Annotated in this window: 215 protein-coding genes, 1 tRNA gene and 4 pseudogenes (2 of these 220 only partly in view); 129 read left to right on the forward strand and 91 right to left on the reverse strand. The window is 70.4% G+C overall.

The window, feature by feature from the left end:
* Positions 1–273, reverse strand: the beginning of a protein-coding gene (locus HUG12_RS05630) for a PhoX family protein (protein WP_179267825.1). Its footprint begins 1,542 nt before the window's first position; only the first 273 of its 1,815 coding nucleotides appear in the window; its start codon is at positions 271–273; its stop codon lies beyond the left edge, outside the window.
* A gap of 508 nt (positions 274–781) precedes the next feature.
* Here HUG12_RS05630 and HUG12_RS05635 point away from each other — a divergent pair.
* Both HUG12_RS05635 and HUG12_RS05640 read left to right on the forward strand, forming a co-directional pair.
* Positions 782–1,498 carry a hypothetical protein gene (locus tag HUG12_RS05635; RefSeq protein ID WP_179267826.1) on the forward strand — a complete coding sequence of 239 codons (717 nt, stop codon included), beginning with the start codon at positions 782–784 and terminating at the stop codon, positions 1,496–1,498.
* Positions 1,499–1,595: 97 nt separating this feature from the next.
* The gene (locus HUG12_RS05640) at positions 1,596–2,165 is read left to right on the forward strand and encodes a type 1 glutamine amidotransferase domain-containing protein (protein WP_179267827.1); all 570 of its coding nucleotides are present in this window, start codon (positions 1,596–1,598) and stop codon (positions 2,163–2,165) included.
* A gap of 425 nt (positions 2,166–2,590) precedes the next feature.
* Here HUG12_RS05640 and HUG12_RS05645 read toward each other — a convergent pair whose 3' ends face one another.
* From HUG12_RS05645 to HUG12_RS05655, 3 genes are all read right to left on the reverse strand, one after another.
* Entirely contained in the window at positions 2,591–3,451 is an 861-nt protein-coding gene (locus HUG12_RS05645) for an NmrA/HSCARG family protein (RefSeq protein WP_179267828.1), read from the reverse strand.
* A gap of 68 nt (positions 3,452–3,519) precedes the next feature.
* Complete coding sequence (locus HUG12_RS05650; RefSeq protein ID WP_179267829.1) at positions 3,520–4,578, reverse strand: DUF892 family protein; 1,059 nt, start codon at positions 4,576–4,578, stop codon at positions 3,520–3,522.
* A 5-nt stretch (positions 4,579–4,583) separates the two neighbouring features.
* A complete protein-coding gene (locus HUG12_RS05655; RefSeq protein WP_179267830.1) occupies positions 4,584–5,069 on the reverse strand; it encodes a response regulator in 486 nt (161 codons plus the stop codon).
* Positions 5,070–5,272: 203 nt separating this feature from the next.
* On the opposite strand from HUG12_RS05655, the gene HUG12_RS05660 reads away from it, so the two are divergent.
* Positions 5,273–6,685 (forward strand): arylsulfotransferase family protein, encoded by a 1,413-nt coding sequence (locus HUG12_RS05660; RefSeq protein WP_179267831.1) that lies wholly within the window; start codon positions 5,273–5,275, stop codon positions 6,683–6,685.
* 46 nt (positions 6,686–6,731) lie between these two features.
* Here the strand turns inward: HUG12_RS05660 and HUG12_RS05665 are convergent.
* Positions 6,732–6,981 (reverse strand): annotated as a pseudogene (locus tag HUG12_RS05665) (IS200/IS605 family transposon protein TnpB); the annotation flags it as partial.
* A 194-nt stretch (positions 6,982–7,175) separates the two neighbouring features.
* Here HUG12_RS05665 and HUG12_RS05670 point away from each other — a divergent pair.
* A pseudogene (locus HUG12_RS05670) lies at positions 7,176–7,586 on the forward strand (chromate transporter); the annotation flags it as partial.
* 198 nt (positions 7,587–7,784) lie between these two features.
* Complete coding sequence (locus HUG12_RS05675; RefSeq protein ID WP_179267832.1) at positions 7,785–8,216, forward strand: arsenate-mycothiol transferase ArsC; 432 nt, start codon at positions 7,785–7,787, stop codon at positions 8,214–8,216.
* Positions 8,217–8,284: 68 nt separating this feature from the next.
* Here HUG12_RS05675 and HUG12_RS05680 read toward each other — a convergent pair whose 3' ends face one another.
* Entirely contained in the window at positions 8,285–9,250 is a 966-nt protein-coding gene (locus HUG12_RS05680) for a sodium:calcium antiporter (protein ID WP_179267833.1), read from the reverse strand.
* Positions 9,251–9,448: 198 nt separating this feature from the next.
* Here HUG12_RS05680 and HUG12_RS05685 point away from each other — a divergent pair, with 198 nt between their 5' ends.
* The 4 genes and pseudogenes from HUG12_RS05685 (at position 9,449) to HUG12_RS05700 (ending at position 11,921) form a co-directional block, all read left to right on the forward strand.
* Positions 9,449–10,798, forward strand: a complete 1,350-nt coding sequence (locus HUG12_RS05685; protein ID WP_179267834.1) for an MFS transporter — start codon at positions 9,449–9,451, stop codon at positions 10,796–10,798.
* A 259-nt stretch (positions 10,799–11,057) separates the two neighbouring features.
* A pseudogene (locus HUG12_RS22115) lies at positions 11,058–11,132 on the forward strand (hypothetical protein); the annotation flags it as partial.
* Positions 11,133–11,230: 98 nt separating this feature from the next.
* Positions 11,231–11,509, forward strand: a complete 279-nt coding sequence (locus HUG12_RS21640; RefSeq protein ID WP_246308145.1) for a hypothetical protein — start codon at positions 11,231–11,233, stop codon at positions 11,507–11,509.
* A gap of 124 nt (positions 11,510–11,633) precedes the next feature.
* Entirely contained in the window at positions 11,634–11,921 is a 288-nt protein-coding gene (locus tag HUG12_RS05700) for a HalOD1 output domain-containing protein (RefSeq protein ID WP_179267837.1), read from the forward strand.
* Between the two features lie 272 nt (positions 11,922–12,193).
* Here the strand turns inward: HUG12_RS05700 and HUG12_RS05705 are convergent, their stop codons facing one another.
* Positions 12,194–12,808: a hypothetical protein gene (locus tag HUG12_RS05705; protein ID WP_179267838.1), complete on the reverse strand. Its 615-nt coding sequence runs from the start codon at positions 12,806–12,808 to the stop codon at positions 12,194–12,196.
* A gap of 128 nt (positions 12,809–12,936) precedes the next feature.
* Between HUG12_RS05705 and HUG12_RS05710 the strand changes: the two genes are divergently transcribed.
* Complete coding sequence (locus tag HUG12_RS05710; RefSeq protein ID WP_179267839.1) at positions 12,937–13,389, forward strand: ArsR family transcriptional regulator; 453 nt, start codon at positions 12,937–12,939, stop codon at positions 13,387–13,389.
* A gap of 48 nt (positions 13,390–13,437) precedes the next feature.
* Here HUG12_RS05710 and HUG12_RS05715 read toward each other — a convergent pair whose 3' ends face one another.
* Positions 13,438–14,646 (reverse strand): threonine synthase, encoded by a 1,209-nt coding sequence (locus tag HUG12_RS05715; RefSeq protein ID WP_179267840.1) that lies wholly within the window; start codon positions 14,644–14,646, stop codon positions 13,438–13,440.
* 137 nt (positions 14,647–14,783) lie between these two features.
* On the opposite strand from HUG12_RS05715, the gene HUG12_RS05720 reads away from it, so the two are divergent.
* Complete coding sequence (locus tag HUG12_RS05720; RefSeq protein WP_179267841.1) at positions 14,784–16,151, forward strand: PQQ-dependent sugar dehydrogenase; 1,368 nt, start codon at positions 14,784–14,786, stop codon at positions 16,149–16,151.
* Positions 16,148–17,617: an aryl-sulfate sulfotransferase gene (locus HUG12_RS05725; protein ID WP_179267842.1), complete on the forward strand. Its 1,470-nt coding sequence runs from the start codon at positions 16,148–16,150 to the stop codon at positions 17,615–17,617. Before HUG12_RS05720 ends, HUG12_RS05725 begins: the two co-directional genes overlap by 4 nt.
* Positions 17,618–17,665: 48 nt before the next feature.
* Here the strand turns inward: HUG12_RS05725 and HUG12_RS05730 are convergent, their stop codons facing one another.
* From HUG12_RS05730 to HUG12_RS05740, 3 genes are all read right to left on the reverse strand, one after another.
* Entirely contained in the window at positions 17,666–18,670 is a 1,005-nt protein-coding gene (locus HUG12_RS05730) for a DUF5787 family protein (RefSeq protein ID WP_179267843.1), read from the reverse strand.
* Positions 18,671–18,889: 219 nt separating this feature from the next.
* Positions 18,890–19,714, reverse strand: a complete 825-nt coding sequence (locus HUG12_RS05735) for an MBL fold metallo-hydrolase (protein WP_179267844.1) — start codon at positions 19,712–19,714, stop codon at positions 18,890–18,892.
* A gap of 909 nt (positions 19,715–20,623) precedes the next feature.
* On the reverse strand, positions 20,624–21,391 hold the full coding sequence (locus HUG12_RS05740; protein WP_179267845.1) for an IclR family transcriptional regulator: 768 nt from the start codon (positions 21,389–21,391) through the stop codon (positions 20,624–20,626).
* Positions 21,392–21,856: 465 nt separating this feature from the next.
* Between HUG12_RS05740 and HUG12_RS05745 the strand changes: the two genes are divergently transcribed.
* Positions 21,857–23,542, forward strand: a complete 1,686-nt coding sequence (locus tag HUG12_RS05745) for a (2,3-dihydroxybenzoyl)adenylate synthase (RefSeq protein WP_179267846.1) — start codon at positions 21,857–21,859, stop codon at positions 23,540–23,542.
* 108 nt (positions 23,543–23,650) lie between these two features.
* On the opposite strand, the gene HUG12_RS05750 is transcribed toward HUG12_RS05745, so the two are convergent.
* Positions 23,651–25,798, reverse strand: coding sequence for an oxidoreductase (locus HUG12_RS05750; protein WP_179267847.1), 2,148 nt, complete (start codon positions 25,796–25,798; stop codon positions 23,651–23,653).
* Positions 25,799–26,075: 277 nt separating this feature from the next.
* On the opposite strand from HUG12_RS05750, the gene HUG12_RS05755 reads away from it, so the two are divergent.
* From HUG12_RS05755 to HUG12_RS05765, 3 genes are all read left to right on the forward strand, one after another.
* Positions 26,076–26,333: a hypothetical protein gene (locus HUG12_RS05755; protein WP_179267848.1), complete on the forward strand. Its 258-nt coding sequence runs from the start codon at positions 26,076–26,078 to the stop codon at positions 26,331–26,333.
* Positions 26,333–27,814 (forward strand): sodium:solute symporter family protein, encoded by a 1,482-nt coding sequence (locus tag HUG12_RS05760; protein ID WP_179267849.1) that lies wholly within the window; start codon positions 26,333–26,335, stop codon positions 27,812–27,814. Before HUG12_RS05755 ends, HUG12_RS05760 begins: the two co-directional genes overlap by 1 nt.
* Before the next feature lie 150 nt (positions 27,815–27,964).
* Entirely contained in the window at positions 27,965–29,335 is a 1,371-nt protein-coding gene (locus HUG12_RS05765; RefSeq protein WP_179267850.1) for a methyl-accepting chemotaxis protein, read from the forward strand.
* Between the two features lie 1,352 nt (positions 29,336–30,687).
* Here the strand turns inward: HUG12_RS05765 and HUG12_RS05770 are convergent.
* The 3 genes from HUG12_RS05770 to HUG12_RS05780 form a co-directional block, all read right to left on the reverse strand.
* Positions 30,688–32,091: an ATP-binding protein gene (locus HUG12_RS05770; RefSeq protein ID WP_179267851.1), complete on the reverse strand. Its 1,404-nt coding sequence runs from the start codon at positions 32,089–32,091 to the stop codon at positions 30,688–30,690.
* A gap of 91 nt (positions 32,092–32,182) precedes the next feature.
* On the reverse strand, positions 32,183–34,012 hold the full coding sequence (locus HUG12_RS05775; protein ID WP_179267852.1) for a flippase activity-associated protein Agl23: 1,830 nt from the start codon (positions 34,010–34,012) through the stop codon (positions 32,183–32,185).
* 204 nt (positions 34,013–34,216) lie between these two features.
* On the reverse strand, positions 34,217–35,230 hold the full coding sequence (locus tag HUG12_RS05780) for a lipid II:glycine glycyltransferase FemX (RefSeq protein ID WP_179267853.1): 1,014 nt from the start codon (positions 35,228–35,230) through the stop codon (positions 34,217–34,219).
* A 302-nt stretch (positions 35,231–35,532) separates the two neighbouring features.
* On the opposite strand from HUG12_RS05780, the gene HUG12_RS05785 reads away from it, so the two are divergent.
* From HUG12_RS05785 to HUG12_RS05795, 3 genes are all read left to right on the forward strand, one after another.
* A complete protein-coding gene (locus HUG12_RS05785; protein WP_179267854.1) occupies positions 35,533–36,666 on the forward strand; it encodes a thiolase family protein in 1,134 nt (377 codons plus the stop codon).
* 775 nt (positions 36,667–37,441) lie between these two features.
* Positions 37,442–38,824 carry a serine--tRNA ligase gene (gene serS, locus HUG12_RS05790; RefSeq protein WP_179267855.1) on the forward strand — a complete coding sequence of 461 codons (1,383 nt, stop codon included), beginning with the start codon at positions 37,442–37,444 and terminating at the stop codon, positions 38,822–38,824.
* Between the two features lie 164 nt (positions 38,825–38,988).
* Entirely contained in the window at positions 38,989–39,942 is a 954-nt protein-coding gene (locus HUG12_RS05795; RefSeq protein ID WP_179267856.1) for a TIGR03557 family F420-dependent LLM class oxidoreductase, read from the forward strand.
* Positions 39,943–39,952: 10 nt separating this feature from the next.
* Here HUG12_RS05795 and HUG12_RS05800 read toward each other — a convergent pair whose 3' ends face one another.
* Positions 39,953–40,402 (reverse strand): nuclear transport factor 2 family protein, encoded by a 450-nt coding sequence (locus tag HUG12_RS05800; protein ID WP_179267857.1) that lies wholly within the window; start codon positions 40,400–40,402, stop codon positions 39,953–39,955.
* Between the two features lie 251 nt (positions 40,403–40,653).
* On the opposite strand from HUG12_RS05800, the gene HUG12_RS05805 reads away from it, so the two are divergent.
* From HUG12_RS05805 to HUG12_RS05815, 3 genes are all read left to right on the forward strand, one after another.
* A complete protein-coding gene (locus HUG12_RS05805) occupies positions 40,654–40,869 on the forward strand; it encodes a hypothetical protein (RefSeq protein WP_179267858.1) in 216 nt (71 codons plus the stop codon).
* A gap of 171 nt (positions 40,870–41,040) precedes the next feature.
* Positions 41,041–41,406, forward strand: coding sequence for a DUF7344 domain-containing protein (locus HUG12_RS05810; RefSeq protein WP_179267859.1), 366 nt, complete (start codon positions 41,041–41,043; stop codon positions 41,404–41,406).
* 68 nt (positions 41,407–41,474) lie between these two features.
* Entirely contained in the window at positions 41,475–41,987 is a 513-nt protein-coding gene (locus HUG12_RS05815) for a DUF367 family protein (protein WP_179267860.1), read from the forward strand.
* Positions 41,988–42,014: 27 nt separating this feature from the next.
* On the opposite strand, the gene HUG12_RS05820 is transcribed toward HUG12_RS05815, so the two are convergent.
* The 5 genes from HUG12_RS05820 to HUG12_RS05840 form a co-directional block, all read right to left on the reverse strand.
* Positions 42,015–42,380 (reverse strand): DUF5518 domain-containing protein, encoded by a 366-nt coding sequence (locus HUG12_RS05820; RefSeq protein WP_179267861.1) that lies wholly within the window; start codon positions 42,378–42,380, stop codon positions 42,015–42,017.
* A gap of 27 nt (positions 42,381–42,407) precedes the next feature.
* Entirely contained in the window at positions 42,408–43,175 is a 768-nt protein-coding gene (locus tag HUG12_RS05825) for a hypothetical protein (protein ID WP_179267862.1), read from the reverse strand.
* A gap of 383 nt (positions 43,176–43,558) precedes the next feature.
* A complete protein-coding gene (gene engB / locus HUG12_RS05830; RefSeq protein WP_179267863.1) occupies positions 43,559–44,182 on the reverse strand; it encodes a GTP-binding protein EngB in 624 nt (207 codons plus the stop codon).
* A gap of 96 nt (positions 44,183–44,278) precedes the next feature.
* The gene (locus HUG12_RS05835) at positions 44,279–44,569 is read right to left on the reverse strand and encodes a HalOD1 output domain-containing protein (RefSeq protein WP_179267864.1); all 291 of its coding nucleotides are present in this window, start codon (positions 44,567–44,569) and stop codon (positions 44,279–44,281) included.
* A 125-nt stretch (positions 44,570–44,694) separates the two neighbouring features.
* Positions 44,695–46,080, reverse strand: coding sequence for a winged helix-turn-helix transcriptional regulator (locus HUG12_RS05840; protein WP_179267865.1), 1,386 nt, complete (start codon positions 46,078–46,080; stop codon positions 44,695–44,697).
* A gap of 281 nt (positions 46,081–46,361) precedes the next feature.
* On the opposite strand from HUG12_RS05840, the gene HUG12_RS05845 reads away from it, so the two are divergent.
* From HUG12_RS05845 to HUG12_RS05855, 3 genes are all read left to right on the forward strand, one after another.
* Complete coding sequence (locus HUG12_RS05845; RefSeq protein ID WP_179267866.1) at positions 46,362–47,066, forward strand: 5-formyltetrahydrofolate cyclo-ligase; 705 nt, start codon at positions 46,362–46,364, stop codon at positions 47,064–47,066.
* A gap of 79 nt (positions 47,067–47,145) precedes the next feature.
* Positions 47,146–48,486, forward strand: coding sequence for a TIGR00341 family protein (locus tag HUG12_RS05850; protein ID WP_179267867.1), 1,341 nt, complete (start codon positions 47,146–47,148; stop codon positions 48,484–48,486).
* 59 nt (positions 48,487–48,545) lie between these two features.
* The gene (locus HUG12_RS05855) at positions 48,546–49,259 is read left to right on the forward strand and encodes an SIMPL domain-containing protein (RefSeq protein WP_179267868.1); all 714 of its coding nucleotides are present in this window, start codon (positions 48,546–48,548) and stop codon (positions 49,257–49,259) included.
* Between the two features lie 67 nt (positions 49,260–49,326).
* On the opposite strand, the gene HUG12_RS05860 is transcribed toward HUG12_RS05855, so the two are convergent.
* Positions 49,327–50,289, reverse strand: coding sequence for an NOG1 family protein (locus tag HUG12_RS05860; protein ID WP_179267869.1), 963 nt, complete (start codon positions 50,287–50,289; stop codon positions 49,327–49,329).
* 230 nt (positions 50,290–50,519) lie between these two features.
* Between HUG12_RS05860 and HUG12_RS05865 the strand changes: the two genes are divergently transcribed.
* From HUG12_RS05865 to truA, 8 genes are all read left to right on the forward strand, one after another.
* Positions 50,520–50,870 carry a DNA-binding protein gene (locus HUG12_RS05865; protein WP_179267870.1) on the forward strand — a complete coding sequence of 117 codons (351 nt, stop codon included), beginning with the start codon at positions 50,520–50,522 and terminating at the stop codon, positions 50,868–50,870.
* The gene (locus HUG12_RS05870; protein WP_179267871.1) at positions 50,871–51,464 is read left to right on the forward strand and encodes a DUF7411 family protein; all 594 of its coding nucleotides are present in this window, start codon (positions 50,871–50,873) and stop codon (positions 51,462–51,464) included.
* Positions 51,465–51,953: 489 nt separating this feature from the next.
* Positions 51,954–53,036, forward strand: a complete 1,083-nt coding sequence (locus tag HUG12_RS05875; protein WP_179267872.1) for a hypothetical protein — start codon at positions 51,954–51,956, stop codon at positions 53,034–53,036.
* Between the two features lie 174 nt (positions 53,037–53,210).
* Entirely contained in the window at positions 53,211–53,576 is a 366-nt protein-coding gene (locus tag HUG12_RS21440) for a hypothetical protein (protein WP_218836407.1), read from the forward strand.
* Between the two features lie 323 nt (positions 53,577–53,899).
* On the forward strand, positions 53,900–55,216 hold the full coding sequence (hisS, locus tag HUG12_RS05880; protein ID WP_179267873.1) for a histidine--tRNA ligase: 1,317 nt from the start codon (positions 53,900–53,902) through the stop codon (positions 55,214–55,216).
* 78 nt (positions 55,217–55,294) lie between these two features.
* Positions 55,295–55,831: a metallophosphoesterase family protein gene (locus tag HUG12_RS05885; protein ID WP_179267874.1), complete on the forward strand. Its 537-nt coding sequence runs from the start codon at positions 55,295–55,297 to the stop codon at positions 55,829–55,831.
* Between the two features lie 87 nt (positions 55,832–55,918).
* Entirely contained in the window at positions 55,919–57,292 is a 1,374-nt protein-coding gene (locus HUG12_RS05890; protein WP_179267875.1) for an outer membrane protein assembly factor BamB family protein, read from the forward strand.
* A gap of 25 nt (positions 57,293–57,317) precedes the next feature.
* Complete coding sequence (truA, locus tag HUG12_RS05895; protein ID WP_179267876.1) at positions 57,318–58,160, forward strand: tRNA pseudouridine(38-40) synthase TruA; 843 nt, start codon at positions 57,318–57,320, stop codon at positions 58,158–58,160.
* A 42-nt stretch (positions 58,161–58,202) separates the two neighbouring features.
* Here truA and HUG12_RS05900 read toward each other — a convergent pair whose 3' ends face one another.
* Entirely contained in the window at positions 58,203–59,543 is a 1,341-nt protein-coding gene (locus HUG12_RS05900; RefSeq protein ID WP_179267877.1) for a M28 family peptidase, read from the reverse strand.
* 567 nt (positions 59,544–60,110) lie between these two features.
* Between HUG12_RS05900 and HUG12_RS05905 the strand changes: the two genes are divergently transcribed.
* The 7 genes from HUG12_RS05905 to HUG12_RS05935 all read left to right on the forward strand — a co-directional run bounded on the left by HUG12_RS05905 (position 60,111) and on the right by HUG12_RS05935 (position 68,334).
* Positions 60,111–61,181: a metal ABC transporter substrate-binding protein gene (locus tag HUG12_RS05905; protein ID WP_179267878.1), complete on the forward strand. Its 1,071-nt coding sequence runs from the start codon at positions 60,111–60,113 to the stop codon at positions 61,179–61,181.
* 5 nt (positions 61,182–61,186) lie between these two features.
* Positions 61,187–62,035 (forward strand): metal ABC transporter ATP-binding protein, encoded by an 849-nt coding sequence (locus HUG12_RS05910; protein WP_179267879.1) that lies wholly within the window; start codon positions 61,187–61,189, stop codon positions 62,033–62,035.
* A complete protein-coding gene (locus HUG12_RS05915; protein ID WP_179267880.1) occupies positions 62,032–63,045 on the forward strand; it encodes a metal ABC transporter permease in 1,014 nt (337 codons plus the stop codon). The genes HUG12_RS05910 and HUG12_RS05915 overlap by 4 nt, the downstream gene beginning before the upstream one ends.
* A 350-nt stretch (positions 63,046–63,395) precedes the next feature.
* Entirely contained in the window at positions 63,396–65,192 is a 1,797-nt protein-coding gene (gene pepF, locus HUG12_RS05920; RefSeq protein WP_179267881.1) for an oligoendopeptidase F, read from the forward strand.
* Between the two features lie 215 nt (positions 65,193–65,407).
* Positions 65,408–66,640: a proteasome-activating nucleotidase Pan2 gene (gene pan2 / locus HUG12_RS05925; protein WP_179267882.1), complete on the forward strand. Its 1,233-nt coding sequence runs from the start codon at positions 65,408–65,410 to the stop codon at positions 66,638–66,640.
* A 280-nt stretch (positions 66,641–66,920) separates the two neighbouring features.
* Positions 66,921–67,403 (forward strand): pyruvoyl-dependent arginine decarboxylase, encoded by a 483-nt coding sequence (locus HUG12_RS05930; protein WP_179267883.1) that lies wholly within the window; start codon positions 66,921–66,923, stop codon positions 67,401–67,403.
* Between the two features lie 550 nt (positions 67,404–67,953).
* Positions 67,954–68,334 carry a DUF5811 family protein gene (locus tag HUG12_RS05935; RefSeq protein WP_179267884.1) on the forward strand — a complete coding sequence of 127 codons (381 nt, stop codon included), beginning with the start codon at positions 67,954–67,956 and terminating at the stop codon, positions 68,332–68,334.
* 7 nt (positions 68,335–68,341) lie between these two features.
* On the opposite strand, the gene HUG12_RS05940 is transcribed toward HUG12_RS05935, so the two are convergent.
* Positions 68,342–68,581, reverse strand: a complete 240-nt coding sequence (locus tag HUG12_RS05940) for a hypothetical protein (protein WP_179267885.1) — start codon at positions 68,579–68,581, stop codon at positions 68,342–68,344.
* 82 nt (positions 68,582–68,663) lie between these two features.
* Positions 68,664–70,472: a translation initiation factor IF-2 gene (infB, locus tag HUG12_RS05945; RefSeq protein ID WP_179267886.1), complete on the reverse strand. Its 1,809-nt coding sequence runs from the start codon at positions 70,470–70,472 to the stop codon at positions 68,664–68,666.
* 302 nt (positions 70,473–70,774) lie between these two features.
* On the opposite strand from infB, the gene HUG12_RS05950 reads away from it, so the two are divergent.
* Both HUG12_RS05950 and HUG12_RS05955 read left to right on the forward strand, forming a co-directional pair.
* A complete protein-coding gene (locus tag HUG12_RS05950) occupies positions 70,775–71,023 on the forward strand; it encodes a PRC-barrel domain-containing protein (protein ID WP_179267887.1) in 249 nt (82 codons plus the stop codon).
* A gap of 1 nt (position 71,024) precedes the next feature.
* Positions 71,025–71,483, forward strand: a complete 459-nt coding sequence (locus tag HUG12_RS05955; protein ID WP_179267888.1) for an NOB1 family endonuclease — start codon at positions 71,025–71,027, stop codon at positions 71,481–71,483.
* 78 nt (positions 71,484–71,561) lie between these two features.
* Here HUG12_RS05955 and HUG12_RS05960 read toward each other — a convergent pair whose 3' ends face one another.
* Positions 71,562–72,449 (reverse strand): CPBP family intramembrane glutamic endopeptidase, encoded by an 888-nt coding sequence (locus tag HUG12_RS05960; RefSeq protein ID WP_179267889.1) that lies wholly within the window; start codon positions 72,447–72,449, stop codon positions 71,562–71,564.
* Positions 72,449–73,732 carry a glucose-6-phosphate isomerase gene (locus tag HUG12_RS05965; protein ID WP_179267890.1) on the reverse strand — a complete coding sequence of 428 codons (1,284 nt, stop codon included), beginning with the start codon at positions 73,730–73,732 and terminating at the stop codon, positions 72,449–72,451. Before HUG12_RS05965 ends, HUG12_RS05960 begins: the two co-directional genes overlap by 1 nt.
* Positions 73,733–74,384: 652 nt before the next feature.
* Between HUG12_RS05965 and HUG12_RS05970 the strand changes: the two genes are divergently transcribed.
* Positions 74,385–74,951: a hypothetical protein gene (locus HUG12_RS05970; RefSeq protein ID WP_179267891.1), complete on the forward strand. Its 567-nt coding sequence runs from the start codon at positions 74,385–74,387 to the stop codon at positions 74,949–74,951.
* Positions 74,952–75,078: 127 nt separating this feature from the next.
* On the forward strand, positions 75,079–75,627 hold the full coding sequence (locus HUG12_RS05975; RefSeq protein WP_246308146.1) for a DUF5812 family protein: 549 nt from the start codon (positions 75,079–75,081) through the stop codon (positions 75,625–75,627).
* A gap of 452 nt (positions 75,628–76,079) precedes the next feature.
* Here the strand turns inward: HUG12_RS05975 and HUG12_RS05980 are convergent, their stop codons facing one another.
* Positions 76,080–76,391, reverse strand: a complete 312-nt coding sequence (locus HUG12_RS05980) for a hypothetical protein (RefSeq protein ID WP_179267892.1) — start codon at positions 76,389–76,391, stop codon at positions 76,080–76,082.
* Positions 76,392–76,919: 528 nt separating this feature from the next.
* Here HUG12_RS05980 and secF point away from each other — a divergent pair.
* Positions 76,920–77,789, forward strand: a complete 870-nt coding sequence (secF, locus tag HUG12_RS05985) for a protein translocase subunit SecF (protein ID WP_179267893.1) — start codon at positions 76,920–76,922, stop codon at positions 77,787–77,789.
* Positions 77,786–79,342, forward strand: coding sequence for a preprotein translocase subunit SecD (locus tag HUG12_RS05990; RefSeq protein ID WP_179267894.1), 1,557 nt, complete (start codon positions 77,786–77,788; stop codon positions 79,340–79,342). The genes secF and HUG12_RS05990 overlap by 4 nt, the downstream gene beginning before the upstream one ends.
* A gap of 226 nt (positions 79,343–79,568) precedes the next feature.
* On the opposite strand, the gene rnhB is transcribed toward HUG12_RS05990, so the two are convergent.
* From rnhB to HUG12_RS06010, 4 genes are all read right to left on the reverse strand, one after another.
* Positions 79,569–80,228, reverse strand: coding sequence for a ribonuclease HII (rnhB, locus tag HUG12_RS05995; protein ID WP_179267895.1), 660 nt, complete (start codon positions 80,226–80,228; stop codon positions 79,569–79,571).
* 95 nt (positions 80,229–80,323) lie between these two features.
* Positions 80,324–80,485 (reverse strand): hypothetical protein, encoded by a 162-nt coding sequence (locus HUG12_RS06000; protein ID WP_179267896.1) that lies wholly within the window; start codon positions 80,483–80,485, stop codon positions 80,324–80,326.
* A 795-nt stretch (positions 80,486–81,280) separates the two neighbouring features.
* Positions 81,281–82,564, reverse strand: coding sequence for a tRNA pseudouridine(54/55) synthase Pus10 (locus HUG12_RS06005; RefSeq protein WP_179267897.1), 1,284 nt, complete (start codon positions 82,562–82,564; stop codon positions 81,281–81,283).
* Between the two features lie 126 nt (positions 82,565–82,690).
* Positions 82,691–83,029, reverse strand: coding sequence for a hypothetical protein (locus HUG12_RS06010; protein WP_218836408.1), 339 nt, complete (start codon positions 83,027–83,029; stop codon positions 82,691–82,693).
* 902 nt (positions 83,030–83,931) lie between these two features.
* Here HUG12_RS06010 and HUG12_RS06015 point away from each other — a divergent pair.
* The 3 genes from HUG12_RS06015 (at position 83,932) to HUG12_RS06025 (ending at position 86,771) form a co-directional block, all read left to right on the forward strand.
* On the forward strand, positions 83,932–84,138 hold the full coding sequence (locus HUG12_RS06015) for a hypothetical protein (protein WP_179267899.1): 207 nt from the start codon (positions 83,932–83,934) through the stop codon (positions 84,136–84,138).
* An 89-nt stretch (positions 84,139–84,227) separates the two neighbouring features.
* On the forward strand, positions 84,228–85,427 hold the full coding sequence (locus HUG12_RS06020; protein ID WP_179267900.1) for an amidohydrolase family protein: 1,200 nt from the start codon (positions 84,228–84,230) through the stop codon (positions 85,425–85,427).
* Positions 85,428–85,601: 174 nt separating this feature from the next.
* A complete protein-coding gene (locus HUG12_RS06025) occupies positions 85,602–86,771 on the forward strand; it encodes a PAS domain-containing response regulator (protein WP_179267901.1) in 1,170 nt (389 codons plus the stop codon).
* A gap of 245 nt (positions 86,772–87,016) precedes the next feature.
* Here the strand turns inward: HUG12_RS06025 and HUG12_RS06030 are convergent, their stop codons facing one another.
* Together HUG12_RS06030 and HUG12_RS06035 are read right to left on the reverse strand one after the other, a co-directional pair.
* Complete coding sequence (locus tag HUG12_RS06030) at positions 87,017–87,286, reverse strand: DUF2250 domain-containing protein (RefSeq protein WP_179267902.1); 270 nt, start codon at positions 87,284–87,286, stop codon at positions 87,017–87,019.
* Between the two features lie 175 nt (positions 87,287–87,461).
* Positions 87,462–88,385 carry a DUF7344 domain-containing protein gene (locus tag HUG12_RS06035; protein ID WP_179267903.1) on the reverse strand — a complete coding sequence of 308 codons (924 nt, stop codon included), beginning with the start codon at positions 88,383–88,385 and terminating at the stop codon, positions 87,462–87,464.
* Positions 88,386–88,526: 141 nt separating this feature from the next.
* Between HUG12_RS06035 and HUG12_RS06040 the strand changes: the two genes are divergently transcribed.
* A complete protein-coding gene (locus HUG12_RS06040; protein ID WP_179270580.1) occupies positions 88,527–89,909 on the forward strand; it encodes a M28 family peptidase in 1,383 nt (460 codons plus the stop codon).
* Between the two features lie 301 nt (positions 89,910–90,210).
* Here HUG12_RS06040 and HUG12_RS06045 read toward each other — a convergent pair whose 3' ends face one another.
* Positions 90,211–92,559 carry a methyl-accepting chemotaxis protein gene (locus tag HUG12_RS06045; RefSeq protein ID WP_179267904.1) on the reverse strand — a complete coding sequence of 783 codons (2,349 nt, stop codon included), beginning with the start codon at positions 92,557–92,559 and terminating at the stop codon, positions 90,211–90,213.
* Positions 92,560–93,090: 531 nt separating this feature from the next.
* On the opposite strand from HUG12_RS06045, the gene HUG12_RS06050 reads away from it, so the two are divergent.
* The 4 genes from HUG12_RS06050 (at position 93,091) to HUG12_RS06065 (ending at position 96,366) form a co-directional block, all read left to right on the forward strand.
* Positions 93,091–93,840 carry a potassium channel family protein gene (locus HUG12_RS06050; RefSeq protein WP_394354283.1) on the forward strand — a complete coding sequence of 250 codons (750 nt, stop codon included), beginning with the start codon at positions 93,091–93,093 and terminating at the stop codon, positions 93,838–93,840.
* Between the two features lie 45 nt (positions 93,841–93,885).
* Positions 93,886–95,508 carry a gamma-glutamyltransferase gene (ggt, locus tag HUG12_RS06055; protein ID WP_179267906.1) on the forward strand — a complete coding sequence of 541 codons (1,623 nt, stop codon included), beginning with the start codon at positions 93,886–93,888 and terminating at the stop codon, positions 95,506–95,508.
* Between the two features lie 117 nt (positions 95,509–95,625).
* Positions 95,626–96,216 (forward strand): tRNA (pseudouridine(54)-N(1))-methyltransferase TrmY, encoded by a 591-nt coding sequence (trmY, locus tag HUG12_RS06060; protein WP_179267907.1) that lies wholly within the window; start codon positions 95,626–95,628, stop codon positions 96,214–96,216.
* Between the two features lie 77 nt (positions 96,217–96,293).
* Positions 96,294–96,366, forward strand: a tRNA-Pro gene (locus tag HUG12_RS06065).
* Positions 96,367–96,560: 194 nt separating this feature from the next.
* On the opposite strand, the gene HUG12_RS06070 is transcribed toward HUG12_RS06065, so the two are convergent.
* Both HUG12_RS06070 and HUG12_RS06075 read right to left on the reverse strand, forming a co-directional pair.
* The gene (locus tag HUG12_RS06070; RefSeq protein ID WP_179267908.1) at positions 96,561–97,055 is read right to left on the reverse strand and encodes an MOSC domain-containing protein; all 495 of its coding nucleotides are present in this window, start codon (positions 97,053–97,055) and stop codon (positions 96,561–96,563) included.
* A 941-nt stretch (positions 97,056–97,996) separates the two neighbouring features.
* Positions 97,997–98,371, reverse strand: coding sequence for a hypothetical protein (locus HUG12_RS06075; protein WP_179267909.1), 375 nt, complete (start codon positions 98,369–98,371; stop codon positions 97,997–97,999).
* Positions 98,372–98,633: 262 nt separating this feature from the next.
* On the opposite strand from HUG12_RS06075, the gene HUG12_RS06080 reads away from it, so the two are divergent.
* The gene (locus HUG12_RS06080) at positions 98,634–99,086 is read left to right on the forward strand and encodes a hypothetical protein (RefSeq protein ID WP_179267910.1); all 453 of its coding nucleotides are present in this window, start codon (positions 98,634–98,636) and stop codon (positions 99,084–99,086) included.
* 262 nt (positions 99,087–99,348) lie between these two features.
* Here the strand turns inward: HUG12_RS06080 and HUG12_RS06085 are convergent, their stop codons facing one another.
* Both HUG12_RS06085 and HUG12_RS06090 read right to left on the reverse strand, forming a co-directional pair.
* The gene (locus HUG12_RS06085; RefSeq protein ID WP_179267911.1) at positions 99,349–100,518 is read right to left on the reverse strand and encodes a sensor histidine kinase; all 1,170 of its coding nucleotides are present in this window, start codon (positions 100,516–100,518) and stop codon (positions 99,349–99,351) included.
* Between the two features lie 165 nt (positions 100,519–100,683).
* Complete coding sequence (locus HUG12_RS06090) at positions 100,684–101,196, reverse strand: hypothetical protein (protein ID WP_179267912.1); 513 nt, start codon at positions 101,194–101,196, stop codon at positions 100,684–100,686.
* Here HUG12_RS06090 and HUG12_RS06095 point away from each other — a divergent pair.
* Positions 101,170–101,550 (forward strand): hypothetical protein, encoded by a 381-nt coding sequence (locus HUG12_RS06095; RefSeq protein WP_179267913.1) that lies wholly within the window; start codon positions 101,170–101,172, stop codon positions 101,548–101,550. The two genes, HUG12_RS06090 and HUG12_RS06095, sit on opposite strands and share 27 nt — an antisense overlap.
* Positions 101,551–101,594: 44 nt before the next feature.
* Positions 101,595–101,765 (forward strand): hypothetical protein, encoded by a 171-nt coding sequence (locus tag HUG12_RS06100; protein ID WP_179267914.1) that lies wholly within the window; start codon positions 101,595–101,597, stop codon positions 101,763–101,765.
* Between the two features lie 52 nt (positions 101,766–101,817).
* Here HUG12_RS06100 and HUG12_RS06105 read toward each other — a convergent pair whose 3' ends face one another.
* Positions 101,818–102,738: a hypothetical protein gene (locus tag HUG12_RS06105; RefSeq protein ID WP_179267915.1), complete on the reverse strand. Its 921-nt coding sequence runs from the start codon at positions 102,736–102,738 to the stop codon at positions 101,818–101,820.
* A gap of 289 nt (positions 102,739–103,027) precedes the next feature.
* On the opposite strand from HUG12_RS06105, the gene HUG12_RS06110 reads away from it, so the two are divergent.
* The 5 genes from HUG12_RS06110 to HUG12_RS06130 all read left to right on the forward strand — a co-directional run bounded on the left by HUG12_RS06110 (position 103,028) and on the right by HUG12_RS06130 (position 107,456).
* Complete coding sequence (locus HUG12_RS06110; RefSeq protein WP_218836409.1) at positions 103,028–104,230, forward strand: carboxylate--amine ligase; 1,203 nt, start codon at positions 103,028–103,030, stop codon at positions 104,228–104,230.
* Between the two features lie 202 nt (positions 104,231–104,432).
* Positions 104,433–104,798, forward strand: a complete 366-nt coding sequence (locus HUG12_RS06115; protein WP_179267916.1) for a hypothetical protein — start codon at positions 104,433–104,435, stop codon at positions 104,796–104,798.
* A gap of 114 nt (positions 104,799–104,912) precedes the next feature.
* On the forward strand, positions 104,913–105,413 hold the full coding sequence (locus tag HUG12_RS06120; protein WP_179267917.1) for an AAA family ATPase: 501 nt from the start codon (positions 104,913–104,915) through the stop codon (positions 105,411–105,413).
* A 319-nt stretch (positions 105,414–105,732) separates the two neighbouring features.
* Positions 105,733–106,749: an SDR family oxidoreductase gene (locus tag HUG12_RS06125; protein WP_179267918.1), complete on the forward strand. Its 1,017-nt coding sequence runs from the start codon at positions 105,733–105,735 to the stop codon at positions 106,747–106,749.
* A gap of 104 nt (positions 106,750–106,853) precedes the next feature.
* Positions 106,854–107,456, forward strand: coding sequence for a GNAT family N-acetyltransferase (locus HUG12_RS06130; RefSeq protein ID WP_179267919.1), 603 nt, complete (start codon positions 106,854–106,856; stop codon positions 107,454–107,456).
* A gap of 55 nt (positions 107,457–107,511) precedes the next feature.
* Here HUG12_RS06130 and HUG12_RS06135 read toward each other — a convergent pair whose 3' ends face one another.
* The gene (locus HUG12_RS06135) at positions 107,512–109,197 is read right to left on the reverse strand and encodes a thiamine pyrophosphate-requiring protein (protein ID WP_179267920.1); all 1,686 of its coding nucleotides are present in this window, start codon (positions 109,195–109,197) and stop codon (positions 107,512–107,514) included.
* A gap of 169 nt (positions 109,198–109,366) precedes the next feature.
* Between HUG12_RS06135 and HUG12_RS06140 the strand changes: the two genes are divergently transcribed.
* The 5 genes from HUG12_RS06140 (at position 109,367) to arcS (ending at position 115,887) form a co-directional block, all read left to right on the forward strand.
* Positions 109,367–110,695: an arylsulfotransferase family protein gene (locus tag HUG12_RS06140; RefSeq protein WP_345777001.1), complete on the forward strand. Its 1,329-nt coding sequence runs from the start codon at positions 109,367–109,369 to the stop codon at positions 110,693–110,695.
* A 103-nt stretch (positions 110,696–110,798) separates the two neighbouring features.
* Positions 110,799–111,389 (forward strand): NUDIX hydrolase, encoded by a 591-nt coding sequence (locus HUG12_RS06145; protein WP_179267922.1) that lies wholly within the window; start codon positions 110,799–110,801, stop codon positions 111,387–111,389.
* Positions 111,390–111,431: 42 nt separating this feature from the next.
* Entirely contained in the window at positions 111,432–112,214 is a 783-nt protein-coding gene (locus tag HUG12_RS06150) for a type II CAAX endopeptidase family protein (protein ID WP_179267923.1), read from the forward strand.
* A gap of 343 nt (positions 112,215–112,557) precedes the next feature.
* Positions 112,558–114,054: a tRNA guanosine(15) transglycosylase TgtA gene (gene tgtA, locus HUG12_RS06155; RefSeq protein WP_179267924.1), complete on the forward strand. Its 1,497-nt coding sequence runs from the start codon at positions 112,558–112,560 to the stop codon at positions 114,052–114,054.
* 24 nt (positions 114,055–114,078) lie between these two features.
* Positions 114,079–115,887, forward strand: coding sequence for an archaeosine synthase subunit alpha (gene arcS / locus HUG12_RS06160; RefSeq protein WP_179267925.1), 1,809 nt, complete (start codon positions 114,079–114,081; stop codon positions 115,885–115,887).
* A gap of 115 nt (positions 115,888–116,002) precedes the next feature.
* Here arcS and HUG12_RS06165 read toward each other — a convergent pair whose 3' ends face one another.
* Together HUG12_RS06165 and HUG12_RS06170 are read right to left on the reverse strand one after the other, a co-directional pair.
* A complete protein-coding gene (locus HUG12_RS06165) occupies positions 116,003–116,368 on the reverse strand; it encodes a hypothetical protein (RefSeq protein ID WP_179267926.1) in 366 nt (121 codons plus the stop codon).
* Positions 116,369–116,372: 4 nt separating this feature from the next.
* On the reverse strand, positions 116,373–117,548 hold the full coding sequence (locus HUG12_RS06170) for a hypothetical protein (RefSeq protein WP_218836410.1): 1,176 nt from the start codon (positions 117,546–117,548) through the stop codon (positions 116,373–116,375).
* Between the two features lie 623 nt (positions 117,549–118,171).
* Between HUG12_RS06170 and HUG12_RS06175 the strand changes: the two genes are divergently transcribed.
* The 6 genes from HUG12_RS06175 to HUG12_RS06200 all read left to right on the forward strand — a co-directional run bounded on the left by HUG12_RS06175 (position 118,172) and on the right by HUG12_RS06200 (position 126,011).
* Positions 118,172–118,444 carry a hypothetical protein gene (locus HUG12_RS06175; RefSeq protein WP_179267927.1) on the forward strand — a complete coding sequence of 91 codons (273 nt, stop codon included), beginning with the start codon at positions 118,172–118,174 and terminating at the stop codon, positions 118,442–118,444.
* A 150-nt stretch (positions 118,445–118,594) separates the two neighbouring features.
* Positions 118,595–118,876 (forward strand): helix-turn-helix domain-containing protein, encoded by a 282-nt coding sequence (locus HUG12_RS06180; protein WP_179267928.1) that lies wholly within the window; start codon positions 118,595–118,597, stop codon positions 118,874–118,876.
* Positions 118,877–119,192: 316 nt separating this feature from the next.
* Positions 119,193–119,483: a winged helix-turn-helix transcriptional regulator gene (locus HUG12_RS06185; RefSeq protein ID WP_179267929.1), complete on the forward strand. Its 291-nt coding sequence runs from the start codon at positions 119,193–119,195 to the stop codon at positions 119,481–119,483.
* Positions 119,484–119,690: 207 nt separating this feature from the next.
* Positions 119,691–124,427 (forward strand): beta strand repeat-containing protein, encoded by a 4,737-nt coding sequence (locus HUG12_RS06190; protein WP_179267930.1) that lies wholly within the window; start codon positions 119,691–119,693, stop codon positions 124,425–124,427.
* A gap of 63 nt (positions 124,428–124,490) precedes the next feature.
* Positions 124,491–125,597 (forward strand): carboxypeptidase-like regulatory domain-containing protein, encoded by a 1,107-nt coding sequence (locus HUG12_RS06195; protein WP_179267931.1) that lies wholly within the window; start codon positions 124,491–124,493, stop codon positions 125,595–125,597.
* Between the two features lie 153 nt (positions 125,598–125,750).
* The gene (locus tag HUG12_RS06200) at positions 125,751–126,011 is read left to right on the forward strand and encodes a hypothetical protein (protein ID WP_179267932.1); all 261 of its coding nucleotides are present in this window, start codon (positions 125,751–125,753) and stop codon (positions 126,009–126,011) included.
* A gap of 115 nt (positions 126,012–126,126) precedes the next feature.
* On the opposite strand, the gene HUG12_RS06205 is transcribed toward HUG12_RS06200, so the two are convergent.
* Positions 126,127–126,396 carry a hypothetical protein gene (locus HUG12_RS06205; RefSeq protein WP_179267933.1) on the reverse strand — a complete coding sequence of 90 codons (270 nt, stop codon included), beginning with the start codon at positions 126,394–126,396 and terminating at the stop codon, positions 126,127–126,129.
* Between the two features lie 371 nt (positions 126,397–126,767).
* On the opposite strand from HUG12_RS06205, the gene HUG12_RS22025 reads away from it, so the two are divergent.
* The 6 genes from HUG12_RS22025 to HUG12_RS06235 all read left to right on the forward strand — a co-directional run bounded on the left by HUG12_RS22025 (position 126,768) and on the right by HUG12_RS06235 (position 133,388).
* Positions 126,768–126,950, forward strand: a complete 183-nt coding sequence (locus HUG12_RS22025) for an SHOCT domain-containing protein (RefSeq protein ID WP_345777006.1) — start codon at positions 126,768–126,770, stop codon at positions 126,948–126,950.
* A gap of 1,321 nt (positions 126,951–128,271) precedes the next feature.
* Positions 128,272–128,508, forward strand: coding sequence for an antitoxin VapB family protein (locus HUG12_RS06215; RefSeq protein ID WP_179267934.1), 237 nt, complete (start codon positions 128,272–128,274; stop codon positions 128,506–128,508).
* Between the two features lie 2 nt (positions 128,509–128,510).
* Positions 128,511–128,903, forward strand: a complete 393-nt coding sequence (locus HUG12_RS06220; RefSeq protein WP_179267935.1) for a type II toxin-antitoxin system VapC family toxin — start codon at positions 128,511–128,513, stop codon at positions 128,901–128,903.
* Positions 128,904–128,990: 87 nt separating this feature from the next.
* Positions 128,991–129,431 carry a hypothetical protein gene (locus HUG12_RS06225; RefSeq protein ID WP_179267936.1) on the forward strand — a complete coding sequence of 147 codons (441 nt, stop codon included), beginning with the start codon at positions 128,991–128,993 and terminating at the stop codon, positions 129,429–129,431.
* Positions 129,432–129,474: 43 nt separating this feature from the next.
* Positions 129,475–131,514 (forward strand): hydantoinase/oxoprolinase family protein, encoded by a 2,040-nt coding sequence (locus HUG12_RS06230; protein ID WP_179267937.1) that lies wholly within the window; start codon positions 129,475–129,477, stop codon positions 131,512–131,514.
* Between the two features lie 179 nt (positions 131,515–131,693).
* Positions 131,694–133,388, forward strand: coding sequence for a hydantoinase B/oxoprolinase family protein (locus tag HUG12_RS06235; RefSeq protein WP_246308187.1), 1,695 nt, complete (start codon positions 131,694–131,696; stop codon positions 133,386–133,388).
* Between the two features lie 45 nt (positions 133,389–133,433).
* Here the strand turns inward: HUG12_RS06235 and HUG12_RS06240 are convergent, their stop codons facing one another.
* The 4 genes from HUG12_RS06240 to HUG12_RS06255 all read right to left on the reverse strand — a co-directional run bounded on the left by HUG12_RS06240 (position 133,434) and on the right by HUG12_RS06255 (position 136,268).
* Positions 133,434–134,288, reverse strand: a complete 855-nt coding sequence (locus HUG12_RS06240; RefSeq protein ID WP_179267939.1) for a hypothetical protein — start codon at positions 134,286–134,288, stop codon at positions 133,434–133,436.
* A 98-nt stretch (positions 134,289–134,386) separates the two neighbouring features.
* On the reverse strand, positions 134,387–135,166 hold the full coding sequence (locus HUG12_RS06245) for an SDR family NAD(P)-dependent oxidoreductase (protein ID WP_179267940.1): 780 nt from the start codon (positions 135,164–135,166) through the stop codon (positions 134,387–134,389).
* A gap of 24 nt (positions 135,167–135,190) precedes the next feature.
* A complete protein-coding gene (locus tag HUG12_RS06250; protein ID WP_179267941.1) occupies positions 135,191–135,691 on the reverse strand; it encodes a desampylase in 501 nt (166 codons plus the stop codon).
* The gene (locus tag HUG12_RS06255) at positions 135,678–136,268 is read right to left on the reverse strand and encodes an NUDIX hydrolase (protein ID WP_179267942.1); all 591 of its coding nucleotides are present in this window, start codon (positions 136,266–136,268) and stop codon (positions 135,678–135,680) included. The genes HUG12_RS06250 and HUG12_RS06255 overlap by 14 nt, the downstream gene beginning before the upstream one ends.
* A 672-nt stretch (positions 136,269–136,940) precedes the next feature.
* Between HUG12_RS06255 and HUG12_RS06260 the strand changes: the two genes are divergently transcribed.
* The 8 genes from HUG12_RS06260 to HUG12_RS06295 all read left to right on the forward strand — a co-directional run bounded on the left by HUG12_RS06260 (position 136,941) and on the right by HUG12_RS06295 (position 143,556).
* Positions 136,941–137,333, forward strand: coding sequence for a DUF5778 family protein (locus HUG12_RS06260; protein ID WP_179267943.1), 393 nt, complete (start codon positions 136,941–136,943; stop codon positions 137,331–137,333).
* Between the two features lie 113 nt (positions 137,334–137,446).
* A complete protein-coding gene (gene ahbB / locus HUG12_RS06265) occupies positions 137,447–138,517 on the forward strand; it encodes a siroheme decarboxylase subunit beta (RefSeq protein WP_179267944.1) in 1,071 nt (356 codons plus the stop codon).
* A gap of 328 nt (positions 138,518–138,845) precedes the next feature.
* On the forward strand, positions 138,846–139,499 hold the full coding sequence (locus HUG12_RS06270) for a precorrin-2 dehydrogenase/sirohydrochlorin ferrochelatase family protein (protein ID WP_179267945.1): 654 nt from the start codon (positions 138,846–138,848) through the stop codon (positions 139,497–139,499).
* The gene (hemA, locus tag HUG12_RS06275) at positions 139,492–140,805 is read left to right on the forward strand and encodes a glutamyl-tRNA reductase (RefSeq protein ID WP_179267946.1); all 1,314 of its coding nucleotides are present in this window, start codon (positions 139,492–139,494) and stop codon (positions 140,803–140,805) included. Before HUG12_RS06270 ends, hemA begins: the two co-directional genes overlap by 8 nt.
* A 138-nt stretch (positions 140,806–140,943) precedes the next feature.
* Entirely contained in the window at positions 140,944–141,858 is a 915-nt protein-coding gene (locus HUG12_RS06280; protein ID WP_179267947.1) for a DUF7260 family protein, read from the forward strand.
* A 145-nt stretch (positions 141,859–142,003) separates the two neighbouring features.
* Positions 142,004–142,282: a 4a-hydroxytetrahydrobiopterin dehydratase gene (locus tag HUG12_RS06285; protein WP_179267948.1), complete on the forward strand. Its 279-nt coding sequence runs from the start codon at positions 142,004–142,006 to the stop codon at positions 142,280–142,282.
* Between the two features lie 13 nt (positions 142,283–142,295).
* On the forward strand, positions 142,296–142,664 hold the full coding sequence (gene lwrS / locus HUG12_RS06290) for an LWR-salt protein (protein ID WP_179267949.1): 369 nt from the start codon (positions 142,296–142,298) through the stop codon (positions 142,662–142,664).
* 157 nt (positions 142,665–142,821) lie between these two features.
* The gene (locus tag HUG12_RS06295) at positions 142,822–143,556 is read left to right on the forward strand and encodes an HAD family hydrolase (RefSeq protein WP_179267950.1); all 735 of its coding nucleotides are present in this window, start codon (positions 142,822–142,824) and stop codon (positions 143,554–143,556) included.
* Positions 143,557–143,596: 40 nt separating this feature from the next.
* Here HUG12_RS06295 and HUG12_RS06300 read toward each other — a convergent pair whose 3' ends face one another.
* Positions 143,597–144,595, reverse strand: a complete 999-nt coding sequence (locus HUG12_RS06300; RefSeq protein ID WP_179267951.1) for a diacylglycerol/lipid kinase family protein — start codon at positions 144,593–144,595, stop codon at positions 143,597–143,599.
* Positions 144,596–144,647: 52 nt separating this feature from the next.
* Between HUG12_RS06300 and HUG12_RS06305 the strand changes: the two genes are divergently transcribed.
* A complete protein-coding gene (locus tag HUG12_RS06305) occupies positions 144,648–145,433 on the forward strand; it encodes a PHP-associated domain-containing protein (protein ID WP_246308147.1) in 786 nt (261 codons plus the stop codon).
* A gap of 36 nt (positions 145,434–145,469) precedes the next feature.
* Here the strand turns inward: HUG12_RS06305 and HUG12_RS06310 are convergent, their stop codons facing one another.
* Positions 145,470–145,883, reverse strand: coding sequence for an Lrp/AsnC family transcriptional regulator (locus HUG12_RS06310; RefSeq protein WP_179267953.1), 414 nt, complete (start codon positions 145,881–145,883; stop codon positions 145,470–145,472).
* 97 nt (positions 145,884–145,980) lie between these two features.
* Between HUG12_RS06310 and carA the strand changes: the two genes are divergently transcribed.
* The 6 genes and pseudogenes from carA (at position 145,981) to HUG12_RS06340 (ending at position 151,457) form a co-directional block, all read left to right on the forward strand.
* Complete coding sequence (gene carA / locus HUG12_RS06315; protein ID WP_179267954.1) at positions 145,981–147,045, forward strand: glutamine-hydrolyzing carbamoyl-phosphate synthase small subunit; 1,065 nt, start codon at positions 145,981–145,983, stop codon at positions 147,043–147,045.
* A gap of 234 nt (positions 147,046–147,279) precedes the next feature.
* Positions 147,280–149,073: a Rieske (2Fe-2S) protein gene (locus HUG12_RS06320; RefSeq protein ID WP_179267955.1), complete on the forward strand. Its 1,794-nt coding sequence runs from the start codon at positions 147,280–147,282 to the stop codon at positions 149,071–149,073.
* Between the two features lie 147 nt (positions 149,074–149,220).
* Positions 149,221–149,496: pseudogene (locus HUG12_RS21650) on the forward strand (ubiquitin-like small modifier protein 1); the annotation flags it as partial.
* 382 nt (positions 149,497–149,878) lie between these two features.
* Entirely contained in the window at positions 149,879–150,340 is a 462-nt protein-coding gene (locus tag HUG12_RS06330; RefSeq protein WP_246308148.1) for a hypothetical protein, read from the forward strand.
* An 80-nt stretch (positions 150,341–150,420) separates the two neighbouring features.
* A complete protein-coding gene (locus HUG12_RS06335) occupies positions 150,421–151,125 on the forward strand; it encodes an AzlC family ABC transporter permease (protein ID WP_179267957.1) in 705 nt (234 codons plus the stop codon).
* On the forward strand, positions 151,122–151,457 hold the full coding sequence (locus HUG12_RS06340) for an AzlD domain-containing protein (RefSeq protein ID WP_179267958.1): 336 nt from the start codon (positions 151,122–151,124) through the stop codon (positions 151,455–151,457). Before HUG12_RS06335 ends, HUG12_RS06340 begins: the two co-directional genes overlap by 4 nt.
* Here the strand turns inward: HUG12_RS06340 and HUG12_RS06345 are convergent.
* Entirely contained in the window at positions 151,454–151,792 is a 339-nt protein-coding gene (locus HUG12_RS06345; RefSeq protein ID WP_179267959.1) for a hypothetical protein, read from the reverse strand. The genes HUG12_RS06340 and HUG12_RS06345 overlap by 4 nt on opposite strands.
* Before the next feature lie 262 nt (positions 151,793–152,054).
* The gene (locus HUG12_RS06350) at positions 152,055–153,983 is read right to left on the reverse strand and encodes an aldehyde ferredoxin oxidoreductase family protein (protein WP_179267960.1); all 1,929 of its coding nucleotides are present in this window, start codon (positions 153,981–153,983) and stop codon (positions 152,055–152,057) included.
* A 140-nt stretch (positions 153,984–154,123) separates the two neighbouring features.
* On the opposite strand from HUG12_RS06350, the gene HUG12_RS06355 reads away from it, so the two are divergent.
* The gene (locus HUG12_RS06355; protein ID WP_179267961.1) at positions 154,124–154,510 is read left to right on the forward strand and encodes a VanZ family protein; all 387 of its coding nucleotides are present in this window, start codon (positions 154,124–154,126) and stop codon (positions 154,508–154,510) included.
* A 79-nt stretch (positions 154,511–154,589) separates the two neighbouring features.
* Here HUG12_RS06355 and HUG12_RS06360 read toward each other — a convergent pair whose 3' ends face one another.
* Positions 154,590–156,512: a bifunctional metallophosphatase/5'-nucleotidase gene (locus HUG12_RS06360; RefSeq protein WP_246308149.1), complete on the reverse strand. Its 1,923-nt coding sequence runs from the start codon at positions 156,510–156,512 to the stop codon at positions 154,590–154,592.
* Between the two features lie 338 nt (positions 156,513–156,850).
* Between HUG12_RS06360 and HUG12_RS06365 the strand changes: the two genes are divergently transcribed.
* Entirely contained in the window at positions 156,851–157,951 is a 1,101-nt protein-coding gene (locus HUG12_RS06365) for an archaeosine biosynthesis radical SAM protein RaSEA (RefSeq protein ID WP_179267962.1), read from the forward strand.
* Between the two features lie 217 nt (positions 157,952–158,168).
* On the opposite strand, the gene HUG12_RS06370 is transcribed toward HUG12_RS06365, so the two are convergent.
* The 3 genes from HUG12_RS06370 to purS all read right to left on the reverse strand — a co-directional run bounded on the left by HUG12_RS06370 (position 158,169) and on the right by purS (position 160,016).
* The gene (locus HUG12_RS06370; RefSeq protein WP_179267963.1) at positions 158,169–158,966 is read right to left on the reverse strand and encodes a hypothetical protein; all 798 of its coding nucleotides are present in this window, start codon (positions 158,964–158,966) and stop codon (positions 158,169–158,171) included.
* A gap of 62 nt (positions 158,967–159,028) precedes the next feature.
* Positions 159,029–159,703 carry a phosphoribosylformylglycinamidine synthase I gene (gene purQ, locus HUG12_RS06375; RefSeq protein ID WP_179267964.1) on the reverse strand — a complete coding sequence of 225 codons (675 nt, stop codon included), beginning with the start codon at positions 159,701–159,703 and terminating at the stop codon, positions 159,029–159,031.
* A gap of 61 nt (positions 159,704–159,764) precedes the next feature.
* A complete protein-coding gene (gene purS / locus HUG12_RS06380; RefSeq protein ID WP_179267965.1) occupies positions 159,765–160,016 on the reverse strand; it encodes a phosphoribosylformylglycinamidine synthase subunit PurS in 252 nt (83 codons plus the stop codon).
* Positions 160,017–160,286: 270 nt separating this feature from the next.
* Between purS and HUG12_RS06385 the strand changes: the two genes are divergently transcribed.
* The 3 genes from HUG12_RS06385 (at position 160,287) to HUG12_RS06395 (ending at position 162,518) form a co-directional block, all read left to right on the forward strand.
* Positions 160,287–161,207 carry a 2-dehydropantoate 2-reductase gene (locus tag HUG12_RS06385; RefSeq protein ID WP_179267966.1) on the forward strand — a complete coding sequence of 307 codons (921 nt, stop codon included), beginning with the start codon at positions 160,287–160,289 and terminating at the stop codon, positions 161,205–161,207.
* Between the two features lie 204 nt (positions 161,208–161,411).
* Complete coding sequence (locus HUG12_RS06390; protein WP_179267967.1) at positions 161,412–162,335, forward strand: formyltetrahydrofolate deformylase; 924 nt, start codon at positions 161,412–161,414, stop codon at positions 162,333–162,335.
* Positions 162,336–162,377: 42 nt separating this feature from the next.
* The gene (locus HUG12_RS06395; protein ID WP_179267968.1) at positions 162,378–162,518 is read left to right on the forward strand and encodes a hypothetical protein; all 141 of its coding nucleotides are present in this window, start codon (positions 162,378–162,380) and stop codon (positions 162,516–162,518) included.
* A 42-nt stretch (positions 162,519–162,560) separates the two neighbouring features.
* Here HUG12_RS06395 and HUG12_RS06400 read toward each other — a convergent pair whose 3' ends face one another.
* The gene (locus HUG12_RS06400) at positions 162,561–163,574 is read right to left on the reverse strand and encodes a phosphoribosylaminoimidazolesuccinocarboxamide synthase (RefSeq protein ID WP_179267969.1); all 1,014 of its coding nucleotides are present in this window, start codon (positions 163,572–163,574) and stop codon (positions 162,561–162,563) included.
* Positions 163,575–163,725: 151 nt separating this feature from the next.
* On the opposite strand from HUG12_RS06400, the gene HUG12_RS06405 reads away from it, so the two are divergent.
* Together HUG12_RS06405 and HUG12_RS06410 are read left to right on the forward strand one after the other, a co-directional pair.
* Positions 163,726–164,337, forward strand: a complete 612-nt coding sequence (locus HUG12_RS06405) for a hypothetical protein (RefSeq protein WP_179267970.1) — start codon at positions 163,726–163,728, stop codon at positions 164,335–164,337.
* Positions 164,334–165,671: a hypothetical protein gene (locus tag HUG12_RS06410; RefSeq protein ID WP_179267971.1), complete on the forward strand. Its 1,338-nt coding sequence runs from the start codon at positions 164,334–164,336 to the stop codon at positions 165,669–165,671. Before HUG12_RS06405 ends, HUG12_RS06410 begins: the two co-directional genes overlap by 4 nt.
* Positions 165,672–165,728: 57 nt before the next feature.
* Here HUG12_RS06410 and HUG12_RS06415 read toward each other — a convergent pair whose 3' ends face one another.
* A complete protein-coding gene (locus HUG12_RS06415) occupies positions 165,729–167,120 on the reverse strand; it encodes an FAD-binding oxidoreductase (protein ID WP_179267972.1) in 1,392 nt (463 codons plus the stop codon).
* Between the two features lie 259 nt (positions 167,121–167,379).
* Here HUG12_RS06415 and cofH point away from each other — a divergent pair, with 259 nt between their 5' ends.
* Positions 167,380–168,792, forward strand: a complete 1,413-nt coding sequence (gene cofH / locus HUG12_RS06420; protein WP_179267973.1) for a 7,8-didemethyl-8-hydroxy-5-deazariboflavin synthase subunit CofH — start codon at positions 167,380–167,382, stop codon at positions 168,790–168,792.
* Positions 168,793–169,094: 302 nt separating this feature from the next.
* Here cofH and HUG12_RS06425 read toward each other — a convergent pair whose 3' ends face one another.
* Genes HUG12_RS06425 through HUG12_RS06435 form a run of 3 tightly spaced genes read right to left on the reverse strand, consistent with a single transcriptional unit; the run spans position 169,095 to position 169,860 of the window.
* The gene (locus tag HUG12_RS06425; protein WP_179267974.1) at positions 169,095–169,484 is read right to left on the reverse strand and encodes a hypothetical protein; all 390 of its coding nucleotides are present in this window, start codon (positions 169,482–169,484) and stop codon (positions 169,095–169,097) included.
* Positions 169,485–169,504: 20 nt separating this feature from the next.
* Positions 169,505–169,669 carry a hypothetical protein gene (locus tag HUG12_RS06430; RefSeq protein WP_179267975.1) on the reverse strand — a complete coding sequence of 55 codons (165 nt, stop codon included), beginning with the start codon at positions 169,667–169,669 and terminating at the stop codon, positions 169,505–169,507.
* 2 nt (positions 169,670–169,671) lie between these two features.
* Positions 169,672–169,860, reverse strand: coding sequence for a hypothetical protein (locus tag HUG12_RS06435; protein WP_179267976.1), 189 nt, complete (start codon positions 169,858–169,860; stop codon positions 169,672–169,674).
* A 125-nt stretch (positions 169,861–169,985) separates the two neighbouring features.
* On the opposite strand from HUG12_RS06435, the gene HUG12_RS06440 reads away from it, so the two are divergent.
* A complete protein-coding gene (locus HUG12_RS06440; protein WP_179267977.1) occupies positions 169,986–170,390 on the forward strand; it encodes a hypothetical protein in 405 nt (134 codons plus the stop codon).
* Between the two features lie 66 nt (positions 170,391–170,456).
* Here the strand turns inward: HUG12_RS06440 and HUG12_RS06445 are convergent, their stop codons facing one another.
* The 4 genes from HUG12_RS06445 to HUG12_RS06460 are packed head-to-tail and all read right to left on the reverse strand — an operon-like array spanning position 170,457 to position 175,841.
* Positions 170,457–171,479, reverse strand: coding sequence for a cytochrome b/b6 domain-containing protein (locus HUG12_RS06445; protein WP_179267978.1), 1,023 nt, complete (start codon positions 171,477–171,479; stop codon positions 170,457–170,459).
* Complete coding sequence (locus HUG12_RS06450; RefSeq protein WP_218836411.1) at positions 171,476–171,961, reverse strand: hypothetical protein; 486 nt, start codon at positions 171,959–171,961, stop codon at positions 171,476–171,478. Before HUG12_RS06450 ends, HUG12_RS06445 begins: the two co-directional genes overlap by 4 nt.
* On the reverse strand, positions 171,958–172,602 hold the full coding sequence (locus HUG12_RS06455) for a 4Fe-4S dicluster domain-containing protein (RefSeq protein ID WP_179270586.1): 645 nt from the start codon (positions 172,600–172,602) through the stop codon (positions 171,958–171,960). Before HUG12_RS06455 ends, HUG12_RS06450 begins: the two co-directional genes overlap by 4 nt.
* Before the next feature lie 35 nt (positions 172,603–172,637).
* Positions 172,638–175,841: a formate dehydrogenase subunit alpha gene (locus HUG12_RS06460; protein ID WP_179267979.1), complete on the reverse strand. Its 3,204-nt coding sequence runs from the start codon at positions 175,839–175,841 to the stop codon at positions 172,638–172,640.
* 255 nt (positions 175,842–176,096) lie between these two features.
* On the opposite strand from HUG12_RS06460, the gene HUG12_RS06465 reads away from it, so the two are divergent.
* On the forward strand, positions 176,097–178,262 hold the full coding sequence (locus tag HUG12_RS06465) for a 4Fe-4S dicluster domain-containing protein (protein ID WP_179267980.1): 2,166 nt from the start codon (positions 176,097–176,099) through the stop codon (positions 178,260–178,262).
* Positions 178,259–178,891, forward strand: a complete 633-nt coding sequence (locus HUG12_RS06470) for a TorD/DmsD family molecular chaperone (RefSeq protein ID WP_179267981.1) — start codon at positions 178,259–178,261, stop codon at positions 178,889–178,891. The genes HUG12_RS06465 and HUG12_RS06470 overlap by 4 nt, the downstream gene beginning before the upstream one ends.
* 115 nt (positions 178,892–179,006) lie before the next feature.
* Here the strand turns inward: HUG12_RS06470 and HUG12_RS06475 are convergent, their stop codons facing one another.
* The 5 genes from HUG12_RS06475 to HUG12_RS06495 all read right to left on the reverse strand — a co-directional run bounded on the left by HUG12_RS06475 (position 179,007) and on the right by HUG12_RS06495 (position 180,304).
* Positions 179,007–179,168 carry a hypothetical protein gene (locus HUG12_RS06475; protein ID WP_179267982.1) on the reverse strand — a complete coding sequence of 54 codons (162 nt, stop codon included), beginning with the start codon at positions 179,166–179,168 and terminating at the stop codon, positions 179,007–179,009.
* Positions 179,169–179,287: 119 nt separating this feature from the next.
* On the reverse strand, positions 179,288–179,434 hold the full coding sequence (locus HUG12_RS06480) for a hypothetical protein (RefSeq protein ID WP_179267983.1): 147 nt from the start codon (positions 179,432–179,434) through the stop codon (positions 179,288–179,290).
* Between the two features lie 189 nt (positions 179,435–179,623).
* A complete protein-coding gene (locus tag HUG12_RS06485) occupies positions 179,624–179,869 on the reverse strand; it encodes a hypothetical protein (protein ID WP_179267984.1) in 246 nt (81 codons plus the stop codon).
* Entirely contained in the window at positions 179,862–180,152 is a 291-nt protein-coding gene (locus tag HUG12_RS06490; protein WP_218836413.1) for a hypothetical protein, read from the reverse strand. The genes HUG12_RS06485 and HUG12_RS06490 overlap by 8 nt, the downstream gene beginning before the upstream one ends.
* Positions 180,149–180,304 carry a hypothetical protein gene (locus tag HUG12_RS06495; protein WP_179267985.1) on the reverse strand — a complete coding sequence of 52 codons (156 nt, stop codon included), beginning with the start codon at positions 180,302–180,304 and terminating at the stop codon, positions 180,149–180,151. The genes HUG12_RS06490 and HUG12_RS06495 overlap by 4 nt, the downstream gene beginning before the upstream one ends.
* Positions 180,305–180,435: 131 nt before the next feature.
* On the opposite strand from HUG12_RS06495, the gene HUG12_RS06500 reads away from it, so the two are divergent.
* Positions 180,436–181,647, forward strand: a complete 1,212-nt coding sequence (locus tag HUG12_RS06500; RefSeq protein WP_179267986.1) for a DUF7405 family protein — start codon at positions 180,436–180,438, stop codon at positions 181,645–181,647.
* 95 nt (positions 181,648–181,742) lie between these two features.
* Here HUG12_RS06500 and HUG12_RS06505 read toward each other — a convergent pair whose 3' ends face one another.
* The 5 genes from HUG12_RS06505 to HUG12_RS06525 all read right to left on the reverse strand — a co-directional run bounded on the left by HUG12_RS06505 (position 181,743) and on the right by HUG12_RS06525 (position 185,314).
* Positions 181,743–182,090 carry a hypothetical protein gene (locus tag HUG12_RS06505; RefSeq protein WP_179267987.1) on the reverse strand — a complete coding sequence of 116 codons (348 nt, stop codon included), beginning with the start codon at positions 182,088–182,090 and terminating at the stop codon, positions 181,743–181,745.
* Positions 182,090–182,227: a hypothetical protein gene (locus HUG12_RS06510; protein ID WP_179267988.1), complete on the reverse strand. Its 138-nt coding sequence runs from the start codon at positions 182,225–182,227 to the stop codon at positions 182,090–182,092. Before HUG12_RS06510 ends, HUG12_RS06505 begins: the two co-directional genes overlap by 1 nt.
* A 26-nt stretch (positions 182,228–182,253) precedes the next feature.
* Positions 182,254–182,523 (reverse strand): hypothetical protein, encoded by a 270-nt coding sequence (locus HUG12_RS06515; protein WP_179267989.1) that lies wholly within the window; start codon positions 182,521–182,523, stop codon positions 182,254–182,256.
* Between the two features lie 90 nt (positions 182,524–182,613).
* Complete coding sequence (locus HUG12_RS06520; protein WP_179267990.1) at positions 182,614–183,507, reverse strand: DUF7124 domain-containing protein; 894 nt, start codon at positions 183,505–183,507, stop codon at positions 182,614–182,616.
* Positions 183,500–185,314 (reverse strand): aldehyde ferredoxin oxidoreductase family protein, encoded by a 1,815-nt coding sequence (locus HUG12_RS06525; protein WP_179267991.1) that lies wholly within the window; start codon positions 185,312–185,314, stop codon positions 183,500–183,502. Before HUG12_RS06525 ends, HUG12_RS06520 begins: the two co-directional genes overlap by 8 nt.
* 658 nt (positions 185,315–185,972) lie before the next feature.
* On the opposite strand from HUG12_RS06525, the gene HUG12_RS06530 reads away from it, so the two are divergent.
* Positions 185,973–186,665 carry a molybdenum cofactor guanylyltransferase gene (locus HUG12_RS06530; RefSeq protein ID WP_179267992.1) on the forward strand — a complete coding sequence of 231 codons (693 nt, stop codon included), beginning with the start codon at positions 185,973–185,975 and terminating at the stop codon, positions 186,663–186,665.
* Between the two features lie 67 nt (positions 186,666–186,732).
* Here HUG12_RS06530 and yqeC read toward each other — a convergent pair whose 3' ends face one another.
* The 3 genes from yqeC to HUG12_RS06545 all read right to left on the reverse strand — a co-directional run bounded on the left by yqeC (position 186,733) and on the right by HUG12_RS06545 (position 188,981).
* Positions 186,733–187,467, reverse strand: coding sequence for a selenium cofactor biosynthesis protein YqeC (yqeC, locus tag HUG12_RS06535; RefSeq protein WP_179267993.1), 735 nt, complete (start codon positions 187,465–187,467; stop codon positions 186,733–186,735).
* Positions 187,464–187,976 carry a redoxin domain-containing protein gene (locus HUG12_RS06540; RefSeq protein ID WP_179267994.1) on the reverse strand — a complete coding sequence of 171 codons (513 nt, stop codon included), beginning with the start codon at positions 187,974–187,976 and terminating at the stop codon, positions 187,464–187,466. The genes yqeC and HUG12_RS06540 overlap by 4 nt, the downstream gene beginning before the upstream one ends.
* Before the next feature lie 114 nt (positions 187,977–188,090).
* On the reverse strand, positions 188,091–188,981 hold the full coding sequence (locus HUG12_RS06545) for a cation diffusion facilitator family transporter (protein ID WP_179267995.1): 891 nt from the start codon (positions 188,979–188,981) through the stop codon (positions 188,091–188,093).
* A gap of 108 nt (positions 188,982–189,089) precedes the next feature.
* Between HUG12_RS06545 and HUG12_RS06550 the strand changes: the two genes are divergently transcribed.
* The 7 genes from HUG12_RS06550 to HUG12_RS06580 all read left to right on the forward strand — a co-directional run bounded on the left by HUG12_RS06550 (position 189,090) and on the right by HUG12_RS06580 (position 195,005).
* Entirely contained in the window at positions 189,090–190,160 is a 1,071-nt protein-coding gene (locus HUG12_RS06550; protein ID WP_179267996.1) for an aminotransferase class I/II-fold pyridoxal phosphate-dependent enzyme, read from the forward strand.
* An 80-nt stretch (positions 190,161–190,240) separates the two neighbouring features.
* Positions 190,241–190,618: a translation initiation factor IF-5A gene (locus HUG12_RS06555; RefSeq protein WP_179267997.1), complete on the forward strand. Its 378-nt coding sequence runs from the start codon at positions 190,241–190,243 to the stop codon at positions 190,616–190,618.
* 4 nt (positions 190,619–190,622) lie between these two features.
* Positions 190,623–191,561 carry an agmatinase family protein gene (locus tag HUG12_RS06560; RefSeq protein ID WP_179267998.1) on the forward strand — a complete coding sequence of 313 codons (939 nt, stop codon included), beginning with the start codon at positions 190,623–190,625 and terminating at the stop codon, positions 191,559–191,561.
* 197 nt (positions 191,562–191,758) lie between these two features.
* Positions 191,759–192,526 (forward strand): Nif3-like dinuclear metal center hexameric protein, encoded by a 768-nt coding sequence (locus HUG12_RS06565; protein ID WP_179267999.1) that lies wholly within the window; start codon positions 191,759–191,761, stop codon positions 192,524–192,526.
* Between the two features lie 111 nt (positions 192,527–192,637).
* Positions 192,638–193,690, forward strand: a complete 1,053-nt coding sequence (locus HUG12_RS06570) for a deoxyhypusine synthase (RefSeq protein ID WP_179268000.1) — start codon at positions 192,638–192,640, stop codon at positions 193,688–193,690.
* Positions 193,691–194,295: 605 nt separating this feature from the next.
* A complete protein-coding gene (locus HUG12_RS06575; RefSeq protein WP_179268001.1) occupies positions 194,296–194,631 on the forward strand; it encodes an Hsp20/alpha crystallin family protein in 336 nt (111 codons plus the stop codon).
* Between the two features lie 173 nt (positions 194,632–194,804).
* Positions 194,805–195,005 carry a hypothetical protein gene (locus HUG12_RS06580; RefSeq protein ID WP_179268002.1) on the forward strand — a complete coding sequence of 67 codons (201 nt, stop codon included), beginning with the start codon at positions 194,805–194,807 and terminating at the stop codon, positions 195,003–195,005.
* Positions 195,006–195,080: 75 nt separating this feature from the next.
* Here the strand turns inward: HUG12_RS06580 and HUG12_RS06585 are convergent, their stop codons facing one another.
* Complete coding sequence (locus HUG12_RS06585; protein ID WP_179268003.1) at positions 195,081–195,524, reverse strand: hypothetical protein; 444 nt, start codon at positions 195,522–195,524, stop codon at positions 195,081–195,083.
* 453 nt (positions 195,525–195,977) lie between these two features.
* Positions 195,978–197,039, reverse strand: coding sequence for a saccharopine dehydrogenase family protein (locus HUG12_RS06590; protein WP_179268004.1), 1,062 nt, complete (start codon positions 197,037–197,039; stop codon positions 195,978–195,980).
* A gap of 425 nt (positions 197,040–197,464) precedes the next feature.
* Here HUG12_RS06590 and HUG12_RS06595 point away from each other — a divergent pair, with 425 nt between their 5' ends.
* Genes HUG12_RS06595 through HUG12_RS06615 form a run of 5 tightly spaced genes read left to right on the forward strand, consistent with a single transcriptional unit; the run spans position 197,465 to position 203,778 of the window.
* Positions 197,465–199,270: an ABC transporter substrate-binding protein gene (locus tag HUG12_RS06595; RefSeq protein ID WP_179268005.1), complete on the forward strand. Its 1,806-nt coding sequence runs from the start codon at positions 197,465–197,467 to the stop codon at positions 199,268–199,270.
* Complete coding sequence (locus tag HUG12_RS06600) at positions 199,267–200,244, forward strand: ABC transporter permease (protein ID WP_179268006.1); 978 nt, start codon at positions 199,267–199,269, stop codon at positions 200,242–200,244. The genes HUG12_RS06595 and HUG12_RS06600 overlap by 4 nt, the downstream gene beginning before the upstream one ends.
* Positions 200,241–201,425: an ABC transporter permease gene (locus HUG12_RS06605; protein ID WP_179268007.1), complete on the forward strand. Its 1,185-nt coding sequence runs from the start codon at positions 200,241–200,243 to the stop codon at positions 201,423–201,425. Before HUG12_RS06600 ends, HUG12_RS06605 begins: the two co-directional genes overlap by 4 nt.
* Positions 201,422–202,480: an ABC transporter ATP-binding protein gene (locus tag HUG12_RS06610; RefSeq protein ID WP_179268008.1), complete on the forward strand. Its 1,059-nt coding sequence runs from the start codon at positions 201,422–201,424 to the stop codon at positions 202,478–202,480. The genes HUG12_RS06605 and HUG12_RS06610 overlap by 4 nt, the downstream gene beginning before the upstream one ends.
* On the forward strand, positions 202,477–203,778 hold the full coding sequence (locus tag HUG12_RS06615; RefSeq protein WP_179268009.1) for an ABC transporter ATP-binding protein: 1,302 nt from the start codon (positions 202,477–202,479) through the stop codon (positions 203,776–203,778). The genes HUG12_RS06610 and HUG12_RS06615 overlap by 4 nt, the downstream gene beginning before the upstream one ends.
* A 386-nt stretch (positions 203,779–204,164) precedes the next feature.
* On the opposite strand, the gene HUG12_RS06620 is transcribed toward HUG12_RS06615, so the two are convergent.
* On the reverse strand, positions 204,165–205,250 hold the full coding sequence (locus HUG12_RS06620) for a class I SAM-dependent methyltransferase (RefSeq protein ID WP_179268010.1): 1,086 nt from the start codon (positions 205,248–205,250) through the stop codon (positions 204,165–204,167).
* A 233-nt stretch (positions 205,251–205,483) separates the two neighbouring features.
* On the opposite strand from HUG12_RS06620, the gene HUG12_RS06625 reads away from it, so the two are divergent.
* Complete coding sequence (locus tag HUG12_RS06625) at positions 205,484–206,440, forward strand: winged helix-turn-helix domain-containing protein (RefSeq protein ID WP_179268011.1); 957 nt, start codon at positions 205,484–205,486, stop codon at positions 206,438–206,440.
* Positions 206,441–207,148: 708 nt separating this feature from the next.
* On the opposite strand, the gene HUG12_RS06630 is transcribed toward HUG12_RS06625, so the two are convergent.
* A complete protein-coding gene (locus tag HUG12_RS06630; protein ID WP_179268012.1) occupies positions 207,149–207,832 on the reverse strand; it encodes an RNA ligase partner protein in 684 nt (227 codons plus the stop codon).
* A 122-nt stretch (positions 207,833–207,954) separates the two neighbouring features.
* On the opposite strand from HUG12_RS06630, the gene HUG12_RS06635 reads away from it, so the two are divergent.
* Positions 207,955–209,082 (forward strand): RNA ligase, encoded by a 1,128-nt coding sequence (locus tag HUG12_RS06635; RefSeq protein WP_179268013.1) that lies wholly within the window; start codon positions 207,955–207,957, stop codon positions 209,080–209,082.
* 32 nt (positions 209,083–209,114) lie between these two features.
* On the opposite strand, the gene HUG12_RS21660 is transcribed toward HUG12_RS06635, so the two are convergent.
* Both HUG12_RS21660 and HUG12_RS06645 read right to left on the reverse strand, forming a co-directional pair.
* The gene (locus HUG12_RS21660; protein WP_179268014.1) at positions 209,115–211,076 is read right to left on the reverse strand and encodes a PQQ-dependent sugar dehydrogenase; all 1,962 of its coding nucleotides are present in this window, start codon (positions 211,074–211,076) and stop codon (positions 209,115–209,117) included.
* Between the two features lie 420 nt (positions 211,077–211,496).
* A complete protein-coding gene (locus HUG12_RS06645) occupies positions 211,497–212,312 on the reverse strand; it encodes a polysaccharide deacetylase family protein (protein WP_179268015.1) in 816 nt (271 codons plus the stop codon).
* A gap of 417 nt (positions 212,313–212,729) precedes the next feature.
* Here HUG12_RS06645 and HUG12_RS06650 point away from each other — a divergent pair, with 417 nt between their 5' ends.
* Positions 212,730–212,948, forward strand: a complete 219-nt coding sequence (locus HUG12_RS06650; protein WP_179268016.1) for a hypothetical protein — start codon at positions 212,730–212,732, stop codon at positions 212,946–212,948.
* A 142-nt stretch (positions 212,949–213,090) separates the two neighbouring features.
* Positions 213,091–214,419, forward strand: a complete 1,329-nt coding sequence (locus HUG12_RS06655; RefSeq protein ID WP_179268017.1) for a sodium-dependent transporter — start codon at positions 213,091–213,093, stop codon at positions 214,417–214,419.
* An 83-nt stretch (positions 214,420–214,502) separates the two neighbouring features.
* Here the strand turns inward: HUG12_RS06655 and HUG12_RS06660 are convergent, their stop codons facing one another.
* Complete coding sequence (locus HUG12_RS06660) at positions 214,503–215,129, reverse strand: hypothetical protein (protein ID WP_218836414.1); 627 nt, start codon at positions 215,127–215,129, stop codon at positions 214,503–214,505.
* 104 nt (positions 215,130–215,233) lie between these two features.
* Between HUG12_RS06660 and HUG12_RS06665 the strand changes: the two genes are divergently transcribed.
* Complete coding sequence (locus HUG12_RS06665; RefSeq protein ID WP_179268018.1) at positions 215,234–215,881, forward strand: helix-hairpin-helix domain-containing protein; 648 nt, start codon at positions 215,234–215,236, stop codon at positions 215,879–215,881.
* 52 nt (positions 215,882–215,933) lie between these two features.
* Here HUG12_RS06665 and HUG12_RS06670 read toward each other — a convergent pair whose 3' ends face one another.
* The 4 genes from HUG12_RS06670 to HUG12_RS21665 all read right to left on the reverse strand — a co-directional run bounded on the left by HUG12_RS06670 (position 215,934) and on the right by HUG12_RS21665 (position 219,870).
* Positions 215,934–216,716, reverse strand: coding sequence for a prolipoprotein diacylglyceryl transferase (locus tag HUG12_RS06670; RefSeq protein WP_179268019.1), 783 nt, complete (start codon positions 216,714–216,716; stop codon positions 215,934–215,936).
* Positions 216,717–216,878: 162 nt separating this feature from the next.
* Entirely contained in the window at positions 216,879–217,781 is a 903-nt protein-coding gene (locus tag HUG12_RS06675; RefSeq protein WP_179268020.1) for an SDR family oxidoreductase, read from the reverse strand.
* 204 nt (positions 217,782–217,985) lie between these two features.
* Positions 217,986–219,119 (reverse strand): DUF7282 domain-containing protein, encoded by a 1,134-nt coding sequence (locus tag HUG12_RS06680; protein ID WP_218836415.1) that lies wholly within the window; start codon positions 219,117–219,119, stop codon positions 217,986–217,988.
* Positions 219,120–219,609: 490 nt separating this feature from the next.
* Positions 219,610–219,870, reverse strand: coding sequence for a hypothetical protein (locus HUG12_RS21665; protein WP_246308150.1), 261 nt, complete (start codon positions 219,868–219,870; stop codon positions 219,610–219,612).
* Between the two features lie 273 nt (positions 219,871–220,143).
* Here HUG12_RS21665 and HUG12_RS21845 point away from each other — a divergent pair, with 273 nt between their 5' ends.
* From HUG12_RS21845 to HUG12_RS06695, 3 genes are all read left to right on the forward strand, one after another.
* Entirely contained in the window at positions 220,144–220,275 is a 132-nt protein-coding gene (locus tag HUG12_RS21845; protein WP_281362332.1) for a hypothetical protein, read from the forward strand.
* A gap of 433 nt (positions 220,276–220,708) precedes the next feature.
* Positions 220,709–221,458 (forward strand): DUF2270 domain-containing protein, encoded by a 750-nt coding sequence (locus HUG12_RS06690; RefSeq protein WP_179268023.1) that lies wholly within the window; start codon positions 220,709–220,711, stop codon positions 221,456–221,458.
* 288 nt (positions 221,459–221,746) lie between these two features.
* Entirely contained in the window at positions 221,747–223,117 is a 1,371-nt protein-coding gene (locus HUG12_RS06695; RefSeq protein WP_179268024.1) for a hemolysin family protein, read from the forward strand.
* Between the two features lie 24 nt (positions 223,118–223,141).
* Here HUG12_RS06695 and HUG12_RS06700 read toward each other — a convergent pair whose 3' ends face one another.
* Entirely contained in the window at positions 223,142–224,149 is a 1,008-nt protein-coding gene (locus HUG12_RS06700) for an AI-2E family transporter (protein ID WP_179268025.1), read from the reverse strand.
* A gap of 155 nt (positions 224,150–224,304) precedes the next feature.
* Here HUG12_RS06700 and HUG12_RS06705 point away from each other — a divergent pair, with 155 nt between their 5' ends.
* Together HUG12_RS06705 and HUG12_RS06710 are read left to right on the forward strand one after the other, a co-directional pair.
* Entirely contained in the window at positions 224,305–224,520 is a 216-nt protein-coding gene (locus tag HUG12_RS06705) for a hypothetical protein (RefSeq protein WP_179268026.1), read from the forward strand.
* Positions 224,521–224,628: 108 nt separating this feature from the next.
* The gene (locus HUG12_RS06710; RefSeq protein ID WP_179268027.1) at positions 224,629–224,814 is read left to right on the forward strand and encodes a PhlB family protein; all 186 of its coding nucleotides are present in this window, start codon (positions 224,629–224,631) and stop codon (positions 224,812–224,814) included.
* A 78-nt stretch (positions 224,815–224,892) separates the two neighbouring features.
* Here HUG12_RS06710 and HUG12_RS06715 read toward each other — a convergent pair whose 3' ends face one another.
* A protein-coding gene (locus tag HUG12_RS06715; RefSeq protein WP_179268028.1) for a metallophosphoesterase family protein crosses the window boundary here: on the reverse strand, positions 224,893–224,946 show its 3' end. The gene runs 579 nt beyond the window's last position; 54 of the gene's 633 nt are visible here — the last part of the coding sequence; its start codon lies beyond the right edge, outside the window; the stop codon is at positions 224,893–224,895.

Here is a 224,946-nt window from a genome sequence, read left to right on the forward strand (position 1 = left end):
CCCGACGCCCCCGTGGTCGAACGGCTCCGGGTTGTCGGCCTCCGGGTTCTGGACGTTGAAGAAGAGGTCGCCGGCCGGCGAGACGCACAGGCCGGTTATCTCGGAGCCGGGGACGGTGGTGGCGAGCCGCGTCAGCGTCGGCCCCGCCTCGGCCGTCCCGTCCCCGTCGCTCCCCTCCTCGCCTCCCTCCCGCGTCCCCGACAGCGCGGTCGGGTCGGCGCCCGCCGCGAGCGCGAACAGTTCGAGCGTACCTCGTCTCGTGACGTCGAACATCGTCGGGGCGGTTCGGTAGGGGAATCATAACGGTAGTTACCAGTCGCGGATGCCGGCTCCCAGGTGGTCGGGTGACGGCCCCTACCCGTCGGCGTCCGGGAAGGTCCGGTCATCGACCCGTCACTACCCCGTCGGAATACCCCGGTAAGGGGCGTCGAAGCGTTCCCGGAACCGGCCGTCGATCGGCCCGAACTGGCGGAACGCTCCTCGTGCGCAGCGGGGGAAGTCCGCGCACGAGGGGCCGAAACGCCGCGCCTCGCCCGCGCTCGGCGCGGGACGCCAGCCGCGTAACGTCGTCCTACCGGCGGTCGCGAGGCCCGCTGGGCCCGCCCGGGTTCGTCCGCCGGGTCGACCTCGAACGACGGGCCCGTGGACGCCTCGCCCGTCAGCGCGGCGGACGCCCTCGATTCCCCCGACGCCGACCCCGTCGAGAACCGGGCGGTAACCGGTCACCCCAGGTCGCCAATCCGCCGTCAAGGGTTTCGGACCGAACGACGACGGTTCCCCCATGAACCGACGGCAGTGGCTCTCGAGGGGCGGACTCGTGGTCGCGGGGCTCGTCGGCGCGTCCGGAATCGCGTCGGCGACGACCGACCCGACCGCCAGACCGCCCGCCGAACGGGGCCTCCGCGGGCACGTCACCGGCGGGACGACCGTCCGGTCGGGCGACACCCCGGCGCCGGTCCGGACGACCTACTCCGGGTCGGGGAGCGAGACCGTCGACGGCGTCGAGGTGAACCTCGACGGCCCGACGGCGTTCCTGATCGACGGGGGCGCGGACCTCGATCTCGACGTGTTCGACGCGACGGGCGCCGCCGTCGCCGGGATCGACAACTGGGCGGGCCTGGGGGTGACCGACCTGGATCCGGGAACGTACCGACTCGAGGTCGCCGCCGCGGGCGAGTGGACGATCACCCTGGTCGAGACGCCCGTGTACGAAGCCGACGACGTCGCGACGGCGTTCCCGGTCGGGATCGAGGGGTCGTCCTCGAACGTGTACGGCCCCTTCGACTTCTCGGGGGAGCGGAGCCTCACGTACTCGGCGTCCGGCGGGGAGCGGACGGTGCTCTCCCTGCAGACCGCGTCGGGCGAGACGTTCTTCACGCCCGTCAACGGGCCGGGCCCGGTCGAGACGACGATCGAGTTCGACGTGGCGGAGGAGGTCGTCTGGGTCTCCGTCTTCGTCGTCTCCGGGGAGTACTCGCTTTCCATCGTCGCAGCGTAGGCCCGCAACGCCGTCGTCACCGCCCGAACCGCCCCTCCTTGTACGGTTGCAGGGGCAAGTACAACCCCTACCTCCGTGCCGCCCGTTCGAACCGGCGATGAGCGAGAGCGACGGAGGGGAACTCGACGGGACGACCGTCGGCCTGTTCCTCGCGCCCAGAGGCACCGAGGAGGTGGAGTTCACCGAACCGAAGGAGGCCGTGGAGGAGGCCGGAGCGGACGTCGACGTCCTCGGCTCCGAGACGGGCGAGGTCGAGACCGTCGAGAGCGACCTCGACCCGGCGGGGACCCACGAGGTGGAGCGGGCGTTCTCCGACGTCTCCCCGGACGAGTACGACGCGCTGGTCGTCCCGGGCGGCACCGTCGGCGCCGACGAACTCCGCGTCGACGAGGACGCGGTCGAACTCCTGCGCGAGCACGTGACGGAGGGGAAGCCGCTCGGCGTGATCTGTCACGGCCCGTGGACGCTGGTGGAGGCGGACGCGGCCGAGGGCCGGACGCTGACCTCCTACCCCAGCCTGCAAACCGACGTCCGAAACGCGGGCGGCGAGTGGGTCGACGAGGAGGTCGTGGTCGACGAAAACCTGGTGACGAGTCGGAAGCCGGATGACCTCCCCGCGTTTCGCGAGGCGATCGTCGAGACGTTCGCGGGCGGGACGGGGGAGTGAGGGGTCGGAAACCGACGACCGGTCGCGGGCGACGGGTCGGGTTTCCCCGCCGGTTCGGCCCCCGTCCGATGTGACGAACCGGCTCCGGGGATCGGGGGACGTGGCGGCCTCGGGAGGCTTTTTACGCCTCGGCGCCGTCGGCGTAGACGGTGGCGATGACGAGGGTTACCCCCGCTCAGCCCCTTGTGATGAAGGACTTCGACCGAGCCACCACACCCGATTTCCCGCGAGACACAGCGCCGGGATTCCTCGATTCGGTTGAACCCCCGTTCGTCGAACACGATCCGGTGAAACAGCCGGTCAGAAGGGATCGCGTATCGACCGGGGAGAGTTACGTCAGACACGAACCACGTTCGCCACGTCCTGCTGACCACGCGGGACGTGGCGATCGAGACCGGAGCCGGCCGTCGGAGCGTAGGACCCGGCTATCGGTCCCACCCGGCCCGTTCGAGGTACTCCTCCAGTCGGGAGAACTTGAGCCCGTGTTCGGCCTGAAGTTCGTCGATGGGCGACTCGTAGCCGTGCTCGTTGAACCACTCGAACATCACACGGTACTCCTCGCCGAACTGTTCCATTCCCTCTTCCAACGCGGCAGGCGGGACGTGTTGGGCAGTCACGTCGACCCCGGTCACGTCGGCCATTCGAATGGCCGTCGCAGTGAGTGTGAGTTCGTCGCTCGCCAGCTCGAAGGCCTCGCCGACGTAGCGGTCGGGGTCAGCGAAAACTCGGGCAACGAACGCCCCGAGATCGTCGACGTCGAGCATCTGTAGGGGGACGTGTCGCTCCATGGCCAGCGCAAGCGTCCCTCGCGTGACGTCCTCGCGGTTGCCTTCCAGGTTCTGCATGTAGAACACGGGCCGGACGACCGTCGCGTTCAGATCGGACTCTTCGAGGTGTCGTTCGATCTCCCACTTGGAGTCGAAGTGCGAGATTCCCGTGTCGCGCTCGGCTCCACCGACGGAACTGAACACGAAGTGTTCGACCGCTGATTCGACGGCGGCATCGATGGCGTTCCTTCCGTGTTGGACTTCGGTATCGTACCCGTGCTCCCAGAAGTTCGTGACGCAGAACACTCCGTCGACTGCTTCCATGGCCGTTTCGAGGGCGCCGATTTCGTCGAGACTTCCCTCGACGATCTCTGCCCCGTCGTCTTCGAGGGAGCGGGCCGCGTCGGCATCGGGATCGCGCGTTAGCGCGTGGACCGTGACCCCGTCGTCCATCAGGTGATCGGCGACCGCGCCTCCCTGTGTGCCGGTAGCTCCGATTACGAGAACGGACTCACTCATACGTACGGACACGTGTTCGACGGTCTAAATGCCTATTCTGACAGTACTTGCCGCCTGACGGTACCAAACTACGCCATTGCTATCGTTCGGTTCCCCGATGCGGACTGATTGGCCCGAGGGAATCCGGCCGTCTCCGGGGAGGGTCCCGTGCGGGGCGCGCGTTCTCCGACTCGACCATCTTCGGACGGTGCGGATCCGTTTACCTCGAGTATCGAACGCGACCCCCGTACCGGCCCGCCGTTCGTGAAACCGACAGGGCGGACGGATGGCGGCACCGAAACTGCATCATCTCCACCTGGCAACCGGGACGTGTTCCCGTTACTCGTCGCTGTTTCACCTGGCCGTCTATCAGTAGATGCTGTGCTTTCCCCGCTCGGCACCCTGTGATGAAGGACTTCGACCGAGCCACCGTACTCGATTCCCCGTGGGGCACGAGGTTCGTTCGATCGGCAGACGGTCCGTCCGCCGCTCGGACCTCCGTGACGGGCCAGTTCGTCCGAGCCACCGCCTCGGTTTCGGTGACTCGAAACGAACGTCCCGTGAACGCCGTTCGATCGGCTCCGATGAAACCCCGTTCCCTGGATGCGGGTCGTCCGGAACGCCCGTGAACGGGCCGACGGACGTGCCGATCTGGCGGTAGTTCCTCGCCCGACTCGCCGTTCCTCGAGGAACCGTTCCATTCGCTCGAGCGCTGCCCGCGCTTCCGCACGGTTCCGCTTGAGGGTCGACCGCGTCGGCTCCGGAAGCCCGAGCGCGTCGGCCAACAGAAGCAGCCGATCGAGAAGCGTGATCTCGAACCGTTCGTTGATCATGCCGACGCTGATCGCGTCGAGGTCGCGCAGGTCGTCGTCGTTCACCTCCGCGACGAACTCGTCCTTCTCCGCCAGCAGCCCCTCCACGATCGGGCTGCCGCGCTCGCGCGGTTCCAGGTCGACGACCTCGAACGGCTCCTCGATCCGGTCGATCTGGTCGACCGTGTCGCCCTCGTGACCGCTGAACACGTCGCGGACCTCCTCGCTCGCGGCTGCGGCCGCCAGGTCGGCGTGGAGGTCCAGGATCTCGATCTCGGCGCGGTAGAGCTTCCGCAGCCCCCGCTCGAACGTCTCCTCCTTCGTGTCGATGGTCATGGGTATCACGCACCTCCCGAATCGTCCGCCAGGACGCGCTCGCGGAGGCACTCCTGTACGCCCTCGACGTCGAGCTCGACGTCGTCGACGAGAAAGCCCTCCCGCTGACCGGCCCGAGCCGTCGCCAGCGCCAGGAACTGTTCCGCGACGTGTGGGGACGACTCGTCCGCCGACTCCCGCACGAGCGTCCGTACGCCGATGCCCCTGAGCAGGAACGCGAGGGCGTCGCGGACGCCGTCTCGGAACTCCTCGTCGGCGTCGACCCACTGGCTTCCGTCGTCGGTCACCTCGCCGAAGATCTTCCGCCGTTCGTCCTCCTCGAGGTCCCAAAAGAGGATCGTGAAGTCGAGAACGGAGTCGTACACCCGGTCGCGGACGTCGTTCCGTCGCTGGTACCGTTGCCGTTTGGCGTGTTGACCGTCGTAGGTCTTCTCGCCGGTCAGCCAGCGACGGTCCTCCGTCGTCGGCATCGCGTTCTTGCGACTGACCATGCGCGGGCGAGAACCACACGAACACATAAACGCGGCCCGTCGGAGTATAGACGAGAATGGGAAACGTGTTTACCCCGCGGCCGGAACGCTACGAGGTAGATGGCCACGTTCAGGTTCCTGCCGATCAGGATCGTACCCGTCGATGGCGCCTTCGGTAGGGGTCACCATCAGGTCGGTTCCCCCGCTTCCGTACCCACCCGCTCATGGCTCGAAGGGTAACGTACCGAGCGCTGTTCGCGCTCGTCCTCGTCGGCTGTCTCGCCGTCACCGCGAGCGCGTACGTCGGGAGTTCCGCCGGCGACAGCGGGTTCGAAGGGAAGTCACAGTCCGAAGTGCTGAACGACCGGTCCGAGCAGGTCGTCCCGGAACGGGACGGCGTCACGGTCGCCGGGATGGACTCGAACTCGTGGCGCGGCGACGAGAGCGACGGCCCCAGGGGCCGAGCGGAACTCGTCGCGTACGCCCCGAACGGGAGCGTCCTCTACTACAACGACACGCACACCCGCTACTGGGACGTCGACCCCGTTCCGGGGACCGAAGCAACGGTCGAAGTGGCGTACGCGGACCACGTCGACGGCGCCGACTGTCCGGACGCCGACGAGTGGGACCCCGCCGATCACGGCGTGGACGAGGACACCTGGAACGAGTACTACGACCACCACGGCGGGACGGACGCGTGCACGCGAAACGGCGTCGAGCGCGTGAACCTCTCCACCGGGGAGGTCACGCCGGTCTGGTCGCGGCAGACGCCCGGCAAGGAGGCGACCCGGTACCACGACGTCGACCGGGTGAACGACACCCACCTCCTCGTCGCCGACATCTACCTCGACCGCGTGTTCGTCGTCGACGAGACGAGCGACGAGACGGTCTGGACGTGGAACGCCTCCGACGAGTTCGACCCCGCCGAGACCGGCGGGCCCCATCCCGACGACTGGTCCCACATCAACGACGTCGAACTCGTCGACGACGGTTCGCGCGTCATGGTCAGCGTCCGCAACCACGATCGGGTGGCGTTCGTCGACCGCGAGACCGGCGAACTGGACGAGGACTGGACGCTCGGCGCGGAGGACGACTACGACGTCCTGAACGAACAGCACAATCCCGATTACATCCCCGAGGAGAACGGCGGGCCGGCCGTGCTCGTCGCGGACTCCGAGAACAACCGCGTCGTCGAGTACCAGCGCGAGAACGGCGAGTGGGTGCAGTCCTGGCAGTGGCAGGACGCGCGGGCACAGTGGGTCCGGGACGCCGATAGGCTCCCGAACGGCCACACGCTGATCACCGATTCGAACGGGAACCGCCTGTTGGAGGTCGACACCGAGGGGGAGGTCGTCTGGAGCACCCGCGTGGGGTTCCCGTACGAGGCCGAGCGATTCGACCCCGGCGACGAGAGTTCCGGCGGACCCAGCGCGGAACGCGCCGGGCTCGAGTCCCACACCGGCGGGCCCGTCGATCGGTTCTGGATCGGCGTGAAGGACGTGCTCCCGGGGAAGTACCTGAACGGGCTGATGTACGTCACGCCCGTCTGGCTCGGGGTGGGTCAGCTGTCCGCCCTGCTGGTGGCACTCGTCGCGACGATGGTCTGGGGCGTCCTCGAGTACCGCTGGCGAACTTGACGTCCTCCCCGCCCTGAAGCGCGAGGATTCCCCCGTTGGGGTTCGGCTACCCACCCACGGAGGCAACTTGCGGGTTCGTACGCGGTTCTTCGGGACGTTCGTGAGTGTGGTGTCCCCGACCGGTCGTGGGGGTCCCACTCGAATCGCACGGGCCGTGCCATCGGCCCGACTTCAGCATCGCCGTTCTCTCGAAGGAACGTCCCCGGGGCCGTGAGGTCGGCGTGCTCCTCGAAGCAACACGGGCACGTCAGCGTATCTCCGTGACGAACCGTCGCACTGTGGTCGCCACACTCGGGACCCGATTCGACGTCCGGTCGAACCCGCGTTTTCAGCGCGCCTCGTCGGCGTCGAACGCGGGGTAAATCGAATGGAATGGACGAGTGGAGAAGATTTGTTCACCGATCGGGTGGACCGGAGAGCATGGCTCGCGTCCGAACGGCCCGTCCGAACGGCGACCCGCCGAGGGATCGGCCGGCCAGAGGGGTCATCGATGAGCGAGACGCGGGCGACCGGCGGCGCGGAGGTGTACGGGGGGCAGTCGAGCCCCGCGAAGCTCGTCGAGATCGTCCGTTACTTCCTGTTCATCGGGATCGTCGGGTTCGGCGGCCCGCTCGTCCACGTCGCGATGACGGAGGACGACCTCGCCGGCGAGGACTCACGCGGGTGGGCCGACGAGCCGGTGTTCGTGGAGGGGCTCGCGATCTGCAACGTGCTCCCCGGCCCCGCGTCCACGCAACTCGGCATCTTCATGGGGTGGATCCGCGCGGGGAACCTCGGCGCGATCACCGCGGGGTTCTTCTTCATGCTGCCGACGTTCGTCCTCGTCGCGTTCTTCTCGTGGCTCTACTTCGCCTACCGGACGCTCCCGGCGGTCGTCGTCGCGATCCTCGGTGCGCCGCCACGCTGGCGGCCGAGTCGTTCGCCGACGCCTTCACCGTCGCGCTCGCGGCCGTGACGTTCGGGCTGTTCGTCCGCGGCGTCCACGCCGCCTCCCTCATCGTCGGCGGGGGCGCCGTCGGGATGGCGTGGTTTTTCCTCGTGCCGTGACGCCCCCGGGCCGACCACTGGCTATACCCGGTTCGAGGGTCAGTAGTAGACCATGACACGCGTGGCCTTCGTGTGCGTCGGAAACGCCGGACGGAGCCAGATGGCGACCGCGTTCGCGGAGCGGGAGCGCGACGAGCGCGGCCTCGACGTCGACGTCGTCACCGGCGGGACGGACCCTGCCGAGCGCGTCCACGACTCCGTCGTCGAGGTGATGGGAGAGGAGGGGATCGACGTCAGCGACCGGAAACCCCGGCAGATCACGCCCGAAGACGTCGAGGACGTCGACTACGTCGTGACGATGGGCTGTTCGGTCGACCAGTTCCGGCCCGAGGGCTGGACCGGTGAGAGCGAGCGGTGGGACCTGGAACACCCGGGCGGGGACGGTCTCGACGCGGTTCGCCGACAACGGGACGAAATCGCACGGCGCGTCTCCGACTTCTTCGACGATCTCGAAGCGGACGGAGGGCGTTCCTCCGAGCGATGACCTCGCGCCGCACCGGGTGAATCGACTCTCACGCGCCGACGTGGGCGGGAATCACGGACGCGTACCGACTACCTCGGTACGAACCCGCTCGCGATCGCGTACCCGCCGACGGCGAACACGAGGTAGAGTAGCACCAGGACGCCGCCGGCCCGGCGGCGAACCCGTTTTCGGAGCATGAACCCGGAGACGAGAAGGACGGTGACGATCGCGATCGGCAGGTAGAATCCCAGCACCTGGCTCGGGACCGGAACCGGATCGACCAGGGCGATGACGCCGGCGTTGAACAGGAAGAACGCCATGACCGAACCGACGACGTTCCCGAAGGTAATCTCCGGCCGACCCCGCAGCGCGGCGGGCAGTTCCCGGGCGAGTTCCTCGATGCTGACCAGCGCCGCCAGGACGATGAGTCCGAAGAACGTGTCGGTCACCCCGAGCGTCTCGATGATCGTTTCGGAACTCGCGACCAGGAGCTCGCTGCCCGCGACGATCGCGACCAACGAGACGGCGAACAGGCCGACCGCTTTCCACCGGCGCTGCGGATCGCCGTCCGGTTCGGACTCGGGTTCCTCTCCCGGGAGTACATCGACGCCCCGCTCGCCGAGCCACAGCAGATAGCCGACCGCCACGACGTACCCCAGAAGGAGGACGCCGCCGTCGAGTCGCGACAATCGTCCGTCGAGAGCTACCCCGCCGAACAGTAGGACTGCAAGCACCTGGACGACCAGGATTCGCGTCGGGGCTTCCTCGAACTCCATCGGTGCGAGGAGCGCCGTGATGCCGAACGCGAGCGCGATCGCCACCATGGCTGCACCCACGATCGCACCGAGCGCGATGCCCGCAACGCCCTCGTAGGTTCCGCTCGTCCCGACGAACAGGTTCTCCGGGTCGAAGCCGACGAAGACGACGCTGACGAGAAACGCCGACAGGCCGAACCCCCGCGCGGTGCCGACCGTTCCATCGACCAGCTTTTCCGCGAAGTAGATTACCGCCGCAAGCCCGCCGACGAACTGGATGACGGTGAGAGGGGTGACCATGTCTCCATGGACCGTGCCGACTGTGCCGTGCGCGTTTCCGGACCGCCGATCGAGGTCCTCGTACGGGACGTGCCCGCGAACGGATCCGTCGTCGTGGTTCCCCGTCGGGGTACGGTCCGTACCTGCATAAGTGTTGATGGCGCTCTCGTAACGGTAGGGTAAAAAATATTTACCGGACTCCCCGACTCGGAACGAGAGATGGCGACCGAGGACGAGCCGATCGGCGTGTTCGAACCGTTTCGGCGGTTCGTCTCGCTCGAACGCGACGTGCTGGTCCTCTCGGCGGCCATGTTCGCGTTCAGCCTCGGCTTCCAGATGACGAACCGCTTCCTTCCGGAGTACATGGTGGCCCTGGGTGCGTCGGGCTTCGTCGTGGGGCTGTTCGGCACGTTCGGGAACGTCATCTCAGCCGTCTACCCGTACCCGGGCGGGGCGGTTTCGGACCGCATCGGCTCGCGATACGCGCTGACGCTGTTCGGCCTCCTGTCGACGCTCGGGTTCGGCTTCTGGCTCGTCGCGCCCGGGATCGGCGCGTTCTCGGTCGCCGGCGTCACGATCGAACCCTGGATCTGGATCTTCGTCGGCCTGGTCCTCGCCCAGGCCTGGAAGTCCTTCGGGCTGGGGGCGACCTTCGCGGTCGTCAAACAGGCGACCGACCCGTCACGGCTCGCCGAGGGGTTCGCGAGCACGGAGACGTTCCGCCGGACCGCGTTCCTGATCGGCCCGGTGCTGGCGGCCGTCCTGATCGGGCTCCATCCGCAGTTCACGGTGAGTTTCCAGTACGTGCTCGGGGTCGCGGTCGTCTTCGGCGTCCTCGGGACGGTCGTCCAGCACGTCCTCTACGACGCCGATTCGGACGCGGTCGGCGGTTCGTTCGAGGGGATCGAGCGGATCGTGCGGGACCTTCGGGACATGCCCGAGGAACTGAGACCGCTGCTGATCGGCGACACGCTCGTCCGGTTCGCCAACGGGATGGTCCACGTGTTCTTCGTGCTGGTGGTCACCCAGTTCTTCGAGGTCGGGCTCGAAACCACCGTTTCACTGGGCGGCCTCTCGTACGCGGTTGACCTCCCGCCGGCGGCCTTCTTCGGCTACCTGCTGGGCGTCGAGATGTTCGTCGCGTTGCTCGTGATGGCGCCGGCGGCGAAAGTCGCGGAACGCGTCGGGCTGAAACCGGTCGTCGCGTTCGGGTTCGCGGTCTACGCGGTCTTCCCGCTGGTCCTGATCAACGTCCCGGAACTCGCGTCGCCGTACGTCACCACGACTGCGGCGATGGTTCCGGTGTTCGCGTTCTCCGGGTTGCGGTTCGCGGGCCTGCCCACGCACAAGGCACTGATCGTCGGGCCCGCGGAGCGGGGCGCCGGCGGGCGGGTCACCGGCACGTACTACCTGCTCCGGAACACGGTCGTCATCCCCAGCGCCGCGCTCGGCGGCTACCTCTGGGACTTCGTCAGCCCCGAACTCGCGTTCACCGTGGCGGCCGTCGTCGGACTCGTCGGCACCGGCTACTTCCTCCTGTTCGGCAAGGAGTTCGAGGCCTACAGGTGAACGCCGCGTCGCATCCGTTGCGGGAACGACACGAACACCCACAACGGGTGGGAGCGGGGAGTTCGCGCCACCGGCCGGAACGTAGCGTGGTGAGCCGAGCACGCGATGGCCGTGCGCAGCCGCGGAATCACCCACGTCGTTCCGGTCTCGTCCGGCCGGGCGGGCACGCGGACGCGGTAGTTCTCACGGTGTGCAGGTCGAACTTCCTCGCGTGTTCGCTCGGTGGATCGTCCCCGTGGGCTCCGATTCCCTCGACGACGTGGATCGAGCGACCCTGCACCTGCTACGGGCCGATGCACGGAAGAACGCGAACACGGCGATCGCCGACCGGATGGGCGTGGCCGCCAGCACCGTGAGCACTCGCATCACCAAACTCGAGGAGCAGGGGATCATCGACGGCGATCACCCGAAATCGACCATCGGAACGCCGGGTTGCCGCTCTACACGCTCTTCGCGTGTACCGCCCCCGTCGCCGAGCGTCGGGAACTCGCCGACCGGACGCTCGACCCCCCACGGAGTCGTCGACGTCCGGGAGACGATCGCCGGGAACGGAACGTCCGCGTCGAGACGGTGAGCCGGAGCGTCGCCGAACTGGAGAAGGTGACCCGAGCGCTGGACGAACCCGGTCTCACGATCGACAGTTCTGAGACGCTGAAACGCCACCGGACCCGACCGTTCGACCAGTTCGGGTCGAACCTGATCGACGACTGACGGTCGAGGGTGACGAGCACGCTCGTTCCTTCCGAAACGGAACTCCGGAAACGATGATCGTTGCGGACGGGACTGGTCTAACGCATACGGGACGTTTATCCCCGAGAGAACCCTGAACTACGCTGTGAATCACCCTCCAGCAGCGACCCGGCGGGACACGGAACCTCCGAGCGCGACGGTGATCGAGAACGTGGCGGTCCACAAAGGAACGGATGCACTTCTGCTCGATCCGCCACTGTACGACGTCCTCGACCCGGACGCGCTCGATGCCCTCTTTCGAGACGTGGACGGAGCACGACGAACGGGGGAGGTCTCCTTCGAATACTGCGGCTGTCACGTGACCGTCGGGAGTGACGGTCGCGTCCTCGTCGAAGACGCGGACGACGACGAGCGCGGGTCACCGTCGGAGTGACCTGCACCAGTCGGTAGTTCCTGGCCTCGAAGCAGGCGTACGGCAGGTCCGTTCCGTGAGGGGTGCTCCTTCCGGACCGGGCGACCGTCGCTCGACCTACACCGAGCGATCACGATGGGTCCCGTTACTCGTCGCGGTTTCGTCCGGCCATCCGTCGTAGAACCCGCGTCCACCCCGGTACGGACGACTGGACGGACCGGACCCGGCCGATCCCGAACGGCGACGACCTCGGATCGAGTCGGCCCCGCCCGGACGCAGTCGCGTCGGCCGCGTCAGGGGATCTCGTCCACGGCGTCCCGGAGTTCGTCCGCGTCGACCCACTCGCGGACGCGATCGCCGGTCAGGAGCAGTTCGACGTGCGAGGCCGCCATCCCGTTCTCGAACCGCTCTCGCTCGGTCTCACCGTCCGGGTACCGCCGCTTCAGGACCCACAGTTTCTCGCGGTAGGACGGGGCGAAGAGCAGCCCCAGCTCCCACACGTAGCCGCCGTCGAAGTCCTCGATCACGGCGACGACGTGGGTCGCCCTCCCGCAGAGGACGTCGAACACGCGCGTCCAGAGACGGATCTCCTCGGGCGTCAGCCCGAAGTCCTCCAGCCGCACGGCGACGGCCGGCGGGTCCGTCCGCGCGTCGAGCAGGTCGGCGACGACGTCGCGCCGGGTCCCGGCCCCAGTCTCGCCGCCCGCCCCCACGACCAGGTAGCGCCGCTCGTGCCCCCTGATGCGGTCCATCCGCTCGCCGTTCACCAGGTCCTTGACGCGCTGGTGCTCGCTCGGGGTGAGACGCACCGACTCGATCCGGTCGAGCACCTCCCCCTCGTCGGGCGCCCCGTCGTCATCGCCGGCGGGCCCCCCGGCGCCCCCCTCGTCGAGTCTGCCGTCGCCCATCGTTCACTCCTGCCGCCGGTGAAACAAGTAGGTGGCGGTCCTTTCGGGGAACCTATTGCGGTATCAGTCGCGCGAAGACCCTCGTTCGAGTGAGAGTGTTTATGTCGCTGGCTGCCCAAGTGAGCCACATGAGGCCGACGACGGGCGGGGCCGTCACGGACCAGGGCGCCGGGGCCGGCACCGACGGGACCGGCACGGACGGGGAGTTCGACGCGTGGCGGGCGCTCCAGAAGGCGACCGACGAGAAACGGGCCGGCATCCTGGCGGACGTCGTCGGTCACCCGCACGGGCTTCCCAGCGTCGAGGAACTGGACTACATGAACCCGCCGCTCAGCGACGACGCCGTTCGCAGGCACCTCAAGGCGCTCGAGGAGGTGGGCGTCGTCCGCGAGCGCACGCTCGGGGTCGGCGACCGGCTCCGGAACTACCCGTACAAGTTCTACGAACTCACCGAGGAGGCCCGTGAGCTGTTCGACCGCAACGGGCTGTTCCCGGAGGAGGCGTGGCGGCGCCAGTACCGGTCCGTCGAGAAGACGGCCCGGATTCGGGAGCTCGAGTCGATGCCCCGTCCCTCCGACTGAGACGGTCACGCGGTCGGGGGAGCGACCGGCTGCTCCCCACCGCCGGGGTCACTCCCCGCGCGCCTCGCGCTCGCCGAGGTGCGCCCGCAGGGTGTCCACGTCCTTGTTAGCCGCGCCCGTGCTGAGCAGGACGACCGTGTCGTCCGGGCCGAACTCGCCCCGCTCGGCCAGTTCGAACGCGCCCGAGACCGCGGCCGCGGGGGTGGCGCCGACCTCCAGCCCCTCGGTTCGGGCGACCTCGATCGCTGCGTCGAGGATGGCCCGGTCGCTCGTCGCCACCGCGCCGCCGTCGCTCTCCTCCAGCGCGTCGAGGATCAGCGGCGAGGCGCCCGGGTCCGGGACGGCGATGCCGTTGCAGGCGGTCGTGATCCCGGTCCACGCCTCGTGGACCTCGGCGCCCTCCTCCCACGCGCGGACGACCGGCGCGCAGCCCTCGGCCTGGGCGGCGTACATCCCCGGCAGCCCCTCCGAGAGGCCGAGTTCGTCGAACTCCTTCGCGGCCTTGTGCATGCCGACGAGGCCGACGCCGCCCCCGGTCGGGTAGACGACCGCGTCGGGCGCCTCCCAGTCGAGCTGCTCGATCGTCTCGTGGGCCATCGTCTTCTTCCCGTCGTGGCGGTACGGCGTGACGAACGTCTTCGTGGAGTACCAGCCCTCCACGTCGCCCTCGGCCGTCGCCTCGGCGTACGCGGCGCCCGCGTCGGTGATCTCCCCCTTCGCGACGCGGAGGTCGCCGCCGTGGACCTCGGTCATCGCCTTCTGGGCGAATCCCGCGCGGTCCGGGAGGAACACGTGGGCGTCCATCCCGGCGCGGGCGGCGTAGGCGGCCGCGGACTGGCCGGCGTTGCCCGCGCTGTTGAGCGCCACCTCGTCGGCGCCGTGCTCGCTCGCGGCCGTCATCGCGGCCGTCTGCCCGCGGTCCTTGAACGTGCCCGTCGGGTTCCGGCCCTCGTCCTTGAGGTACACCGCGCCGACGCCCATCCGCTCGGCGAGCGTCGGACACTCGACGAGCGGCGTCGCGCCCTCGCCGAGCGAGACGGCCGCCTCGCGCGGGAACGGCAGCAGTTCCTCGTAGCGCCACATCGAGTCGAAGCGGCGGGAGTCGAGGTCCTCGCGCGTGAGGTCGACCCGGTCGAGGTCGTACTCGGGGTCGAGGATCCCCCCGCAGTCGGGACAGCGGTGGGTCGTCGTCTCGGGGTCGTGGAGCGCGTCGCAGTCGACACAGCGGAGGCCGACGAACGCCTCGGTGGTTCGCATATCGTTGGGGATGGTGGGGCGGGACTAACCGCTTTTGCCTCCGGTGACGCTCGTACCGGGCGGCCGCCGCGCGCCGGCCGACGGCGTCGTCGACGGGACCCGGAAAGCACTTCCCGGCCCCGTCGGTCCGGACACGTATGTCACGACGCTGGTCCCGACGACGAGCCCTCGCGGCCCTGGGGGGAGCCGCCCTCGCCGGCTGTAGCCAGCCGGGAGGCGCTCCGATCGAGGGGTCCCCCGGCAGCTCCTCCCCCGAGTCGCCCGCCGGGGCGACGACGGTCCCCGAACCGGACGTCACCTTCACGCCCGAGGAGGGCTGGGAGGCGCCCGACGACGCCCCGACGGCCGACGTCGAGGCGAACGTGCTGGTCGAGAACCTCGAGATCCCCTGGGACGTCTCGGTCGCGCCGAACGGCGACCTGTTCCTCACCGAGCGCGTCGGACGGGTCACGCGCTTTTCGGCCGGCGACCTCGAGTCCGTGCTCGCGCCGGCGGACGCCATCGACGCGGGCTCGGTGCCGCCGGGCCACGAGGACCGCCCCTGGTGGGTCGACGGCGGCGAGGGCGGCACCCTCGGCGTGGCGGTCCACCCGAACTACCCGGACGCGGAGCTGCTGTTCGTCTACTACACCGCCGACGTCGGCGGCGTGGCGGGCGTCGGCGGCGACGTGCGGAACCGCGTCTCGCGGTTCGACCTGTCGGCCGACGACCCGGGGGCGGCCGAGACGGTCCTGATCGACGAGATCCCCGCCTCGAACATCCACAACGGCGGCCGCCTCACGTTCGGGCCGCGGGGGTTCCTCTGGGTCACCGTCGGCGACGCCGGCGAGGAGTCGCTCGCGGCGGACCCGTCGAGCCTGGCGGGCTCGGTCCTCCGCGTCACCGTCCGGGGCGAACCGGCCCCGGACAACCCCGACGTCGAGGGCGGCGACCCGCGGGTGTTCACCTCCGGCCACCGGAACCCGCAGGGGACCGCCTGGCTCCCGGAGGGGACCCCGATCGCGTCCGAACACGGGCCGTCCGCGAAGGACGAGATAAACCGCCTCGAACCCGGCGCCGACTACGGCTGGCCGGACGTTCGCTCCCGTGAGGAGTACGGGGACGCGTCCGCGGACGTCCACCGGCCGCTCGCGAGCAGCGGCGGGACGACGTGGGCGCCCACCGGCTGCCGGTTCTACACCGGCGACGGGGTTCCGTCCTGGCGGAACCGGCTGCTGGTCGGCGGCCTCAACAGCCAGCAACTGCTCGTCGCGACGCTCACCCCGCCCGACGCGGAGCCGCCGCCGGTCGGGGACGGCCGCCGCTTCGACGCCGACTGGCTCGACGACGCGTACACGGTCACCGCGCACGCGCGACTCGGGGACGAACTCGGCCGGGTTCGTCACGTCGAGCAGGGCCCCGACGGTGCGCTGTACGCCATCACCTCGAACAGGGACGGCCGCGCCCGGGAGCCGTTCCCCCGCGAGCGCGACGACGTGCTCGTCAGGCTGGAGGCGTCCGCATGACGGGACGGTCGGGGCGGTCGAGCCGCGGGCGGGACGTCCTCGCGGTGGCGCTCCTCGTCGGCCTGCTCGCGCTCGCGCCGGCGGTCGGCGCCGTCGGCGCCGTCGGCGCCGGCGCGGCGGGCGGCGGCACGGCCGGCGGAAGCGTGAACGGCGTCGCCGGGTACGGCGCCGCCGGGACGGCGCAGGGTCTCAACCCCTGCGTCGGAACGATCCGCGAGGAGCCGTCGAGCACGACGCTGATCTCCATCCAGGGCGCCCGCGGCGGGGACAAGACGCCCGCGGTCCTGCTCGGCGTCCGTCCGAACGGCTCGGTCGTCGGCGTCCACGACGAGGCCGCGGCCGGTCGGTGGTGGGCCTACGACGTCGACCCGCTGCCGAACGGCGACCTCCTGATGGCGACGACCGAGCCGGGCATCTCGGTCCTCGAACGGGTCGACCCGGCGACCGGCGAGCACGTCGCCGTCGACCGCCTGCGGAACGTCGAGGACGCCCACGACGTCGACTACCTGGGCGACGGCGAGTACGTCACCGTCGACAAGGGCGATGAGCGCAACCGCGTCGTCGTCTACAACCGCACCGAGGGCGAGATCGTCTGGGAGTGGCGGTTCGACGAGCACACGGACCGCTTCCCGCGGGACGGCGGCGGACCCTACGGCGACGACTGGACCCACGTCAACGACGTGGACGAGATCGAGGACGGCGTGTTCATGGTCTCGGTCCGCAACTTCGACCAGACGATCGCCATCGACCGCGAGACGAAGGAGGTCGTCTGGACGCTCGGCGCGGACGACGACTACGAGGTCATGAACGAGCAGCACAACCCCGACTACCTCGAGGGTGAGAACGGCACCGGAACGGTGCTGATCGCCGACAGCCTCAACGACCGGGTCGTCGAGTACGCCCGCGAGGACGGCGGGTGGGAGCGGACGTGGGTGCTCGAGGGCGGCGACCTCGACGAGCCGCGGGACGCCGACCGCCTGCCGAACGGCAACACGCTCGTGACCGACCGCCGGGGCCAGCGCATCCTCGAGGTCACGCCGCGCGGGGAGGTCGTCTGGGAGTTCTACGCGCCGTGGCAGCCGTACGACGCCGAGCGCGTCGGCACCGACCCCGGCTCCGAGGGGCCCACGATGCGCCGGATCGGCGCGGAGGGAACCCATCAGATGCGGGGCAGCGCCGGCTACGACGTCGAGCGCATCGAAGCCTGCTCCGCGTTCATCACCGGCTGGGATGGCGGGAGCCGGCTCGTCCCCGACGACGAACTGTGGGGGAGTGCCGGAGACGGGTCGGGAACTGACGGGCCCGATGGCCCCGGCGGGGACGCCGGAACCGACCGCACGTACACGACCGTCCCGCCGGGCAGCGCCGGCCGGTCGATCGGTCGGATCTCGCCCGCCGTCGGGGCCGTCGTCGGAGTCGCGGTCGTCGCGCTCGTCGGCGGGTTCGTCGTCTGGTGGCGACGCTGAGCCCCGCGTCGCTCGGGCGTCGGTCCGGCTACTCCAACAGGTGAACCGCTACTCCAGAAAGCGACCCAGCCCGCTCTGTCGTCGGGCGGTCCCGGCCGGGTCGCGCTCCCAGGGCGTGTTCGCGTCCCGGAGCGCGTCGGCGTCCACCGACGGCGCGTCGCCGGCCTCGAACCCGGGACAGTCCGACCCGCACGCCACGGCCGGGTCGACGACGCGGTCGAAGTGCCCGCACCCGGGACGGCCGTCCGCCGTCGCCCGACAGCGCGCGCAGTCCGGGAGGTCGTAGGTCCGCCAGCCCTTGCCGTAGGCGCGCTCGGCGACCCGGCGGCGTCCCTTCGCCTTCTCGTCGGGGGGAACGACCGCGACGTCGGTCCGGAGCGGGCGCTCGTCGAGGACCTCGATCCCCGGGGCGTCGGGCCGGAGCGGCGTCGGCTCGCGGAGGACGGTCCGCCCGCCCGGGTCCGCGTCGGAATCGCGGTCGTGTGCCGACGTCGGACCGGAGTCGGGGTCGAACCGCCAGACGCCGACCGCCTCCGGGATCCGGTTCAGGTGGGCGCGGGTGACGTGGCTCGCGGTCGCCAGCACCACCTCGTCGAACAGGCCGAGCGAGACGTCGAACCGGAGCTGGCGTTCGAGTTCGCCCGGGCTCCCGAGGTCGGGTTTGTTCTCGATCCCGACGAGCTTCCCGACCCAGTCGTCCGGGTAGCGGGCCGTCTGCCGGACGTACTCCCGGCCGCCGCGTCGTTCGCGCGCGAGGAAGCCGGACTCGACGGCCGCGTCGACGCGCTCGCGCGCGCGGTCGGGGTGGCCGTCGAAGGCGTCGCGCCAGTAGCGCGCCTCGCCCACGCCGACGTCGGCCTCGACGGCGGCGTTGGGGATGGCCCGGTCGGTGATGCGCGCCCTGTCCGCGAACCCGGGGCCGGGTTCGATCGCGACGACGTCCATCACCCGGGCGCCGGGCGAGACGACGGCGGCCCCGAGCTGGCGGGCGAGCACCCACTCCTCCGCTCGCTCGAGGTGGGCACACAGCGCCAGTTCGAAGCCGAACTCCATGCTCGTGGGTCGTCCGGGGCGGGCGGGGAAAAACGCCTCGTGTACGGCGGAGGTGGGTTCGGCGTCGGCCGTCCGGCGTGGGTTCGGGCGCCGGCAGGACCGCCTCGAAGGCCCCGCGTGCTGCGTTAGGGAGGTTCCGGCGGGATCCGGCCGCTGACGGGTGACCGAGGGGTCCCGTACCGACGGGAAACGACGCGCTCCCGACCCGGCCGCTCCGGACTACAGCTCGTACACCTCGCCGTCCACCGCCAGCGGGTCCTCGAACGCCTCCGCCGGCGGGTAGAAGTGCGCGGCGTGGACGACCCTGACCTCCCCCGCGTCCAGGTCGTCGGCGAGCGCGAGCGCCCCTTCGCGGGTCATGTGCTTGGTGCCGAACGTCCGCGGGACGCCGTCCGGGCCGCGGTCCGTCCCCCCGAGCGGGTGGCGCTCGCAGAGGCTCGCGGGGACGATGCCGTCCGCGAGCAGGAGGTCGGGCTCGGCCAGCGCCTCGCGGGAGGCGGGCGGCACGTCGTAGCTCGTGTCGCCGGAGAGCGAGAGTTTCGCGCCCGTCACGGGGTCCTCGATCGCCAGCCCGTAACAGACGAGCGGCGGGTGGTCGACCGGCACGAGCGTCACGTCCAGCCCGCAGATCCGCGCCGCCCCATGGGGCGTGGCGTCGTGGACGGTCACGCGGTCGAGGTAGTCGTACTTCGAGCGGATCGTGTCCGCGACCGACTCCCCGGTCGCGGGGTCGGTCTCGTCGGCCGCGTGGACGGGTAACTCGTCGAAGACGCGGTAGGCGTTGCCGAGGCCGTCGAGGTGGTCGAAGTGGACGTGGGTGACGACTCCGGCGTCGGGGAGCGGGACGCCCGAGTCGAGGAACTGCCGGCGGAAGTCGGGCGAGAAGTCGACGAGGAGCGACTCGCCGGTCCGCTCGTTCTCGACGTGGACGGAGAAGCGCGAGCGCTCCACGCCGCGCTCGCGGGCCGCCCGGCAGGTGTCGCAGTCGCACCCGACGGTCGGCGTGCCGGTCGTGTCGCCCGTGCCGAGCAGCGTGACGCGCATTCGCTAGGCGGGCGAAGGCGGGCGGGGGAGTAAGGGGTATCGGAGTCGGCGGACCGGGGTCGACGCGCCGGACTGCCCCGGCGGCGGCGCGCGAGCGGAACCGACCGGCCGTTTAACATAATGGAATCAATATGAATGAGAACACATAGTATATCTATCAGAATTACGTTCGAAACGAGGTCGCGTGACCGAGGAGTGACTCCGGTCGAGGTCGCGCCGGGCGTACGCCCGAAAGGGCGAGACCGTCATTGCCGACGTCGAACGGCCGCTCCACCGACGTGCGCACGACCTATCGTCCCGGCAGCCTCGTCGCAGCGCCGCTCGGATCCCATGTCCGACCGGGACGCCCGCCACGATCCGGCGACGGCGACGCGGCCGTCGGACGGTTCCGCGGCGCACGAGGTCGACGCTCGGCCGCGCGTCCCGCCGACGCGAGCGACGGCCGGTTCGAGCGCCGACCGTCCGGTTCCGACGTCGGCCCCTTCCGATCCCCCCGTCCCGCCCGTCACACGGTGGGACATCTCGTTCCTCCAGTTCGACGCGCGTAGCGGCCCTCACGGACGGACCGTTCCCCGGCCGTCCCTCCGCTCGCGGCGGCCGGTCCCCGCACGTACGTCGAAGCCGTACTCCGACAGAACTACTAGATATACATAATGTGTAGAAGTATGGTAAATACGTCGCCATTCGTGCTTGAGTCCCGTCCGAGCCACTCCGTTCCGGTACGCTCGTGACGACTCCCGACCGGAACGCGAGGGGTCGCTCCCGTCCCGCGGCCGGACCGAGCACGTAGCAGGGATTACACACGTACCTTTGTAATCTATCCGTTCGGAGGTCGGGGCTTCGTGCTCGAACCGCGACGGCCCCCGTCGAACGGCGGGACGGGGTCCTCCGGGCGGGCCCCGAACCAGCCTACGAGTAGGACATGTTCAGTTCGAACTCCTTCACGACGCCCTTGAGGTACTCCGGGAGTTCGTCCTCGAACCAGTCGCCCCGCATCCGGTGGGTGGGCCCCGCGACGATCAGGCCGCCGGCGACGTCGCCGTCAGGGTTGTGGACCGGGACGCCGACTCCCCAGAGCCCCTTCGTGTGGTCGCCGCGGGCGTAGGCGTACCCCCTGTCGCGGACCGTCTCCAGTTCCTCGTACAGCTCCGCCTCGTCCGTGACCGTCTCGGGCGTCCGGGGCGGGAGGCCGTGCTCGGCGACGATCCGCGGGACGCGGTCGGGGTCCAGGGACGCGAGGATCGCCTTCCCGGCCGCCGACTGGTGGAGCAGGACGTGCCGGCCGATCCGGACGTCGTTCTGGACGCCCTCGCTGCCCCGCTCGCTGTAGAGGTAGACGCCCCGCCCCTCCTGCTCGACGAGGAACGACACGAACTCGCCGGTCTCCTCGGCGATGGTCCGGACCGTCGGCTTGATCCGCTTGTACAGCGGGTTCTGTTCGCGGACGTAGCCGCCGACGTCGAGGAACTTCAGGCTGAGTTCGTACGTCGACCCGTCCTTGACGACGAACCCGTGCTTCCGGAGCGTCGCGAAGTGGCGGTGGACGGTGCTCTTCGAGACCCCGACCTCCTCGGCGACGGTCGTCACCCGCCCGCCGTCGCGTTCCCGGAGCGCGCCGAGTATCTCGAAGAGCGTCTCGTCCGATTTCACCGTCCCGTCCGTCGGCCTCGCGTTCATACCCGCTCACTCTCCCGGGGCCCCATTATGCGTTGCGTATAGTTACCGACAGGTTCGCGCCGTCATTTGTTCCTCGAGACGGAACCACGGGCGGGATCCGACCGGACACCCGGCGACTCGCGCGATCGGTTCCCCCTCACAGAACGGAACCAGTTGATAGGGGAGTTGAACGGATGGAGGAAGAAATCTTCATACGGTTTCGTTTACGGTGACGATTCGGGATCGAGCCCGCGTTCCTCCCGTTCCAAGCTCGCGAACTCCGTTCGTTTCGTCGTTCGACCGTTCCGCGAACGGTGTCGGGAACCGCGGGGGGCGGTCAGTCACTGACCGCGTGAGTCGCGCGGCCTGCCGGCCCGCTCGCACGGGAACCGCCGGGTTCGCCGGACACCGGGCGGGCGGGACGGCGACGCACCGCGGATACCGATGATTTAAGGTGTGTTTCGGGCTAGAGTGGCACGTTCACACATGGGCGCTAACCGTGACCCCGCCTCCCTCGAGGGATACCGACCGTTCCCGGAGGAACGAACCGCCGCCTACAGAGACGAGGGGTACTGGCGCGACACGACGTTCCACGGCCTCGTCGACGATCGGGCGGCGACCACCCCGGACGCGACGGCGGTCGTGGGCCCCGACCGGGAGCTCACCTACGCCGAACTCGCATCGAACTCGCGGTCGCTCGCCGACGCGCTCCGCGCGCGGGGGGTCGCCCCGAACGAGCGCGTCCTCTTCCAGCTTCCGAACTGCGTCGAGTTCCTCGAGGCGTTCTTCGCGTGCTCCCGTCTCGGCGCCATCCCGGTCATGGCGCTCCCGCGACACCGGGAGGCCGAGGTCCGCCACCTGCTCGATCTCTTCGATGCGACCGCGTACGTCACCGCCGGGGACCGGTACGACATGGGGTTCGACTTCGTGGGGCTGGTCGACGACCTGACCGGGGAGTTCGCCCACCTCGAGACGCACGTCGCCGTGACCGAGTCCGGCGACGGGTTGCCGGACGGCTGGCTCGACTTCGCGACCCTCCGCGAGGAGCCGACCGAGGGCGGCGTCGACGGGGTGGACGTGGCTCCGACCGACCCGGGCGTCATGCTCCTGTCCGGGGGGACGACTGGCATGCCGAAGGGCATCCCTCGGACCCACAACGACTACCTCTTCCAGTGGGAGCACATGGCCGCGGCGGCCGGCGTCGAGGACGACTGGGTCGCGTTCCCCAGCGTCCCCATCGGCCACAACGCGTCGCTGAACTGCATCGTCGGCGCGGCGTTCTGGGCCGGCGCGACGGTCGCGGTCGAACCGGTCCTGAAACCGGGGGCGCTGCTGGAACTGATCGAACGCGTGGGCGGCACGTACTCGCTCCCGATCCCGACCCAGCTCATCGACCTGCTCGAGCACCCGGACGTGGACGAGTACGACCTCTCGAGCCTCGAGGTGCTCGTGAGCGGCGGGCAGAAGGTCCCGCCCCGGGTGGTCAGGGAGTGCGTCGACCGCTGGGACGTCGGCTTCTGCAACATCTTCGGCATGGCCGAGGGGCCGCTCGTCTGCTCGCGCCCGGACGACGACGTGGAGGTCCAGGCGGAGACGGTCGGCCGCCCCATCGCGGACGCCGCCGAGGTGCGGGTCGTCGACATGGACCGGGAGGCCGAGGTTCCCGACGGCACGACAGGCGAACTCTCGGTCAGGGGTCCCGGCTACTTCACGGGGTACTTCCGGAACGAGGAGGAGAACGAGGAGAACTTCGACGACGACGGCTGGTTCTACACGGAGGACGTGCTCGCGCGCCGGGAGGACGGGAACTACCAGGTGTTCGGCCGCATCAAGGACACGATCATCCGCGGCGGGGAGAACATCTACGCCCCCGGCGTCGAGGACGTGGTCGCAGAACACCCGAGCGTCGCGAACGTCGCCGTCGTCGCGATGCCCGACGACCGGCTCGGCGAGCGCCCGTGCGCGTTCGTCGAACTCGCCGAGGGGGTCGAGTCGCTCACGCTCGACGAGCTCACGGAGTTCCTCGCGGAGCGCGGCATGGCCGTGTTCAAACGGCCAGAGCGGCTGGAGGTCAGGTCGCAGCTCCCGCGAACCGGCGTCGGGAAGCTCGACAAGAAGCTGCTCGAGGAACGTATCGCCGAGGAGACCGACGCCGAGTCCGGGCCCGTGTAGGCCGCGCGACCGGGCGGCGTCGACCCGCCGCACCGTCGACTTGGTCCCGCCGCGTCGTCGGCACCAGGCCGCCGCACCGTCGACCGGTCGGCCCGCCCGACCCGTCCGTTACCGGTCGGCTCCGGGTTCGCCGTAGTACGTACAGAGGTCCGCGCGCCCGGTCGCCACGAGCGTGTTCACCTCGTCGGCGGTCGTGGCCCCGACGGTCGCCATCGTCGGGACGTCGAGCTCGTTCCGGAGGTGGTCGCCGTAGTTGGCGAGCCCCTCGACGTCGTCGGGCGACTCGTGGGGGGAGACCCCGCCGGCGACCGGCGCGAGCAGGTCGACCCCCGCGTCGACGAGTGCCCGCCCGACCTCGAAGGACTCCTCGAGCGTGAGGCCGCCGTCGGCCCAGTCGGTGGCCTGCAGCGCGACGCCGAGCGGTTTCGACTCGGGCCAGGCCGCCCGAACCTCGCGCGCTATCTCCAGCGGGAACCGGAGGCGATCGGCGACGGGGCCGCCGTACTCGTCGGCCCTGTCGTTCGTCACCGGGGAGAGGAACGACCCGGGGAGGTAGCCGTTCCCGAACTGGAGCTGGAGGTAGTCGAACCCGGCGTCGTCCGCCCGCTCGGTCGCGTCGACGAACGACCGCTTCACGCGTGCGAGGTCCTCCCGCGTCATCGCTCCCGGCGAGAACGTCCCGGGACGGTTCGGGTACCGGTCGTCGATCCGCGGCGCCCACGACTCGTTCCGCCGGGTCGGCCCCTCGAGCGCGAACGCCCGCGGCTGGACCGCGCCGCGGTCGCCCGCGTGGACGAGCTGGGTTCCGGTCGGCGCCCGCGCCGCGTCCACGGCGTCGCGCCAGGCGTCCGCGTGGGCGTCCTCGTAGAGCCCGGGGCTTCCGGGGGTGATGCGGCCGTCCCGTGACACCGCGAGCGGCTCGGTGATCGCGAGCCCGGCGTCGCTCGCGGCCCGCTCGCCGAACGCGGCCAGCTGGGGATCGGAGGGCGCCCCCTCGACGGACGAGGTCGTGGGCCCGGCGACGCTGACCGTCCGCCGCCGCAGGCGGAGCCCCCGGAGGTCGAGCGGCCGCGTGAGCGGCGGCGACGGCTCCGAAACCGACGCCGGCTCGTCCGGGCCGCCGGGGGTGGCCGCGGCGAACCAGCGGTCGAACTGGTCGACGAGGTCGGGGTCGCGCCGCCGCATGCTGGCGTACGAGATCCGGCCGGTCCGGGTCATGTGGTGGAGCGCGAACTGGACGCCGGGGAGGTCGAAGAACCGACGGATGTGCTCGAAGTGCAACCTGCTCCGCTCGGCCGCCCGCTGGAGCGACCGCGAGGCCGGTCGGCGTTCGGACTCGTACGCGGAGAGCGCCGACTCGACGTCGCCGTCGAACCCGTCGAGGGCGTCCGCGAGGCCGATGGCGTCCTCGAGGGCGATCGTCGTCCCCGAGCCGATGGAGTAGTGTGCCGTGTGGGCGGCGTCGCCGAGCAGGACGACGTTCCCGTGGTGCCAGCGGTCGTTCGTGACCGTGGTGAACGTCCGCCACTTGTCCTGCTGTGAGAGCAGGTCGTGCCCGTCCAGGTGGTCGGCGAAGACGTCCTCGAGGTACGCGAGGTACTCCTCCTCCGGCCGTTCGTCGAGTCGGGCGTTCGTCCAGGTCTCCCGGTCGCAGTCGACGATGAACGTGCTCGTCTCGCCCGGGTACGTGTGGGCACACCAGATCCCGTCGTCGTTCTCGACGAAGATGTGGCTCAGCGCCTCGAAGTCGGCGTCCGTCCCGAACCAGGAGAACCGCGTCTCGCCGTCGATCGTCTCGGCGCCGAACTCGTCGGCGAACGCCTCGCGGGTCCCGCTGTGGATGCCGTCGGCGGCGATCACGAGGTCGGCGTCCGCGGCCAGCGCGTCCGGGTCCTCGACGGCGTGGTCGAAGACGAGTTCGACCCCGACCTCGGCACAGCGCTCCTGCAGGAGCGCCAGCAGGTCGGTCCGCATCATGCTCAGGAACGTGTGCCCGTGGGAGCGGTAGCGTTCGCCGCCGTAGTAGAGGTCGAACGGCTCCCAGCGGGTCGCGGTCCCGTCGATCGCGTCGTGGGAGGGGCCGTCCGCCTCGGCGAGCTTCGAGAGCGTCCGCTTCGGGAGGACGATCCCCCACCCGTAGGTGACGTCCGGCGGGTTCCGCTCGTGGACGGTGACGGTCCAGTCGGGGTGGGTCCGCTTCAGCAGGAGGCTGGCGTAGAGCCCCCCCGGCCCCCCGCCGATCGTGGCTACGTCCATGACGGGCTCGTCGCCCGGCGGAACCGGCGGTTGCTGTACCGTGCTGTCCCCGCGTGCGGCAGGCTCTCGCTCGTCACGCCTCGAACTGGTCGGGACTCCGTATTAATTATTGTCCACGGGTCCGGTCGACACGACCCCCGTTCCCGGCCCGACGCCGTCGTCCGCGCAACCCGCCACGTCTCGGCGGGAACGGCCCTCCGGGCTGCGACGATCGAGGCGCCACCTTCACGATTATACGCAACGTTTTTGTAGTAGACGGGGAATGAGGGCAAGTACCATGCTACGCGACAGTTTCTGGTACCCGAACACGGCCCGTGGATTCGGGCTCCTCGTGGTGGTCGTCGGGATGGTCTTCCTGCACCAGAGCGAGTTCCTCGGACTGATGGACGCTGGGACGCTCGTCTTCGGCTGGCTGCCGATCCAGCTCGCGTTCGACATCGGCTTCAACCTGGTGGGAGTCCTGATCCTCTACGCGATGTACCGCGCCGCGCCGACGCCGCCCGCGGCGTTCGAGCCGACGAGGGAGGAACGCTGATGGTCTCGACCGCGAACCTCGTCATCCTCGGCATCACCGGGACGTACCTCCTGGCCGTCCTCGGCGTCGGACAGTACGCCTCCCGGACGACGACCGCCAGCAGGGAGGACTTCCTGATGGCCGACCGGTCGTTCAACACGGTCGTGCTGCTCGCGGCGCTGTTCGCGACGAACATGACCGCCGTCGTCATGATCGGGGCGCCGGGGCTCGCCTATCGCACGGGAGCGGGCGCGTACGGCTTCTTCGTCTCGCTGTTCGCGTTCCTCTTCCCGGTGTTCGTCATGACGATCGGCTACCGGATCTGGCTGGTCGGGAAGCGGTTCGGCCACATCACGCCCGGACAGATCGTCAACCACCGCTGGAACGCCGACTACCTCGGCCTCCTGCTGATGGTCCTGTTCACGGTCTGGACGGTCCCCTACGTCCTCGTCGGCGTGCAGGGGGCGGGCATCACCCTCGAGGCGATCACCGAGGGGCTCGTCCCGTACTGGCTCGGCGCGCTCGTCACCCTCGCCGTGGTCGGGTTCTACGTCTATCAGGGCGGGATGCGCGGCACCGGGTGGACGAACACGTTCCAGGGCGCGGTGTTCATCGTGTTCCTGCTCGCCGTCTTCCTCTGGGTGCCGCTGGAACTGGGCGGCTTCGACGAGGCGACGGCGGCGGTCGCACAGATCAACGACGGGGTGTTCCTCGACCGCGCGGGCATCCCGCCGTACGCGCCCCGGACGTGGTTCTCCCAGGCGCTCATCGTCGCGTTCGGCGCGTTCGTCTACCCGCACCTGTTCATCCGGTACATGACCGCGAACTCCGTCAAGACGCTGAAGAACACCTCCGTCCTTTACCCGGTCGCGGTCATCCTGACGTGGGTGCCGGCGGTGCTGCTCGGCTTCTGGGGGCTCGCGCAGTTCCCCGACATCGCGAACCCGGACTTCATCCTCCCCACCGTGGTCGCCGAACTGCTCCCGGTCTGGGCGATCGGCTTCGCGCTGGCCGGCATCCTGGCCGCGCTGATGTCGAGCCTCGACGGACAGGTGCTCACGCTCAGCACGATGTTCTCCGAGGACGTCGTCCACGAGTTCTTCGAGGCCGACGAGGCCACCGAGATCTGGTACTCCCGGGTGTTCCTCGTCGCCATCTTCGCGGCCGCCTACGCCGGCGCGCTCCTGACGAAGGACTCCATCGTCGACACGGCGACGTTCGCGTTCTCCGGCTACGCGCTGATGTTCTTCCCCATCGTCGCGGCGTTCTACTGGAAGCGGTCGACCAAGACGACCGCGTACGCGGGCCTCGTCTGGGGGTTCGTACTCATCTGGGCGTTCGACCTCGGCCTGCTCCCGGAGGGGCTGACGTTCGGGTTCCTCCCGTTCGTCCCGATCCTCGTGAGCCAGTTGCTCGTGATGATCGTCGCCACCTACGCGACGTCGGTCCCGGACGAGGCGCCCGTCGAGGAGTACGAGGCGCTCTTCGAGGACGTCTGGTAGCGTCGGCCGTCCCGCGGGCCGGGGGACGGCGGCCGGCCCGACCTCGCGTCGGAGGGGTCGGCGGCCGACCGATTTTATTCCGAGGCCGCCACGCATTCGGAATGTACCCTAACCGTCGATTATAAGGAACCGTCCCGTCTGGTGGGACCAATGAGCGGACACGCGATCGAGGACGGACCCGCCGGGATCGACGACGACTGGTTCTCCGAACCGGAGCGGCTGGTCGACCCGTACGTCGCGGGGAAGGGCGGGGAGTCGCTGGACGAGCGAACGCGGCTCCGCCACGAGCGCGACTTCTGGCGCGGCCTGTTCGACCAGCTCGTCGCGGAACTCCCCGAGGGGGTTCTGATCACGGACCGGGAGGGATCGCTCACGCACTGGAACGACAAGCTGGGGACGGATCTCCGCGTCCCGCGCGAGGAGGCCGTCGGGGAACGGGCCGCCGACGTCATCGATCCCGAGGGGAAGAGCGAACCGCTCTCCGACGAGATCCTCAGGCGGGGCGAACCGGTCGCGGAGGACGACGTCCGGGAGGTGCCGACGACCGACTGCATCTTCCAGGTGTACGGCATCCCGCTTCGCGACCCGGACGGCGACGTGACCGGGGCGTTCGTGGTCGCCCCGGACGTCTCCGAACACGTCGACCGGCAGCGCGAACTCGAGCGCCTCCAGCGGGAGGTCCGCACCGAGGTGAGCGGGCGCGTGGACGACGTCGTGACGACGGTCGACGACGTCGCGTCGTTCGCAGAGGAGACGGAGGCGTTCGCCGGCGAACAGGCCGAGCGGATGCACGAGGTTGCCGAGGAGGTGTCGAACCTGAGCGCGGCGGTCGAGGAGATCGCGGCCAGCGCCGCCCAGGTCGAGACCGCGAGCGAACACGCCGCCGAGCGGGCGGCCGACGGGGAGACCGCGGCGGCGGCCGCGGACGAGGCGATGCGCGACGTCGACGCCGCCGCCGCGGAGGTGACGGGGACCGTCGAGACGCTGCGGGACCAGGCGGAGGCGGTCGACCACATCACGGCCGTCATCAACACGATCGCCGAGCGCACGAACCTGCTGGCGCTCAACGCGAGCATCGAGGCGGCCCGCGCGGGCGAGGCGGGCGAGGGGTTCGCGGTCGTCGCCGACGAGGTGAAGTCGCTCGCCGAGGAGAGCCAGGAGGAGGCCGAGAAGATCAGCGACATCGTCGCGCGCATCCAGGCGCGGAGCGGGGAGACCGCCGACCAACTGGAGGCGATGGCGGACGAGGTCGAACGCGCGCGCGAGCGGGTGGCCCGGGTGACCGGGGCCCTGGAGTCCATCGTCACCGCCGCGGAGGAGACGGTCGACGGGACCGGCGAGATCGCGACGGCGACCGACGAGCAGGCGGCCTCCGCCGAGGAGATCTCGGCGATGATCGGGGAGGCCGTCGAGGAGCTCGAGGCGATGGAGCGCCGCATCGAGGAGGTCGCCGCCACGGCGGACGAGGGCCGGGAGCACGCCCGCGCCGTGGAGGCGGAGGTCTCCTCGCTCACCGAGTAGTCACGGACGTGACGAGGCCCCGTGGCGGGTCGAACCGCGCGGCCCCGCCGCCTCGTGACGTCCGATCGATACAGGGCGTCCGACCCCATCCGTGGACCCATATGGGTCGACGGGAGCCGAACAGTAGAAGAAATTACAAGATTAAAAAATCATACGATTTCATAAACAAAATCGGCGGCAGCGAGACTACACGCGGCCGGTCGAGAGGAGGATGGCGGAACGAAGAAATACGGGGATGGGACTGAACATCGTTCGCTATAACTGGGAAACCCATTCAGATCGGGCGGATGGAAGGCGGATTCACCTTCGACGAACGGAAATCGAGGTCGGACCGCATCGACTGTCGGGGACGACGGCGAAAAACGACCGAGTGGAGCCACGTAGTCGGCCGCCCGGACCGGATGTCGGCACGGCGTCACCCCGCTGTCGCCGGCGCACCGGAGCCTCGGCGCGCCCCCTAAACATAGAATGTAAATAATAGATAGAAAAATTATATCTTCGCGAACGGAAGACGGTCGTGGAACCGCCCGAGGTCGCGTTTCGAACCCCGGGGCCCCGACCGGCACGGCCCAGGCGGTCGCCGAGGAGGGCCCCGGACCGGAACAAGTTCTCTCGTCCAACTCGCCCGACGTGACCGCTCGAGGAACCGGCTCGGAGGGGACGCGGACCCCTTCCGACGCGCGAACGCGGGCTTCCCGCGGACGTGACTGCGTCTCGTCGCCCGAAACTGGGCGACGGTTGTTCCGAGCCCTCGCTCGCACGTGGACGACGCTCGTGCTGGCGACGGCGGTGACGCTGTGGGCCGTCCACCGCGAGTGGCGGACGTGGACGACCGGCGGGTAGCACGAGTGGACGGAGTTCCACTTCTACTGGCCGTGGTACGCGTGGAGTCACACCGATCATATCGTCGGCCCGTCGTCCCCGCTCATGACGCTCGACGTCCTGACCGGAATCGCGCTCTGGTACCTCCCGGCCGCCGCCGTCGTCGCCGGCCTCCGGCGCGGGCACGCGTCCGTCCGTGTCCCCGGACACGGCCGCTTCGCCGAGGTCGCACGGGCCGCGTCGTTTCGTCTCCTCCGGGGGCTCGGCGTCCTGCTGGTCGGCGTCGTCGCGAGCGCGCTCCCGCCGCTGTCCGTCTCGCTTTTCACGCTCCCCGACAGTTCCTCCTCGTCGGCGCTCACGCCTCGTTCGGCAGTGGCTACGTCGAGGAGTCGATGTCCGCCTGGACGGTGCCGCTTGCGTGTCCCGAGTGGTACGGCGTCGTCACTGCGGTCTCGAACCCGTACCGGCACCTCCGGGGATCCGGTGCGGTGACGGGCGGGTGAGGGCGGGAACGGGGCCGGTCCGGACGCTCAGTCGTCGTGCGAGTGGTCGTGACCGTCGTGGTGGTCGTGTGATCCGCCGCCGGACGACTCCCCGCCGTCGCCGGCGACTTCCGGGACCTCGGCGCCCTCCCCCTCGATCATGTCCATGTTCTTGAGGTTGTCGCGCTCCTCGAAGTCCTCGACCGCGTTCATGATGTCCTCCTGGGTGATGGACATGCGCTCGTCGGTCAGGGCCTCGAGCACGGCCTCCCGCAGCACCATCCGGAGGTCCGACCCCGTCAGGCCCTCCGTCCGCTCGGCGGCCTCCTGCGGGTCGAACTCCGCGATCTCCATCCGGCGCGTGATGATCTCGAGGATGTCCGAGCGCATCTGCCGGTCCGGTTTCGGAAAGTTGACGATCTCGTCGAAGCGCCGCCAGGCGGCTGCGTCGAGCTGGTCGGGGTGGTTCGTCGCGGAGATGAGCAGCACCTCGTCGCGGACCAGCGAGATGTCGTCGATCGACTTCAGCAGGGTGTTGACCGCGCGCTTGAGCGCCGCGTGCTCGTCGCTCCGGCGGGTCTTCGCCACCGAGTCGAACTCGTCGATGAAGAGGATACAGGGCGCGAGTCGCTTGGCGACCTCGAACGTCTTCTCGACGTTCTTGGCCGTCTCGCCGAGGTACTGGCTCGTCACCATCGAGAGCTTCACCTCGACGAACGGGAGGCCGAGTTCGTGTGCGAGCGCCCGGGCGGCGGTCGTCTTGCCGGTGCCGGGCGGGCCGACGAACAGGAGCTTGCCGATCTCGCGGAGGCCGATCTGCGCGAGGTACTCGCGGTGCTCGATGGCCTTCATCAGCTTGTGAATCTCGCCCTCCTGGTCCTCGGTGAGCACGAGGTCCTGGAGGGTCATCTCGATCTCCTCGGGCGCCTTCACCGTGACGAGATCGAGCATGTCGTCCCCGTCCTCGTCGTCGTCGTCGCCGAAGTACTCGTCGAGCAGCGCGTCGATCCAGACGCGGTCCGCGCGGATGGGACGGTTCTCGTCGCGCGCCTCCTCGTGGCCGACGCCGAACTCGGCGCCTGACTCCTCGGCGACCTTCGCGAGCACCGGGTTCGCGAGGAGCCGTTCGTCGTCGACGCGGTCGAGCAGCCACTCAGTCGCCATGTCGGGCTGGGTCAGCTCCAGCTCGCCGGAGAAGTCGGTCCGCTGGGTGAACAGGAGGTCCGAGATCGCCTCCCAGGGTCGCTCGACGCCGGTCGCGGTCGTCGCGTTCGGTTCGGTGACGTGGAGCGGTCGCTCGACGCCGCCGGGGCCGCCCTCGTCGTCCGGGGCGTCGCTCCAGAAGACGCGGCGGTATCGCGGCGGGAGGTCGTCCGCGTCGAGCGCGCGGTCGTCGGTGTATCGGCGCGCGGTGACGAGGAGTTCGACCACGTCGACTGCCGGGTCACTCATCCCACTACCCTTCCCGCCCGCCCCGTTTAAGCACGTCGAAGCGGACGAAGGTTCGCCCCGCTTCGGGACGCGATTCGGCCCGCACGGCGGGTCACGCGCCGATCCCGCCGCCCGGCTCTGATCCGTCGTCGAGGGCCGGATCCGTGAAGACGACGACGGTCCCCCCGTACAGCAGGACGTCGTACTCGCGCCGCTCGTACCCGTCGAGCAGCGGCGCGACCTCGGCGGCGTCCCCCGGCGTCGAGACCACGACCGGCGGCGGGTCGTCCGGGACGGCCTCGGGCGAGCGCGCGTGCGAGGCGTCCGCACCGGCGCGCTCGACGTACCAGGGGAGCGGGAGCCGGCGGAGCCAGTAGCCGAGCCAGTCCGGGTCCGTGCGCGGGGGCGCGTCCGCCACGGACTCGTTCGGCAACCGGAAGCGCTCGCCGTAGTAGAGCACCCCACCCTTCCCGGCCGACGCCTCGACGTCGGCCGCCAGCGGCTCGAAGTCGTCGCCCGGCTGTGCGCCCTGAGCGAGGAGGTTCACGCGCGGCGTCGGCTCCGCGTAGGACGTCGTCGCCGCGACGAACCCCGCCTGCGCGCACACGAGCAGGAGCACGCAGGCGAGCGCGCCCGCGGCGAGTCGGTCGCCCCTCGCCCACCAACTGCGGCCCCGCCGGAGGACCGCGACCGCGCCGACTGCCGCCGGCACCGCGAGCGGGACGAGCGCGTGGACCGCGAGCCAGGGCGCCATGATGTCGGCCGCGACGGGGTAGCCCGCGATCGCGGCGAGCCCCCAGGCGGCCGTCGCGACGACGAGTGCCCGAGGGGGCCTGGGGTCCTCCGCCGAGGTGAGCGGGCGCGGCGGTTCCCGGCGGAGTTCCCCGGCGACGCCGAGCAGCGCCGCGCCGTACAGCGCCGCCCCGCCGAGCGCGACGCTGCCGAGCAGGTGCGCGAGGAACGGGAGGTACGGGGTGGCGTGCGTCCCGGTCCAGAGGCTGCCCGCGAACGTCCCCCACGCGCCGACCGTGCCCGCGGCGAGAACCGCGACCGGCCGTGTCGACAGGCCGTCCAGTCCGGGCGGGTACCCCCGGGGAACGTAGAAGAACCAGGCGACGAGGACGGCGAGCAGGAGCGCGGGGACCGCCGGAGCGAGGAGCGGGCGGAGCCGAGCGACCGCGTCGCGGACCCCGTCTCGCCCCTCGAACCGCAGGCGAACGGCGAGTCCGACGCCCCCCGCGCCGGCGACACAGAGCAGGTAGACGAGGACGTTCTCCTTCGCCGTCAGCGCGAGGCCGAGGAGGACGCCGGCCGCGAGGAGGTGGCCGGTCGGCCGCGGGCCGGAGCGGCCGGCCGTCCGGTACGCGCGGTACGACAGCGCGAACGCCCCGAACGCGAAGGCCGCGAGGGGGACGTCCGCGCGGAAGAACCGCGAGAAGTACAGGAGTAGGGGGTTCAGCGCGAGAAAGCCCGCGAGCGCGACCACCTCCGCGTCGTCAAGCGCGTCGCGGAACGCGAGCGCGGCGAGCGGGAGCGCGGCGCCCAGCAGCGCGGGGAGCAGGCGGACGACGAACTCGCTCGGGCCAAACGCGTCGAGGAGGGGCGCCGTCGCGATCTCGAGGAACGGCCCGTGGACGATGGGCCTGTAGGCGAACCGGCCGGTGTCGAGATAGCGGAGCGTCCAGTAGCCGACGCGGGCCTCGTCGAAGTGCATCGCGCGGGCGCCCAGATCCCACAGGCGGAGGACGAGCGCGAGGAGCGCGAGGAGGGGGACCGCGCGCACGGGGTCGCGGAGGGACGCGAGCGGGGTCCGGTCGTCGGCGCGGGAGGTCACGGCCGCGACTCCGACGGCCTGGTGTAAGTGTCTTGCCGAGTCGCGGTCGTCGGCCGCGGCCGACTCGGCCGACGCGGACGCGTCGGCGGCGGTGAACGGTACGAGCATCGAACGGCGACCATCCGGCCGTGTCCTCCCTCCAGTACGGGGCGGTTCCAACGTTCCGCTTCGAGCGGTCCGCGTTCGTCGTGATGCTGGTCCCCGTAAGCGTACGCGCTCCTCGCCTGCTGGCGTACGCGCTGGTTCGTGGTACCCCGGTAGGTTCATCCACCGGCCGGACCGATCGGCGTCGCGTTACCGGCGGGAGCGCGGTCAGACGACGCGAGCGTAGATCTCCTCGGCCACCCTCATGTACGGCGTTCGTCGCCGGACGACGTAGTACGGCACGAGGTCGGGGGCGAACTTCGATTTGTACGACGACATGCGTCGCTTGTTGGCCCCCGCCAGGTCGTAGTACGACTCCCCTCGCTCGATGCCGTCCCTCATCGCCCGCCAGTGAAGCGCGTCGTTGACCCCCACCCGAACGTCCGGCGTCGCAGCGCCGACCCAGGCGTACGCCGAGTCCCCCGAGGCCAGGATGACGTTGCCGCCGACGAACTCGCCGCCCAGCGTGCAGACGTACGGTCGGACGACGCCGGCCGGTAACCGCTCGTACAGCGCCTCGAGGAACGACGAATCGAGGGGGTACGACCGACCCTGTTCCTCGTAGCGTTCACGCACCTGCTCGACGGTTCGTCGAATGCCCTCGACCCCGCCCAGTTCGACGACGCAGCCGGCGTCCTCGCAGTCCCGGACGTTCGAGCGGGCGTCCCCGCTGAACCGGTCGAACAGGCGCTCCCGTCCGGGCGTCAGGTCCACGACGTAGGTGAAACGAGGGCTGAAGTCGAACCCCGCCCAGCCGAAGGGGCGGGGGTCCCGGTAGCCGAACGTCGTCCGGATGTGCACGTACTTCGGGCCGATCGTCGAGCGGACGTGATCGAGACACGACCGAACGAACCGGTTCTGGCGCCGTTCCACGTTCCGCCGTGACAGGTGGTCGTGGTCGACGAGCACCGGTCCGAGGTAGGGCACCTTCAGGTTCGGGGGCGGCGAGAACGCGGTCGAGACGAACGGATAGGAGCGCTCGAAGAGGGGGAACAACCCGACGGCTTCCCGCCCCTTGTAGCCGACGAGCGGGTGCGGACGCATGTCGCTGGAGTCGGCAAACAGTTCCAGGGACTCGTACCGGTGAAACGGCGTCGCCTGCGAGGCCTCCCCGACGAGGCGGTTCCACTCGTCGCTGTCGTCGTCGGCCATCCGGACGACTTCGTACGGCGGTCCCTCCATGACGACAGGTGTGAACCACCGTTCTCTCGCTATTTGTCTTTGTTACCGGTTGGACACGGACGGCACCCAGTTCGGGGGCGTCTGGCTCGAAATACGCGTCGACTATTCACGGGGCGGATTCCGCTAAACGGGGCACGAACCCCGTCCGACGCGGTCGTCGGATACTGCTCGAACCACCGGCGTACTGTAGCGTCCGCTTCGGTCGACGGGAGTCGTCGGTCGAACCCTGTCACGGCTCCAACGCCGGCCAACGGGTGCACGGTTCTCCCGGATTTATTGGCATGGCCTCCGGAGTTCGCCCCATGGCAACGCCCGTCATCGCGGCCGCCCACCGGACCCCGTTCGGCAAGGGCGGCGGCGTCTTCGCCGACACGCGCAGCGAGGACCTCTCGGTCGCGCTCGTCGACCACGTCCTCGAGGAGTACGACCTGGACCCCGACGACGTCGACGACCTCATGTGGGGCGTCGCACAGCAGCGCGGCGAGCAGGACAACAACGTCGCGCGGGTCGTATCGCTCCTCTCGGGGCTCGGCGAGGGGACGCCGGCGACGAGCATCAACCGCTGGTGCGCCTCCTCGATGCAGGCGATCATCTCCGCGTCGGACGCCGTCGCGGCCGGGAACCGCGACTGCATACTCGCCGGCGGCGTCGAGAACATGTCCCGCGTGCCGATGGACGGCGACTCCTACGAGCACCTCCACCCCGAACTCTCGGAGCGGTACAACGTGTTCCAGCTCCAGATGGGGATGACCGCCGAGAAGGTCGCCGAGGAGTACGGCGTCTCCCGGGAGGCCCAGGACGAGTACGCGGCGCGGAGCCACCGCCGCGCCGCGGAGGCGACGGAGTCGGGCCGCTTCGACGACGAGATCGTCCCCATCGAGACGGACGAGGGCGTGGTGACCGAGGACGAGGGCATCCGTCCGGACACGGACGTCGAGACGCTCGCGGGCCTCGCGCCGGCGTTCACCGGCGACGGCACGGTGACGGCCGGGAACTCCTCGCAGATCTCGGACGGCGCGGCGGCGACGCTCGTCTGCTCGCGGGAGTTCGCGGACGAGCGCGGCCTGGAGGTGCTCGCGGAGGTCGGCACGAACGACGTCGCCGGCGTCGACCCGACGGTGATGGGAATCGGCCCGGTCCCGGCCACCCGCGGCCTGCTGGAGCGGAACGGCCGCTCCATCGACGACTACGGCCTCGTGGAACTGAACGAGGCGTTCGCCTCCCAGTGTGAGTACGCGCGTCGCGAGCTGGGTGTGCCGGAGGAACGGTACAACGTCAACGGCGGCGCGATCGCGGTCGGCCACCCGCTGGGCGCCTCGGGTGCTCGGCTGCCGGTGACGCTGATCCACGAGATGAGAAAGCGGGACGTGGACCGGGGGCTCGCGGCGCTGTGTGTCGGGTTCGGGCAGGGCGCGGCGATCGAATTCAGTCGGTAGGGGTTACGGTTTCTTCGCATCCGTCTAGGGAGTCGAGCGTGTGGGGGAATCGGAGTGACTCGAAAGCCCCCGCGGCTCTCGACTCCCGCGGACCGCGCTGCGCTCCTCGTCGCTCGCTTCGCTCGCTCGAACCACGGTGCTTGCGGGTCCGGGGTTCGTCGGGAGCCGCGGCCCCTTTCAGTCCCGCCCGACTGCACCGCAGCCTCCCCAACCGGCGAGGCCCCTCGGAACTCACCCTCGCTTCGCTTGCGTGAGCCTCGCACGAGCGGCCGCGCTTCGCTTGGCCGCCGCGCGCCACGTAGTTCGGTTCAGGACGTGCGGTGGCGCGTGCCGGCGCGGCTCCGTCCGCGCCGGCACGCGCGAGGGACGAGCACCGGAGCGCGAGCGAAGCGAGCGCGAGGAGCGCAATCGGTTGGGGAGGGCGTGGTTGCGGTCTGCGGTGGGTGGGACTGAAAGGGGCCGTGGCCGTCGGCGCAGGCGCGGACCGACAAGCACCGCAAGGAGCGAACGCAGTGAGCGACCGAGGAGCGCAGCGGCCGCACCGAGCCGACTGCCACGGGGGCTCTCGCGGTCTGCCGTTCGATTTCCAGACGTACCGCCCGGACGGGAACGTCGTCCAGCGGCCCGGGGGCTTTCGAGCCAGGCCCTGCCGCGGTGAGGGAGGAAGCGCAGAACCCACCCTTGCGAACCGAACGCCTTCGACCCAAACGATACCATGCTAACCAGTCGAACGGACCCGACACGGTTTTGCGGCACCCACCTGAAGCCACGACAAATGATTTCGCGGCAGCTCCTCCGGGACGAGCCCGACACCGTACGACAGGCCCTCGAGGACAAGGGCGTCGACGACGTGGACCTCGACCGCATCGTCGAGATGGACGACGAGTGGCGCGACCTGAAGGGCCGCGGCGACACCCTGCGCCACGAGCGGAACCAGGTCTCCTCGAGGATCGGCGAACTCAAACAGGAGGGGAGAGAGGAGGAGGCCCAGGAGGCCATCGAGCGGTCGCAGGAGCTCAAGGCCGAACTCGAGGAGATCGAGGAGCGCGCCGAGGAACTCGAGGCCGACCTCCACGAGGCGATGCTGCGAATCCCGCAGATTCCGCAGGACGACGTCCCCGTCGGCGAGGACGAGGACGAGAACGTCGAGCGCCGCCGGGAGGGGTTCGACGACCTGCGCGAGCTGCCCGATGAGGTCGTGCCCCACTACGACCTCGGCGAGGACCTCGACGTCCTCGACTTCGAGCGCGGCGCGAAGGTGTCCGGCGGCGGCTTCTACTTCGCGAAGGGCGAGGGCGCGATGCTCGAACACGCCCTGGTCCAGTTCATGCTCGAACTCCACCGCGAGCAGGGGTACGTCGACGTGTTCCCGCCGCTCCCGGTCAAGTCGCGGTCGATGGAGGGCACCGGCCAGTTCCCGAAGTTCACCGGGGACGCCTACCGGATCGAGGGGCGGAACGACGAGCCGTACGACGAGGACGACCTCTGGCTGCTCCCGACCGCGGAGGTGCCCGTCACGAACATGTACCGCGACGAGATCCTGCTCGACGACGACCTCCCGCTGAAGCACCAGGCGTACTCGCCGAACTTCCGGCAGGAGGCCGGCGAGCACGGCACCGAGACGCGCGGCATCGTCCGCGTCCACCAGTTCAACAAGGTGGAGATGGTGAACTTCGTGCGGCCCGAGGAGAGCGACGAGCGGTTCGACGGCCTCGTGGACGAGGCCGAGGAGGTCCTGCGACGCCTCGACCTCCCGTACCGCATCCTGGAGATGTGCACCGGCGACCTGGGGTTCACGCAGGCGAAGAAGTACGACATCGAGGTGTGGGCGCCCGGCGACGACATGGAGGACGGCCCCGAGGAGGGCGGCCGCTGGCTCGAGGTGTCGTCGGTGTCGAACTTCGAGGACTTCCAGGCCCGGCGCGCCGGCCTGCGCTACCGGCCCGAGCGCCACGAGTCGGCCGAGTACCTCCACACGCTCAACGGCTCGGGGCTCGCGGTCCCGCGCATCGTCGTCGCCGTCATGGAGTACTACCAGAACGACGACGGCACGGTCGAGGTACCCGAGGCGCTCCGCCCGTACATGGGCGGGCGCGAGGTCATCACCGGCGGCGAGAAGGTCGGCGAGTCGGCGATCGGCGCGGGCGAGAAGGAGTAACTGGGCACCACGATTTTGCCGGTCCGTCCCGAAATCGGAACGCCATGTCAGGACCCGGAGGCGCGACCCGCGAGCGACGCACGGAGCCAGCGCGACCGGCGGCCCGGACGCGGCGGCCCGACCGGTCGGAGGGAGTCCGGGGGCGGCGACGGGGGTGTCGCTGAATGGTCGAACTCGGCTACACGCTCTCCAGCGAGGAACATCCGCCGAACGACCTGGTCGAGAACGCGGCGCGCGCCGAGGAGGTAGGGTTCGACTTCCTGTCAATTTCAGACCACTTTCACCCGTGGATCGGCGCGCAGGGCCAGAGCCCGTTCGTCTGGTCGACGCTCGGGGGCGTCGCCCGCGCGACCGAGGAGGTCCCCGTCGGCGTCGGGGTGAACTGCCCCATCATGCGCGTCCACCCGGCCGTCGTCGCGCAGGCTGCCGCGACCGTCGCCGACATGCTCCCCGGACGGTTCGTCCTCGGGGTCGGGACCGGCGAACTCCTGAACGAGCACGTCGTCGGCGAGCACTGGCCCCCGCACGCGAAGCGGCTGGCGATGCTGGAGGAGGCGATCGAGATACTCCGCAGCCTCTGGGAGGGCGGACAGCGGAGCTACGACGGCGAGCACTTCACCGTCGAGAACGCGCGGCTGTTCACCCTGCCCGAGGAGCCCCCGCCGATCGTCGTCTCGGCCTACGGGCCGCGGGCGGCCCGCTCGGCCGCCGAGTACGGGGACGGGCTCTGGACGGTCGGCCCGCAGGACGTCGTCGAGACGTGGGAGGAGGCGGGCGGCGAGGGGCCACGGTACTGCCAGCTCGACGTCTGTTACGCCGAGGACGAGGAGCGAGCGGTGGATACGGCCTACGAGCAGTGGCCCAACACGGCGCTCCCGGGCGAACTCGCGTCACAGCTCCCGACGCCGACCCACTTCGAGCAGGCGTGCCGGATGGTCTCGCGGGAGGACATCGCCGAGTCCAGCGTCGTCACCGACCCCGATCCGGCCGCCCACCTCGAGAGCATCGAGGAGGCCGTCGACGCGGGCTACGACCACGTCTACGTCCACCAGATCGGCCCGGACCAGGAGTCGTTCTTCGAGTTCTACGAGTCGGAGGTGCTGCCGGAGGTGGAGTGACGACCCGGGGTCACCCGTCCGCGAACGAGTCGGTGTAGGTGGTCAACTCGACGACCGCGTCGCCCTCGAACGCGAACACGTCCACGAACCCGAACAGTTCCTCGCCGTCGTCGCGCAGGCGGCCGCGGACGGCCACCTCGTCGACCCGCCGACCCGGTCCCCGGTCGTCGGTTCCACCGGCGCCGGCGGGCGCGTCGTCCCCGTCGCCACGCCGGTGGGCGTCGGCGCCGGCACCCTCGCGTGCGTCGCCGTCGACGGTCCGATACACCGCGTCGACCGCGTGGACGGTGTCGGTCCGAGGTCGCCCCTCGCGCATGAACCGGACGAACTCGTCCCGGCCCGACAGCGTCCGGTCCGGCCGCCGGTGGACGAACTCGGGCCCGAGGAGCGCCGCGAGCGAGTCGTAGTCGGCGTCGTCGATCGCCCGGTAGTATCGCCTGACGGCGTTCTCGCGGTCCATCCGGGCCGGTGTTTCGACGGCGGGTGCTTGAATCGGTCGGCCGTGGCGGGTCCGTTCGCGCCCGTCGGACCCCCCGGCTACCCCGTTCCCCGCAACGCGCCTGCGAGGGTCGTACCTCGAACTCTCAGCTCACCGTACCGGTATCCGCCGACCCGCCGGGAGGACAGCGATAAGCGTATATAGTCATCTTTACCTATCGGCGGGCGAGGCCGCTGAGGTGCGATCGCTCACCCGCCGGCCCCGGAGACATCATGAACGATACCGATCCCTACGAGGAGGAGGCAGCCGTGACCCGCGAGTTCGAACGGGAGCTGGAGTCCCTGCTCGTGAACGCCTTCGCGAGGGGGGCCGTCGTCGAGGGAACGTGGGAGATCAGCGGTTCCGTCGGAGCGGTCCCCGAGTGGACCGTCGAGATCGTCAAGTCGGCCGGGGCGGAGACGGAGTACGACCCGGACCTCATCGAGTAGGTCCGTATCGGGCCACCATCCCGGGCCACGTGGACGGCATAATGTAATATTGTTGTTCGGTACAGAACGTTTATGTGATGGTGGCGTAATGTAGGCCCATGCCCACCGGTCGGACGGCCGCTCGGGTAGCAGGGTGGGTGGCTGGCGCGCCGGTGGCACACAGGAGGCCGCATGAAAACCAAGACGCCTGATGAGGCCGGACCCGGAACCGACGACGCGACGCTGTCCACGACCGACGTTTTCGGCGTGCTCGCGAACGACCGCTGTCGCTATCTCCTGCACTATCTCGACCATCGCGTGGGCGGGGTCTCGCTCGGCGAGCTCGCCGAGCGGGTCGCCGTCCTCGAGGACGATCCGACCTACGACCACTACGAACGGGTCCTCACCGGACTCCACCACGTCCAGTTGCCGAAGCTGACCGAGACGGGGCTCGTCGTCTACGACCGCGAGGCCGAGACGGTGACCGGGACGGGGGCGATCGCCCAGGTGCGCCCGTACCTGGAACTCGCGATGGCGGGGGACATCCGGGAGGCGTAGCTCCCGCGGACGCCGGTTCGTTCCGGCGCCTCCGGGCCGCTTTTGTCGGCCAGGCCCGAAGTCGTGGTGTGGACCTGCACGTCAGGTACGAGGGCGACGACGACCCCGACAAGTGTACGGCGCGAAAGCTCGCGCGCTTCGACCTCGCGGAACTCCACCGGTCGGACCGCGCGACGCCGTACGGGGTCGTGCTCAACCCGCACGCGGAGCGTGCTCTCTCGCCGGCCGACGCCGCCGGGGACGGTGACGGATCGGCTGAAGGACCGCTCGTCGCGCTCGACTGCTCGTGGGAGTCGGCCGGCGAGGCCCGCTTCTCGCTCCCCGGCGAGCACCGCGCGCTCCCGTATCTCGTCGCGGCCAACCCCGTCAACTTCGGCCGGCCGATGCGGCTCACGACCGTCGAGGCGCTCGCGGCCGCGCTGTGCATCTTCGGCGAGGACGACGGCGCCGAGCGGATCCTCTCGAAGTTCACCTGGGGGGAGACGTTCCTCGAACTGAACGAGGAACCGCTCCGGCGGTACGCCGACTGCGCCGACTCCGCCGACGTCGTCGCCGTCCAGGGGGAGTACCTCGACCGCTGAGCCCGCCCTCCCGCCACCGGCCCGTTCTCACTCGGCGACGAAGGCGCCGATGGCGCCCGCGACCGCCGAGTCGAGCGCGAACACGAGCGTCACGAGGAACCCGAGCACCAGCAGCCCCGTCCCCCCGACCACGCCGCCGAACGGACCTCCGCCGGCGAGGCCGAGGAGGCCCCCGAAGAACGCGACGAGGAGGGTGAAGGCGACGCCGGTGAGCGACCCCGCGATGGCGCCGTGGACGGCGCCGTTGAGGACGCCGCCGCCGGCGAGATACCCCGCGACCAGGCCGCCGACGATGCCCGCGCCGAGCTGGCCGACCACCGGGAGCCCGGAGCCGATCACCGCGACCATCAGGAACGTCACGAACCCCCAGCTGACGGCGCGCCAGTCGATCATGGTCGGTCGAAGGAGGCCCGGGCGTATCTACGTTTCTCCGGGGGCGTCGTCCGCGAGCAGGTCGCCCCCACCTCGCGCCGCCCGGCGTTCGTCGGTCGGGACGAACAGGCGGTCCGTCCCCGGGTCGTACACGGACTCGGCGGGCGCCTCGTCCGTCGGAGGCGCGGCCACGTCGTCGGCCGGGTCGACGCGCTTGCCGGGCGTCCCGTGACGCTCGCGGGCCCGTTCCGCCGCCTCGCGGACGCTCGCCGCCGCCACGCCGCGTCGCTCGGCCCACTCCGCCGCCGGGAGCCCCATCGACTCGACCGCCCAGGCGTCGACGGCGGCGTCGGGGGCGAACCCGGCGAGGAGCAGGTCGGCGACCGTCGCGAACGCGTGACGTTCGGCGGCCCGCCACGGCTCGGGCTTGTTCACCCGAACCGGGTAGAGGAACGGCGCCTCGTACGTCCTCGCGAGCGACCGCGAGAACGAGACGGTGCGTCCCTCGGCCTCCTGGAACGCCCGGAGGTTCGTCGCCGCCGCCGCCGCCAGCAGGTCCTCGTCGACCTCGTAGCCGGCGTCCGCGAGCGCCGACTCGAGTTCGCGGAAGCCGAAGGCGAACCACGCCGCGTCCGGCCCCGACAGGAGGAGGTGGTCCGGACCCTCGGGGTCGCGCGCGGCGGCGAACTCCTCGGCGAGTCGGTCGCGGACGGCGTCGTGGAGCGTCCGCAGCCCCACCTTCACGTCGGACGGCTCGAAGTCGGTGTTTGCCGCGACGGCCTCGATGACCGCGTCGTCGATGGCCGGCCTGTGCATACCCGACGGCTCGGGCGCCGCGGGAAGAAGGTTGTCCTCCGGCTATCAGCGACTGAGGACGGGTCGGTGGAATCCAGGGGGGGCGAGCACGGACGACGTGACGGGGTCTGGTTGTCCGGCGCGCGGTGGCCGCCCCTCGTGCGCGGCCGCTCGTGGGAGGGACGAGCACGGCGAGACCGTCGGTCTCGCTAGCCCGCGGGCGACCCGCAAGTCGCCCGCGGACACCGCAGGCGAGCGAACGAAGTGAGCGAATACGAGGAGCCCGGGAGGCTAGGGAGGGCGAGGGGGCTTTCGACACAGCACTGCGGCGACTGCACTGACGGCGGAACGACACCCGTGAAGGCTTTCGAGACGGGCGTTCGCCGCCCAGCAGCCCCCGACGCTCAGGAGACGAACTTCAGCAGGTCGTCGCGCTTCGCCTCGCGGAACCGCTCCCGGAGGATCTCGCGGAGCGGTTCGATGCTCCCGCGCTTGGCGGTCACGGGCGCGACGATGTGGTCCCACTGCTGCCACGGGGGGTAGAGCCCCAGCCGTTCGCACAGTTCGTTCAGGCGCGCGTCGCGGTCCTCGACCTTGTCCATCTTGTTGACCGCGACGACCGGCGGCACGTCCACGTCCTGAAGGAACGAGAACAGTTCGACGTCGTGGGGGATCTCCTCGTCGTTCGTGTGCCGGTCGATGATGTCGACGGCGCTCTTGCCGTCGACGACCAGCACGCCCGCGAGGACGTGCTCGGCGTTCTCCTCCACGTAGCGGACCACGTCGGTCTTGATCGCCTCCCGGCGGTCCTCCTCGACGCCGGACATGAACCCGAAGCCGGGGAGGTCGGTGAACATGAAGCTCTCGGGCGCCCAGTCGTAGTGGTTCGGCTGACGGGTGACGCCGGGCTTCTTTCCGGTCGTGAAGTCGTGGCCCGTGAGCTCGCGCATGAGCGTGGACTTCCCGACGTTCGACCGGCCGACGAGCACCACCTCGGCGTCGCGGTCGGGTCGTCCATCGAAGGTCATACGTCGGGGTTGGGCGAGTAGTCGGATAAGGGTACGGAGCCGTCGAGCGCCCGTCCGCCGATCCGACGTCCCCGGCGTGTGCGTTGGACGGTGGTCCTACTCCTCGGGCCGAACGTACACCCACTCCGGCGTGACGACGACCCTGTGCCCCTCGAACGTGAACGCCAGCCGGTTCGGCGTCCGCCCGCGACGCCGGTCGAAGGCGTCCTCGATGGCGTCCGGGTCGACGGCGTGGGCCAGCGGCTCCATCCCGAGCGGGTCGCTGTCGGCGGCGATCCCGACGCCCCGGACGACCGCTTCCGGGTACGATTCGTACTCGGAGACGGCGTACGCGTGGAACCCGTCGTCACCCGATTCCGGGCAGTCAGGCGGGGGGCCCTCGGTCATGGGTACGCTGGACGGTTCGACGGACGGCTGTTGAACGTAGGGACAAACGCGTCGAACTGTCGTCGCGGGCGCCGTCGTGCGGCGGGGACGGGTGCCATCGCCGACGGGAACCGCAGTCGCGTCGCTCACGACTCGGTCGTCCGATCGCGAGCGGTCGCGGGTTCGCCGCCGTCGGTCGCGGTCCCGCCGAGCGCGTTCATGACGGTCGCGGGGAGTCGGTTCACGGTGGCGCGACCCGCCTGCTCGCGGACGACGAGTCCGTCCTCCTCGAGCGACGTGAGGTGGTGCGAAATCGTGCTGGGACTCCGGTCCAGTTCGTCCGCGAGTCGGTCGTTGCGCGCCTCGCCGAGTGCCGCGAGCGTCTCCAGCAGCCGTCGAACGGCGGCGTCCGAGAGGGCCGCGACGAGGGCCGTGCCGTCCACGTCGATCGGGTAGAACCGGCGCTTGCCCCGGACCTTCTCGGTCCGGATCAGGTTCTCCCGTTCGAGGACGCGGAGGTGGTGCCGGACCGACGAGAGCGAGAGGTCGCTCCGCTCCCCGAGTTCCGAGAGGTAGACGCCCGGTGCGTCCGCGATGGCGTCGTGGATGGCGCGCCGGCGTTCGTGATCGAGGGGGTCGGACCCGTCGTGGCGACTGAACCGGAGGGCGAGGACGTACCGCCAGGGCCGGGTCACGTCCGCAGGGGGGATCCGGAGCGCGATCCGTTCCGCCTGCGGCCATAGCGTCCCGCTCAGCGCCAGCGCGTTCGCGGTTCCCCCCGCCGCGGCCGAGAGGACGACGACCGCGAGGAGGCCGGCGGCCGGGCCGCCGCCGGACCCTGATGCGGGGAACTCACCGCCCGTGTCGGCCCCGGCCGTGTGGCCGTGGTCCGACTCCTCGTCCGGTACTCGTTCGTCCCCCCTCGGTTCGCGGCGCGAGGTCCCGCTTCCGGGGATCCACCCGCTCGACTCGTGTTCGGCAGTCCGCCGCGACTCCGCCCAGTGGACGCCGTCCCCCGCCTCCGCGACGGGCCCGTGGAGCGCGTCCGGGGCCCGGTCGACCGTCCCGAGGAGCGCGTCGGACGCCGCTTCGACCGTCCCGTCGAGTTCGTCGGTCGCCCCGTCGACAGTTTCCTCCGGGCGCTCGCCCGCGTCGTCGATCCCCTCGACGGTGGCGTTCGTCGTCTCCTTGAGCGTCTCGTCCGTCGTCCCGTCGACGGCGTCCTCGACCGTCCCGGTCGTCTCGTCGGACGCTTCGACCGTTTCGTTCGACGGTTCGTCGAGCGTCCCGGTCGTGTCGTTCGCCGCTCCGTCGGACTCCTCGGCGGTTGCGTTCGTCGTCTCGACGGTCTCGTTCGTCGCTCCGTCGACCGTCCCGGCCGTCTCGTCGGACGCTTCGACCGGTTCGTTCGCCGGTTCGTCGACGACGCCGGACGGGTCGCCGGGGGTCGCGTCGGCGACCGCGAGTCCGGTCGATAACAGGAGGAGCGAGAGGGCACACGCCAGTGCGAGGCGGGGCGTCGGCGGGTCCATGGTGCTGACGACCGCGTACGGTGGTTGCCGAGCGACTCTTATTTCCCATCGGTTCGCAACCGTTAATAATCTGTTCCCGGACGCGTACCCGACCCGTGAGCGTTACGGAACGGTTTCGCGGGGAAGCGGTACCCGGACACGTCCGTCCGACCGCGGCGCCACACGGCGGGGAACTGGCATCGTCGGCCGGTCGTCACGTCGCTCCGGCGGTCCCGACGGAACCGGCCGGGACGGCCCATCGGGGTGGAACGTATTAGTGGCGCCCGGACCGGGTTCCAAGCATGGACAAGCAGCCCCTCCGCGAGCGGGTCTGGGACGACCTGGAGGAGTCGGGCGTGGCCCGGTTCCCCTTCCCGCCGCACGGGCGAATCCCGAACTTCGCCGGCGCTGACGAGGCGTGCGACCGCCTCACCGAAACGGACGAGTGGGCCGACGCCGAGGTCCTCAAGTGCAACCCCGACGCGCCCCAGCTTCCGGTCAGGCGGGCCGCGCTCCGCGCCGGCAAGACCGTCTTCGTGGCGGTCCCGCGACTGCGGGAGGAACGCCCGTTCCTGCGGCTCGCCCCCGAGGAGGTGCCCGACGTCGACGCGGCGACCACCGTCTCGGGCGCCTCGGACCACGGCGTCCCGGTCGGTCCCGACGAGGTGCCACACGTCGACCTGATCGTCTCGGGCAGCGTCGCGGTCACCGAGTCCGGCGGCCGCGTCGGCAAGGGCGAGGGGTTCGCCGACGTGGAGTTCGCGGTCCTCTCGGAACTGGGCGCGGCGGACTCGGGGACCACGGTCGCGACGACCGTCCACGAGCGACAGGTCGTCGAGGACGACGTGGACCTCGACGACCACGACGTGCCGCTGGACCTGATCTGTACGCCCGGGCGGACGATCCGTCCGGAACGCGGCCCGCGGCCGCGGGGGATCGACTGGGGGGCGCTCGGCGAGGAAACGCTGGCCGAGATCCCGGTCCTTCGGCGGCTCGACCCGCGGTGAGACGTCGACGGACTCCCACGCGGGCCGCCACCTCCCCCGTATCCCGGGATTATTTGCCTCGCCGACGCGTGGCGTACCTGTGCGACTCGTTCAGGTGATGGTGCCGGCGGGCAAGCGCGAGACCGTCCTCTCGACGCTGGACGAGGAGGGGATCGACTTCGTCCTCTCGGACGAGACGAGCGGACGGCAGTACACCGCGGTCGTCTCGTTCCCGTTGCCGACCGAGGCCGTCGAACCCGTGCTCCAGCGGTTGCGTGAGGTGGGGATCGAACGCGACGCCTACACCGTCGTACTGAACGCCGAAACGGTCGTCTCCGAGCGGTTCGAGCAGCTCGAGGAGCGGTACGCCGACTCCGAGGAGAACGAGGACCGCATCGCCCGCGAGGAGCTGGCCGCCCGCGCCGAGGACATGGCGCCGCGGACCGGCGCCTACGTCACGTTGACCGTCATCAGCGCCGTCGTCGCCACCGCCGGCCTGCTGCTCGACTCGCCCGCGGTCGTCGTCGGCTCGATGGTCATCGCGCCGCTCATCGGGCCGGCGATGGCCACCAGCGTCGGCACGGTCATCGACGACGCGGACATGTTCCGCCGGGGGGTCAGGCTCCAGATGCTCGGCGCCGTGCTCTCGGTCGCGAGCGCGGCGCTGTTCGCCGCGATGGTCCGGTTCGGCAACGTCGTCCCGCCCGGGACCGAGGTGTTCACCATCAACGAGGTTCGCGAACGGCTCGCCCCCGACGTGCTCTCGCTCCCCATCGCGCTCGGCGCCGGCATCGCGGCCGCCCTCTCGATCTCCTCGGGCGTCTCGACGGCGCTGGTCGGCGTCATGATCGCCGCGGCGCTCGTCCCGCCGATCGCCGTCGTCGGCATCGGCATCGCGTGGGGCGCGCCGCTCACCGTGGCCGGCGCCGCCCTGCTCGTCGTCGTGAACTTCCTCTCGATCAACTTCGCCGCGCTCGCGGTGCTCTGGTACAAGGGGTATCGTCCGGAGAGCTTCTTCCACCTCGACCGGGTGCGGTCGGCCACGACGAAACGGATCGTCGTGCTCGGCGTCGCCATCATGCTCACGACGGTCGTGCTCGTCGGGATCACCTACGCCTCCTACCAGAGCGCCACGTTCGAGCAGACCGTCGTCGACGAGACGAGGGCGATCGTCGGCGACGACGGGATCGTCCTCGGGATCGACGTGTCCTACGGCGGGTTCCCGTTCCGACAGCCGACCGCCGTCACCGTGACGGTCGGACACGAGGCGGGAACCGACCCGCCCCCCGTCGCGGAGCCGCTGGCCGAGCAACTCGCGGACGACACCCCGGCACAGTTCCGGATCAACGGGGCCGACGAGATCTCGATCTCGGTCCGGTTCGTCCCGATCGAGGAGGCCACGATCCGGGAGCGCGAGGTCGGCGTCCGTGGGAGCGAATGAGACAAATCGCCGTTTGTGCCTAGAGTACGTTGAAGCCCGGTGGGATCGACGGGTTCGACGTGAAGCGAGTAGCCACCCTCCTCACGGTGCTGGTCGTCCTCCTGGCCGGCTGCGCCGGAGCCGTCACGAACGCCGCGCCGAACGCCGGATCCGGCGATTCGGCCGACACGAACGCCGTCACCGCGACCGGCAGCGCCACCGTCTCTGCCGCGCCGGACGTCGCGACCATCACGGTCGCCGCCGAGTCGACCGCCGACACCGCCGCCGCCGCCCGCACGCAGGTCGCCGAGGACGCCGACGCCCTCCGGACCGCGCTCGCGGACGCGGGCTACGAGGTCGAGACGGTCGACTTCCGGCTCAGGCCCGAGTTCGACCGGGCCGGCGGCGAGCGCGAGCAGGTCGGTTACCGCGCGGTCCACGTCTTCGAGTTCGAGGCGCAACCCGACGCCGCCGGCGAGGCCGTCGACCTCGCGGTCGACAACGGCGCGGCCGCGGTGAACGACGTCCGGTTCGAACTGGACGACGAGCACCGCGCCGAACTCCGACGGGAGGCGCTCGCCGACGCCGTGGGCGACGCCCGCGGCGACGCGGAGGCGGTCGCCGGCGCCGCGGACCGCACGGTCGGCTCCGAGCTCTCGATGCAGGTCGGCTCGCAGGGATACTCCCCCCACGAGGTCCGATACACCGCCGAGGCCGCCGATTCGGCCACCTCGTTCGAGCCCGGTCCCGTGACGGTCTCCGCGTCCGTGACCGTGACCTACGAACTGGAGTAGCGACGGAACCGGGGCTCGGGTTCGCGACGGACCCGAACGGGTGCCCCCGCGACCGACCCTCGCCCGCTCAGTTCCGCGAGGGGAGGTCCGGCTCGTAGCCCACCGCCTCGACCGCGAGGTCGAGCACCCCGTCGACGTTCTCGCCCTCGGTGACGCTCATGTAGGCGTCGGCGTCCACGTCCCGCGAGCGGTCGCTCTTGTTGCAGACGACCAGGACGGGCGAGTCGAAGGTGGATTCCACCTCCTCCAGGAGCGCGAGCTGGTCCGCCAGCGGGTAGCCGCAGTCGGCCGACGCGTCGACGACGAACAGCACCGCGTCAGCGAGGTGGGTGAGCGCGGAGACGGCCTGGCGCTCGATGTCGTTGCGCTCCTCGGCCGGTCGGTCGAGCAGGCCGGGCGTGTCGATGATCTGGTAGCGGATCCGATCGCGCTCGAAGTGGCCGATCTGGACCGCCTTCGTCGTGAACGGGTAGGAGGCGATCTCGTTGCTGGCGCGGGTGACCGCGTTGACGAACGAGGACTTGCCGACGTTCGGGTAGCCGGCGACGACGATGGCCGGCTCGTCCGGGCGGATGTCGGGCAGGGTCTTCAGCGCGTCGCGCGCCTCGCCGACCGTCAGGAGGTCGTCGGCGACCTCGTCGACGACGTCGGCCATCCGGGCGAACGCCTGCTTTCGGTGCTTGCGGGCGGTCTCGACGTTCGAGCTCCGGATCTTGCTGGCGTACTCCGAGCGGAGTTCGGCGATCCGGTTGGAGGCCCAGTTGACCTCCGAGAGCGCCTGCCGGAGCTCGTCGACGTTCACGACGGCGTCGGCCAGTTCGTAGTAGAACGGGTCGACCTCGTACTCGAAGTCGGGCCAGTCGTTCGAGACGTTCTCGAGGTTGTCCGAGAGGATGTTGCCGGCGGTGCGGAGCATCGACTCCTGGGCCTCGATGCCGCCCTTGGCGCGGCCGGCGCGGGCCGCGCGCGAGAAGGCCTTGTCGACCAGTTCCTCGGCGCGGGGCGTGGTGGGGAGGTTTTCGAATATCATGGCGATTCGTGGTTAATTGCGTGTTCGTTGGCCGTGAGGCCGTAAAAGCCCGTCCGTTCGCGCTTTCGGGCCGTTCGGGGCCAAACCCTGGGCGACGCGGTTCGGCGGAGGACGGTGGCGGGGCCGTTCGGTCCGTCCACCGCGGGCGCCTCACGCACCCGCGGGTCGCCCCCTCGAACCTCGTGCTCACCCGCAATCGTTTTGCCCGCGCCACAGTTACACACCCATATATGAGCGAGACACCGGACGACGACCGACTGGAGGAGCTCCGGGAGAAGAAGATGGAGGAGCTACAGGACCGCGCCGGCGGCGAGGCCGACGAGGAGGCCCAGCAGGCCGCCCAGGAACAGGCGGAACGCCAGCAGGACGCCCTCCTGAAACAGTACCTCACCGACGGCGCGCGCCAGCGGCTCAACGCCGTCGAGATGAGCAAGCCGGAGTTCGCACAGCAGGTGAAACAGCAGGTCACCGCGCTGGCGCGGAGCGGTCGCATCCAGGACCGCATCGACGAGGACCAGATGAAGTCGCTGCTCCGGGAGCTCCAGCCCGAGCAGAAGAGCTTCGACATCCGCCGGCGCTGAATGGAGCTCGCGCTGCTGTACAGCGGCGGGAAGGACTCCTCGCTCGCGGCGCTCGTGCTCGACGGCTTCTACGACGTGCGGCTCGTCACGGCCCACTTCGACGTCACCGACGACCACGAGCACGCCCGCCGGGCCGCCGAGGCGCTGGGGCTGCCGTTCGAGACGCACGAACTCGACCCCGAGGTGGCCGCCGAGGCGGTCGAGACGATGCGCGAGGACGGCTACCCCCGAAACGGCATCCAGCGGGTCCACGAGCACGCGCTGGAGGAGGTCGCCGCGCTCGACGTCGACGCCGTGGCGGACGGCACCCGCCGTGACGACCGCGTCCCCTCGGTGTCGCGGGCGTTCGCGCAGTCGCTGGAGGACCGCCACGACGTCGACTACATCGCGCCCCTCTCCGGGTTCGGACGCAACGCGGTCGACCGCCTGGTCGAGGAGACGCTCGACGTGGAGTCCGGACCGAGCGAGGAGATCCCGAAGGCCGACTACGAGGGGGAACTCCGCGAACTCCTCCGCGAAGACGGCGGCGACGACGCCGTCGCCGAGGTGTTCCCCGCACACGAGCAGACGTACGTGCGCGGCACGCTGGACTAGCGTCGGGGACTCCCCGTTCCACCCCCCGGCCCGACCGGAATCGCGCCCCTTTCCCGTCGCCGCCCGACACCCGACAGTGCCCCTCCAGCCGGGAATCGTCGTCGCCGTCCCCTTGCGTTTTCGGCGAGTGTTGAGTGACGAAACTTTATGAGGGCAGAAAGTTCGGCTATATCGGCCAAGGGCCGCCGTGTGGTACCGAGTTCTGATTGAGTAACTCCGAAATTTCAGAGATTCACACCGAACGGCACCTACAAAAGATCCGGTAGGCGACCAGAAGCTCAACGTTCACCTCGCTCCGGAGTGACCTAGGATCGAAGCCGAGAGGAATGAGACATTCACAGAAGTCCCTTAGAAGGACGCTTTGCGCGGAGGTACAAAATTCAGTTAAATAACAATAATATCGACATCCTACCATAATTCGAGCCAGTTATATTCTTATATAGTTATGTAAATAACATTTATTTATTATATACTTATATGGAAGATTGGATGTCCAGAGATCCACAAGTCAGCCGACGTAAGTACGTGAAATCAATGGGCGCAGGGGCCACCGTGTTCGGCCTCGATAGGTTTTCATTCACGCCCAAAATTACAATCCCTCTTCTCAGATCAAAGCAAGGAGTCGTTGAAGAAGAGGAAGTCCCCCGAGCGTGGTGGCAGCATGTTCAAACATCAAAGAGGGTAGTGGAAAAGGTTAGAGAACAATACAGCGGCGTTAAAGGATTCAAAAGCGCCTATCGGACAATTTCGGACGAGCGAATCAAAGGCTACCGAAAGAAGAAAATAGCTATTGAAATTGACACAGAAGAAGCTCCAAATATTCCACTTGGATCCGACACGCCGAACGGTCCATTCCCTGAGGAAGTTAATGGAATTGGAGTTGAAACGAGAGAAAATCTCAATCGTACAGCGTCCGCATGCAAGAACGTAGGACACTTCGACCCAATTCCGGGTGGCACGGGTATATTCAACCAACAAGGGTTGAAGGCAACTGCATGCTGTAAAGTCACGTATAATGGTTCTCCCCGTCTATTAACTGTCTCCCATATGACTCTCTGTAGAAAGGAACCAGTTTACCAAGATAGTGACGAGCAGCGGCAGATAGGGTCAATCGACAACCTATCGGCATCCCAGGATTGGGCAACAATCGACCTAAACTCAGATTACGATCTGGATAATACTATCCGACTCCCGAGTGGCACTGAGTACCCGGTTAACGGGTGGATTACAGAGGGAGGGGTTGAAACGTATGCATCAAATGGGAGAGAATTTCTTAAGGTTGGATCCGAGACCGGAAGAACGAAGAACTCGATCTTGAACCACTATGCTCCCTTTGATGATGATTGCTCAAACTACGAAAAAGGAATCGACATGCGAAACAATGGTGCCAATGGCGATTCAGGCGGGCCTATCTTCCTCCTCACCGACAACAACACCGCGTTCATTCTCGCCATCAACCAATACAATGGCGGTGGTACTGTTGATATCGGTTGTTCTGGGATAGCTGAGAAAAACTACAGTGGTGGAATCGCAGCTTGGTATCTCCAAAATAATACACCAATCAGCTTCTGACTGGGGGTGACCGGCACCCAATCTCTAGAGTCAGTTGGGACTGCATACTTTTGTTCATTCAATTCGTTATTCAGAACAGGTATGCGTATAAAACAGATTCTCCTCGGATGTAATTGGCATCGATCAATATCTTTTCTTCTCTATGCCTTACTCGTTGCAGCCGCTACTCGATTGGTGAGTACCCTATTCAGTGACGAGATTTGGGCTGTATCTCCACTTAATCGACTCGACGTACCCGCTGTTGTGTTTGCATATGACGGTTTTGTTCCGTGGTTTGCGCTGCTCAGTGCAGTCGCACTTGTCGCATACGCAAATGACGGGTGGCTGATTAGCGTTGGTATCGCTGCATGTGGACTCTATGCCGCATCGATCGGTGGTAACTACTTTTTACATCCGCAATCTCAGGCACTAGTGATTCTGGGGGCAGTGATTTTCGTCGTGGATGCCGCCGTCAAGTTCGGCACGATTGGATACCTCTTTGGGAAGACAGCACGGTCTCTCAGAGCAGCGTTCCGTCGTTCGAACCGGGAACTGGCTTGACTGCTCTAGATCTGCCCGCGCGGGGGTAGCGATGGAAGTCCGTCCGCGACGACCGCCCGAACACGCACTGGGCGGGACTGAAAGGGGCCGCGGCTCTCGACGAACCCCGAACCCGTAAGCACCGCAGGCGAGCACAGCGAGCCGAGGAGCGCAGCGTGGTTCGCGGGAGCCGAGAGTCGCGGGGGCTTTCGAGGCAGTCGAAGCAACGATGGAACTGACTTCGGTGCGGGAGGGAGCGGTGGCTTTCGAGAACGTCGTAGTACCCCGAACGAAGAAACCGAAGAACCACGACCTTAAACCACGCCACGCGAATACTTCGACCCATGCCCACGTACGAGCGCCTGAAGGGGTTCCGCGACTTCTACCCCCCCGAGATGGCGGCCCGACGGGAGGTCATCGACGTCGTCGAGGACGCCGCCCGGCGGTATGGCTTCCGGGAGATCGAGACGCCGCGGCTCGAGCGGGCCGAGATGTGGACCGACAAGAGCGGCGACGACATCGTCGACGAGCTGTACGCCTTCGAGGACCACGGCGGCCGGCACGTCACCCTCGCCCCGGAGCTGACTCCCACGGTCGCGCGGATGTACGCCGCGAAGGCCCAGGAGCTCTCGAAACCCGTGAAGTGGGTTTCGACCCGACCGTTCTGGCGCTACGAGCAGGTCCAGCAGGGGCGCTTCAGGGAGTTCTACCAGACGAACGTCGACGTCTTCGGCTCCAGCGAACCCGAGGCCGACGCCGAGGTGCTCGCCGTCGCGGCCGACGCGCTCACCGGCCTGGGGCTCACGGCGGACGACTTCGAGTTCCGCGTCTCCCACCGCGACATCCTCGGGAGCCTCCTCCGCTCGTTCGACGCCGATGTGGACGTGACCGACGCCATCCGCGCGGTCGACAAGTCCGAGAAGGTCGACGAGGACGAGTACCTCGACCTGCTGTACGACGCCGGGCTGGCGTACGACCAGGCCCGCGAGTTCGACGCGCTGCTGGACGTGACCGACCCGGCGAACCTCGACGAACTCACCGACTTCGCGCCCGACGCCGAGGGGCTGGCGGACGCGGTCGAGAACCTGCAGGCGGTGCTCGCGGCGGCCGACGACTTCGGCGCCGGCGAGCACTGCGACCTCTCGCTGCGGACCGCCCGCGGGCTGGACTACTACACCGGCGCCGTCTTCGAGTGCTTCGACTCGACGGGCGAGGTGTCCCGCTCGGTGTTCGGCGGCGGGCGCTACGATGACCTCATCGAGGAGTTCGGCGGCCAGCCCACCCCAGCGGTCGGCGTCGCGCCCGGCTACGCGCCGCTGACGCTCCTGCTCGAACGCGCCGGCGTCATGCCGGACGCGGAGCTGTCGACCGACTACTACGTCCTCCGCGTCGGCGACACCCGGGACGTCGCGGCGCGGGTCGCCCGCGACCTGCGCGCGAAGGGGCACGTCGTGGAGTCGGACCTCGCCGGCCGGAGCTTCGGCGCCCAGATGGGCTACGCCGACTCGGTGAACGCCGAGACGGTCGTCATCGTGGGCGAGCAGGACCTCGCCGACGGGAACGTGACGGTGAAGGACATGCGCTCGGGCGACCAGACGACCGCGCCCGTGGACGAGTTCCCCGGCGAGCGCGACCGGCCGACGTACGACGACTTCGCGTAGTCGAGGCGCCGGTCCGTCGGCCCGGCGGTTCGGGAACTCCTCCGCCAGCTTTTATTCGTCGTCCGACATCCGGGCCGTATGGAGGTCGCAATTCTCTCCGACATGCACGTCCCCGAGCAGGCCCGGGTGCTCCCGGACGCGTTCCGCGAGCGCGTTCGAGGGGCCGACCACGTCGTCCACGCCGGGGACTTCGGCTCGGCCGAGGCGCTCGCCGACGTGCGCGCGCTCAACCCGGATCTGACCGCCGTGTACGGGAACGCCGACCTGCACGACGTCGACCTGCCCGCGGTCGCGTCGGTCGACGCGGGCGGCGTGACGTTCGTCGTCGTCCACGGCATCGTCAACCCCGTCGAGCGGGCGGTGTCCGGATCCGAGGGAGTCGTCATGGGGCGTGACGACTGGCTCGACGCGATCGCCGACACGACTCGGGCGAGAGCGGACGAGCCGCTGGTCGGGGTCGGCGGCCACAGCCACGAGGTCGAGGACGAGGTCCACGACGGCGTTCGGGTGCTGAACCCGGGGTCGGCGACGGGGGTCGGCAGGGCCGACGGCGCCACGATGATGACGGCGGCGGTCGCCGACGGCGACGTCGACGTGACGGTCCACGAGGCCTGAGCGGGACGGACCCGCGCCGTCCCGGCGTCGACTCGCCGGGTCGTGTCACGGTAGAAGGCTTATGCCGGACGCGACACGGCCTCCCCCATGGTCTCCCGCAGGAACGCCCTCGCGCTGGCCGGCGCGGCCCTCCTCCCGGTCGCCGGCTGCACCGACGGAACGGGCGGTAGCGCCACGCCGACCGGATCGCCGAACTCGTCCCCGTCGCCGGAACCGGGTCCGGGCGACCCGCCCGGCGGGTCGTCGACGCCGGCGGACCTCCCCGACTGGGAGTCCGACTGGACGCGCTCGGTCGAGGGGGAACACGTCCTCGGACTCGACGTCCGCGAGGGGACCGTCTACGCCTCGCTCTCCTCGGAGGGCGGCCCGAACGCCGTCGCCGCGCTGGATCCGACCGACGGGACGGAACTGTGGCACACGTCGACGCCGGGCGAACTAGAGGGGCGAACCTACGCGGAGTGGAACGACGGCGACGACCAGTGGGGCGTCACCGTCACCGACGGGCGCGTGTTCGCGGTCACGGGCCACGCCGACCGCTACGAGTGGACCGCCCTCCGCGCGCTCGACCGGACGACCGGGGAGGTGGACTGGAGCCTGCGCCGCGACCGTTCGCTCGCGGTCCGCGGCGTTCACGACGGCGTGGTCTACGTCACGTCCCTGGAGTTCTTCGAGCCCGAACACTCCCACGACACGCCGGAGGCGCCGCTGCCGACCGACCTCCTTGCGGTGGACGCCGCCGACGGGACGGTCCGCTGGTCGCGCCCGTTCGCCGGCGTCGCGGACGTGGCCGTCTCCCCGGCGGGCGTCGTCGTCGCCGCGGGAACCGGGCTGACCTGCCTCGACCACGACGGCACCGGGCGGTTCGACGTCGACACCGGGACGGAGGGGACCGCCGTCGCGGCGACCGATGCCCGGGTGTTCCTCCTCGGTGAGGGCGGTCCGGCGGGCCGTCCCGTACGCGGGTACGCCCTCGACGGGACGCGCGAGTGGGGCGAGCGCCGGCGGGTCCGCGACGCGCTCCTCGACCCGGAGCGTGGACGGCTGTACGCCGGGGGCGACGTCACGCTCGCGCTGGAGGCCGACGGCTCGCTCGCCTGGCGCGCGGACGTCCACGGCGGTCACCCACTCCTCCTCGGCCCCGAGCGGGGGACGCTGTACACCCGCGGCGGCGGGGCGCGAACCGAGGCGTTCGGGCTCCCCGACGGCGCGCACCGCTGGTCGTTCGACCCGCGCGAGCGGTACGCGTGGCCGGTCGCCGCGAGCGCCGACGTCGCCGTCGTCGAGGGGTTCGCCGAGGGGCGGTCGCTGTACGCCGTCGACGCCGCCGCGGGCGAGGCGACCCGCCGTCGGTCGTTCGGCGACCTCGCGACCCTGTTCACGGTCGAGATCGCCGGGGGGTACGCGCTGGTCGGCACCGGCGACGCATCGATCGTCGCGCTCCCGCTCGAACGCGTCGCCTAAGTCGGGCGGGCCCCTCGCGTCGCTCGTGCGCGCCTTCCGCGTCGCCTACGACGGCCGGCCGTTCTACGGCTTCCAGCGCCAGCCGGACGTGCCGACCGTCGAGGGGACGCTGTTCGACGGGCTCCGTGCGCTCGACGTGCTTGGCCCGGATGAACCGAAGCCGCCAGGCTACGCCGCCGCCGGCCGGACCGACGCGGGCGTCTCGGCGGTCGCCCAGACCCTCGCGTTCGACGCCCCCGACTGGCTTGCGCCGCGCGCGTTCAACGCCGAACTCCCGGGGACCGTCCGCGTCCGGGCGAGCGCCGAGGCGCCCGACGGCTTCCACGCCACCCACGACGCCGTCCGGCGGGTCTACCGGTACCACCTCCACGCGCCGGCCTCCGGGACCGACGCGTCCCCCGGAACCGACGCGATGCTCGGCCGCGCGCGGGATGCCGCGGCGAGGCTCTCCGGCGAGCACGACTTCCACAACCTCACGACCGACGACGAGGGGACGGTCCGGGACCTGGAGTGTACGGTCGACCGGGACGGGGAGTTCCTCGTGGTGACCGCGGCGGCGGGCGGGTTCCCGCGGCACTTCGTCCGGAAGCTCGTGGCCGTCATCCACGGCGTGGCGACCGGCGAGGCGACGGGTGCGGACGGGACCGACCGGCTGGACCGGGTGCTGAGCGACGAGTCGCTGGCCGACGAGGCGGGCGTGCCGGCCGCCCCGCCCGAACCCCTCGTCCTCGTCGGCGTGGACTACCCGGGGCTGACGTTCGAACCCGACCCCGTGGCGACGGCGACGCTCCGGGAGGTGTTCGCCGACCGCCGGCGCGACGGCCTCGTCCGGGCACGCGTCGCCGACGAGGTGCTGGACGGCGTCTGACCGGCGGCCGCGGCACGGCGCGGGCGGCCGCCCCCGCCCTCCTCAGTCCCAGCCCTCGGGCCACAGCCCGGCGGCCTTCATCCCGGGTTCGAACTCGGCCTCGCGGAACGCCGCCTCCAGGTCGTACTCGTCGAGCGCGGGCACCTCGACCGACTCCACGGCGAGTTCGCGGACCAGGAGGGCGGCGAGCACGCCGTGTTCCCGCACGTTCCGGTCGTCGACCTTGTCGCGCGTGTCGGCCGCGGTGTGGCCCCACCCCCTGCCCCGCTCGCCGCTGTCGGAGTGCAACTGCAGGGCGGGGACGCCGGCCCGCACGAACGGCCACTGGTCGGAGAACGGGTGCGGCTCCTCGCGGACCTCGATGGGGTGACGCGTCGCCTCGCTCAGCCGACGTGCGACGCCCGCGGTCGCCGCGGAGGCGTGGCTCATCGCGACCAGGTCGCGGAACCGGCCCGCGCCGTCGAGGTTCACCACCGCCTTCACCGAGTCGAAGTCTGTCCCGGCGGCGAGGTGTTCCGACCCCAGCAGGCCCGTCTCCTCGCAGCCGACGGCGGCGAACCGGACGCCGAGGTCGAGGTCCGTCGCGGCGAGGACCCGGGCGGCGACGAGCATCGTCGCGATCCCGCAGCCGTTGTCGAGCGCCCCCTCGGCGACGTCGTGGGCGTCGTAGTGGGCGAGCACGAGCACGGTCTCGTCGGTGTCCGGCCCGACCTGGCCCAGGACGTTGCGGCTTTCGCCGGGGACGGTCTCGGCCACGACGGTCAGTTCCACCTCGCCGTCCGCCTCGGCGTACTCCGAGAGCCACGCGCCGGTCTCCTTGCTCACCCCGACCGCCGGGATGGACGCCTCCTCCCCGAACGTCAGCGACCCCGTCGGCGGGAGCTGGCCGGGGACGTGGTTGACGAAGACGAACCCGACCGCGCCCGCGTCGGCCGCGTAGCCGTACTTCTCCATCCGGTGGACGAACCGGCCGCCGGAGGGGGTCGTCGTGCTCGCGACGGCGACGCGCCCCTCGACGTCGACCTCGTCGATCTCCGCGGGAGTGCCGTAGCCGACGTCGACCAGTTCGCCCCGGACCGCGCCCGCGGGGCAGTACGGCAGCGCGACGGCCTCGAACGTCCGATCGTCGGGGGAGACGAGTTCCAGGTCGGTGTGGCCGCGCCGCCACTCGTTCACCTCGAAGGGCTGCTCGCGGACGCGGCGCAGGCCGGCGTCCCGGAACGCCTCGGCGACGAGTTCGGCCGCGCGGGCCTCCCCCTCGCTCCCGCCCATCCGGTTCCCGATCGCGGTGAGGTCGGTGAGGAACTCCCAGGGCCGGTCGTCGAGCCACGCCCGTCCCACGGCGTCGGCGAGGTCGTCATCGAGCGAGAGCGCGTCGTCCATGGGTGTCGAGTCGCCGAGCGCGGGCAAAAAATCCGGGGGTGACGTCCGTCTCGGCCCGGAGTCGGCGGCCGGTTCCGTCCGGGTCGGCGACCGGTACGATCCGGTTCGGGCTCGGCGCTCGCCCCGGACTCGTCGGTCGGGCCGGTCGCCATCGCCCCCGCCCGTCACGTTCTCGATGCGGTACCCGACGACGAGCGCGCGGTCGAGCGGCGCATCGGCCCCGGCGGCGCAGCCACCTCCGGCCCCCTCCGGCTACGATCGTTCCCCGCCGCCGACCACCTCGTTCGCAGGACCGAATCATATTTAGTCTCGGTGGACGACAGGGAATTAGATGGATCTAATAATTGCATTCGAGGAGGAACGACCCGTCGCTCGGAGACGCTCCGCCCGCCGCACGCGACGGCGATCGGGCCCCCGCGGGCGACGGACGACTTCGCCGTTCCGGCCCGTGACGGCTCCGTCCGGGCCGGCGCGTTCGTCGCGGTCGCGATTCGGCCGTCCAACCGCGCCCAGTACCGGTCCGGCGGTCGCCCCGCCCCGACCCCGGGGAGCCAGCGGGGTAGCGGCGTGAGCGATGACCCACGCGGACGGACGGACCCTCCGTTCTCGCGCCGCCGGGCGCTCGCGGCGGGCGGCAGTCTCGTCGCCGCCGGCGTCGCGGGCTGTCTCGGCGACGGCCGCGTCGGCGGCGCGTCGGGGACGACCGGAGACGACGGGCCCCTCGCGGTGGCCTCGTTCTTCAGCTTCTACGACTTCGCGCGGAGGATCGCCGGCGAGACGCCGCTCCGGGTGAAGAACCTGGTCCCGACCGGCCTCCACGGCCACGGCTGGGAACCGGACGCGAGCGTCACGCGGGAGATCATCGAGGCCGACGCGTTCGTCCACGTCGGCGAGGACTTCCAGCCGTGGGCCGACCGGGCGATCCGGACCCTCGAGGACGACGGCGTCGACACGCACCTGATCAACGTCCGCGAGGGCGTCGAACTCGTGTCGCTCGCGGCGAGCCTGGACCCCGACGAGGAGGGCGTGGGGGAGGGCCGCGGCAAGGACCCACACTTCTGGCTGGATCCCCGCCGCGCGAAGCAGTCCGTCGACAACATCACCGAGGGGTTCGTCGAACTCCTCCCCGAGCACGAGGGGACGTTCCGCGACAACGCCGCGGCGTACAAGACGGACGTGCTCGACCGCATCGACGCGGACTACGAACGGATCTTCGAGGCGGCCGAGCGGGACGTGGTGCAACTGGCCGCGCACAACGCCTTCCAGTACGTCGGCGTCCGCTACGGCGTCCGGATGCGGCCGCTGGTCACCAACCTCGCGGCGAGCGGGGACGTCAAGCCGTCCGACGTCACCGACGCCAAGCGGGTGATCGACGAGAACGACATCGAGTACATCGGCGCGGGGGTGTTCGAGACGCGACGGCCGGCCCGGCAACTGATCGCGGAGACCGCGGTGGAGGCGTACTACCCGGTGACCCCGTACGCGGGCGTTCGCGAGGACTGGGTGGAGAACGACTGGGGGTACGAGGAGATCGCCTACAACGTCAACATGCCGACGTTCGAGGTCGTCCTCGGGAACGCACCCCCCGAGGAGGCCGGCCCGGAGGGCTGGGACGAGCAGTGGCGGAACTTCGAGTGACCGAGATGAACGGAACCACCGACGGGGAGACGGCGGCGACGGAGAGCGGGACCGGGAGGACCGAATCGGCCGGCGACGGCACGACGACCGGATCCGGGACGACCGGACCCGGCGCTCGGGGGCCGGTCATCGAACTGTCCGACGTCGACTTCGGCTACGCCGCGACGCCGGTCGTCGAGGACGTCTCGGTCCGGATCGACGCGGGGGAGTACGCCGCCGTCGTCGGCCCGAACGGGTCGGGGAAGTCGACGCTGATGAAACTGATGCTCGGGCTCCTCCGTCCCGACGAGGGCCAGGCCCGGTTGTTCGGCGAGCCGGCCCACGAGTTCGACGACGGCGCGCGCGTCGGCTACGTCGCCCAGGAGGCGAGCGCCTCGAAGGAGATGCCGATCACGGTCCGCGAGGTCGTGAAGATGGGGCGGTTCCCGCACGTCGGCTTCGGTCGCCTCTCGGAGGGGGACTGGCGGATCGTCGATCGCGCCCTCGACGTGGTCGGGATGGCCGCGTTCGGGGACCGCCGCGTGACGCGGCTCTCGGGCGGCCAGCGGCAGCGGGCGTTCATCGCGCGGGCGCTCGCGAGCGAGGCGGACCTCCTCGTGCTCGACGAGCCGACGGTCGGCGTCGACGTCGAGTCGGTCGACGCGTTCTACGACCTGCTGGACGCGCTCAACGCGGACGGGATCACGGTGCTCCTGATCGAACACGACCTCGGTGCGGTGACGGACCACGCCGACCGCGTCGTCTGTCTCAACCGGGAGGTCTACTTCGACGGCCCCACGGCCGAGTTCGTCGAGAGCGACGCGCTCGGGCGGGCGTTCGGGACTGCCCGGACCGTCACGGGTGGTTCGTCGTGACGGGGATCGCCGGCCGTCCGCTCCAGGCGAGCCCGCTCGACCAGCTTCTGGCGCCGCTGTACTGGGCTCTCTCGCTGTGGTCGGAGCTCATGTTCCGGGTCGCCGCGGTGACGGGCCTCGAACTGCTCCAGTACCCGTTCATGCACCGGGCGGTCCTCGTCGGACTCTGCATCGGGGTGATGGCCCCGCTCATCGGGACGTTCCTGGTCCACAGGCAGCTCGCGCTCATCGGCGACGCGCTCGCACACACCGCGTTCGCGGGGGTCGCGGTCGGCCTGTTCGTCAACGCCGTGCTGAACCTCGACGTCTCGCCGTACCTCTCCGCGGTCGTCGTCGCGGTGATCGCGGCGCTGTTCATCGAACTCATCTCCGAGCACACGGACGCCTACAACGACGTCTCGATGGCGATCGTCCTCTCGACGGGGTTCGCGCTCGGGACCGTCCTGATCAGCATCAACGCGGGCGGGCTCGCGGTCGGCATCAACCAGTACCTGTTCGGAAACCTCGCGACGGTGTCCGCGGAGAACGCCGCCATCCTGCTGGTCCTGTTCGGCGTCATCGTCGCGACGGTCGCGCTCACTCGAAACCAGCTGCTGTACGTCACCTTCGACGAGGTGGCGGCGGAGGTGTCGGGCATCCCGGTCAGCTGGTACAACCGCGTGATGGTGATGCTCACAGCGCTCGTGGTCGTCGGCGCGATGCAGATCATGGGCGTCATCCTCGTCGCCGCGATGCTCGTCGTCCCCGTCGCGGGGGCCTCGCAGGTGTCCCGGAGCTTCTCGGGGTCGCTGCTCACGTCGGTCGTCCTGGCCGAACTGGCGGTGCTCCTCGGCATCGGCGTCTCCTACTACGCCGAGGCGACGGCGGGGGGCGTCATCGTCCTGGTCGCGGTCGCCATCTACGTCGGCTGCGTCGGCCTCGGGAAACTGCGGGCGCGGACCGGGAGCGACGCTCCCGCGCCCGAGATGGGAGCCGTCGACGCCGACCGGTCCGGGGACGCCTCCGACTGACCGTCCGACAGAAACCGGGGCGGGAGAGCGCCGTCGAAATCCGGGGGTGCCATCGTGCCCCCGGCGGCCGCCGGCGATTTCGTATCGCCGCATGCGATTTACCGCCGGCGCTTGTCGTCCCGCGGGTCGTCGGTCCCGCACGAACGAACTCGGGCGAGGGGCCCGCGACGCCGACGCGGTTCGACGGTAGCCCGCCTCGACCGGGCGTCTGATCGCCGCCACGGAGACGTTCCGGCGGGCGCCCGGCGTCCGCCCACTCGTCGCCGGGAACCGGCAGCAGTGGCCGGGGTTCGGAACCCCGTCCGCCACGGTTAGACAAGACTTAGGGGTCGGGACGGGCACGTACGGCCATGAGTTCGGTTCCCGAACGGTCCGACGTCGACGCGGACTACAAGTGGAGCGTCGGGTCCATATACGGCTCCGACGAGGAGTGGGAGGCGGCGTACGAGGCGGCCGAGGCCTCGCTCGAGGACGTCCGCGCCTACGAGGGGCGGACGACCGGGAGCGCGGCGACCCTCCGCGAACTGCTCGAGACGTACGAGGCGGTGATGCGCGAGGTGTCGACGGTCGTCCAGTACGCGAACCTCCGCTCGAACGAGGACACGCGCGACCAGGAGTGCCAGGCGATGGCCGCGAAGGCCGGGTCGCTCTCCTCGGAGGCGTCGAGCGCGGCGAGCTTCATCGAGCCGGAACTGCAGGAACTCGACCGCGACGACGTGGAGGCGCTCGTCGAGGAGGAGCCCGCGCTCGCGGAGTACGAACACTACTTCGACGACGTGCTGCGGATGAAGCCGCACACGCGTTCGGCCGAAGTGGAGGAGCTTCTCGCGGACCTCTCCGAGGTCACTAACGCGCCGAGCGAGACGTACTCGATGCTCTCGGACGCAGACATGACGTTCCCGACCGTGGAGGGGCCCGACGGCGAGGGGGTCGAGATCTCGCAGGGCAACTTCACGACGCTGCTCCAGAAGCCGGACCGCGAGTTCCGCCGGCGGGTCCACGAGGCATTCTACGGGGAGTGGGCCGGCGTGCGGAACGCGGTCGGCACGACGCTCTCGAAGTCGGTGAAGAAGGACGTGAAGATGGCGGAGGCCCGCAACTACGAGACGGCCCGCGAGGCCGCGCTCGACGGCCCGAACGTCCCCGTCGAGGTGTACGACAACCTCGTGAACACGGTGCGGGACAACCTCGACTCCCTCCAGCGGCACGCCGACCTGAAGCGCCGCGCGCTCGACGTGGACGACCTGGAGATGTGGGACCTCTACATGTCGCTGACGGGCGACGAGGGGCCCGAAATCCCCTACGAGCGGGCGAAGGACCTCGTCGTCGAGGCGGTCGAACCCCTCGGCGAACCGTACCGCGAGCGGATGGGCGAAGGGCTGGAGTCGCGCTGGGTCGACGTGTACGAGAACCGCGGCAAGCGCTCGGGTGCGTACTCGGCGGGCACCTACGACACCCAGCCGTTCATCATGATGAACTACCAGGACGACGTCTCCTCGATGTTCACGCTCGCCCACGAACTGGGCCACTCGATGCACTCGGAACTGGCGAAGGACGCCCAGCCGTGGCAGTACGCGAACTACGAGATCTTCGTCGCCGAGGTCGCCTCGACGGTGAACGAGACGCTGCTCACGAACCACCTGCTGGAGAACGCGGAGGACGACGAACTCCGGGTCCACGCGCTCGACCAGTACCTCGAACGCTTCCGCTCGACGCTGTTCCGCCAGACGATGTTCGCCGCGTTCGAACTGGCGATCCACGAGCACGCGGAGGCCGGCGAGCCCCTGACGCCGGACGTCTTCGACCGACTGTACGGCGACCTGAAGGAGGAGTTCTACGCGAACGCGACCGTCGACGACCACGTCCGCCGCGAGTGGATGCGCATCCCGCACTTCTACTACAACTTCTACGTCTACCAGTACTCGACCGGCGTCTCGGCGGCGGCCGCCGTCGTCGAGCGCATCCGCGAGGAGGGCGAGTCCGCGGCCGCCGACTACCGGGCCGCGCTGGAACTCGGCGGCGCCGAGTACCCCATCGACGTGCTCGAGGTCGCCGGCATCGACATGACCTCCCCCGAGCCGATCGAGTCCGCGATCCGCGTGTACGACGAGTACCTCGACCGCGCGGAGGAGCTTCTGGACCTGTAGGCGCCGGGGCGTCGTCAGCCCCCGCGACCGCGATCCCGTACCGCCCCCCGGGTCGAGTGCGGTCCGTCCAGTCCGCCCGCCCGACGGGAACGCGCGGATGGAGCCGCGAGTCGGAGACCGCCTCGACTCCGCCGGGAAGGACCGGCCGACGATCGTCCGAAAAAGCTCCCGAGACCCAAAGCCACATTAACGGCAAGGCCGAAACTCGGGCACGAATGTCTCGGAGTCCGTCCCTCCCAGATCGCCCACGCCTCGACCTCGACCCGGACATGAGCGAGGCGGAGCGGCTGGAGGCACTGCGCCAGCACTTCGAGCGGCTCGTTCAGGTGAACGAGGAACTCGACGATCGGCTCGAGAGCGCCGAATCGCGGGGGGACGACCTCCAGGGCGAGGTCGACGAGCTGAAGCGCCGAAACGAGGCGCTGAAGACCTCCTCGCTGTACGTCGCGACCGTCGAGGAGCTCACCGACGACGGCGCGGTCATCAAACAGCACGGCAACAACCAGGAGGTGCTCACCGAGGTCTCCTCCCGGCTGGAGGACGACCTCGAACCGGGCGATCGGGTCGCGATCAACGACTCGTTCAGCGTCCAGACGGTGCTCGACGACGAGACCGACGCGCGGGCACAGGCGATGGAGGTCGACGGATCGCCCGAGGTGACCTACGACGACATCGGCGGCATCGACGACCAGGTGCGCGAGGTGCGCGAGGCCGTCGAGGCGCCGCTCGTGAACGCGGAACAGTTCGAGACGGTCGGCGTCGAACCGCCGAGCGGGGTGCTGCTGCACGGCCCGCCCGGCACGGGGAAGACGATGCTTGCGAAGGCGGTCGCCAACGAGACGGACGCCACGTTCATCAAGATGGCCGGCTCCGAACTCGTCCGGAAGTTCATCGGCGAGGGCGCGCGACTGGTCCGGGACCTGTTCGAACTCGCCTCCGAGCGGGAACCGGCCGTCATCTTCGTCGACGAGATCGACGCCGTCGCGGCCAAGCGGACGGACTCGAAGACGTCCGGGGACGCCGAGGTCCAGCGGACGATGATGCAGTTGCTCTCGGAGATGGACGGCTTCGACGAGCGCGGCGAGATCCGCATCATCGCCGCCACGAACCGCTTCGACATGCTCGACGAGGCGATCCTCCGGCCGGGCCGGTTCGACCGGCTCATCGAGGTGCCAAAGCCCGAGGCGGAGGGCCGCGAACGCGTCCTCGACATCCACACCGCCGACATGAGCGTCGCCGACGACGTGGACTTCCGCGACCTGGCGGCCGAACTGGACGACTACTCGGGCGCCGACATCGCGGCGCTGTGTACCGAGGCGGGGATGTTCGCCATCCGCGAGGACCGGACGACGGTGACCCGCGAGGACTTCGAGAGCGCCCGCGAGAAGGTCGAGGCGGGCGACGAGGGCACGATCACCCACGACGGCTTCGGCGCGTACCAGTACTGAAGGAGGCTTCTCTCCGAAGCCCGGTTTTTCGGCGTCAGACCCAAACAGCCGCGGTGGCGCGTGCCGACTGGCCTCCGTGCCAGCCGGACGCGCGCGAGGGATGAGCGAACTGGCGCGCCCTCGTGGCGCGCCGGACGAGAGCGAATCGGCTGGGGAGGCGCGTGGCGTATCACGCTCGGCAGTAGTGATCCACCACTCGACCTCCGCGCAGACGATGGCGGCTCGAACACGCAAGCCTCGCTTTCGACACCCCTTTTCGCCCGGCCCGCCGCGTACCGACATGGACATCCACGTCGCCGCCGGGACGGCCCGCGCCCCCACCGCGATGGCGGCCTACGACGCCGCGCTCGCGGACGCGAACCTCCACAACTACAACCTCGTGCCGGTGTCCTCGGTCGTCCCCGCGGACGCCGAGGTGCGCTCGGTCGAGCGCGCCCCCGACCTCGGCCCGGCCGGCAACCGCCTGACGGTCGTGCAGGCGCACGGAACCGCATCGCCCGCCGACGCCCGCGAGACCGAGCGGGTCGTCGCCGGCCTCGGCTGGGCGACCGGGCCGGGTCCGGGGCTGTTCTACGAGGCCGACGGCACGGACGTCGACTCCGTCGAGCGGACGATCGGGGAGGGCCTCGCGACCGGGGCCGACCTCCGCGACTGGACGTTCGACGGGGAGGAGGTCCGCCTCGCGAGCGCCGCGACCAGCGAGGACGCCTACACCGCGGCGGTCGTCGTCGCGGCCTACGGGGAGAGCGAACCGATCGCGTGATCTCTCGGTGATTCCGGGACTTTCGAGCGAGATACGGCGGGGAAACGTGGGATAACGAACTCGAAAGCCCCCGCGGGTGTCGGCTCGCGCGATACGGAAGACGGTCCTGCTCGCTCACTTTGCTCGCTGCGCTCGTCGGCTGCGACTTCCGATGTCGCCCTCACTGCGTTCGCGCGACCCTCGCTGCGCGCTTCGCGCTCCCTTCGGTCGCGCTCCAGTGCTTGCGTCGTCGGGGTTCGCCGAGAGCCACGGCCCCTTTCAGTCCCACACACCGCCGCCTCGCCCTCCCCAGCCTCCCGCGCTCCTCGCGTTCGCTCCCTCCGGTCGCTCACGCTGCGGTGTCCGCGGGCGACCCGCAAGTCGCCCGCGGGCTAGCGAGACCTTCGGTCTCGCCGTGCTCGTCCCTCGCGCGCGTCTACTCGCCCCGCGAGGGGGCTCGCGTCGCGCGCGCCGGCCGGTTGGCCCTCTCGAAGCACGTCCGCCGGAACACCGTCTTCGCCACCGCCGACGCCTTTATCCCGGCCAACCGCCTATCCCGGGCACATCTTCAATGAACGGCAACAACCCGTACGCCGGTGCGCCGGGCGTCGTCGACGCCGGGCGGCCGGCGGAGGTGGACCTCAGCGCCGAGCAGAAGGACGCGCTCCGGCGCGCGGTCGCCGGAATCGTCTCCCGCACAGAGTCGTACCTGCCGGACGGCTACGCGGTCGGCTCCGAACTCTCCTACGGCGCCGAGGGCCCGCAGGCGACCGTCGCCGTGCGCCCGCCCGTCGGCCATCCCGTCAGCGCCGGGTTCACGCCGGATCTCGAGGAGCTGGAGGCGGGACTCGACCAGACGGACCGCGACGAGGTCGCGCGCGGGCTCGCCGCCAGCGCGGCCGCGCAGGTGATGAACGCCGTCGGCGACGACCTCGAACCGACGGCCCGCTGATCTCCGGCTAGTTCTCCGGCCGCGACCGCGGCCCGCCCGGCACTGCGACGAACAGCGCGTAGCCGACCAGCGACGCCGCGAGCGCCGACCCGATCGCCGCGCCGACGGCGAGCGGAACCGCGCCCGTCGTTCCGAGGAGCAGCCCCGACAGCACCAGCAACGGGATCCCGGCCAGCAGGAGGTCGTATCGCGTCGGCGATTCCGGAACGATGCCGATCTCGGCGCTCCCAGGGTCACGTACGCTCATCGTCGCTCACCGTGGTGAACTGACGGCGAGGCACCACAAATATCTTTCCGAAACCCGGGTACGGGAGTCCGAATCGGAGCCGCTACTTCCCCCAGAACGGGTCGGACTTCCGGCGCGTGTTGAGGTAGGCGTTCAGCGTCTCCAGTTCGTCGGCCGGGATGTCCTCGGAGAGCTCGTGTTCGAGGATCTTCGCGTGCTTCTCGGGGAGTTCGATCCACAGCTCGTCGCCCTCCTCGATCTGCCGGCCGACCGTCGGCCCGTCGATGGCGACTGAGACGCGCTCGCCGGCTCGGGCCTCGTCCACGTCGTCGCCCTGGTGCTGGATGCCCGAGAGCTGCCCGACGCGCGTGGGCTCGTTCCCGTCGAACTTCGCGACGTTCCGGTTGTTCTGGAGCGTCCCCGAGACGACCTCGACGCCGACGACGGCGGGGTCGTTCTGCCGGAACGTGTGGTCCTGCAGGATGCGGAACCGCGCCGGGCGGACGATGCGGTCGAGCACCGTCTCCTGCTGGGCCCGCTCCAGTTCCGCGACGTGCTCCTCGTACTCCTCGACGAGCTGATAGATGACGTCGTCCGAGAACAGGCGGACCTCGCTGCTCTCCAGTTCGCGCTCGGCGTTCGAGAGGGTGTCCACGTTGAACCCGAGGATCACCCGGTACTTCTCCTCGTTGGCGGTCTCGGCGACCGCGACGTCCCGGGGCGCGACGTCGCCGACCTCCGCGCGGAGGATCGGGATCTCGGCCTCCGCCAGCGCGTTCGCCATCGCCTCGAGGCTCCCGAGCGTGTCGGCCTTGACGACGACGCCGTCCTCGGCGGTCTCGACCTCGATCTCGGCCAGTTCCTCGCGCACCTCCGCGACGACCTCGTCGACGTCGCGGTCGCGGACGACCCGGACCGGGGCGCCGGCCATCGCCTCGTCGAGGTCCGGCGCGGCGATCTTCACGCCGGCCGCTGCCGCGACCTCCTCGACCGTCTCGAAGCGCTTCTCGGCGCGGATCTCGGCGTTCGGGCGCGGCTGGAGGAGCGCGCGGACCTCCGTGACGATCGGCTCGTTCTGGCCGCCGACGACGATCGTCTCGCCGATCCGGATGACGCCGTCGTACAGCACGACGTCGAGCGTCGCGCCGAAGCCGCGCTCCTCCTTCACCTCGAGGACGGTCCCCTTGCCGGGCCCCGTCGCGTCCACGGCCATCTCCCCTTTCAGGTAGCGCTGTGAGAGGCCCATGAGCACGGTCAGGAGGTCGGGGACGCCCTCGCCGGTCATCGCCGACAGCGGGACGACGCCGACGTTCTTCTGGAAGTCCTGCACCCGCCAGTAGAAGTCCGCGGAGAAGCCCGCGTCCGAGAGGTCGCCGACGAGTTCGTAGAGGTTCTCGTTCAGCCGCGACTCGGCGCGGTCGGACTGGGCCTCGAGCGACTGCTGGATGGGGACGTCCTCCTGGGGGTTCCATCCGGGCGTCGTGTCGATCTTGTTCGCGGCGACGACGAACGGCGTGCCCGTCCGCCGGAGGATGTCGATCGCCTCCTCGGTCTGGGGCTGGAAGCCGTCGTTCACGTCGACGACGAGGACGGCGATGTCGGCGAGCGCGCCGCCCCGCGCGCGAAGCGTCGAGAACGAGTGGTGCCCCGGCGTGTCGATGAACAGCAGGCCGGGGAGGTCGAAGTCCGAGGGGTCGACGAGCGCGCCGGCCATCTCCGAGACGGTCTCCAGCGGCACGGCCGTCGCGCCGATGTGCTGGGTGATGGCGCCCGCCTCCCCCTCCTGGACGGCGGAGCCGCGGATGCGGTCGAGCAGCGTCGTCTTCCCGTGGTCGACGTGGCCCAGCACGGCCACGATGGGCGTGCGGAGTGCGTCTCCGTCCGTGTTCGCGTCGGCGTTGGTGTCTGACATGGCGGAATCCCCGAAGAACGGTCGTTGGTCGAACCTGTCCCGGCGTGGTCGTAAGGGCTTCGAATCGGCGGGACGCGACCGCTCGCCGGCGCGAGCGGCGCTCCCCCGGCGGTGGCTCCCTCAGACCGCCGGTGGGGGCCGGCAGCGTGTTCTCCGATTCGCGCCGCAGTCCGGCGATTTCACCCGCCGTCGGCGGTCGCTTGCGTCGTCGGGTTCCGCCCTCGTCCCCGTCGCCGACCTTCGTCGGTCCCCCGTCAGACGCCGTCGTGGCGTTTATACTGGTTCACCCAGATGGGCGAGGTATGGCAGACATCCTCGCCGAGAACCTCTCGGGCAAGGCCGTCATGGGCTCGGACGGGACCGAATTCGGCATGCTGTACAACATCACGATGGACCTGAAGACGGGGTCGCTCTCGGACCTGCTGGTCACCCCCAACGAGGACCTTCCCCCGGGGCGCATCCCGTTCGACCGGGACGAGGCGGGTCGCATCCACGTCCCCGTCGGGGCGGTCCAGGCGGTGAAAGACTACATCGTCGTGAACACGTCGTAGGATGCGAGTACTGGACTCCTCGGCGTTCATCCACGAGTACCACACCGACGAGCCGACGGCGTCGATCCCGATGGTCCAGGAGGAGCTGGAGGGCGAGCACGCCTTCCGGTTCGACGCGATGGAGGGCGCCGGGATGCACATCCACGTTCCCGACGCCCAGACGGTCGATCAGGTCCGTCGCGCCTCGGGCGAGACGGGCGACGCGGGGGAGCTCTCGGAGACCGACACGCGCCTGCTCGCGGCCGCGTTCGAACTCGACGCGACGCTCGTCACCGACGACTACGCCATGCAGAACGTCGCCGACAAGCTCGGGGTGGACGTCGAGGTCATCGCCCGCGAGGGGATCTCGGAGCGGCGCGACTGGACGTTCCAGTGTGCCGGCTGCGGCCGCGAGTTCGACGAGGACCAGGAGCGGTGCCCGGTGTGCGGGAGCGACCTCTCCCGGAAGAACCCCGCCTGACCCTCCGAATCGAACCGCAGTCGGGCGATCTCGGTCGCCGCCGCGCGTCCGGCCGAAACCTCCGTGCGACCGACCTCATCAGACGAACCCGGTCGCGTCGGCGTACTGCACGAGGTACAGCACCGCGTTGTACAGGCCGTGGGTCACCGCCGGCACCGTCAGGTTCCCCGTGGCCTCGTAGAGGTAGCCGAGCGGGAGCGCGAGCAGCGTGGCGACGAGCACGTAGGCCGTCTGTTCCACGATCGTTCCCGTGCCGGCGACGAAGTGGAGCGACCCGAACAGGAACGCGGCGAGGCCGATGGCCGGCGGCGCCGACAGCGCCTTCCGGAGCTCCCCCTGGACGACGCCGCGGAACACCAGTTCCTCGGCGGGGCCGACGAGGAGGATCGACACGGCGACCATGTAGAGGAAGTAGCGCGGCGCGTCCTGTCCGGGCGTGAGCGCCCGGTTCGTCGCGACCCCGATCCCGACCGCCTGGAGGACGAGCACGAGGGCGAACTGGGCGAGGACCAGTCCGCCTGCGGCCACGGGAACGAGGCCGGCCTCGTGCCGGGTCGGCCGACGGAGGGACACGAGGTCGCGGTCGTTCGCGTAGGCGAGGAAGACGACCATCGCGAGCGCGAAGCCGACGAACTGGCCGGCGCTCCGGACCGCCACGAACTCGGGCGACTCCGGCGCGACGCCGAGCGCCAGCCCCAGGCGCCCGGCCCACGGGGCGAGCGCGGCGCCGGCGACGAGCGCCGCGACCACCGCCAGGAGCGACTGCCCGAGTCGGAGCGCGACGCTGTCGTCGGGTCGGGTCCCGCCCCGGAACCCGTCCTCGACGCCGTCGCCGCGTTCGACGGCGACGGTCCCGCCCTCGCTCCCGCGGTCATCGTCCCCGACGTCGCCGCCATCCCCGACGCCGCCGTCGTCCCTAACGTCGTCACCGTCCCCGACGTCGCCGCCGTCGTCCGCCCCACCCATCACTCGACCTCCAGCCGGCGCTTCCCCCTGACCGCCTCGGCCTCCTCGAACTCGCCGCCCCCGAGCAGCCCTCGGGCGGCCTTCTTCCCCCACTCGACCGCGGGCTGTGTGAACGTCGAGACGTCCGCCAGTTCGCCGTACACCACGCAGGCGGCCTCCATCGCGTACAGCAACTCCCCCAGCCCGCGCTCGTCCACGCGGTCGATCTCCAGGCGGACGTTCTCCCGGCCGGCGGCCGCGAGGCTCGCCTCGGTCGCGCGGAACTCCGCGTCGAGCAGGTCGCCGAGCGTCGAGCCGCCGAGGTACTCGAGCCCGGACAGGTCCGTCTCCGGGATGCCGGTGTCGGGCGATTCCAGCGGTCGGACGAGCGTGACGAGCTTGTCCGCGGGTCCGGCGCGGTAGAGCTGGAGCTGGGAGTGCTGGTCGGTCGCGCCGAGCGCCCGCGCGGGGGTCTGCCCGCGACCGTCCTTCCCGAGCGACTCGGCCCACAGCTGGGCGTACCACTCGGCGAACCGCTCCAGCGACTCGGCGTACGGCATCATCGCGTTCACGGCCGCGCCGCGCTCGCCGAGCGCGTACGAGACCGCGCCGTAGGCGTACCCCGGGGAGTCGTACAGCGACCCGGAGAGCTTCCCTGCCTCGCTCGCGGCACCCGCGAGCAGTTCGTCCAGGTCGTGGCCCGCGACCGCGGCGGCGAACAGCCCGACCGTCGAGAGCGCCGAGAACCGGCCCGGGACCCCGTCCGGCACGTCGAGCGCGGGCAGGTCGTGCGTCTCGGCCATCGAGCGGAGGTTCCCCTCCGGGCCGGTGGTGACGACGGTTCGCTCGGTCCAGTCGACGCCGGCCGACTCCATCGCCTCGCGGACGACGAGGAAGTTCGCCAGCGTCTCGGCGGTCGTGCCCGAGCGGGAGACGACGTTGACGACAGTCTCCGAGAGGTCGAGGTCGGCGACGAGGTCGCGGACCCACGCCGGGTCGACGTTGTCGAGGTAGCGGGCGTCCACCGGGGAGTCGAGCGCGTCGGTGACGGTTGCCGCGCCCAGGGCGCTCCCGCCGATGCCCACGGTGAGCACCGTCTCCGGGTCGAAGCCGGCGGCCGCGCGGCGGATCGGCTCGGGGTCGCACGTCTCGGGCAGGCTCAGCGCGGCGTAGCCGTGCTCCGATTCCCGACGCCCGCCGGCGATCCGCTCGTGGGCGTCGGCGACGCGCTCGTCGAGGTCGTCGAGGGCCGCGCGGTCGAGGCCGAGGGCGCCGTCCAGCGCGTTCCCGATGTCCGCCTTCATGCTCGTGTTGCCGTGCCGGGGGCCGAAAACGGTTACTGCCTGATTCTGGGTGTTCGGCTTCGCGACTAGTGCTGTCCTCGCAGCACAGTTCCCGAAAGCCCCCGCGGCTGTCGGCTCGTCGGTTGGTCCGGTCGTCGCGGCACGGTCCTCGAAAGTCCCCGCGGCCCCTTTCAGTCCCACCCGACCGCACAGCGCCTCACCCTCCCCAGCCTCCTGCGCTCCTCGGTTCACTCGCTCCGCTCGTTCACCTGCGGTGCTCGTCCCTCGCACGAGCGGCCGCGCTCCGCTTGGCCGCCGCGCGCCGCGTGGACCGGTCAGTGCGGTGGCGCGTGCCGGCGGGCCTCCGGTCACGCGAGCGAGCCTGCGAGCGAGGGTGACCTCACGGGACCGCAGGTCCCGGGTAGTGCCCGCCGGACGCGCGCGAGGGATGAGACGCGCAGCGACCGCAGGGAGCGAGCATCGCAATCGGCTGGGGAGGCCGAGAGCCGCGGGGGCTTTCCGGGACTTCTCCACGATTACCGAACCGGCCCCCCGGCCGACGGCTGCGGGGGCTTTCGCGGTCGTCACTGCGGTATGCGCTGCACCAACCGTTCCAAACGACCCGACGACGGATGACGGGGCCCTTAACAGCCGCCGCCCCCAATCCGCGACAATGGCACCGGAGGCGGGTACCGGAGATACCCCGAAAAAACGGGACGAGCACACGTACCGGGGCGTGTTCGGCGCGTTCCCGTACGCCTTCCGCGCGAGCGACTCCTGGCTGTTCCGGAGCTACGTCGTCGTCGGCGGGGTCGCGGCGCTCCTGCTCACGGTCATCTTCGCGCTCGCGCTGGTCCGCCTGTTCGGGGCGACCGCCCGGGCCCGCTTCTCGGTCGTCCGGGCGTTCTTCTTCCTCGTCGGCCTCGCGGCCGTCGCGCCGACCGTCGCGCCGGTGCTGCTCGTCGCCCGGACGCGCCGTCGCGAGGTTCCTCGACGGCCGGGCTACGAGGCGGGACTCGCGCTCGCGGGCTACCTCTTTCTCGCCTCGCTGTACCTCGGGCTGGTCGCGGCGATGCCCGAGACGTTCGTCCTCGACGGCGAGACGGTCATCAGACCCCCGCCCTCCGGCCCCCTCGCGCCGGCGGTGGCGTTCCTCTACGCGCTCCCGCAGGCCGTCGGGGCGTCGATCCCGGCGCTCGGCGCCGCGCTCGTCGCGCTCGCCCACTGGCTCCGTCGGTGAGGGTGGCGCCGCCGACCGAGCGGCCCCCCTCGTCCCCACCTGCCCCCGCAGCACCCCGCGAGGCGGGCCGACCGGCGCGCCCGGACGGGAGCGAAACCCCGAAACCCTCCAGGCGCGTAGCGCGGCCATGACCGACCGCGACCTCGACGTCGACGCGCTCGAACGCGCGCTCGCGGGCCAGGCGACCGACGCCGCGCCGACGGGCGACTCCGACGAGAAGGACGGGACGTTCCTCGTCACCCACGCCGAGGCGGACTCGGCGGTGTTGCGCGACGTCGACTCAGGGCAGGTACACGCGCTCTCCTCGAACCCGGGCCTCGAGGCCGGAGAGGCCGTCGAGGGGACGCTCGCGCCCGACCCGCCGATGAACGTCTCCTGGCAGGTCGTCGAGGTGGGCGAGCGTCACGAACTCTCGCTCTCCGAGAGCGACGAACCGGCGACCGGACACGCCCTCGAGGTCGCCGCCGAGCAGGACGTCGGCGAACTCACGCGCGTCGAACGCGCCGGGACGGGCGAACTCCACGTCGTCTCCGTCCCCGAGGGGGAGACCGAGGACGCCGTCACGGACGTGCTGGAGGACCGGGACGCGACGCTCGCCCGCGCGGCCCGACTCGGCGTCCGCCGCGTCGAGGTCAGATCCGCCCCCGGCGTCGTCGTGGTGCGGTACCTTCCGTAGCGTCGCGACACGAGGAACCGATAGCAGGCGAACGGAATCGGAGCCGTCGACTCGTCCGCCCGAGTGCCGTTACACTCGTCGTCCCGCTCGCCGCTTTTCCCGAATCGTGATCGTCGCTACAGCCCCTGGAGCGGGTTCTTCCGTCGTCCGAGTTCGAAGGTCTTCCGGACCGAGCGTCTCTCTGCCCTCGACGCCCGCCACCCTCGACGCTCTCCACCCGAAGCCGCGCGACGATGCCGCCACAGCGGCCGACGTCGTACTGCAGTTCGACCGCGTCGCCGACCGCGGCCCGCTCGAGTTCCCCGCGGACGAACTCGTGGAACCCTTCGCTCTCGATCCGTCTCGCTCCGGTCGCTCAGACCGGACCGGTAGGGGAGTCGGGCACGTCGTGCCGCGTCGGCCTCCGCGAGGGTCGTCGCCGTCCGGCGTATGGACGTCCGCCGTTCAGTCGCTCATCGCGGTCCCCCCGCGCTCTGGACCCGCCAGCCGCCCTCGACGTCCTCCTCGCGCGTGACCAGTTCGATCTCGGTCCCCTCGTCGACTCGTCCGCCACCCTCCAGGGACTCGACGCGGAAGGTCAGGTCCAGCGAGTTCCCGCAACACCCCACGTCGACGAACTCCTCGCGCTCGTCGCCGACGGCGGGTGCGTCGAACACGCGCCGGAGGTAGCCCCGATACCGGTCGGTCCCGATCTGGTCGCGCCCCCACTCCGAGAGCCCGCTCGGGTACGAGAGCACGAGCCTCGTGGCCGTTCCGTCGGTCATGCTCGACCGTTCGAGCGCGAGCCACATCGACCTGTCGCCGGCGGGCCCGAACGCCGCGGGAACTCCCGGACCGAGACGACGCCCGATCCGCGGATTTCGAGCGTCTCGAACGCGCCCTCGGGTATATAAGGGGACGAATGAGCAATAGTAATGAACCTCATGATGCTATATCGAATCCAGGCGAGGGCGGACGCCGCCGAATTAATCTAGTTATAACATATGAAATAAAGTCTGAGAGAGCATATTAGATGTATAGGGGTTGTTTGAGGCTCTAAAATCCGCGTAATTGGCTCGGCAGCCGTCGATCGTAACGTAACGCTCCTCGGCCGAAACGGAAACCGGAGCGCACCCGGAACGGCGAACGATGGGGGCGGCCGCGACGCGGCCGTCCTGCGAGGTGAGCCGCTCGACTCGACGACGCTCTCACACCGGAACCCGACTGCGGAGCGATCCGGCCTCTCACCGCCCGACGAACCGCCGTCCTCGAACATAAGAAGGCTTATTCGGCGTGCGGGGGGAGACGGCTGCATGGCTCGATTCGAGGTACCGGAGGTCGATTACACCCGGTACACGAACCGACAACTCGCGGCGGTTCCCCTCGCCGTGCTCGTGGCGGCCCTCCTCGTCATCGGCGGGTTCTACGCGGCGACCGGCGCGCCGGTGAACCCGGGGGTGGAGTTCACGGGCGGGACGGAGCTCCGCGTCGCCGTCGACGGGGAGAACCCCGACGCACAGATCCAGTCTGCCTTCTCCGCGGAACCGAACAGCATCCAGCACGTCCAGGGGAGCGACGTGGTCATCGTGACGTTCAAGGAGGCCGACGCCTCCACCGACGAACTCGAGACGCAGGCCGAGCAAGCGGGCTTCGACGTCCGATCCGTGAGCTCCATCTCCCCGAGCTTCGGCGCGGACACCCAGGGGCTCGCGCTCGTCGGCATCGTCGTCGCGTTCGCCGGCATGGCGGCGCTCGTGTTCGCCATGTTCCGGACGTTCGTCCCGAGCATCGCCGTGGTGATCTCGGCGTTCTCGGACATCGTCATCCCGCTCGCGCTGATGAACCTGTTCGGCATCGAACTCACGCTCGGGACGGTCGCGGCGCTCCTGATGCTCATCGGCTACTCCGTCGACTCGGACATCCTGCTGAACGACCACGTCCTGCGCCGCTCGGGCGGCTTCTACGAGTCGACCCACCGGGCGATGCGGACCGGCGTGACGATGACGCTCACCTCGCTGGCCGCGATGGCCGTGATGGCGATCACCGCGACGCTGTTCGGCATCGGCCTGCTCTCGAGCATCGGCACCATCCTCGTGTTCGGGCTGGCCGCCGACCTGATGAACACCTACATGCTGAACCTCAGCCTGCTCCGCTGGTACAAGTACGAGGGGGTGGCGCGATGAGCGTGCTCGACTCCCTGCGGGACAACTGGCGGGTCGCCCTGCTGGTCGTCGTGCTCGTGCTCTCTGCGACGTTCCTCTTCGCGCCCGGCTTCGGCGATCAGGGCCCCGCCGCGGCGGACACGGCGACGAACCTGAAGTACGGCCTCGACCTCTCGGGCGGCACGCGCGTCCGCGCGCCGGTCGACGGCATCACCGCGACGGAGGTGGAGTTCGGCGACGAGAGCCTCTCGAACGTCGAACTCACGGTCGCGCGGAACCTGGATGGCACCGACTCCAGCGACGTGATCGCCCGGCAGACGGGCCCGACGACCGGCACCGTCGAGGTCGTCGACCGGAACGTCACCCGGGAGCAACTGTCGGGGGCGCTCGACGAGGCCGGCTACGCGCACGGCGACGTGAACGACGGCGTCACCGACGCGACGCTGGAGGAGACGGTCCGCGTGCTCGAATCGAAGATCAACGAGGCCGGGCTCTCGGGCGGGAGCGTCACCACGACGACGACCACCACCGGCGAGGACTTCATCCTCGTGCAGGTGCCCAACCAGGACCGCTCGGAGGTGCTCGACCTCGTCACCTCCCGCGGGAGCGTGAGCGTCGTCGCCTACCACCCGACCGAGAACGAGTCGGACGGGTACACGAACACGACGGTCATCCGCCAGGAGGACTTCCAGCGCATCGGCGGCGCTCAGCAGGGTGACCAGGGTCCCGGCCCACACGTCCAGGTGGCCGTAAAGGACAGCGAGGCCAACCGCGTCCAGCAGACGTTCGTGGAGACCGGCGTCGCGGGGGAGGGCGGCACCACCTGCACGTACGAGTCCGACCCGGGGAGCACCCAGCCGTGCATCCTCGTCGTCCGCGACGGGGCCGTCGTCTCCTCGTTCGGGATGGACGGGGACCTCGCGGGGTCGATGCGGAGCGGCGAGTGGGCCGAGAACCCGACGTTCATCCTCGTGACGGGGAACTTCTCGGACGCCCAGCAGGTCGCGGTCGACCTCCGCGCGGGGGCGCTCCCGGCGCCGCTCGCGGTGGACCAGGGGACGACCACCTCCATCACCGCCGCGCAGGGTGAGACGTTCCGGACCGACTCGCTCATCATCGGCGTCATCGCCGTTCTCACCGTGAGCGTGGTCGTGTTCTTCCGGTACGGCGACCCGCAGGTCGCCGCGCCGATGGTCGTCACCGCGCTCTCGGAGGTCGTCGCGCTGCTCGGGTTCGCGGCGCTCATCCAGTACCCGCTGGATCTCGCGGTCATCGCGGGCTTCATCGCGGTCATCGGGACCGGGGTCGACGACCTCGTCATCATCGCCGACGAGGTGATGAGCGAGGGCGACGTGAACTCCCGGCGGGTGTTCCAGTCGCGCTTCCGCAAGGCGTTCTGGGTCATCGGCGCGGCCGCCGCGACGACCATCGTCGCGATGTCGCCGCTCGCGGTGCTCTCGCTCGGGGACCTCCAGGGCTTCGCCATCTTCACCATCCTCGGCGTGCTCGTCGGCGTGCTCATCACCCGCCCGGCCTACGGCGACATCCTCCGGGCGCTGATGACGGACCGCTGACCGGGAACGGTGTCCCTCTCCCGGCCTTCCCGTCGAGGGTTTTTCTCGACGTAATCGCCGGACTGGAGCCGGAATCGGAGCTTCGAAGCTCGCGGCCCCGTGTGAGCGTTCCCGGTCGAAACGGACGGCTGCTTCTTCCCCCGCGCCGTGCGAGATCGGAATACGCTAAGAACCGGGACGACGTGGATTCGAAACGTCACGCCTGCGTTCTACCTGCCCGTTCGGGTCAGAACTCCCCCAGCGCGGACTGCTCGGCGGCCGCCAGCACGTCGGCGCACGTCGCCCACGAGCGGCGGGCACAGTCCGGCAGGTCGCCCTCCTCGCGCACGTACTTCCGGAGGAACTCCCGCGTCGTCGGGTCCGAGGGGTAGCCGCTGCCGACCTCGCCGTACGCGGCGTACTCCTCGGCGATGCCGGCCACCAGCCGGTCGCGCTCCACCTTCGCGAGGACGCTGGCGGCCGCGACGATCGGGTACGACTCGTCGGCGCCGTGTTCCGCGGCGACGGCGAGGTCGACGCCTGGCTCCGTCCCGGCGACGCCCTCACCGACGCGACGGGCGAAGCGCGCCTCGCTCACGTCGCCGGCGTCGACGATCGCCTCGTCCCCCTCGGCCGCGACCGCCGCGAGCGCCTCGGCCTGCCCGGCCACCGTGAGCGAGTTCATGTCGGTCCCGGGGTCGTCGATGCGGGAGGTCGTCACCACCGCGAGGCCGACGTCGACGTCGGGGTGCCCGCGGAGGCGGGCGTCGAGTTCCTCCCGGCGCGCGGGCGCGAGTCGCTTCGAGTCGTCGACGCCGTCGGGAATGGCCGCCTCGGGCGCGCGGACCGCGGCCGCGACCATCGGGCCGAGCACGGGCCCCTTGCCTGCCTCGTCGGCGCCGAGCATGGAGGGTGGGTGGGGCAGCGACGACTAAGCAGTTGTCATGCGGTCGCGGCGGTCGTTGGGGAAAAAGGGTCGGGTCTGGCGGGGTGACGGTCCGGTCAGTCGTCCGCCGGCGGCGTCGGGACGTCCGGCCGGTCGCGCTCCTCGTCGGTTTCGCCGATTTCCTCCTCGAGTTCCGCCGGTTCCTCGGTCGGTTCCTCCGCCTCGTCGAGCCGTTCACGGATCTCCTCCCACTCCGCGAGTTCCCTGTGGTGGCACATGGTATCGCCCCACGCAGTGTTGGCGCGTGAGAGTGAAAAACCGTCGGTCACCTCTAGGCTCGATTGCCAGTTTCGGCGACGTCCGTGGGGGGTGACCGACGGGATGGCTACGGAAACCTCCGTGCTCCTCGGTTCCGAGTCAGTCGATTCGTCTCCGAACAGTTCCCGAAAGCCCCCGCAGGTGTCGACTCCCGCGACCCACGCTGCGCTCCTCGCGCTCCCTCCGGTCGCGCTTGCGGTGCTTGCTACGGGAGACGGTCCTGCTCGCTACGCTGTGCGGGCTGCGACTCCCGAGGTTCGCCTCGCGGTTCGAGGGAGCGAAGCTCCCTCGTCATCACGAAAATCGAGATTTTCGAACGACTCCGCTCGCCTCACCGGGGTCGGGGTTCGTCGCCACCCGCGGTCCCTTTCAGTCCCACCCACCGCACCTCGTCCTCCCGTACCTCGGAGCGCGCTCCGCGGAACCGCACGAAACTCTCCGATCTTCGGCAGCGGGCGAGAGCTTCGCTCTCGTGGCCTCAGCGAATCTCCGATTCGCGGAGTGACGAGACGGCGGTGCCGTCTCGAACCATCACCCTCGCTCGCAGGCTCGCTCGCGTGACCAGCCTCCTGCGATGCTCGCGTCCGTTCCCTCCGGTCACTCCCGCTGTGCTTCTCGTCCCTCGCGCGCGCGTCGACTCAGCCCCACCAGGGGGCTCGCGTCGCGCGTCGGCGCCGGTTGGACGGTCTCGCCTCTCCAGCGGTCGGGAACACCGGCGTGAAAACGGTCGCGCCGGTCGTCCGAGCCGACCCTGCTCAGTCCAGGAAGAACGCCTCGTCCTCGAACGGCTCGTCCTCGCCCTCGACGGCCAGCACGTCCAGCGCCGTCACCGTCGCCGAGACGCCGAGCAGGCCCGCGAGGCTCGGCTCCGTCCGCCCCTCGTCGCCCGAGATCAGCTCCTTGATGTAGAGCCCGCCCTCGCCGTGGACCTCGACGGCGGCGTGCCGGGGGTCGGCCAGTTCGCCCTCGACGTCGTGGACGGTCCGGGTGCGCGTCTTGGCGGCCCGGCGGTGGTCCACCCGGTTCGGGGTGTACTGTTCGACGGTCGTGCCCTCCAGCGCCCCGACGGCTTCGGTCAGGTCGGCGGCGGTCACGTCCCCGCCGAACTCCACCTCGGCCCGGTAGCGCTTGCTCGCGTCGAGTCGCTTCACGCGCTCGACCATCCCGTGAGTGCAGAGCCTGAGCCCCTCGACCTCGACCTTCCCGTCGGCGAAGGCGTTGATGTCGGCCTCCAGCCGTTCGACGTCGACGTCGCGGCGCCGGGGCTCCTCCACCTCGATCACGAACGGGCGGCCGGTGCCGAGCATCAGCGCGTCCACGTCCTCGCGGCCGGCGCCGTGGAAGACCGAGTCCACGCCGTCCATGACGTCCTCCACGACCGGCGCGGTGAGTTGCTGGACGCTCTCGGGGTAGAGGTAGCCCGTCCCGTCGCACGTGGGGCACGGGTCCGCGCCGTCGCGACCCGATCCCCGGCAGTCCGAGCAGGGCCACTCGGTCTGGGGGATGTCCCGCTCCAGCTTCCGGTAGCGACCGTAGACGAACGCCGAGTTGACCGTCGCCTCGACGCGGTTCTCGTCGAGGTCGAGCAGGAACTGCACGTCCGGGCGGCCGAACTCCACCTCCGCGCCGGTCAGTCGCCCGAACCGCTTGCCGACCTCGCGGTTGTACTCCTTGCGCAGCGGCTCGCCCGCGTCCGGTTCGAGTCCGGCGTCCTCCCGGAGCAGGACCTCGTTCTCCTCGACGAGCGGCGGCACGCGCGTGCCGACCTGGTAGGTGTCGAACTCGACCCCCTCGACGGCCTCGACGGCGCGCTCGGCCCACTCGTCGAACCGGGCGGTCGCGCCCTCGCACACCCAGCAGTCGTGGGGGTCGCCGGGGTCGAAGTCCTCGTCGTCCGCCAGCGCGGCCGCGACCCGGAGCCCGCGGCCCCGCTCGCCGTTGCCGAGGCCGAACGAACGGTCGGCGAAGGGGCGCCCGAGGCAGTTGTCACAGAGCGGCCCGGTCGCGAGCAGGGCGCGGGCCGACGGGAGAACGTCCATGCTCCTCCCTGCTCGCGGCGGCCACTAGCGTCTTTCGTTTGGAGGGCCGGGAGGGCGGTTCGGGGGCGATGGAGGGGGTTGGAGGGCCGGTCAGCCGGTCGACCCGCGTCAGCGGGGGACCGCGGCTCAGACGGCGTCGGCGGCGGCGCCGTCGCCGGGATCGGGGGGCACGCCGCGCGTCGCCTCGACGGTCACCGCCGAGACGCCGAAGGCGTCCTCGAAGCCGGCGGCGAGCGCCGACGGCTCGTCGGGGAGGTCGGCGTCCAGCGCGAGCGTGACCTCCACCTCGACGGTGAGGTCGTTCAGCCCGGGCTGGAGGCCGCGGAGCTCCATGGACTCGACGGCGCGGACGCCGTCGAGGCGGCGGAGCTTCGTCTCGACGCCCGCGGCGAGGTCGCCGGGGGCGGCACGGGACACCGCGACTGTCATGCTGGCATCGGCCAGTCGGGCCAGTTGGACCGACATAGGCTCCCTGCGCGGGTCGAACGCGCGCTCGGCCACTCCGCGACGCGGTACACGGGGTGCACCACGGGCGGTTCCGTGGGAGTGGCCGCGGGAACGTCGGCGTCGCCGGACGGGAACCCGAACGGTAGGAAGGACAGGAGAGTCCGCCTCCGTTCGGGCGAGCGCCCGAAGCGTCGTCGCGTTCACGCGGCGATGGAGGCGGACCGTACGTCGAACCGGAGTCCGGACGCGTTCCCCTTCGGATTCGCCATCGGGGATGCGGACCGCCACCCACCATAGCCGGCACTGGTCGCGTGAGCGAGCGTGCCGGTGGTGGTAGTGGCGATCATCGGAGTCCGGCCGACTTGCGTCGGTACCTGCTTCGTTCGTGTGTGCTCACTTAACGGTTCTCCCGCCATGTGGTGGTGTGGCATGGGATGGTCGGCGTCTCAGGAGAGTTGGTCAATGCTGGGTCCACCAGGGGCCGGAATGTGGGGATACGATCGCTTCGAAGGCCTCCGCGGCTGTCAACTCGGTGGTTGATTCAGTCGCTGCGGAACAGATGTCGAAAGCCCCCGCGGTGCTGGACTCGGGCGGCCGGCTGCGCTCCTCGGCTCGCTCCCGTCGGTCGCTCGCCTGCGGTGCTTGACCGCCCGGCCGTCGTCCAGCACCACGGCCCCTTTCAGTCCCATCCACGCCTCACCCTCCCCAACCGGCGAGGCCCCTCCCTTCGGTCGGGACCTCGCCTCACCTCGGAGCGAGCCCCTCGGAACTCACCCTCGCTGCGCTCGCGTGAGCCTCGCACGAGCGGCCGCGCTCCGCTTGGCCGCCGCGCGCCACGGGGATTCGTCGCACGTCGACCGAAGCAGCCCCCGAACCGCCGAGGAGAACGACTTTGTGTCCGCTCCCTGTCCCGGTTCCGTATGGGCGAGTCCGCCCTCCAGGACCGCCTCGCCCGCATCGAGCGACGACAGCGCATCCTCCTCGTCCTGCTCGTCGTCCCGTACTTCGTCGGCCTCGGGGAGGTGCTCGACTACTGGGTCGCCGGCGTCCTCGGGGCCGCGTGCGCCCTCGTCGTGCTCGTCGTGGGCGTCCGCCGCCGCAGACGGACCCCGGCGGCGGGGCGGTAATCGGAACTCGGCTCCCGCACGACCCGGAGCGGACGGCCCACCCTGTTTCGAACCGAAAGGGTTTGGGAACCTCCTGCGAACCCACGCCCATGAGTGACGCGCTCGTGGTGCGGGGCGGCACCGTCCACACGCAGACCGAACGGGGGACGATCGAGGGGGACGTGCTCGTCGAGGACGGCGTGATCGCCGCCGTCGGCGACGTCGAGGCGCCCGACGGCACAGAGGTGATCGACGCCGAGGGGATGGAGGTCACGCCGGGGCTCGTCGACGCCCACAGCCACGCCGGGATGGCCGAGTGGGGCGAACCCGAGGACGGCGACTTCAACGAGGGGACCAGCGCGACGACGCCCCACGTGAACGCGCTCGACGGGTTCCACCCGCGCGACGAGGAACTGAAGCACGCGTTCCGGAACGGCGTGACGACCGTCTCCTCGCGGATGGGCTCCGGCAACGTCATCGGGGGAATCATCTGCTCGATGAAGACGTACGGGCGCACCGCCGACGGGATGCTCGTCCGCGAGGACGGCATGAAGGCCGCGATGGGCGAGAACCCCAAGCGCTTCCACGGCGAGCGGGAGGGGCGCCAGCCCTCGACCCGTCCCGGCGTCGCCGCCACCCTCCGCGAGTCGCTCATGGAGGCGGAGGACTACCTCGCCCGGAGGGAGCACGCCGAGGCCGAGGGCGAACCGTTCGAGCGCGACCTCGGGATGGAGAACCTCTCGCGCGTGCTCACGGGCGACCTGCCCCTGCGCGTGCACGCCCACCGCGCGGACGACATCGTGACGGTGTTCCGCATCGCCGACGAGTTCGGCGTCGAGGAGCTCTCCATCGAGCACGCGACCGAGGGCCACGCCGTCGCCGACGAGTTCGTCGAGCGCGACGTCCCGGCGATCGTCGGCCCGTCGCTCTCGTCGGCCTCGAAGTACGAACTCCGGAACATCACCTTCGAGACGCCCGCCATCCTCCACGAGGAGGGCGTGACCGTCGCCATCCAGACCGACGCGCCCGTTCTCCCGCAAAAGCACCTCGACGTCTGCGTCGGCCTCGCGGTCCGGGCGGGGCTCCCCGAGGAGGTCGCGCTGGACGTGGTGACGACGAACCCCGCCGAGATCCTCGGCATCGAGGACCGCGTCGGCTCGCTCGCGGAGGACACCGACGCCGACCTGGTCGTCTGGGACGGCCCGTTCCACCGCTTCGAGACGCGGAGCCGGCACGTCGTCGTCGAGGGCCGGCACGTGTTCGACCGGGAGGCCGACAGCGTCGACCCGCGCGAGGCGTACGAGTGGTAGAACCGCTCCGGCCCGGTCGGTCGAAACGGGCGGCATCGCGGCCACCCGTCCGTTCCGCGGAGCGGCCGGCCTCGCTCCCTCGATCCGGCGCCGGCTTGGTTTAACGACGGGTCGCGCGTACGCAGTGGCTTTTTGGTGGTGTGTGAACATCTCGCACCAGGCGGTTCCCCAACCATGAGTTCCCAAACGCCGATCCGGGTCCTGCACGTCGACGACGACCCCGCGTTCGCCGACCTCGTCGCCATCTCCCTCGAACGGGCGGACGACCGAATCGAGGTCGTGACGGCCCACGACGCGGCCGAGGGCCTGGAACGGCTCGCCGCCGCCGACGTCGAGTGCGTCGTCAGCGACTTCGACATGCCCGGAACGGACGGCCTGGCGTTCCTCGACTCGGTCCGCGAGGAGCATCCCTCGCTCCCGTTCATCCTCTTCACGGGCAAGGGGAGCGAGGAGATCGCGAGCAGGGCCGTCTCGGCCGGCGTCACCGACTACCTCCAGAAGCGCGGCGGATCCGAGCAGTACGCCGTGCTCGCGAACCGCGTCCGGAACGCCGTCGCCCGCCACCGCGCCGAACGGCAGGCCGACCGGGGGTTCCGGGCGCTCGAGACGGCCCGCGAGGGGATCGGCATCCTCGACGATGACGGCCACTTCACGTACGTGAACGAGGCGTACGCGAACGTCGTGGGCTACGAGCGCGAGGAACTCGTGGGCGAACACTTGGAGCTGCTGTACCCCCCGGACGGGGCCGAGGTCGTGTACGAGGAGATCCTGCCGACCGTCCCCACGACCGGCAGGTGGACGGGCGAGACCGAGTACGTGTGCGAGGACGGCGAGCGGGTGCTCGTGGACCACGCGCTCTCGATCTGTGAGGACGGCAGCATCATCTGTCTCGTCGAGGGTCTCGCGGAACCGGACGAACGCCACGGGCGGATCGTCCGGGACGACCACCTCTTCGACCGGATCGTCGACGCGTTCGAGGACGCGGTGTTCGTGCTCGACGAGGGCGGCGACGTCCACCGGACGAACGAGGCGGCCGCGACGGTGTCCGGGTACGACCGCGCCGAACTGGAGGCGACGCGGATCTACCAGCTCGTGCACGAGGCGGACTGGGGGCCCCTCGAACGGGCCGTCGAGACGGCGTTCGGGACGGGGGAGGCGACGCTCGACGTCGATCTCGTCACGAACGACGGTGTGACCGTCCCCCACGAGTTCCGCCTGCGGCGACTGGACGGGGAGGCGAACGGCGAAGCGGGCGTGGTCGTGGTCGGCCGCGACGTGGGCAGGTCGCGGTGCCGGGTCGCACGCGCCGAGGGGGCGACGGACACCCCGAACCGCGGCGGGTGACCGGAGGTCCCCTCCCCCGCGCCGACCGTCGACGGCGGGGGGTTCCCTGCCCGCCGGTGCGTCGCCTCGTCCGACCCCGTCTTCGGCCTCGCGAACGCTTCCCGGCGGGGAAGCGCGGTCGAACGGGAACCCGCGAGCGGGACGGGATTCGGCGTCGGGACTCGGAAGCCGGATCAGCGTCGGGACTCGGAAGCCGGATCGGCGTCGGAACTCGGGAACCGGAACCGGGTTCGCCGACCCCCTCGTCACTCCAGTCCAAGCGTCGAGCGCCCCGCCTGCGGGTCGGATTCGGGACAGTCGATGGCCGCCTCGCCGGCCGCTGTGATCCGGTAGACGGTCTCGCCCGAGACGGCCTCCACCAGCCCCCGGTCGACCAGCACCGAGATGCGCCGCTCGACGAGCGGGATGTGGGCGCCGGTATTGCCCGCGACGAGCGCGGGGTAGTCGGCGCCGGACTCCCGCAGGTAGCCGAGGACGCGTCTGTCCGTGTCGGTCAGCGTACCGGGCTCCGGCATCTATTGCGTCATTCGATAGCATACCACATGAAAGTAGCGGCCCCACGTGACGCCGTGACATGGGTCCGGCCGGTCGCGGGAACGCCCCGCCCGGCGGGTCCTGACGGGACGGCTGCCGACCGTTCGGTGCCGTCTGGTCGAGGCGTCGCCGCGGAGCCGGGCGGTCCGGAGGGGGTTACGACCGGCCCCGGAGTTCGTCCCGGAACCCCTCGCTCTGGTGGTCGAGGTGGTCGAGCCGCGGTCCCAGCAGTTCGCGGGCGAACGTGACGAGCGGGTTCGACTCGCCGCGACCGACCATCGCCGTCTCCGTCCGTTCGCCGTCGGTCCCGGCCGTCGGCCCGTCGTCGGAGGCCGTCGCGGTCTCCCCGACCGGGGCCGCCGCGGGTTCGCCGTCGGCGTCCGCCCCATCCAGGAGTCCGAGGACGATGGCCTCCCGGTCCGCGAAGACGAGCCGGTCGACCCGCGGGTACGCCGAGGGGTCGTTCGCCCAGTCGAGTTGCGGCTCCCAGACGGTCGCCCCGGGGAGGTTCGCACGGAAGAACTCGCGGACGGCCGGGTCGCCGGAGCCGACGCAGAACCGAACCCCTCGCTCGATGGCGTTTCTCGCCTGCGGGAGACAGCCCTGGTCGAGCAGGTCGTCGGAGGCGTAGATGAGGAACAGTTCCTCCTCGGCCTCGTCGGCGAGCCGTCGGGCGTACCGATACACGTCCTCCCTCCCCTCGAGGACTCCGACCCCCTCCTCGTCGGATCGACGGCCGGGCCGGAACCGGGCCAGCGCCTCGTCCACCATCCCGCAGTCGAACCACTCGGCCTCGACGTCCGGGTAGCCGCACACGTCGACGGTCCGCTCGTCGCGGTCGTACTCCACCAGGCCGGCGTCCGCGAGCTTCGGCAGGCGATGGTGGTGCAGCGAGACGAGCGTGCGTTCGGTCTCCCGTTCGTACTCGGACGCGTCGAGCAGTGGGGCCTCGCCCGTCACGAGCCGGTCCGCCAGTTCGGTCGCGTGGAGCGGTCCCTCCGCCTCCCACAGGACCGTCAGGATCGCCCGGTACCCCGCGTCGGCGAGGAGCCCCAGAACTTCGTCCCCGTGCGATACCATGACATAAGTTAACATCTACCGGATGAAAAGTGTGCCCCGATAGTTTCTACCGATCCTCGCCCGAAACGGCCGATGCGGTCGAGTCGGTCCGTGGACCACCGCGACCCGGAGGCTATTGTCCGTGCGAGCGAACCCATGGACATGCACCTGCCCGACGCCGTCGTCGGCGACGCACAGACCAGCGCGTTCGCGTGGGACACGCTCACCGACCTCGTCGACGTCGGCAACCGCATGGCCGGTCAGGAGGGCGAGCGGCGCGGCGCCGAGGTCGTCCGCGAGGCGTTCGCCGAGGCGGGTCTGCGCGACCCGCACCTCGAGGAGTTCGAGATCCCCGGCTGGTGGCGGGGCAGTTCGTCCCTCGAGATCCACGAACCGCACGAGCGGGTCCACGACGGCCAGCAGGACGTGCTCGCGCTGCCGGGCAGCCCCTCGGGCGGGGCGACCGGCCGCGTGGTGGACGTCGGCGACGGCACCTACGAGGAGTTCGAGGCGAACGCGGACGAGCTGGAGGGTGCGGTCGCGCTCGCCTCCTCGAACACCCCCGAGGACGCCGACCGCTGGATCCACCGGATGGAGAAGTACGTCAACGCCGCCGACCGCGGCGCCGTCGCGTTCCTGTTCCGCAACCACGTCGAGGGGTCGGTGCCCCCGACCGGCGAGGTGGGCTACCACGAGCGCCCCGGGCCGATCCCGGCGCTGGGCGTCTCCCGCGAGGCGGGCGCCCGCCTCGCCCGCTACGCGGAGGAGGGCTGCGAGGTGACCGTCTCGGTGGACTGCCGGAACGAGCCGACCACCTCGCGGAACGTCGTCGCGGACGTGGACCCGCGCGGTCCGGAGGGCCGCGGCGGAGCCGACGAGACCGTCGAAGCCGAGGAGATGGTCCTGCTCACAGCCCACGTCGACGCTCACGACGTGAGCGACGGCGCGAACGACAACGGCGCCGGCTCGGCCCTGGTCGCGGAGGTCGGGCGGCTGCTGACGGACGTACACCTGGACACGCGCGTGCGATGCATCACGTTCGGCTCCGAGGAGATCGGCCTCTGGGGCGCCTACCACGCCGCCGAGACGCTGGACCTCGACTCGGTGAAGTGCGTCGTGAACCTCGACGGCGCCTGCTCCAGCCGGTCGCTCCGGGTCGGCTCGAACGGCTTCGAGTCGGTGGAGGCCGTGTTCGAGGAGGTCACCGACGACATGGACGCCCCGCTCGCGACCGACGACACGATCTCCCCGCACGGCGACCAGTGGGCGTTCGTCCAGGAGGGCGTCCCGGCGGTGATGACCTCGACGGTCTCGGAGTCGTCGGGTCGCGGCTGGGGGCACACCCACGCCGACACGCTCGACAAACTCGACTCGCGGGACCTCCGCGACGTCGCCGTCCTCGTCGCGGAGGCCGTCGCCAGGCTCGCGAGCGACGACGTGGAGACGCCACGCCGGAGCCGCGCGTCGATGGCCGAGTCCATCGACGACGGGTACGTCCAGGAGCTGAAGATGGGCGGGCGCTGGCCGTACGACGATCCGGAGTAGGCCACTCGTTTGGCCGTGCTCCGGTCGTCGGGACGGCGTGACTCGGATCCGAAACCGTGACCTCGAAAGCCCCCGCGGCTCCGCGGGAAGCACGGCGAAGCAAGCACCGCAGGCGAGCGAACGGAGTGAGCGAGCCGAGGAGCACAGCGAGACGCGCGACCGCGGAGCCGCGGCCCCTTTCAGTCCCGCCCGTGACGGTTCCGGGCGAGCCGCCGCCGGCTGTGTCGCCGGTCGCCGTCGGCCGCGGATGCGGCCGTTCACGCGGACATCCGGCCGGTCGTCGCCGATCGGTGGCGGGGAGTCACTCGCTCCCGCCGTCGGTGGCTGCCGCGTCGCCCGACCCGGATCCGCCCGCCACGTCGCCGCCCACCCACTCCATCTCGCCGTCGTCGAGGTCCCCGTCGACGGCTCCGTCCCCCGTCGCCCCGGCGCCCTCGTCCACGTCCGTCTCGAACTGCGCGAGCGCGCCGTCCAGCTCCATCGCCTGCTCCGCGAGGTCGTCGGCGACGCCGACGACCTCCCCCAGCGAGGCGGTCTGCCGTTCGGCGGCCGCGGCGACGCCGTCGGCCTCCCTGGCGGTCTCCCCTGCGGCCGACCGGACGTCGTCCATCATCGCGGCGACCTCCTCGGCGCTCTCGGCCTGGTCGTCGGTCGCGCCGTCGATGTCCTGCATCCCGGCGTTCGCCTCCTCCACGAGATCGGCGACCGAGCGGAGCGCGTCCGCGGCCGTCTCGACGGTCTCGGCGCCCTCGCCGAGCCGCTCCCGGGCGCCCCGCATGTCGTCGGCGGTCGTCTCGGTCTGGGTCCGGATGCTGGCGAGCTGGGTCTCGATCTCCTCGGCCCGGTCCTGGGCCTCGGTCGCGAGCGACTTCACCTCCTCCGCGACGACCGCGAACCCCTCGCTCCCCTCGCCCGCGCGGGCCGCCTCGATGTTGGCGTTGAGCGCGAGCAGGTTCGTCCGGTCCGCGATCTGCGAGACCGCCTCCGTGACCTCGCCGACCGCCTCCATCCGCTCGACGAGCGTCTCCACCTCCGCGACCGCGTCCTCGGCGCGCGTCTCGACGTCCTCGACGACCTCGACGGCGTCCTCGGCGGCCCGGCGGCCCTCGCGGGCCTCGGCGGCGGTCTCCTCGGCGGTCGCGGCGACGCCGCCGGCGGTGGAGGCGACCTCCTCCACGGTCGCGGAGACGGTGTTCATCTCGTCGGCCGCCTCGCCCAGCCGTTCCCGCTGGTCGGCGGTGTCGGAGCTCACCTCGGTCATCGACTCGGCGACCTCGCTGCTCACCTGCCCGACCTCGGTCGCGCTCCGCGCGAGGTCGTCGCTGGCGCCCCGCACCGAGTCCGCGAACGCCTGCACCTCGGCGAGGGTGTCCTCGAGCTCCGCGAGCACTTCGTTCAGCTCGGTCCCGAGCCGTCGGATCGCCTCGGCGTCGCTCCCGGGGTCGACGCGGGCCGTGAGGTCGCCGTCCGCGACGCGGCCGATGACCGCGCCGTAGTGGGCGGTCTTCTCCTCCAGGTGCGAGGAGAGGTGTTCGGCCTCCCGCTTCGCGGCCAGCGCGTCCTCCTCGGCGCGCTCGGCGGCCTCGATCCGTTCCCGGAGCCCGACCCGCATCGCGTCGAACCCCCGGTAGAGGTCGCCAAGTTCGTCCCGCCGGTCGCTGTCGATCTCGCGGTCGAGTTCGCCCGCCTCCAGGTCGCTGGCCGTCGCCGTCAGGTCACGGAGCGCGAGCACGGTCGGCCGCTCGACGACGAGCGCGAACCCGACCAGCAGGACGCCGACTGCCGCGAGCAGTCCGAGCACGCGGAGCCCGACCGCGTCCGCGAGGCCGAACAGGGTCGACGGCGGCGCCGACGAGACCATCGCCCAGTTCGCCCCGTCGACGCCGCGGTGGGCGACGACCGCGCGCCCGTCGCTCCCGGACCGGCCCGCCTCGAGGGTCGCCGCCCCGGCGGTCCCGTTCAGACCGGCGACGACGGCGGGCGAGTCGACGCCCGCGCCCTCGACGTGCTGGGTGCCGACCGCCTCGGGCGACTCGGTGTCGAGCACCACGACGCCGTTCGCGTCGACGACGCGCGTCCGCGACCCGGGCACCATCGTCTCCAGTTCCGCCGCGATGGCGGTGGCGTTGAGTTCGGTGACGAGCGTGCCGCCGGTGTTCGTCCGGGTGAACAGCACCCAGGACCGGTGTCCGTCGCGTTCGACGTACTGGATCCCCGCGTTCGCGTCCTCGGGCGGTTCGAGGCCGACGTCGGCGAGTTTCTTCCCGGTCAGTCCGTCGCCGGAGGTGGCGGATATCTCGCCGCCGTACCGGGCGTAGTGGACCGCCCTGACGCGGTCGCTGCCGAGGGCCCGGCTGGTGAGCACCGACTGCATGCGCCACTGCCGCTCCTCGCCGTCGGTCGTCGACGTCGAGACGCGGGAGAGTTCGCTCGCGGTCGTGTCGGCCGAGCGATCGACGTCGGCGAGGACGGTCTCCAGCACGCTCGCCTGCATGTTCGCCTGGCCCGCGAGGCCGTCCCGCTGTTCGCTGCGGACCTGGTCGGTGACGTCGGCGTAGACGGCCGCCCCCACGATCCCGCCGACCAGCAGGACGGCGGCGACCCCGAGGACCACCTTGGCGGTGTAGCTCCGACGCGGGTCGACGTTCATCCGTGAACCCCGCGGCGCGCGTTCGGCCGGGGGACGTCCGGCGCTCGTCGTTCCCGCCCGCGTCGTTCCCGTCGTGCTCGTCGTGTCTGGCTCATCTGTGGTTCCGCGCTGCCCGCCGAGTACGGGGACGACCGGCGGGTCGGCGACTACCTGATGGAGGTCCGGTCCGACGTTTTACGTTACCGGACAAATTATCAGATCCGATGACTCGCCGGCCGCGCGACGGCGGACCCCCGGCCGACGTCCCCCGGCGCTCGACGGCCGCCGGCGACGTGACGGAGCCAGCCGGCGTCGCGTCGACGCCGATCCGAGCGCCGCTCGATAACGATTTATGGTAACGTAGGAATCTATTTCTAAGGGTGGGATAATTTTCTACTGGGTCCGAACAGTGGTCGAAGAACGAACGAAAACCGAGAAAAGGAACTCGAACGTCCAATTACGTGGGTTCGCGGACGTCCGGTACCGACCCCGCACGGCGTCCCGGCCGGTCGGGAACCGGCCGGCCGCCACCGGCGGGGAGCGGGCGTGAGCGTGCCGAGCCGCCTCGTCGAGGCGGTCGTCCGGCGGACGCTGCTCCGTCGGCTGTTGCGGCCGCTGGTCGCGTTCGTGGCCGTCGTCGCCGCGGGCGTCGCGGGGTTCGGCGCGCTCGCGAGCGTCGGCGCCGTGGACGCGCTGTTCTGGCTGCTCGACCCGACGAGCATCGAACTCCACTTTCGCGAGCACGAGGGGCCGGAGACGCTCGTGAAGGCGTACGCGCTGATCGTGCTCAGCGGGCTCGTCGTGGCCGGGCTGTGGACGGGCGAGACGGTGTTCTCGGCGGCGTTCGGCGGGCGGATACGGGAGGAACTCGAACACATGCGAACGGAACAGCGGATCGAGGAGCTGGACCGGCACGTGATCGTCTGCGGCTACGGCACCTTCGGCGGGACCGTCGCCTCGCGGCTCAGCGAGAACGGCCGCGAGGTCGTCGTCGTGGAGCGCCGGACCGAGGGGTTCGAGCGGGCGCTCGCGGACGGGCTGCTCGCCGTCGAGGGGGACGCCAGGCGTGGGGAGGTGCTCGCCGACGCCGGCGTCGAACGGGCGACCACGGTCGTCGCCGCCATCGACGACACGAGCGCGAACGTCCAGATCGCGGTCGCGTCGAGCAACCTCGTGCCGACGGTGAGGCTCGTCGTCCGCGCGGGCGACGAGATGGACGAGGCGCTCGCCCGGCGGGTCGGCGCCGACGAGGTGGTCGTTCCCGAGGTCGTGAGCGCCGAGCACGTGTCCGCGGACATCTAGCCGCGTTCGGTGGTGACTTTTACGCGGCGGCTCCCACGGCCACGTATGCGCGAACCAGACCTCGACCGCTTCGCCTCCCGCCGCTCGACCGTGTACGGCCAGCGGGGCGTCGTCGCCACCAGCCAGCCGCTCGCCTCGCAGGCGGGCATCTCGGTGCTCGAGGACGGCGGCAACGCCTTCGACGCCGCGGTGGCCACGGCGGCCGCGCTGAACGTCGTCGAGCCCACCTCGACGGGGCTCGGCGGCGACGTGTTCGCGCTGTACCGCACGGCCGACGGCGAGGTGGGGGCGATGCGCTCCTGTGGCCCGGCACCTGCGGGCGCGACGATCGGGAACGTGCGCGAGGCCGTGGCCGAGGAGGAGGGCGTCGACCCGGCCGATGCGGAGATGCCCGAAACCGGCGCACACGCCGTGACCGTCCCGGGAACCGCCCGCGGCTGGGAGCTCACCGCGGAGACGTTCGGGGAGAAGTCGCTCGGCGAGTTGCTCCGGCCGGCCGTCCGCTACGCGACCGAGGGCTACCCCGTCTCGGAGGTCGTCGCGGCCCAGTGGCAGCACGGGGAGGAGCTGTTCGAGTCCGACCACGCCCGGGAGGCGTTCCTCTTCGACGGCGAGGCGCCGTCGACGGGCCGGACCGTCACGCTCCCGAAGCTCGGCGCGACGATGGAGCGCATCGCCGAGGAGGGCGCCGACGTGGTGTACGAGGGCGAGATCGGCGAGGCGATCGCGGCGGAGGTCCGGCGGGCCGGCGGCTTCATGACGACCGACGACCTGGCCGGCTTCGAGCCCGAGTTCCTGGACCCCGTCTCCACGACGTACGACGGCGTCGAGGTGTTCGAACTCCCGCCGAACAACCAGGGGCTCGTCGCGCTGGAGGCGCTGAACGTCGCGGAGGAGCTGGGCGCCGGCGAGCACGACCTCGACTCGCCCGAACGGGTCCACTACTTCTCGGAGGCGCTGAAGCTCGCGTTCCACGACGGCCACCGCTACATCACCGACCCCGAGTTCGAGGACCACCCGCCGCTCGCCTCGAAGGGGTGGGCCCGGAAGCGCGCGGCGGCGGTCGGCGAGACGGCCAACCACGACGTCACCTTCGGCGTCCCCGGCGCGAACGCGGAGGACGCGGACACGGTCCTGCTCTGCGTCGCCGACGACGAGGGGAACGTCGTCTCCTACATCAACTCCCGGTTCGCCGGCTTCGGCTCCGGGCTGGTCGCGGGCGACACCGGCATCGCGCTCCAGAACCGCGGCTCGTCGTTCTCGCTCGACCCGGAGCACCCGAACAGCCTCGAACCGGGCAAGCGCCCGTTCCACACGCTCATCCCCGCGCTGGCGAGGTTCGACGAGGACGACTGGGCGGCCTTCGGCGTGATGGGCGGCTACATGCAGCCGCAGGGCCACCTCCAGGTGATCTCGAACGTCGTCGACTACGACCTCCCGCTGCAGGCGGCGCTCGACCGGCCGCGGTGGCGCTACCGCGAGGACGGCAGCCTCGCGCTGGAGCCCCACTTCGACTCGAACGTCGCGGCGAAGCTCGCCCGGAAGGGCCACGACGTGCGGACGCTCCCCTCGGGGCAGTTCGGCGGCGCACAGATCGTCCGGAACGAGAAGGGGACGCTCTCGGCGGCGACCGAGCCCCGGAAGGACGGCAACGCGCAGGGCTACTGAGCCGGCGTCGACCGGGGGCCGACGGTCGACGTTCCTCACGGGTGCGGCGCTCGCCTCCGCTCCCCGCGCCCGGCGGCGGGTCGGCGGGCATAAGGCGCCGCGGCACCCCGTGGCGGTATGCGACAGTTCGTCGTCTGCGGCCACGAGGCCCCAACGACCCCCGACTTCCCGCTCGAGGACCTGCCGGGCGCGGCGGGGAGGCTCGACCTCCTCGCGCGGTGCGTGAACGCCGGGCTGTTCCTCTCGCACGGCATCCGCGAGGACAGCCGGGTCCACCTCGTCCTGCGGGACGAGTACGTCGTCAGGTTCGACGGCGCGACCGCGCGCGGGCTGCACCCGGACGAGCGGAGCACGGCCGCGCGGGTCCGCCAGGCGCTCGAAGTCCGGGAGGAAGCCATCGGTCACATGCCCGCGGAGGTCGCCCCCGGGGTGGAGCTGTACCGGATGGGCCTCGCGGAGACGCTCGACGCGCTCGCCGGCACGCTCGTCCAGCTCCACGAGGACGGGGAACCGGCCGCCGAGCACGACCCGCCGGCGGACCCGATCTTCGTGCTCTCGGACCACTCGGACTTCACCGACGCCGAAGCGGAGTCGCTGGCCGACCGCGTGGACGCCAGGCTCCGGGTCGGCCCGGAGGCGATCCACGCGGACCACGCCATCGCGGTGACGCACAACTACCTCGACACCGACGGCTACACGTCGTACTGAGGCGTCGCGATGGCGTGAGCGCCTGAGGGCGGCCCTTTCGGAAGCGTTAAAGGAGCGCGCGGCCACCCTCGAAACGCGGGCCGGTGGGGTAGCTTGGTATCCTTCGGCCTTCGGGTGGCCGTAACCTCAGTTCGAATCTGAGCCGGCCCATTTTCACCCCACTTCGCAACGACGAGCGACGGCGAGTCGTCCGCGTGAGTGCCGACCGCGACCTCGAACGCGCGCTAACCGTTCGACGGTCTCGTCGATGGACCATTTGATTTCACTCGACTGTGCACGTGATAGCCGCTAAGAAGAACCTGCGAGTGTATGAATCGACTCTTTCCGCGTCGACTCCGTGACGGCTACTTCTCGAGCGGTTCGATTTCGTCACCGGGACGAATCGTCCCACTTTCGATGACGTCCGCCCGAAGCCCACCCCGATGGGCCAGGGCGTCCAGGACGTCCTTCCCGGTGATGTCCTGAAGATACCCACAGGGTTCACAGAGCCGATCACCCCGACAGACGGCTTCACCGACACGGAATCGCTTGCCGACGAGATGGTTGAGGGCGGTATCCCGGGTGACGATGTTTCGCCTATGTTCGCCGGGAGCGAGTTCGATGTCTGCCTCGCGGTCGATTGCGTCGATGGCTTCTCGCTCGATAAGCGTCAGATCGTAGCCATCGTGGCGCTCCTCGTTCGGCCCCCACGTGACGAAGGTCCCGGTTTCGATTTCGCGAAAGTATCTGTCGCCCCGAAGGCCGCTTCCAGCGACGGCCTCGACTTCACTGCGTTCGTTCATTTCGACCTCGGCTTCGGGAGCAGTGAAGATGCGTTCGGCGATTCCGACTCCAGTCATACTCACAGAGAGTTAGTGCAAAAGCAAATGTCTTTGGTGTACTATGTTCCCAATGGGGCGATTATGATGGACCATATCCGAATAATAGTGGAAAAGTTGGATGAAATCCAAGTTGAGAAGGGATATATTCGCGCCTCAGCCGGACGTCTCGTGGGCAATATTTGAACCGTACTTAGCGATCGTGTCTCACGTGAATGTGGACCGTCGGATGTCCGACAAGGAGTGAATCCCGGACAATATGGTCCCAGCCGGCAGGAGGGACTGGTGTTATCACTCTGAAATTCATCTCCGGTCAAAAGTGAGCGCTACAGCCGCTAATTGGGTCTGCGCACCCAGCGATTTGGCATCTACTGCGTTTCGGCCTGCGTTCTGCTCTGGAATCGGCTCCCAGCGAAATACAGACTCATGAGTACGACTCCGATTACGAGCCCGATCGTGAGACTAACCGAAAGCCACTCACGGGGGGAAACTGCGATTGGCCGGGGTTTCAGCGCCCGGAAGTACAAGTACTGCAGTTCCTGCGAGAACACGTGGGGGACGAGGAAACTACCGAAACTGCCCCCACCACAGGCGAGTGCCCGTCCGAGGCGACTGGGTACTGGCATTCCTCGCCGCGCACAGTCCAGATACACGAGACCCGCTACACCTCCCCCGGCAACGAGTCCAGTTCCGAGCAGGATTTCGAGGAGGCTCATACTGTCGGCGTCTGCTCGCAGACTGTCTCCGTGCGCATATGAATGCACTCCATTCGAATGGTTCGTGGTTCATCTGTACGTAGCGATCCCCTCCCGCCGAACTGTGGACCGTCGGGCGTCCGAGAAGGAGTGCAATCCCGGACGATATGGTCCCAACCGAGTTCGATTCTGATCGAGAGCGCTCGCAACAGCGGCGATGTGAGCCTGCGAGCTTCTCGTTGAACCACTAAAACTCACGTGTCACGGTTACCGGACGACCTCCGTGAATTCGATGGCGTCCCCCGAGATACGGACCGAGAGTCCGACTGCATCAGAATCAGAAGGAGTCCACTCGTACGTCTCTTCCGGTCCGTTCTCTACGGAGACGCGAATCAAGAACGGTTCCTCCCGCTTAATCGGGTTTCCGTAACTAACTGAGTCGTCCGTGGGAATCGTTTTCGTATCAGACAACACCGTCTCTCCGGTAGTAACTCGCGTGACGGTAGTCGTCACGACGATGTCTCGCCCCATCCGGTTAGAGTACGCCAGGTCCGAGAGACCACCCCAGAGACTCCCTGAGACGGAGACGAGAGTCGGCCCGGAAAGCTGGAGGACCGTACGACGGGATGGAGGGCTGAACATACTCCACGGATGACAGTCTATCGATAAATGCTTCCCCTGTACTTGCCGATCCCCTCACCTGACCGTGACCGCTGAACGTCCGGGAACCGGTAGAGTCCGGACGAAACAGGTCCCAGCAACGAGAGGGACTACTGTTGTCCTCACGAAGCTTCGTTTCTGGCCGAGAAGGTGCGCGACAGTTCCTCCGTAGATCAGCAAATCAGCAAGGTAAACAGAAGTTGTATCACGAAAGGACTTTGCGATTCGCCTGCTCCTGCGGAGCATGAAGCGGCGAGGGATCGTCAGTGCACTCCCCGTCGGGATCCTCGGGTCGAGCGCCGGGCGTCTTTCGCGAGCGAGAGAAGCAACCGCGTGTGCCCCGCCGTCACGGTTCGGCGTCCTCATCGAGAACCACAGAGGGGGCCCGCAATCCGTGTCGGTGGAGATCGAGACCGGGTTGCTTGGGCGGAACGTGTTCTCCAAAACGTTCGAAGTTCCTGCAGCGACGGATGCTCAGGGACACACCTATCATCCGGAAGTCGCCCACGTAGCAAACGTCCTCACTGATCTCCGTTCACACGTCGTATCCGTACTCCACGGCGGTGAGACGGCCACGCATTCGTGGCGGGTAACCTGCAACCACCTCTATATTCGCATCGACGAGGAAGGACACGCATCCCCGGCCTATAGCACGCTGTCCCCTGATCGGTGGGAGCGTATCACCAGCGAGCGTTGATCATACAACGGCGTACCTCCATCAGGAAACTTCGACGGTCCCTATCCTCTGCATTTAGCAATCACATCTCACCTGACTGTGGACCGCATGGAAGGGGACAAGTTCCGCGGCGAGCACGAACCGCTCGGCCCGACCGCGGACTGGGAGCGGGCGATCCTCCGGGACCACATGCTCCGGGGCGTCAGGACCGCGCGGTTCGACGTCCGCGGGATCGATGAGCCGGACGAGGTCGACACGGACGGCCCTCGACGATGGGGGACCATCACGAACTCGAACCCGCGTCCGCGTCGACCGGCCCGTTCCCGCACGCCGGGACGGTGAACGAGAAGGTCGAACCGTCGCCGGGGGTGGACTCGACCCGAATGCGCCCGCCGTGGCGCTCGACGATCCGCTGACAGAGCGCCAGCCCGATCCCCGAACCCGAGTACTCGTCGACCGCGTGGAGCCGGCGGAAGATCTCGAAGATCCGCGTCTGATCGGCCGGGTCGATGCCGATCCCCTCGTCCCGAACCGAGATCTCCCACTCCGACCCCTGCCGCTCGGCGGAAACGTCGACGCGGGGCCGCTCGTCGGAGTACTCGATCGCGTTGCTCAACAGGTTCTGGAGGAGCTGCCGGAGCTGGGTCGCGTCGCCGCGGACGCGGGGGAGTGGCCCGGCCGTGATCTCGGCGTCGCGCTCCTCGATCATCACCTGGAGGTCCGCGAGTGCGTCCTCGAGGACCGCCTCGAGGTCGACTGGCTCGAACGGGTTGCCCTTCGTCTCGACGCGCGAGTACGCGAGCAGGCCGTCGATCATGTTCCGCATGCGGTCGGCGCCGTCGACGGCGAACCCGACGAACTCCCGGCCGTCCTCGTCGAGCTCGTCCCCGTACCGGCCCTCGATCAACTGGAGGTAGCTCGACACCATCCGCAGGGGCTCCCGCAGGTCGTGGGAGGCGGCGTACGCGAACTGTTCGAGCCGCTCGTTGGACGCCTCCACCTGTTGGATCGCTCGCTCGAGTTCCGTTCGCGTCGCCGTCAGCTCCTCGTTCCGCCTCGTCACTTCCCGCTCGCGGGTCGCGGCCCGGGCGTCGTGAACGCCGATGCCGAGGCCCGCGATCGACCCGAGCGCCAGCGCGATCGCCCGAAGCCAGTAGGTGAAGGGGTTGGAAACCCCCGGGTGAACGCTGCGCAGGACGAGGAAGACGAACAGCACCCCCACCCCGCCGAGACACCAGAACACGATCCGCGGGTAGAACTCGGGATCGATCTCGCTGTGCGACAGCCACCTCCCGACCGACAGGACCAGCACGCCGGAGAAGCCGATCAGGGCGAACTCGACGAACGGCTCCACCATCGCTCCCTCCCTGACTATCCTCTCGATCGTGTGTCCGGCCGCGACTGCCACGATCAGGAGGCCCAGCCACGACAGGCGACGGGACCAGCGGGGCATTGTCGTGGCTCGTGCCGCGACCGTAATTAGCCGAGCGGATGCGTTCACCGACGTAGCTGTCTGGTGTATCGACCGTCCGCGTCGAAACTCCCGGGCGCCGACGCGACGGAGCCACGAAGGGCGTGTCGTCTCCGGCGGAGCGTCGGCCCGCCCGGCGCCCGACGCTCACGTGATCGCGCCGTGCAGCCAGGCTTTCCAGAACCAGTCGGCCGGCATCGGCCAGCCGAAGGCGTGTTCTATCGCGTCGTCGAGCGCGAGGAGCACGCCGACGATGGCAACGCCGCGCCAGCCGAACAGCGGGTAGTCGCGCCAGAACGGCCCGAACAGGGGAACCGACAGCGCGACGACGAGCAGCGTCAGCGTGAGCACCGCGCCCGCCGCTGCGTAGTGTTGCCAGACGAGCGCGAACGCGAACGTCGCGCCGAACAACGCCGCCAGCAGCAGCCAGGACTCCGAGCGTCGAGCGTCGTCCCACAGGACGAGCAGCGCGACCAGCGTCACCAGCACGCCGATGTAGACGTGGTGTGGCGCCCAGGTCGTCCCGTCCGGGATCGCGTGATGGGGGAACTGCATGTCGTGTTCGTGGTTCGGTGGCCCGGCGGGTTCCGTCTGACAGTCGCTCGCACGGGCGTCCCCCACGTCGATCCCTGCGTGGTCACTGGCGTCGATCGACGTCACCACGTCGTCGACGACCTCGAACCGGTCGCGGTCGAGTTCCAGTTCATACGTATGGGGCCCGAGTTAATGGCTTTATTCGTCGGTCCGGTCGCGGGACCCGGGTCGCGTGGGGACCACGTCGGGCCGGATCAGTCCGGTCGGATCGGAACGATCGAGTCGAACCCGCTCGGGAGGTCCGGAGTCGCGACGGACGGCTCGACGGGAGGTTGCGGAGGCGACGAGCGGGCCACCGAGGACGGCGAGCCGCACGCCGAAGGCGACGAACGGACCGCCGAGGGCGACGACGGTCGGCACGCCACATCCGGTGTCGGTCGGAACGAACCTGCTACCGGCCGGTCAAGACGCAACGTTTGACCACGTCTATCCGTTCATGTACGACGACCGCGCACCCGATGGCGATGGGGGGTGACCCGAACTCTGGCGGCGACCCCGACGACCTCGCGCGGTGCACTGACTGCGGCCACGTGTACCCCGTACAGCGACTGGACGACGGAACGTTGCGCCCCATCGGCATCGAGGGAGTCTGCCGGTGCGGGAACGACGAGTTCCGACGGCTGCGCCGGGAGTGAGTGCCGGCCGTCGTCGGAGAAGGGAAGTCGACCCGGGAACGCGGCGTTCGGGTCAGTCGACCTCGACGTCGGAGACGTCCCGGGACCCGTTGCTGTTCTCGGCACGCACCACGGTGGGGCACTCCTCGACGTTCGCCCGGAGCCTGAACTCGCCCGTGCTGCCGTCGCCCTGCTCTATCGCCGTCGTCCCGAGCAGTTCGTCCGTGTTGTGGTCGTAGACGCTGATCGACCCGTCCGGCGTGCTGGACTCGCCGCGGACCTCCAGTTCGCCGTCGTCGTCGTCACACTCGGCCCGCGTGATGCTCGTCGACGGCTGTCCGTCGGTCTCGCCCTCCTCGACGACGAGGGTGTGGGCGTAGAGGACGCCGTCGTCGCCGTAGTAGCCCTCGACCTCCGCGAGGCTCCCCTCGGGGACGGTGCTGACGTCGACGGTGAACCCCGCCTCGACGACCGCGCTGAACGGCAACCGGGGGTCCTGCGCGGTGCGGATCACGGTGTCCTGGACCGCGAACGTCCCCTCGTTGATGGCGTCCTCGTTGGATCCGTTCGTCTCGGTGGTGTTCTCGGTCACCGCGCCCACGATCACGTTCTCGGCCGGTTCGACGAACAGGGTGTCGGCGGTCACGACCCCGCCCGTGTCCATCGTCGTCCCGACGGGGGCGGCGGTCCCGCCGAGGAACCCCGGCGTCGACCCCCGGCCGGGGAACGGGTCGCCCGCGAGGTCACCGATCATCAGGTCGGCCGTGGGCGAACTCATCGAGGCGTCGGAGACGTCGACGGCGATCCCCATGACGTCGATCGTGCCGGCCGCCTCGTCGACGCCCTCGAGCGGCCCCTCGAGCTCGGCGTCGATGGCCTCCTGGGCGCTGACGGTTCCGGTCCCGACGGCGCCCACGGCGGCGCTCCCGCCGAGCAGCTTGAGGAACGTTCGTTTGTCGGCTTCCGGCACCTGAAATTCATCTGTTACCTTCATCGCGATCACACGTCCGGAACGTACCTGGTTAGTAATTGGTCAGTTAACTTCCGGACGGCCCTCGACGGACCGGTCCCGCCGCCCCGGCGGTCGGGTTCGCCGGCGTCGAAACCGGAGAAGCAGCGCCGTGCTCCGCGCGCGCGGACAGCTGCCGACCAGTTACGTACGGGAAAGCCACACGTAGCCGTCGTCCTGACCCGTCGACGACCGAAACGGTGGCGATAGGCGATTGATAAACGTCGTAACACGGTGCAGGATTGATGCCGGACGGCGTCCAACGCTTCCTCCCGTGAGCGAGGACCGCGAGACGGGGAGAGTCCTGCTGCCGGCACCGCTCAGTCCCATGAGCAGCTACCCCTGCCTGCGCTCGCTCGCCACCCGCGGTATCGACACGTTGCTCGCCTCCGAGCACGAGCACCCGCCGGTGTACGCCTCCCGGTTCCGCGACGAGACGGCCCGCCTCCCACGCCCTCGCGAGGACCTCGTCGCCTACAAGGACGCGCTCGTCGGCCTCGCGGCCCGGCCCGACGTGTGTACCGTCGTCCCGATGCGCGAGGAGGACGCGTACGTCCTCTCCCGGTACGCCGACGAGTTCGAGCGGTACGTCGACCTCGTCGTCCCCCCGATGGGGACGCTCAGGGCCGTCCACGACCGGATGCTGCTGGCCGAGGCCGCGGAACGCGCCGGCGTGCCGATCCCGGAGACGCGCCCGCTCGACGAGGCGGACGACTGGGACGGCCGGTACGTCGTCAAGTCGCGGTACAACCTCCTCACCGACGAGTACGTGGAGTCGTTCCCGTCCGGGCGGGCCGACACCGCGAAGGACGTCACGCACGTCCGACCCGGCGAGACGCCGGGCGTCGAGGCGCTCGTCGAGGGGATGTACCACGTTCCGATCGTCCAGGAGTTCGTGCCGACGGACGGCGAGTACATGTTCGCGGGGCTGTACGACCACGGCGAGCCGCTGGCGACGTTCCAGCACCGCCAGATCAGGGGCGACTCCTACGTCGGCGGGGGCGGGGTGTACCGCAAGTCGGTGTACGTCCGGGAGCTGGAGGAGGCCGCCCGGGCGCTGCTCTCGGAACTGGACTGGCACGGGCTCGCCTGCATCGAGTACATGCGCCACGCCGAGACGGGCGAGTTCGTGCTCACGGAGGTCAACCCGCGGATGTGGCAGTCGCTCCCCTCGACGGTCCACGCCGGCGCCGACTTCCCGTACTACTACTGGCAACGGGCGACCGGTCGGGCCGACGAGATCGACCCGAGCTACGAGCTCGGGCGGGGGACCCACTCGCCGAACGGGGAGGTCAGCTACCTCGTGAGCGTCCTCCGGGACGACTCCCCCCACGTCGAGCGGCCGGGGCTCCTCGGGACGCTCCGGGAGCAGTTCCGGTCGATGTACCGACAGCCCTACTTCGATTACACCCACCCTGACGACCTCGGGGTGTTCGTCCGCGGCTTCCAGCAGCTGGTCTCCAACCGACTGAAGTAGCCGGCGGGTCGGTCGTCGGTTCAGCCGCCGTCGATGCGCCGGTCGTCGATTCGGCCGCTATCGATTCGGCCCTCTCGGTTCGAGGCATCCTCGATTCGGTCGCCGGCCGTCGGGCACCGGTTACCGGGTGGCGTCCACTTTCAGTTCCACCGTCCGCCTCCGGCTCACCCCTTTCCCCTCCTCGCCCGACGGTGGGAACACCATGCCGGAAACGACCGATCACGGCACGTTCACGCACCTCGAGGGCGAACTCGCGTGGACCATCGCGGAGCACAGATCGCCGACCGACGCCGTCGCCATGACGGAACGGCTCCTCGACCGGGACGATGGTCCCTTCGAGTTGCTCGGCCTCGTCGACGGCTGCGAGCGCGCGGTGTACTGGGCGCACCTGACCCGGACCGCCGTCCGGGCCGCCTTCGACGCCGACGGCGTCGACCGGTTCGAGGAACCCGGCGACTCCGACGGGCCGCGCCGCAAGGGCGAGTACCTCCAGCGGGAGGCGGTGACCGGCTGGGACTGGGTCCACCCGCGGCACCGGTGGTGTACCGCCGAGGGGCGCCGACGCTGACCGGCCCCGCTCGGCCCTCCGGCGTCCGCCCTCGTGTACTCGTCCCGAACCGACCGGACGCGAAAACGCAACCACCATTACCCCACCCGAACAGCATCCATCCGAACCTGACCGATGTCCCGAAGGGAACGGCTCGTGGTGGTGTGTGGGTTGCCGGGCGCGGGGAAGACGACGGTCGCCGAGGAGATCGCCGACCGGACCGACGGGGAACTGCTCCGGACCGACGTGGTCCGCAAGGACGTCGTCCCGGACCCCGACTACACCGAGGCGGAGACCCGCCGGGTGTACGGGGAACTGTTCGACCGGGCCGCCCGGGCCGTGACCGCGCGCGGGGCGGCCGTGCTCGACGGGACCTTCCGCGAGGAACGCTACCGGCGGAAGGCCCGCGAGACGGCAGCCGACCTCGGCGCGACGTTCGACCTCGTCAAGGTCGAGTGCAGCGAGGAGGTCGTCCGCGAGCGCATCGCCGCCCGCGAGGACGACGCGAGCGACGCGGACTTCGCGGTCCACGAACTGCTCCGCGAGGAGTTCGAGGCGGTCGAGGCCGCCGACCTCACGGTGGACAACTCCGGGGCCCTGCCCGAGACCCGCCAGCAGGTGGACGCCCGGTACTGACGCCGCGGATCGACGACGGACGTCCCCGATTCCCTCGCGATTTCTCCCCCTGACGCCGGCACGAGCGTTCAGCGACTGCCTTCCACGACGTCCGTCGAGGAACCTTCGCCGAGGACCGTCGAGGAACCTCCGGCGACGGTTCCACCATGAGAATACAGGGGCCGGCGGCAAGCGCGTCCGGCCCGTGGTGTCACCCCGCTCGTGAGGGACCGACGATGATCCGGAGACAGACGCTCGGCGCCGTCGACGGCGGAGCACAGCGACGCCCGGGACGAACGCAAGCCGGCGGGTCCGGTCCGGGAACCGGGGGCGCGCATCCGTGACCGTCGAGCTAAAACCGCTCGAGGAGCAGGTGGTCGTGATCACCGGCGCGTCGTCCGGCATCGGCCTGGCGACCGCGCGGATGGCCGCCGAGCGCGGCGCGCGCGTGGTGCTCGTCGCGCGCAGCGAGGGCGCGCTGGCGGAACTGGCCGACGAGATCGCGGCGAACGGCGGCGACGCGACGTACGTCGTCGCCGACGTGAGCGACCGGGACGACGTCCGCGAGGTCGCGCGGGTGGCCCGGGAGACGTACGGCGGGTTCGACACCTGGGTCAACGTCGCGGGCGTCTTCCTCTACGGCACCCTCGAGGAGACCCCCGTCGAGGACATGCGCGAGCAGTTCGACACCAACGTCTGGGGGCTCCTGTACGGCTCACTCGAGGCGGCCGACCACCTGCGGGAGCGGGGCGGCGCGATACTCAACGTCGGCAGCGTCGCGTCCGACCGCGCCTTGCCCCTGCAAGGCAGCTACTCGGCCTCCAAGCACGCCGTCAAGGCGTTCACCGACGCCCTGCGCATGGAACTGGAGGAGGAGGGTGCGCCCGTCTCGGTCACGCTCGTCAAGCCGAGCGCGATCGACACCCCGTATCCGGCGCACGCGAAGAACTACATGGACCGGGAGGCGCGCCTCCCGCCGCCGCTCTACGCCCCCGAGACGGTGGCGCGCGCCGTCCTCCACGCCGCGGAACGTCCCGAGCGGGACGTGTTCGTCGGGGCGGGCGGCGCGGGCCTGTCGGTGTTCGGCCGCGTCGCGTCGGGGGTGATGGACACGGTCATGGAGCGGCTGTTCTTCGGCCTCCAGCGGACGGACCGCGAGGCCGGCCCGCTGGAGCGGAACGGCCTCGACGACCCCGCGGGCGACCTCGAGGAGCGGGGCGACTACGACGGGCCGGTCGCCGGAACGAGCCTCTACACGAGGCTCGTCCAGCGTCGGCCGTCGGCCGGGGTCGCCGCGGCCGCGCTCGGCGCCGCCGCGGCCGCCCTGTACGCCTGGCGGCGGGCGACGCGCCGCTGAGCGTGCCGACGGACGCAACCGAGCACGGCGTGCGGTGGGGCGGAGACGGGGACGGCCGCCGGCGAGACACAAAGCGTATCGTCCGTGGCCGTCACGCCGTCCGCATGCCAGGCGCACGCGTCGCGAGCGGCGAGCGGATCACGCTCCGGACGGTCGAGAGCGAGGACGTCCCGTTCCTCCAGCGGGCCTTCGCCAACCCCGGGATCCGGTACCCGATCGGCAACCCCGTCAGGAACCGGGAGGGGATCGACGTGGCGGACGACGACGCGGGGAGCGACGACTTCCTCGTCTGCCTCGACGGCGTCGACGCGGGACCGGGTCGTCCCGACGAGGACGACGTGCGGCGCCTCGGCGCGGTCCACGTCGCGGACGCCGACTGGCGGCGCCCGGATCTGGGCTACTGGCTCGTCCCGGAGGTCCACGGCGAGGGCCACGGGTCGGAGGCCGTCTCGCTCCTCGTCGACCACGTCTTCCGGACGTACGACCACCCCGCCGTCGGCGCGGTGGCCTACGACCACCCCGCCGTCGGCGCGGTGGCCTACGACTTCAACGATGCCTCCCGCGGCCTGCTGGAGTCGCTCGGGTTCGCGGAGGAGGGGCGGATCCGCAAGGACCGGTTCGTCGACGGCGAGTACGTCGACACGGTGCAGTACGGGCTCCTCCGCCGGGAGTGGCGCGAACGGGAGGACTCGGTCACGTCCCGCTGATCCCCCGACGGCCGCCCGCCGCCGGGCGTCCGAGACGGGCGCTCCGGCTATTTCATCAGCGCACCGCCACGTCGAGGATCGCGTGCGTGCCGTCCTCGACGGCGCCGAGAGCGCGTTCGACGGCGGCCTCGAGTTCCGCGGGCTCGGACACCCGCTCGCCGTGACAGCCCCACCCCTCGGCGAGCGCGGCGTAGTCGGTGCCGGGGTCGAAGCGCGTGAACTCGGACGGATCGAACCCGACCTCGTCGTACTGGTCGGCGATCGCGTCCGAGACGGCGGCCCACCCCTCGTTGTTGTAGACGACGGTGAGGTGCGGCAGGTCGTACGCCTCGGTCATCTGGACGGCGGCGAGCGGGTTCCCGAGGACGAAGGAGCCGTCGCCGACCACACCGACCACCGTCGCGTCCGGGCGCGCGAGCGCGACTCCCGCCGCGGCCCCGAGGCCCCAGCCCAGTCCGCTCGAACAGTACGAGTAGTAGGTACCCGGCTTCGTGCGGGTGCAGTGGCGCAGCACCGAGGGCGTGTTCGTCACGGTCTCGTCGACGACGATCGCGTCGTCGTCGAGCGCCTCCCCGAGCGCGTGCGAGAGGAGGTCGGGCGTGATCCGGTCGGCGTCCGCGGCGTCGGGGACGGCGTCGCGCCGTCGCTCGTGGCGGGCGAGGCCGCGCTCGCCGAACCGGTCCGCCCGGTCGGCGCCGTCCGCGGGGTCGAACGCCTCCGTCAGGTCCGCGAGCGCGGATTGCGCGTCCGCGCGCACCCGGAGGTCCGCGTGGAAGTCCCACATCGGGTACATCGGCTTCTCCGGGTCCGCGTCGACGTGGACGACGGTCGCGTCCGCCCGCGGGCTGGCGCGTTTGGGGACCCACGGGACGTCACAGTCCACGACCAGGAGCAGGTCGGCCTCGTCGAGGTGGGGTTCGGCGCCGAACCCGAAGTGGAGGGGGTGGTCGCGGGGGAAGTTCAGGTCGAACGCGGGCGCGGTCTCGACGACGGGAACGCCGACGGTCTCGGCGAACGACTCCAGCACCGGCACGGCGGCCTCCTCGCGACCGAGGTAGCTCGTGACGACGAGCGGGTGCTCGGCCTCCGCGAGCAGATCCGCGAGTCTCCGGCGCGTCCCGGCGTCGAGCGTGGCCGGCTCGGTCGCCGTGGTCCGGTTCGGTGTCGGCGCCGGCGCCTCCCGCCGGAGCACCTCCCGGGGGAGCGTCAGGTAGGTCGGGCCGGCCGGGTCCGCCGTGGCGACGTCGAGGCCGCGGTCGACGACGCCGTCGACGTTCTCCGCCGCCTCGAGTTCGTACTCCCACTTGGTGTACTCGCGGACGATCCCGTGCTGGTCGGCGACGTCCTGGTACCAGTGGACGAAGATGCTGCGCGACCCCGGCGTCTCGCCGTCGGTGGTCAGCGGCGTCCGCCCCGCCACGACCAGCAGCGGGACCCGCGAGCGGGCGGCGTTGTGCAGGCTCGCCCCGAGGTTCGCCGTGCCGACGTCGACGTGGACGAGGACGACGCCCGGGTCCCCGGTCGCCTGTGCGTACCCGTGTGCGGCGCTGGCCGCGACCATCTCGTGGGGCGCGAGGATCGGGGTCGGCGCGCCGTCCTCGGCGAACCCCCTGATCAGCGTCGGGTGGTCGGTGCCGAAGGTCGCGAAGACGTACTCGACGCCCCGCTCCCCGAGCCGCTCGACGAGGCGTTCGCCGACCTCCCGGCCGCCCTCGTCGCTCGGGTCGCCCCCCTCGCTCATGTCGCCACCCCGTCCGTGTCGGCCGAACTCGCCGTCATGGGCCGAACGAGGGGGCGAGCGGATTTATATCTGGCCGGGGTCGCGCCGACCACCGGGGCCGCGCCGGCGCCGACGTCCGGGGCCGCCCCGATGCCGAAAGCTTTTGCCGAAACCGCCGTTCCTCACGATGATGACCGGAGACCGCGGGTCGCACCTGGTCCTCGCCGGCGTCCTGCTGTTCGTGCTCACCGTGGGGGTGAGCGGCGCGCTCGCGCCCGACCGGGCCGGGACGACCGCCGCGCCCGACGGCGAGACGCGCGCGACGCTCGTCGGCTCACAGGGGGGCGGACCCGGCTGGCACGAACACGGGAGCATCTACCTGCTGAACGGGAGCGACGTGGAGTGGCGCGAGGACAGCGCGGACAGCTACTTCGACGTCCAGCGGCTCGAGGACGGCACCGTTCTCGCGGGGTTCATGCACTCCGGCTACGAGGAGTGCGGCGAGTACGAGTCGCCGTGCACGCGGACGGGAATCCGCATCGTCGACCCCGACGCGGAGGGCGGGCCCGAGGTGGTCGAGGAGTACAGCTTCCCCGTCCGGTCCCAGTCGAACAGCGAGATCCACGACGCCGAGCCGCTCCCCGACGGCGGCTACGCCATGACCGACATGGACCGCGAGCGGATCCTGATCGTCGAGGACGACGAGGTGGTCTGGCAGTGGAACGCCTCGGAGCTGTACGACGAACCCGACGACCCCACCCGGACCGACTGGCTCCACATCAACGACGTCGACCGGATCGGCGAGGACCGCTTCCTCGTCTCGGTCCGGAACGCCAACCAGCTCGTGATCGTCGAGCGGACCGACGACGGCGGGAGCGAGGTCGTCGAGATCGTCAACGAGGACACGGGCGGGAGCGACGCCTCCTGTACCAAGAACGGTCAGCTCCGCGACGCCGACGGCGACGGCGACGTGCGCTGTGGCGACCCGTCGGTCCTGAACCACCAGCACAACCCGCAGTGGCTGGGCGACGGCGCCGTCCTGGTCGCGGACTCGGACAACGACCGCGTGGTCGAACTCCACCGGAACGCGGAGGGCGACTGGGAGCCCGTCTGGGTGCTCGAGAGCGCCGAGGGAATGGACCTCCGCTGGCCCCGTGACGCCGACCGCCTGCCCAACGGGAACACGGTCGTCACGGACACGCTCAACAAGCGCGTCTTCGAGGTCGACGAGAACGGTACCGTGGTCTGGAGCGTCGAGACCGAGCGCATCCCGTACGAGGCCGACCGCGAACCCCGCGAGCTGACCGGCGGCGTGACCGCCGACCTGCCCCGGTATGACGGCGACGGGACGCACGTCGCGGGCTCCGGGAGCGTCCCCGTCCTCTCGACGCTCGTCGTCGGCCTGCGGGCGGTCGCGCCCTGGGCGCCCGTCTGGTTCGCCGAGACGCAGATCGGGCTCACGCTCGTCTCGCTCGCGCTCGCGCTCGGCGGCGGGGTCGTCCACGTTCGGTCGGATTGACCCCGGCGTCCGGGTGAGTTGACCGCGACGGCCGGTCGGACCGACGGACGCGGGGTGCGGGCCGAAGGGGTCGATTTTTCCCGCCCGCCGCCAACCGCCGGACATGAACGCGGACGACCTCGCCTGGGAGACGGTCGACTCCGGCGTGGACTACACCTGTCCGGGGTTCGACGTCCGCCGTGACGACGTGCGGCTCCCGGACGGCACCGAGACCGACTTCCACTACGTCGACGAACCGCCCGCGGTCGTCGTGCTCCCGTTCACCCCCGACGGCGACGTGGTGCTGGTCGAGGAGTGGCGCCAGGCGGTCGGCCGGGTGAACCGCGGGCTCCCCGCGGGGACCGTCGAGGACGGCGACGACGCGGACCTGGAGGCCGCCGCCCGGCGGGAGCTCCGCGAGGAGACCGGACACGAGGCCGACTCGCTCTCCCACCTCGTCACGGTCGAACCGGAGAACGGAATCGCCAACTCGGTCCACCACCACTTCCTCGCCCGCGGCTGCCGCCCGACGGCCGAGCAGGACCTCGACTTCAACGAGAGCATCCGCCCGGTCGTCGCCGACTACGACGAGTTCAGGGCGGCCGTCTTCGGCGGCGAGGTACGCGACGGGCGGGCCGTCCTCGCGGTCTCGCGGTACGAGGCCGAACACGGGTCCGGCGTGACCGGCGCGGATGGCCTCGCTGGCGACGAGTAATCGAGTGACAAGCGTCTTGGTCCGCCCGTTCGATGCCCCCGTATGGTCACGCTCTCCCCCCGCTCCCGGGCGTTCGCCGTCGGATACGGGCTCGGGATAACCGGCGTCGTCCTCGCGCTCCTGTTGACGCTCCCGGCCGTGCTCATGCTCTCGCTCGCGGGCACCGCGTCGACGGTCGCCCTCCTCCTCGTCAGCTTCGTCTTCGGACAGTACCTCCCGTTCATGGGCTTCCCGCTCCTGTATCTCCGGCGCTGGCGGGGGATGGGCTGGGCCGACGTCCGGGAGTACCTCGGCGTCCGCGTCCCGACGATCCGGGAACTCGGCGTCGTCGTCGCGGGCTTCTTCGCGGTGCTGGGGCTGGCGTTCGGCACCATCCTCTTGGTCACGCAGGTGTTCGAGCTCACGCCCGCGCAGAACTCCACGGCCGAACTCGCGATGGACGCCCCCCGGGTCATCCCGCTGCTTATCGCCGCCTCCCTCCTCGTCATCGGGCCGTGCGAGGAGACGCTGTTCCGTGGCGGGGTCCAGAACCGGCTTCGCGAGTCGTTCTCCGCGCCCGTCGCCATCACCCTGGCGGCGGTGCTGTTCGCCGCGATCCACGTCACCGCGCTCACCGGCGGGCTCGAGGCCCGCGCGGTCACCATCGGCATCCTGCTCGTCCCCAGCTTCGTCTTCGGCGCCGCCTACGAGTACACCGGCAACCTCGTCGTCCCGGCGCTCATCCACGGGATCTGGAACGCGTTCCTCTTCACCAGCCTGTACGTCTCGCTGAGGTTCGGGCCCGAGGGCGGCGCCGGGGCCGTGCTGCTCCCGCTGTTCGGCTGATCCGGTCCGGTTCCGTCGGGGACGTTCGGAGTAGCATGGATTGGTGAGTAACGCCAGGCGGACGCCTTCGAAAGCCCCCGCGGGTGTCGACTCTCGCGCCACGTGGTCGTCCCGGTGCGACGTCGAACGCCGTCGACACCTCCCGAGGGTTCAAGTACCGGAACGGAACCAGACCGTCGCGTGACGTGACCGTCGTCGCGCGGCGTCTCGCGGTTGTGCGACACGGCGCCGCGCGCTCGGCGTCGACCGCCGCCGTCGACGCACCCCGTGTCGCCTGTCAGCCCGAACGGCGCGGACGCCGCCGAACGCAACCCTTACCGACGGGCCGGCGGAACTCCCGGCCATGCGCGACAACTTCGAGGTCCGCGACCAGGACGCCGCGGGCCGACTCGGGGAGCTGACCGTCCCCCGGGCGGGGGTCACCGTCGAGACGCCCGCGCTCCTCCCGGTCGTCAACCCGAACCTCCTCACCGTCGAACCCGCGCGCCTGGAGTCGGAGTTCGGCGCGGAGATCCTCATCACCAACTCCTACATCGTCCGCAACGACGACGACCTCCGCGAACGGGCCGAGCGCGAGGGGCTCCACGAGATGCTCGGCTTCGAGGGCGCCATCATGACCGACTCGGGGAGCTTCCAGCTCGCCGAGTACGGCGAGATCGACACGACGACCCGCGAGATACTCGCATTCCAGCGCGAGATCGGGAGCGACGTCGGCACGCCCGTCGACGTCCCGACGCCGCCGGACGCCTCCCGCGAGCGGGCCGAGGCCGACCTGGAGACGACGGCCGAGGCGCTCGCCGACGCAGCGACCGTCGACGTCGGCGACATGCTGGTGAACGCCCCGGTCCAGGGCGCCACCTACCCCGACCTCCGCGAGCGCGCCGGCCGCGAGGCCGCCGCGACCGACTTCGACGTGTTCCCGGTCGGCGCGGTGGTGCCGATGCTGAACGCCTACCGCTACGACGACATGGTGGACGCCGTCGCCGCGGCCAAGCGCGGTCTCGACGCGGACTGCCCGGTCCACCTGTTCGGCGCCGGCCACCCGATGATGTTCGCGCTGGCGGTCGCGCTCGGCTGCGACCTCTTCGACTCGGCGGCGTACGCCCTCTACGCCCGCGACGGCCGCTACCTCACGGTGTCCGGAACCGAACACCTGGACGACCTCGAGTACCTCCCGTGTTCGTGCCCCATCTGCCACGAGTACGACCCCGCCGGGCTGCGTGCGGCGGACGGCGACGAGCGGGAGCGCCTGCTCGCGGAACACAACCTCCACGTCACGTTCGAGGAGATGCGCCGCGTGAAGGGGGCGATCCGCGACGGCGACCTGCTCGAACTCGTCGAGCAGCGCGCCCGGTCACACCCGGCGATGCTCGACGGCTACCGCGCGCTGCTGGACCACGCCCCCCAACTGGAGCGCGAGGACCACGCGAGCAAGGGGACGTTCTTCGCCGTCTCCCACGAGTCGGCGCGGCGACCCGAGGTGCGCCGCCACCAGGACCGGCTGGACAGGCTGGCCGTCCCCGACCGCCTGCTCCTCTCGGAGTACGGCGCGCCCTCGGGCCACGGGTACGACGAGGTGTGGCGGGTCGTCCCGCCGTTCGGCCCGTTCCCCCGCGCGCTCTCGGAGACGTACCCGCTCACCGCGGAGACGCCCGACCGGACCGACGCGGCAGCCGAGCGGGCCGCCGCGGAGGGGGTGGCCGCGCTGGTCGCCGCGAACCCGGACGCCGACGTCACACTGGCGCACGACGGCTGGCACGGCGACGCGCTCGCGCTCGTTCCGACGTCCGTGACGCTGGAGGACCTCTCCGCGCTGGGCGAGCGTAACGAAAGCCCCTAACCCGTCCATCGCGCACGGCCGGGCATGACCGACTACTTCGAGATCCACGAGCGGGACGGCGCCGCCCGACTCGGGGAGCTCCGGCTCTCCTCGCCGGTGACCACTCCGGCCCTGGTGGACGGGGAGGCGGAGCGCGCCGCCGGGGACGGGACGGGGACGCGCGTCCCGCTCCGCGACGCGGGCTCGCTCTGGGGCGCCGACCGCGAGGTGCCCGAGGGGGACTCCGACGCCCTGACGGTGCTTCCCCACCGGGCGTTCCCCGCGGGCACGCGCGACCCGGTCGTGGAGTCGTTCGCCGTCGAGTACCCCGACGTCGACGCGCCGACCGCGGCCGTCGTCAAGAGCGACGCGGCGGGGGCGGCCGGCGCCGCCGGGGCGCCGGTGGACGCATACGTCCTCGCGGACGCGCAGGGGTTCGTCGGCCACGCCTCGGCGTTCGTCGACGCCGTGATCGCCGTGCGCGAGGCCGTTCCTGCTGACACCGCGCTGTATCTCTCGGGAGTGGCGACGCCGGCCAACGCCGCGACGCTGGCGTACGCGGGCGTCGACCTGCTCGACGCGAAGCGGGCGCGGATCAAGGGGTCACAGGGGAAGTATCTCGCGACCGACGACGAACGCTTCCTCGAGGACCTCGAGGAGCTACCGTGCTCGTGTCCGGCGTGCCAGGTGCCGCGCGAGGAGTTCGACCGGCTCGACTGCGAGGAGCACAACGTGAACGTGCTTGCAGGCGAACTCCGCCGGGTCCGCCAGCGGATCCAGGAGGGCCGCCTGCGCGACTACGTCGAGGGGCAGGCGCGCCACGAGCAGTGGCTCACCGCGACGTTCCGCGAACTGGACGGGCAGTACGGCTACCTGGAGGAGCGGACGCCGCTCGTCCGGGATTCCGAGCTGACGGCGGCGACGGAGGACACCCTCCGGCGGGTGGAGATCCAGCGGTTCGCCGAGCGCGTCACCGGGCGGTACGTGAACCGCTTCCGGAACCCGCTGGTGCTGGTGCCGTGCTCGGCGACGAAGCCGTACTCCGAGAGCCAGAGCCACGCGCAGTTCCACGACGCCGTCCAGTACCGGGCGCACCTCGCGTCGATGACCTCGCCCATCGGGGTCGTGCCGCAGGAACTCGAACTCACCTACCCCGCACAGCACTACGACACCGTGGTGACCGGGCGGTGGAGCGAGGACGAGAAGGAGTTCGTGGCCGCGGTGCTCGGCCGGTACCTCGAGCGGAACGAGTACCCGCGCGTGATCGCGCACGTCCCCGACGAGGGCTACCGCGACATCTGCGAGCGCGTCGAGGCCGACGTCGACGTCCCGTTCGAGTACACCGTCGAGGAGCACCCGACGACGACCGACTCGATCTCGAACCTGATGTCGACGCTCGAGGGCGAGTTGAAGTACGGCAAGCGCGAGCGCCAGCACAACACGGTCCGCGCGCTGGCCGACTACATGCTCGGCGACGGGGCCGGCGACGACCTGTTCGACGAGCTGAACACGACCAGCCGCTACCCCAAGCTCCAGGTCCGCGACGACGCCGGCGAGCAGCTGGCGACGATGGTGCCCAACTACGGCGTGCTCGCGTTCACGCTCGCGGGCGCCCGGCGGTGGGTCGAGAGCGACGCGCCGACGAAGCGGGTGGAGATCGACGACTTCGTCCCGCGCGGGAGCGTGCTCGCGCCGGGCGTCGTCGACGCCGACGGGGGGATCCGCGTCGGCGACGAGGTCGTCGTCGAGGGGCCGTCGGCGTTCGCGGTCGGACGGGCGCGGATGTCCGGCCCGGGGATGCGCTCGTCGACGCGCGGGGAGGCCGTGCAGGTGCGCCACGCCGAGGAGCGCTGACCGTAGTCGTCGTCGCTTTTTTCTGGCACCGGACGGAATGACGGCCGGCGCTGGACGATATCACTACATCCGACGAGTACGGGTCAATGCGGGCGGAGACTACCGCATTGGTCCGTTACGTTCCGATCTCTCCACCGGCTTCGCCGGAGACGGTTACGGTTCCATCCGATGGAGGCGGGGAGGACGTACCGTCGTCATCGTCATCATCGCCTCTACTCCCACCGCCGCCTCCGCCATCGGAGTTGTCGTCATCGTCGTCGTCGGAAGTCTCCGTCGGCGTGCCCGAATCGGGGGGGTCGGTCGGTGTGTTGTCATCGGGGGTCTCTCTTGGCGTGTCGTCGTCAGGGGTGCTCGTCTGAGGCGCCGGCGATTCGGTCCCTGGTTCGTCGATTGGCGCCTCCTCGCCAAGACGCGGGACTGCGTCTCCACAGCCGGCGAGCGGGACGGCGGCCAGCACGGCCAGGACGCTACGGCGCTTCATCGGCTCAGGCGCTCACGTCGACGGTGATGAAGTACTCGCTGGACCGGAAGTCGTCTTCCGGCGACCACGACTTGGTTGGGTCGGACGAGACGTTCGCGTGGGTCGCGCCACCGTACGAGGCGTTCGCCACGAACTCGAACGTATCGCCATCGAACTCGTCTTCGTCGATACGGAAGACGAGCTTCTCGCCGTCTTTCTCGCCCGTGAAGTCCGGAGACGTGCTGTAGTCGTCACGGTTGTCGTTCTCGGTGAAGATCCCGTCCGCAGACGACCAGTTCACCTGGAAGTCCCACCGACCACTCTGGTCGACGTCGAACCCGAGGCCGACGTTCGCATGAGGCTCATCCCCGTCCGACCAAGGTTCGTCGAGAAGCACGGTGAACACGCGCTCGTCACCGTCATGGTGGCCGTAGACCGAGAGGACGCCCTCGGTTTCCACGTCCGCTTCCGCGTTCTCGGGCGAGATACCGATGAGTTCCGCACTCACGATCTGCCCGCCGGCGTCACCCTCGGGCTCGGCGTCTTCGGGGATGTTCTGCATCGCCACCGACAGGTCCGTCTTGACGTCGCCCGTAACGCCGTAGTTGTCCTTCGTTTCGATCGTGACCTTCAGGCGAAGGGATACATCGTCGACGACGTTCTTCTCACCGTCTTCGGTCTCCTCGAACAGGCTGGCATCGAGCCCGTCGTGTGAGAGCAGGTCGGCCTCGAGGCGGCCCACCTTGAGACCGCTCTGACTCTGCCCGCCGATGGTTTCATCGGAGAAGGTTGCGTCGTCGCCGCCCAGCGTCTGCCAATCGTATCCCGACGCCTGGACGTCGCCGTCGGGTTCGTACTTCGCCTGAAGTTCGACCGTCGACTTCGTAGCTGGCGATTCGAGGCCCCGGTACCCGTACTGGACGTCCTTGGCCCAGACGTCGATCCGCTCGAGCGTCCCGTCGTCGCTTTTGCCGGTGATGTCGGTCGCCGAAACCGTGTAGTCCTCGATCTCGGCGGCAGCCCCGCCGCTGAAGAGGGCCACACCGCCGAGTCCTGCCGCAACAATACCTCCACTAACTTTCAGTAAGCGCCTTCGTTCCATGGTTGTCTGACTCAATCGAACCCCACTACAGGAGCCGCACGCTCGAGTCGGGGCGTGCGAATGCCCGGTCGTCGTCGCGAACGACGTGCGAGCAGGCACGGTGCCACTCGAACCGGGTGACGCTGGACGCTACGCTCGCGCGTTCGTTTCTCGGAGCAAATCACGCCGGCTGGTGTCCGCCGCCGGTTATCCACCTCCTGCTGGATTCGCCGTCGACGTGACTCGCTGCGTTTGCCGCACCCTGAACCTGCCAGGATCCGTTGTGACGGGCGCGTCGGCTCCGATCTGGTATACAACCGATTGGCAAATGAACTCATATCTTATTGGTTTCTACATCAACCAGTAGCTATCTGGACAGTATTGTTACAGGCCGCCTATACCGCCGACGGCGTGTTCAGGCCGGCCAGATCCGGAGCCATATTTGACTCCTGTGTCCGAAAGAGCAGTTTTCTCGAGTGGCTGGCTCCCGAGCACCCGTGCATGAAGAAGCCTCGAAAATCGGCCCGGAGGTCGCGTCGGGACAACTGCCCGGGGCCGTCCTCCGTGACGTCATCGACGCGCTGGCAACTCCCTCGCCACGATTTCCAAACCTCAGCGCGCCCGTACGGGTGCGCCACGCCGAGGAGCGCTGACCGTAACGCCGTCCCTGGATTTCCTTTCACGCTGCGGCGGTGTTGACAGATGGCTAAGGATTAAGGTCCAACGACATGTAATTCAGATTGATGGTAGATTCTACAGGAACCACCGGGGCCTTGCAGGGGAGCGAGGGGGACGACGACCTGGACTGGGCGGTCGTCAACTCGCTGATCCAGGCACAGGACTTCACGTCCCGGGCCCTCCAGTCGTACCTCCTACGGACCCGGTATCGGGAGGACGCGTCGCCGGAGAGCGCGACCCGACACATCGAGGAGGCGATCGACCGGCACCGTCGGATCATCGAGGACCTGACGCTCGCCCGCGAGAGCATCGAGACGCTGACCGAAGAGGCGGACTGATCGAGGGGACGCCGACGGGGGGACGCGGTCGGTTTCCGTCCCGCCGGAACCCCCAACCGAGCGTGACCGGATTGCAATATTTGTTTCATCGTATCAACGTTGATTTCGCAAACGGGAGTATTTTAGTCGGGACGCCTCCTTGGCCCGGTAATGAGGCTCACGTCCCCGACGGATTTCGAGATCCTGGAGGCGCTCTCCGACGGGAAGCGCAACAATGCGGCGAACCTCTCGTACGTGCTCGACAAGAACCGGTCGTACATCAACACGCGGCTGCCGGTGCTGGCGGACTACGGCCTCGTCGAGCGCGTCGGTCCGGCGCCCAACAGCGGGCTCTACGAGATCACCGAGCGCGGGCTGGCGGCACACGAACTGCGGGACCGATACGGCGAGGATAACTTCGAGGACCTGCTGGCCGAGCAGGTCGCCGACTGAGCCGTCGGTCGACCGCTCCGCGCCGCGTTCGCCGCCGGCGCGTGCCCTCCCACCCGCCACCCGGCCGGCCGCCCGATCTCCTCCGCAGGCGTCCGATCTTCTCCGCCGGCGTCCGATCTCCTCCGTGGGCGTCTGATTTCCTCTGTGGGCGTCCGTCGCCCTCCATCCTCGTCTCCCCCGGGTTTCGCCCGCGAGGCGCACCTCCCGTCCACCGGTCGGGCCGGGACGAACGTTTTTCATACTATCGGTATATACCATCAGGTATGCAGACGTTCAGTGGGAGCGGAGCCGGGCCCGATCGTCCGGGAGGGGACCGATGCGGCTGGTAGAGCCGACGGACTTCGAGGTGCTCGCGTTCCTCGAGTCGCACGGCCGGAACAACGCCATCAACATCTCGACGGGGCTGGACCGCGACCGGTCGTACGTGAACACGCGCCTGCGGGCCCTGGAGGACCTGGGCCTGGTCGAGCGCGTCGGCCCGGCGACGAACTCGGGGTTGTACGAATTGAGCGCCCGCGGGCGCGCGGCGCTGTCGGTCCGGGACCGCTACCGCGAGGCGGGCACCGACTTCGAGGCGCTCGTCGAGGCGACGCTGGCCGACGAGTAGCCCGTCGAACCGTGGGCCTCGCGGGTCGGGCGGGTGGATATTTTCAGCCGAAATCGACCGACAGAAGGGCGTTATTAGGGGAATACCCCGATGGACAAACTGGTAGGATTCCCATAATGTTAAGTGAGCCCCTTCGGATACCGTTGGTATGTGCGAATGGGATATACACGTGGTCATGAAGCTCCCATTCGGACATGACAAGCAAATATGACCAAGAAAACATCGCAACGCGAAAAGGCGCGCGCGGTCATCCTCGCGGCGCTCATGGTCCTCTCCGTGATGGTGGGGACGGTGGCGCTATCCGGGGGGGCTGCGGCGGCTGCAAACAGCCTGACGGCTACTTCGTCAGGACCGTATCAATCGGGGAACTCGGTCAGCTTCGAGTTCACTCCTGATGATAGTGATACAGATGTACAGGTCTGGATTGACGCCGACGGTAGTGGCGATTATCAGACTAGTGAGACAACAAAAACGATCTCCAGTGACCAGCTAACAGCGACTGAGACGTACGCTGGTAGCATCCAGCTCGCTACTGACGCTGCTGAAGGAACGGGCTACCAGATAGCTGTCGTTCAGCAAGGTAGTGCTCTCAGTGGTGGAGAAACTCCTGACAGTACGAGCGGTACGTTTGAGGTTGATAACACCGCGCCGACCATCTCGGATTACTCCGTGACGAACCCGAGTGGACAGGATGTCACGGTCTCGGTCACGGCTGACGAGCAGCTCTCGGCCGTGAGTGCGACTGTCTCCGGTGCGGAGGATGGCAGTCTCTCCGGCATCGGTGAGAACTTCGACGAAACCGACAACACTGACGGTACTTACACCTACGAGGCTACCTACACGGGTAGCAGCGATGGTGACTACACCGTCACGCTCAATACGGCAGCCGACGCCGCGGGCAACGACGGTTCGAGCTCAGAGTCCGGAACTGTATCCGTTGACACCACCGGACCTTCGGTGACGTACAACTCGCCGACGGATCTCACGAACGAAAATCAGCCGACGATTACGGTTGACGTGACCGACGACGGCAGCGGGGTAGACGCGAACTCCATCACGGTGACCGTCGATGACCAGGCTGATGACAACGTCGAAATCGACGCCGCTGGGACAGGGACGACCGGCGTGTCTTACAACTCTGGAACACTGACCGTCGATGTCTCGGAGGGAGGCGTCACGCTTGACGACGGCGATGTCGACGTGTCGGTGAGCGCCGACGACAACTATGGAAATTCGAATTCCATCTCGAACACGGGCGCGTTCACGGTCGACACGACTGGTCCGACCATTCAGGACGCAGTTACGCATGACCTGGACAATAACGGTGAGGTCGACCAGATCTCGCTTACGCTCTTGGACGACACCAATGAATCGACCATCGACGCCGGCGACTTCGAAGTCGCCGGTGCATCGGTGGACGGTGTCGAAGTTGGTGACTCGGTCAACCTGTCCGTCTCCGGCCTCGGCGTCGACACGGCCGTCACGCCGCAGGTTAATCTGACCGCTAACTCGATCGAAGACGGAGTCGGAAACTCCATTGAGTCCAAGCAGGAGTACACGGAAACGTCGGATGGTGCCGCGCCGGCTCCGGTCGACATGACCGGTCCCGAGTTCGGCACCTACGGGTCGGGTGAGTCGCTCGACTTCGAGGTCGAATACTCCGAGAGTGTGAGCCTCACGAACGACGTGAACCTCAACCTCTCCATCCCCGGCGTTCCGCAGTCTGATGCGCTTCTGATTGCGGGCACCGGCGACTCGAACTCGAACCTGACCTTCACCTACACTCTCGAAGATGACGACGGTGTGGGTTCGGTCGACTACAACAGCACTTCGTTCGAACTTGGTAGCGAAGGCGCCCTCGAAGATATGAGTGGCAATTCGAACGACGCTGTCCTCGATTTCTCTGGTGTTGAAGCGGACCTCTCCGAAGTCGCGATCGACACGGACAAGGCGAACCCCGTCTCCGTCGACCAGCCGAACTCGGAGACTAACAAGACGACCGATGGCACGCTGGACGTCACGTACCGGTACGCGGACGATAACCCGTCCGACGTTCAGATCGTCCTGAACGACACAGCTGACGAGACCGATAACTTCGTCTACGATGTAGACGACTCGAAGTACAGCAACGAGAACAACGCGAAGACAGTCACGCTCGACCTTGACGAGATCTCGGAGAGTTCGGCCTCCGACGTGAGCAACCTGGAAGGGTCTTACGCAGTGAAGGTCGTCGTGACCGACACGCTCGGTAACACGAACTCCACGCAGACTGGTTCGGACGTCGTCATCATCGACGACGAAGCGCCGGACCTCAGTGGAGGACTCTCGGACATCGACAACACCGACCCGGCGACGAGCTTCAACGTCTCTGTCGCTAGACAGGGATCCGTTGATGTCGACCCGAGTACCATCGAGGTCAACGTCACGGAGTCCGATGGGACCGAACACGTCCTGACGACGGCCGAGAGCGGTGTCACCTACGATGCGGACGCCGACAAGGTCGAAGTCAGCGGTCTCACCTACGCTGACGGCGTTACCCAAGTCAACGTCTCGGCGGAGGACTACGTCGGCAACGGTGCCGAGAGAAACGGCGAACTGACTTTCGAGATCAACGACGAAGTCCCGTCTATCACTTCGGTGGAAGCCGAAGCGGGATCCGATGAGGTCACGGTGTCCTTCTCGGAACCTGTCCACGCGGACGATGATGGACTCAGTGCTGACGACTTCGCGTACGAAGACGTCAACAGTGGTAGTGCGACGCAGATCGGTTCCGTCTCTGACGTGACGGAGCCGACGAGCACCGTCACGATCACGCTCGACGCCGCGGTCGATGCGAACGACCTCGGCAACGACACCATCTCCGCCCGCGAGGGCGCGATCAACGACTCTGCTGACACGCAGGTCGACACGACGACGGTCGCGCTTGACGACACCACGCCCCCGGCCGAACCAGACATCACGGCCGGGTCCGTGACGGCGCAGAACGAGGGCGAGTACACTGTGACGGTCACCGCCGACGGTGACACGGTCGACACGGTTAACGTCGCAGTCAAGAACTCGTCCGGCGATGTCTACGCCGAGAACAACTCCGTCGACATCTCTTCGGACTCCGCGGACGTCCAGTTCGACCTCACGGGTCTCGAAGAGGGTGACGTCACCATCGTGGCCGAGGTCACCGACCGCGGTGTCGATGAGACGAACGACGCCTCCGTGAGCACGGTCAAGGACAACACATCCGCGACCATCACGGAGGTACAGGCTGACGCTGGTGACGAGTTCCTCTACGTCACGTTCAGTGAGGAGGTCACTGGCGCTACCAGTACGGGCGCGTACAGCTTCGAGAACCTGTCGGTGATCGATGTTTCGGAGTTCACCCCCGAGCAGAACACCTACAGCGTCATGCTCGACGATTCGGTCGAGCCCGGTGACTTCAACAACGAGAACGTCACGGTCGCCGCTACGTCGGGAATCACCGATGTTAACGGCACCGAGGCTGACACGTCCGAAGTTCAGCTAACGGACGATGAAGAGCCGTTCATGATCTCGGCCACGACCGAGAACGGTTCTGACACGGTCGAACTGACCTTCTTCGAGAGGGTCTACAACGGCTCCAACGGTGCTCTCTCCGCTGAGAACTTCACGTACGTGAACAAAAGCGGCGAGAACTACGAGATCGAATCCGTCGATCACTCCGCGGGTGCTATATCCGCGACGGTCACTCTCAACAGTTCACTCACCGCCAACGACATCGGCAGTGACGTGATCCTTGGGACCTATGACGACTCGCAGGATAACCGGGCGGACGGGGTCGGCCAAGTCATCACTGATGATGTGGATATCACCGATGTCGAACTGAGCAACCTCTCTGACGGCACAGTGCAGGTTCAGTTCAACTCCTCCGAGGAGCTGGCAGACTTCACTGCAACGCTTGAGAGCGAACACACGATGCTCGAGCAGGAGAACGTCGACGAGACTTTCGACATCGAGGATGCGTCCGTCGAGCAGAACGGTGACAAGTACACCTACACGGTGAACTACACCGTTCCGCGCGACGGTAGCTACGAACTCAATCTCGAGAGCATCGAGTCGGTTAGCGGAACCGAAGCCAGCGACGACTCGGTAGACGACCATGTTGTCGTTGACTACGAGGACCCGCATCCTGTTGATGCGGAAATCGTTGAAGCTGACGGCGAGACAACCACTATCGCTGTTCAGTTCAATGAACCTGTCAATCTGAATGACAGGGAGAAATTCCTGTCCCTCGAACAGGTTGGTTGGGGTTCCTACGAGATCACCTTGGCAGGCACTCTCCCCACTGGTGACGAACAGGTCACCCAGTTCGATCCCGATGATGGTTTCGAACTGACTGGTGACTACTCCGAACTCTCGGACGAGCAGGTCGTCATCAACACGATCGAACTCGACTTCACGGAAGGCGTGAACTTCGTCTCCGTGCCGGCCGAGTTCGGCTCGCTCGACATCGAGAACTCCGAGTTCCCGAACAGCGAGGTCACCAGCATCATGACCTACGACGATGGTGAGTGGCACTCCTTCAACCCCGAGAAGCCCAGCGACGAGCAGGACTTCACGGAACTCGAAGGTGGCCAGGGGTACATCATTAACGTTGCCTCGGACGACACGGTCGACGTGACCGTCCGCAACGAGAACCCCGGCACCACCGCCGAGGATGCCACACCCGGTGACCAGCAGCTCGAGGAAGGCTGGAACCTGGTCGGTCACTGGCAGGAGGGCTCCCAGTCGACGGACGTCGCACTCGGTACCATCTCCGAGAGCAGTTCGACGAACGTCTGGGGTCAGAACTCCGCCGGTAAATTCAGCTACGAATCCGTGAGCACCTTCGAACCCGGCGAGGCCTACTGGGTCTTCGTCGAGGACGACGAGGTCTACACGGCAGCTGAATACGAGATCGAGAAGGCCAGCTAATCGCGAAGCGCAATCTGACTTCCAAATTTATTTGGGGGTAATCAATAACAGATGACACAACAAATGATACGGAAGACATCCGCGCTTCGTGTACTCGCAGCCGTCACCATCGCGTTGATGGTCGCGACAGCCGGCGCCGGGTCCGTCGCCGCAGTTCCGGATCCTCCCCACGAGGTGTTCGGGACCGTCACGGACCAGAAGGGTAACGCTGTCTCCGGTGTGTCGGTGACGGTCTCCGACACGGATGGCGACTCGATCACCGCGACGACCAACTCGGACGGGTACTACGAGATCAAGTTCCCGGCTGAGGACGCCGATGATGGCGAGACTCTCACGGTGAAGGTGGAAGGGGCAGAGGAGACGACTGCCTTCTCCTCTGGCACTTCCGAGAGGATCGACTTCGACGGCGTTGAGGAGCCACCGACCGACAATCCGGTCGACGATGGTGACTCCGACGTCGAGAACGGTGGCGCGACCGTCGACCTCAGTGACGGTGACGGCAGCACCGGCAGCGTGACCGTCTCCGGCCTCCCAGCCGGGGCGAGCACGGTGACGGTGTACGAGGCGAACGCCCCGACCGGGGGCGCGCCCGCGCCGAGCAACAACGTCGCGGTCTACCTCGACATCGCCGCCGACGTGGACGTCTCGAACGACGTTACCGTCTCGGTGACCGTCGACGCGAGCGCGCTCGAGGACGCCGGTATCGCCACCGACGACGCGGTGCTGCTCCACTACACCGACGGCTCGTGGTCCGAACTCGGCACCGACGTGACGACCGACGGCGAGGACGTCACGCTCGACGCCACTGCGAGCGGCCTCTCGCCGTTTGCCGTCGCGCAGGCCGACGACGACGATGACTCCACCGGCGGCGGCAACACCGGCGGCGGTCAGACCGGCGGCGACGACGGTGACACCGACGACACGCCGACCGCAACGCCGGACGACGGCACCCCTGACGACGGCAGCACGCCGGACGATGGGACACCGGACGACGGCACCCCTGACGACGGGGCGCCCGTGGACGGCACGCCGGACGACGGCACGACCGACGTGACCTCGCCCGAACCCGACGACGACGGACCCGGCCCGCTGCTGATCGGCGGTCTGGTGATCGTGGTACTGGCCATCGCCGGCGCTGCGTACGTCGTCTACGGCCGCGAACAGGCATAGCCACCCGAACGACCAATTTTTCGGCGCCAACGACCCGCTACTGGCGAGTGGGGGTACGGGAACTCGTCCCTGCCCTACCCGCGAGATACCCTGCTGAGCGCTCGCACGACGGACACGTCAAAATTTAATATCTATCGGAATACTCGTCCCGCCATGCCGGCCGACGAGGCTGAACTCCCGGACCTGCGGTTGAAGTTTCCGGCGGGGCGATTCGAACAGCCCGTACTCAGGCTGATTGTCGCCGCGCAACTGTCCGTGGGGATAACGTCCCTCCTCGTGCTCCTCTACTGGTTCCACATCCTCGCGGGCGAACTGCGAGCCTCCGTGAGTACCTTCGACCAGTCCATCGAGATATTCGGGCTCGCGGTCATGATGGTGACGTTCGTGTTATTCCTCCACCAACTGTACGAGTAGGTGTTCACCGGCGTCTCCATCGCTCGTCTCGCTCGATTCGGTCCGGGCATTAGGTTTCTCGAGGCTACCCGTAATGGGATGTCCTCCACGGGACCGACCGCTCCCGGACGGACCGTCACTCCCCCCGTGCGTCGTCCCGGAGGTAGCTGTCGATGACGTAGAGGCCGAACGGCACCGTCCCGCAGACGACGGCGAACGCCGCCACCTCGACGCCGGCCTCTCCGAACCGGTCGATGTACAGCTGGACGCTCCCCCCGAAGACGTACGCGATGAGCACGAGCATTCCCAGCAGCAGGATCGCGAACCCGCCGAGGATGGCCGTGTACCACGCGATGAACAGCCGGAATCGATCGTGTGCCGTCCGCTTGGCGTCGGGAGTGGACATTATGAGGACGCTTCGGCTACCAGTTCGTGACCCGTCCGCATTGTTAGCCGGGGCGATTCGGCGACGTGGCCCCGATTAACCCGGCGGCCCCCCCGTCAGTGTACAGTAACTACTTTGACACGGGGCGTCCGACCTGCCGGCGTGACACCGACCCTCCGCCGCCTCCTCGCGGCCGCCCCCGGCGTCTTCGCCGTGGTCACCCTCCCTGCGGCGGCGCTCGCCGGACTGCTCGTCGGCCCCGACGCGGCCGCCGCCCTCGTCATCCTCGGCTGGTTACTCCTCACGCCGCTGTCGGCGATCCTCGTCGACGAGGTGTTCGGACTCGACGACGGCGACGAGGACCTCGAGCGCGTCGTCGACGCGTGGACCGAGTGGCGGGGCGAGGACGCGGACGACGCGGGGACGCCCGACCCCTCTCCCGCCTCCGGGAGCGGTACGCCGCGGGCGAGATCGACGAGGCCGAGTTCGAGCACCGCCTCGACCTCCTGCTCGAGACCGAGGACGCCGACGCGGCGACGGCCCGCGAGCGCCTCCGCGAGTGGGAGGGCTGGTGAACACGTCCGGCCCGGAGGTGTGCACCTCAAGGCGCGGTGAGACCATACAGGTGTCTCACGCTAGGCTAGAGAGTGCTGACCGCGGTTGCGTCCCTCTTCGCTCCGATCTGCGCCGGTACTGGTTAGCTTGCGAGCGGGACGAATGCTGACACACGGGAGCAGCGTTCTGGATGGGGCGGCAGTCCTCGCTCGCGCCCACCGCCATCGTCGAGTCTGCCGGTATTCGTATTTCCCCTGGTCGCCACGAGTGGAGGGCTTGGCCGTCTCCAAACTCCGTGTTACAGATCGAGCGACGTGGATAGCGGTGCTCGTGGGTAGAAACGGGCGGACATCGACACCAGACTCGGTCACAGCGCCGCAAGAACCACTCCATCTGTCTGTGGGTTACAGCTAGGGACATGATGGTGACGACGATATCCAGATCGGACCCCATCAAAACCGTGAGCAGAGACTGCCATTCGGCGATCCAGTGCTGCCAGACCGTTTCGTCACCCCATCATCGACCGCCGATCGGACTTCCAAACACGGCTACCTGCATGCGATTCCCGCCTACAGGATGGTGGGGGTTGCTCCGCGAGTACGAGGCGTACCCCGAGAGACTTGACCGGGACCGATTCTGCAGTCTCTCATTCGAGTACGGAATTCAGGCCAGGATCTCCTAGCTCCGATCCACAGAGGGAACTCGTGACGCTTGCGGAGGAACGCCTCCGTTTTGGATAAGACCTGACTCTACAGGCAACCTCGATGGACGCTCTCGACGCTATACATCACGTGAAACTGGGTCTGGCTTCGGCCCGAGATTCCTGACTTCCTCCGTGCCACGGTCGACGTCTCTGGTCGATAGGTTGTGGATGATCGCTGAGACGGAGACACAGTGTCCTCTAGGTGGTGAAGGCCGACTCGTCGGTGCGTGGTTGTGGCCGACTGGTACGATACGACAGGGGTGGGCACATGGTCACGGGGGTCGACCTCGATTCGAGGAGGCCGTGCCATACGCGCCAGTTTGCATCAGGAACTACTGTACAAATCTCGCCGATCACTTCATACAGCAAGCGGCGTTCGAACCACCCTCGACTTCCTACTCGAACCCGTGGATACCAGTGTCGAGACAGTCCACGTACTCCTCCGGGGACGAGAGAGCCCGCAAATCCCGAAACGGCCCGGTCGAAGCGGGTGACGGAATCACCGCTTCGACCGGACGATTACCGGCCGGAACGGCCCGGACTGATTGGGTGCACCGATGCTCGTCGACTGGGGCGTCCCGCCGTAGTGTCTCCACCGCAAACACTGATAGGTATAGACTGCATACGACCGTATGCACATGTCCAAGAGCATCCGGCTGTCGGAGGAGGCCTACGATCGCCTCGCCGCCCGCAAGCGGGAGGACGAGACGTTCTCCGAGGTCGTGCTCCGGATCGCCGGCGAACGATCCCTACTCGAACTCGCAGGGATTCTCGACGACGAGGAGGCCGACGCGCTGGCGGACGCGATCGACGAACGACGCGCTCGTCGCCGCAACGAGCTCGAGGGGATCGCCGAACGGCTACGTGAGGCGTAGCCGTGCTGCTCGACACGACGTTCCTCATCGACCTACTGCGGGGTGACGACGACGCGGTCGAGAAGGCTGTGGAACTGGAGGAGGATCTCGTCCAGCAGCGCCTCTCGGCGATGACGCTGTTCGAACTCTACCACGGCGTCGCTCGCTCGGACCAGTCCGAGGAGGAGCGAGCGACCGTCGAGGACGTCCTCGCCTCGAAGCCGATCCACCCCGCAGACGCCGCTGTCATGCGGAAAGGGGGACGTCTCTCGGGCGAACTCGCGAACGATGGGACGCCAATCGGCGACGGTGACGTCATCATCGGTGCGACCGCCGACATCGTCGAGGAGCCAGTACTGACGCGGAACGTCAAAGACTTCGAGCGGCTCGACGGCATCGAGATAGAGACGTACTGACGCCGGGACGGCTTGCGATCAGGCGGACGGCGCGTCGCCGACCGCCTGGGTCGAAACGACTAACGGGCGCTGTGTCAGTGACCCGATATGGTCTCCACGAGATACCCCGCCCTCGCCGGCCTGCTCGCCGGCGTCGCGACGCTCCGCGACCGACTCGTCCCGTTCGTCTACGCGTGGACCGACGCGGACGCGACGACGCTCGCCGCGTACTACTCGGTGACCACGTGGCTCGCGTTCTTGCTGGTGCCCGTCGCCGCCGTGACCGTCGGTTACGCCGGCGGACGAACCGCGGCCGACGCGGACCTCGACCTCGGTCGGGTCGGCCTCGTCTGTCTCGCGGCCGGCCTCGCTGCGTCGGTCGTCGCCATCGCCGTGAGCGTCCTCCTTCGACCCGACTCCGTCATGGCCACCACCGGCTTGCCTCTCCGGGCGGTGGGCTACGCGCACGCCGTCGTTCGGGCGCCCGCCATCGCCGCCGTCGCGACGGTGGCCGGGGTGGCGCTCGCGGCCGACCGGGCCGCCGCCTGACCGCGAAGCGAACGCATACAACCCTCCCGGCGCACCCTCGGGTATGGACGACGCAGGGACGCGCGTCGGCGTCGACGTGGGCGGCACGTTCACGGACCTCGTGACCGTCCGGGACGGCCGCGTCGACGTCGACAAGACGCCCTCGACCCCGGCGGCGCCCGAGGAGGGCGTGCTGACGGGGCTCCGAGACCTCGAGGCCCCGCTCGCCGAGGTCGGCTTCCTCGGTCACGGGACGACCGTCGCGACGAACGCCGTGCTCGAGGGCGAGTGGGCCGACACCGCCCTGGTCACGACCGCGGGCTTTTGCGACGCGCTGGAGATCGGTAGACAGGATCGCCCCGACATCTACGACTTCGCCGCCGAGAAGCCGACGCCGGTGGTCGAGCGCGACCGTCGGTACGGGGTGCCCGAACGGGTCGACGAGCGCGGCGAGGTGCTCACCCCCCTCGACGAGGACGCCGTCCGCGAGGTCGCCGCCGACCTCCGGGACGCGGGCGTCGACAGCGTCGCCGTCTCGCTGCTGTTCTCCTTCGAGTCCCCCGACCACGAGCGACGGGTCCGGGAACTCCTCCGCGAGGAGGGGGTCGACGCCTCGGTCTCGCTCTCCGCGGAGGTGCTCCCCGAGATCCGCGAGTACGAGCGCAGCCTCGCAACCTGCCTGAACGCCGCGCTGAAGCCGGTGATGGACGACTACCTCGGCGCGCTCTCGGCGGGCGCGGCCGGACTGGGCCTCGATGCACCCCTGCGCGTGATGGGGTCGAACGGCGGGCTGATGGCCGCCCCCGCCGCGCGCGAGCGCCCGGTGAACACCCTGCTCTCGGGCCCCGCGGCGGGCGTCCGCGGTGCGACCCACGTCGCCGGCCGGCGCGGCGTCTCGGACCTCATCACGATGGACATGGGCGGCACCTCCTGTGACGTCTCGCTCGTGAGGGACGGCGACCCGCTCGTGACGACCGACACGGAGGTCGGCGATTACCCCGTCTCGGTCCCCACGGTCGACGTCCACACCGTCGGCGCGGGCGGCGGGTCGATCGCCGCGGTCGACGCCGGCGGCGCGCTCCGCGTCGGCCCCCGCTCGGCGGGCGCGGACCCCGGCCCGATCTGCTATGGCCGCGGCGGCACCGCGCCGACCGTCACCGACGCGCACCTCCTGCTCGGTCGGATCGACCCGACCGGCTTCCTCCCGGACGCGCTCTCCCGCGACGCGGCGGCGGTCCGCGAGGCGTTCGAGCCCCTGGCGGACGCCGTCGGCGGGAGCATCGAGGACGCCGCGGCGGGCGTCCTCGAGGTCGCCGACGCGAACATGGAGCGGGCGCTCCGGGTCGTCTCCGTCGAGCGCGGCTACGACCCCCGGGAGTTCGCGCTCGTCGCCTTCGGCGGCGCGGGGCCGCTCCACGCGACCGCGCTCGCGGACGCGCTGGACGTGCCGGAAGTGGTGATCCCCCGCGCCGCGGGCGTGCTCTCCGCGCTGGGGCTGCTCATCAGCGACGTCACCTACGACTACTCCACCTCGATGGTCCGCCGGTGGGGCGAGGTGTCGCCCGAGACCCTCGAGTCGACGTTCGCGGGGTTCGAGGTGGAGGGCCGCGAGGAACTCGCGGCGGCGGGCCACGACGAGGCCGACCGACGGTTCGAGCGCACGGTCGACCTCCGGTACGCCGGGCAGTCGTTCGACCTGGGCGTGCCCGTCGAGGGACCGGTCGACGCCGCCGAGCTCGACGCCGTCGTCGAGCGCTTCCACGAGGCCCACGAGCGCCGGTACGGCCACGCCTACCGCGACGAGCCGGTGGAACTCGTGACGGTCCGCCTGCGCGCCCGCGGCGTCGTCGACCCGCCCGACCTGGCAGTCGAGGACCGCGCGGGCGACCCCGACGACGCGGTCGACGACACCCGCGAGGTGCTGTTCGACGGCGACGCCTACGACGTGCCGGTGTACGACCGCGAGCGCCTGCCGACCGACGCGGCCTTCGACGGCCCGGCAGTCGTCGAGGGCGCCGAGAGCACCGTCGTCGTCCACCCCGACCAGACGGCCACCGTCGACGGCGACGCGAACCTCGTCGTCCGACCCGGGGGTGGCCGATGAGCGACGGACGCGACGCGGACGACGTGAACGGTGGGGACGACGCGAATGACGTGGGCGACGGACCTGGCGGGCACGACGCGAGCGACGGGAGCGTCGAGCACGACGCCACGACCGACCGCGCGGTCGACTCGGTGACCCTGGAGGTCGTCCGGAACGCCTGCGAGGCGGTCGCCGAGGAGATGAACGCGAACCTCGTCCGGACGGGCTACTCGCCGAACATCAAGGAGCGGCGGGACTGCTCGACCGCGCTGTTCGACGCCGACGGCGAGATGATCGCGCAGGCCGAGACGATGCCCGTCCACCTCGGCGCGATGCCGTTCTCCGTCGCCGCGGCGGTCGAGGCGTTCCCGCCGGAGACGCTCTCGCCCGGCGACTCGGTACTGCTGAACGACCCGTTCCGGGGCGGCGCGCACCTCCCGGACCTGACGCTCGTGACGCCGGTGTTCGACGAGTCGGGCGAGGACCTGCTCGCGTTCGCCGCGAACCGCGCACACCACGCCGACGTCGGCGGTTCCACCGCGGGCAGCGTCGCCGCCGACTCCACCGAGATCTACCAGGAGGGGCTGCGGATCCCCCCCGTCAAGTTCGAAGCCGGTGCCCGAGGCGGCACCGAGGACGCCGCCGAGGTGGGCGGTGAGGTCCGCGAGGACGTCCTCTCGATGATCCTCGCGAACGTCCGCACGCCCGAGGAGCGCCGCGGCGACCTCCGCGCACAGACCGCGGCGAACGCCACCGGTCGGCGCCGATTCCGGGAGATCGCGGCCGAGTACGGCGAGGACCTCGCGCCGGCGCTCGAGGAGATCAAGGACTACTCCGAGCGCCGGATGCGCGCGGAGATCGCCGAACTGCCGGACGGAACCTACGAGTTCTCGGACGTGCTCGACGACGACGGCCGGGGCAACGAGGACCTCCCGGTCGAGGTGGCCGTCGAGGTCGACGGCGACTCGGTCGTGGTCGACTTCGACGGGACCGCCGAGCAGACCGAGGGGCCCGTGAACGCCGTCTTCGCGGTCACCGCGTCGGCGACCTACTACGCGGTCCGGTGCGTGACGGACCCCGAGATCCCGCCGAACCACGGCTGTTACCGGCCGATCGAGATACACGCGCCCGAGGGGACCATCGTCAACCCCGACCCGCCGGCCGCGGTCGTCGGCGGGAACCTCGAGACATCCCAGCGCGTCACCGACGCCGTGCTCGGCGCGCTCGCGGGCGCCGACCCCGAGGCGGTCGTCGCGGCCTGCCAGGGGACGATGAACAACGTCACCTTCGGCGGGACGGACCCCCGGACGGGCGACCCCTACGCCTTCTACGAGACGCAGGGCGGCGGGTTCGGCGGCCGGGCGACCGGCGACGGGATGGACGGCGTCCACGTCCACATGAGCAACACGATGAACACGCCAGCCGAGGTGCTCGAGACCGCCTACCCGCTCCGCGTCGAGCGGTACGGCCTCCGGCCCGACTCGGGCGGTGCGGGCGAGTTCCGGGGCGGCCTCGGCCTGCGGCGCGACATCCGCGTCCGCGACCACGAGGCGCGGTTCAGCCTGCTCGCCGAGCGCCACGAGTCGCGGCCATACGGGCTCGCGGGCGGCGAACCGGGCGAAAACGGCGCGGCGTACCTGGTCGAGGACGACGGCGATGACCTCGAGAAGCTCGCGGCCAAACACACCCGCGACCTGCCGGCGGGCGCGGTCGTCAGCGTCCGGACGCCCGGCGGCGGCGGGTACGGCGACCCCGCGGACCGGGATCCCGACGCGGTCGCACGGGACCTGCGACTCGGGAAGCTCACGCCCGAGGCGGCCCGCGAGGCGTACGGCGACGCCGCAGCGGACCTCGTCGACGACTCCCGAGCGACGGGGGCCGCCCGCGACCGGTGACGAACGGCACGGACCGCCCGGGGCCCGTCGGCGGCGGCCGGCCGCTCAGACCCGCTCGAGCGTGAGGTCGTACGGCCCGCTGGCGTCGCCCTCGTAGGTCCCGGCCCAGATTGTGTAGGTTCCGGACGCCGGGAGCGTGGTCTCCATCCGGCTGTCGTCCTCCGCCGCCCCGTCGTCGTTCTCGGCGACGACGTCGCCGGATGGGGCCTCGAGGACCAGGTACGCGTCCATCGCGTCCGAGACCATCGTGATGGCGACCCGATCGCCCTCCTCGCCGTCGAACTCGACGGGTTCGGCCACGTCGTCGTACGACGGGTCGCGTCCGTCCTCGCCGTCGACGTACCCCCGCTTCGTCTCGCCGTACGAGATCGAGCGGAGGTCGGGCTCGTCCCCGTCCCCGGCCGTCCCGTCCTCGCCCGTTCTCGGATCGTCGGTCTCCTCCACAGTCAGCGTGTACGCGCCGGTGGCGTCGCCCTCGTAGGATCCCGCCCAGACGGTGTAGGTGCCGGCGGTGACGGGGAACACGATCCGGCTGTCGTAGCCCGACGCCCCGTCGTCGTCCTCCGCGACGACCCTGCCGCTCGGGGCCTCCAGCACGAGGTAGGCGTCCATCGCGTCCGACTCCATCGTGATGGAGACTGCCGCCGCCCGGTCCATCTCGAACTCGACGGGTTCGGCCACGTCGTCGTACTCGGGGTCGGTCCCGTCGCTCCCGTCCACGTGTCCCTCCTTCGTCTCGCCGACCGAGATCGAACGCAGGTCGACGCCCGAGTCGCCGCCGTTCGACCGTCCCAACTGACCGGTGCCGAGGCTCGTACACCCCGCGGTTCCCAGAGCCAGCGCCGTCGCGGCGCCGGTTCGGAGGGCCCTCCGCCTATCAATACTGATTCCTTCGTCCATTGCACGGTGTGCAGTCACGGACCCCATTTAGTGGTACCGGGTTCGGTGACAGGTCCGGTCGTCGACATGGGCCGGCTTCTCCCGGGCTCCCCTGGGCGCTACCAGTCGATGACCGCCCTGTCCCGCCAGAACAGCCCGCTCGGCCCGGATCTGAACCGTGCCAGCCACGTCGGCGTCTCCGCGCCCTCCTCGGGGCTCCTGGGCGCCTCCTCGCCGCCCATCTCGGTGTGCACCCAGCCCGGACAGACCGAGTTGGCGAGCAGCCCATCGTCGGCGTACTCGCCGTGGAGGTACCGCGTCAGGCCGTTCAGCCCGGTCTTGCTGATCCGGTAGGCGGGCGACCCGCCGGACTGCTCCTCGCCGAGCGCGCCCATCCCGGAGGAGAGGTTGACGATGCGGGGCGACTCCGTTCGGAGGAGCGGCGGGAGTGCGTACTTGCAGAGCAACGTGGGTCCGCGGAGGTTCACCGACAGGGTGTGGTTCAGGTGGGCGGTGCGCTCCTCGTGGAGCGGTCCGCCCCCGTGGGAGACGGCGGCGTTGTTGACGAGGACGTCGAGGCGTCCGGCCTCCTCGCCGATCCGGTTCAGCGCCGCCTGGACGTCCCCCTCCTGGGTCACGTCCAGGGTGACCCGGTTCAGCCCCTCCGGGAGGTCGTAGGTGACGCTCCGGACGCCGGCGAAGACGGTCGCGCCCAGGTCGTCGAGGTTCGTGGCGATCTCCCGGCCGATGCCGCGGTTCGCGCCCGTCACGAGCGCGACCTGTCCGGAGAGGTCGTCGTACAGCTCCGGCTCCGCTTCCTCGGCCGTCCGCTGGCCCCCCTCGCGTCCCCTGCCGGCATCGCCGCCCGGGTCCCCCGCCTCGCCCGCGTCGTCGTTCATGTCCCCCGCTCGGTGCCGGGGGAACTACGGCGTTTCGACCCGGAGCCGCCGGAACGCGTCGCCGGTCCAGCGGTACGCCGCGAGGTCGTCCGGCGAGACGATGCAGTGGACGTGGCCCGTCCACGTCGCGCGCTCGCGGTCGGTCGCCGAGGGCTCGACCGGGCCGTGCGGGTGGCTGTGGTAGAAGCCGACGACGTCCCCGCCGTCGGCCTCGGCCCCCTCGACGGCCCGGAGCGTCGCGGCCGGGTCGAGTTCGTACCGCGTCTCGGGTGCGTCGGCGACGTTGGGGACCGGAACCGCCTCGCGGACGCGGTCCGGGTCGTCGGAGTCGCCGTCGGTCCGCCGACCGATCAGTACGCCACACACCTCCTCGGGCAAGCCGGACGCCGCGCGATCGTGGAGCGTCTCGCGGACGGACGCGGGGAGAACGAGCGCGTCGGCGTCGGGGTCCCGGTCGTCCGTGGCGGGACCGTCGTCGCCGTTCGGATCGCGGCCGTCGTCGTTCGGGTCGCTACTCGAAGTCACGGCGCATCGCGATCTCGAACCACGGGCAGAGCCGTAGCTGGCGGTACCACTCGGGGTGCTCGTGGAGGTGTTCGTAGTCGGCCCACAGCAGGCCGGCGATCTCGTCCTCGTCGGGGTCGATCGCGTCGTCCTCCAGGGTCACCTTCAGCACGGAGCAGACCTCCCACTCGAGGCCGGCGTTCTCGAAGTAGCGCTTGTACTCGAACCGGTCGGTCACGCGGAGGTCGTCGTACTGGTCGGGGGTGATGCCGAGTTCCTCGTCGAGTCGCTCGCGGGTGGCCGCCTCCTGCGACTGGCCCTCGACGGGGTGGGAGGCGACGGTGCCGTCCCAGTAGGTGCCCCAGAGGCGCTTGCCGGGCGCGCGCTGGCCCAGCAGAATGCGGCCGTCGGCGTCGAAGACGAGGCAGGTGAACGCCCGGTGGCGGACGCCGTGGCCCGTGTGGGCCTCGAGTCGGTTCACCACGCCCTCGGGCTCGTCGTCGGCGTCGACCGCGACGACGTCCTGGAGCGCGTTCTCGTGGTCCGGCTCCGCGCCGCTCGCGACGTCCGCTCGGGGGCCCGCGTCGTCCGTGCTCATGGTCGTGGGTGTTCGAGTGGGACCAAGACAACTTCGGTCCATCCGTGCTTGCGTCGGGGTTCGTCCGCCTCTACTTCGCCGTCGAGGTTCGGAACGTCTCCGAACCGCCCGCCTGCGGCGAAGTCCCTGGATCGGTCGCTGGTGCCGTCGGGAACGTCCCGGAAGCCCCCGCGGCTCTCGGCTCGGTGCGGCCGACTGCGCTCCTGCGGTGCTTGGCGGTCCGCGCCTACGGAAGTCTCGCTCCGCTCCTCTTCTGAGTCTCGTACGCTGCGCTCACGAGAACAGCGCCGAGACCCGCGGCCCCTTCCAGTCCCGCCCTGCCGGCTTCCCGACCGAGCGCGGCAGGCCCGACTACCGACCGTCCCACGGGTGGGACTGAACGGGGCCGGCCTCCTGCGCGAACCCCGGATCCGCAAGCACCGCAGGGCGAGGGAGCGAAGCGCGGTCCGCGGGAGTCCCGCGAGCGAAGCGAGGGTGACAACGGAAGTCGCAGCCCGGACCGCCCGAGCGGAGCGAGGCCGCACGCCCGGACCGTCTTCCGGTAGCGCAGGAGGCAAGGGGCTTTCGAGACGGTGGTGACCCCACCGTACGTACTCGACGAATCGGAGCGAACGAGGAATCGGGGCGAGCGAACCGCCAGCCGTAAATCCTCGACGCCCGGAACCAACCGTAATGACCGACGCGCTCGACAGGGACCTCTACGAGCGGACGAAGGCGCTGCTCGAACCCGGCGACATCGAACTCGAGGGCGTCATCGTCCACACCGACCTCGGGAGCGAGGACGACCTCGAGATGCACGAACTCACCGTCGACCTCAACGAGGTCATCGCCGAGCACGCGGGGAAGGGCGAGACGTACATCTACGCCGGCAACGACGACACCGACTTCGCCTCGAACCAGTTCCAGGGGCTCACCCTGGAGGACGAGGAGTTCGTCTGGGAGTGCCAGCAGCTGCTCCGCGAGGGCACCTTCGACATCGTGTTCTACTTCGAGGCCACCGCCGACGCCGAGGCCATCGCCGCCGGCGTCGAGGATCTCGGCCACGGCGCGACGGTCGTCCCCTGATCGGGGGTCCGTCCGACCCCCGGCCGACCCGGCCCGCCCGCCCGATCTCCGAGCTTCCCGCCGGAAAGTCCGGGAGCGCGACGCTTATCCCCCGCCCGTCCCGAACCGTGGACATGAACCGGGTCGAGTCCGACGCCGACCTCTCGACGCTCGACCGCGCCGTCGTCAACGCCTTCCAGGGCGGCTTCCCCGTGGTCGAACGGCCGTGGGAGCCGGCCGCCGCGGCGCTCCGCGAGCGCGGCGTGGACGCCACCGGCCCCGACGTGCTCGCGGCCGTCCGCGACCTCGACGAACGGGGCGTCCTCTCGCGGTTCGGCGCGCTCGTGAACGCCGAGGAGATCGGCGGCACCGCGACGCTCGTCGCGATGCACGCGCCCCCCGAGCGGTTCGAGGAGGTCGTCGAGACCGTGAACGGCTACCGCGAGGTCGCGCACAACTACGAGCGCGAGCACCCCCACCTCAACGTGTGGTTCGTGCTCAGCGTCGCGGAGGAGTCGAGGGTCGAGGGGGTGCTGGCCGACATAGAGGCCGACACGGGGCAGGAGACGTACAACCTCCCCAAACGGCGGGAATTCCACGTCGGCGCGAAGTTCCTGCTCGACGGACCCGTGTCGGACGGCGACCTCGACCTCTCGGACCTGGGGCCGGACGTGACGCCGACCGACGACCGGAGCATCACGCCCGAGGAGCGCGACCTGGTGGTGGAGATCCAGGGCGGGTTGCCGATCACCGGGACCCCGTACGCCGACGTCGCGGCCGAACTCGGGCAGCCGACCGAGTGGGTCGTGGAGACGATCAAGCGGTTCGACCGGGAGGGGAAGGTGCGACGCGTCGGCGTCATCCCGAACCACTACGCGCTCGGCTACACGGAGAACGGGATGACCGTCTGGGACGTGCCCGACGGGGTTCTGGAGGAGGTCGGCGGGGCGGTCGCCTCGCTCGGCTTCGTCACCCACTGCTACCACCGGCCGCGCCACGAGGGCGTCTGGCCGTATAACTTCTTCGCGATGACCCACGGCCGCGACGAGGCCGAGAGCGAGCGCCGGGTCGAACAGGTGCGCGAGACGATGACGGAGTTCTGGGACGTCGGGGAGGACGACTGGGACACGCTGTTCTCGACGCGCATCCTGAAGAAGACGGGGATCAGGCTGGACGAGCGCGCCGACGTGAAGACCGTGGAGTGATCGTTCGGATGAGCTCGATCGCTCGAACGGGTCGGCCGTCGCTTCACTGGGAACGTCCCGAACGCCCCCGCGGCGCTCGGCTCGGTGCGACTGCTGCGCCCCTCGCCTCGCTCCCTGCGGTCGCTCGCCTGCGGTGCTCGTCCCTCGCGCGCGTGTGCTCGCTTCGCGGGACTCGCTGCGCTCGACCCGCGTACTCTCGTTCGCTTCGCTCACGAGAACCCCACGAGGGGGCTCGCGTCGCGCGCGCCGTGGCGGCTGGTTCTGTGGGAGTCCCGCCGGCCGGCCGGGAATCGAACCCGCCGACCGCCCCGACCCCGAGGTGGCGCAGATGATCCCCCTCTTCCACGACTTCACGGACGAGACCGTGCTCGTCCTCGGCGGCGGCACGGTCGGCGCGCGGAAGGCCCGCCGGTTCGCGCGCGAGGCGCGGACGGTCGTCGTCAGCCCCGCGTTCGCGGACGCGGACTTCGGCGACGCGGAACTGGTCCGGACCGAACCCACGCCGGCCGACGTGGGCGAGTTCGTCGCCGACCTCGCCCCGGCGCTCGTCGTCGCCGCCACCGACGACGGGGCGGTCAACGCGGCGGCCGAGTCGGCCGCGCGGGAGGCCGGGGCGCTGGTGAACCGGGCGGACCGGGCCGGCGAGCGCGACGCGGGGAGCGTCGTCGTCCCCGCGACCGTCGAGGACGACCCGGTGACCGTGGCGGTCGCGACCGGCGGCACCGCACCGGCGCTCTCCCGGCACCTCCGCGAGCGGATCGAGGCGGAGTTCCCGGACGTCGGCGCGATGGCCGAACTCGCCGGGGAGATCCGGTCGGAACTCGCGGCCGCCGAGGTCCCGGCGACCGCCCGCCACGAGGCGGTTCGGGCGGTGGTCGAGTCGTCGGACGTTTGGAAGGCTTTACAAGACGGCGTCGCAAACGGTCGACAAGAGGCGAATCGGGTAATGCAGGAGGAGACGCGGGAGGTGCTCGATGACTGAGGCGGGGATCATCTGCGGCGTCAGCGTCAGCCACGCACACGCCGACCTGGACGAGATCGAGGCCGCCGGCGGGGGGAGCGCCCGCGCGGTCGTCTCGCGGCTGCTCGCACGCGATGGCGTCACCGAGGCGTTCGCGGTGCGGACGTGCAACCGGGCGGAGGCGTACGTCGTCGCCGACGAGGCGGCCGACGGCGCCCGCGCGCTCGCGGACTTCGCGCCCGAGGTCAGGGACGGCGCGGTCGTCCACCTCGACCACGAGGGGTCGCTCCGCCACCTGATGCGCGTCGCCGCGGGCCTCGAGTCGCTCGTCCTCGGCGAGGACCAGATCGTCGGCCAGCTGAAACGCGCGATCGAGGAGTCACGCGCGGCGGGCGGCATCGGAGAGACGCTTGAGGACGCGCTCACGAAGGCGGTCCACGTCGGCGAGCGCGCCCGCACCGAGACGGCCATCAACGAGGGCGTCGTCTCGCTCGGCTCCGCGGCCGTCGACCTCGCGGCCCGGGAGACCGAGCTGACGGGCGCGACCGCGCTCGTGCTCGGCGCCGGCGAGATGGGCACGCTCACGGCACGCGCGCTGGCGGAGGCGGACGTCGACCGGATCGTCGTCGCGAACCGGACGGTCCCCCACGCCGAGCACGTCGCGTGCGAACTCGACGTGGCCGCCGAGGCGGTGGGGATCGAGGAGGCCCCCGCGGTCGCCGGCGAGGCGGACGTGCTCGTCGCGGCCACCGGTGCGGACGGCCCCGTCCTCGGCCCCGAGGACCTGGCGGACGCCGGCGAGACCGTGTGCATCGACCTCGCCCAGCCGCGGGACGTCGACCCCGCGGCGGCGGGCGGGGGCGTCGCCGTCTACGACCTCGACGCGCTGGAGGCGGTCACGGCCGAGACGCGGGAGAGCCGCCGCGCGGAGGCCGAACGGGTTGAGGCGATGGTCGACGCCGAACTCGACCGCCTGCTCGCGTCGTTCAAGCGCAGGCGCGCCGACGAGGCCATCTCGGCCATGTACGAGGGCGCCGAGGTGACGAAGGCGCGCGAGCTCGACCGTGCACTCACGAAACTCGAGGCCCAGGGCGAGTTGACCGACGAGCAGCGCGAGACCGTCGAGTCGCTCGCGGACGCGCTCGTCGGCCAGTTGCTCGCCGCGCCGACCAAGAGCCTCCGCGAGGCCGCCCTCGAGGACGACTGGACCACCATCCACACGGCCATCCGCCTGTTCGACCCCGAGTTCGACGTGCCGGTCGCGTCCGACGACGGCGCGGGGATGACCCCCCGGGAGGGCGTCGCCGACCGTCTCTCGGACGACTGACTTCCGGACGACTGCGCCCTGCAGGATCCGACCGGCTCGCGTTCGGCCGTCGTCTCGGGGCGTCGATCCTCTCGGAAGAGCGGACCTGTCTCTCCACCCGGGGAAAGGGTGATGTGTGATGCCGTTGCACGTGTTCCCATGAGTGATCCGACCGGCGGCGTCGGACGCCTCCCCGCATCCTCGGTCGAGGAGAGCGTCGAGTCCGCCTGTTACGTGGCCGGCTGTGCGCATCCGGACCTCGTCGCGGCCGGGGCGGTGCTCGCGGTCACCGCCCTCTTCCTCCTCCTCTCCGGACTCGTTCTCACCAGGCTGTCGGACGCGCGCGACGCCCTCGGGACCGAGCGGACGCGGACCCGCGCCGAGCGGGACGCGTTCCGGCAGTTCCGCCAGCGGGTCGCCGGGCTCGACCCCTCGGACCCGCAGCCACCCGACCCGACGCCGGGCGGAGGAGGGGTGATGGCCGTCGCCGGCGGCGGGGTCGCGAACGACGCCTCGCTGGCCGACGCGCGGCGCGCCTACCGCGAGACCGTCATGGCGACCTCGCACTACGAGGAGGAGTACGACGAGTCGCTCGCGGAGAACGTCGGCGCGGAGTTCTCCGAGACGGTCGCGAGCGCCCTGACCGACGGCGGGACGCTCACCCCCCAGCTCCACGCCGCGCTCGCCACCGGGGCCGAGCGGGCCCGGCGCGACCGCGACGAACTGCTCGCGGCGCTCGACCGCGAGGAAGCGACGATCGAGGCCGCCGAGGACGCGCTCGCGCCCGCCGTCGCCGCGGCCGACGAGATCGACGAACGCGACCTCCGGCGGTCGAGCTACCGCGACTTCGTCGCCGACCTCGAACGCCTGGAGTACCACGAGCGGGAGGTGGAGTCGCTGCTCGCGGACCGGCAGTCGACCGTCCACGAGCGGGAGTCCGAGCGCCCGTTCTGGTACGACTACCTCTACGGGAGCCTCCCGTCGCCGTACCCCGTGCTCGCGGCCGGGACGCGGACGCTCTCGGCGCTCGCGGACGCGAAGGACGAACTCGCGAGCGCGGCGAGCGACCGCTGACCGTCGGGCCCCGACGTCGGAACCGAACGCCCGGTCGTGGTTCGAGCACCGGCCCCGTCCCGGGACCGGGTCGGCCGACGATCCGGACCGGGTCGGTCGACGATCCGGGAAGCGCTTTTCCCCCTCGCCCGCGACACACTCCCACATGGCAGACCTACTCTCGGACGAGGAGGTATCGGAGCGGCTACCCGCCGACTGGGAGCGCGAGGGCGACGAGATCGTCCGGACGTACGAGTTCGACTCCTACCTCGAGGGGGTCGGCTTCGCGGCCGGGGCCGGCGGGCTGGCCGAGGAGGCGTTCCATCACCCCGAACTCACCATCGGCTGGCGCGAGGTGGAGGCCCGGTTGACGACCCACGACGCCGGCGGCATCACCGACAGCGACATCGACCTCGCCGAGCGCTTCGACGAGCTCGCGGACTGATGGCGGGGGCGTGATGGAGGCGGCCTACGTCTTCCGGGTCCGGTTCACCCTCTCGCCGCGCGGGGTGCGGCTCGACCCGGAGGAGTTCGAGACGACCGCGCGGGTGCCGGCGGCGACGCCCGGCGAGGAGGGGTGGCTGCTGTTCCGCGACGCGCTCTGGCGCGGGGAGGAGAACGACTCGACGTACGCCCGTGAACTGGTCGCCGAGCGGCTCCCGGAGGGTGTGGAGGTGCTGTCGGCGACGTTCAGCGAGTTCGAGACCGATGAGGCGTACCTGGACGCGCTGGAGGACGAGATCGGTCGGGACCTGGCGGCGTTCCGGGCGGACTCGGTCACGGAGGTGAAACACAAGTACTTCGGCTCCTCGATCCACGTTCGGTGAGTCGGTTCGATTCGTAGAGCTATGCATGGGTCGTGGAGCGGATCGAAATTCCCAGCGACGACCGGCCCGACCGAAGGACCGAACACGCCCACGGTGAGCACCCGTCGAGAACCACGGCAAGACACTTAACGGAGAACGCCCTATTGGTCCCTCCCGAATGGTCCCCGACGCCTACGACTTCTGGCTGTTCGACCTCGACGGCACCGTGGTCGACGCCGACTGGACCTACACCCGCGAGGTGTTCGACCGGGTCGGCGGCCGCCTCGGTCGCGAGTTCACCGACCGCCAGGCCGAGGTGCTCTGGCACGGCCTCGAGGGCTCGCGCGACCCGATACTCCGCGAGTGGGGCATCGACCCCGCGGAGTTCTGGCCCGCGTTCCACGCCGTCGAGGACCCCATGACCCGCGCCGAGGCGACCTACCTGCACGAGGACGCCGCGCGCTTGCTCACGGCGCTCCACGAGCGGGAGGTCCCAGTCGGCGTCGTCACCCACTGCGCCGAGTTCCTCGCCGACCCCGTCGTCGAGCACCTCGATCTCACCGACTGGTTCGACGTCGTCCTCTCCTGCTCGGAGGAGACCGGCTGGAAGCCCGACCCGGAACCCGTGAACGCGGCGATGAGCGCGCTCGGCGTCGAGGCGGCGACCCAGCAGGGCGTCCTGCTGGGCGACGGCGCGAGCGACGTCGGCGCGGCCTGGAACGCCGGCCTCGACGCGGTCCACGTCGAGCGCCACGGCTACGACGAGCGCGGCCGCTGCGTCCGCGCCGACCACCGCGTCGCGAGCTTCGACGAACTCCCGCGCGGCGAGGCCGACCGCGACGCCCCGACCGGCGCGACCCTCGCCGACCCCGCCGGCTCCTCGGGCGTGGAGGTCGGCGACCGGGGTCCCTGACGGTCCGATCGGCCCGCTCGGCCCGGATGGCTCGGCCGGTTTACTCGCCGTCCGCCCGGTCGTCGACGGGGTTCGGATCGTAGCCCTCCCCGACGGCGAACTCCATCACCCGCTCGCGCGTGGTGATCTCGAGCCGTTCGCGCTCGACCATCTCGCCGTCGAGCGAGAACTGCCGCGGCTCGCCCGCGTCGACGACGAGCGAGGGGACCCGGAGCCGGGTGAGATGCGAGACCTCCCCCTGGAAGAGTCGCTCGACCGCGCCGCGCGCGAGGTAGTCGATGGTCGGTGCGTCCTCGATGACCACCACGTCCAGTTTCCCGTCCTCGACGTTCGCCTGCCGGTTGGGGAACCGCCGGGCGTTCCCGACCAGAAGCAGGGCCGCCTCGCCCGACCACACCGGGTCGCTCTCGGACCCGGCGCGGATGTCGAGTTCGAGCCCCTCGAAGTCGCCCGTGTGCTGGAGCGTCGTGAACACGTACGCGAGGACGCCGAGCCGCTGTTTCAGCGCCGGCTCCGTGCGCGCGCTCGCCTCCGCCGTCAGCCCGCAGATACAGGAGTTCAGGAACGGCCGGGCGGTCTCGTCGGCGTCGCCGCCCGCCAGCCCCGCGTCTCCCGCTCCCGACGATCCGGCGTCGCTCCCGTCGCCGCGGCCCGACTCGCCCGACCAGTCGGCCATCCCGACGTCGAGGCGGCGCGTCCGCCCGGCCTCGACGCTCTCGAACGCCTCGGTCACCCCGTCGATGCCGACGTTGCCGGCGAAGCCGTTCCCGGTGCCGGCCGGAACCACGCCGAGCGTGACCTCCTCGAGCCGTCCCGCCCGGTCGACCCCCCGGGCCACGCCGTTGAGGGTGCCGTCGCCGCCGCAGGCGACCACCACGTCCGCGCCGCCGGCGGCCGCCTCCCGGGCGAGGTCGACCTCCTCGCCCTCCTCGGAGGTGTTCAACACCTCGTACCCGCGCTCCTCGGCCTCCTGTGCCGCCTGGACGCTCCGTCGCTGGTCGCCGCTCTCCGGGTTCCGGACGAGGACGCGACTTCCCATGGGGCCACGTCCGCCCACAACTGCAAAGCCGTGTCGGCCCCTACCGCCCCCAGTGCCAGAGTTCGCGGTCGACCTCCACAACCACAGTCGGTTCTTCCACGGATTCGTCGGCCGGTCGACGCCGTACGACCCCGTCGGGCTCCGCCTGCACGGCCTCGTCGCCCGCCTCAGGGGGCTCGACGCGCTTGCGGTCACCAACCACGACTACGCCTACGTCGGGGACGCCGGCCTCCCGGTCGTGCCCGGGGTCGAGGTGTCCACCACGATGGGCCACGTCGTCGTGGTCGGCCCCGACCCGCCGCGACGGACGACCCCCGGGGAGTATACGCCGGGCGAACTCGTCGACCGCGCTCACGACCGCGGCTGTGCGGCCGTCCTCGCGCACCCGTTCCGGAACAGCTCCGCCCGGGAGTCGAAGGCCGACTTCGACGCCGTGGAGCTGAACGGGAAGAACCCGGAGCACGACGCCCGGACGCTGCAACTCGCCGACCGTCGCGACCTCCCGGTCGTCGGCGGGAGCGACGCGCACTACCCGATCGAGGTCGGGCGGGCGTACACGGTCCTCGAGGCGGACACCTCCGACCCGGCCGACGTGGCCGACGCGATCCGCGCGGGCCGCGTCTCGCCGGTCTCGAACCTCGGCCACGCCCACCGGCTCATCGACCGGGGGTACACCGCCGTACACAGGGGGCGCCGGTGGCTCAGGGCCAGGGAGGGCGAGGCGTCGGCGAGGGGGACCGCCGGCGGGACGCGCGACGGAGAGAGCAGCGCGGGCGGGAACGGTGCGGGCGAGAGCAGCACGGGCGGGAGCGGCACGCGCGAGAGCGGCGACGAATAGCGAAGCGTCGGGTCGGAGCCCGGGTACCGCCGGCGACTACCCAAGCCGTTCGTCGAGGATGAGTCGGGTCTTCGTCCCCTCGACCTCCGCCAGTTCGCGAGCGCGGGTGATGAGTTCGTTCACCGCGCGCGTGTCCACGCAGTCGACGATGAGGACGATGTCCTCCTCGCCGGACACCTGCCAGACGAAGTCGACCTCCTCCCACTCGGCGAGCGTCGAGGACACCTCGCTCGTGTTGACGTTCATGTCGACGCTGATCTCGACCATCGCCTTCACGTTCCCCGTCCGCGTGGTGACGGTGAAGCGCTCGATGACCCCCTCCTCGGTCATCCGGTCGACCCGGTTGCGAACGGTGCCCTCGCTGGTGCCGACGCGCTCGGCGATCTCGGTGTAGGGCGTCCGCGCGTCCCGCCTGAGGACGTTCAGGATGCGCCGATCGAGGTCGTCCATACACGGCCGTGTCGCCCGGGGGCCTTACCGATTACGAATTTCGTAACCATGCTTCGAACGACGCACTTATTGTGCCGGCGTCCGTGCGTATCTCGTAATGGCGGACGCCTACGTCGCGCTGGAGGACGGCCGCGTGTTCGAAGCACGGAGCCGTTCGCCCGGCCGCACACGTGGTGAACTGGTGTTCACGACCGCGTACACGGGGTACGAGGAGTCGCTGACGGACCCCTCCTACGAGGAGCAGGTCCTCACGTTCTCCTACCCCCTCATCGGCAACTACGGCGTCCGAGACGAGCGGTTCGAGTCGGACCGCGTCCACCCGCGCGCCGCCGTCGCGCGCGAGTTCACGGACGACGTGGCCGAGTGGCTCGCCGGGGAGGACGTGCCCGCGGTGGACCACCTCGACACGCGCGAACTCGTCACCTCCGTCCGCGAGGAGGGGGCGATGAAGTGCGGCATCGCCGCGGGCCAGGACGCGACCCCCGAGGCCGCCCGCGAGGAACTGGCCGAGTGCAAGGGGATGAGCGAGCACACGGATATCGGCGCGCAGGTGTCGACGCCCGAACCCTACACGGTCACGGGCGGGGGGGAGTACGACGTCGCGCTGGTGGACTGTGGCGCGAAGGGCTCGATCGCCTCCTCGCTCGCGGAGCGCGGCGCCGACGTCCACGTCCTGCCGTACGACGCGGACCCGGCGACCGTGGCCGACCTCGACCCTGACGTGCTGTTCGTCTCGAACGGGCCGGGCGACCCGGCGAACTTCGGCGAGACGCAGTCGCTCGTCGAGGAGTTCGTTGGCGAACTCCCGCTGGCGGGCATCTGTCTCGGCCAGCAAATCGTCGCCCGCGCGTTCGGCGGCGAGACGGAGAAGATGGCGTTCGGCCACCGCGGCGTGAACCAGCCGGTTCGCGACCTGGAGTCCGGAACGGTCGTGATGACGACCCAGAACCACGGCTACTCGGTCGCCGACCCCGGCAGGCTCGACGTGACCCAGGTGAACGTGAACGACGACACCGCCGAGGGGCTCGCGAGCGAGGAGTACGACGTCGTGACGCGGCAGTACCACCCCGAGGCGAACCCCGGCCCGCACGACTCGCTCGGCTTCTTCGACGAGGTGCTCGACCTCACGGGGCGATCGCGCACGCCCGTCGCCGCGGATTAACGAACCTCTTTTACGGGGGTCCTCCTCGTTCGCGCGCCTTCGGCGCGCTCGCTCGTCGAACCCCCGCAAAACCCGTTCATGCCAAAAAGGCCGCTCGCTCGGTCGGCGCGGCTTCGCCGCGCCTCCCTCCCTCGCAGTACTGCTGCTGGTACGACCGCACCGTGGATGTGATGTTGAAATTACAAAAACGCCCTTCCGGGAACGTTCATGGGTGGTGGTAGCGTATCTCGCTCCATGGCAGACGCCTTCCACGAAGCGGTCCCGCTGGCGAAACTGGAGGAGGAGGGTCGAGCGCTGATGCAGGCCGACGGCACGCCCATCGCGCTGTTCCACCACGAGGGCGAGGTCCGCGCGGTGAACAACCGGTGTCCCCACATGGGCTTCCCGCTCACCGAGGGGAGCGTCGACGAGGGGGTGCTGACGTGCCACTGGCACCACGCGCGCTTCGAACTCTCCTGCGGGGACACGTTCGACCCGTGGGCCGACGACGTGGACACGTACACGACCGAGATCCGGGACGGCGTGGTGTACGTCGATCCGCAGCCGAAGCGGTCGGAGCCGCCGGGGGTCCACTGGCGCGGCCGCCTGGAGGACGGACTGGAGCAGAACCTGAGCCTCGTGCTCGCGAAGTCGGCCGTCGCGCTGCAGGACGCCGGCGTCGACGCGGCCGAGACCGTCGAGACGGGCGTGCTGTTCGGGACGCGCTACCGCGAGGGCGGATGGTCCTCGGGGCTCACCATCCTCGTCGCGCTCGCGAACCGGCTGCCGGACCTCGAGGAGGAGGACCGCAAGCGCGCGCTGTTCCAGGGGCTCACGGAGGTGGCGAGCGACTGCGCGGACCAGCCGCCGAAGTTCGACCAGGAGGAGTTCGAGGCGCGCGAGGTCCCCTTCTCGCGGCTGAAGTCCTGGTTCCGCGAGAACGTCGAGGTGCGGGACGCCGACGGCGCCGAGCGCGTCCTCCGCACGGCGGTCGCGGAGGGGTGTGACGAGGCGGAGCTCACCGAACTGCTCGTCTCGGCCGCGACGGACCACCGCTACCTCGACACGGGCCACGCGTTCGACTTCGTGAACAAGGCCACGGAGGCGCTCGACCTGATCGGCTGGGACCACGAGCACGCCGACGACGTGCTCGCCTCGCTGGTCCGGGGGCTCGCGACCGCCGACCGCGCCGAGGAGCGCTCCTCGTGGCGACAGCCGGTCGACCTCGCGGCGATGTGCGAGGACTCGTTCGACCGCCTCGACGACCTCGTCGCCGCGGGAGAGGGGGAGACGTGGGAGCGACCCGACGACTTCACCGACCGCCTCCACTCGGCGGACCCGGAGGTCGCCTTCGACGCGCTGGAGTCGGCCATCCGGGGGGGCGCCACCGTCGAGGAACTCGCGGCCGCCGTGACCCACGCCGCGGGCAAGCGCGTCGCGCTGTTCTCGACGGGCAACGAGTTCTCGGACTGGAACACGGTCCACCACACGTTCACCTACGCGAACGCGGTCCACCGCGCCGCGGAGCGAACCGACGCGACCGAACTGTACCGCGGGGTGTTCGACGCCGCGGTGAACGTCTACCTCGACCGGTTCCTCAACACGCCGCCCGCGCCGGAGCCGTCGGTCGAGCCCGACGCCGACCCGGCGGAGGCGCTCGAACAGCTCCTCCTCCGCTTCGAGCAGCAGGGCGAGGTGAACGCCGCGGCCGCCCACGCGGCCCACTTCCTCGACGGCGGCGGCGACCCGGCCGAACTGAAGGCCGAACTCGGCCACGCGCTCCTCCGCGAGGACGCGGGGTTCCACACGTTCCAGGCGTACGAGGCGGCGTGCCGGCAGTTCGACCGCCGGTACGACGGGAGCGGGGAGATCCCGCCCGAGGCGCGGGACATGCTCGTCGCCGCGGCCCGGTACATGGCCGCCCACTTCCCGACGCGGCGCGAGCGCGAGCAGACGTTCAGCATCGCCGCCCGCCTGCTGCGGGGCGAGAAGCTGCACGGCGAGGAGTCGGAGGCGGACCCGGACGTGGAGGCGACCGCGGACGATTAGTGCGGGTACGGCCAGGGAGCTCCGTTGCAGGTTCCGGTTCGGGCTCGCAGCCGGGGAACACGACCTCGAACGCCCCGGCAGCGAGTTCACGAACGACCCACGATCGCGGTACACCTTTTTGGCCACCCGCGCCCACCCCCCACGTAGATGCAACTCACGCTGAAGTTCTTCGCCACCTTCCGGGAGGCGGTCGGCTCGAAGCTGACCGAGCGGGAGGTGCCCGAGGGGGCCACGGTGGGCGACGTGCTGGCCGACCTGGAGGCCGAGTACGAGGGGCTCGAGGGCCAGCTCCTCGAGGACGGCGAGCTCCGCCCACAGATCAACGTCCTGCTCGACGGGCGCGAGGTGCTCCACATGGAGGGGCCGGACACGGAGCTCTCCGAGGGCGACACGCTCGCCGTGTTCCCGCCGGTCGCGGGCGGCGCGGCCGACGCCGCCGGTCCGGGGGACGAGGAGGGAACCGGAGGGGACGCGGACGCCGCCGACGGGGGGACCGCGACCGGCGAGGGCGTTCCCGCCGGAGGGGAGTCCGGGGACGCGGAATGGGTCGAGGCCTACCGGGGCATCTCCCGCCGGCTCGCCGTCCGTTACCTGCGGAACCTCGGCGGCGAGACCGACCGCCCCGACGAGGAGGCGACCGAGGTCGTCGGCGACGGCTGGCGGGCGACCCTCGAGACGGAGACGGTGAGCCCGGCCGGGAGCATCACGCTCACCGAGGTGACCGTCCGGTTCACGGGCGAGTCCGCGACGCTCGAGGAACTGGTCCCCGCCTTCGGCCGGAAGGCGATGCGCGCCGGGGGGTGAGATGACCGACCCCGATCCGGACTCGGACGCGGACCCGGATTCGCACGCGGGCGCCGACTCGGACGCCGGTCCCACGGAGCAGCCGGGCGACCCACGGGAGGCCGACCATCCCATCGACGGCAACGCGCTGCTGCTCGCGACCGCCAAGGCGAGCGTGGGGCCCGAGCGGCTCCCGGCGCTCCTGGGGACGGCAGCCGCCGAACTCGCGGCGCGACGCGACGACTACGAGCGGCGGTTCGAGGCCGTCCACGAGCGCGACGGGACGCTGGTGGTGCTCGTCCCCGAGGGCCACTGGGCCGACCTGGGCGGGGACCTCGGGCTGGGCGAGCGGGAGGCCGACGCGCTCAGGCGGGCCCACGAGGAGCACCTGCGCCGGCTCGGCTCCCAGCTCGACCGGCGCGAGGAGTTCGAGCACGCGCTCGAGCTTCGCGAGGCGGTCGTCGTCGGCCCGTCCCCGGCGTAGCCCGACTCCCCTCACGCCGGACGCCCGGACTCCTCTACCGGAACCGACGGCGGTTTCACCCGCCGGCACCGCCCGCAGGTATGGACACGCGACTCGCCGAGCTCCGCGCGGGCGTCCGTGACACCCTCCCGCTGCTGCTCGGCATCGTCCCCTTCGCGCTCGTCGCCGGGGTCGCCGGCGTCGAGGCCGGCCTCACGCCGCTCCAGACGGTCGGCATGTCGATGGTCGTCTTCGCCGGCGCCTCCCAGCTCGCGGCCATCGACCTGCTCGGCCGGGACGCCGCGCTCGGCGTGGTGGTGCTCACGGCGGTCGTCATCAACCTCCGGATGATGATGTACTCGGCCTCCATCGCGCCCCACTTCCGCGCGCTCTCGGCACGGGTCCGGGCGGGCTGTGCGTACCTGCTCACCGACCAGGCGTACGCGCTGGCGGTCGCGCGCTACACCCGGGAGGACGAGGTGACGCGCCCGCCGTACTACTACCTCGGCGTGGGGGCGACGCTCTGGCTCGTGTGGCAGGCGGGCACCGTCGTCGGCGTCGCCTTCGGCGCCGGCGTCCCCGACGCCTGGCGGCTGGACTTCGCCGTCCCGCTCGTGTTCCTCGCGCTGCTGGTGCCGGTCCTCTCGGACCGGCCGAGCGTCGCGGCGGGGCTCGTCGCGGCCGCCGTCGCGGTGGTCGCCGTCGGCCTGCCGTTCAACGCCGGGCTGATCGCGGGCGCGCTGGCGGGCGTCGCGTCGGGCATCGCGGCCGAACGGCTCGGGCTCGCGTCCGGGGGGTCGGCGTGACGACGACCTACGGCCCGGCGGCGATCTGGGGCGCGATCCTCGCCGCTGGGCTGGCGACGTACGCCATCCGGCTCTCCTTCATCCACCTGTTCGGCCGCGTCGAGGGCGTGCCGCCCGCGCTCGAGCGCCTGCTCGCGTACGTGCCGCCCGCGGTGCTCGCGGCGCTCGTCGCGCCCGACTTCGTGCCCGCGTCGGCGACGGTCGCCGCGCTCGCGGACCCGACGCTCGTCGGCGGCGCGGCCGCGGTCGCGGCGGCGTGGTACACCGAGGACGTGCTGTGGACGGTCGGCGCGGGGATGGCGGGCCTGCACCTCGCGCGGTTCCTGCTCTAGGCGCCGCCCGGGTCTGGGTCCGGGTCGTCGTCCCCGAACTCGTCCAGGTGTGCGTTCCCCGTCGATCCGGTGCCGGGGGCCGCGACGCGGTCGTCTCGTTCGGCGGCACGCGCGCGACGCTCCTGCGCGTCGGCGATGCGCTCGTGTGCCAGCACGAACCGGTGGAGGAGGTACAGGACGAACGCGGTGACGGCGACGGAGACGAGGGACCACACGCCCGCCAGTAGCCCGCCGAACCCGGTGAGGCCGACCAGGACGACGATCAGTATCAGGACCACGAGCGCGACGAGGGCGGAGTTCGTCGTGAGGGCGTCGGGGAGCGGGGAGTCGCTCATGGGACACGCAGCGAAGCGGAGCGTGATAAGGGTGGGTGAATCACGTCTCGGTCTCGCGGGCGAGTCCACGACAGGCGAACCAACCGCTAGTCACCAGCAGCAGTACCGCGAGGGAGGGAGGCGGGGCGAAGCCCCGCCGACCGAGCGAGCGGCCCTTTTGGCATGAACGGGTTTTGCGGGGGGTCTGGCCGCAGCGCGTCGGCTTCGCCGACGCGCGAGGACAGACCCCCCGCAAAAGAGGTTCGTGGGAAGAGGTTCGTGCTTAGTCGTCCGCGGGGGCGGTGCCGCTCCCGCCCGAACTCACGCCCGTGCCGGGGCCGATGTCGATGCCGAGGTCGTCCAGCTTCTCGTCGGGGACGACGCCGTCGACCCAGCCGCGGTGGTCGTAGTACTCCCGCTTCATCTCGGGCAGTTCGCAGTACTCGCCCTCGCTTGCGCCCTGGCCGCGGATGCCGTCCTCGAGGAACCGGTCGGGGAGCGTGTCGTCCGCGCCGTCGAAGCCGGCGAGGTTGTTGTAGTAGCGCTCCAGGTTGTAGATGCGCTCCCCGGCCTCGAACAGCTCGTCCTCGGTCAGGTCGAGCCCCGTCATGCCGTTGTACTGGAGCACGTACTCCTCGATGCCCTCCGCGAACGCGTTGAACTTGCAGATGTCGAAGCTGTCCGACACCGCGTGGAGGTCCTGGAACGTCGCCGTCAGCTCGCCCTTCCCCTCCCACTCGTAGGGGTCGACCTTCTGCGGGATGCCGAGGATCTCGGCGGCCGGGGTGTACGCCCGCAGGTGGCAGGCGCCCCGGTTGGAGGTGGCGTACGCGATGCCCATTCCCTTCATGCAGCGCGGGTCGTACGCCGGGATGGACTGGCCCTTCACCGCCAGCGAGTTGTCGGCGGCGCCGAACCCGTCGATGAGGCCGTTGGCGCCCTCTGCGAGCGCGTCCGCGAGGTCGCCCTCGCGGTTCGCGACGTCCTCGAGGAGGTCGATCATCGTCTCGGAGTCGCCCCACTCGAGCCCGTCGCCGAGGCCGTCGAACTTGCCCTCCTCGGTCATCTCCATCGCCATCGCCATCATGTTGCCCGCCTCGATGGTGTCGAGGCCCATGTCGTTACAGCGGTCGATCATGACGCCGATCTCGTCGCGGTCCGTGTGGCCCGAGTTCGGGCCGAGCGCGTAGGCGGACTCGTACTCGTAGGACTCCATCCGGACGTTCATGTCCTCGCCCTTGTGGGTCACGTCCACCTCGACCTCCTTCTTGCAGGCGACCGGGCAGGAGTGACAGGTCGGCTCGTCGACGAGGATGTTCTCGCGGACGTTCTCGCCGGAGACCTCCTCGGCGTCGATGGTCGACCCCTCCGCGTCGTTCATCGACGCGGTCGAGGTGTACTTCCCGTTCTTCGTCGGGAGCCCGTCCATCTCCTCGGTGATGTTCATCAGGACGTTCGTCCCGTACAGCGAGAGGCCGCCCTCGTTGGGGGCGGTGACGTCGGACTCGCGGATGACCTCCATCGCCTGCTGGTACCCCTCCTGGAACGTCTCGGGGTCCGCGGGTTTGGGCATCTTCGTGCCCGACTTCACGACGACCGCCTTCAGGTTCTTGTTGCCCATCACGCAGCCGGTGCCGCCCCGGCCCGAGGCGCGGTCGTCCTCGTTCACGATGCAGGCGTACTTCACCTCGTTCTCCCCGCCGGGCCCGATGGCCATCACGGAGAGGTTCTTGCCGACCGAGCCGTCCACTTCCTCGCCGAGGGCCTCGATGGCGTCGTGGACGCCCGAGCCCCAGAGGTGGGAGGCGTCACGGAGTTCGAGTTCGCCGTCCTCGACGACGGCGTACACCGGGTCCTCGCTTTGCCCCTCGAACACGAGGCCGTCGAAGCCCGCCCACTTCAGGCGCGCGCCGGACCAGCCGCCGTGGTGGCTGTCGGTGACGGTGTTCGTGAGCGGGGACTTCGTCGTCACCGCGATGCGGCCGCTCATCACGGTCTGGGTGCCCGTGAGCGGCCCGTTCATGAAGCACAGCCGGTTCTCGGGTCCGAGCGGGTCGACGTCCGGCCCCGCCTCGAACACGTACTTCACCCCGAGGCCGCGCGCGCCGATGTACTTGCGCGCGTCCTCGTCGTCGATGCCACGGTAGGTCACGTCGCCGGAGGAGAGGTCGACGTGGCCCACGTTGTCCCTGAAGCCGCCGAGGTCGGTCATGGTAACGTACAGTGATTATAAGGGGCTCCATCGTGTTAGACGTTGGCAACGTACTGTAACTGATATTCGTTACGTACCCGGACCGGCAGGAACCGCAAGGGAGCGTCGCCTTTAGGCCCGACGGCGACGGGGATACGGGCGTGAACGGGTCGAACCAGCGGTGGGCAACGTTCGCCGCCGTCGTAACCGGAGTCGCCCTCGCGTCGCTGGTCCCGGTCCCGGGGGACGGCCGGGAACGGCTCCTCGTCGGGGTCGGCCTCGACAAGTGGGCCCACGCGGTCGGCTACGCCGCCGTCTCGCTGACGTTCGCGCGGGCCCGTGGCGCCGGGGTGGCCCGGCGCGAGGCGGGAGCGGGGACGGCCGGGCGGATCGTCCTCGCCGCGATCGTCGTCGGGTTCGCCATCGGCGCCGGCGTCGAACTCCTCCAGGCGCCGCTGGCGACGCGGACGGCGTCGATCGCGGACGTCGCCGCGAACGCGGTCGGCGCGGCGGCCGGGAGCCTCCTCTGGCGACTGCGGAACCGCTGAGACGACTGCACGGAGAAGGAACGTCCCCGGCCGGTCGTCGGCCGTCTCCGACGGCCTACTCGGAGCATGCTTCCCGGGCTCAGAGCGCGCTTCCGGCCTCGACCCGTCCGCGGCGTCCGTCCTCACGGACCGTCGCCTCGACGTCCGCGTTCAGCCGGGAGTGCTCGAAGTAGACGCGGTCGTACTCGGCCGACTCGTAGCCGACGTAGAGGTCGAGGGGAGCCGTCTCGCCGTCCTCGGCCCCCTCGACGAGGTCGGAGAGTTCGCCGTCGTCGACGCGGACGACGAGCGTCCCGTCGGACTCGTCGAAGACCGCCCCATCGGCCTCGACGCGCCCGGTCCCCTTCGTCCAGACCGTCGTCGCGTCCCCGGCGACCGACTCGACGTCGGCGGGGGCGTCGAACCGGCAGACGACCTTCCCGTTGCCGTCGGTCGTCACCTCGGCGTCCGCGAGGTCGCGGTCGACGCGCTGCATCCGCCCCTCGCCGCCGACGGGCGGCGCGACCGTCCCCTCGGCGTCGAGGTACTCGACGACGGTCGTGGCGAGCAGTTCGTCGGTCTCCTCCAGCGCTGGCTCGTCGGCGAGGGGGTAGCCGCTGCCGCCGTCGGCGATGAAGCTGTTGACCGCGACCGCGTACGTCGCCTCGGGGTCGAGCGGCTCCCCGCCGACGTACACGTCGCGGATCCGCTCCTCGACGTCCTCGTGGGGGACCCACTCGAAGCGGACGCCGCTCACCTGCTGGGAGATCTCGGCGCCGAAGTTCTGGCCCGTGTCGCTCTCCATCGTGACGACCTGGCTCGCGAGCGCCTCGACCAGTTCGGCGCCGGTGAGTTCGACGGTGACGAGCGTGTTGGCGAACGGGAGCGTGTTGAACACGTCGCCGCCGGTGATCTCGCCCGGCCCGTACACCCCGTCGGAGCGGATGCCGCCGGCGTTCGTGATGGCGACGTCCGCCCCGGTCCGCTCGCGCATCGCGTCGGTCACGAGGTTCCCGTAGTTGCTCTCGCGGTGGTAGTTCGTCGAGAACCGGGCGTCGAGCGGGGTTTCGGTCGTGGCGACGACGGTGTCGAGTTTCGCCTCGTCCCGGTAGGAGGCGACGATCTCGGAGGCGGTCGGGTCCTTCGGCACGTCGTCGGTGACCCCGATCAGCCGGCCGTCCCAGTCGACCACCTCGCCGTCCTCGACGGTCAACTCGAGCTCGCCGAGGTACCGGGCCCGCGCGACGCCCTCGGTGACGACCGTCCCGCTCGTCTCCGCGGGCGGGTAGCGGATCTCGTCGTCGCCGGCGACGACGACGTCGATGTGGTCGTCCGCGTCGGCCTCCGCGAGCGCCTCCGCGTCCGGAACGCCGGTGTGGGCGAGCGCGACGACCGCGTCGACGCCCTCCTCCTCCTTCAGCGTCCGCGCGGTCTCGGGGCCGACCTCGGTGTAGTCGGCCACGGTGACGCCTTCCGCCTCGAAGTCGATGTTCGTCTTCCCGTAGGTCGCGCCCTCGTCGACGAGGCCGATCAGGCCGACGCGGACGCCGCCCCGTTCGACGATCTCGTGGGACTCGGTGCCGTCGAACGACTCGCCCGACTCGTCGACCACGTTCGTCGCGAGCCACGGGAACTCGGAGGCCTCGGTGAACGCCGACACCTCGTCGAAGCCGTAGTCGAACTCGTGGTTCCCGATGACGTCCGCGTCCGGCTCGACGTGGTTCAGCACGTCCACCGGCGCGCGCCACTGGGAGACCGGGCCGAGCGCGTGTGGGCCGACCTGGTCGCCGCCCCCGACGACGACCACCGGGCCGTCGGCGGCCGCCCGGCGCTCCTCTATGAGCGTCACCAGCCGCGGGAAGTCCCCGTCCTCCGCCGCGGCCGTCTGGACGTCGTTGTACGAGAGCACCGTGAGCGTCGTCGGCTCGTCCGCGCTCGCGACGCCCGAGAGCGCCCCGCTCCCGAGTGCGACGCCACCGGCGCGAAGCACGTCCCGCCTGCCGAAACCGCGTTCGTGGGGCATCGTCACGTGGTACCGGTTGTGGTAACTAAAAAGTATCTAAAAATAAGCTATATAGTTGTGAGTATATCAGGGTTCGGCCACCGGAAGTACGGTTCTCGAACCTCCTTCCCCGGTGAAGTGGACACGCATGGGGCGCCCGACGCCTCCGAACGTCCGCCGGTCCGGTTCCCGCGTTCGCCGGTCCCGTTCCCGCGCTCGCCCGTTCTGCTCCCGAACGTCCGTCGCGCTGGCCCCCGAGCGCTCGCCAGTCCATCCGTCGAACGCTCGCCCCACCTGCCCTCGAACCGCGCGGGGCGGCGAGCGAAGCCGTTTTCCCCGGGAGGCACCCAGTCCCGCCAATGAGCACGCCGAGCCCCGAACCGTCCGAGCGGGGACGCGGGATGGACGCGCACAACGAGGTGATGCGCGACATCCGGTCCGAGAAGGACGCCACCTACGACCCCCACGAGCCGACGCGGGTGTGGCTCGACGAGGACAACACCCCCGACGGCGTCAAGCGGTCGCTGACGATCATCCTCAACACCGGCGGCTGTCGGTGGGCCCGCGCCGGCGGCTGTACGATGTGCGGCTACGTCGCCGAGTCCGTCGAGGGCGGCAGCGTCGCCCACGAGGCGCTGCTGGACCAGATCGACGTCTGTCTCGACCACGAGGCGGAGCACTCGGGGGACGACGATGGGCCCGCGCCGCTCGTGAAGATCTACACCTCCGGCTCGTTCCTCGACGAGCGCGAGGTGCCGGCCGAGACGCGCGCGGCCATCGCGGAGACGTTCGCGGACCGCGAGCGGATCGTCGTCGAGTCGCTCCCCGACTTCGTCTCGGCGGGGAAGCTCCGGGACTTCACCGAGCGGGGCCTCGACACCGACGTCGCCGTCGGCCTGGAGACGGCCACGGACCGCGTGCGCCACGACTGCGTGAACAAGTACTTCGACTTCGCGGACTTCGAGGACGCGTGTGCGGAGGCGAGCGAGGCGGACGGGGACGCGGCGAGCGCGGGCGTGAAGGCGTACCTCCTGATGAAGCCCCCGTTCCTCTCGGAGTCGGAGGCGCTGGAGGACATGGTCTCCTCGGTCGAGCGCTGTGCGGCCGTCGAGGGCTGTCACACCGTCTCGATGAACCCCTGCAACGTCCAGCGGTACACGATGGTCGACGAACTCCACTTCCGCGGCGGCTACCGCCCGCCGTGGCTCTGGTCGGTCGCCGAGGTCCTCCGGCGCACGGCCGACGTCGACGCGATCGTGGTCTCGGACCCGGTCGGCCACGGCTCCGACCGCGGCCCCCACAACTGCGGGGACTGCGACGACCGCGTCCAGACCGCCATCAAGGACTTCGACCTCCGGCAGGACCCCTCGGTGTTCGACCAGGTGTCCTGCGAGTGCGAGCGGACCTGGGAGCTCGTGCTGGAGGAGGGGGCGAGCTTCGCGGGACCGCTCACCCGCTGAGCCGCCGCGGAACCGCCGCTAGAAGGTGGCTAACCAAGCGGTCGCCCCCCGTCGACCCGACCGAACACTCATGGAATCAGTCGAGTGCGTGGTCTGTCGATCGGGGTGGATCGAACTGCGGGACCGGGCGCGTCCGGGCCAGTGGATGGCGACCGACTCGCCGGTCGAGTGTCGGGAGTGAGACGCCGGTGAGCGGCGGTCGACCGGCGCCGTCCGATCACCGGGCGACGGTGTCGGCCTCGTCCGTCTCGTTCGCCCCGCCGTCCGTGCCGTCCACGTCCGCGTTTCGGGCGAACGGGACGCGCCGGCGCGCGCCCACGGCCCGGATCTTCCACAGCGCGTAGGCCCACAGCGCGGCCACGCCGAGGAACGTCGTCACCGCGAGGCGGACGAAGTCCGCGGAACCGACGGAGGCGTCGTTCTGGAGGAGGCCCGCGGCGACGCCGACGCCGAACGCCAGGACGACCGACGCGGACAGCTGCGCGAACCCCCACCAGTCGTGCATGTGCCTGTCGAGCGCGTCGACCAGTTCGTCCCCGTCGAGCGCGTCGATCTCGTGGGGAATCAACGGGCGGGCGTACGTCCCGAACACGAGCAGCAGGAGCGTCGCCTGGACGACCACTGCCGTCGTCGTATCGCCCCAGAGCGTCCACGTCACCGTCCCGTAGATCACGCCGAAGATCACCGGCGGGAGGCCGATCAGGGCGTACGCCCAGTTCGTTACGTCCTTTCCGTCGTTCCCGTCCGAGCGCTCGTCCTCGGACGCGTCCGACCGTTCCTCCCCGGAGACGGTGAGGGCGGCGAACGCCACCGCGACCGCCCCGACGGCCACCCCGACCAGGACCGACCAGCCGACGTGGGGCGGCGCATCGGTCGCCGCGATCACGGCGGCCCAGAACATGATTCCGGCGTACACGGCCGTGAGAGCCACGAACGCCCAGGAGGCCGCCGGGGGCTCCCCCGAGGAGGCCGGCCGGAGCGGGACGGCTTCGAGCGCCTGTCGAACGGAACGCATGACGCGTGGACGTCAGGGAGCCGACTTAACGGTGTCCCGTCCGCTCGGTTCGGGAAGGAACCTCACGAGAACGCCCGAAGCACGCCCCGCCCGTCGGTCCCGCCGACGTCCGGGAGCGTCGCGCGCTCGGGGTGGGGCATCATCACCGCGACCGTCTCGCGCTCGCCGAGCACGCCCGCGACGTTTTCCGTCGAGCCGTTCGGGTTCGCCTCGTCGGTGACGTTCCCGTCGGCGTCGCAGTAGCGGAACAGCACCCCGTTCTCCCCGTTCAGCCGCGCCAGCCGCTCGTCCGATATCTCGAAGCGCCCCTCGCCGTGCGCGATGGGGACCTCGAGGACCTCGCCCTCGTCGTACGCCCGGGTCCACGGCGTGTCCGCGCGCTCGACGCGGAGGTGGACGTGCTCGCACTGGAAGCGCGCCGAGCGGTTCGTCGTGAACGCGCCCTCAGTGAGGCCGGCTTCACAGCCGATCTGTGCGCCGTTGCAGACGCCGAGCACGGGGACGCCCTCCTCGGCCAGCGACCGCACCTCGTCCATGACCGGGGTCCGGGCGGCCATCGCGCCGGCGCGGAGGTAGTCGCCGTAGGAGAACCCCCCGGGGACGACGACGCCGTCCGTGTCCGCCGGGAGGCCGTCCTCGTGCCAGACGCGCTCGGCGTCGACGTCGAGATGGGAGAGCGCGCGGACGGCGTCGCGGTCGCAGTTCGACCCGCCGAACTGCACGACCGAGACGGTCACTCCGACGCACCCCCGCGTGCGTCGGTCATGGGCGTCGCTGTCGCGGTGACGACCGAGGCGGTCATCGCTCCGTCACGCCCACGTCGTAGTCGTGGATGGTCGGGTTCGCGAGCAGCCGTTCCGCCATCTCGTCGGCCCGGTCGCGCGCCGCGTCGGCGTCCGCGGCCTCGAGGTCCACCTCGAACCGGTCGGCCGCGCGGAGCGCCTCGAGCTCGAACCCGAGGCGTTCGAGCGCCCCCTTCGTCGTCTCCGCCTCCGGGTCGAGCACCCCGCGCTTGAGCCGCACGGTCACCGTGGCAGTGTAGGCGGTCATCGTCCGTACTGCGCGGTCGTGCCTAAAGTCGGTTACCATTTCGCCCAGTAATCAGCACGATCGTGTATCGGCGTCCGGCGAGGTGGCCGCGTGACCGCCGCCGCCCCGGAGTTCGCCGGCCGTTCCTGTCGTTCCATCGTCGACGTCGAACCCGCCGCGGTCGGCCGCTGGCCGACGGCACACGGGACGGATCGACGGCCCCCTCAGAACGGGAGGACGCGTCGCGACGGACGAGCCAACCCTTTTCATCGGGCGTCCCGCACTCGTCGTATGAAATTCGCCGTCTTCGGCGCCGGGGGAATCGGCGCCTACCTCGGCGCCAGACTCGCCGACGCGGGACACGAGGTCCATCTCATCGCACGGGGGTCCCACCTCGCCGCCCTTCGAGACGAGGGACTGCACGTCGAGAGCGTCGCCGGGGATACGACGGTCGATCTCCCGGCGACCGACGACCCGGCCGACGTCGGTCCGTGCGACCACGTGCTGTTCTGCGTGAAGGCGTACGACACCCGGGCCGCCGCGACGGACCTCTCCCCGCTTCTCGGGGAGGACACCGCCGTCGTCTCGTTCCAGAACGGCGTCGACAACGAGCGATGGATCGCCGAAACGATCGGCGAGGACCACGTGGTCGGCGGCGTCGCGTACGTCTTTTCGACCATCAAGGAGCCGGGCGTCGTGGAACACACCGGCGGCCCCGCGAGGTTCGTCTTCGGCGAACTCGACGGGCGAAGGACCGACCGGATCGCGGCGCTCGACGACGCGCTCTCCGGGTGCGACGGGATCGACGCGGTGCTCGCGGACGACGTCTCCGTCGAACTCTGGCGGAAGTTCGCCCTCATCTGCGCGCAGGCGGGGATGACGGCCGCGACCCGGCTTCCGCTGGGCGAGATCCGCGAGACCGACGCCGCCTGGGAGATGTACGGCCGCATCATGGAGGAGGTGTCCGCGGTCGCGCGGGCGGAGGGCGTCGACCTCCCCGACGGGACCGTCGCCGAGTGGCTCGAGTTCGCGAGCGGGCTCGAACCGGACACGTACTCCTCCCTCCACTACGACCTGACCCACGACAAGCGGATGGAGCTCGACGCCCTCCACGGCTCCGTGGTTCGACACGCGAGCGGCGTCGGCGTCGACGCGCCGATGAACGAGGCCGTTCACGCGATCCTGCGCCCGTGGGCGGATCGAAACGCGTGACTGACCCGCGGGCCGGACGAATCCGGCCGGTCGCGGCACCCGCCGTTCCGCTCGCAGTCCGTCGTCCGTGGAGGCCGGCGTTCGGTCGGGCGCCCCGCCGGCGGACGGGCGGGCGGCCAGCCTCGCTCGAAGCGACAGAGGCATCACCCCGAAGCCGGAACACGTCTCCATGTCCCGTTCGGACGCGTCGGAGGTGAGCGGCCGATGAGCGAGCTGACCGAGATCGTGGTGGTGGGAGACGACGACACCGGACTGGTCGCCCGCGTCACCTCGCTGCTGTTCGAGCGGGGGTGCAACATCGAGGACCTCGACCAGGCGGTCCGGGACGGCGTGTTCCGGATGCGCCTGCACGCCGACGCCGCCGGGATGGTCTGCAAGCCGGACACGCTCCGGGAGGACCTGGCGGCGCTCGGCGAGGATCTCGGCGTCGACGTGCGCGTCCGGTTCCCCGACGAGCGCGACGCACGACGGATCGGCCTGCTCGTCACGAAGGAGGAGCACGCCCCGCGGGCGGTGCTTTCGGCCTGCGAGGACGGCACGCTCGACGCCGACGTGGCGGTGATGGCCGGCAATCGGGACGCACTGGAGCCGCTGGCCGCGGAGTTCGAGGTCCCCTTCTTCGACGTCGGCGACGAGAACGGCTCCCACGACGAGGCCGAACTGCTCGACCTGCTGGCGGACCACGACGTGGACTGCATCGCGCTGGCCCGCTTCATGCGCATCCTCTCGCCGGAGGTCGTGTTCCGGTACGAGGGCCGCATCATCAACGTCCACCCGTCGCTGCTTCCGGCGTTCCCCGGCGCCGAGGCGTACCGACAGGCCGTCGAGGGCGGCGCCCGCGTCGCCGGCGTCACGGCCCACTACGTCACGACCGACCTCGACCAGGGGCCGGTCGTCGCCCAGCGCGGCTTCGCGGTGCCGCCGCGTGCGGACCCGGACGACCTGAAGGAGCGCGGCCAGCCGCTGGAGTCGGAGGCGCTCGTCGAGGCGCTCCGCGCGCACCTCGACGACGCGCTGGTGATCCGACGCGGGCGGACCCACGTCCGGGAGGACGTGGACGCGGCCGAGTACGACCTCGGGGGGATCGCCTCCCCCGAGGCGTCCGTCCCGACGCCGCAGGCCGAGTAGCGCGGACGGGACTGTTTTCCCGACCCGGGACCACGACCGCTCATGGAGCGGCGCGAGGAGGGCGTCCCCGACGACGTGTGGATCGTCGCCGGATTGCTGGCGACGGTACTGGCGGCGATCACGCTGCTGGTCTGGTACGTAACGGGGCTTCTCGCCCGGCTTCCGAACCCGGTTCCGGCGTGAGGACGCCGGAACGAACCCCGGACGGCGCGGAAAACCGGCCGGCTAGAGGCGCCGAACCCGCTCGACCGCCGTCCCGACGTCGGGCGCGTCGAACCACGCCTCGCCGGTGTAGGCGTTCGCGCCGGCGGCGTACACGTCGGCGGCCGCCTCGATCACGTCGTCGGGGAGCGCGGGCGGTTCGACCCCGCACAGGGGCCGCCAGTCCGCGACGTCCTCGCGGTCCGCGCGGGCCTTCGCCTCCCCGACTGCCTCGACCCACTCGGGGTGCTCGCGCTTGTAGTACTGCCTGACGACCTCCTTGGACACCTCCTGTCCGTCGTAGGCGAAGCGGTTCTCGTCGAACGTGCCGACCACGTCGGCGACGCGGACCTCGCCGTCGGCGGACAGGCACTCGATCTTCCCGTCCTCGTGGACGAAGCCGGCCTCGGCGGCCCGGTCGGTGAGCAGGTCGTTCACCGTACGTGCGACCGATTCCAGCTCCCCCACGTCGGCGTCGCCGGCGATCTCGTCGGCCTCCCAGCGGTCGAGGTAGCGGTCCTGCTCCTCGAACTTCGTGGAGAACTCGACGACCGGGTCCGGGAGCGACACCGCCTCGTCGGGCCACTCGCCGCGGTCGAGCCCCAGGTCGCGCGGGGCCGCACGCGACCGGAGGCTGGAGCCGACGGGGACGGCGTTGCGGAAGACGATCTCCAGCGGGACGACGTAGTTCGACCCGGCCGCCGCGTGGAAGGCGTCGTAGTCGTACTCGCCGTCCGCGTGGGGGAGATCCGGGACGTTCACGAGGTCGATGGCGAGTTCGCGCGGCGGGTCCCCGGCGTCGGCCAGGGGCGTCGCGTCGGCGCCGACCCCGCGGTAGTGGGTCGGGACGCCGACCCGCTCGAGCAGTTCGAAGTTGAACGCGCCCATCGTACAGAGCGAGGCGCCCTTCCCGGGGATCCCGTCGGGCATCTTCCCCCAGTCGAAGACGGAGTAGTCGTCGGTGAAGACGAAGCTTCCCGCCCCGGGGGCCGCGTCGGTCGGCGCGCGCTCGACGCGGAACTCCTTGACGCTCGTCATGGCTGTGTGGGCGGGCGCGGGGCGTATGAATCTTTCAATCCCGTGCGTACCTCGTTCCTCGCTCGCGTCGGGATATGCACGTTCGTGGCGTGTGGGCCGGAGCGGGGACGTACCCAAAAGGCCTTATCCGGTCCTGACCCACGCCACGCGCATGTCCCCGACGCGGCGAACGCTCCTCCGTGCGGCCCTCCCCCTGGCGGCCGGCCTCGCCGGCTGCTCGGGGGCCGGGTCGCCCGACGGCCCGACGACCGCCCGACCCTCCGGAACCGAGCGCGACCCCGAGGTCAGCAAGCCCCGGAACCTCGACGGCGAGTCCGTGATCGAGTCGATGGGGGAGGACGACGGACCCGCGGGGAATCGGGAGCTGATCACCGACGCGGACTCGGCCGACTCGATCGAGTTCGCGCCGGGCGTCCCCGACGAGCAGGTCGAGTCGACGCGGGCGTTCCTCGCGGCGACCGACTTCTCGGCGGAGACGGTCTACCATGCCCGGGCGACGATCGAGTCGTGCTACCGGTTCCGGATCCGCTCGGTCACGTGGGAGCCGGGGCGGGTCGAGTACGAGTACTGCCGCGAGCTGCGCCCGGCCACGGTCCGCTGCGAGAGCGGGACCCGCGAGGCGGTCGGACTGTTCCTCCGGATCCCCGCCGTCCTCGAGGCCGAGATCAGGAGCGCGGGCGCGGGCGGTCGGTCGCCGTGCCGGGACTCGGCGGTCGACTGGGGGACGATAGACGCGACCGCGACGGAGGCGCCGGACCGATGAGCCGGCGGTACACCCGCCGGACGGCGCTGGCGCTGCTCGGGGGCGTGACCCTCGCCGGCTGTTCGGGGGGCGGGCGGGACCGGTACTGGGCCGACCCGCCGGCGTTCGACCGGTCGGGGCTGGGCGCCGTGACCGACGACCCGGTCCCGGACCGGCCGGAACCGCTTCCGGTGTCGGTTCCGGACGAGCGACTCGCCGGGTTCACCGAACGCGTGGACGAGTTACTCGCGCCGATCCCCCGGCCGCTCACCGCGGACGCGCTCCCGAACGGGGAGATGCGCGAGGCGATCCGGAGCGAGCGCCGGGACGCCCGGACGGCGCTCGATCGGATGGACGCCGCCGCGGGCACGCTCCCGACGGTCGCCGCGGGGGCCGACGCGTGCGAGCGCGCCGCGACGGCGGCGGGCGTGTGGGCGGCGATCAGCACGACGCGCGAACTGGAGAACGTGACGGAGTCGACGGCGCGGGTTCTGAACCGGGTCGACGACCTCGAAACCGACCTCCCGGACGCGGCCGCTGGACCAGCCGAGGCCGCGGTCGTCTACGGCGAACCCGAGGAGTGGCTCGCGGTCGCCCGCCGCGACACCCTCGTCGGGAGGCCGGCGGCCGCCGAGCGGGCGAACCCGCTGCGGATGGGCCGCGTGACCGGCCAGGTCGAGCGGATCCGGGTCGAACTCGAGACGGCCGTGCTCCTCCGGGACCGGTACGTCGAGGGGCTCGATCAGCCGCGTTCGGTCGAGGAGGCGCTGACGGAGGCCGTCGCGGCGCTCGGCCCGGAGACGGAGCGCCGCCTCCGGCGACTCCACGGCGAGGACGCGGGGCGTCTCCACGTCGCACCAGGATCCGACGACCTCCTCGAGCGCGACGCGCCCCGGGACGCGCCCGGCGTCCGCCTCCTCTCCGAGAAGGTGTACGACGCATTCGACGAGATCCGGTTCGGGCCGATCGCGTGGCCCGACGCGGACGCGACCCATCCGGCGCTCACGGTTCGAAAGACCCACTGGACGTTCGCGACGCTCGACGCGGTCGAGTCGGTCCGCGACCGCGTCGACGACGGCGAGGACCTGTTTCCCCCGGACGCGGCCGCGATCGAGGAAACCCGGGCCGCGGCGATCGACGCCGTCGCCGACCTCGTCGCCTCGGGGTCCCCGCTGGAGCGGTGGACGGCCTGGCGGCTCGTGCCGGCGTTCGAGGGGCCGGACGGGGTGCTCGGTTCCGGGTCCGAGCCCGACCGGCGGGAGATCGCCGGCGCGTACGGCGAGTACGTCTGGATCGAGGCGGTCACGCGGGCGACCCCGGACGCGACGCGGGTCGTCGACGACGCGCTGGCGTGACGGTCGGCGGGTCGCGGTCGTCCGACGGTCGGCAGGCCGGTCGTCAGAAGCGGGGGACTACTCGTCGGGGAACACCTTCCCCGGGTTCAGGGTGCCGTTCGGGTCGAGCGCGTCCTTGATCGCTCGCATCGCGTCCACCGCGTCGCCGTGCTCCCGGCGGAGGTACGCGCGCTTGCCGCGGCCGATGCCGTGCTCGCCCGTGACGGTGCCGTCGAGTTCGAGCGCGCGCTCCACGAGGTCGTCGTAGACGCGCTCGGCGCGGGCGGACTCGTCGGGGTCGTCGTGGTCGTAGACGGCGAAGTAGTGGAGGTTGCCGTCGCCCGCGTGGCCGAACGCCGGGACGAACAGGTCGTGATCGGCGGCGGCCTCCTTCACGGCGCGGATCATCTCCGGGTAGTTCCCGATGGGAACCGTCACGTCGCCCGGGTGGCCCATCGAGGCGCCCTCCCGCCACTCGTCGGCGGCGTACGTGATGTCGCGCCTGGCGGTCCAGAGGTCGGCCATCCCGTCGCCGTCGTCCACCTCGAACGACTCGACGTCGTGGGCCGAGAACACCGCCTCGCAGAACGCCACCTCCTCGTCGACCCCGTGGTCGGCGTGGAACTCGACGAACGCCATCGGGCGCTCGGGCATGTCGGTGCCCGAGTAGTCGTTGGCGAGCGCCGCCGCGTCCGAGTCCATCAGTTCGATCTTCGCCACGTCGACGCCGGAGGTGACGGCGTCCCGGACCGCCGCGGTCGCGTCCGCGAGCGTCGGGAAGACGGCCCGCCCGCCGCGGATCTGCTCGGGGATGCCCGCGAGTCCGAGCGTCGCCCGGGTGACGACGCCGAGGGTGCCCTCGGAGCCGACGAGCAGGTCGGTGAGGTTGTAGCCGCTGGAGCTCTTGGCGGCCCCGGTCCCCGTCCCGATCACCGTCCCGTCCGCGAGGACGACCTCCAGCGCGCGGACCCAGTCGCCCACCTCGCCGTACTTCACCGTCCCCATTCCCGAGGCGTCGGTGGCGATCATGCCGCCGACCGTAGAGATGGCGCCCGAGGAGGGGAGCGGCGGGAAGGTGAGGCCGTGGCGGGCGACCCGTTCGTTCAGGTCGCCGCCGATCACGCCCGGTTCGACGTCGACCGTGAGGTCGTCGGGTCGGACCTCCAGCACGCGGTCCATCCGCGTCAGGTCGAGGCTGACGCCGCCCTCGACGGGCGTCGCGTGTGATTCGAGGCTCGTTCCGGCCGCGTACGGGGTGACGGGGACGCCGCGCTCGTCGGCCGCCGCGAGCACCGCCGACACGTCCGCGGTCGACCCCGCGAAGACGACCGCGTCCGGGTGCACCTCGTCGGCGGGCGCGGTGTCGTAACTGCCGGCGTGCGTGCCGCGGTCCGAGGGCCCCCGCGAGACCTCCCCGTCGAGCGCGAGGTCGTCGAGGAACCGGAGTTCCCGGTCGAATCCCTGGCTCATGTGGTCAGGGGGCACGCGGACGGACAAGAGGGCTCCGGTCGGTCGGATCGGCGGACGTGTCGAACGTCGTCTGAGACGCCGGGCCCGCACCCGGGGTCCGCCGGGTCAGCCAGGGACGACGGGTCCGCCGGGGACGACGGGTCCGCCGGGGACGACGGGTCCGCCGGGGACGACGGGTCCGCCGGGGACGACGGGGGCCGGGGGTTCCGGGGGTCCGGTACCGTCCCGCTTTTACTCCGGGCCGGCGATGGTCCAGGGGATGACGCGCCCGTCGGCCGCCGACCTCGACCCCGACGACCTCGGGTTCGACCACGTCCCCGAGACCGACCAGTCGTTCGAGAACGCGCTGGCGAAGGCGCGCGACGGCGTACGCCTGACGGTCGACGACGCCGTGGAACTGCTGACGACGGGCACCGACGCCGACGGGATCGGCCGGGAGCGAAAGGAACTGGTGCTGGAGGCGGCCGACCGCCGGCGCGCCGAGACGGTCGGCGACGGGGTGACGTTCGTCGCGAACCTGAACAACAACGTCACCACCGCGTGCAACACCGGCTGTCTGTTCTGCAACTTCAAGGACACCGCCCACCAGTTCGAGGCCAGGCACGAGGGCGAGCACGGCGGGTTCACCAAGACGCCCGCGGAATCGAGGGAGGCCGTCGAGGCGGGCCTCGACCGCGGCATCTACGAGGTCACCTCCGTCTCGGGGCTCCACCCCGCGTTCGCGCTGGACGACGAGCACCACGAGATGCTCGCCGGGTTCGACGAACCCGCACGCGAGGTGAACTACAAGCCGCCCGAGCGGTACGTCGTCGACCCCGGCACCTACGTCGAGCAGATGGAGGCCATGTCGGTCGGGGGCGTCCATCTCCACTCGATGACCCCCGAGGAGGCGTACCACGCCCGGCGGGGGACCGACTGGAGCTACGAGGAGGTGTACGCCGAACTCCGGGAGGCGGGCCTCGACTCGGCGCCCGGCACCGCCGCGGAGATCCTCGTCGACGAGGTCCGGGACGTCATCTGTCCCGGGAAGATCGACACGGCGGGCTGGCTGGAGGCGATGGAGGGCGCCGTCGACGCCGGCCTCGACGTGACCTCGACGATGATGTACGGCCACGTCGAGAACGAGATGCACCGCGCGATCCACCTCGAACGGCTCCGGGACCTCCAGGACCGGACCGGCGGCATCACCGAGTTCGTCCCGCTGTCGTTCGTCCACGAGCGCACCCCGCTGTTCGAGCACGGCGTCGTCTCGGGCGGCGCGAGCGACGACGAGGACGAACTGCTCATCGCGGTCGCGCGCCTGTTCCTCGACAACGTCGAGAACGTCCAGACGTCGTGGGTGAAGTACGGCGACGGGAAGGCGCTGAAGACGCTCTCGTGTGGCGCGAACGACTTCATGGGCACCATCCTCTCGGAGGAGATCACCAAGCGCGCCGGCGGGCAGTTCGGCGAATTCCGGAGCTTCGACGACTACGTGGAGATGGTGACCTCGATCGGCCGGACCCCCGTCGAGCGCTCGACCGACTACCGGACGACCCGCGAGATAGACCCGGACGAGGGCGGCCCCTTCGGCCCGACGCTCGGCCCACGGGCCGACGGGACGCCGCTTCTCACCCCGGAGGAGCGCGAGGAGCGGGCCGCGGGCGACTCCAGCGCGGTCGCCGACGACTGAACCGCGACGATTCCGACTCTCCGACGGCGACGATTCGGACGGACCGCCAGGGACGACCGGCCGACTGGCAGCCGCGGTATCAGTGTCAGTCGGGTGGCGACGCTTGACCCGACCGTCCACGGGGTGGGACTGAACGGGCCGGCTTCTGCGCTCGCGCGCCTCGCTGTGCTCCTCGTTCCGTTCGCTCCGCTCACTCCACTGCGGTGCTTGCTTCGTCGTGCTTCACGCAGAAGCCGGGGGCTTTCGAGCCTCTCTATCGGTCAGTCCGAAAACCGTACCGCCAAGGACACCGGCGACCGAGACTACCGCTTCCCGAACCGGATGCCGTCCTCGACCATCCGGAAGTTCCGCTCCCGGTCGATGCGCTCGGCCAGCCAGTCCACCTCGTACACCTGCGCCGAGAGCTCCGCACAGAGGTTCCGCCAGGCGATCGCGTAGATGGGCGACTGGCCCCACGCACGTAGCTCCGGGACGAACTCGTCGTACGTCTCCATCCGCTCCTCCAGGTGTTCGAGCAGGTCGACGGCCGCCTCGGCGGCCTCCCCCTCGTCGTCGGCCGCCTCGATGGCGGCCTCGAGCGCGGCCCGGTAGCCGGCGACGGCCCTCCGCATGTCCTCCGCGGCGGCGTCGTCCTCCTCCGGGAGCGATTCGAGCACGCCGCGGGGTACGCCGAGGTCGATGGACGCGTCCATACCTCCCGGTTCGGCCCCGGTCACAAAAGTTCGCCGTCGAGGAACGCCCGGAGGTCGCCGGCGCAGGGGGCACACAGCAGCACCCGGAGGTCGCCGTCGGGATCGATGGCGTCGACCGCGCCGTACTCCTCGCCCGGATCGATGGTCCGCCCGCAGCGGTCGCAGTCGTGCGGGCGTCGGAGCACGCCTACGCTCCGAGTTGAAGCATCGTGACGACGAGCGCGACCACGAACAGCAGGACGCCCGCGCCGGCGAGCCCGATCCGCGTGAGGTCGGCCTCGCCCGTCTCCCTGGTCGCGTACACGACCCCGGCGACGCCCACGACGGCGGCCAGCAGGACGGCGATGCTGTACACGGCGGTGAGTGCGTCGGCCATAAGTGGAGTTACACGTCCGTCGGTGTTAAAACTCGGTGTCGGAACCGCACGATCGCGGCAGTTCCGCCGCGTGACGGGTCCGAACCGACGGAACGTATTTCCGCCGGCGTCACGGACTCGCGGCCATGCGGATGGAACTGCGGGTCTGCAAGCACTGCCACGAGGGCGAGCACGGCAACCCCGACAAGACGGCGGTCACGCGGGACATGGTGACCTGCGCGGAGACGGTCCGGGAGTACAAGGACCTCATCGGCATCGACGCCATCTACATCACGAAGGTCGCCGAGGGCGACGCCGGCGGCGCGGAGGCGCTCCCGGTCGTGGTCGCCTCCATCGCGGGCGACGAGATACAGCTCTCGGACACCCAGCTCGTGATGGAGGACGACGACGGCAACATGCTGGTGTACCCCGAGCCGGCCGACGTCCTCGAGGTGCTCACGCGGAACGTCCAGCAGGCGAACACCCACACGAACAACGACGTGAGCGTCGAACTCAGCGAGGAGAGCCTGTCGCTGGGCGTCGGGACGTAGCCGACCCGGAACCGGAGCGTCGTCGCGTCGAAGGACGGTGGCGGGTCGGCGTGGGGCGTCGCCCGCTCACTCCCGCAGTTCGCCCCCGTCGGTCGCCGCCGGGGGACGCTCCTCCGACTCAAGCTGGCGCTCCCAGCGCACGCGGAGCAGGTTCCCGTACATCTGCAGGATCAGCCCGAGGAACAGCACGAAGATGCCCGCGTTGATGCCGACCGTGAGCAGCAGGTTCGTCGGGCCGCCGCCGATCACGATCTCGCGCGGCACCGGGTAGCCCTCGTCGAAGACGCTCCCCAGCAACACGGAGACGATGCCGATGACGGTGAGCGCCCCGACGATCGTCGAGGCCGCGTTCCACGACGGGGAGAGTTCGAGCCGCTCGATGCCGGTGCGGGCCTCCTCCGCTCGCTCGCCCTCCTCACCCCCGTCGGCGTGGTACTCGGGGATCATCGAGCGCGGGATGAACGCCTTCACCTCGACGGGGTAGAACGCGGGGTGGAAGCCGTGCTCGAAGATGTGGAACATCACGCCCATCAGCATGATGACCCCGAGCAGGCCGTGGAACGTGACGAACGCCATCGCCGCCGTCCGGGTCGCCATCAGCTCGATGATCCCGGACTTGCTCCAGATGAGCACCCCCGAGATCGACAGCAGCGCCAGTTCGATCGCGAAGATGAACACGACGCCCTTCCCGATGTAGGTGAGAAGCGGGATGTCGTCGGCGGTGCCGCCGGCGAACTGGCGGGCGTTCGGATGGCGCTCCTCGGCGCGCCCGAGCAGGAACTTCACGTCCTGGACCATCGCGTCGACGTCGGCCCTGCCCGGGAGGATCTCCCGGAAGTTCCCCCGGCCCGTGTCGGTCGTCACCATCATGAGCATCCAGAAGAGGACGAGCACGAGCAGCCCCGCCCCGGCGACGCGGTGGACCGCGACCACGCCGGTCGCCCCGCCCATCAGCCCGACGAGCCACCACAGCTCGTCGTTGAACATCATGCTGTAGCCGGAGAAGAACAGGACGAAGACGTCCAGCGCCAGCAGCGTGTGGAACGTCGTCGTCATGCGGGTGAATTTCCCGTGGTCGAGCTGCGTCACGGCCCGTCACCCCCGTCGCTCCGGGCCGCATCGTCCGCGGCTTCGCCGGTCGCGTCGTCAGCGGCGCCGTCCGTCTGACCGCCGGCCGCGTCGGCGGCCCGGCCGCCGTCGGCCGCGACCGTCTCGTCGGTCTCCGGGGACTCCCCCGGAGCGCGCATCCGCGCGGCGAGCCGCCGGAACGCGCCCCAGTGGAGGAACACCATGAACAGGATGAACACGCCCATGATGACGTCGGCCGCGTGGGTGATCGCGATGGCGAAGTCGAGCCAGACGATCTGGTTGCCCTCCGCCCAGTCGGCGCCGACGCCCGCGTTCGCGCCCGTGAACGTTGGATCGATGCGGAACAGTTCCTCGTAGAACGGGCCGAAGCCGCTGGCCCACCAGAGGATCGCGAGCGTCGCCACGACCGCGATCAGCGCGTTCACGGCGATTGCGGTGCCGCCGTACCCCCGCGTCTCCGGGAGGTGCTCCCGGTAGCTCACGACTCGAACACCTCGGCGTCCTCGCCGAAGATGATCTCCATCGCCCCGTCGTTGAAGAAGGTGCCGCTGCCGCGCCTGTCGAGCTCGGTGGCGATGTCGTCGGGGGTCCCGACGAGGATGGCGTCGGTCGCGCACTCCTCGGCGCAGGCGGGTCCCTTGCCGACCTCCTGGCGCTCCTCGCACATCGTGCATTTGTCCATGACGCCGCCGGCGCCGACCAGCGACGCCGCGCCCTCGTCCTCGGCGGGGAACTGCGGCGCGCCGAACGGACAGGCCGACAGGCAGTACTGGCAGCCGACACAGAGGTCGTCGCGGACCTCGACGAAGCCGTCCTCCTTCTTCACGAGCGAGTCGACCGGGCACACCGAGACGCACGGCGCGTTCTCGCAGTGGTAACACTGCATCGGGATGGACGTCTCGCCGGGCGACTGCCCCTGCCGGAGCGCCTCCGTGGCGTTGGCGTTCAGGCCGGCCGCCGCCTCCTGGCCCTCCAGCATCGTCGAGATGCTGATCCGCTGTTCGTCACGGGGGACGTCCCACGTCCGCTTGCAGGCGACCACACAGCCCCCGCAGTCGATACACGCCTCCACGTCGGGGAAGATGCGAGCGTCCTCGCCGACGGTCATGACGCCCTGTCCCATCACTTCTTTAGGTGCGTTTGACATTTTCGATCACCTCATTGGACCGCCCCGCCGTCACGGACGTCGTAGTCCTTCTGCCTCCCGAAGCCCTCGCGGTCCTGCGGGAAGTCGATCTCGGCGTCCATGTTGAGTTCCTCCAGGAGTTCCTGGGTCGCCGGTTGCACCTTGACCAGCGCCGCCTTCGTCTCCTGCATCTGCGTCTCGACGTCGTAGCCCCGCGAGGTGATGCTGTTGACGCTGTCGCCGATGGCGAACGGCGCGTGGCCGTCGGGGTACTGGTCCTCCAGGCTCTTCCCCTGGAAGACGCCGCCCCAGTGGAACGGGAGGAAGACCTCCCGGTCGTTGGGACGGTCCGTCACCCGCGCCTTCACGAGCACCGACCCGCGGTCGGTGGTGGAGACGACGACGAGGTCGCCCCCGTCGACGCCGAGATCATCGGCCATGTTCGGGTGGATCTCGGCGTACATGTGCGGCTGCAGGTCCGCGAGGAACACGTTCGAACGCGACTCCGAGCCGCCGCCCTGGTGTTCGACCTGCCGGCCCGTGGTCATGATGACGTCCATGCCCTGGTCGGCCGCGGCCGCGGTCGCCTGCTCCTGCTCCGCCGCGTTGTTCTGGTCGAGCCGGTAGAAGTTCTGCTGCTGGCCGTTGGCCGGCCACTGTTCGACGAGGTCGGGCCGCGGGCTCTCGATCGGCTCGCGGTGCACCGGCACCTTGTCCAGGAAGCTCCACACGACCGCGCGGGCCCGCCCGCGTCCCGTGGGCGGGTCCGGCTGCGGGAAGTCGTACTGCTCCCACTCGCTCAGGGGCATGCCGAGGTCCTCCTCGGTCTTGATCCCCTGCTCGACCAGGTCGCGCGCGGCGTCGTACACCGACCTGTTCGGGTCGAGCGCGTACTCGAACGGCAGCGGGAGCGCGTCCGAGTTGCTCGGGTCCGGCGGCATCGTCGTCTTCCAGCCCGGGTACTCCGGGATGCCGCGGATCTCCCCGTCGGCCCAGTCGGGTTCGTAGGGGTCACGGAGCAGGTTCAGCCCCTCCTGGCCCTGTTGGTTCACCGTCTCCCGTAACGGGTACTCCTCCGAGGACATGCTGCTCCACTCCTCGGGGGTGGGCGCCTGGACGCCCCACCTGGTCCGGAAGTCCTGGCCGCCGTCGTTCGGATCCAGGTCGTCGTTCCAGATGATCGGCGTCCCCGGGTGGCCCTCGCCCCAGCACGGCCACGGGAGCATCCAGTAGTCGCCCGAGACAGGTAGCCCGGGCGCGTCGGCCCGGGTGGTCTCGGTGGAGAACGCCCAGTCGTACTCCAGGTGCTGCTGGAGGCGCTCGGGGTCCTGCCGGTAGCCGATGGTCATCGTCCCGAGGTTGATCTCGCGCAGGCAGTCCTCGTACGTCGAGCGCCCGCTGTAGAGGTCGGGGCCGGTGCCCCAGTCGAAGTGCTCGCCGAAGCCGAGCCGGTCCGCCAGCTCCTGCATGATCTGCATGTCCGGCTTCGTGTTGTGGCTCGGCGGCCGGACCGGTTCGGACCACTGCACCGCCCGGTGCGAGTTCGTGACCGAGCGGTAGTGCTCGTACTGGCTCGCGCAGGGCAGGAGGATGACCCCGTCGTCGCGGTCCGCGAGGACGCTGGCGAGCGACGGGAACAGGTCCACGACGACCAGCAGGTCGAGTTGCTCCATCGCCTGCTTCATCCGGCGCATCTCGCTGATCGAGTTCGTCGAGTGTCCCCAGAAGAACGCGATCTTGACCTCGTCGGGCTGGTAGAGCGGCGTCTCCTGGAGCCGGTCCTCCTGGGAGAGCGCCGCCTCGAACCAGCGGGCGACGGTGAGCCCGTTCTGGAACATCATCGACCGCTCGCTCGGGAACGAGTCGTCGACCGAGTCCGCGTCCGACTGGCGGAGGTAGAGGTCCTCCGGCATCAGCTCGAACCGGTCGTACAGGTCCTCGAAGCTCGTCGAGCCGCTCGTGTACGGGCTCGTGTCCCAGACGTCTGCCCACCACGAGTAGCCGCCCGGATCGAGCCCGTAGTAGCCCGGCAGGATGTGGCTCGCCACGCCGAGGTCGGTCGCGCCTTGGACGTTCGAGTGCCCGCGCATCACCTGGAGGCCGCCGCCGGAACGGGCGGCGCTCCCCGACGCGAGCGAGGTCAGCGCGTACGAGCGGATGTTCTGGGTGCCGTTGTTGTGCTGGGTGCCGCCCATCGCCCACTCGATCTGGACGTTGGGCTTGTTCTCGATGATGAGGTCGCCGAGCGCCTCCAGGTCGGACCTGCTGATCCAGGTGATGTCCGCGACGGTGTCGAGGTCGTAGCGGTCGAGTTCGGCCTCGGCGTCGGGCCAGCCCATGACCCGCTCGCTCAGCATGTTCTGCCCGGAGTCGTCGCTGCCGTCGATCGCGAGTTCGCCCCGGTCGCGCAGGTACCGGACGAGCCCCATCATCAGGGCGACGTCGGTTCCGGGTCGCAGCCGGAAGAAGTGGTCCGCGTGCGCCGACGTCTTCGTGTACCGCGGGTCGACGGAGACGATGGTGCCGCCCCGCTTCTGTCCCTCCAGGATGTGCTGCATCGCGATCGGGTGGGCCTCCGCGGGGTTCTGCCCGATGATGATGAGGAGATCCTCGTTGCGGTAGTCGTTCATCGAGTTCGTCATCGCCCCGTAGCCCCACGTGTTCGCGAGGCCCGTCACCGTCGTCGAGTGGCAGATGCGCGCCTGGTGGTCGATGTTGTTCGTCCCCATGAACGCCGCGAGCTTCCGGATCGCGTAGCACTCCTCGTTCGCGTGGTGGGCGCTCCCGAGGAGCATGACGCTGTCGCGGCTGTGCTCCTCCCACACGCGCTCGATCTCTGAGGCGATCTCGTCGTACGCCCGATCCCAGGAGATCTTCTGCCACTCGCCGTCCACCTTCTGCATGGGGTGTTTCAGCCGCCGTTCGGAGTGCTCGCTCCCGTAGATAGCGGCCCCCTTCGAACAGAGCGACCCGTTGTTCACGGGGTGTTCGTGCCAGGGCTCCTGGCCCACGAACGCGTTGCCGGTCCGCTCGCCGCGGAACCCGCACCCGACGGCACAGAAGTTGCAGATGGTCTTGGTCAGTTCCCCGTCCGTGTCGGTCCCGTCGGTCTCGTCGTCGGACTGTGCGAGCGCGTGCCCGGCGCCGCCGCCGCCGAGCGCCACCGCCCCCGCGAGCGCGCTCGCTTTCACGAACGTCCGCCGGTCGAGGTCGAGGGAGACTGGTTCGGTGCTCATGCGCCCCCGTCGTCCCTCCACGCTGTCGGTTGCATGGTGCTAACTACCCACACGACTAATTGTAATACACGTACATTAAGATGGGGGACGGACTCCCCCCGGATCTGCGCCGTCGGAGGCCGCTGTTTACCGGGTTCCTCCTCGAACGGGACGATTGACGACCGGTTCCGGAGGCGAACGAATCGATCGGGAAGCTGTTCGATGAAACTCATTTCCCCGCAAGGCATATCACCGTGCTATGAGCTAGCAGTTACGATGAACACCGGGGCGTTCGCCTGCGCGTGTGGCGGGACGTGCGACGTCGACCTGGAGGCCGTCCGCGAGGGCGTGCGCGACGTCGAGGTGGCCGCGAGTTCGCGGCTCCTCTGTCGGGACGGGCTGGACTCGATGGCCCACGTGATCGACGAGTACGACCTCGACCAGCTCCTCGTCACGGCCGTCGACGGGGGCTGCAAGGACCGAATCAGGGCGGTCGCCGAGGAGCAGGGGCTCCACCCCGACGCCACCGCGTTCGTGGACCACCGCGAGGGGGCGGCCTGGGTCCACGACGGACCCGAGGCCACCGACAAGGTCGCGCGGCTGCTCAACGCCGCGAACGCGGGGCTCCGGGCGGAAGCCGTCTCCCGGACCGTCTCGCGCGACGCGGGCGAGCGCGTGGCGGTGATCGGCGACCCCGAGACCGCGGCGACGCTCTCGGACACCGCCGACGTGACGCTCGTGGCCGACGGGAGGGACTTCTCCGGCGCGGACGGCCTGGGGGACGTGACCGTCGAGCGCGGCCGCGTGACGGCCGTCGAGGGGTCGTTCGGCGGGTTCGAACTCACGCTGGCCGCGCGGGTCACCGACGACTGCATCGGTTGCATGGAGTGCGTCCGCGAGGGGCCCGAGGGGAAGGTGACGGCCCGCCCCGTCGACGTCGACCCCGACGCCCCGGGCGGCGAGTGGGTCGACGTCTGCCCGACCGACGCGATCGACCTCGACGGCGTGACGCGTCGCCTGAGCGTCGACCAGGTGATCCACCCGGCGGGCGACTCGGGGGCGCGGGGCGGCCGGGTCGGCTACTACACCGGCCCCGTCGACGGCGCGACGATCGCGGCCGTCGAGTCGCACCTCGGCGGCGTCGAGAAGCCGGAGTTCCTCGACCTGGAGATGGACGTCTGCGCGGCGGGCGCCTCCAGCCAGGAGGGCTGTACCGCCTGCACCGACGCCTGCCCGCACGACGCCGTCGACCGTCCGGCGGTCGACCGCGTCGAGTTCGACCCGATCGCCTGCCAGAACTGCGGGGCCTGCACGAGCGCCTGTCCGACCGGCGCGACCATGCTGCGGGAACCCTCGAACGAGCGCATCGCCCGCGAGGTGGAGGCGTCGCTGAGAACCGAGGAGTCGGGGGGCTGGCTCCCCTGGCGGGGGTCCGAGGGGATCGGGACGCCGGTGGTCGCGTTCGTCTGCTCGGAGCGCGCCCGCGAGCGGTTGCGCGAGTACGGGCGCCGCGCCGCGCGCGGCGAGGACGGCCGGTACCCGCCGGTCCTCCCCGTGTCCGTGAACTGCACCGACACCGTGGGCGAACCCCACGTCGTGCACGCGCTGGCGGCCGGCGCCGACGGCGTCGCGGTGGTCGGCTGCGGGGACGCGTGCCTCCACTCGGGTCCCGACCCGAAGGCCGCGCTGGTCGAACGGTGCAACCGGGCGACGGCCGACCTCGGGCTGGGCGAGCGCGTCGCCTTCCTCGCCCCGGGGGACGACCCGGCCGCGTTCGCCGCCGAACTCGCGGGGTTCGTCGACGGACTCGACGATTCGCCGGTCCCCGCCGGCGAGCACGAGGCGACGGGCCGGATCGACGAACCGACCGCCGGCGGCGTAGGCGGGTCGCCCGCGGTCCAGGCCGACGGGGGTCGCCCGAACCCGACGTTCGACGGCCACGGTTGGACGCTCGAGTCGGTGCGGACGATCCTCCGGCACGTCGACCCCGAGCGGGACGTGATCCGCGGCCTCTCCGACTTCGGCAGCATGGAGGTGAGCGACGCCTGCAACCTGACGCCGACCTGCTCGAACCTCTGTCCGACCGACGCCGTCCGCCGCACCGACGGGGGGAACCTCGAGTTCAACCACGAACTGTGCGTCAACTGCGGCCTCTGCGAGGAGGGCTGTCCCGAGACCGCGATCACGATGCGCGACGGCCTGGACCTCTCGCTGCTCCCGGAGCGCCGGGACGGCGACCCGTGGGTGACCGTCCACGACGGCGAGATGCTGGAGTGCGTCCGATGCGGGGAGCCGTTCACGAGCGTCGGCTCCGCCGAGAAGGTGCAGGCCGAGGTGGGCGACCTCGTGGAGGGCGTCGTGCCCGGGGGCGAGCACAGCGTCTTCGAGTACTGCGGCGACTGTCGGACCAGCCTGCTCTTCGGGGGTGGGGCGGGCCGATGAACGAGGACGAGATCCACGAGGCGCGCGTCGAGGTCGTGGACTTCCTGATCGAGGCGTTCTGGGACGTCCCGGGCGAGGGGTTCGTCGAGCGCCTGCTCGGCGACGGGATCGTCCTCCCCGCCGATCCGGTGAACGACCCCATGGACGAGGGGTTCGAGATGCTCCGGCGGTGGCGCGACGCCCACCGGGGGGAGCCGGTCGAGGAGGTCCACGAGGCGCTCGAACGCGAGTACACCTCGCTGTTCGTCGGCCCGCGTCCGCCGGTGCTCCCCCACGAGACGTACTACCGGGACGACACCGACTTCATCGGGAAGGGGCTCGCGGAGGTGGAGGCGAGCTACTCCGCCGCGGGCTGGTCGCCCCCGGAGGAGTACCCGGAGGAGAACGACTTCGTCGCAGTGGAACTCGCGTTCCTCCGGCACCTCGTCGGGGTCCAGCGGGACGAGCGCGAGGAGTCGTTCGGCTACGAGCGCGTGTTCCTGGACGAGCACCTGACGCAGTGGGTCGACGCGTTCGTCGCCGACCTGCGCGAGGAGGCCGACCCCGGGCTCTTCCTCGCAGCCGGGCTGATCCTCGCGGGGCTCGTCGAGTTCGAGGACGAACTGGTCGCGCAGGTCGTGGCCGGCTAGGCGCGCGATCGCACGGACCGGGGACGCGCGACTGCTCGCGGAGCGTGGGGGAAGACGTGCGGAACCCAACACGCCCCGCTACGGGACGGTAGCGCGTCGCCGGACGGAAAACGGGTTACTCCTCCTCGGCCTCGCGTTCGAGGAAGTCGAACCTGATCTCCCCGTCGACCTCGCCGTCGTTTATCTCGTTCGGCCGGACGCCGTGGTCCCACACCTCGAAGCCGTTGTACTTCTCCGTGGCGCCCTTCGGCCGCCAGCCGCTGTCCTTGTGTGTCATAGGTATCCGTTCACACGTACCGCACTTAGTCCTATCGCGGCTTCCGCGGGCCGGCGGCGCTGGAGTCCCGTCGACCGTTCCCCGTCGACCGTTCGAGTTCCCGCCCCCGGACGCGGAGCTCAGAACGACACTCCCCGGTCGGAGTCGAACGCGACGGTCCACGTCGTCTGTTCGTCACACTCGGGACAGTGCTGGCGCAGTTCGGTCCGCTCGAAGGTGCCGACGTCGGCCAGCAGGCCGCAGTTGGCACACTCGAAGTACGGCATCTACGCCACGGGCGAGCGCCCGACGGTGGCCGGAAACCGTTCCAGGACGGCCGGAGTTCGTTCGGATGTGGTTCGAGCGTCCATCGGCATCGTTCCCCACGAAGTAGCGCCCCGGGTCGCATAAAACCGCCCCCCGGCGAGTTCGACAGCGTTCCGTGGGCGACTTCGGGTTCCGTTCGCCGGGGACCCCTACCGGTCGCTCTCGCCCGCCACCCACACGACCACGAACCCCGCGACGAGCGAACACGCGGCGAACGCGAGCACCAGCGGCGTCCCGAGCGCCATCGCCCGCTCCATCCGGAAGTACCACGTCCACGTCTGGACCGACTCGGCGCCGACCGCGACGACCGCGACCGCGGAGACGGAGAGCACCAGCCCCAGGAACGACAGCGCCGCGAACCCGCGGGCGAGCGACGCGACGCGCGGGCTACGCATCGAACGCCCTCCGGGCGACCAGCGAGGTCAGCACCAGCGGCACGAGGACGGCCGTCTGGACGCCGATGAAGATCCCCATGTAGCTGATCGTCGACTCGAGGTGGATCGCCCAGTGCCAGGTGCCCTTCACCTCCGCGATGACCGCGACCGTGCCGACCGCGAGCACCGACAGCCCGACGAGCGCCGCCAGGACGAACTCCGCCACCCTGACGTAGTACAGGGCGCGCCGCCACGACGCGCCGCCCGGGTCCGACTCGACCGCCGCGGCGGTCCCGTTGCTCACCGCTCACCACCCCCCGACGGGCGGCCCGTGACGTACGACCGGTAGGCGTCGTAGGCCGCGACCACGAGCACCAGCGTCCCGACGGCGATGAGCGCCAGCGCGGGCCCCAGCGCGAGCGGCAGGTCCGAGAGGACGTGCAGCAGGATGCCCATGTGAAGGAGTGACTAGCTCGCGTGACCATAGGGGTTGCGCCCCCGGTCGTCGAACGGCAGACTCGAACCGTCCGGCGAGGCTCGAACAGCCTGGCGAACCCTTTTGCCCGCGTACGCCGTTGAGCACCCTGATGCCGTCGAGACGGAGCCTGCTGGGGAGGCTCTCCGCGGCGGTGGGGGTCGCGGCCGCCGGCTGTGCCCGACTTCGGCCGCCGCCGGGACTGGACCTCCTGGCGAACCCGCACGACGTTCCACGCCGCCAGTTCGCCCAGCGGGAGCGCCTCCGGCGCGACTCGGACGGCAACCCGCTCCAGGCGCGCCACAGGCGGGTGCTGCTGCTGGACCTCCGGCGGGAGCCGTCCGCCGAGGCCGGCCGGACCGTCGAACGGGCGTTGCGGGGCCTGGAGGGGGCGTTCGAGTGGAGTCCCGACGGGCTGTTCCACCTCCTCGCCTGGGGGACCAACTACCTCGACGAGCACGGCGCCCTCGGCAGGGTCCCGACCGAGCATCCGACGGTGCTCTCGCGGACCGACGACCCCGACCTCCTGCGGTTCGACGCCGCGCTCGTGCTCGAATCCGACGTCCCCTCACACGTCGCGGCGGCCGAGGGCGCGCTGTTCGGCGACCGCGACGAACTGAACGGCACCCCGGTCGAGCACCGGCTCACGGACGTGTTCGACCGCCGTTCGCGCCGGACCGGATTCCTCGGCGAGGGGCTCCCGGCCGCCCACGCGGACGCGGAGGGCGTCCCCGCCGACGCGATCGCCGAGGACGCACCCATGTTCACCGGGTTCCGCTCCGGCCGCGAGGGGACCCAGGCGAGCGAGGACCGCGTGACCATCGAGGACGGCCCGCTCGAGGGCGGGACGACGATGCACCTCAGCCACCTCGCGCTGAACCTCCGCCGGTGGTACGACCGCCCGGAGGCCGACCGCGTGAAGCGGATGTTCGACGCGGAGACGACGCCCGAGGACGTGGCGGGCATGACCGATCGGGTGCCGTTCGCGAACGCGGTCGAGGCCCACGCCGGCGAGCACGGCGTGGTCGGCCACCACGAGAAGGTCGCGCGGGTCCGGGAGGACGGCGAACCGGTGATCCTCAGGCGGGACTTCAACACCGTCGACGGCGGCCGCCCTGGCGTCCACTTCCTCGCCCTCCAGCGGAGCCTGGACGACTTCCGACGGACGCGCAAGTCGATGAACGGCTGGTACCTGCGTGACGACTCGCCGGACATCACCGACCGGGTGAACAACGGCATCCTCGACGTGATCCGGGTCCGCTCGCGCGCGAACTTCGTCGTCCCGCCGCGGGAGAAGCGTGCGTTCCCGCTGACCGTCACGTAGCACGTCGTCCCGGGGTCCGTGTTCCCGGTCGGCCGCCGGTCCGTCGCCCGGTTCGCCTGGCCCGACGACCGGGTCGGTTCCCGACGGGGCCGCGGCTACCCGGACGGGGGCGCGTTCGGCGGCCGCTCGTCGTCCCCCTCGAGGAACACCGACGCGAACAGGTCGACGTGGAGCGCGAGCAGGCGTTCCGGCGCCAGATCGGCCGACCCGGCCTGTGACGCGAGGAACGCCTCGAGGTCGTCGCTGGGGGCGAACCGGACGAGCTCGCCGCCGTCCTCGAGTTCGAACGTCACCTCGGTCGCGCCCGAGACCAGGTGCTCGATCTCGAGGAGGGCCTGCTCGAGTTTCACCTCCAGCGCCTCCTCCTCCTCCATCATCCGCTGGTCGGCCCACTCGTCGGCCGCCGCCGCCAGGCGGTCGCTCACCGGGAACGAAAGCGCCATCAGGACGACGCCCCCTCGACGCCCGATCCGACGCCGCGGCCGGCGGCGAGCGTCCCGGACGCCGGCCCCTCCGACGCCACGACTCCCTCGGCGCGTCCGACGCGGGGCTCCCCGCGGTCCGCGGATTCGTGCTGCATGGACGGTGGAGCGCGAAGGGGGTGGTTCAGCGTTCCTCCTCGGGCATCCAGGGCTCGGGGCCGGGGTCGGACTCGCCGATCTCGCCGAAGAGGACGAACAGCAGCGCCAGCGCCGCCACCATGACCGCCAGGCCGACGAGTCCCGAGACGGCGGTGTAGCCGACGCCCGCCGAGGAGGCCCAGACGGACTCCATGTTGTTCATCGTGCGGAACGCGATGACGACGAGCCACGCCCCGAAGCCGACCGCCAGCGCCGTCAGCACCCAGCTCTGACCCACCGCGTTACGGATGCTCATGCTAACTACTGACACGTACTGGGTCAAAAAACTAGCCCGTCGGTGGATCGCCGCCGGGGCCGTCTGGAGCGTCGACGCCCGCGCGACGCCTCACGGATCCGAGAGCGACCACCCGGCGCCCTCGGCGGCCTCCGCCACCGGGACGAACTCCCAGCCGGCCGCCTCGGCCCACGCGCGCTCGCCGGCGTCCTCGACGCCGACGAGCACCATGCGCTTCGCGTAGAACATCGAGTGCTCGTCGACCTCCGCGAGCCGCTCGGCCGGCCCGGTGCCGGTGCCGTTGAAGAAGTCGAGGTCGAGGCGGTTCTCGCGCTGGAACTTCGTGAGGACGTGGGCGTCCACGTCGCCGACGATGCCGACCCAGTCGGTCCACGTCTCGGCGTCCGCGAGCGCTGCGTGGAGGTCCTCCAGCCGCCGGATCGCTACGTAGGAGATCGCCATCGTCATCTCGTCGGCGCCGCCGCCGTGGGGGCCCGAGGCGTCCGGTTGCTGCTGGGTCCCCTCCTCGCGGGCGTCGGCCGGGACGCCCCCGCCGCCGCCCGACTCCATCGGGATGCCGACCGGCCTGTCGTCGTTCGTGTACGGGACCCGCGGGGTCGCGGGTGGCCGGTCGTCGGTGCCGTTAGCGTCGTCGGAGACGTACGCCTCGGAAGCGGCGGGCGCGTCAGCGGCGGGGATGTCGGGCGAAACGACGCCCGACGATTCCGCCGCCGTCGAGCCCGCATCGGGGTCGCCCGTCTCGTCGCTACCCCCGTCGACCCCCTCAGTCGCCTCGCCGTCGGCGTTCGCGACCGCCGCGTCCGCGAGGCCGCCTACCCCCTCCTCGTCGGACGGCGCGGGAGCGGACGACTCGGTCGGGCCGTCCCCTCCGTCAGTCGGGCCGTCCCCGCCGTCGTTCCGCCAGAACCAGTCGCCGCGGTTCGGGCGGTCCTCCCCGTCCCCGTTCGAGACGTCCAGTTCGTCGAGGTCGATGCGGTCAGTCATGGGTGGTCGAGTCGGCCGATCCGACCGAGTCGGTCGGGTCGTCGTCGGTCCTGCGCTCGTCGGTCGGATCTTGGCCCGACGGGAGCGCGTCGGTCGACAGGTCGAGGCGGTCGCAGGTCGCCGGCGTCGGGACCCCGTCGGCGGTCCAGCCGCGGGCGGCGTAGTAGGCGTCGAGCAGGCGGTCGAACGCCCCGGGGTCGACCGCACGCCCCGCCGCCGGGGCGTCGCCCTCCGGGAGCGACTCGCCGAACCACTCGGGGAGCGCGTCGTCCGATCGGTCGAACCCCTCGCGGACGTTGAACAGGCGGACGAGCGTCCACACCCGCTCGCCCACCCGGTCGAGGTCGTCGTGCGGGACGTCCAGCGCGTCGAGCCACTCGGCGCCGCGGTCGTCCCACAGCGTCTCGCCGGCGAAGTCGTCGACGACGAGGCTCCAGAGCACCGAGCGGGCGTTCTGGGCCTCGACGACGGCCCGAACGTCGTCATCGGCGTCGTCGTCCTCCCGGAACACGGCATCCTCGATGGGACGGGCCCGCCGGTGGCAGCCGCCACGGTCCGACGTCGCGTACGCGAGCGCCATGCCGGGCGCACCCCGCGGGTCGTACGCCGGCAGCTCCATCGACTTCACGGTGGGCACGAAGTCGTCGCCGCCGTAGCGCGCCGCGGCCTCGTCGACGCCGTCGGCGAGCGCGTCGGCCAAGTCGCCCTCCCGCCGGGCGATGCGGCCGACGAGTTCGCGGGCGGCGGCCCCGTCGCCGAACTCGAATCCCGCCTCGCCGGCGCGGACCGCCCAGGCGACGGCGTTGCCCGCGGTGATGACGTCGACGCCGAGGCGGTCGCACGTCTCCCCCAGCGCCGCGACGGCGTCGAAGTCGTCGAGCCCGAGCCCCGCGCCGAGGGTCATCGGCGCCGCGCCCCGCGGGATCGTCTCTCCCTCGTCGGTCTCGATGCGGAAGCCGCCCGGGACCGCCTCGTCCGGGTTCTCGCGGCCGACCGCGGCGTCGGCGGCGGCCTCGATGCCGATGCCGTCCACGTCGGTCGCCGTCTCCCGCCAGCCCCGGGCCGGGAGCACCCCGACCTCGGCGGCGAAGTCGACCGACTCCAGGGTCTCGCCGGCGGCCTGCCAGCGCCCGACGTCGTCGTCGACGAAGGCGGCCCCGTCCCGCTCGTGGAGGTCAGCCAGCGCGTCCGGCACCTCGGGGGCGTCGCCGCGCGCGACGACCGCCTCGAGGTTCTTCGCGCCCATGACGGCCCCCGCCCCGCCGCGGCCGGCGTGGTGGTCGCCGCCGTCGGAGGCGATCGTCGCGTACGCCACCTCCGCCTCGCCAGCAGGGCCGACGCAGGCGACCGCCGCGTCCGGGTACGCCGCGTCGGTCTCGACGGTGTCGGCGCCGGCGAGGTCGCCCGCGGGTTCGAGCCGCGGCTCCCCGTCGCCGACGACGAGCGCCGTCGGCTCGGCCGCCTCGCCCTCGACGACGACGCCGAGGCAGGCGGGGAGCGACCCGGCGAGGCGGTCGGGGAACGCCCCGCCCGAGTAGGAGTCGAGGAACGCGCCCGTCAGCGGCGACTTCGTCACCGCGGCGTAGCGCGACTCGCCGGGGAGCGCCCCCGAGAGCGGGCCGAGCAGGAAACAGAGCAGGTTCTCGGGCCCGAGCGGGTCGGCGCCCGCCGGGAGCTCCTCGTACAGGTAGCGCGCGCCGAGCCCCTTCCCGCCGAGGTAGCGGCGGCGCCACGCGTCGGGGACGCGTTCGAACCGGACCTCGCCCGCCCCGAGGTCCGCCCGGAGGACCCGCGTTCGTCCGTCCATCGGTGTATGTCACCCCGTTCACACGGAAAAGCGTTCGCCCGTCGAAGGCGGTGGCCGGAGTGTGTCTGTGGGTAGCGAGCCATAGTGACGGGCGGAGGTACGACGGTGCTTTCGACTCAGATATCGACCCGATCGCATCCGTACAGTTCCCGAAAGCCCCCGCGGCTGTCGGCTCGGTGCGGCCGGCTGCGCTCCTCGGCTCACTTCGGTCGCACTGCGGTGCTTACCGATCCGCGCCGTTTACGAGACGCACGCGTCTCGTGAACGTCGCCGACAGCCGCGGCCCCTTTCGGTTCCGCCCGGACCGCACCTCACCCTCCCTTACCTCGGAGCACGCTCCTCGGAACTCGCCCTCGTGTTCGAAAATCGAAGATCTTCGTCGGTACGGGAACTCCCCGAGTTCCCGTCAGCGGCCAGATTCCGCAGGAATCTGGCAGCATCACGAAAGGCGCGAAGCGCCTTTCGAACGACTCCGCTCGCGTGAGCAGCCTCTGCACTCCTCGCGTTCGTTCCCTCCGGTCACTCACGCTGCGCTTCTTCGTCCCTCGCGCGCGTCCGGCTGACACGGAGGTCGGCCGGCACGCGCCGGGCGGCTGCTCCCTCCGCGACCACGGACGACACGACAAGCACTATCCCCGCCGACTCCCCAGTCCCGGGCATGGATGAGGCGACGGTCGAGGGGTCCGGGACGACGGAAGGGACCGAGGACTCCAACGGAGCGGAACGCCGGTACGCCGTCGTGATCGCGGGCGGACGTTCGACCCGCTTCGGCGATAGCGACAAGGCCGTCGCCCCGCTGGCCGGGACGCCGATGATCCGCCGCGTCGCCGACCGCCTCGCCGGCGTGACGGACCGCCTGGTGGTGAACTGCCGGCCGGACCAGCGCGAGGCCATCGCCGACGCGCTCGCGGGCTACCCGAACCCGGTGCGGTACGCCGAGGACGAGGAACCCGACCTCGGGCCGATGGCCGGCATCCGGACCGGCCTCAGGGGGGTGGAGGCCTGGGGCGGGCCGGACGCGCTCGCGTTCGTCGCCGCCTGCGACATGCCGTTCCTCGACCCCGGCCTCGTCTCGCACCTGTTCGACCGCGCCGCCGACCGCGACGCGGCGGTGCCCCGCCTCGACGACGAGTGGTTCCAGACGACCCACGCGGTCTACCGCGCCGGCCCGATGGCCGACGCCTGCGACGCCGCGCTCGCCGAGGGGGAGGGGAAGATCATCGCGCCGCTGTTCGAACTCGACCACGCCGTCGTCGAGGAGGACGAGGCGCTCCGGTACGCGGACGAGTCCACCTTCGAGAACCTCAACACCCGGAAGGAGTTCGAGGCGGCGGCCGAGCGGTTCGGGTGAGGCGCGACCGCGGAGCAGCGGGAGCGTTCGCGGTCGTCGCGGTGCCCGTGGTGGCGAAACGGACGACCTAGCGAACCACGTCCACGACCTCGCCCTCGCCCATCCGCGCGACGACGACCCGGTCGATCCGCCCCGACCCGTCCGCCGCCAGCGCCGCCTCCGCGACGTCGCGAGCGACCGACTCGAGCGCCTCGTCGTCGGCCTTGTTCACCAGCGGAACCGCGGACGCGCCCTCCGGCACGCCCTTCAGTCCTCCCTCCGGCGACGCGAGCACTTCGCCCACGGCCTCCGCGGTGATCCCGTCGCCCGGTTCGAGCCCCGTGATCGCGCTCACGCGCTCGGGTCGGTGGACCGCCTCGTCCGACAGGGGCTTCCCGACCGCGCGGACCGAGGCGACCGGAATCACGGCGTCCGCCCCCGCCGGAACCTGGGGCTCGCGGTCGCTCGGCGCCTTGAACTCGCGCATCCGGGCACCGTCGGCCTTCACGAACGCGGGGCCGTCGTGGCCCGCCGCGAGGTCGTCGACCGTCTCGCGGTCGTACCCGTGGTAGCGGTCCGAGCGCTCCCGTTCGGGGACGAGGCCGAGCGGGAAGTCGTCGGGCGCGGCTTCCCGGAGCGCGGCCCCCGGGTCGTCGGTGACGACCACCCGGGAGACGTGCTCGTCGAAGATGGGGATGCGGACCGTGGCGGTGACGACCGCCCGGTCGGCGCCCCTCGCGAGCGCGTACAGCGTGGTCTTCTTGCCGCCGGCGCCGACGACCGCGACGAGGCCGTCGGCCGGGAGCGCCTCGGTCGGGGTCATCGCGCCGCCCGGATCTCGTCGGCGAGTTCGTCGGTGTCGGGGAACGTCAGCGGTTCGTCCGCGCTCCACGTGTAGGTGATTCGGCGATCGGCGTCGACGACGAAGACGGCGCGGTTCGCGATGCCGGCGAGCGGGCCGTCCTCCCGCTCGACGCCGAACTCCGCGATCACGGGGTCGTTGAACCCGGAGACGAGCGGGTAGCCGAGGTCGTACTCGTCGACGAACGCGAGCAGCGACCACGGCGTGTCGGCGCTGACGCCGTACACGTCGGCGTCGATGTCGGCGAGATCGGCCCGCCAGTCCCGGAGCCCGCACAGCTCGCGCGTGCAGGTCCGCGAGTAGACGCCGGGGAAGAACGCGAGGGCTACGGGGCCGTCCCGGAGGGCCGATTCGAGGTCGAACTCCGCCACGTCGTCGCTCGTGTAGTTCCCCCGTTCGGCCTCGCTCGCGGCGTCCGGGGTGGCCATGGGCGCGGTGACGGCTGGCGCGTCGTCTCCCGTCTGGAGCATGGGGGACCGTTGGCGCCCCCCGCGATAATGGTTGGTGGCGATTCGAGGGGGAACGGCTCTTCCGACGGCGGTCCGGCCGGGGGAACCGGCCAGTGACGACCCCCGTCGCGTCTTTCACCCCAGCGCGTGTTCGTGGCGCTCGCTCGCCACCTCGACGGTCGCGTGTACGGCGCCGAGTTCGGACTCGACCACCTCGTGGATCCGGGACACGAGCGCGTCCCGTTCCTCGATGGACGCCGTCGAGTCGATCACGAAGACGGACGCGACGACGATCCGACTGGAGAGCGACCAGACGTGGAGGTCCTCGACGCGCTCGACGCCGTCGAGTGCGGCGACGGCCCCGCGGACCGCTTCCGGATCGACGGGGCTCTCCTGCAGGAAGATGCCGCCGCTCTCCCGGAGGAGTCTCACCGCCGTCCAGACGATCAGCCCCGCGATGAGGACGGCCGTCAGCGGGTCGACGACCGTGAGCCCCGTGAACCGGACGACCAGCATCGAGACGACGACCGCCACCGACGCGCCCGCGTCCCCCAGGAGGTGGTAGTAGGCGCCCCGCTCGTTCAGGCTCATCTCGCCGCCCTGTAGCACGTAGACGGACCCGAGGTTGACGAGGAGGCCGCCCGCCGCCAGCGCCATCGTCGCGGTGGCGTCGACCTCGACCGGCGACAGGTACCGCCGGTACGACTCGTACACGAGATAGAGGACCATCGGCACGAGGAGGACGCCGTTGAGGAACGCGGCGAACGGTTCCACCCGGTGGAGGCCGAACGTCCACCGGCCGGACGGGGTCGTCCGCCGGGTGACGAGCGCCGCGCCGAGGGCGACGACGTACGCCAGCGCGTCGAACAGCATGTGGAGGGCGTCGCCGACGAGCGCGATCGACCCGAACGCGAGGCCGCCGAGGAGTTCGACGACGAAGCCGACGAGGTTGATCGCCGCGACGGCGCCGAGTTTGCGGACGCTCCGGTCGGTCCCGATGGCCCCGCCGTGTTCGTGCCCCGTCATGGCGACTCCGTGAGGGAGTATCCGCGCGGACGGGATAGTAGTTCCTGGGCACGCGGTCGAACGACCGGAACCCTCAGCGTTTACCTCCCCTCCAGCGAACCAATCTCCATGCAGATCGCGCCCTTCGAACTCGAACGCTGGTTCGCGGAGTACGAGCACGAGGCCGACATCATGCTCGCGGAGTCGGGCATCCGTTCGCTCCCGGCCGACCGTTTCGACCTGGACCCCGGCGACGTCGGCTACGTCATCCCCACGAACGGCGACCCCGACCTCCGAGCCGACGTCGGCGACCGCTACGGCCGGAGCGCCGACGAGGTGCTTTTCACCTGCGGCACCCAGGAGGCGAACTTCCTCGCGTTCCTGGCGCTGCTGGGCTCGGAACGCGGCGACGAGGCGGTCGTCGTCACGCCGACCTACCAGGCGCTCGACGGCGTCCCCGAGGCGTTCGGCGAGGTGACCCGCGTCGGCCTCGAACCGCCCGGGTGGGAGCTCGACGTCGACGCCGTCGCGGACGCGGTCACCGACGACACCGCCGTCGTGGTGCTCGCCAACCCGAACAACCCGACCGGGCGCTACCACCCGGAGGAGACGGTCCGGGAGCTGTACGACGTCGCCGCCGAGCACGACGCCTACCTGCTCTCCGACGAGGTGTACCGCCTGCTCGCCGAGGAGCCCATCCCGCCAGCGGCGTCGTTCGGCGAGTGGGGCCTCTCGACGGCGAGCCTCACGAAGGCGTACGGGCTGGCGGGCACACGGTTCGGCTGGCTCGTCGGCGACGAGTCGGTGGTCGAGGCGGCCTGGGAGTGGAAGGACTACACGACCGTCTCGCCGTCCATCTTCGGCCAGCACGTCGCCCGGCAGGCGCTCGGGGAGGCCGAGGACGGGATCCTGCGGGAGAACCGCGAACTGGCCCGGAAGCACCACGACATCGTCGTCGAGTGGCTCGACGAGCACGGCCTCGACTGGCACGACCCGGTGGGCGTCAACGGCTTCGTGACGGTCCCCGACGGGTTCGACGGCTCGCGGGAGTTCTGCCGGACGGTGGTCGAGGAGGCGTCCGTCGTGCTCGCGCCGGGCGACGCCTTCGGCCACGACGGCTACTTCCGAATCGGCTTCGGCCTGCCGACCGACGAACTGGAGGACGGACTCGATCGCGTGGGGGACGTCATCGCGGAGTGAGGGCCCCGAAGGGCCGGATTCGGCACCTTGGCGCGGTCGCTATCAAACCGTTTATACCGCCCGACCGGGAAGTCCGGTGCATGCCGAGAGAGCAGAAGCAGGTCCGGGAACTCCAGGAAGGGAGCTACGTCATGATGGACGACTCCCCCTGCAAGATCAACCACTACAGCACGGCCAAGCCGGGCAAACACGGCAGCGCCAAGGCTCGCGTCGAGGGGAAGGGCGTCTTCGACGAGAAGAAGCGTAGCCTGAGCCAGCCGGTCGACGCGAAGGTGTGGGTCCCCATCATCGAGCGGAAGCAGGGCCAGGTCGTCTCCGTCTCCGGCAATGACGCGCAGGTGATGGACCTCGACACCTACGAGACGTTCACGATGCGCGTCCCGGAGGGCGAGGACTTCTCGCCGGACCAGAACATCGAGTACCTCGAGTACGAGGGCCAGCGGAAGGTCCTCGGGTAGCGCCGTGACCCTCCCGTTCCCGGGCGCGCGGGCGGCCGGCGACGGGACCGACGCAGTCACGAACGACGCCGACAGCGCAGACCCCGTCGACGATGCCGACGCCGCCGACTACCTCGTCGTCGGCGCGCCGCTCGACGCGACGACCACGTTCGAACCGGGGACGCGTTTCGGACCCGAACGCGTCCGCCGCTTCGCGAGGACGTTCGACGACTACGACCGCCGCACCGACTCGCGCTTCTCCGAGGCGGCGGTCCACGACGCCGGGGACGTCCCCGCCTGGGACGACGTCCCGGCGTACCTCGACCACCTGACCGCCGAACTCCGAGCGGCCGCCATCGACGACGCCGTCCCGCTCGCGGTCGGCGGCGAACACACCGTCACCTGGGCCGGCGTCCGCGCGACCGAACCGGACGTCCTCGTCGTCCTCGACGCCCACCTCGACCTCCGCGAGGCGTACGACGGCAACCCGTTGAGCCACGCCTGCGTCGTCCGCCGCTGCCTCGACGGCGGCCCGGACGGGAACCACGCCGACGGGCGCCGCGACGACGCCGACCACCACACCGTCGACGAGGTCGTGGTCGTCGGCGCTCGCACCGGTTCCCGGGAGGAGTGGGAGCGCGCTGGGGCTGACGACGTGACCGTCGTTCCGCCGGAGGACGCCGGTGAGTGGTCGGAACTCGCCCCCGACCTCGACGGCCGGGACGTCTACCTCTCGGTCGACGTCGACGGCGCGGATCCGGGGTTCGCGCCCGGCACCGGAACGATGGAGCCGTTCGGCCTGCACCCCTGCGAGATGCGGGACGTCGTCCGCGGGGTTGCGGGTCGCTGCGTCGGCTTCGACGTCGTCGAGGTGAACGACCGCGACGACGGGCAGGCGGCGGCGCTGGCCGGGAAGCTGTTGCGGGAGTTCGTCCTCTCCCACCGGGCCGATTCGAATCGGTAACCCGGGCCGACGCCGAGGGCCACGACTCCGTCAGGACCGCGTTGGAAGCCCCCGGACGTCGAGGGGAACGTCGCGACCGGCGGCTCGGTCGCACGACTTCGCCCCGAGGACGGGGTCCCGCCTGCCCGAAGCCGATTTCGAAGACGCGGCGTCCGGCACACACAGGCTACAAGCCCCCGGCCCGTACACCGGCGTACATGGACCGCCCGGAGTTCGTCGCCCGACTCGACGAGGAACTGGACACCGCAGCCTACGCAGACCTCGACGCCAGCCCGAACGGGCTCCAGGTCGGGTCGGCGGCGGGCGAGGTCGAACGCGTCGCGTTCGCCGTCGACGCCGCGGTCGCGACCGCCGAGGCGGCCGTGGCCGCCGGCGCGGACGCGCTGGTCACCCACCACGGCATCGTCTGGGGCGGGCTGGACCGCGTGACCGACGGGGCGTACGAGCGCGTCGCGCCGCTGGTCCGCGAGGACGTCGCGCTGTACGTCTCACACCTCCCGCTGGACGGCCACCAGGAACTGGGCAACGCCGCCGGCGTCGCCGACGTGCTGGGGCTGACCGGCCGGGCCCCGTTCGGCGAACTCGGCCCGGAGTACGTCGGGCAGCGCGGGACGCTTCCGGAGCCGAGGGCGGCCGCCGACGTCGCAGCGACCCTCGATGGGGAACTGGACCACGCGGGCGAGGGCGTGCGGGTGCTCGACTTCGGCCCGGACCGGATCGAGGACGTCGCCGTCGTCACCGGAAGCGGGAGCGACTGGCTGGACGAGGCGGTCGAGGCCGGCGCGGACGCGCTCGTCACCGGCGAGGGGAAGGGGAAGGTGTACCACGAGGCCAGGGAGGCCGGACTCACCGTGTTCCTCGCGGGCCACTACGCGACCGAGACGTTCGGCGTCCGCAGCCTCCGGGACCTCGTCGACGGCTGGGGGCCGGAGACGAGCTACGTCGACCACCCGACCGGGCTGTGACGGGGCGCTCACGGGTCGCTGACGGGTCCTGGGGGAGTCGCCCCGAGGGACGGCCCGGTCTGCCGCCCGTGAACCACGCAACTCTAACCCCCGCGCGCCGCACGTCGGAGCATGACCGACGATCACGACGGGGTCGACCACGACGACGCCGACGGCGGCCGCGAACCCCGGCGCGAGGCTTTCTCCCACGACCCGCTGGGCCACGCCGAGGTCCGCGGCGGCATGACCGTCGCGGAGCTCGTCGAGCAGTACGGCCGCGCCGGCATCGGCGCCGAGTCCGTCCACGAGGCGGCCGACGTGCTCGCGGAGATGCTGGGCAGCGAGGACTGCACCGTGTTCCTCTCGCTCGCGGGCGCGATGGTCCCGACCGGGATGCGCCGGGTCGTCGCCGACCTGATCCGGGACGACCACGTCGACGCGCTGGTGACGACCGGCGCGAACCTCACGCACGACTCCATCGAGGCGATCGGCGGCAAGCACCACCACGGCGAGACCCACCAGGAGGGGAAGTCGCTCCGCGAGCACGACGAGCAGCTGCGCGACGAGGAGGTCGACCGGATCTACAACGTCTACCTCCCGCAGGAGCACTTCGCCGAGTTCGAGGCCCACCTCCGCGAGGAGGTGTTCGCGTCGCTGGCGGAACGGGACGACGCGGTCAGCATCGCGGAGCTCTGCCGGGAACTCGGGCGCGCGAACGCCGAGGTGAACGAGCGCGACGGCGTCGAGGAGGGCCCCGGCGTCGCCGCCGCCGCCTACGAGCACGACGTGCCGATCTACTGCCCGGCCGTCCAGGACTCCGTGCTCGGGCTGCAGGCCTGGATGTACTCGCAGACGTCGAATCTGACGCTCGACGCGCTCGCGGACATGACGCCGCTGACGGACCTCGCCTTCGACGCCGACGAGGCGGGCTGTCTGCTCGTCGGCGGCGGCGTTCCGAAGAACTTCACGCTCCAGACGATGCTCGTCACGCCGCGCGCGTACGACTACGCCGTCCAGATCACGATGGACCCCGAGGCGACCGGCGGGCTCTCGGGCGCGACGCTCGAGGAGGCGCGCTCGTGGGGCAAGCTCGAGACGGACGCGCGGAACGCCTCCGTCTACGGCGACGCGACGGTGTTCCTCCCGCTGTTGCTCGCGGCCGCCCGGGAGCGCGTGGAGTCGTAAGCGGGGCTTTCCACCCGTCAACGGCCGATAGGGCGCCCTCTTCCTACGCGGCCTCGGCCCATCCCGGCGTCCCAACCAGTCGGCCTGCGAGCGCGTCCGACCCGGATCCCTCGACGCCTAGGCGGAGGGTACGGTTTCCCCGTTGACCTGAAGTCGAGTGAACCGTCTCGGCCGTTTATCCCGTTCTCGCCCCGCCCCTAGCCCGCGGCCGTCCGCCCCGCCAGTCCGAAACCATGACACGGCAGTACCAGCACGCACCCACCGATCGAGGGGAACCGAACCGCCGGCGACCCCGCGACCGCGTTCCGGACGACCGACCAGCGGACCGGTACGGGTCGCGGGCGCACGACGACACCCGGCCCGCGGGAGGAACCGCCCGGCCCGAACGCTCGTACTCCCGGACCGACCCGCCACCCGGCGGGGAACCCGACCGGCGCCCGCCCGGAGCGTCACGGCCCCCGCCGCCCGAGCCGCGGGCCGGAACCGCCTCGACGACCGGTCCGCCGCCGGGCCAGCAGAGTCCGCAGGAGGGTTCCATCCCGCAGCCACAGGGTCCGGACGGCCAGCAACCTCCCCGGGAGGGGGCCGGTGGACCCGCGGCGGAGGTGGGGTCCCCGCTCGTCGACGTCGTCGAGACCGGCGGCGAGGTCCACGTCGTCGTCGACCTCCCGGGCTTCGACGAGGAGGAGATCACCATCCAGGCGGACGACGACACGCTCTTCATCGCGGCCGAGCGCCCGGCCGCCGCGGGCGAAACGGGGGGTGCGGGCGGCGAGGAGTTCGACGTGGTGCGTGCCGAGCGCCCGCGTCGGCTGGAGCGCACCGTCAGACTCCCGCCGAACGGCGACGTCGATGCCGCGACCGCGACCTACGAGGACGGCGTCTGCACGGTCACGGTACCGAAGGCGGAGACTACCCGCAGACGGATCGGCTTCCAGTAGGCCCCGAGAGGACGGTTTTTCGTCTTTCGAGTCCCCTCGGCCGCTCCCGACGTTCGAGTCGCTCGACGCGCGGAAAGCAACCCGAAACTCCTTTGAGCGCGTACGCGGTAAGACGTTCGTACTCGGCAGTAACCCCGCCGTACCGCCGACGCGGCGCCGGCGGCCCCTAACCCATGACAGGAAGCAGCTATCGAGTCGTCTCGGAGGTGCGGGCCGACGGCGATCTCCTCGACGTCCCGTCGGGCGCCCGGGACGTGACCGTCGAACCGCTCGGGCGACCGGGGATGGTCCGCGTCACCTACCTCAAACCGGTCCGAGAGATCGCCATCACCGGGAGCGACGACGACGCCGACCGGCCCTCCTATCTGGCGTGACGTCGGACGCGCGAGCGCCGATCACGCGCGGGTCGCGTGCGCGGATTCCGTTCCGATCACCCGTTGCGAGCCCGATCACCCGCTCCGACTGACGTCCCTCTCGGTCGCGGTCTCGGCCCCGTCGAACGCGTTGGGGGTCGGGAACCCCACCTCGAGGCGGTCGTACCCCGTCACGACCTCGACCGTCTCCCCGTACCGTCGACCGAACACGAACGTGAGCGTCGCCGCCTCGTCGACGACCTCGTAGGCGTCGTAGCGGCCGTCGTCGGCCGCGAACTCCCCGAAGTAGGAGTCGGGGACCGCCGAGGCGGTCGTCGCGAGCGGCCGCCCGACCCAGACGGTGACGTCGGTGTGGGCCCCTGGGTCGAACAGGCCGTCGTACAGCGCCGCGACGGTCTCCTCGGCCAGTTCGACCCGGAGCGTCTCGCCCGCCGCCCGGAGGTCGCGGTCCACGTCGGCGAGGATGGGCGACGCTGGTCCACGTTCGAGGACGTGCCGGGCGGCGACTGCCTGGTCCACGGTCGGGAAGGTTCGTCGGGTGACCTGAAGGTTTCCGTTGACGGCGGCGCGGAACGGTTTTTGCGGGCGTGGCCGTACGGTGGGGTGGCCGATGACGAGGCGACCGCTCCGAGCCGGGGTGGCACCCGCGCCGTGAGGAGCCCTATGAGTGCCGAGGCCACCGATTTTGGAGGTAGCGGTCTTCTCTGGACGATCCTTGACCGTGACCGCGGTAGACGTAGGCCCGGACGGTCCATCATCGACCACGGCCAGTCGTTCGACACTGATCCGGGATGGACACCGGAGAAAAGTCGGGCGCGCCGAAACGGAATGCGGCCTCGTCGAGGAGGAGGTCGACCTGCCCGGACGCGTGACGCCCGCCGCCGCCTCCTTGGACGTGGGATCGCTCCTCCACCTCGCCGGGATCGATCCGCCGGACCCGACCCCGCATTCGATTCCGTGGCAGGTAGGCGATCAGGCCGCCTCGACGTGCTCTAGCGTGACGCCGTCGAACTCGGTGACGTAGTCGGCACCGAACGCCGTGACCGGCGTCTGAAAGCCCGGTTCGGTCCCGCCCGAGACGACACGTCGGGCCGACTCGACGGCCGTCGCCGCGGTCAGGTCGTACGTATCGGGGGTCGTCATGCGTGCGACGGCGCGGTCGCCGTCGTCGGTCGTGGCTTCGCCCCAAACACGCGCGGTGCTCCGGGCACGTTCGTCGGGAGTCGGTCCCGAGACGAATCGATCGGCGGCCATCCCCAGGAGCCGCTGGAGCGGCTCGAAAGCGAGCAGGGGCGTGAGTCGTCTCCCCAGTCGCATCGCCCTGACCGCGACGGCCGGGACGACCGCGTACGTTTCGACGTTTTCGATCCCGGTCGAATAGTACGCGGTCGAGACCGTGCCCCAGGGAACCGTCACGCCGGTTTCGTCCCCGAAGCCGAAGTCGAACTCGCGGGTCTTCCAGGCGACGGGTACGCTTCGGATCTCCCCGTCCTCACGGACGGCCCCCGGTCGGTCGAGGCTCTCGACGATCGACTTCACGGTCCCCGGCGAGAAGGTGCCGAGACCGTCGATTGCCAGCGTGAGCCGCTCGGTCTCCGGGAGCTCCGCGTCGAGTGTGGCCGCGAGACAGTCCGTCGGAACCACGTCGAATCCGACGGCCGGGAGAACGGTGACGTCGGCGCGTTCGGCGTCCCGATCGCGCTCGGCGACGGATTCGACAGTCTCGATGCGACCGGCGATGTCGAGATAGTCGGTCCCGGTCTCGAGACAGGCATCGAGGAGCGGGCCCACGGTCCTCGAGAACGGCCCTGCACAGTTCAAGACGGCGTCGACGTCCCCGAGCTGCGACTCGACGACGCCCGGATGGGCGAGGCTGAACACCCGATGATCCAGGCCGAGTTCGGTCGCCTGCTCCTCGAGCGGTTCGGCCCGACGTCCGGCCAGGACCGGTGCGTCCCCGGCGTCGACCGCCTCGCGGGTGATGAGGGAACCGGCGTAGCCGTACGATCCGTACACGAGTACCCTCCCGTTCATGGGCGGAAGTTGGCGTCCGAACCCGTTAACTATTGTTCGTAGTGAGCGACGAACACGGGGACTGAGAGACCTGCGAGCCGGGGTTCTTGCTTGCTCGCCCTGCCCCCGGATCGTGACCGAGATACGCCCGCTACCCCTCCCACGACCCGGCGGATGGCGTGTCGGACGGCTGGATGCGCCGACGTACGGGGGCCACGAGACGTACCCCGAACTCCGGACGGCGGGCGAGCCGTGAACGCCGAGGCCGGCTTTCCATTTACAGATTTCCGAGCGGGAAGTGAACGAACGGCCAGTAACTAACGCCTACTCGTCCGTCATCCGATGGACAACGGCCGTTCCGTGTCCGATTCGGGTGTGGTGTTTATTAACGTACGAGGCCTACTCCGTCCGTCATGGACGCGGGGGCTGGAGTCACCCGTCGGGACGTGACCCGACTCCTGGGAGTCGCCGCGGCCGGCACCGTCGCGGGATGCACCGGCGCCCGGGAACGAGGTGAGCCGTCGCCGGATAGACCGAACGGTTACGTTGTCGGGAGCGCCTCGGACGCACAGACGCTCAACTTCGTCCAGATAGCGGACGGCGCGTCGTCGGCGCGGGTCGGACTGACGATGGACGGGACGTACGCCATCACCCCCGACGACGAACTGTTCCCGCTCTGGGCGGACGTGAGCACCGAGGACGGTCGCGTCTACGAGGTATCGCTCCGGGAGACGCTCCGCTGGAGCGACCCGTACGGCCCGATGACCGCGGCCGACTGGGTGTACATGATCCGCAACGTGTTCCAGTCCCCGGACAACTGGGCGGGGTTCGTCGGGCGGAGCGACTGGGTTCGAGACGGGTCGTTCGTCCCGGTCGAACGGACCGGGACGTACAGCTTCGAGGTTCGCCTGCCCGAACCCGAGCCCGAGTTCCCGATGAAGCCGGGGCTCTGGGGGGCGCTCTGTCTGCCGAGGGGTCTGCTGGAGCGGTACGTTCCCGAGAAGGACGTCGAGGGGATGCGCCGGGACGCCGAGATCCAGACGCTCTCGTACACGGGCAACCTCGGACCGTACCGCTTCGAGCGCTGGGAGCGCGACGCCCGGTTCGTCGCCGTCCGGAACGAGGACTACTACATGCACGACGTGGCGGACGTCCCCGACGAGTGGCGGACCGCCCCGCACTTCCCCCGTTACGTCTTCCAGGTCGTCCCCGAGGAGAGCGCGCGTCTCTCGGCGCTTCAGTCCGGCGAGGTCACCGAAACCGGCGTCCCGGAGACGAAGGTCGACCGGACCGCCGCGCTCCCGGGCGTCGAGGTGAACGTCGCCCCACAGCCGTTCTGTTCGCTGCTCGTCTACAACCAGCGCGCGAACGGCTGGACGCCCCTTCGACGACGGACGGTCCGGGAGGCGCTCTCGTACGCGATCGACAAAACGGCCGTCGTGCGGTACATCCTCCGGGGGTACGCGAACGTGGCCCACACGTTCCAGCCGGCGTTCTCCGCGTGGTACGACGCCTCGCGCGTCCGGGAGACCGGCGTCGGGACGGGATTCGATCCACGGGAAGCCCGCGATCGCCTGATCGCGGCGCTCGGCCCCGACGGCTACCGGTACGACGATCGGGGTCGGCTGCGCGCGCCGGACGGGCGGCCGGTCGCGCTCCGGCTCGTGTTTCCGGTGGGGTCCGAGACGACACAGACCGTCTGCGAGTTCATCGCCCAGTCCTACGACGAGGTCGGCATCGAGGTGACCCTGCGGGCCGTCCAGTTCAACACGCTCCTGTCGCAGTACGTCTCGAACGGCGCCCGCGAGGGCCGGGGCGCGTGGAACGCCGGCCCGTTCAACGGCGGCACCCGCGAGGAGTCGACGAGCCCGGAGCAGTGGGACCTCCAGTACGGCATCGTGTTCAACACCTACCCGCGGACGCCGACCGCGACCCGCGACTTCTGGGTGCGCGACGGCGCGGTCAACTTCTTCGGGTACGAACCCGCCGTCGACCTGGGCGCGCTGTACGACGAGGCCGCGACCGAACTGAACGAGGACCGGCGTCGGGGGCTGTTCGCGCGCATATTCGGCGTCCTCAGCGACGACCAGCCGTGTAACTTCCTGCACTTCAGCGTCGCCATCACCGGCTACCTGTCCGGGCTGGAGGGGCCGGTCGAGCGCTTCGGCACCGGGTGGAACTACCAGACCTGGCGGTTCACGACGGCGGCGAACGTCCACGCACCGCTCCCGGGGCGGAGGGACCGGCGGTGAGCGCAGGCTGGTACGTGGTCCGGCGCCTCCTCTGGGCCGTGGTCGTGACCTACCTCATCCTGAGCGTGACGTTCGCGTTCATCGTCCTCACGCCGAACGCGCAGGTGGCCGAACTCCAGTTCCAGACGGCGGCGAGCGGCGGCGACCCCGGCGAGGCCGAGCAGGCGTTCGAACGTGCACGCGGCCGGGAGGGGTCGCTCGTTCGGCAGTACCTCACGTACATGGGTAACCTCCTGACGCTCAACTGGGGGTGGTCCGACACCCGCTCGCAGCCGGTGACGGAAGCCATCCTGGAGGCGTACCCCTACTCGCTGATGTACGCCGCGCCGGCGGTGATCCTCTCGACGGTGTTGGGGCTCGCCATCGGACTCTACTCGGCGACCCACCGCTACACGGCGGGCGACTACCTGGCGACGCTGTTCGCCTTCTTCGGGTTGAGCATCCCGAACTTCTGGCTCGGCATCGTCCTCCTCCTGGTGTTCGGGGTCGTGCTCGGGTGGGTTCCGGTCGTCTTCGACCCCGACGTGCCCGCGTTCAGCGTGCGGAACGCCGCCCAGCTCGCGCTACCGGTGCTCGTGCTGGCAACGAGCTCCGTCGCCGGGATCATGCGGTACACCCGGGCCGAGGCGCTGGAGTACGTCCGCGCCGAGTTCGTGAAGATGGCCCGGGCGAAGGGGGCCTCAGAGTGGCGCGTCCTCACCCGCCACGTCTTCCGACCCGCGCTGGTCCCGCTGGTGACCATCCTCGTCGGCGACCTCCTCGGCATCTTCCTGGCGTTCTCGCTGCTCGTCGAGGTCGTCTTCGGCATCCCCGGCCTCGGTCGGCTGAGCTACCAGGCGTTGCTCAACGGCGACACGGCGCTCGTCCTCGGGACGACGCTCGTTCCGGTGTTCCTCGCGGTCGTCGGGAACCTCCTGCAGGACGTCGCCTACAGCGTCCTCGACCCGCGCATCGAACTGGGAGGGCGCGAATGAGCGCCGAACCCGACGCCGACCGGCCGTCGATCGACGATCGGGCCCCGTTCGAGACCATCGACTGGGAGGCGATCGAGGCGTCGCCGCGGCCCGCCCTCCGCACGTCCGTGTTCCTGGTCGCCCTGGGGTCGTTCGCGGTCGCCTTCCTGTACGACCTGCTGATCGTCCCGCCGTACGAGCCGACGGTCGCCTCGTGGGACGTGACGGCGCTGGACTGGCTGTTCATGCTGACGCTGCTGCTGGTGGGGTGTGGCCTCCTCGTCCCGCTGGCGACGAACCGCCGGCTGATCGGCCACTACTGGCGGCGCTTCCGGCGCAACCGGGCCGCCGTCGTCAGCCTGTGGTACCTCGCGGCCGTCTTCGGACTGGGAATCGTCGGCCCGGCGGTCCTCCCACAGCCCACGCTGAACGTCGCGCACAGCTACCTGCCGCCGGTGGGGACGACGGTCCCCGCCTACGTGCCCGTCGAGTGTCTCGGCCCGGTGGTCGAGGGGGCGTGCCGGGGGACGTGGGCACACCCCCTCGGAACGACCCGGCAGGGGAAGGACGTCCTCGTGCTCGTCGTATACGGGATGCGCGTCAGCATGGAGGTCGGGCTGGTCACGTCGCTGCTCGTCGTGACCATCGGCACCGCCGTCGGCGCCGTCGCGGCCTACGTCGGCGGGCTCGTCGACGAGGTCCTGATGCGCTACGTCGACGTCCAGCAGACGTTTCCGACGTTCTTCCTCTACCTCCTGCTGGTCTACCTCTTCGGCGGCAGCCTCTTTCTGCTCATCATCATCTTCGGGTTGACCAGCTGGGGCGGCGTGGCGCGGCTCGTCCGGAGCGAGGCGCTCCAGCGCCGCGAGGAGGGCTACGTGACGGCCGCGGTCGTCGCCGGGGCGAACCGGCGGGCCGTCGTCCTCCGCCACATCGTCCCGAACGTCTCGAACACCGTCATCACGGCGACGACGCTGCTCATACCGGGGCTCGTCCTCGCCGAGGCCGCCCTCTCCTTTCTCGGCCTGGGCGACCCCACGGCCCCCTCCTGGGGGCAGGTCATCGCCAGCGGGCGGGGGGACCTCGCCGACGCCTGGTGGGTCTCGACCGTCCCCGGCGTCTTCCTCTTTCTGACCGTGCTGGCGTTCAACTTCCTGGGCGACGCGCTGCGCGACGCCCTCGACCCGCGGGTGGAGCCGTGACCGGGCCGCTGCTCTCGGTCGGGGACCTCCGGGTGACCTTCCACGCGGACGAGGGCGACGTGCGCGCCGTCGACGGCGTGAGCTTCGACGTGAACCGGGGCGAGGTGGTCTGTCTCGTCGGCGAGAGCGGATCGGGCAAGACCGTCACCGCGGAGGCCATCACGCGCCTGCTCCCCGTGCCGCCCGCGGAACTCGAGGGGGAGGTCCGCTTCGACGGGCAGGACCTGACGACGCTCCCCGAGGCAACCATGCGGGAGATACGGGGCGCGCGAATCGCCCACGTGTTCCAGAACCCGCAGGGCGCGCTGAACCCAGTCTACACCGTCGGATGGCAGCTGGTCGAGGCGATCCGACTCCACCGGGACGTCCCGGCCGCCGCGGCGCGAGAGCGCGCGGTCGACCTGCTGGCGACGGTCGGCATCCCGGACCCGGTCGCGCGCTTCGCGGACTACCCCCACGAGTTCTCGGGCGGACAGAAACAGCGCGTCGCCATCGCCATGGCGCTGGCGAGCGACCCCGACCTGCTCGTCGCCGACGAACCGACGACCGCGCTGGACGCCACGGTCCAACAGCAGATCCTCCGGCTCCTGGAGGACCTCCGGACCGCGACCGGTCTGGCGGTGCTGCTCGTCACCCACGACCTCGGCGTCGTCGCGGAGATCGGCGACGAAGTGGTCGTCCTCTACGCCGGGAAGGTGATGGAGCACGCGCCCGTGGAGGCGCTGTTCGACGCGCCCGCCCACCCGTACACCCGCGCCCTGCTCGCGTGTCTGCCCGGGACGGGTCGCGCGACGACCGAGGGGATCCCGGGGTCGCTGCCGGACCCGACTGACCCGCCCGCGGGCTGTCGGTTCCACCCGCGCTGCCCGTACGCGGTCGAGGAGTGCCGGGCCGGCGAGCAGCCGCCGCTGTACGATCGCGGGCCGGGCCACGACGTCTCATGCGTGCACTACGGGCCGGACGGCGACCCCGCGGTCGTCCTCGGGGACGCGGTAGCGGCCGCGATCCGTCCCGAGGCGGGCGGCGACCGGACGTCCGGGGGTGAGTCGTCGTGAGCGACCCCCTGCTCGCGGTCCGGAACCTCGAGAAACACTACCCGATCACCGAGGGCGTCCTCCGACGGGAGGTCGGGCGCGTGCGGGCCGTGGACGGCGTCACCTTCGAGGTGGCCCGCGGCGAGACGCTGGGGCTGGTCGGGGAGTCCGGCTGCGGGAAGTCCACCGTCGGGCGGTGCGTCCTGCGGCTGGAGGAACCCACGGGGGGCGAGGTCGTCTTCGACGGCGAGGACGTCCTGGCGCTGTCGGGCCGGGCGCGAAAGCGGTTCCGGCGGCGCGCACAGCTCGTCCCCCAAGACGCCGCCGCGAGCCTCGACCCCCGGATGAGCGTCGGCCAGTCGGTGGCCGAGCCCCTGGCGATCCACGGCTACGGCGACCGTGAGCGCCGGCGGGCGGTGGTCGCCGACCTCCTCGAACGCGTCGGGCTGGACGCCGACGACGTGGCCCGCTACCCCCACGAGCTCTCCGGGGGCCAGAAGCGCCGCGTCGCCATCGCCCGGGCGCTCGTGCTCAACCCCGCGCTCGTCGTCGCCGACGAACCCGTCGCCGGGCTGGACGTGAGCGTCCAGGCCGCCATCCTGCGGCTGCTCGCCCGCGTCAGGGACCGTTTCGATCTCGCGATGCTGTTCGTCAGCCACGACCTGAGCGTCGTCCGGGAGGTCTGCGACCGCGTCGCGGTGATGTACCTCGGCGAACTCGTCGAACTCGCGCCGACCGAACGGCTGTTCACCGATCCCGGCCACCCGTACACCCGCGCCCTGCTCTCGGCGGTGCCGGCACGGCACCCGCGCGAGCGGGGGCGAGGGACGGAGCTGCCCGGCGACGTGCCGAGTCCGGCGAACCCGCCGCCGGGCTGCCGGTTCCACACGCGCTGTCCCGAGGTGATCCCGCCGCCCGACTCCGACTTCGGGCAGGGGGCCTGGCGGGCCGTGATGACGCTCCGCCAGGACCTCGCCGCGGACGACCTCGACCTGCGGTTCGCACGGGAGCTCGCCGGGACCGACGACCCGGACGCCCTCGCGGCCGCCGTCCGCCGGGCCTACGACGTGCCGGCGGAGCTGTCGGACCCCGCCGCCGAGCGGGTGCTGACCGCGGCACTCGCGACGGCGGTCCGTGGCGACGGTCGGGCGGCGGCCGACCGGCTGGCGGACGAGTTCCCGACCGTCTGCGAGCACCGACACCCCCGCCGCTACCGGGCGGGCGAAGGGCAGTGGGCGACCTGCCACCTCCACGACGAGGCGCTCGACGCGAACGCGGGGCAGATCGTGCGGAACGAGATGCCGAGGGAGGAACGCTGAGGGCCGCGCTACGGCGACGGACGGGTCGTGAGCCGGCCCCGGTTCACGACCTCGCGGGTGATCGAGTAGAGCGGACCCTCGTGGCCCGGTGGGGGTTCGCGAGTTCGGAGCCGCCGGGGACCGCGTCGAAGGTCGTTCGAGCGCCCCCGCCGGTCGTCGTCGTCGTCGTCGATCCGCGGGTCGACGTGTTGACGGGGTCAGCCCGTCGACGGGGCCGACGGGTCGAACGGGACCGGCCGTCGGCGGGAACTCGAAACGCCGGTCAGCCGGCGGGACAGCCGTCGGCGACGAGCGTCGCGGGCGGTGATGCGCCGAGCAGCGCGCGACACGGCTGATTCCGTGGCCGACCCCGAAACCGGGGTCGGAGGAACGATAGATGCCGTCTGCTACTGCGGCTTCGCTTCGAAGACCATGTTGGTCGCCGTCTCGGCTACGCAGCGAAAGTGCGTGAATCCGCCCTCGGTGACGACGTCACGGGTCCGTTCCTCCCCCGCCTGTGCGCCGAGACCGTAGCCGACGTCCTGACTGAGCGACGTCGGCGTACAGGCCACCGTCGAGATCGAGTACGCCAGGCGGCCGAACGGGGTGAGGTTCCCCTCGACCCGGTCCTCGGCGTAGGGTTCGACGATCATCCACGTGCCGTCGTCGCCGAGCGTCTCCCGGACGTGGGCCGCCACGCCGACGGGATCGCCCATGTCGTGAAAGCAGTTGAACATCGTGACGAGGTCGTAGTCGGCACCGTCGTACTCCCTCGCGGTCGTCACCTCGAAGTCGACGCGGTCGGCCACGCCGGCGGTTTCCGCCCGCTCGCGCGCCACCGCTATCGACGCCTCGTGGTAGTCGACGCCGACGACCGTCGAATCGGGGTACGCCTCGGCGATGTGGATCGTCGGCGCGCCGTGTCCACAGCCCACGTCGACGACGCACCCGCCCGCCCTCAGCGTGGCGTCCACGCCCTCGAGCGCCCCGATCCAGTCGGTCAGGTTGGCCCCGTAGGCCGGCCCGAAGAAGCGTTCGGTGCCGTGAAACAGGTCCCCGTCGTGTTCGTGCCAGCCGATGCCCTCTCCCGTTCGAAACGCCTCGCGGAGGTCGGGTTCGATCCTGGCCGCCGACGCGACCAACTGGAACGCGCCCGGCATGAACGCCGGACTCTCCTCGTCGGCCAGTACGAACGCCTGCTCGGGGGAGAGATCGTAGCGGTCGGTCTCGGGGTCGTAGGTGACGTACCCGCCGGCGGCCTGGGAGCGCAGCCATTCGCGGACGTACCGTTCCGCGGTGTCCGTCCCCTCGGCCACCTCGGCGGACGTGAGCGGCCCGGCGTCGTCCAGTGCCGCGTAGAGGCCGAGTTCGTCGCCGACGACGACCAGCGCGGCGTGGACCGTCGCGCCGAGGTCGACGAGGGACGTCTCCACGAGTTCGTTCAGCTTCCGTCCGTCGATCGGGTCCGCTTCCGTTCGGGTTTCCGTCGTCATGGGTTCGGTCCGCCGTGTACCTCCAGGCGCATCCATCGATCGACTTCGAGATAAGCATTGTTCGAACGACATTTCTATCGCGGTTCCGATAGAACGCGGTTTCAAAGACGTTCGGGAGGCGTCGAGATTCGATGGGGGTGGGACGCCGTCGTGTCCCCGTTCGCGGCCGAGACGCTATCGTGGGGTGAGCTAACGGGGAACAAGGTATTTGGCGGCTCTCGCCAACATCCCGTATGGGCCCATCCACCACGAGGGACGCGGAACAGTCCGCTGCTGCCGCCAAGGACGAGGCGTTTCAGCTCCTCTCGGACGGGACCCGCCTCGAGATGCTGCAGGCCCTCTGGGAGGCACACGATCCGACGGACGCCTCGCCGTTGCGGTTCTCCGAGCTCCGCGAACGCATCGGCGCCGACGACCCGGGCCAGATCTACTACCACCTCGACAAGCTCACGACCCACTTCGTCCGTCGGACCGAGGACGGCTACGAACTCAGGGAGTCGGGGATGCGCATCGTCCGGATGCTGCTTTCCGGGACCGCGATCGACGATCCGGAGGTCGAGCCGGTGGAGGTCGACGTGTCGTGTTGGTACTGCGGCGGCCAGCCGGAGTTGAGCTACCGGGACGGCTGGCGCTATCTGGAGTGTACCAACTGCGACGCCCGGTGCGTCGACACCTTCCCGCCCGGCGTCATCAGCAAGAACGAGTTCCCGCCGTCCGGGCTGCGGGGCCGGACCGCCGACGAGATCAACGAGGCGGATCGGATCTGGGGCGCCCACCGACGTGCGTCCGTGATGGACGGCGTCTGTCCGGAGTGTGCGGGGGACATGCCCGTCACCTCCGTACGAACCTGTGAGGACCACCGCCCGGACTGGGATGGGTACCAGTTCTGCGAGGCCTGCGGGTCGATCTTCCGGACGCTCGTCTCGCACGTCTGCGAGGGCTGCAAGTACCAGTGGCAGATGCCGACGTTGTTCTACCCGACGAGAGAGCCGGCCGTGGTCGCGTTCTACTACGACCACGGCGTCGAGTTCGACCTCGCCACGTACGAACAGCGCACGCACCTCCTCGACTATCGGGAGGAACTCCTCTCGGAGGACCCAGTCCGCATACGGATCACGATCCCCCTGGAGGGGGAGGAGCTCCGACTCACGTTCGACGAACGGATGGACGTCGTCGATGTCTATCGGTGAGCGACGGCCGAGTCGAACGATCGGTCGCTCGTGGACCGCGTGGCGGGCGGTGGAGGGCGTTCGTCACCCCGGTGCTACGGCGTGCGCGGGAAGGTGGCGATCCGCGAGCGCCGAGGCCCGTCTCCGCGTGGGAACGACGCTCCGGAACCGACTCGACGTTCGTCTCGGATGGACTCCGACGTTCGTATCAGATGGGATGGGGGTATCGTCCGTGACGATGCTTCCGCCCGCCCGACACGGCGAACGCCATCTGTCGCCGCCCCCGAAGTCAGCGATAGCTATTCACTAGCATATTTCAGAAATGTTCATTATGGTCGGCGGCCTACCCACGAACGCGGCTGGAGCGGCGAGGGCCCACTGGACGACCGGTTTCGAACCGCCCACGGGCGGGAAAGAGGCCGGTTCGGGGCGACAACCGAAGGACCCGTAACGGGGTCACGAGGTACAAACCTCGCAGGGGAACCGAACCGACCCAGGACGTCGTCGCCCGGGAGACGACGTGTGAAGGCCAAGTACCGGACGTCGCGTGAGCGACGTTCGCGAACCCGGCGGAGTCGGGGTCGATTCGTGGCTCCGACGCACGCCGGAAGGGTCGTACGGGTCGGGGAACGCGTCCCACGTCCAGGTCCAAGTCGCCGTTCCCGCGACGTTTTCGACGTCGGAGTGCGGGAACTCTCCCCGTCGCTCCCCGGCCGTCAGTCCGACGGTTCAGTTCTCGAACCCCTCGACGCCCGTCGCGCGCAGGTACTCCTCGAGGAGCGTCGGGAACTGGCCGCCGCGGACGTACCGGAGGCCGAACTCGTCCGCCCAGGAGATGATCCCCCGGTCCTCGGTGACGACGCCGGCGTCGAGTTCGCGGGCGAGGACGAGCAGGTCGAAGTCCTCGCGGGAGTCCAGCACGCCCTGCCGGAGCGCCCGGCGGTACTTGTCCCGCATCTGCGAGAGGATGCGGTCGGCCTCGGTCATGAACTCCTCCCGGCCGTCGGCGTCGCCGCTCAACTGCGCCGGGTCGAGCCGTTCGACCTCGCGGAGCGCCTCCTCCGAGACGCGGAGCCCCCGGTCGACCCGATCGCTCATCTCGTCGATGAACTCGTAGACGATGTTCGCGGGGATGGTGACGCCGTAGCGGTCCGGGCTCTTCCGGATCACCCAGGTGTCGAGCCGCGAGAACGCCTCGTCGCTCGCGTCCCGGTCGCGGAGCATCGTGGCGAGCTCGTCGTGGATCGAGGGGGGGACGTAACACGACATGTTGAGTTCGAGCCTGGCGGTCGCGATGAGGTGGAGCAGTCGGAGCACGGCCTCGTCCACCGACTCGCCGCCCTCGCGGATCTCGTCGGTGATGAAAAGCGAGGTGTCGAGGACGAACTGCTGTCGCGGCGGGTCACCGGGCATGTCGTCGGGTACGTCACTCGCTCACAAAGGTTTCACCCCGGCGCCGGGTCCGGTGCGGCGACGACCGAGCCCGCGGCGGCCCCGACACGGCACTTTTGGCCCGGCGACCCGTCCGGTACCGCATGGACCAGCGGGAGTATCTCGCCCGGCTGAACCCGACCACCGAGGACCCCGAGGAACTCTTCGAACACTTCGAACGGCGGTCCGCGGCCGGCCGAACGCTCCACGCCCTCCCCGACGCCCGTCACGGCGTCGAGCGCGGGACCGTCGTCGTCGAGGACGCCGACGCCGTGGTCCGCGGCTACCCCAGCCTCCCTCGCGTGCTCGTCCTGGGGACCGGCCTCCCGGCGTTCTTCGAACCGGGGACGACCGTCGACGTCGAGGAGAAACTCGACGGGTTCAACGTCAGGATCGCCGACGTCGGCGAGCCGCTCGCGTTCACCCGAAGCGGGTTCGTCTGCCCGTACACGACGGCGCGGGCCCGCGAGCGACTCCCGCTGACGGCCTTCTTCGAGGACCACCCCGACGAGATGCTCTGTGCGGAGTTCATCGGGCCGGAGTCCCCGTACACGACCTACGACTACGACGACGTCGACACCGACGCCTTCCGGGTGTTCGACGTCCGAGACCGGGAGTCGGGCGACCCGCTCCCGGTCGCCGAGCGCCGCGACCGCTGTGAGGCGTACGGACTGCCACAACCCCGCCACTTCGGACGGCGTGATCCGGAGGGGGCCGTCGACGTGGTGCGGGACGCCGTCGCCACGCTCGACGCGGCGGGGCGCGAGGGGGTCGTGGTGAGGTCGGCCGACGGGAGGGCCGCGGTCAAGTACACGACCGAGACCCAGCACCACGACGAGCTCGCGTACGCCTTCTCGGTGCCGTTCGACTACGGGCGGGAGTTCCTCCTCTCGCGGGTCGTCCGGGACGCGTTCCAGGCCGCCGAGTTCGACGAGGACGACGACCGACTTCGGGAGCGGGCGCACGACCTCGGCGAGTCGATCCTGCTGCCGATGGTCGAGGCCATCCGGGACGTGGAGGAGGGCGCCACGGTCGGCGAACGGCACGTCGTCCGTGGCGACCCCGACGCCGTCGAAGCGCTGCTGGACCACCTCCGGGACCGGTCGCTGACGCTCGAGACGGAGGCGGACCGCCGCGAGGACGGCGACCGCGTCGTGGAGTTCCTGAAGGTCGCCGAGTCCACGCGGGACCGCGTCCGCTACTACCTGGACGGGGGGACCCGCGACGAGTAGCGAGTCCGGCGGGCGTTCCAGTCAGTTCCCCGTCACTGCGGCGTCTCCGTCGACGTCCCGGTCGGCGTCCCGGTTTCGGTCCCGGTCGGCGTCCCGGTTTCGGTCCCGGTCGGCGTCCCCGCGGGCTCCTCGGCCGGGACCAGCCTGTGGACCGCCCCGGTGTCGCCCGTCGGGGTGAAGTTCTCCGAGGTCAGCACGTAGAGTTCGCCGTCGCTGTCGCGGCCGAACCCGAGGACGTACCGGTTCAGCTGGCCGTCCTCGGTGCCGCCGATGACCAGTTCCTCCACCGACCAGAGCTGCTCCCCGCCGGCCGTCCCGTCCGGCGTTCCGGTCGCCGTCCCGGTTTCGCCGGGAGTCGACGTCGCGGTCCCCGTGGGCGTCCCGGCCTCGCCGGCGGAGTCGTCGCTCCACGGGCTCCCGGCCGGCGGCGTGGCGACGAAGATCTCCCCGTCGGGCTCGACGACGCCCTGGCCGCTCCAGTTGCCGAAGACGTACGTGCCCCGGAGGTCGGAGAGGGCGTCCCCGTCGTAGACGAACCCGCCGACAACGACCGAGCCGTCGATCATCGCGGTGGTGCTCTCGCGGTGGCGATACTCGATGATGGGGTCGAGCAGCGGCTCGCCGCCGCGGACGTCGTCGGGCGTCGAGTCCGGACAGTCGTCGAGCGATTCGCTCGGGTTCTCCGTGCTGAAACAGTGGGTCCCCTCCTTGACGTTCCAGCCGTAGTTGCCCCCCCGCTCGACGACGTCGACCTCCTCGTAGAGGTTCTGGCCGGCGTCGGCGACGAACAGCTCCCCGTCGTTGAACGACATGGACCGCGGGTTCCGGAACCCCCAGGCGTAGTGCTCGTCGAGGCCCTCCTCGCCCACCAGGGGGTTGTCGTCCGGGATGCCGTACGGGGTGTCTCCCCCCTCGGAGTCGACGTCGATGCGCAGAACGCTCCCCAGCAGGTTCTCGGTCACGTCCTGGCCGTTGCCGCCCTCGTTGACGTCGTACCAGTCCTCGACGTGGGCCGGCCCGACGTCGTCGGCGGCGCCGCCGTCGCCGATGCCGATGTAGAGGTAGCCGTCGGGGCCGAACGCGACGTCGCCCCCGTCGTGGTTCATCTGGGGCGACGGGATCTCGAGGATCGTCCGCTCCGAGTCGGGGAGCGCGTTCGCCATGCCCTCCTCGGCCTCGAACTCCGCGATGACGGACGTGTGGTCGTAGTCCTCGGGGGTGCCCTCGCGCGGCGGGGCGCTGTAGTGGACGTAGAACCGCCTGTTCTCCCGGAAGTCGGGGTGGAACGCCAGCCCCAGGAGGCCGCGCTCGTCGTAGCCGTTGAGGTTCGGTACGCCGAGCTCGACGAGCTGGTCCCCGACGTCGAGGAACGGCTCGTCGCGCAGGCCGTCGTCGGTCAGGACGTATATCTGGCCGGTCTGGTCGACGACGAACCGCCGGTCGCCCTCGCCGGGCGGGACGGCGAACGCGAGCGGGGCGGTCAGTCCCTCGGCGACCGTTTCGATCCCGACGGTCGCCCCCAGCGGAATGTCAACCTCCCGCCGGGGTGCGGGGTTCTCCTGGCCGCCGACCGTCACCTGGCCGCGCATCGTTCTCGGGTGGATCTCGCAGATGTACTCCGTCATCTCCTCGGTCGCCTCGAACTCGACCGACTGGGTCGCGCCCTGCTCGGAGACGACCTCCGTCCGCACGACCTCGTCGCCCTCCGTGTCGAGGATCACGAAGTTGTGGTCGAAGCCGTCGATGTTCGTCCACTCCACGCGGTACGTCTCGCCCGGTTCCAGCTCCAGCGTGGGGTTCCCCTGATCGGCGATCGAGGAGGGCGCTTGGCCCACCCACCGGCCGATCCCGCCCTGCAGTCTGAACGTCCCCGTCTGTGCTCCGGTTACGGTGCTGAGTCCGACGAGTCCGGCAGTTCCGCCTGTCAGCTTCAGGAACGTTCGGCGGGAGGACGCGTCGAACAGCCTGTTCGTCGGTCTCTGGTTCTGTTTCATCGGTTATCGAGTGTCGCGGTACGTCTGTCGGCCTGTTCCTCGACGGCGGGTCGACCACGAACCCGTCGTCCCGGGGTCCGATCGTCGGGTCGACTCGCAGTCACGATCTCCCGAACGGGCGGAAGACCCCGAGAGGTCGGCGTTACTGGGGCAAAAAACGGCGTACCCGTTTCGGGGGGGTAGGAGTCTGTTAGTCGGAGGCGGCGTCGCGCCGACGCGTTCGCCGCGAGCGAAAGTGTACGTTTCGCGTCCGGTCGCGCCCGCGCTCGCCCCGCGGATACGACGGCGAACCCGGCCCGAACGTGACGGCGAGACGCCGGCGGGCGAGGGGCCTTCGGCCTCCGTACGCCATCGGCGGCGGCCGGCGACGGCACGACGACCCTCGTCGGTCGTTTCGGCGGGGGACGTCCCGCCCCGAACTCACGCGCGGGCGCTCACGAACCGATCCGCGGCGGCGCCCACCCGCGTCGCCGAGTCCGAGAGGTCCCACTGGACCTCCCAGAACGGGTTCGCCCCGTTGATCCGGGGGACGAGCGCGGGGTCGGTGTCGGGCGAGATGGCGTCGCGGCGGCCGCGCCCGGCGACGCCGATCCCGTGGGTCCGCCGGACCAGGTCCGCGGCGCGGTCGCTGACGCTCCCGTACGGGAAGCAGAACCGGTCGACGTCGACGCCGAGCGCCTCCTCCAGCCGCCGCTTCGCCCCGACGATCTCCGGTTCGAGTCGGTCCGGCGGGGTCTCGCCCAGGCGGGGGTGTGACGCCGTGTGGTTGCCGATCGTCACGAGGTCCTCCTCGACCAGTTCCGCCAGATGCTCCCGGGTCATGTACTCGTAGTCGTGCTGGCCGTTGTGGACGAACGAGGGGTCCTCCAGCGCGTCGGCGAGGACGAACACCGTCGCGGGGACGTCGTACTCCCGGAGGATCGGCACCACGTTCCGGTAGAAGTCGCGGTAGCCGTCGTCGAACGTGAGCGCGACCTTCTTCGCCCCGCCGGGGGCGAGGACCTCCGGGAGGTCGACGATCTCGAACCGCGACCGGAGGAACTCGACGTCCCGCCTGAGCCGATCCGGGGGGACGTCGTCGTAGAACCCGCCGCCGACCGAGTGGTATCGGAGCACCTTGTTGGACCGACCGATCCCCAGCGAATCGAGTCGGGAGAAGTGCCCGGCGAACGCGACGAGCCGCCACCCCCGGAGCATCGTCGACTCGGCATCTGTCAACTGGCTCAGTACCGTCATCTACCACGTAGTGAACGTGGTCCCTATTCGTTAGTGACCGGGTCACTGTTCGGTGGTTGCTGGTCGGCGGCGAAAACCGACCGGAATCCCCCAAAACTCCCCGTCCTCGATTTCAGGTCGGTCGGGGTTCGCGGTCGACCGTTCCGGGGGTGCTCCCGTCACCTCAGGTGAGATACACGACCCCACAGGTGCTACCGCGTAGCGGTCGTTCCACGGGCCCGTCTCCGTCCACGAACCGCGGACGGCCCGTTTAACGGACCGATAACTACGTTCCCCCGCGGGGACGGACCGATGGGGTCCACTATGCCCCAGACCCGGAACGAACCCAGCGGTGACGAGAGAGGAGTGACTGATCCGGAGCGGTCCGACAGGACCGGCCAGCAGCGGTCTGGCCGAGAGGGCGGACGCCGGGACGACGTGGCGGCCACTGCGTGGTTCGCCAACACGGCCGTCAGAACCGGCCTGACGGTCGCCGGAGTCGTCGTGCTGCTGTTCGCGCTCGGTCAGGCGGTCGGCCTGCCGCTCCTCGAACTGGCGACCGACGCGCTCGCGTCCGAAACCGGACGGTGGCTCGTCGTCGCGTTCTTCGCGGTCGTCCTCATCGGGGCGGCCCAGAAGGTCACCCCGGCCGGTTGACGTCCCGTTCCCGTTCCCGGTTTTTGACGCACGCGCCGACACTACTCTTGTAGCGATTTCGTCCAAAACCGGGACACTCGGCGGTCGTAATCGCTGTTTAGCAAGCCACAGCTTTTACACCGAACCGTTCCCTCCGACGACCATGGCTGTGCGCGAAACGTGGGCGACGCGGATCGGCTTCATCCTCGCGGCGGTCGGCAGCGCCGTCGGACTGGGTAACGTCTGGCGCTTTCCGTTTCTCACCGCGGAGTCGGGCGGGGCGGCGTTCCTGGTGGCGTATCTCGTGCTCGTCCTCCTGATCGGACTCCCGGTCATGCTCGTCGAGTTCGTCGTCGGCCGCCGCACGAAACACAACGTCGTCGGGGCGTTCGAGGAGCTCGGGGGGTCGAACTGGCGGCTGGTCGGCGGCCTGGGCGCGTTCGCGGGGTTCGTCATCCTCTCGTACTACAGCGTCGTCGGCGGCTGGGTGATTCAGTACCTCATCGCGAGCGTAACCGGAGCCTACACCGCTAACCCCGAGGCGTACTTCGGGTCCGCCTCGGTCGGGATGAACGCCGTGTTGTTCGACGCCCTCTTCATGGCGTTCGTGGTGGGAATCGTCGCCCTCGGCGTGCGCGACGGCATCGAACGGGCCGCGAAGTTCATGATCCCCGGGGTCGTCCTCCTGCTGATCGGCCTCGCCGCGTACGGTTCGACGCTCCCGGGCGCGGACGATGGGTACGCCTTCTACCTCTCGCCCGACACCAGCACCATCGTGACCGACGCGGTCGGACTGCTCCCCGACGCGGCCGGCCAGGCGTTCTTCACCCTCTCGCTCGGGATGGGCGTGATGATCACCTACTCCTCGTACCTCGGCGAGGACAGGAACCTGCTCTCGGACGGCCTCATCATCCTCGTCGCGGACACGTCCATCGCGCTCCTCTCGGGGCTCGTCGTCTTCCCGTTCCTGTTCGCGATGGGCGTCGACCCGGGAGACGGCGGTCCCGGGACCGTGTTCGTGAGCCTCGCCGGGGCGTTCGCGGAGCTGCCGGCGGGCCGCGTGGTCGGGGCGGTCTTCTTCCTCATGCTGTTCCTCGCCGCGCTCACCAGCGCGTTCAGCATCATGGAGGTGGTCGTCGCCTTCGTCACCGAGACGTTCGACGTCGACCGGAAGCCGGCCACCGTGGGGCTCGGGGTCGTGATCTTCCTCGTGGGCGTCCCGACCGCGCTCGACCTCGCGATCCTCGACGTCTACGACGTGCTGGCGAACCAGGTCCTGCTCATCGGCGGCGGACTCCTGCTGGCGATCTTCGGCGGGTGGGTGTACTCGGCCGGCGCCCTCGAGGAGTTCACCACGGGCATGACCGGCGGGGACCGCCTCGGCACCGCGTGGATCTGGTTCCTCCGGGTGCCGGTCGTGCTCGTGCTCGCGTTCGTCCTCTACAACGGCTTCGGGGCGACCGCCGAGGTCGTCCGGGCCGCGTTCCTCTGACCCCCGCCGGTAACGTTCCGGGTCCGGTTCCCGGTCACCTCCGCGTTCGGGCCGCTCCGCCATCGCGCTCCCGCGTCGGGTCCCTACCGTGGCCCGGCGTTCGGGTCGGCGCCGCCGTCGGGGCCGCCGCGTGCCTCCCCGCGACCGGGCTCCGCCCCGGTCCCGCCGTCGCCCACCGCGTCCGTCGGATTCGTCGTGTCCGCCGATTCGACCGTGTACGCCTCGATCCACGGCGGCTCGCTCCGGTCCTTCGACCACTCGAAGAGGTGGCGTTTCTCGTTCGCGTAGTAGTAGCGGTAGGCGTCGACGTGGTCGTCCGCCGTCCACTCCCCGGTGAGCTGCGGGGGGTCGCTCGCGCCCGCCGTCGGCCAGTCGAGATCGCGGACGAGGTCGAGGTCGAGCGACTCGACGGCCGCCCAGCTACCGTGCCGCTCCTCGGGCCCGTGCTCCCAGCGGTACCGCCACTCGCGGTGTGCGGCCTCGGCGTAGTCGTACAGGCGCCGCCAGTTGTCGTAGGAGTCCGCGGCCCACCGGGTGAGCGGGTTGTCGGGGTGGGTGAAGGAGAGGTCCTCGTCGGCCGGATAGCCGTTCAACTGCGCCGCGGTCGTCAGCACCATCGAGCACTCGAAGACGCTGCTCGTCACGTGCGAGTCCACGAGCCAGGCGGCGGCGGCGTCGAGGTCGCGGTCGAGCCAGAACGCGTTGACCATCCGCCCGAACTCGGCGCCGCGGCCGGTTAGGGCTTCCGCGGGGTGTCGGCGCCGACGCCCGGCATCGGACTCTTGGTCGTCGCCGACGTAACGCGGGGATACGGATGCCGATCACGGTCGCGGTCGACGACAGGGAGCCGGCGGCGGTCGCGGAGGCGGTCCGGGCGCACCCCGACGTCGGGGCGGCCGAGGTCAGCAGGCTCGTCGCCGGCGACCTGGTCGCGGGGGAGGTCGGCGTCGAGCGGAAGACCCTCCGCGATTACGCGAGCGCGCTCGTCGGTCGATCCGGCCCCGACCTCTACGACCAGGTCCGGCGGCTGAGCGAGGCGTACGCGCACCCGTACGTGCTCCTGGAGGGAGAGCTACCGGCCGACGGCGACGAGGGCGTCCCCGCGGCCGCCGTTCGCGGGTCGGCCGCGTCGATCACCGCCCGGCTCGGGGTCCCCGTCGTCCCGTGTTCCGACCTCGAGCGTCTCGTCGACGTGGCCGTTCGACTCGCCCGAAAACACGTCGAGGAGCCGTCGACCCCGGCGCCCCCCCGCGGCTCGGTCACGGCGCTCGACGCGCCGACGCCGAAGCGGATGTACGGCTGCATCGACGGGGTCGGTCCCGACACGGCCGATCAGCTCTACGAGGCGTACCCCGCCGTCGCCGACCTCCTCGCGGCGTCGCCGGAGGAGCTGATGGCGGTCGACGGCGTCGGACCGAAGCGGGCTGACGCGATCTACTCGGCGTTCAGGGGGCCGGGGTGATCGGGCCCGTCCCGGGCGGCGCGCTCCGCCCGTCGAGGCGTCGCTCGCGCGGCTACGCCGCGTCCCCGCTCCCCCGACCGTCGCCGTCGTCCGCCGACCCGTCCCCGTCGGACTCCCCTCCGGAGGCGTCCGATTCCCCCTCCTCCCCGTCGGGGACGTCGGCCTCGGTGTGCGAGGCGTCCTCCGGGGGGCTCCGCTCGGGTTCGGTGTCCTCGGTCTGGGTCGGCTGAGCCTGTTCCGGGTCGGGCCCCGCCGCCTCGCTGGCTTCGTCTGCCATCGCCGCCTCGGAGACGTCGACCTCGACGGGCGTGCCGTCTTCGTCGTTACGGGGGTCGCCCGGACTCCCGTCGTCGAGGTCGGGTTCCTGCCGGGAGTCGGCACCCCCGTCGTCCGTGAACCGCACCTCCTCCCCGCCGGAGTCGGTCGTCGCCCCCGCCTCGGGTTCGCCCGACGTGCCGCGCGGGTTCGTCTCGTCCTGGTGCAGGACGTCGCCGCGCTCGCGCGCGGCGTGGGCGTCGTCGGACGTCTTCCCCCCGTCGTCGCGTCCTGCGCCGTCCCGCTCGCCGGCGTCGCCCTCGCCGCGGGACCGCCGCCGTCGGAGGCCGAGCGCCAGTAGCACCGCGCCCGCGAGCACCCGTCCCCCACCCCCGCGCCCGCTCCTGAGCGCACGGACCCCCCGGAGGAGCAGCGCGCCGCCCGCCAGCGCGGCGGCCGACCCGCCCCGGACGCGTCCTGCGGCGGTCGAGGCGACTCGTTTCGCGGGGGAGGACGCGTCTACCCCCTCCCCCCGATCGTTCTCCCCGCCTCGTGACCTCCCCGTGCTGTCGTTCGACATGATGAGTTCGTCGCCGCCGCGTCGTTCGTTCGTCCCGATCAGTCTACAGTACGTCCCGACGACTGTTGAATCCGGTGGCGGTCCGGAGCGGACGTCCGTCCCTCCGCTCCGGGACGGCTCCCGCGCTCCCGTGGCGGTTCCTCCCGCCTCGGCGGCCGGTCGTTACCGCTCGGACCGCGCTCGACGCTCGAGCAGGCGCAACGCCGGACCGCTCGCGGCCAGCCGGATCCCGAGTCCGGTGAGTCGGTCCCGCATCCAACCCGGCACGGCCGTGCCGTAGAGCGATCCGAGCAGCGGGACCGGGCCGATGCGGTAGTGGGTGGACGGCTTCGCCGCGGTCGCGGCCTCGAGCACCGTCCCGGCGACGGTCCCGGGGTCGGTGATCAGCGGCCCGCCCGCCTCGACGGCGCGGATCCGTCCCAGCACGTCGTAGAGGTCGTCGTACCTGGCCGGGCGCGCGCCCGGCCGTCGCTCGTCGGCCGCCCGCTCGATCTCCTCGATCGCCCGGTCGTAGAACTCGGTGGCCACGATCCCGGGCTGGACGACGACGACCTCGACGCCCGTGCCCGCCACCTCCTGTCGGAGCGCGTCGCTCAGCCCCGCGAGGGCCATCTTCGACCCGTTGTAGACGCCGATGCCGGCGAGCGCGAGGCGGTCCGCGGCGCTCGTGACGTTGACGATCCGGCCCTCCCCCCGCTCGCGCATGGCGGGCAGGACCGCGCGCATCAGCCGGTGCGGGCCGAAGCAGTGGACGGCGAACTGGCGCTCGACCCGCCGCGTCGGGACGTCCTCGACGGGCCCGAACTGCCCGTACCCGGCGTTGTTGACGAGACAGTCGATCGCGCCCTCCTCGTCCCGGATTCGGGCGACGACGCGCTCGACGTCCTCGGGTTCGGTCAGATCCAGCGCCTCGAGTTCGACCCCGCGGTCCGCGAGCGCGTCGAGGTCGGCCCGGTCCGGATCCCGGACGGTCCCGTACACCCGCCAGCCGTCCCCGCGGAACGCCAGCGCGGTCGCGCGGCCGATCCCCGACGAACAGCCCGTGATCAGCGCGGTGCTCGCCATGGCCGTCCTACGACGCCCGGAACCGAAGTGTTTCCTCCCGCACGGAGCCGTCCCCGCTCGCCGCGGACCCGAGCGAGTGGCTGCGGAACAACGTGACCGGCCCGCGAGCCACGGCGGTGAGCGTGAGCGGCCCGAGACGAACTACTGGCTCCTGGTGGGCTGACGACCTCGGCTCCCGGCGATCGGGCTCCGAAGTGCTCCGTTCTACCCGTCGGCCTCGGTCTCGGTCGCCGTCTCGGTTCCCTCGTCGTCCTCGGGACAGACGGTCGCATCGTCCGTCACCGCTCCACCGTCGTCGGTGTACGCACCGTCCTCGCTCCCTTCCGTCTCCACGAAGCCGTACTCCTCGTCGTCGTTCGTGTCGAGGTGGGGCATCGCGATCAGGGTCTCCTCCTCCTCGAGTTCCGACTGGTCGAAGGACGCGCCGGACACGTCGTAGAGGGTGACGGTCACGTCCTCGTGGGTGCCGGGTTCGAGGTGCTCGGACACGCCGACGACGCTCTCCAGGGCGTCCCCGTCGAGCAGTGACGAGTCGTGGATGGTGACGAAGCCGCCCTCGGGCACGGTGACGGAGTCGACGGTGACGGTCGTCCCGGGGGAGGTCTGCTCGTCGAAGGAAACTGCGGCCTCCTCCGCCTCATCCGTCTCGGTGGGCGTCTCCGTCCCGGCGGGCGTTTCCGTCGCGATGGGCGCCTCCGTTTCGATGGCCGTCTCAGTCCCGGCGGGCGTCTCCGTCGCGATGGCCGCTTCGGTTTCCGTGGCCGTCTCGATTCCCGTCGGCGTTCCCGCTTCCGCGGGTTGGGCCGCCGCTTCGATGCGCAGCGTGCCGACGGACAGCCCCTCGACCGTCGTCGATTCCGCGCTCAGGGCTCCCCCCGAGAACATTTCGTGGGCCATGACAGCCCTCGAGTGATGGTCCTCGAACGTGACGTGGTCGGCCTCGACGCCCTCTATGGTGATCGTCTCGACCTCCGCGTCGATCGTGGCGACGTCATCCTCGACGGTTACCTCCGCGGACTCGATCGTCCCCGGTTCGACCGAATCGGCCTCGAATCCCTCCACGTTTTCGCCGAGGGTCGACGCGAACGACGTCCTGAGGTGGGGGGCGACGCCGGAGAACTCGTCGAGGTCCACCGTCAGGTTGGATATCCTGACGTTCTCCATCGTGATCGCTTCGATCTCGACGTCCTCGGCCGACATGGACCGGGAGGCGTCCGGCTGGCCGGAGTCTCCCTCGCTGGCGACCGTGAACGCGACCGCCATTCCCGACGCGAGCACGACTGCCGCCGCGATGAGCACGACCGTTACACGGCTCCTTGGTGTGTGATGGTCCGTCATAACTTCGCCCGTACGTTCGCTTCACGCCGTCATTGTTATCCTGCGACCCGAAATTCGATGGCCAGAGCCGCTCTCTTCGGTAAGACGCTTACCCAGCGGTACGACGACCGTTCGCCGAAACTGACACGCCGACGGATGACAGGGACGCGGAGGTTGAAGATCCGAATCGCGAGAGAACGGCCGGAGTACTTCCGCCGGTCGGTTCGGTAATCGGTCCCTGGACCGTCACGAAGCGCGCGAACGCCCGGGACGGTCCAGCGCGGCACGCGCCGTGGGTCGCACGTCGACACGGGCGAGGTCGTCCCGGAGACGAACCTCGCCGGTTCGAATCGTCGCAAACGGCGAGCCCGCCATCGTACTGGCGTCGTCGTCCGGACGGTGTCGGCCAGCGTCGAACGCCGTGACTCCGGAGGAACTCCCGACTGCGGTGGGGCGAGAAACGACCCTGGTTCCGGCGGGGGGTGCTCGACGACGCGGATCCGGAACGGAGCTAGCCGTCGGAGGATGCCCCGGCCGTCGCGTTCCCGTGGTCGACGACCGTCCGCAGGACGACGAGGTCCCGGCGCATGCGCTCGGCGCCGAGCGCGTCCATCTCCCGCTCGAAGTAGTCGGCGAACGCGGCGAGTCGGTCGTGGAGGCTCCCGGACCCGGTGTCTCCGACGTTCGGCATCGCGTCCGTGAGGTAGACGACCCGCGTCTCGTACGCCTCGTCGCCGGCGTGGTCCTCGACGAGGAGGCCGGCGGTTCGCATGCCCGCGTCGAGGTCGGTTCCGCCGTCTGCACCGAGGCTCTCGACGGTTTCGTTGACGTCGTTTCGCGACTCGCCGACCGCCCCGAACTCGCGGACGACCGCGCGTCGTCGTCGTAGGCGACGATTCCCAGGCGGTCCTCCGGGCCGAGGTGACCGACGAGCGTTCGGAGCGCCGACCTCGCGGCGGACATCTTGGTCGTCGTCTCCGGGTTCGACGGCGTCCCGTTCCCGTCGTAGTAGTACCGTCCGATGCCGTCGGACGTCGAACCGGACGTGTCCACGACGACCACGAGGTTCAGCTTCTTCCGCTCGAAGTCGGTCCGCGGGATCCCGGAGTTCGGTCCGACCGCCAGGTACCGCTCGGTCTCGTTCGAGAGCGGGTCCGTCGAGGTGGCGCGGCCGTAGGAGGGACAGAAGCGCTCCTCGCACGGCCGTGACTGGCCCGTGTCGAAGTAGTAGTCGTGGAACAGTCCCTCCGAGGTGACGTCCGTCGGCCGGGGGACGTAACCGTCGTGGACGTCGTCCCGAAACGCGTTCGCGTCCCGTGCGCCGCCGACCGAGAGGCCGACGCTGCCGCCGGATCCCGAACTGCTCACGCAGCCGGGGACGGCGAGCAGCGTCGCGACCAGCAGCGCCGCGGCCGTCCGTGGCATATCCGGTTCCTTCGGCGGAAACATGATGATAATTTGGTAGGATGGGAGGGCGATTTCATCGACGGACCGGACGGGGACGGACGGCGTCGCGAGGAGGCGTTCGCGCCGAGACGGCGCGGGCGAGTACGCGGAGACGGCGTAGGCAGGCCAGCAGGGGTTTTCCTCCTACCGATCCAACTGACCGTATGCCAGCGCGAGACGGCGGGGCCGACCCGGCGGACGGGGAGAGCCACTCGGCTGACGACCCGACGGACCTCTCGGACGGGGAGGCGGAGATCGGACGCGAGATGGCCGAGGACGTCACCGAGATGAGTTCCGTGCTCGGGGACGCCTATCGCGGGGAACTCGACCGGGAGACGACGTGGCGGTCGCGGCTCGACCAGACGACCTCGTGGGCGGTGACGGTCATGGCGGCCATCCTGACTTGGGCGTTCTCGAGCCCCGACAACCCCCACTACATCGTCCTCGTCGGCGTGGTGACCGCGGCGGTCTTCCTCCTCATCGAGGCGCGCCGCTACCGGGACTACGACGTGTACCGCTCGCGCGTCCGACTCTTCCAGGCGAACCTGCTCGCGGACGCGCTCGACCCCTCGCAGGGGCTCGAACACTCGGACTGGCGGGCGGAGCTGAGCCGGGACTACCGGCGGCCGACGCTGAAGGTGTCGATCATCGAGGCGGTCGGGAACCGCCTGCGCCGCGTGTACGCCGCGCTGCTTACGGTCCTGCTCGCCGCCTGGCTCTTCCGCATCGGCGCGTTCGCCCCGGACGAGGGGTGGCGGACGACCGCCGCCATCGCGGACGTCCCGGGCGTCGTCGTGCTCGGACTCGTCGGCGCCTTCTACGCCGTCGTCTACGCGGTCGCGTTCTGGCCGCGTGACCGCGAGGCGATGGGCGAGTTCCGGGAGGGCAGGCCCGGCGAGTGGAAGAGGGACTGAGTCGCCACGGCCCGAGTCACCACGGTCGTTCCGTTTCGTTCGTCCGGTTCCGTCGCTCCAGCCCGTTCGTTCCGCCTGGCCGTTCACGTCCGTCCGTTCCGTCCGGCTCGGGCCGGACGCCACCGTTTAGTGGCGTCCTCGCGTCTGCGTACGCATGTTCCGCCCGCCTCCGCTCCACGGTCGCCCCCGTCCGCGTCCGCCCGAACTGGGTCCGGACCGGCAGCCGAACCCTGCCCGGCGTCGGAGCTCCGACCGACGGCTCGACCCCTGTCGGCGACGGGGTGGCTCGTGGTAGACCTCCTCGTCTCCACGGGACGGCTCCTCGCGGCGTTCTTCCTCGTGTTCCTGAACGGCTTCTTCGTCGCCGCCGAGTTCGCCTTCGTCCGCGTCCGCTCGACGGCGGTCGACCAGCTCGTCGAGGAGGGCAGGTCGGGAGCACCGCTGTTACAGGAGATCATGGGGAACCTGGACGACTACCTCGCGGTCACACAGCTCGGCATCACCATCGCCTCGCTGGGGCTGGGCTGGATCGGCGAGCCGGCGGTCGCGGCGCTCATCGAGCCGGTGCTCGAACCGCTGCTCCCCGCGAGCGCCATCCACCTCGTCGCCTTCGGGGTCGGCTTCGGCTTCATCACGTTCCTCCACGTCGTCTTCGGGGAGCTCGCCCCCAAGACCATCGCCATCCAGCGGGCCGAGCAGCTCTCGCTGTTCGTCGCGCCGCCGATGAAGTTCTTCTACTACCTGTTCGTCCCCGGCATCGTCGTGTTCAACGGGACTGCGAACTTCTTCACCCGCCTCGTCGGCATCCCGCCCGCCTCCGAGACGGACGAGACGCTCCAGGAGGAGGAGCTCCTGATGCTTCTCACCCGCTCGGGCAAGGAGGGCGACGTCGACATGGAGGAGGTCGAGATGATAGAGCGCGTCTTCGAACTCGACGACATCACGGTCCGCGAGGTGATGGTCCCGCGCCCGGACGTGGTGAGCGTCCCGGCGGACCTCCCGCTCGCGGACCTCCGCTCTGTCATCCTCGAGGAGGGGCACACCCGGTACCCCGTCGTCGACGCCGACGAGGGCGATCAGGTGGTCGGGTTCGTCGACGTGAAGGACGTGATTCGGGCGAGCGAGTCCGGCCGGGCCGACTCGGGAACCGTCACGGCCGAGGACCTCGCACGGGAGATCCAGTTCGTCCCCGAGACCACCCGGATCAACGACCTCCTGCTGGAGTTCCAGAAGGGCCGGAGCCAGATGGCCGCGGTCATCGACGAGTGGGGCGCCTTCGAGGGCCTCGCGACCGTCGAGGACGTCGTCGAGGTCGTCGTCGGGGACCTCCGCGACGAGTTCGACGCCGACGAACGCGAGCCCGGAATCCGCCGCCGTGACGACGGGACCTACGCCGTCGACGGGAGCGTCCCTATCTCGCAGCTCAACGAGTCGCTCGAGGTCGAGTTCCGGAGCGAGGGGTTCGAGACGGTTGCCGGGCTCGTGCTCGACCGGCTCGGGCGCGCGCCGGAGGCCGGCGACGTCGTCGAGGCGAACGGCTACCGGTTCGAGGTGACGCGGGTCGACGGCGCCCGCATCTCGACGGTGGCGGTCCGGGGCGCGGACGGCGAACGACCCGAACGGGAGGGGACCCGGGGGACGGACGCCCCCGGCGAGTAGCCGCCGGCCCTACGCGGGGCGGCGTCACGCGCGCGTCCGGGGCCCGTACTCCTCCCGGTACACGTCGAGCGTCGCGCGGAGCGCGCCGATGATGACCGGGCCGAAGAAGATGCCCATGAACCCGAGGACGTAGACGCCCCCGAGGACGCCGATGATGATGACGCTCGGGTTGACCTTCGCGTACCGGTCCACGACGATGGGGCGCAGGTAGTCGTCGGAGATCCCGACGACGATCGTCCCGTACACCAGCAGCAGCAGCGCCGGAACCGGCTGGCCGATGGCGAACAGGTAGACCACGGCGGGGCCCCAGACCATGAACGAGCCGACGATCGGCAGGAGCGACAGGACGACCATCACCGCGGTCCAGAACGTCGCGTTCGGGACGCCCGTGGCGAACAGCCCCAGCCCCGCGAGCACGCCCTGCACGAGGGCGACGAGGACGTGTCCGACCAGCACCGCGCCCATGATGCCGTCCAGCCGGGCGTAGAGGTCCGCCTGTACGCGGTCGGGCAGCGGCGTCGTCGCCCGGAGCCAGCCGAGGAGGCGCTCGCCGTCCTTCAGGAAGTAGAAGAGGAGGAACACGGTCAGCCCCAGTCCGAGGACCGTGTGCGCGAGGACGCCGAAGGCCCCGAGGAGGCTGCCGACCCCCTCGGTCCCGACCTCCCCGACCGCCGTCCGGAGCATCTCGGTCAGGTCGACCTCCTGCCCGGTGAGTTCGAGCAGGAACTGCTCGACCCCGGCGAGCGTGAGTTCGCCCTCCCTGAGCCCCTCGAGGAGCGATATCGCCTCGGAGGCGGTGACGCGGACCACGACGACGAGCGGCACGATCACCGCGACGGTCGCGGCGGTGACGAGGACCCCGGCCGCGGTCCGGGGGGCCATCCGGCCGACGAGCCTGCGCTGGAGCGGCGCGAGGACGTACGCCAGCAGCACGGCGAGGAGGAAGTACTGCAGGAACGGCAACACCAACGCCACGGAGAACAGCAGCAGGATGCCGACGAGCACCAGCAGCAACCCCGTGGCGGCCTTCATGGCTGAAACTCGGGCTGAACCGGCAAAAGTCGTGGCCCGGTCGGACCGTGCGGGACCGGGGGAGGCGTGTCGGGATGGAGGACCCGCGCAGTCCGGTCGACGCGTTGCGAGCGCAACCCCGTCGTAAACGACCCTGGGGCGGCAACGGACCCGCCATGGCCGAGGAGAACGATCCGAACGAACGCGACGAGGAGGCCGCCTCGAACGACGGGGACGGCGAGGACGGGGAGAACCAGTACGGGGGCGGCGACGGGGACGTCGACGCCGTCGAGCAGACCGAGCGCGTCACCGACGGGGAGGACCCGGATGAGGACGAAAACGGGGACGAGGGGGAGGAAACGGGGGACGCCGGCGGTTCGGACCGCGAGTAGCCCCCGGTCGGCCCGGCGGGGCACGCTTCGGCCGTCGCGGTCGGACCGAACACCCTCCCGCGGGCCACCCGACGCCTTTTCAGCGGGCGGGGTCTAGGGAACCCGACCATGGGACTGATCGACGCGCTCAGGGACGCGCTGACTCCGGATACGGAGGCGGGCGTCGTACACGAGTGCGCCGACTGCAGGACGGTCGTCGACGAGCCCCGCCGGCGGTGCCCGGAGTGCGGTTCGACCGAGATCGTCGAACGGGAGGGGTTCGAGTTCCGGCCGGCCGGCGAGCGCCGCCAGTGAGGCGGCCGAACGGACGGGCCGAACCCGTCGAAACGGCGCCGTCCTCGACGCGCCCCGTCCGGGGGAACCGACCGCGGCTCACGCTGGGAGGCCGTGCCGTTCGAGCGTCAGGTCCGACGGGTCGAGCAGGTA

The organism is Halorarum salinum, from assembly GCF_013402875.1.
GTDB lineage: Archaea > Halobacteriota > Halobacteria > Halobacteriales > Haloferacaceae > Halorarum > Halorarum salinum.

Bases quoted from the DNA above. Each gene is read 5' to 3' on its own strand.
- HUG12_RS05635 (WP_179267826.1), top strand. From the start codon at position 782: ATGAACCGACGGCAGTGGCTCTCGAGGGGCGGACTCGTGGTCGCGGGG.
- HUG12_RS05640 (WP_179267827.1), top strand. From the start codon at position 1,596: ATGAGCGAGAGCGACGGAGGGGAACTCGACGGGACGACCGTCGGCCTG.
- HUG12_RS05645 (WP_179267828.1), bottom strand. From the start codon at position 3,451: ATGAGTGAGTCCGTTCTCGTAATCGGAGCTACCGGCACACAGGGAGGC.
- HUG12_RS05650 (WP_179267829.1), bottom strand. From the start codon at position 4,578: ATGACCATCGACACGAAGGAGGAGACGTTCGAGCGGGGGCTGCGGAAG.
- HUG12_RS05655 (WP_179267830.1), bottom strand. From the start codon at position 5,069: ATGGTCAGTCGCAAGAACGCGATGCCGACGACGGAGGACCGTCGCTGG.
- HUG12_RS05660 (WP_179267831.1), top strand. From the start codon at position 5,273: ATGGCTCGAAGGGTAACGTACCGAGCGCTGTTCGCGCTCGTCCTCGTC.
- HUG12_RS05675 (WP_179267832.1), top strand. From the start codon at position 7,785: ATGACACGCGTGGCCTTCGTGTGCGTCGGAAACGCCGGACGGAGCCAG.
- HUG12_RS05680 (WP_179267833.1), bottom strand. From the start codon at position 9,250: ATGGTCACCCCTCTCACCGTCATCCAGTTCGTCGGCGGGCTTGCGGCG.
- HUG12_RS05685 (WP_179267834.1), top strand. From the start codon at position 9,449: ATGGCGACCGAGGACGAGCCGATCGGCGTGTTCGAACCGTTTCGGCGG.
- HUG12_RS05705 (WP_179267838.1), bottom strand. From the start codon at position 12,808: ATGGGCGACGGCAGACTCGACGAGGGGGGCGCCGGGGGGCCCGCCGGC.
- HUG12_RS05710 (WP_179267839.1), top strand. From the start codon at position 12,937: ATGAGGCCGACGACGGGCGGGGCCGTCACGGACCAGGGCGCCGGGGCC.
- HUG12_RS05715 (WP_179267840.1), bottom strand. From the start codon at position 14,646: ATGCGAACCACCGAGGCGTTCGTCGGCCTCCGCTGTGTCGACTGCGAC.
- HUG12_RS05720 (WP_179267841.1), top strand. From the start codon at position 14,784: ATGTCACGACGCTGGTCCCGACGACGAGCCCTCGCGGCCCTGGGGGGA.
- HUG12_RS05725 (WP_179267842.1), top strand. From the start codon at position 16,148: ATGACGGGACGGTCGGGGCGGTCGAGCCGCGGGCGGGACGTCCTCGCG.
- HUG12_RS05730 (WP_179267843.1), bottom strand. From the start codon at position 18,670: ATGGAGTTCGGCTTCGAACTGGCGCTGTGTGCCCACCTCGAGCGAGCG.
- HUG12_RS05735 (WP_179267844.1), bottom strand. From the start codon at position 19,714: ATGCGCGTCACGCTGCTCGGCACGGGCGACACGACCGGCACGCCGACC.
- HUG12_RS05740 (WP_179267845.1), bottom strand. From the start codon at position 21,391: ATGAACGCGAGGCCGACGGACGGGACGGTGAAATCGGACGAGACGCTC.
- HUG12_RS05745 (WP_179267846.1), top strand. From the start codon at position 21,857: ATGGGCGCTAACCGTGACCCCGCCTCCCTCGAGGGATACCGACCGTTC.
- HUG12_RS05750 (WP_179267847.1), bottom strand. From the start codon at position 25,798: ATGGACGTAGCCACGATCGGCGGGGGGCCGGGGGGGCTCTACGCCAGC.
- HUG12_RS05755 (WP_179267848.1), top strand. From the start codon at position 26,076: ATGCTACGCGACAGTTTCTGGTACCCGAACACGGCCCGTGGATTCGGG.
- HUG12_RS05760 (WP_179267849.1), top strand. From the start codon at position 26,333: ATGGTCTCGACCGCGAACCTCGTCATCCTCGGCATCACCGGGACGTAC.
- HUG12_RS05765 (WP_179267850.1), top strand. From the start codon at position 27,965: ATGAGCGGACACGCGATCGAGGACGGACCCGCCGGGATCGACGACGAC.
- HUG12_RS05770 (WP_179267851.1), bottom strand. From the start codon at position 32,091: ATGAGTGACCCGGCAGTCGACGTGGTCGAACTCCTCGTCACCGCGCGC.
- HUG12_RS05775 (WP_179267852.1), bottom strand. From the start codon at position 34,012: ATGCTCGTACCGTTCACCGCCGCCGACGCGTCCGCGTCGGCCGAGTCG.
- HUG12_RS05780 (WP_179267853.1), bottom strand. From the start codon at position 35,230: ATGGAGGGACCGCCGTACGAAGTCGTCCGGATGGCCGACGACGACAGC.
- HUG12_RS05785 (WP_179267854.1), top strand. From the start codon at position 35,533: ATGGCAACGCCCGTCATCGCGGCCGCCCACCGGACCCCGTTCGGCAAG.
- serS (WP_179267855.1), top strand. From the start codon at position 37,442: ATGATTTCGCGGCAGCTCCTCCGGGACGAGCCCGACACCGTACGACAG.
- HUG12_RS05795 (WP_179267856.1), top strand. From the start codon at position 38,989: ATGGTCGAACTCGGCTACACGCTCTCCAGCGAGGAACATCCGCCGAAC.
- HUG12_RS05800 (WP_179267857.1), bottom strand. From the start codon at position 40,402: ATGGACCGCGAGAACGCCGTCAGGCGATACTACCGGGCGATCGACGAC.
- HUG12_RS05805 (WP_179267858.1), top strand. From the start codon at position 40,654: ATGAACGATACCGATCCCTACGAGGAGGAGGCAGCCGTGACCCGCGAG.
- HUG12_RS05810 (WP_179267859.1), top strand. From the start codon at position 41,041: ATGAAAACCAAGACGCCTGATGAGGCCGGACCCGGAACCGACGACGCG.
- HUG12_RS05820 (WP_179267861.1), bottom strand. From the start codon at position 42,380: ATGATCGACTGGCGCGCCGTCAGCTGGGGGTTCGTGACGTTCCTGATG.
- HUG12_RS05825 (WP_179267862.1), bottom strand. From the start codon at position 43,175: ATGCACAGGCCGGCCATCGACGACGCGGTCATCGAGGCCGTCGCGGCA.
- engB (WP_179267863.1), bottom strand. From the start codon at position 44,182: ATGACCTTCGATGGACGACCCGACCGCGACGCCGAGGTGGTGCTCGTC.
- HUG12_RS05835 (WP_179267864.1), bottom strand. From the start codon at position 44,569: ATGACCGAGGGCCCCCCGCCTGACTGCCCGGAATCGGGTGACGACGGG.
- HUG12_RS05840 (WP_179267865.1), bottom strand. From the start codon at position 46,080: ATGGACCCGCCGACGCCCCGCCTCGCACTGGCGTGTGCCCTCTCGCTC.
- HUG12_RS05845 (WP_179267866.1), top strand. From the start codon at position 46,362: ATGGACAAGCAGCCCCTCCGCGAGCGGGTCTGGGACGACCTGGAGGAG.
- HUG12_RS05860 (WP_179267869.1), bottom strand. From the start codon at position 50,289: ATGATATTCGAAAACCTCCCCACCACGCCCCGCGCCGAGGAACTGGTC.
- HUG12_RS05865 (WP_179267870.1), top strand. From the start codon at position 50,520: ATGAGCGAGACACCGGACGACGACCGACTGGAGGAGCTCCGGGAGAAG.
- HUG12_RS05870 (WP_179267871.1), top strand. From the start codon at position 50,871: ATGGAGCTCGCGCTGCTGTACAGCGGCGGGAAGGACTCCTCGCTCGCG.
- HUG12_RS05875 (WP_179267872.1), top strand. From the start codon at position 51,954: ATGTCCAGAGATCCACAAGTCAGCCGACGTAAGTACGTGAAATCAATG.
- hisS (WP_179267873.1), top strand. From the start codon at position 53,900: ATGCCCACGTACGAGCGCCTGAAGGGGTTCCGCGACTTCTACCCCCCC.
- HUG12_RS05885 (WP_179267874.1), top strand. From the start codon at position 55,295: ATGGAGGTCGCAATTCTCTCCGACATGCACGTCCCCGAGCAGGCCCGG.
- HUG12_RS05890 (WP_179267875.1), top strand. From the start codon at position 55,919: ATGGTCTCCCGCAGGAACGCCCTCGCGCTGGCCGGCGCGGCCCTCCTC.
- HUG12_RS05900 (WP_179267877.1), bottom strand. From the start codon at position 59,543: ATGGACGACGCGCTCTCGCTCGATGACGACCTCGCCGACGCCGTGGGA.
- HUG12_RS05910 (WP_179267879.1), top strand. From the start codon at position 61,187: ATGAACGGAACCACCGACGGGGAGACGGCGGCGACGGAGAGCGGGACC.
- pepF (WP_179267881.1), top strand. From the start codon at position 63,396: ATGAGTTCGGTTCCCGAACGGTCCGACGTCGACGCGGACTACAAGTGG.
- pan2 (WP_179267882.1), top strand. From the start codon at position 65,408: ATGTCTCGGAGTCCGTCCCTCCCAGATCGCCCACGCCTCGACCTCGAC.
- HUG12_RS05930 (WP_179267883.1), top strand. From the start codon at position 66,921: ATGGACATCCACGTCGCCGCCGGGACGGCCCGCGCCCCCACCGCGATG.
- HUG12_RS05935 (WP_179267884.1), top strand. From the start codon at position 67,954: ATGAACGGCAACAACCCGTACGCCGGTGCGCCGGGCGTCGTCGACGCC.
- HUG12_RS05940 (WP_179267885.1), bottom strand. From the start codon at position 68,581: ATGAGCGTACGTGACCCTGGGAGCGCCGAGATCGGCATCGTTCCGGAA.
- infB (WP_179267886.1), bottom strand. From the start codon at position 70,472: ATGTCAGACACCAACGCCGACGCGAACACGGACGGAGACGCACTCCGC.
- HUG12_RS05950 (WP_179267887.1), top strand. From the start codon at position 70,775: ATGGCAGACATCCTCGCCGAGAACCTCTCGGGCAAGGCCGTCATGGGC.
- HUG12_RS05955 (WP_179267888.1), top strand. From the start codon at position 71,025: ATGCGAGTACTGGACTCCTCGGCGTTCATCCACGAGTACCACACCGAC.
- HUG12_RS05960 (WP_179267889.1), bottom strand. From the start codon at position 72,449: ATGGGTGGGGCGGACGACGGCGGCGACGTCGGGGACGGTGACGACGTT.
- HUG12_RS05965 (WP_179267890.1), bottom strand. From the start codon at position 73,732: ATGAAGGCGGACATCGGGAACGCGCTGGACGGCGCCCTCGGCCTCGAC.
- HUG12_RS05970 (WP_179267891.1), top strand. From the start codon at position 74,385: ATGGCACCGGAGGCGGGTACCGGAGATACCCCGAAAAAACGGGACGAG.
- HUG12_RS05975 (WP_246308146.1), top strand. From the start codon at position 75,079: ATGACCGACCGCGACCTCGACGTCGACGCGCTCGAACGCGCGCTCGCG.
- HUG12_RS05980 (WP_179267892.1), bottom strand. From the start codon at position 76,391: ATGACCGACGGAACGGCCACGAGGCTCGTGCTCTCGTACCCGAGCGGG.
- secF (WP_179267893.1), top strand. From the start codon at position 76,920: ATGGCTCGATTCGAGGTACCGGAGGTCGATTACACCCGGTACACGAAC.
- HUG12_RS05990 (WP_179267894.1), top strand. From the start codon at position 77,786: ATGAGCGTGCTCGACTCCCTGCGGGACAACTGGCGGGTCGCCCTGCTG.
- rnhB (WP_179267895.1), bottom strand. From the start codon at position 80,228: ATGCTCGGCGCCGACGAGGCAGGCAAGGGGCCCGTGCTCGGCCCGATG.
- HUG12_RS06000 (WP_179267896.1), bottom strand. From the start codon at position 80,485: ATGTGCCACCACAGGGAACTCGCGGAGTGGGAGGAGATCCGTGAACGG.
- HUG12_RS06005 (WP_179267897.1), bottom strand. From the start codon at position 82,564: ATGGACGTTCTCCCGTCGGCCCGCGCCCTGCTCGCGACCGGGCCGCTC.
- HUG12_RS06010 (WP_218836408.1), bottom strand. From the start codon at position 83,029: ATGTCGGTCCAACTGGCCCGACTGGCCGATGCCAGCATGACAGTCGCG.
- HUG12_RS06015 (WP_179267899.1), top strand. From the start codon at position 83,932: ATGGGCGAGTCCGCCCTCCAGGACCGCCTCGCCCGCATCGAGCGACGA.
- HUG12_RS06020 (WP_179267900.1), top strand. From the start codon at position 84,228: ATGAGTGACGCGCTCGTGGTGCGGGGCGGCACCGTCCACACGCAGACC.
- HUG12_RS06025 (WP_179267901.1), top strand. From the start codon at position 85,602: ATGAGTTCCCAAACGCCGATCCGGGTCCTGCACGTCGACGACGACCCC.
- HUG12_RS06030 (WP_179267902.1), bottom strand. From the start codon at position 87,286: ATGCCGGAGCCCGGTACGCTGACCGACACGGACAGACGCGTCCTCGGC.
- HUG12_RS06035 (WP_179267903.1), bottom strand. From the start codon at position 88,385: ATGGTATCGCACGGGGACGAAGTTCTGGGGCTCCTCGCCGACGCGGGG.
- HUG12_RS06040 (WP_179270580.1), top strand. From the start codon at position 88,527: ATGCACCTGCCCGACGCCGTCGTCGGCGACGCACAGACCAGCGCGTTC.
- HUG12_RS06045 (WP_179267904.1), bottom strand. From the start codon at position 92,559: ATGAACGTCGACCCGCGTCGGAGCTACACCGCCAAGGTGGTCCTCGGG.
- ggt (WP_179267906.1), top strand. From the start codon at position 93,886: ATGCGCGAACCAGACCTCGACCGCTTCGCCTCCCGCCGCTCGACCGTG.
- trmY (WP_179267907.1), top strand. From the start codon at position 95,626: ATGCGACAGTTCGTCGTCTGCGGCCACGAGGCCCCAACGACCCCCGAC.
- HUG12_RS06070 (WP_179267908.1), bottom strand. From the start codon at position 97,055: ATGACTGGAGTCGGAATCGCCGAACGCATCTTCACTGCTCCCGAAGCC.
- HUG12_RS06075 (WP_179267909.1), bottom strand. From the start codon at position 98,371: ATGTTCAGCCCTCCATCCCGTCGTACGGTCCTCCAGCTTTCCGGGCCG.
- HUG12_RS06080 (WP_179267910.1), top strand. From the start codon at position 98,634: ATGAAGCGGCGAGGGATCGTCAGTGCACTCCCCGTCGGGATCCTCGGG.
- HUG12_RS06085 (WP_179267911.1), bottom strand. From the start codon at position 100,518: ATGCCCCGCTGGTCCCGTCGCCTGTCGTGGCTGGGCCTCCTGATCGTG.
- HUG12_RS06100 (WP_179267914.1), top strand. From the start codon at position 101,595: ATGGGGGGTGACCCGAACTCTGGCGGCGACCCCGACGACCTCGCGCGG.
- HUG12_RS06105 (WP_179267915.1), bottom strand. From the start codon at position 102,738: ATGAAGGTAACAGATGAATTTCAGGTGCCGGAAGCCGACAAACGAACG.
- HUG12_RS06115 (WP_179267916.1), top strand. From the start codon at position 104,433: ATGCCGGAAACGACCGATCACGGCACGTTCACGCACCTCGAGGGCGAA.
- HUG12_RS06120 (WP_179267917.1), top strand. From the start codon at position 104,913: ATGTCCCGAAGGGAACGGCTCGTGGTGGTGTGTGGGTTGCCGGGCGCG.
- HUG12_RS06130 (WP_179267919.1), top strand. From the start codon at position 106,854: ATGCCAGGCGCACGCGTCGCGAGCGGCGAGCGGATCACGCTCCGGACG.
- HUG12_RS06135 (WP_179267920.1), bottom strand. From the start codon at position 109,197: ATGAGCGAGGGGGGCGACCCGAGCGACGAGGGCGGCCGGGAGGTCGGC.
- HUG12_RS06140 (WP_345777001.1), top strand. From the start codon at position 109,367: ATGACCGGAGACCGCGGGTCGCACCTGGTCCTCGCCGGCGTCCTGCTG.
- HUG12_RS06145 (WP_179267922.1), top strand. From the start codon at position 110,799: ATGAACGCGGACGACCTCGCCTGGGAGACGGTCGACTCCGGCGTGGAC.
- HUG12_RS06150 (WP_179267923.1), top strand. From the start codon at position 111,432: ATGGTCACGCTCTCCCCCCGCTCCCGGGCGTTCGCCGTCGGATACGGG.
- tgtA (WP_179267924.1), top strand. From the start codon at position 112,558: ATGCGCGACAACTTCGAGGTCCGCGACCAGGACGCCGCGGGCCGACTC.
- arcS (WP_179267925.1), top strand. From the start codon at position 114,079: ATGACCGACTACTTCGAGATCCACGAGCGGGACGGCGCCGCCCGACTC.
- HUG12_RS06165 (WP_179267926.1), bottom strand. From the start codon at position 116,368: ATGAAGCGCCGTAGCGTCCTGGCCGTGCTGGCCGCCGTCCCGCTCGCC.
- HUG12_RS06175 (WP_179267927.1), top strand. From the start codon at position 118,172: ATGGTAGATTCTACAGGAACCACCGGGGCCTTGCAGGGGAGCGAGGGG.
- HUG12_RS06180 (WP_179267928.1), top strand. From the start codon at position 118,595: ATGAGGCTCACGTCCCCGACGGATTTCGAGATCCTGGAGGCGCTCTCC.
- HUG12_RS06185 (WP_179267929.1), top strand. From the start codon at position 119,193: ATGCGGCTGGTAGAGCCGACGGACTTCGAGGTGCTCGCGTTCCTCGAG.
- HUG12_RS06190 (WP_179267930.1), top strand. From the start codon at position 119,691: ATGACCAAGAAAACATCGCAACGCGAAAAGGCGCGCGCGGTCATCCTC.
- HUG12_RS06195 (WP_179267931.1), top strand. From the start codon at position 124,491: ATGATACGGAAGACATCCGCGCTTCGTGTACTCGCAGCCGTCACCATC.
- HUG12_RS06200 (WP_179267932.1), top strand. From the start codon at position 125,751: ATGCCGGCCGACGAGGCTGAACTCCCGGACCTGCGGTTGAAGTTTCCG.
- HUG12_RS06205 (WP_179267933.1), bottom strand. From the start codon at position 126,396: ATGTCCACTCCCGACGCCAAGCGGACGGCACACGATCGATTCCGGCTG.
- HUG12_RS06215 (WP_179267934.1), top strand. From the start codon at position 128,272: ATGTCCAAGAGCATCCGGCTGTCGGAGGAGGCCTACGATCGCCTCGCC.
- HUG12_RS06225 (WP_179267936.1), top strand. From the start codon at position 128,991: ATGGTCTCCACGAGATACCCCGCCCTCGCCGGCCTGCTCGCCGGCGTC.
- HUG12_RS06230 (WP_179267937.1), top strand. From the start codon at position 129,475: ATGGACGACGCAGGGACGCGCGTCGGCGTCGACGTGGGCGGCACGTTC.
- HUG12_RS06235 (WP_246308187.1), top strand. From the start codon at position 131,694: ATGAACGCGAACCTCGTCCGGACGGGCTACTCGCCGAACATCAAGGAG.
- HUG12_RS06240 (WP_179267939.1), bottom strand. From the start codon at position 134,288: ATGGACGAAGGAATCAGTATTGATAGGCGGAGGGCCCTCCGAACCGGC.
- HUG12_RS06245 (WP_179267940.1), bottom strand. From the start codon at position 135,166: ATGAACGACGACGCGGGCGAGGCGGGGGACCCGGGCGGCGATGCCGGC.
- HUG12_RS06255 (WP_179267942.1), bottom strand. From the start codon at position 136,268: ATGAGCACGGACGACGCGGGCCCCCGAGCGGACGTCGCGAGCGGCGCG.
- HUG12_RS06260 (WP_179267943.1), top strand. From the start codon at position 136,941: ATGACCGACGCGCTCGACAGGGACCTCTACGAGCGGACGAAGGCGCTG.
- ahbB (WP_179267944.1), top strand. From the start codon at position 137,447: ATGAACCGGGTCGAGTCCGACGCCGACCTCTCGACGCTCGACCGCGCC.
- HUG12_RS06270 (WP_179267945.1), top strand. From the start codon at position 138,846: ATGATCCCCCTCTTCCACGACTTCACGGACGAGACCGTGCTCGTCCTC.
- hemA (WP_179267946.1), top strand. From the start codon at position 139,492: ATGACTGAGGCGGGGATCATCTGCGGCGTCAGCGTCAGCCACGCACAC.
- HUG12_RS06280 (WP_179267947.1), top strand. From the start codon at position 140,944: ATGAGTGATCCGACCGGCGGCGTCGGACGCCTCCCCGCATCCTCGGTC.
- HUG12_RS06285 (WP_179267948.1), top strand. From the start codon at position 142,004: ATGGCAGACCTACTCTCGGACGAGGAGGTATCGGAGCGGCTACCCGCC.
- lwrS (WP_179267949.1), top strand. From the start codon at position 142,296: ATGGAGGCGGCCTACGTCTTCCGGGTCCGGTTCACCCTCTCGCCGCGC.
- HUG12_RS06295 (WP_179267950.1), top strand. From the start codon at position 142,822: ATGGTCCCCGACGCCTACGACTTCTGGCTGTTCGACCTCGACGGCACC.
- HUG12_RS06300 (WP_179267951.1), bottom strand. From the start codon at position 144,595: ATGGGAAGTCGCGTCCTCGTCCGGAACCCGGAGAGCGGCGACCAGCGA.
- HUG12_RS06310 (WP_179267953.1), bottom strand. From the start codon at position 145,883: ATGGACGACCTCGATCGGCGCATCCTGAACGTCCTCAGGCGGGACGCG.
- carA (WP_179267954.1), top strand. From the start codon at position 145,981: ATGGCGGACGCCTACGTCGCGCTGGAGGACGGCCGCGTGTTCGAAGCA.
- HUG12_RS06320 (WP_179267955.1), top strand. From the start codon at position 147,280: ATGGCAGACGCCTTCCACGAAGCGGTCCCGCTGGCGAAACTGGAGGAG.
- HUG12_RS06330 (WP_246308148.1), top strand. From the start codon at position 149,879: ATGACCGACCCCGATCCGGACTCGGACGCGGACCCGGATTCGCACGCG.
- HUG12_RS06335 (WP_179267957.1), top strand. From the start codon at position 150,421: ATGGACACGCGACTCGCCGAGCTCCGCGCGGGCGTCCGTGACACCCTC.
- HUG12_RS06345 (WP_179267959.1), bottom strand. From the start codon at position 151,792: ATGAGCGACTCCCCGCTCCCCGACGCCCTCACGACGAACTCCGCCCTC.
- HUG12_RS06350 (WP_179267960.1), bottom strand. From the start codon at position 153,983: ATGACCGACCTCGGCGGCTTCAGGGACAACGTGGGCCACGTCGACCTC.
- HUG12_RS06360 (WP_246308149.1), bottom strand. From the start codon at position 156,512: ATGCCCCACGAACGCGGTTTCGGCAGGCGGGACGTGCTTCGCGCCGGT.
- HUG12_RS06365 (WP_179267962.1), top strand. From the start codon at position 156,851: ATGAGCACGCCGAGCCCCGAACCGTCCGAGCGGGGACGCGGGATGGAC.
- HUG12_RS06370 (WP_179267963.1), bottom strand. From the start codon at position 158,966: ATGCGTTCCGTTCGACAGGCGCTCGAAGCCGTCCCGCTCCGGCCGGCC.
- purS (WP_179267965.1), bottom strand. From the start codon at position 160,016: ATGACCGCCTACACTGCCACGGTGACCGTGCGGCTCAAGCGCGGGGTG.
- HUG12_RS06385 (WP_179267966.1), top strand. From the start codon at position 160,287: ATGAAATTCGCCGTCTTCGGCGCCGGGGGAATCGGCGCCTACCTCGGC.
- HUG12_RS06390 (WP_179267967.1), top strand. From the start codon at position 161,412: ATGAGCGAGCTGACCGAGATCGTGGTGGTGGGAGACGACGACACCGGA.
- HUG12_RS06395 (WP_179267968.1), top strand. From the start codon at position 162,378: ATGGAGCGGCGCGAGGAGGGCGTCCCCGACGACGTGTGGATCGTCGCC.
- HUG12_RS06400 (WP_179267969.1), bottom strand. From the start codon at position 163,574: ATGACGAGCGTCAAGGAGTTCCGCGTCGAGCGCGCGCCGACCGACGCG.
- HUG12_RS06405 (WP_179267970.1), top strand. From the start codon at position 163,726: ATGTCCCCGACGCGGCGAACGCTCCTCCGTGCGGCCCTCCCCCTGGCG.
- HUG12_RS06410 (WP_179267971.1), top strand. From the start codon at position 164,334: ATGAGCCGGCGGTACACCCGCCGGACGGCGCTGGCGCTGCTCGGGGGC.
- HUG12_RS06415 (WP_179267972.1), bottom strand. From the start codon at position 167,120: ATGAGCCAGGGATTCGACCGGGAACTCCGGTTCCTCGACGACCTCGCG.
- cofH (WP_179267973.1), top strand. From the start codon at position 167,380: ATGACGCGCCCGTCGGCCGCCGACCTCGACCCCGACGACCTCGGGTTC.
- HUG12_RS06425 (WP_179267974.1), bottom strand. From the start codon at position 169,484: ATGGACGCGTCCATCGACCTCGGCGTACCCCGCGGCGTGCTCGAATCG.
- HUG12_RS06435 (WP_179267976.1), bottom strand. From the start codon at position 169,860: ATGGCCGACGCACTCACCGCCGTGTACAGCATCGCCGTCCTGCTGGCC.
- HUG12_RS06440 (WP_179267977.1), top strand. From the start codon at position 169,986: ATGCGGATGGAACTGCGGGTCTGCAAGCACTGCCACGAGGGCGAGCAC.
- HUG12_RS06455 (WP_179270586.1), bottom strand. From the start codon at position 172,602: ATGGGACAGGGCGTCATGACCGTCGGCGAGGACGCTCGCATCTTCCCC.
- HUG12_RS06460 (WP_179267979.1), bottom strand. From the start codon at position 175,841: ATGAGCACCGAACCAGTCTCCCTCGACCTCGACCGGCGGACGTTCGTG.
- HUG12_RS06465 (WP_179267980.1), top strand. From the start codon at position 176,097: ATGAACACCGGGGCGTTCGCCTGCGCGTGTGGCGGGACGTGCGACGTC.
- HUG12_RS06470 (WP_179267981.1), top strand. From the start codon at position 178,259: ATGAACGAGGACGAGATCCACGAGGCGCGCGTCGAGGTCGTGGACTTC.
- HUG12_RS06475 (WP_179267982.1), bottom strand. From the start codon at position 179,168: ATGACACACAAGGACAGCGGCTGGCGGCCGAAGGGCGCCACGGAGAAG.
- HUG12_RS06480 (WP_179267983.1), bottom strand. From the start codon at position 179,434: ATGCCGTACTTCGAGTGTGCCAACTGCGGCCTGCTGGCCGACGTCGGC.
- HUG12_RS06485 (WP_179267984.1), bottom strand. From the start codon at position 179,869: ATGCGTAGCCCGCGCGTCGCGTCGCTCGCCCGCGGGTTCGCGGCGCTG.
- HUG12_RS06495 (WP_179267985.1), bottom strand. From the start codon at position 180,304: ATGGGCATCCTGCTGCACGTCCTCTCGGACCTGCCGCTCGCGCTGGGG.
- HUG12_RS06500 (WP_179267986.1), top strand. From the start codon at position 180,436: ATGCCGTCGAGACGGAGCCTGCTGGGGAGGCTCTCCGCGGCGGTGGGG.
- HUG12_RS06505 (WP_179267987.1), bottom strand. From the start codon at position 182,090: ATGGCGCTTTCGTTCCCGGTGAGCGACCGCCTGGCGGCGGCGGCCGAC.
- HUG12_RS06510 (WP_179267988.1), bottom strand. From the start codon at position 182,227: ATGCAGCACGAATCCGCGGACCGCGGGGAGCCCCGCGTCGGACGCGCC.
- HUG12_RS06515 (WP_179267989.1), bottom strand. From the start codon at position 182,523: ATGAGCATCCGTAACGCGGTGGGTCAGAGCTGGGTGCTGACGGCGCTG.
- HUG12_RS06520 (WP_179267990.1), bottom strand. From the start codon at position 183,507: ATGACTGACCGCATCGACCTCGACGAACTGGACGTCTCGAACGGGGAC.
- HUG12_RS06525 (WP_179267991.1), bottom strand. From the start codon at position 185,314: ATGGACGGACGAACGCGGGTCCTCCGGGCGGACCTCGGGGCGGGCGAG.
- HUG12_RS06530 (WP_179267992.1), top strand. From the start codon at position 185,973: ATGGATGAGGCGACGGTCGAGGGGTCCGGGACGACGGAAGGGACCGAG.
- yqeC (WP_179267993.1), bottom strand. From the start codon at position 187,467: ATGACCCCGACCGAGGCGCTCCCGGCCGACGGCCTCGTCGCGGTCGTC.
- HUG12_RS06540 (WP_179267994.1), bottom strand. From the start codon at position 187,976: ATGCTCCAGACGGGAGACGACGCGCCAGCCGTCACCGCGCCCATGGCC.
- HUG12_RS06545 (WP_179267995.1), bottom strand. From the start codon at position 188,981: ATGACGGGGCACGAACACGGCGGGGCCATCGGGACCGACCGGAGCGTC.
- HUG12_RS06550 (WP_179267996.1), top strand. From the start codon at position 189,090: ATGCAGATCGCGCCCTTCGAACTCGAACGCTGGTTCGCGGAGTACGAG.
- HUG12_RS06555 (WP_179267997.1), top strand. From the start codon at position 190,241: ATGCCGAGAGAGCAGAAGCAGGTCCGGGAACTCCAGGAAGGGAGCTAC.
- HUG12_RS06565 (WP_179267999.1), top strand. From the start codon at position 191,759: ATGGACCGCCCGGAGTTCGTCGCCCGACTCGACGAGGAACTGGACACC.
- HUG12_RS06570 (WP_179268000.1), top strand. From the start codon at position 192,638: ATGACCGACGATCACGACGGGGTCGACCACGACGACGCCGACGGCGGC.
- HUG12_RS06580 (WP_179268002.1), top strand. From the start codon at position 194,805: ATGACAGGAAGCAGCTATCGAGTCGTCTCGGAGGTGCGGGCCGACGGC.
- HUG12_RS06590 (WP_179268004.1), bottom strand. From the start codon at position 197,039: ATGAACGGGAGGGTACTCGTGTACGGATCGTACGGCTACGCCGGTTCC.
- HUG12_RS06605 (WP_179268007.1), top strand. From the start codon at position 200,241: ATGAGCGCCGAACCCGACGCCGACCGGCCGTCGATCGACGATCGGGCC.
- HUG12_RS06620 (WP_179268010.1), bottom strand. From the start codon at position 205,250: ATGACGACGGAAACCCGAACGGAAGCGGACCCGATCGACGGACGGAAG.
- HUG12_RS06625 (WP_179268011.1), top strand. From the start codon at position 205,484: ATGGGCCCATCCACCACGAGGGACGCGGAACAGTCCGCTGCTGCCGCC.
- HUG12_RS06630 (WP_179268012.1), bottom strand. From the start codon at position 207,832: ATGCCCGGTGACCCGCCGCGACAGCAGTTCGTCCTCGACACCTCGCTT.
- HUG12_RS06635 (WP_179268013.1), top strand. From the start codon at position 207,955: ATGGACCAGCGGGAGTATCTCGCCCGGCTGAACCCGACCACCGAGGAC.
- HUG12_RS21660 (WP_179268014.1), bottom strand. From the start codon at position 211,076: ATGAAACAGAACCAGAGACCGACGAACAGGCTGTTCGACGCGTCCTCC.
- HUG12_RS06645 (WP_179268015.1), bottom strand. From the start codon at position 212,312: ATGACGGTACTGAGCCAGTTGACAGATGCCGAGTCGACGATGCTCCGG.
- HUG12_RS06655 (WP_179268017.1), top strand. From the start codon at position 213,091: ATGGCTGTGCGCGAAACGTGGGCGACGCGGATCGGCTTCATCCTCGCG.
- HUG12_RS06660 (WP_218836414.1), bottom strand. From the start codon at position 215,129: ATGGTCAACGCGTTCTGGCTCGACCGCGACCTCGACGCCGCCGCCGCC.
- HUG12_RS06665 (WP_179268018.1), top strand. From the start codon at position 215,234: ATGCCGATCACGGTCGCGGTCGACGACAGGGAGCCGGCGGCGGTCGCG.
- HUG12_RS06670 (WP_179268019.1), bottom strand. From the start codon at position 216,716: ATGTCGAACGACAGCACGGGGAGGTCACGAGGCGGGGAGAACGATCGG.
- HUG12_RS06675 (WP_179268020.1), bottom strand. From the start codon at position 217,781: ATGGCGAGCACCGCGCTGATCACGGGCTGTTCGTCGGGGATCGGCCGC.
- HUG12_RS06680 (WP_218836415.1), bottom strand. From the start codon at position 219,119: ATGACGGACCATCACACACCAAGGAGCCGTGTAACGGTCGTGCTCATC.
- HUG12_RS21665 (WP_246308150.1), bottom strand. From the start codon at position 219,870: ATGCGAACCGCCGGCCTCCTCGTCGAGGACCACGCCGGCGACGAGGCG.
- HUG12_RS06690 (WP_179268023.1), top strand. From the start codon at position 220,709: ATGCCAGCGCGAGACGGCGGGGCCGACCCGGCGGACGGGGAGAGCCAC.
- HUG12_RS06700 (WP_179268025.1), bottom strand. From the start codon at position 224,149: ATGAAGGCCGCCACGGGGTTGCTGCTGGTGCTCGTCGGCATCCTGCTG.
- HUG12_RS06705 (WP_179268026.1), top strand. From the start codon at position 224,305: ATGGCCGAGGAGAACGATCCGAACGAACGCGACGAGGAGGCCGCCTCG.
- HUG12_RS06710 (WP_179268027.1), top strand. From the start codon at position 224,629: ATGGGACTGATCGACGCGCTCAGGGACGCGCTGACTCCGGATACGGAG.